At 30.4% G+C, this 230,686-nt stretch carries 244 protein-coding genes, 1 other RNA gene, 1 pseudogene and 1 other annotated feature (1 of these 247 cut by a window edge); of the genes and pseudogenes, 28 read left to right on the top strand and 218 right to left on the bottom strand.

Annotated features, from left to right (window positions below; all coding sequences use genetic code 11):
* The 37 genes from CLOTH_RS01215 to CLOTH_RS01035 all read right to left on the bottom strand — a co-directional run.
* A protein-coding gene (locus CLOTH_RS01215) for an MraY family glycosyltransferase (protein WP_331721953.1) crosses the window boundary here: on the bottom strand, window positions 1–427 show its 5' portion. It extends 371 nt beyond the left edge of the window; only the first 427 of its 798 coding nucleotides appear in the window; the start codon lies at window positions 425–427; its stop codon lies off the left edge, out of view.
* A gap of 4 nt (window positions 428–431) precedes the next feature.
* Window positions 432–1,115: a glycosyltransferase family 2 protein gene (locus tag CLOTH_RS01210; RefSeq protein ID WP_079410395.1), complete on the bottom strand. Its 684-nt coding sequence runs from the start codon at window positions 1,113–1,115 to the stop codon at window positions 432–434.
* Window positions 1,116–1,129: 14 nt separating this feature from the next.
* A complete protein-coding gene (locus tag CLOTH_RS01205) occupies window positions 1,130–1,996 on the bottom strand; it encodes a copper transporter (protein WP_079410393.1) in 867 nt (288 codons plus the stop codon).
* A gap of 12 nt (window positions 1,997–2,008) precedes the next feature.
* Window positions 2,009–3,130, bottom strand: coding sequence for a putative cytokinetic ring protein SteA (steA, locus tag CLOTH_RS01200; protein ID WP_079410391.1), 1,122 nt, complete (start codon window positions 3,128–3,130; stop codon window positions 2,009–2,011).
* A gap of 127 nt (window positions 3,131–3,257) precedes the next feature.
* Window positions 3,258–4,601, bottom strand: a complete 1,344-nt coding sequence (locus CLOTH_RS01195; protein WP_079410389.1) for a CCA tRNA nucleotidyltransferase — start codon at window positions 4,599–4,601, stop codon at window positions 3,258–3,260.
* 153 nt (window positions 4,602–4,754) lie between these two features.
* A complete protein-coding gene (gene spo0A, locus CLOTH_RS01190; RefSeq protein WP_079410387.1) occupies window positions 4,755–5,567 on the bottom strand; it encodes a sporulation transcription factor Spo0A in 813 nt (270 codons plus the stop codon).
* Between the two features lie 100 nt (window positions 5,568–5,667).
* On the bottom strand, window positions 5,668–6,681 hold the full coding sequence (gene spoIVB, locus CLOTH_RS01185) for a SpoIVB peptidase (protein WP_158080431.1): 1,014 nt from the start codon (window positions 6,679–6,681) through the stop codon (window positions 5,668–5,670).
* 121 nt (window positions 6,682–6,802) lie between these two features.
* Entirely contained in the window at window positions 6,803–8,482 is a 1,680-nt protein-coding gene (gene recN / locus CLOTH_RS01180) for a DNA repair protein RecN (RefSeq protein ID WP_079410383.1), read from the bottom strand.
* A gap of 15 nt (window positions 8,483–8,497) precedes the next feature.
* Entirely contained in the window at window positions 8,498–8,944 is a 447-nt protein-coding gene (locus CLOTH_RS01175) for an arginine repressor (RefSeq protein WP_079410381.1), read from the bottom strand.
* Between the two features lie 14 nt (window positions 8,945–8,958).
* The gene (locus CLOTH_RS01170) at window positions 8,959–9,759 is read right to left on the bottom strand and encodes a TlyA family RNA methyltransferase (protein ID WP_331721952.1); all 801 of its coding nucleotides are present in this window, start codon (window positions 9,757–9,759) and stop codon (window positions 8,959–8,961) included.
* A gap of 17 nt (window positions 9,760–9,776) precedes the next feature.
* On the bottom strand, window positions 9,777–11,633 hold the full coding sequence (dxs, locus tag CLOTH_RS01165; protein ID WP_079410379.1) for a 1-deoxy-D-xylulose-5-phosphate synthase: 1,857 nt from the start codon (window positions 11,631–11,633) through the stop codon (window positions 9,777–9,779).
* Between the two features lie 172 nt (window positions 11,634–11,805).
* Window positions 11,806–12,255: a divergent PAP2 family protein gene (locus tag CLOTH_RS01160; RefSeq protein ID WP_079410377.1), complete on the bottom strand. Its 450-nt coding sequence runs from the start codon at window positions 12,253–12,255 to the stop codon at window positions 11,806–11,808.
* Between the two features lie 17 nt (window positions 12,256–12,272).
* Window positions 12,273–13,163, bottom strand: a complete 891-nt coding sequence (locus tag CLOTH_RS01155) for a polyprenyl synthetase family protein (protein ID WP_079410375.1) — start codon at window positions 13,161–13,163, stop codon at window positions 12,273–12,275.
* Between the two features lies 1 nt (window position 13,164).
* A complete protein-coding gene (gene xseB, locus CLOTH_RS01150) occupies window positions 13,165–13,383 on the bottom strand; it encodes an exodeoxyribonuclease VII small subunit (protein WP_079410373.1) in 219 nt (72 codons plus the stop codon).
* Between the two features lie 4 nt (window positions 13,384–13,387).
* On the bottom strand, window positions 13,388–14,596 hold the full coding sequence (xseA, locus tag CLOTH_RS01145) for an exodeoxyribonuclease VII large subunit (protein ID WP_079410371.1): 1,209 nt from the start codon (window positions 14,594–14,596) through the stop codon (window positions 13,388–13,390).
* Window position 14,597: 1 nt separating this feature from the next.
* Entirely contained in the window at window positions 14,598–15,560 is a 963-nt protein-coding gene (locus CLOTH_RS01140; RefSeq protein WP_079410369.1) for an O-sialoglycoprotein endopeptidase, read from the bottom strand.
* Window positions 15,544–15,948 carry a transcription antitermination factor NusB gene (gene nusB, locus CLOTH_RS01135; RefSeq protein WP_079410367.1) on the bottom strand — a complete coding sequence of 135 codons (405 nt, stop codon included), beginning with the start codon at window positions 15,946–15,948 and terminating at the stop codon, window positions 15,544–15,546. The genes CLOTH_RS01140 and nusB overlap by 17 nt, the downstream gene beginning before the upstream one ends.
* Window positions 15,949–16,013: 65 nt before the next feature.
* Window positions 16,014–16,382: an Asp23/Gls24 family envelope stress response protein gene (locus CLOTH_RS01130; protein WP_079410365.1), complete on the bottom strand. Its 369-nt coding sequence runs from the start codon at window positions 16,380–16,382 to the stop codon at window positions 16,014–16,016.
* 61 nt (window positions 16,383–16,443) lie between these two features.
* A complete protein-coding gene (locus CLOTH_RS01125; RefSeq protein ID WP_079410363.1) occupies window positions 16,444–17,124 on the bottom strand; it encodes a SpoIIIAH-like family protein in 681 nt (226 codons plus the stop codon).
* Between the two features lie 19 nt (window positions 17,125–17,143).
* Complete coding sequence (gene spoIIIAG, locus CLOTH_RS01120; protein WP_079410361.1) at window positions 17,144–17,707, bottom strand: stage III sporulation protein AG; 564 nt, start codon at window positions 17,705–17,707, stop codon at window positions 17,144–17,146.
* A gap of 14 nt (window positions 17,708–17,721) precedes the next feature.
* Entirely contained in the window at window positions 17,722–18,282 is a 561-nt protein-coding gene (locus tag CLOTH_RS01115; RefSeq protein ID WP_079410359.1) for a stage III sporulation protein AF, read from the bottom strand.
* Between the two features lie 10 nt (window positions 18,283–18,292).
* Window positions 18,293–19,447, bottom strand: a complete 1,155-nt coding sequence (gene spoIIIAE / locus CLOTH_RS01110; RefSeq protein WP_079410357.1) for a stage III sporulation protein AE — start codon at window positions 19,445–19,447, stop codon at window positions 18,293–18,295.
* Between the two features lie 10 nt (window positions 19,448–19,457).
* Complete coding sequence (gene spoIIIAD / locus CLOTH_RS01105) at window positions 19,458–19,844, bottom strand: stage III sporulation protein AD (protein ID WP_079410355.1); 387 nt, start codon at window positions 19,842–19,844, stop codon at window positions 19,458–19,460.
* A gap of 16 nt (window positions 19,845–19,860) precedes the next feature.
* Window positions 19,861–20,064 (bottom strand): stage III sporulation protein AC, encoded by a 204-nt coding sequence (gene spoIIIAC / locus CLOTH_RS01100; protein WP_079410353.1) that lies wholly within the window; start codon window positions 20,062–20,064, stop codon window positions 19,861–19,863.
* A gap of 10 nt (window positions 20,065–20,074) precedes the next feature.
* The gene (locus CLOTH_RS01095) at window positions 20,075–20,596 is read right to left on the bottom strand and encodes a stage III sporulation protein AB (protein WP_079410351.1); all 522 of its coding nucleotides are present in this window, start codon (window positions 20,594–20,596) and stop codon (window positions 20,075–20,077) included.
* Window positions 20,586–21,557, bottom strand: coding sequence for a stage III sporulation protein AA (spoIIIAA, locus tag CLOTH_RS01090; protein ID WP_079410349.1), 972 nt, complete (start codon window positions 21,555–21,557; stop codon window positions 20,586–20,588). Before spoIIIAA ends, CLOTH_RS01095 begins: the two co-directional genes overlap by 11 nt.
* A gap of 98 nt (window positions 21,558–21,655) precedes the next feature.
* Window positions 21,656–22,894 (bottom strand): beta-ketoacyl-ACP synthase II, encoded by a 1,239-nt coding sequence (fabF, locus tag CLOTH_RS01085; protein WP_079410347.1) that lies wholly within the window; start codon window positions 22,892–22,894, stop codon window positions 21,656–21,658.
* Window positions 22,895–22,912: 18 nt separating this feature from the next.
* A complete protein-coding gene (gene acpP / locus CLOTH_RS01080) occupies window positions 22,913–23,143 on the bottom strand; it encodes an acyl carrier protein (RefSeq protein ID WP_079410345.1) in 231 nt (76 codons plus the stop codon).
* 36 nt (window positions 23,144–23,179) lie between these two features.
* A complete protein-coding gene (gene fabG / locus CLOTH_RS01075; RefSeq protein WP_408605804.1) occupies window positions 23,180–23,923 on the bottom strand; it encodes a 3-oxoacyl-[acyl-carrier-protein] reductase in 744 nt (247 codons plus the stop codon).
* 5 nt (window positions 23,924–23,928) lie between these two features.
* A complete protein-coding gene (gene fabD, locus CLOTH_RS01070; protein ID WP_079410341.1) occupies window positions 23,929–24,882 on the bottom strand; it encodes an ACP S-malonyltransferase in 954 nt (317 codons plus the stop codon).
* A gap of 12 nt (window positions 24,883–24,894) precedes the next feature.
* The gene (gene fabK / locus CLOTH_RS01065; protein ID WP_079410339.1) at window positions 24,895–25,824 is read right to left on the bottom strand and encodes an enoyl-[acyl-carrier-protein] reductase FabK; all 930 of its coding nucleotides are present in this window, start codon (window positions 25,822–25,824) and stop codon (window positions 24,895–24,897) included.
* 10 nt (window positions 25,825–25,834) lie between these two features.
* Window positions 25,835–26,830 (bottom strand): beta-ketoacyl-ACP synthase III, encoded by a 996-nt coding sequence (locus CLOTH_RS01060; RefSeq protein ID WP_079410337.1) that lies wholly within the window; start codon window positions 26,828–26,830, stop codon window positions 25,835–25,837.
* On the bottom strand, window positions 26,823–27,830 hold the full coding sequence (gene plsX, locus CLOTH_RS01055) for a phosphate acyltransferase PlsX (RefSeq protein ID WP_079410335.1): 1,008 nt from the start codon (window positions 27,828–27,830) through the stop codon (window positions 26,823–26,825). The genes CLOTH_RS01060 and plsX overlap by 8 nt, the downstream gene beginning before the upstream one ends.
* Before the next feature lie 13 nt (window positions 27,831–27,843).
* Window positions 27,844–28,401 carry a transcription factor FapR gene (gene fapR / locus CLOTH_RS01050; protein ID WP_079410333.1) on the bottom strand — a complete coding sequence of 186 codons (558 nt, stop codon included), beginning with the start codon at window positions 28,399–28,401 and terminating at the stop codon, window positions 27,844–27,846.
* A gap of 147 nt (window positions 28,402–28,548) precedes the next feature.
* Entirely contained in the window at window positions 28,549–28,725 is a 177-nt protein-coding gene (rpmF, locus tag CLOTH_RS01045; RefSeq protein ID WP_079410331.1) for a 50S ribosomal protein L32, read from the bottom strand.
* A gap of 13 nt (window positions 28,726–28,738) precedes the next feature.
* On the bottom strand, window positions 28,739–29,260 hold the full coding sequence (locus CLOTH_RS01040; protein ID WP_079410329.1) for a YceD family protein: 522 nt from the start codon (window positions 29,258–29,260) through the stop codon (window positions 28,739–28,741).
* 128 nt (window positions 29,261–29,388) lie between these two features.
* Window positions 29,389–30,582 (bottom strand): acetate/propionate family kinase, encoded by a 1,194-nt coding sequence (locus CLOTH_RS01035; RefSeq protein WP_079410327.1) that lies wholly within the window; start codon window positions 30,580–30,582, stop codon window positions 29,389–29,391.
* Between the two features lie 222 nt (window positions 30,583–30,804).
* Between CLOTH_RS01035 and CLOTH_RS01030 the strand changes: the two genes are divergently transcribed.
* Together CLOTH_RS01030 and ylbJ are read left to right on the top strand one after the other, a co-directional pair.
* Window positions 30,805–32,067: a nucleotidyltransferase gene (locus tag CLOTH_RS01030; RefSeq protein WP_079410325.1), complete on the top strand. Its 1,263-nt coding sequence runs from the start codon at window positions 30,805–30,807 to the stop codon at window positions 32,065–32,067.
* A gap of 65 nt (window positions 32,068–32,132) precedes the next feature.
* Entirely contained in the window at window positions 32,133–33,335 is a 1,203-nt protein-coding gene (gene ylbJ, locus CLOTH_RS01025) for a sporulation integral membrane protein YlbJ (protein ID WP_079410323.1), read from the top strand.
* 207 nt (window positions 33,336–33,542) lie between these two features.
* Here the strand turns inward: ylbJ and CLOTH_RS01020 are convergent, their stop codons facing one another.
* Genes CLOTH_RS01020 through CLOTH_RS00995 form a run of 6 tightly spaced genes read right to left on the bottom strand, consistent with a single transcriptional unit; the run spans window position 33,543 to window position 39,160 of the window.
* Window positions 33,543–33,983 (bottom strand): ATPase, encoded by a 441-nt coding sequence (locus tag CLOTH_RS01020; protein WP_079410321.1) that lies wholly within the window; start codon window positions 33,981–33,983, stop codon window positions 33,543–33,545.
* 2 nt (window positions 33,984–33,985) lie between these two features.
* Complete coding sequence (coaD, locus tag CLOTH_RS01015) at window positions 33,986–34,474, bottom strand: pantetheine-phosphate adenylyltransferase (RefSeq protein ID WP_079410319.1); 489 nt, start codon at window positions 34,472–34,474, stop codon at window positions 33,986–33,988.
* A gap of 1 nt (window position 34,475) precedes the next feature.
* Entirely contained in the window at window positions 34,476–35,030 is a 555-nt protein-coding gene (rsmD, locus tag CLOTH_RS01010; protein ID WP_079410317.1) for a 16S rRNA (guanine(966)-N(2))-methyltransferase RsmD, read from the bottom strand.
* A 39-nt stretch (window positions 35,031–35,069) separates the two neighbouring features.
* Window positions 35,070–37,127 (bottom strand): ATP-dependent DNA helicase RecG, encoded by a 2,058-nt coding sequence (recG, locus tag CLOTH_RS01005; protein WP_079410315.1) that lies wholly within the window; start codon window positions 37,125–37,127, stop codon window positions 35,070–35,072.
* Window positions 37,128–37,172: 45 nt separating this feature from the next.
* On the bottom strand, window positions 37,173–38,750 hold the full coding sequence (locus CLOTH_RS01000) for a DAK2 domain-containing protein (protein ID WP_079411066.1): 1,578 nt from the start codon (window positions 38,748–38,750) through the stop codon (window positions 37,173–37,175).
* A 50-nt stretch (window positions 38,751–38,800) separates the two neighbouring features.
* Window positions 38,801–39,160: an Asp23/Gls24 family envelope stress response protein gene (locus CLOTH_RS00995; protein WP_079410313.1), complete on the bottom strand. Its 360-nt coding sequence runs from the start codon at window positions 39,158–39,160 to the stop codon at window positions 38,801–38,803.
* 161 nt (window positions 39,161–39,321) lie between these two features.
* On the opposite strand from CLOTH_RS00995, the gene rpmB reads away from it, so the two are divergent.
* Complete coding sequence (gene rpmB, locus CLOTH_RS00990; RefSeq protein ID WP_079410311.1) at window positions 39,322–39,513, top strand: 50S ribosomal protein L28; 192 nt, start codon at window positions 39,322–39,324, stop codon at window positions 39,511–39,513.
* Between the two features lie 123 nt (window positions 39,514–39,636).
* Here rpmB and CLOTH_RS10520 read toward each other — a convergent pair whose 3' ends face one another.
* The 18 genes from CLOTH_RS10520 to dapF form a co-directional block, all read right to left on the bottom strand.
* Window positions 39,637–39,786 carry a 2-oxoglutarate translocator gene (locus CLOTH_RS10520; RefSeq protein WP_143715395.1) on the bottom strand — a complete coding sequence of 50 codons (150 nt, stop codon included), beginning with the start codon at window positions 39,784–39,786 and terminating at the stop codon, window positions 39,637–39,639.
* Window positions 39,787–39,868: 82 nt separating this feature from the next.
* Window positions 39,869–40,504: a thiamine diphosphokinase gene (locus CLOTH_RS00985; RefSeq protein ID WP_079410309.1), complete on the bottom strand. Its 636-nt coding sequence runs from the start codon at window positions 40,502–40,504 to the stop codon at window positions 39,869–39,871.
* Window positions 40,505–40,515: 11 nt separating this feature from the next.
* On the bottom strand, window positions 40,516–41,172 hold the full coding sequence (gene rpe / locus CLOTH_RS00980) for a ribulose-phosphate 3-epimerase (protein WP_079410307.1): 657 nt from the start codon (window positions 41,170–41,172) through the stop codon (window positions 40,516–40,518).
* 2 nt (window positions 41,173–41,174) lie between these two features.
* Window positions 41,175–42,056, bottom strand: a complete 882-nt coding sequence (rsgA, locus tag CLOTH_RS00975) for a ribosome small subunit-dependent GTPase A (RefSeq protein ID WP_079410305.1) — start codon at window positions 42,054–42,056, stop codon at window positions 41,175–41,177.
* A gap of 11 nt (window positions 42,057–42,067) precedes the next feature.
* A complete protein-coding gene (gene pknB / locus CLOTH_RS00970) occupies window positions 42,068–43,975 on the bottom strand; it encodes a Stk1 family PASTA domain-containing Ser/Thr kinase (RefSeq protein ID WP_079410303.1) in 1,908 nt (635 codons plus the stop codon).
* An 18-nt stretch (window positions 43,976–43,993) separates the two neighbouring features.
* Window positions 43,994–44,740 carry a Stp1/IreP family PP2C-type Ser/Thr phosphatase gene (locus tag CLOTH_RS00965; RefSeq protein WP_079410301.1) on the bottom strand — a complete coding sequence of 249 codons (747 nt, stop codon included), beginning with the start codon at window positions 44,738–44,740 and terminating at the stop codon, window positions 43,994–43,996.
* 29 nt (window positions 44,741–44,769) lie between these two features.
* Window positions 44,770–45,795: a 23S rRNA (adenine(2503)-C(2))-methyltransferase RlmN gene (gene rlmN, locus CLOTH_RS00960; RefSeq protein ID WP_079410299.1), complete on the bottom strand. Its 1,026-nt coding sequence runs from the start codon at window positions 45,793–45,795 to the stop codon at window positions 44,770–44,772.
* A gap of 4 nt (window positions 45,796–45,799) precedes the next feature.
* Window positions 45,800–47,131 (bottom strand): 16S rRNA (cytosine(967)-C(5))-methyltransferase RsmB, encoded by a 1,332-nt coding sequence (gene rsmB, locus CLOTH_RS00955; protein WP_079410297.1) that lies wholly within the window; start codon window positions 47,129–47,131, stop codon window positions 45,800–45,802.
* 53 nt (window positions 47,132–47,184) lie between these two features.
* A complete protein-coding gene (locus CLOTH_RS00950) occupies window positions 47,185–47,877 on the bottom strand; it encodes a zinc metallopeptidase (protein WP_079410295.1) in 693 nt (230 codons plus the stop codon).
* Entirely contained in the window at window positions 47,878–48,627 is a 750-nt protein-coding gene (locus tag CLOTH_RS00945) for a DUF116 domain-containing protein (protein WP_143715393.1), read from the bottom strand.
* A complete protein-coding gene (fmt, locus tag CLOTH_RS00940) occupies window positions 48,617–49,564 on the bottom strand; it encodes a methionyl-tRNA formyltransferase (RefSeq protein WP_143715392.1) in 948 nt (315 codons plus the stop codon). Before fmt ends, CLOTH_RS00945 begins: the two co-directional genes overlap by 11 nt.
* Before the next feature lie 19 nt (window positions 49,565–49,583).
* Window positions 49,584–50,039 (bottom strand): peptide deformylase, encoded by a 456-nt coding sequence (gene def, locus CLOTH_RS00935; RefSeq protein WP_079410293.1) that lies wholly within the window; start codon window positions 50,037–50,039, stop codon window positions 49,584–49,586.
* 18 nt (window positions 50,040–50,057) lie between these two features.
* The gene (priA, locus tag CLOTH_RS00930) at window positions 50,058–52,517 is read right to left on the bottom strand and encodes a primosomal protein N' (protein ID WP_079410291.1); all 2,460 of its coding nucleotides are present in this window, start codon (window positions 52,515–52,517) and stop codon (window positions 50,058–50,060) included.
* A gap of 44 nt (window positions 52,518–52,561) precedes the next feature.
* The gene (gene coaBC, locus CLOTH_RS00925) at window positions 52,562–53,761 is read right to left on the bottom strand and encodes a bifunctional phosphopantothenoylcysteine decarboxylase/phosphopantothenate--cysteine ligase CoaBC (protein ID WP_079410289.1); all 1,200 of its coding nucleotides are present in this window, start codon (window positions 53,759–53,761) and stop codon (window positions 52,562–52,564) included.
* Between the two features lie 3 nt (window positions 53,762–53,764).
* The gene (gene rpoZ / locus CLOTH_RS00920) at window positions 53,765–54,019 is read right to left on the bottom strand and encodes a DNA-directed RNA polymerase subunit omega (RefSeq protein ID WP_079410287.1); all 255 of its coding nucleotides are present in this window, start codon (window positions 54,017–54,019) and stop codon (window positions 53,765–53,767) included.
* A 1-nt stretch (window position 54,020) separates the two neighbouring features.
* Complete coding sequence (gene gmk / locus CLOTH_RS00915) at window positions 54,021–54,635, bottom strand: guanylate kinase (RefSeq protein ID WP_079410285.1); 615 nt, start codon at window positions 54,633–54,635, stop codon at window positions 54,021–54,023.
* Window positions 54,636–54,659: 24 nt separating this feature from the next.
* A complete protein-coding gene (locus CLOTH_RS00910; RefSeq protein ID WP_079410283.1) occupies window positions 54,660–55,541 on the bottom strand; it encodes a YicC/YloC family endoribonuclease in 882 nt (293 codons plus the stop codon).
* Window positions 55,542–56,372: a diaminopimelate epimerase gene (gene dapF, locus CLOTH_RS00905; RefSeq protein ID WP_079410281.1), complete on the bottom strand. Its 831-nt coding sequence runs from the start codon at window positions 56,370–56,372 to the stop codon at window positions 55,542–55,544.
* Between the two features lie 160 nt (window positions 56,373–56,532).
* On the opposite strand from dapF, the gene CLOTH_RS00900 reads away from it, so the two are divergent.
* On the top strand, window positions 56,533–58,305 hold the full coding sequence (locus tag CLOTH_RS00900) for an Rqc2 family fibronectin-binding protein (RefSeq protein WP_079410279.1): 1,773 nt from the start codon (window positions 56,533–56,535) through the stop codon (window positions 58,303–58,305).
* Between the two features lie 37 nt (window positions 58,306–58,342).
* Here the strand turns inward: CLOTH_RS00900 and CLOTH_RS00895 are convergent, their stop codons facing one another.
* Window positions 58,343–59,245 (bottom strand): hypothetical protein, encoded by a 903-nt coding sequence (locus tag CLOTH_RS00895; RefSeq protein ID WP_079410277.1) that lies wholly within the window; start codon window positions 59,243–59,245, stop codon window positions 58,343–58,345.
* A 172-nt stretch (window positions 59,246–59,417) separates the two neighbouring features.
* Between CLOTH_RS00895 and CLOTH_RS00890 the strand changes: the two genes are divergently transcribed.
* Entirely contained in the window at window positions 59,418–61,028 is a 1,611-nt protein-coding gene (locus CLOTH_RS00890; RefSeq protein WP_079410275.1) for an ABC-F family ATP-binding cassette domain-containing protein, read from the top strand.
* 24 nt (window positions 61,029–61,052) lie between these two features.
* On the opposite strand, the gene CLOTH_RS00885 is transcribed toward CLOTH_RS00890, so the two are convergent.
* The 7 genes from CLOTH_RS00885 to trpS form a co-directional block, all read right to left on the bottom strand.
* The gene (locus CLOTH_RS00885) at window positions 61,053–62,228 is read right to left on the bottom strand and encodes a uracil-xanthine permease family protein (protein WP_334293159.1); all 1,176 of its coding nucleotides are present in this window, start codon (window positions 62,226–62,228) and stop codon (window positions 61,053–61,055) included.
* Window positions 62,229–62,393: 165 nt separating this feature from the next.
* A complete protein-coding gene (gene pyrR / locus CLOTH_RS00880) occupies window positions 62,394–62,930 on the bottom strand; it encodes a bifunctional pyr operon transcriptional regulator/uracil phosphoribosyltransferase PyrR (protein ID WP_079410271.1) in 537 nt (178 codons plus the stop codon).
* Window positions 62,931–63,141: 211 nt separating this feature from the next.
* Entirely contained in the window at window positions 63,142–64,050 is a 909-nt protein-coding gene (locus CLOTH_RS00875; RefSeq protein ID WP_079410269.1) for an RluA family pseudouridine synthase, read from the bottom strand.
* Between the two features lie 9 nt (window positions 64,051–64,059).
* Entirely contained in the window at window positions 64,060–64,491 is a 432-nt protein-coding gene (gene lspA / locus CLOTH_RS00870; RefSeq protein WP_079410267.1) for a signal peptidase II, read from the bottom strand.
* A gap of 73 nt (window positions 64,492–64,564) precedes the next feature.
* On the bottom strand, window positions 64,565–65,083 hold the full coding sequence (locus CLOTH_RS00865) for a TraR/DksA C4-type zinc finger protein (protein WP_079410265.1): 519 nt from the start codon (window positions 65,081–65,083) through the stop codon (window positions 64,565–64,567).
* 9 nt (window positions 65,084–65,092) lie between these two features.
* The gene (locus CLOTH_RS00860; protein ID WP_079410263.1) at window positions 65,093–65,371 is read right to left on the bottom strand and encodes a DUF5665 domain-containing protein; all 279 of its coding nucleotides are present in this window, start codon (window positions 65,369–65,371) and stop codon (window positions 65,093–65,095) included.
* Window positions 65,372–65,485: 114 nt separating this feature from the next.
* Entirely contained in the window at window positions 65,486–66,490 is a 1,005-nt protein-coding gene (gene trpS, locus CLOTH_RS00855) for a tryptophan--tRNA ligase (RefSeq protein WP_079410260.1), read from the bottom strand.
* 134 nt (window positions 66,491–66,624) lie between these two features.
* On the opposite strand from trpS, the gene CLOTH_RS00850 reads away from it, so the two are divergent.
* Both CLOTH_RS00850 and yugI read left to right on the top strand, forming a co-directional pair.
* On the top strand, window positions 66,625–66,828 hold the full coding sequence (locus CLOTH_RS00850) for a hypothetical protein (protein ID WP_079410258.1): 204 nt from the start codon (window positions 66,625–66,627) through the stop codon (window positions 66,826–66,828).
* Window positions 66,829–66,954: 126 nt separating this feature from the next.
* Window positions 66,955–67,377, top strand: a complete 423-nt coding sequence (gene yugI, locus CLOTH_RS00845; RefSeq protein ID WP_079410256.1) for a S1 domain-containing post-transcriptional regulator GSP13 — start codon at window positions 66,955–66,957, stop codon at window positions 67,375–67,377.
* An 82-nt stretch (window positions 67,378–67,459) separates the two neighbouring features.
* On the opposite strand, the gene CLOTH_RS00840 is transcribed toward yugI, so the two are convergent.
* From CLOTH_RS00840 to CLOTH_RS00635, 42 genes are all read right to left on the bottom strand, one after another.
* Window positions 67,460–68,161: a 5'-methylthioadenosine/adenosylhomocysteine nucleosidase gene (locus CLOTH_RS00840; RefSeq protein WP_079410254.1), complete on the bottom strand. Its 702-nt coding sequence runs from the start codon at window positions 68,159–68,161 to the stop codon at window positions 67,460–67,462.
* Window positions 68,162–68,211: 50 nt separating this feature from the next.
* The gene (ileS, locus tag CLOTH_RS00835; protein WP_079410252.1) at window positions 68,212–71,313 is read right to left on the bottom strand and encodes an isoleucine--tRNA ligase; all 3,102 of its coding nucleotides are present in this window, start codon (window positions 71,311–71,313) and stop codon (window positions 68,212–68,214) included.
* Between the two features lie 46 nt (window positions 71,314–71,359).
* Window positions 71,360–71,569 (bottom strand) — a binding site (T-box leader).
* Window positions 71,570–71,628: 59 nt separating this feature from the next.
* Window positions 71,629–72,081, bottom strand: a complete 453-nt coding sequence (locus CLOTH_RS00830; protein WP_079410250.1) for a DivIVA domain-containing protein — start codon at window positions 72,079–72,081, stop codon at window positions 71,629–71,631.
* A gap of 13 nt (window positions 72,082–72,094) precedes the next feature.
* Complete coding sequence (locus CLOTH_RS00825) at window positions 72,095–72,877, bottom strand: YlmH family RNA-binding protein (protein ID WP_331721949.1); 783 nt, start codon at window positions 72,875–72,877, stop codon at window positions 72,095–72,097.
* Window positions 72,878–73,153, bottom strand: a complete 276-nt coding sequence (locus CLOTH_RS00820) for a YggT family protein (RefSeq protein ID WP_079410248.1) — start codon at window positions 73,151–73,153, stop codon at window positions 72,878–72,880.
* Window positions 73,154–73,173: 20 nt separating this feature from the next.
* Complete coding sequence (locus tag CLOTH_RS00815) at window positions 73,174–73,617, bottom strand: cell division protein SepF (RefSeq protein ID WP_079410246.1); 444 nt, start codon at window positions 73,615–73,617, stop codon at window positions 73,174–73,176.
* Between the two features lie 11 nt (window positions 73,618–73,628).
* A complete protein-coding gene (locus CLOTH_RS00810) occupies window positions 73,629–74,327 on the bottom strand; it encodes a YggS family pyridoxal phosphate-dependent enzyme (protein ID WP_079410244.1) in 699 nt (232 codons plus the stop codon).
* A gap of 12 nt (window positions 74,328–74,339) precedes the next feature.
* Window positions 74,340–75,593, bottom strand: coding sequence for an HlyD family efflux transporter periplasmic adaptor subunit (locus CLOTH_RS00805; RefSeq protein WP_079410242.1), 1,254 nt, complete (start codon window positions 75,591–75,593; stop codon window positions 74,340–74,342).
* Between the two features lie 190 nt (window positions 75,594–75,783).
* A complete protein-coding gene (gene spoIVA / locus CLOTH_RS00800) occupies window positions 75,784–77,259 on the bottom strand; it encodes a stage IV sporulation protein A (RefSeq protein WP_079410240.1) in 1,476 nt (491 codons plus the stop codon).
* An 80-nt stretch (window positions 77,260–77,339) separates the two neighbouring features.
* Window positions 77,340–78,365 (bottom strand): NAD(P)H-dependent glycerol-3-phosphate dehydrogenase, encoded by a 1,026-nt coding sequence (locus tag CLOTH_RS00795; protein ID WP_079410239.1) that lies wholly within the window; start codon window positions 78,363–78,365, stop codon window positions 77,340–77,342.
* Between the two features lie 17 nt (window positions 78,366–78,382).
* Window positions 78,383–78,976 (bottom strand): glycerol-3-phosphate 1-O-acyltransferase PlsY, encoded by a 594-nt coding sequence (gene plsY / locus CLOTH_RS00790; RefSeq protein WP_143715391.1) that lies wholly within the window; start codon window positions 78,974–78,976, stop codon window positions 78,383–78,385.
* Window positions 78,977–78,981: 5 nt separating this feature from the next.
* Window positions 78,982–80,301, bottom strand: coding sequence for a ribosome biogenesis GTPase Der (gene der, locus CLOTH_RS00785; protein ID WP_079410237.1), 1,320 nt, complete (start codon window positions 80,299–80,301; stop codon window positions 78,982–78,984).
* Between the two features lies 1 nt (window position 80,302).
* On the bottom strand, window positions 80,303–81,649 hold the full coding sequence (locus CLOTH_RS00780) for a DUF512 domain-containing protein (protein WP_079410235.1): 1,347 nt from the start codon (window positions 81,647–81,649) through the stop codon (window positions 80,303–80,305).
* Between the two features lie 94 nt (window positions 81,650–81,743).
* Window positions 81,744–81,935 carry a capping complex subunit for YIEGIA gene (locus CLOTH_RS00775; RefSeq protein WP_079410233.1) on the bottom strand — a complete coding sequence of 64 codons (192 nt, stop codon included), beginning with the start codon at window positions 81,933–81,935 and terminating at the stop codon, window positions 81,744–81,746.
* Between the two features lie 6 nt (window positions 81,936–81,941).
* Window positions 81,942–82,847: a YIEGIA family protein gene (locus CLOTH_RS00770; protein ID WP_079410231.1), complete on the bottom strand. Its 906-nt coding sequence runs from the start codon at window positions 82,845–82,847 to the stop codon at window positions 81,942–81,944.
* Window positions 82,848–82,921: 74 nt separating this feature from the next.
* Window positions 82,922–84,193, bottom strand: a complete 1,272-nt coding sequence (locus tag CLOTH_RS00765; protein ID WP_079410229.1) for a sensor histidine kinase — start codon at window positions 84,191–84,193, stop codon at window positions 82,922–82,924.
* A 4-nt stretch (window positions 84,194–84,197) separates the two neighbouring features.
* Window positions 84,198–84,884, bottom strand: a complete 687-nt coding sequence (locus CLOTH_RS00760; protein ID WP_079410227.1) for a response regulator transcription factor — start codon at window positions 84,882–84,884, stop codon at window positions 84,198–84,200.
* Window positions 84,885–84,896: 12 nt separating this feature from the next.
* Complete coding sequence (gene pgeF, locus CLOTH_RS00755) at window positions 84,897–85,619, bottom strand: peptidoglycan editing factor PgeF (RefSeq protein WP_331721948.1); 723 nt, start codon at window positions 85,617–85,619, stop codon at window positions 84,897–84,899.
* Window positions 85,606–86,064 carry a transcriptional regulator NrdR gene (gene nrdR, locus CLOTH_RS00750; RefSeq protein ID WP_079410223.1) on the bottom strand — a complete coding sequence of 153 codons (459 nt, stop codon included), beginning with the start codon at window positions 86,062–86,064 and terminating at the stop codon, window positions 85,606–85,608. The genes pgeF and nrdR overlap by 14 nt, the downstream gene beginning before the upstream one ends.
* Window positions 86,065–86,111: 47 nt before the next feature.
* On the bottom strand, window positions 86,112–86,375 hold the full coding sequence (locus CLOTH_RS00745; RefSeq protein WP_079410221.1) for a YlmC/YmxH family sporulation protein: 264 nt from the start codon (window positions 86,373–86,375) through the stop codon (window positions 86,112–86,114).
* An 86-nt stretch (window positions 86,376–86,461) separates the two neighbouring features.
* Entirely contained in the window at window positions 86,462–87,235 is a 774-nt protein-coding gene (gene sigG, locus CLOTH_RS00740; RefSeq protein ID WP_079411056.1) for an RNA polymerase sporulation sigma factor SigG, read from the bottom strand.
* A gap of 104 nt (window positions 87,236–87,339) precedes the next feature.
* Window positions 87,340–88,071 (bottom strand): RNA polymerase sporulation sigma factor SigE, encoded by a 732-nt coding sequence (gene sigE / locus CLOTH_RS00735; protein WP_079410219.1) that lies wholly within the window; start codon window positions 88,069–88,071, stop codon window positions 87,340–87,342.
* Window positions 88,072–88,082: 11 nt separating this feature from the next.
* The gene (locus tag CLOTH_RS00730; protein ID WP_079410217.1) at window positions 88,083–88,922 is read right to left on the bottom strand and encodes a sigma-E processing peptidase SpoIIGA; all 840 of its coding nucleotides are present in this window, start codon (window positions 88,920–88,922) and stop codon (window positions 88,083–88,085) included.
* A gap of 153 nt (window positions 88,923–89,075) precedes the next feature.
* Window positions 89,076–90,176 carry a cell division protein FtsZ gene (gene ftsZ, locus CLOTH_RS00725; RefSeq protein WP_079410215.1) on the bottom strand — a complete coding sequence of 367 codons (1,101 nt, stop codon included), beginning with the start codon at window positions 90,174–90,176 and terminating at the stop codon, window positions 89,076–89,078.
* A gap of 98 nt (window positions 90,177–90,274) precedes the next feature.
* On the bottom strand, window positions 90,275–90,628 hold the full coding sequence (locus CLOTH_RS00720) for a small basic family protein (RefSeq protein ID WP_143715390.1): 354 nt from the start codon (window positions 90,626–90,628) through the stop codon (window positions 90,275–90,277).
* Window position 90,629: 1 nt separating this feature from the next.
* Window positions 90,630–91,346 (bottom strand): DUF881 domain-containing protein, encoded by a 717-nt coding sequence (locus CLOTH_RS00715; protein WP_079410213.1) that lies wholly within the window; start codon window positions 91,344–91,346, stop codon window positions 90,630–90,632.
* A gap of 10 nt (window positions 91,347–91,356) precedes the next feature.
* Window positions 91,357–92,064: a DUF881 domain-containing protein gene (locus CLOTH_RS00710; RefSeq protein ID WP_079410211.1), complete on the bottom strand. Its 708-nt coding sequence runs from the start codon at window positions 92,062–92,064 to the stop codon at window positions 91,357–91,359.
* 12 nt (window positions 92,065–92,076) lie between these two features.
* On the bottom strand, window positions 92,077–92,799 hold the full coding sequence (locus CLOTH_RS00705) for a cell division protein FtsQ/DivIB (protein ID WP_079410209.1): 723 nt from the start codon (window positions 92,797–92,799) through the stop codon (window positions 92,077–92,079).
* Window positions 92,800–92,834: 35 nt separating this feature from the next.
* Window positions 92,835–94,085: a UDP-N-acetylglucosamine 1-carboxyvinyltransferase gene (murA, locus tag CLOTH_RS00700; RefSeq protein ID WP_079410207.1), complete on the bottom strand. Its 1,251-nt coding sequence runs from the start codon at window positions 94,083–94,085 to the stop codon at window positions 92,835–92,837.
* Between the two features lie 72 nt (window positions 94,086–94,157).
* Window positions 94,158–95,249, bottom strand: coding sequence for an undecaprenyldiphospho-muramoylpentapeptide beta-N-acetylglucosaminyltransferase (murG, locus tag CLOTH_RS00695; RefSeq protein ID WP_079410205.1), 1,092 nt, complete (start codon window positions 95,247–95,249; stop codon window positions 94,158–94,160).
* A gap of 6 nt (window positions 95,250–95,255) precedes the next feature.
* Window positions 95,256–96,365 carry a putative lipid II flippase FtsW gene (gene ftsW, locus CLOTH_RS00690; protein WP_079410203.1) on the bottom strand — a complete coding sequence of 370 codons (1,110 nt, stop codon included), beginning with the start codon at window positions 96,363–96,365 and terminating at the stop codon, window positions 95,256–95,258.
* A gap of 17 nt (window positions 96,366–96,382) precedes the next feature.
* On the bottom strand, window positions 96,383–97,732 hold the full coding sequence (gene murD, locus CLOTH_RS00685; protein ID WP_079410201.1) for a UDP-N-acetylmuramoyl-L-alanine--D-glutamate ligase: 1,350 nt from the start codon (window positions 97,730–97,732) through the stop codon (window positions 96,383–96,385).
* Window positions 97,733–97,745: 13 nt separating this feature from the next.
* Entirely contained in the window at window positions 97,746–98,711 is a 966-nt protein-coding gene (gene mraY, locus CLOTH_RS00680; RefSeq protein WP_079411052.1) for a phospho-N-acetylmuramoyl-pentapeptide-transferase, read from the bottom strand.
* 32 nt (window positions 98,712–98,743) lie between these two features.
* Complete coding sequence (locus CLOTH_RS00675) at window positions 98,744–100,111, bottom strand: UDP-N-acetylmuramoyl-tripeptide--D-alanyl-D-alanine ligase (RefSeq protein ID WP_079410199.1); 1,368 nt, start codon at window positions 100,109–100,111, stop codon at window positions 98,744–98,746.
* A gap of 2 nt (window positions 100,112–100,113) precedes the next feature.
* Window positions 100,114–101,568, bottom strand: a complete 1,455-nt coding sequence (locus CLOTH_RS00670) for a UDP-N-acetylmuramoyl-L-alanyl-D-glutamate--2,6-diaminopimelate ligase (RefSeq protein ID WP_079410197.1) — start codon at window positions 101,566–101,568, stop codon at window positions 100,114–100,116.
* 122 nt (window positions 101,569–101,690) lie between these two features.
* Entirely contained in the window at window positions 101,691–103,856 is a 2,166-nt protein-coding gene (locus CLOTH_RS00665; protein WP_331721945.1) for a stage V sporulation protein D, read from the bottom strand.
* A gap of 19 nt (window positions 103,857–103,875) precedes the next feature.
* Complete coding sequence (locus CLOTH_RS00660) at window positions 103,876–104,235, bottom strand: septum formation initiator family protein (protein WP_079410195.1); 360 nt, start codon at window positions 104,233–104,235, stop codon at window positions 103,876–103,878.
* 21 nt (window positions 104,236–104,256) lie between these two features.
* A complete protein-coding gene (gene rsmH, locus CLOTH_RS00655; protein WP_079410193.1) occupies window positions 104,257–105,192 on the bottom strand; it encodes a 16S rRNA (cytosine(1402)-N(4))-methyltransferase RsmH in 936 nt (311 codons plus the stop codon).
* Between the two features lie 23 nt (window positions 105,193–105,215).
* Complete coding sequence (gene lgt / locus CLOTH_RS00650; protein WP_079410191.1) at window positions 105,216–105,953, bottom strand: prolipoprotein diacylglyceryl transferase; 738 nt, start codon at window positions 105,951–105,953, stop codon at window positions 105,216–105,218.
* 100 nt (window positions 105,954–106,053) lie between these two features.
* Window positions 106,054–107,340, bottom strand: coding sequence for an EF-P 5-aminopentanol modification-associated protein YfmH (yfmH, locus tag CLOTH_RS00645; protein ID WP_079410188.1), 1,287 nt, complete (start codon window positions 107,338–107,340; stop codon window positions 106,054–106,056).
* 11 nt (window positions 107,341–107,351) lie between these two features.
* Complete coding sequence (gene yfmF, locus CLOTH_RS00640) at window positions 107,352–108,611, bottom strand: EF-P 5-aminopentanol modification-associated protein YfmF (RefSeq protein ID WP_331721944.1); 1,260 nt, start codon at window positions 108,609–108,611, stop codon at window positions 107,352–107,354.
* Between the two features lie 13 nt (window positions 108,612–108,624).
* A complete protein-coding gene (locus tag CLOTH_RS00635) occupies window positions 108,625–109,734 on the bottom strand; it encodes a CbiX/SirB N-terminal domain-containing protein (protein ID WP_079410184.1) in 1,110 nt (369 codons plus the stop codon).
* Between the two features lie 200 nt (window positions 109,735–109,934).
* Between CLOTH_RS00635 and ychF the strand changes: the two genes are divergently transcribed.
* The gene (gene ychF / locus CLOTH_RS00630) at window positions 109,935–111,029 is read left to right on the top strand and encodes a redox-regulated ATPase YchF (protein ID WP_079410182.1); all 1,095 of its coding nucleotides are present in this window, start codon (window positions 109,935–109,937) and stop codon (window positions 111,027–111,029) included.
* Window positions 111,030–111,162: 133 nt separating this feature from the next.
* On the opposite strand, the gene nifJ is transcribed toward ychF, so the two are convergent.
* The 15 genes from nifJ to CLOTH_RS00560 form a co-directional block, all read right to left on the bottom strand.
* The gene (gene nifJ, locus CLOTH_RS00625; RefSeq protein ID WP_079410180.1) at window positions 111,163–114,696 is read right to left on the bottom strand and encodes a pyruvate:ferredoxin (flavodoxin) oxidoreductase; all 3,534 of its coding nucleotides are present in this window, start codon (window positions 114,694–114,696) and stop codon (window positions 111,163–111,165) included.
* 242 nt (window positions 114,697–114,938) lie between these two features.
* Complete coding sequence (deoC, locus tag CLOTH_RS00620; RefSeq protein ID WP_079410178.1) at window positions 114,939–115,610, bottom strand: deoxyribose-phosphate aldolase; 672 nt, start codon at window positions 115,608–115,610, stop codon at window positions 114,939–114,941.
* A 66-nt stretch (window positions 115,611–115,676) separates the two neighbouring features.
* Window positions 115,677–116,246 (bottom strand): phosphate propanoyltransferase, encoded by a 570-nt coding sequence (gene pduL / locus CLOTH_RS00615; RefSeq protein WP_079410176.1) that lies wholly within the window; start codon window positions 116,244–116,246, stop codon window positions 115,677–115,679.
* Window positions 116,247–116,323: 77 nt separating this feature from the next.
* The gene (gene aroA / locus CLOTH_RS00610) at window positions 116,324–117,604 is read right to left on the bottom strand and encodes a 3-phosphoshikimate 1-carboxyvinyltransferase (protein WP_079410174.1); all 1,281 of its coding nucleotides are present in this window, start codon (window positions 117,602–117,604) and stop codon (window positions 116,324–116,326) included.
* Window positions 117,594–118,631 carry a 3-dehydroquinate synthase gene (gene aroB / locus CLOTH_RS00605; RefSeq protein ID WP_079410172.1) on the bottom strand — a complete coding sequence of 346 codons (1,038 nt, stop codon included), beginning with the start codon at window positions 118,629–118,631 and terminating at the stop codon, window positions 117,594–117,596. The genes aroA and aroB overlap by 11 nt, the downstream gene beginning before the upstream one ends.
* Window positions 118,613–119,788 (bottom strand): chorismate synthase, encoded by a 1,176-nt coding sequence (gene aroC, locus CLOTH_RS00600; protein ID WP_331721943.1) that lies wholly within the window; start codon window positions 119,786–119,788, stop codon window positions 118,613–118,615. Before aroC ends, aroB begins: the two co-directional genes overlap by 19 nt.
* Window positions 119,785–120,366 (bottom strand): flavodoxin family protein, encoded by a 582-nt coding sequence (locus tag CLOTH_RS00595; protein ID WP_158080429.1) that lies wholly within the window; start codon window positions 120,364–120,366, stop codon window positions 119,785–119,787. Before CLOTH_RS00595 ends, aroC begins: the two co-directional genes overlap by 4 nt.
* A gap of 17 nt (window positions 120,367–120,383) precedes the next feature.
* Window positions 120,384–120,860: a hypothetical protein gene (locus CLOTH_RS00590; RefSeq protein WP_079410167.1), complete on the bottom strand. Its 477-nt coding sequence runs from the start codon at window positions 120,858–120,860 to the stop codon at window positions 120,384–120,386.
* Between the two features lie 90 nt (window positions 120,861–120,950).
* Window positions 120,951–121,121, bottom strand: coding sequence for a hypothetical protein (locus CLOTH_RS10680; protein ID WP_169835111.1), 171 nt, complete (start codon window positions 121,119–121,121; stop codon window positions 120,951–120,953).
* A 108-nt stretch (window positions 121,122–121,229) separates the two neighbouring features.
* Entirely contained in the window at window positions 121,230–121,439 is a 210-nt protein-coding gene (locus CLOTH_RS00585; RefSeq protein WP_079410165.1) for an alpha/beta-type small acid-soluble spore protein, read from the bottom strand.
* Between the two features lie 109 nt (window positions 121,440–121,548).
* Window positions 121,549–122,037, bottom strand: coding sequence for a CinA family protein (locus tag CLOTH_RS00580; RefSeq protein ID WP_079410163.1), 489 nt, complete (start codon window positions 122,035–122,037; stop codon window positions 121,549–121,551).
* Between the two features lie 19 nt (window positions 122,038–122,056).
* Complete coding sequence (gene ltaE, locus CLOTH_RS00575) at window positions 122,057–123,085, bottom strand: low-specificity L-threonine aldolase (protein ID WP_079410161.1); 1,029 nt, start codon at window positions 123,083–123,085, stop codon at window positions 122,057–122,059.
* Between the two features lie 11 nt (window positions 123,086–123,096).
* Window positions 123,097–123,642, bottom strand: a complete 546-nt coding sequence (locus CLOTH_RS00570) for a 3'-5' exonuclease (protein ID WP_158080428.1) — start codon at window positions 123,640–123,642, stop codon at window positions 123,097–123,099.
* A 96-nt stretch (window positions 123,643–123,738) separates the two neighbouring features.
* A complete protein-coding gene (gene hpt, locus CLOTH_RS00565; RefSeq protein ID WP_079410157.1) occupies window positions 123,739–124,260 on the bottom strand; it encodes a hypoxanthine phosphoribosyltransferase in 522 nt (173 codons plus the stop codon).
* 80 nt (window positions 124,261–124,340) lie between these two features.
* Entirely contained in the window at window positions 124,341–124,886 is a 546-nt protein-coding gene (locus tag CLOTH_RS00560) for a cob(I)yrinic acid a,c-diamide adenosyltransferase (protein WP_079410155.1), read from the bottom strand.
* A gap of 88 nt (window positions 124,887–124,974) precedes the next feature.
* Between CLOTH_RS00560 and CLOTH_RS00555 the strand changes: the two genes are divergently transcribed.
* A complete protein-coding gene (locus CLOTH_RS00555) occupies window positions 124,975–126,057 on the top strand; it encodes a pyridoxal phosphate-dependent aminotransferase (protein WP_079410153.1) in 1,083 nt (360 codons plus the stop codon).
* Here CLOTH_RS00555 and CLOTH_RS00550 read toward each other — a convergent pair.
* Window positions 126,054–126,371 carry a YkvA family protein gene (locus tag CLOTH_RS00550; protein WP_079410151.1) on the bottom strand — a complete coding sequence of 106 codons (318 nt, stop codon included), beginning with the start codon at window positions 126,369–126,371 and terminating at the stop codon, window positions 126,054–126,056. The two genes, CLOTH_RS00555 and CLOTH_RS00550, sit on opposite strands and share 4 nt — an antisense overlap.
* A gap of 75 nt (window positions 126,372–126,446) precedes the next feature.
* Between CLOTH_RS00550 and CLOTH_RS00545 the strand changes: the two genes are divergently transcribed.
* On the top strand, window positions 126,447–127,067 hold the full coding sequence (locus CLOTH_RS00545; RefSeq protein ID WP_079410149.1) for an NUDIX hydrolase: 621 nt from the start codon (window positions 126,447–126,449) through the stop codon (window positions 127,065–127,067).
* 10 nt (window positions 127,068–127,077) lie between these two features.
* On the opposite strand, the gene ptsP is transcribed toward CLOTH_RS00545, so the two are convergent.
* The 3 genes from ptsP to CLOTH_RS00530 form a co-directional block, all read right to left on the bottom strand.
* On the bottom strand, window positions 127,078–128,784 hold the full coding sequence (gene ptsP, locus CLOTH_RS00540) for a phosphoenolpyruvate--protein phosphotransferase (protein ID WP_079410147.1): 1,707 nt from the start codon (window positions 128,782–128,784) through the stop codon (window positions 127,078–127,080).
* Window positions 128,785–128,794: 10 nt separating this feature from the next.
* Window positions 128,795–129,058 carry an HPr family phosphocarrier protein gene (locus tag CLOTH_RS00535; protein ID WP_079410145.1) on the bottom strand — a complete coding sequence of 88 codons (264 nt, stop codon included), beginning with the start codon at window positions 129,056–129,058 and terminating at the stop codon, window positions 128,795–128,797.
* 229 nt (window positions 129,059–129,287) lie between these two features.
* Window positions 129,288–130,118, bottom strand: a complete 831-nt coding sequence (locus CLOTH_RS00530; RefSeq protein ID WP_079410143.1) for a BglG family transcription antiterminator — start codon at window positions 130,116–130,118, stop codon at window positions 129,288–129,290.
* A 148-nt stretch (window positions 130,119–130,266) separates the two neighbouring features.
* Between CLOTH_RS00530 and CLOTH_RS00525 the strand changes: the two genes are divergently transcribed.
* The gene (locus CLOTH_RS00525) at window positions 130,267–131,205 is read left to right on the top strand and encodes a DMT family transporter (protein ID WP_079410142.1); all 939 of its coding nucleotides are present in this window, start codon (window positions 130,267–130,269) and stop codon (window positions 131,203–131,205) included.
* An 8-nt stretch (window positions 131,206–131,213) separates the two neighbouring features.
* On the opposite strand, the gene CLOTH_RS00520 is transcribed toward CLOTH_RS00525, so the two are convergent.
* Window positions 131,214–132,200 carry a YeiH family protein gene (locus tag CLOTH_RS00520; RefSeq protein ID WP_079410140.1) on the bottom strand — a complete coding sequence of 329 codons (987 nt, stop codon included), beginning with the start codon at window positions 132,198–132,200 and terminating at the stop codon, window positions 131,214–131,216.
* A 236-nt stretch (window positions 132,201–132,436) separates the two neighbouring features.
* On the opposite strand from CLOTH_RS00520, the gene CLOTH_RS00515 reads away from it, so the two are divergent.
* Complete coding sequence (locus CLOTH_RS00515; RefSeq protein ID WP_079410139.1) at window positions 132,437–132,976, top strand: peroxiredoxin; 540 nt, start codon at window positions 132,437–132,439, stop codon at window positions 132,974–132,976.
* Between the two features lie 34 nt (window positions 132,977–133,010).
* On the opposite strand, the gene CLOTH_RS00510 is transcribed toward CLOTH_RS00515, so the two are convergent.
* Genes CLOTH_RS00510 through CLOTH_RS00495 form a run of 4 tightly spaced genes read right to left on the bottom strand, consistent with a single transcriptional unit; the run spans window position 133,011 to window position 136,532 of the window.
* Window positions 133,011–134,366 carry a PTS fructose transporter subunit IIC gene (locus tag CLOTH_RS00510; protein WP_079410137.1) on the bottom strand — a complete coding sequence of 452 codons (1,356 nt, stop codon included), beginning with the start codon at window positions 134,364–134,366 and terminating at the stop codon, window positions 133,011–133,013.
* Window positions 134,367–134,385: 19 nt separating this feature from the next.
* Window positions 134,386–134,826 (bottom strand): PTS sugar transporter subunit IIA, encoded by a 441-nt coding sequence (locus tag CLOTH_RS00505; RefSeq protein WP_079410136.1) that lies wholly within the window; start codon window positions 134,824–134,826, stop codon window positions 134,386–134,388.
* A gap of 5 nt (window positions 134,827–134,831) precedes the next feature.
* Window positions 134,832–135,758 (bottom strand): 1-phosphofructokinase, encoded by a 927-nt coding sequence (gene pfkB / locus CLOTH_RS00500; protein WP_079410134.1) that lies wholly within the window; start codon window positions 135,756–135,758, stop codon window positions 134,832–134,834.
* A gap of 12 nt (window positions 135,759–135,770) precedes the next feature.
* On the bottom strand, window positions 135,771–136,532 hold the full coding sequence (locus CLOTH_RS00495) for a DeoR/GlpR family DNA-binding transcription regulator (RefSeq protein ID WP_079410133.1): 762 nt from the start codon (window positions 136,530–136,532) through the stop codon (window positions 135,771–135,773).
* A 190-nt stretch (window positions 136,533–136,722) separates the two neighbouring features.
* On the opposite strand from CLOTH_RS00495, the gene CLOTH_RS00490 reads away from it, so the two are divergent.
* Window positions 136,723–137,655 (top strand): DUF362 domain-containing protein, encoded by a 933-nt coding sequence (locus tag CLOTH_RS00490; protein WP_079410131.1) that lies wholly within the window; start codon window positions 136,723–136,725, stop codon window positions 137,653–137,655.
* Window positions 137,656–137,679: 24 nt separating this feature from the next.
* On the opposite strand, the gene CLOTH_RS00485 is transcribed toward CLOTH_RS00490, so the two are convergent.
* On the bottom strand, window positions 137,680–138,624 hold the full coding sequence (locus CLOTH_RS00485) for a magnesium transporter CorA family protein (RefSeq protein WP_158080427.1): 945 nt from the start codon (window positions 138,622–138,624) through the stop codon (window positions 137,680–137,682).
* A 127-nt stretch (window positions 138,625–138,751) separates the two neighbouring features.
* Here CLOTH_RS00485 and CLOTH_RS00480 point away from each other — a divergent pair, with 127 nt between their 5' ends.
* The gene (locus tag CLOTH_RS00480) at window positions 138,752–140,158 is read left to right on the top strand and encodes a UDP-N-acetylmuramoyl-tripeptide--D-alanyl-D-alanine ligase (RefSeq protein ID WP_079410128.1); all 1,407 of its coding nucleotides are present in this window, start codon (window positions 138,752–138,754) and stop codon (window positions 140,156–140,158) included.
* A gap of 46 nt (window positions 140,159–140,204) precedes the next feature.
* Here the strand turns inward: CLOTH_RS00480 and CLOTH_RS00475 are convergent, their stop codons facing one another.
* The 4 genes from CLOTH_RS00475 to CLOTH_RS00460 all read right to left on the bottom strand — a co-directional run bounded on the left by CLOTH_RS00475 (window position 140,205) and on the right by CLOTH_RS00460 (window position 142,178).
* Complete coding sequence (locus CLOTH_RS00475) at window positions 140,205–140,564, bottom strand: hypothetical protein (RefSeq protein ID WP_079410127.1); 360 nt, start codon at window positions 140,562–140,564, stop codon at window positions 140,205–140,207.
* 108 nt (window positions 140,565–140,672) lie between these two features.
* A complete protein-coding gene (locus CLOTH_RS00470) occupies window positions 140,673–141,371 on the bottom strand; it encodes a permease (RefSeq protein ID WP_079410125.1) in 699 nt (232 codons plus the stop codon).
* Window positions 141,368–141,850: a permease gene (locus tag CLOTH_RS00465; protein WP_079410124.1), complete on the bottom strand. Its 483-nt coding sequence runs from the start codon at window positions 141,848–141,850 to the stop codon at window positions 141,368–141,370. Before CLOTH_RS00465 ends, CLOTH_RS00470 begins: the two co-directional genes overlap by 4 nt.
* A gap of 1 nt (window position 141,851) precedes the next feature.
* The gene (locus tag CLOTH_RS00460) at window positions 141,852–142,178 is read right to left on the bottom strand and encodes a cupin domain-containing protein (protein WP_079410122.1); all 327 of its coding nucleotides are present in this window, start codon (window positions 142,176–142,178) and stop codon (window positions 141,852–141,854) included.
* A gap of 105 nt (window positions 142,179–142,283) precedes the next feature.
* Between CLOTH_RS00460 and CLOTH_RS00455 the strand changes: the two genes are divergently transcribed.
* A complete protein-coding gene (locus tag CLOTH_RS00455) occupies window positions 142,284–142,952 on the top strand; it encodes a Crp/Fnr family transcriptional regulator (protein ID WP_079410121.1) in 669 nt (222 codons plus the stop codon).
* A 25-nt stretch (window positions 142,953–142,977) separates the two neighbouring features.
* Here CLOTH_RS00455 and CLOTH_RS00450 read toward each other — a convergent pair whose 3' ends face one another.
* From CLOTH_RS00450 to CLOTH_RS00420, 7 genes are all read right to left on the bottom strand, one after another.
* Window positions 142,978–143,697, bottom strand: coding sequence for a PD-(D/E)XK nuclease family protein (locus tag CLOTH_RS00450; protein WP_158080426.1), 720 nt, complete (start codon window positions 143,695–143,697; stop codon window positions 142,978–142,980).
* On the bottom strand, window positions 143,684–145,864 hold the full coding sequence (locus CLOTH_RS00445) for an ATP-dependent helicase (RefSeq protein ID WP_408605799.1): 2,181 nt from the start codon (window positions 145,862–145,864) through the stop codon (window positions 143,684–143,686). The genes CLOTH_RS00450 and CLOTH_RS00445 overlap by 14 nt, the downstream gene beginning before the upstream one ends.
* Window positions 145,845–147,905, bottom strand: a complete 2,061-nt coding sequence (locus CLOTH_RS00440; RefSeq protein ID WP_079410116.1) for a UvrD-helicase domain-containing protein — start codon at window positions 147,903–147,905, stop codon at window positions 145,845–145,847. Before CLOTH_RS00440 ends, CLOTH_RS00445 begins: the two co-directional genes overlap by 20 nt.
* A gap of 150 nt (window positions 147,906–148,055) precedes the next feature.
* The gene (locus CLOTH_RS00435) at window positions 148,056–148,328 is read right to left on the bottom strand and encodes a hypothetical protein (protein WP_079410115.1); all 273 of its coding nucleotides are present in this window, start codon (window positions 148,326–148,328) and stop codon (window positions 148,056–148,058) included.
* 358 nt (window positions 148,329–148,686) lie between these two features.
* Entirely contained in the window at window positions 148,687–149,211 is a 525-nt protein-coding gene (locus CLOTH_RS00430) for an NUDIX hydrolase (protein ID WP_079410114.1), read from the bottom strand.
* A 796-nt stretch (window positions 149,212–150,007) separates the two neighbouring features.
* Window positions 150,008–150,355: RNase P RNA component class A (rnpB, locus tag CLOTH_RS00425), an RNA gene on the bottom strand.
* A 68-nt stretch (window positions 150,356–150,423) separates the two neighbouring features.
* Window positions 150,424–151,980 carry an AbgT family transporter gene (locus tag CLOTH_RS00420; protein WP_079410112.1) on the bottom strand — a complete coding sequence of 519 codons (1,557 nt, stop codon included), beginning with the start codon at window positions 151,978–151,980 and terminating at the stop codon, window positions 150,424–150,426.
* Window positions 151,981–152,327: 347 nt separating this feature from the next.
* Between CLOTH_RS00420 and CLOTH_RS00415 the strand changes: the two genes are divergently transcribed.
* Window positions 152,328–153,605 carry a DUF1576 domain-containing protein gene (locus tag CLOTH_RS00415; RefSeq protein ID WP_331721942.1) on the top strand — a complete coding sequence of 426 codons (1,278 nt, stop codon included), beginning with the start codon at window positions 152,328–152,330 and terminating at the stop codon, window positions 153,603–153,605.
* The gene (locus CLOTH_RS00410; protein ID WP_079410111.1) at window positions 153,605–153,946 is read left to right on the top strand and encodes a hypothetical protein; all 342 of its coding nucleotides are present in this window, start codon (window positions 153,605–153,607) and stop codon (window positions 153,944–153,946) included. The genes CLOTH_RS00415 and CLOTH_RS00410 overlap by 1 nt, the downstream gene beginning before the upstream one ends.
* A 33-nt stretch (window positions 153,947–153,979) precedes the next feature.
* Here the strand turns inward: CLOTH_RS00410 and CLOTH_RS00405 are convergent, their stop codons facing one another.
* From CLOTH_RS00405 to CLOTH_RS00330, 16 genes are all read right to left on the bottom strand, one after another.
* Complete coding sequence (locus CLOTH_RS00405; protein WP_079410109.1) at window positions 153,980–155,350, bottom strand: hypothetical protein; 1,371 nt, start codon at window positions 155,348–155,350, stop codon at window positions 153,980–153,982.
* An 88-nt stretch (window positions 155,351–155,438) separates the two neighbouring features.
* Complete coding sequence (locus tag CLOTH_RS00400) at window positions 155,439–156,851, bottom strand: carbon starvation CstA family protein (protein WP_079410108.1); 1,413 nt, start codon at window positions 156,849–156,851, stop codon at window positions 155,439–155,441.
* Window positions 156,852–156,955: 104 nt separating this feature from the next.
* A complete protein-coding gene (locus CLOTH_RS00395) occupies window positions 156,956–157,657 on the bottom strand; it encodes a LytR/AlgR family response regulator transcription factor (RefSeq protein ID WP_079410107.1) in 702 nt (233 codons plus the stop codon).
* A 12-nt stretch (window positions 157,658–157,669) separates the two neighbouring features.
* Window positions 157,670–159,331, bottom strand: coding sequence for a sensor histidine kinase (locus CLOTH_RS00390; protein ID WP_079410105.1), 1,662 nt, complete (start codon window positions 159,329–159,331; stop codon window positions 157,670–157,672).
* Window positions 159,332–159,409: 78 nt separating this feature from the next.
* Window positions 159,410–160,561: an ABC transporter permease gene (locus CLOTH_RS00385; protein ID WP_079410104.1), complete on the bottom strand. Its 1,152-nt coding sequence runs from the start codon at window positions 160,559–160,561 to the stop codon at window positions 159,410–159,412.
* Window positions 160,530–161,849, bottom strand: a complete 1,320-nt coding sequence (locus CLOTH_RS00380; protein WP_158080424.1) for an ABC transporter permease — start codon at window positions 161,847–161,849, stop codon at window positions 160,530–160,532. The genes CLOTH_RS00385 and CLOTH_RS00380 overlap by 32 nt, the downstream gene beginning before the upstream one ends.
* 11 nt (window positions 161,850–161,860) lie before the next feature.
* Entirely contained in the window at window positions 161,861–162,796 is a 936-nt protein-coding gene (locus CLOTH_RS00375; protein ID WP_079410101.1) for an ABC transporter ATP-binding protein, read from the bottom strand.
* A 141-nt stretch (window positions 162,797–162,937) separates the two neighbouring features.
* On the bottom strand, window positions 162,938–163,999 hold the full coding sequence (gene orr / locus CLOTH_RS00370; protein ID WP_079410100.1) for an ornithine racemase Orr: 1,062 nt from the start codon (window positions 163,997–163,999) through the stop codon (window positions 162,938–162,940).
* 11 nt (window positions 164,000–164,010) lie between these two features.
* Entirely contained in the window at window positions 164,011–165,369 is a 1,359-nt protein-coding gene (locus CLOTH_RS00365; protein ID WP_079410099.1) for a GlmL-related ornithine degradation protein, read from the bottom strand.
* A 65-nt stretch (window positions 165,370–165,434) separates the two neighbouring features.
* Window positions 165,435–167,648: a D-ornithine 4,5-aminomutase subunit OraE gene (gene oraE, locus CLOTH_RS00360; protein WP_079410098.1), complete on the bottom strand. Its 2,214-nt coding sequence runs from the start codon at window positions 167,646–167,648 to the stop codon at window positions 165,435–165,437.
* A 2-nt stretch (window positions 167,649–167,650) separates the two neighbouring features.
* Window positions 167,651–168,013, bottom strand: coding sequence for an ornithine aminomutase subunit alpha (locus CLOTH_RS00355; RefSeq protein ID WP_079410096.1), 363 nt, complete (start codon window positions 168,011–168,013; stop codon window positions 167,651–167,653).
* A gap of 23 nt (window positions 168,014–168,036) precedes the next feature.
* Window positions 168,037–169,455, bottom strand: coding sequence for a 2-amino-4-oxopentanoate thiolase subunit OrtB (gene ortB, locus CLOTH_RS00350; protein WP_079410095.1), 1,419 nt, complete (start codon window positions 169,453–169,455; stop codon window positions 168,037–168,039).
* Window positions 169,448–169,756 carry a 2-amino-4-oxopentanoate thiolase subunit OrtA gene (gene ortA / locus CLOTH_RS00345; protein WP_079410093.1) on the bottom strand — a complete coding sequence of 103 codons (309 nt, stop codon included), beginning with the start codon at window positions 169,754–169,756 and terminating at the stop codon, window positions 169,448–169,450. Before ortA ends, ortB begins: the two co-directional genes overlap by 8 nt.
* 22 nt (window positions 169,757–169,778) lie before the next feature.
* Window positions 169,779–170,828, bottom strand: coding sequence for a 2,4-diaminopentanoate dehydrogenase (gene ord, locus CLOTH_RS00340; RefSeq protein ID WP_079410092.1), 1,050 nt, complete (start codon window positions 170,826–170,828; stop codon window positions 169,779–169,781).
* Between the two features lie 221 nt (window positions 170,829–171,049).
* Window positions 171,050–172,441, bottom strand: a complete 1,392-nt coding sequence (locus CLOTH_RS00335; RefSeq protein ID WP_079410090.1) for a sigma-54 interaction domain-containing protein — start codon at window positions 172,439–172,441, stop codon at window positions 171,050–171,052.
* A gap of 32 nt (window positions 172,442–172,473) precedes the next feature.
* Entirely contained in the window at window positions 172,474–173,700 is a 1,227-nt protein-coding gene (locus tag CLOTH_RS00330; RefSeq protein WP_079410089.1) for a serine hydroxymethyltransferase, read from the bottom strand.
* A gap of 119 nt (window positions 173,701–173,819) precedes the next feature.
* On the opposite strand from CLOTH_RS00330, the gene CLOTH_RS00325 reads away from it, so the two are divergent.
* Window positions 173,820–174,593, top strand: a complete 774-nt coding sequence (locus CLOTH_RS00325) for a threonine/serine exporter family protein (protein ID WP_079410088.1) — start codon at window positions 173,820–173,822, stop codon at window positions 174,591–174,593.
* Entirely contained in the window at window positions 174,593–175,033 is a 441-nt protein-coding gene (locus tag CLOTH_RS00320) for a threonine/serine exporter family protein (protein ID WP_079410086.1), read from the top strand. The genes CLOTH_RS00325 and CLOTH_RS00320 overlap by 1 nt, the downstream gene beginning before the upstream one ends.
* Before the next feature lie 23 nt (window positions 175,034–175,056).
* Here the strand turns inward: CLOTH_RS00320 and CLOTH_RS00315 are convergent, their stop codons facing one another.
* The 29 genes from CLOTH_RS00315 to CLOTH_RS00180 all read right to left on the bottom strand — a co-directional run bounded on the left by CLOTH_RS00315 (window position 175,057) and on the right by CLOTH_RS00180 (window position 200,743).
* Window positions 175,057–175,482 carry a SoxR reducing system RseC family protein gene (locus tag CLOTH_RS00315; protein WP_079410085.1) on the bottom strand — a complete coding sequence of 142 codons (426 nt, stop codon included), beginning with the start codon at window positions 175,480–175,482 and terminating at the stop codon, window positions 175,057–175,059.
* Between the two features lie 8 nt (window positions 175,483–175,490).
* Window positions 175,491–175,784, bottom strand: coding sequence for a metal-sensitive transcriptional regulator (locus CLOTH_RS00310; RefSeq protein ID WP_079410083.1), 294 nt, complete (start codon window positions 175,782–175,784; stop codon window positions 175,491–175,493).
* An 11-nt stretch (window positions 175,785–175,795) separates the two neighbouring features.
* The gene (locus CLOTH_RS00305; protein WP_079410082.1) at window positions 175,796–176,059 is read right to left on the bottom strand and encodes a hypothetical protein; all 264 of its coding nucleotides are present in this window, start codon (window positions 176,057–176,059) and stop codon (window positions 175,796–175,798) included.
* A gap of 100 nt (window positions 176,060–176,159) precedes the next feature.
* Window positions 176,160–177,941: an aspartate--tRNA ligase gene (gene aspS, locus CLOTH_RS00300; protein ID WP_079410080.1), complete on the bottom strand. Its 1,782-nt coding sequence runs from the start codon at window positions 177,939–177,941 to the stop codon at window positions 176,160–176,162.
* 10 nt (window positions 177,942–177,951) lie between these two features.
* A complete protein-coding gene (gene hisS, locus CLOTH_RS00295; RefSeq protein WP_079411042.1) occupies window positions 177,952–179,211 on the bottom strand; it encodes a histidine--tRNA ligase in 1,260 nt (419 codons plus the stop codon).
* Window positions 179,201–180,670, bottom strand: coding sequence for a coproporphyrinogen dehydrogenase HemZ (hemZ, locus tag CLOTH_RS00290; protein ID WP_079411044.1), 1,470 nt, complete (start codon window positions 180,668–180,670; stop codon window positions 179,201–179,203). Before hemZ ends, hisS begins: the two co-directional genes overlap by 11 nt.
* A gap of 4 nt (window positions 180,671–180,674) precedes the next feature.
* Window positions 180,675–181,298: an MBL fold metallo-hydrolase gene (locus CLOTH_RS00285; RefSeq protein ID WP_079410079.1), complete on the bottom strand. Its 624-nt coding sequence runs from the start codon at window positions 181,296–181,298 to the stop codon at window positions 180,675–180,677.
* Window positions 181,299–181,308: 10 nt separating this feature from the next.
* On the bottom strand, window positions 181,309–181,758 hold the full coding sequence (gene dtd / locus CLOTH_RS00280) for a D-aminoacyl-tRNA deacylase (protein WP_079410077.1): 450 nt from the start codon (window positions 181,756–181,758) through the stop codon (window positions 181,309–181,311).
* Window positions 181,759–181,770: 12 nt separating this feature from the next.
* Entirely contained in the window at window positions 181,771–183,945 is a 2,175-nt protein-coding gene (locus CLOTH_RS00275; RefSeq protein ID WP_079410076.1) for a RelA/SpoT family protein, read from the bottom strand.
* Between the two features lie 74 nt (window positions 183,946–184,019).
* Entirely contained in the window at window positions 184,020–184,532 is a 513-nt protein-coding gene (locus CLOTH_RS00270; protein WP_079410075.1) for an adenine phosphoribosyltransferase, read from the bottom strand.
* A 237-nt stretch (window positions 184,533–184,769) separates the two neighbouring features.
* Window positions 184,770–186,431, bottom strand: a complete 1,662-nt coding sequence (locus CLOTH_RS00265; RefSeq protein WP_331721939.1) for an ABC1 kinase family protein — start codon at window positions 186,429–186,431, stop codon at window positions 184,770–184,772.
* Between the two features lie 43 nt (window positions 186,432–186,474).
* Window positions 186,475–187,335 (bottom strand): protein translocase subunit SecF, encoded by an 861-nt coding sequence (gene secF, locus CLOTH_RS10675; RefSeq protein WP_169835110.1) that lies wholly within the window; start codon window positions 187,333–187,335, stop codon window positions 186,475–186,477.
* An 11-nt stretch (window positions 187,336–187,346) separates the two neighbouring features.
* On the bottom strand, window positions 187,347–188,591 hold the full coding sequence (gene secD / locus CLOTH_RS10670; RefSeq protein WP_169835109.1) for a protein translocase subunit SecD: 1,245 nt from the start codon (window positions 188,589–188,591) through the stop codon (window positions 187,347–187,349).
* A 15-nt stretch (window positions 188,592–188,606) separates the two neighbouring features.
* Window positions 188,607–189,107 carry a gamma carbonic anhydrase family protein gene (locus tag CLOTH_RS00255; protein ID WP_079410074.1) on the bottom strand — a complete coding sequence of 167 codons (501 nt, stop codon included), beginning with the start codon at window positions 189,105–189,107 and terminating at the stop codon, window positions 188,607–188,609.
* Window positions 189,100–190,479 carry a thioether cross-link-forming SCIFF peptide maturase gene (gene scfB, locus CLOTH_RS00250; protein WP_079410072.1) on the bottom strand — a complete coding sequence of 460 codons (1,380 nt, stop codon included), beginning with the start codon at window positions 190,477–190,479 and terminating at the stop codon, window positions 189,100–189,102. Before scfB ends, CLOTH_RS00255 begins: the two co-directional genes overlap by 8 nt.
* 114 nt (window positions 190,480–190,593) lie before the next feature.
* Window positions 190,594–190,734 carry a six-cysteine ranthipeptide SCIFF gene (gene scfA, locus CLOTH_RS00245; protein WP_079410071.1) on the bottom strand — a complete coding sequence of 47 codons (141 nt, stop codon included), beginning with the start codon at window positions 190,732–190,734 and terminating at the stop codon, window positions 190,594–190,596.
* Window positions 190,735–190,796: 62 nt separating this feature from the next.
* Window positions 190,797–191,159, bottom strand: coding sequence for a TIGR04086 family membrane protein (locus tag CLOTH_RS00240; RefSeq protein ID WP_079410070.1), 363 nt, complete (start codon window positions 191,157–191,159; stop codon window positions 190,797–190,799).
* Between the two features lie 84 nt (window positions 191,160–191,243).
* Window positions 191,244–191,507: a preprotein translocase subunit YajC gene (gene yajC / locus CLOTH_RS00235; protein ID WP_079410068.1), complete on the bottom strand. Its 264-nt coding sequence runs from the start codon at window positions 191,505–191,507 to the stop codon at window positions 191,244–191,246.
* Between the two features lie 68 nt (window positions 191,508–191,575).
* A complete protein-coding gene (gene tgt, locus CLOTH_RS00230) occupies window positions 191,576–192,697 on the bottom strand; it encodes a tRNA guanosine(34) transglycosylase Tgt (protein ID WP_079410067.1) in 1,122 nt (373 codons plus the stop codon).
* 31 nt (window positions 192,698–192,728) lie between these two features.
* Window positions 192,729–193,754, bottom strand: a complete 1,026-nt coding sequence (gene queA / locus CLOTH_RS00225) for a tRNA preQ1(34) S-adenosylmethionine ribosyltransferase-isomerase QueA (RefSeq protein WP_079410066.1) — start codon at window positions 193,752–193,754, stop codon at window positions 192,729–192,731.
* A gap of 15 nt (window positions 193,755–193,769) precedes the next feature.
* Complete coding sequence (locus CLOTH_RS00220) at window positions 193,770–195,434, bottom strand: SpoIID/LytB domain-containing protein (protein ID WP_079410064.1); 1,665 nt, start codon at window positions 195,432–195,434, stop codon at window positions 193,770–193,772.
* A gap of 36 nt (window positions 195,435–195,470) precedes the next feature.
* Window positions 195,471–196,478, bottom strand: coding sequence for a Holliday junction branch migration DNA helicase RuvB (gene ruvB / locus CLOTH_RS00215; RefSeq protein WP_079410063.1), 1,008 nt, complete (start codon window positions 196,476–196,478; stop codon window positions 195,471–195,473).
* A 14-nt stretch (window positions 196,479–196,492) separates the two neighbouring features.
* Window positions 196,493–197,077 carry a Holliday junction branch migration protein RuvA gene (gene ruvA, locus CLOTH_RS00210; RefSeq protein WP_079410062.1) on the bottom strand — a complete coding sequence of 195 codons (585 nt, stop codon included), beginning with the start codon at window positions 197,075–197,077 and terminating at the stop codon, window positions 196,493–196,495.
* Window positions 197,078–197,086: 9 nt separating this feature from the next.
* Window positions 197,087–197,578, bottom strand: coding sequence for a crossover junction endodeoxyribonuclease RuvC (gene ruvC, locus CLOTH_RS00205; protein WP_079410060.1), 492 nt, complete (start codon window positions 197,576–197,578; stop codon window positions 197,087–197,089).
* Window positions 197,579–197,671: 93 nt separating this feature from the next.
* A complete protein-coding gene (locus tag CLOTH_RS00200) occupies window positions 197,672–198,253 on the bottom strand; it encodes a BofC C-terminal domain-containing protein (protein ID WP_079410059.1) in 582 nt (193 codons plus the stop codon).
* 103 nt (window positions 198,254–198,356) lie between these two features.
* Window positions 198,357–198,551 (bottom strand): DUF1858 domain-containing protein, encoded by a 195-nt coding sequence (locus CLOTH_RS00195; RefSeq protein ID WP_079410057.1) that lies wholly within the window; start codon window positions 198,549–198,551, stop codon window positions 198,357–198,359.
* 12 nt (window positions 198,552–198,563) lie between these two features.
* Window positions 198,564–199,202, bottom strand: coding sequence for a hypothetical protein (locus CLOTH_RS00190; RefSeq protein ID WP_079410056.1), 639 nt, complete (start codon window positions 199,200–199,202; stop codon window positions 198,564–198,566).
* 80 nt (window positions 199,203–199,282) lie between these two features.
* Complete coding sequence (locus CLOTH_RS00185) at window positions 199,283–199,954, bottom strand: nitrite/sulfite reductase domain-containing protein (protein WP_079410055.1); 672 nt, start codon at window positions 199,952–199,954, stop codon at window positions 199,283–199,285.
* Between the two features lie 123 nt (window positions 199,955–200,077).
* Window positions 200,078–200,743: a superoxide dismutase gene (locus CLOTH_RS00180; protein WP_079410053.1), complete on the bottom strand. Its 666-nt coding sequence runs from the start codon at window positions 200,741–200,743 to the stop codon at window positions 200,078–200,080.
* Window positions 200,744–200,981: 238 nt separating this feature from the next.
* On the opposite strand from CLOTH_RS00180, the gene CLOTH_RS00175 reads away from it, so the two are divergent.
* The gene (locus CLOTH_RS00175; RefSeq protein ID WP_079410052.1) at window positions 200,982–201,143 is read left to right on the top strand and encodes an aspartyl-phosphate phosphatase Spo0E family protein; all 162 of its coding nucleotides are present in this window, start codon (window positions 200,982–200,984) and stop codon (window positions 201,141–201,143) included.
* A 21-nt stretch (window positions 201,144–201,164) separates the two neighbouring features.
* Here the strand turns inward: CLOTH_RS00175 and CLOTH_RS00170 are convergent, their stop codons facing one another.
* Together CLOTH_RS00170 and ytaF are read right to left on the bottom strand one after the other, a co-directional pair.
* Window positions 201,165–201,953 (bottom strand): ion channel, encoded by a 789-nt coding sequence (locus tag CLOTH_RS00170; RefSeq protein ID WP_079410051.1) that lies wholly within the window; start codon window positions 201,951–201,953, stop codon window positions 201,165–201,167.
* Window positions 201,954–202,073: 120 nt separating this feature from the next.
* A complete protein-coding gene (gene ytaF, locus CLOTH_RS00165) occupies window positions 202,074–202,715 on the bottom strand; it encodes a sporulation membrane protein YtaF (protein ID WP_158080423.1) in 642 nt (213 codons plus the stop codon).
* 135 nt (window positions 202,716–202,850) lie between these two features.
* On the opposite strand from ytaF, the gene CLOTH_RS00160 reads away from it, so the two are divergent.
* Window positions 202,851–203,654, top strand: coding sequence for an undecaprenyl-diphosphate phosphatase (locus CLOTH_RS00160; protein WP_079410047.1), 804 nt, complete (start codon window positions 202,851–202,853; stop codon window positions 203,652–203,654).
* A gap of 46 nt (window positions 203,655–203,700) precedes the next feature.
* On the opposite strand, the gene rodA is transcribed toward CLOTH_RS00160, so the two are convergent.
* From rodA to nadE, 4 genes are all read right to left on the bottom strand, one after another.
* On the bottom strand, window positions 203,701–204,852 hold the full coding sequence (rodA, locus tag CLOTH_RS00155; RefSeq protein ID WP_079410045.1) for a rod shape-determining protein RodA: 1,152 nt from the start codon (window positions 204,850–204,852) through the stop codon (window positions 203,701–203,703).
* 37 nt (window positions 204,853–204,889) lie between these two features.
* Complete coding sequence (gene mgtE / locus CLOTH_RS00150) at window positions 204,890–206,224, bottom strand: magnesium transporter (RefSeq protein ID WP_079410044.1); 1,335 nt, start codon at window positions 206,222–206,224, stop codon at window positions 204,890–204,892.
* A gap of 247 nt (window positions 206,225–206,471) precedes the next feature.
* The gene (locus tag CLOTH_RS00145; RefSeq protein ID WP_079410043.1) at window positions 206,472–207,188 is read right to left on the bottom strand and encodes a YebC/PmpR family DNA-binding transcriptional regulator; all 717 of its coding nucleotides are present in this window, start codon (window positions 207,186–207,188) and stop codon (window positions 206,472–206,474) included.
* 72 nt (window positions 207,189–207,260) lie between these two features.
* Window positions 207,261–208,010, bottom strand: a complete 750-nt coding sequence (gene nadE / locus CLOTH_RS00140; protein WP_079410042.1) for an NAD(+) synthase — start codon at window positions 208,008–208,010, stop codon at window positions 207,261–207,263.
* Between the two features lie 90 nt (window positions 208,011–208,100).
* Here nadE and CLOTH_RS00135 point away from each other — a divergent pair, with 90 nt between their 5' ends.
* Both CLOTH_RS00135 and CLOTH_RS00130 read left to right on the top strand, forming a co-directional pair.
* The gene (locus CLOTH_RS00135; RefSeq protein ID WP_079410041.1) at window positions 208,101–208,448 is read left to right on the top strand and encodes a sulfite exporter TauE/SafE family protein; all 348 of its coding nucleotides are present in this window, start codon (window positions 208,101–208,103) and stop codon (window positions 208,446–208,448) included.
* Window positions 208,448–208,798, top strand: a complete 351-nt coding sequence (locus CLOTH_RS00130) for a sulfite exporter TauE/SafE family protein (protein WP_079410040.1) — start codon at window positions 208,448–208,450, stop codon at window positions 208,796–208,798. The genes CLOTH_RS00135 and CLOTH_RS00130 overlap by 1 nt, the downstream gene beginning before the upstream one ends.
* Before the next feature lie 30 nt (window positions 208,799–208,828).
* Here the strand turns inward: CLOTH_RS00130 and CLOTH_RS00125 are convergent, their stop codons facing one another.
* The 3 genes from CLOTH_RS00125 to CLOTH_RS00115 all read right to left on the bottom strand — a co-directional run bounded on the left by CLOTH_RS00125 (window position 208,829) and on the right by CLOTH_RS00115 (window position 210,252).
* The gene (locus CLOTH_RS00125; protein WP_079410039.1) at window positions 208,829–209,479 is read right to left on the bottom strand and encodes a YigZ family protein; all 651 of its coding nucleotides are present in this window, start codon (window positions 209,477–209,479) and stop codon (window positions 208,829–208,831) included.
* Window positions 209,480–209,569: 90 nt separating this feature from the next.
* Complete coding sequence (locus tag CLOTH_RS00120) at window positions 209,570–209,755, bottom strand: hypothetical protein (protein WP_079410038.1); 186 nt, start codon at window positions 209,753–209,755, stop codon at window positions 209,570–209,572.
* 65 nt (window positions 209,756–209,820) lie between these two features.
* On the bottom strand, window positions 209,821–210,252 hold the full coding sequence (locus tag CLOTH_RS00115) for an NUDIX hydrolase (protein WP_079410037.1): 432 nt from the start codon (window positions 210,250–210,252) through the stop codon (window positions 209,821–209,823).
* Window positions 210,253–210,404: 152 nt separating this feature from the next.
* Here CLOTH_RS00115 and CLOTH_RS00110 point away from each other — a divergent pair, with 152 nt between their 5' ends.
* Complete coding sequence (locus CLOTH_RS00110) at window positions 210,405–210,863, top strand: DUF3189 family protein (RefSeq protein WP_079410036.1); 459 nt, start codon at window positions 210,405–210,407, stop codon at window positions 210,861–210,863.
* Here CLOTH_RS00110 and CLOTH_RS00105 read toward each other — a convergent pair.
* Both CLOTH_RS00105 and hflX read right to left on the bottom strand, forming a co-directional pair.
* On the bottom strand, window positions 210,853–211,509 hold the full coding sequence (locus CLOTH_RS00105) for a HEAT repeat domain-containing protein (protein WP_079410034.1): 657 nt from the start codon (window positions 211,507–211,509) through the stop codon (window positions 210,853–210,855). The two genes, CLOTH_RS00110 and CLOTH_RS00105, sit on opposite strands and share 11 nt — an antisense overlap.
* A gap of 11 nt (window positions 211,510–211,520) precedes the next feature.
* Window positions 211,521–212,801, bottom strand: coding sequence for a GTPase HflX (gene hflX, locus CLOTH_RS00100; RefSeq protein ID WP_079410032.1), 1,281 nt, complete (start codon window positions 212,799–212,801; stop codon window positions 211,521–211,523).
* 314 nt (window positions 212,802–213,115) lie between these two features.
* Here hflX and CLOTH_RS00095 point away from each other — a divergent pair, with 314 nt between their 5' ends.
* Window positions 213,116–213,811 carry a YetF domain-containing protein gene (locus CLOTH_RS00095; protein ID WP_331721937.1) on the top strand — a complete coding sequence of 232 codons (696 nt, stop codon included), beginning with the start codon at window positions 213,116–213,118 and terminating at the stop codon, window positions 213,809–213,811.
* Window positions 213,812–213,821: 10 nt separating this feature from the next.
* Here the strand turns inward: CLOTH_RS00095 and CLOTH_RS00090 are convergent, their stop codons facing one another.
* Window positions 213,822–215,009, bottom strand: coding sequence for a dicarboxylate/amino acid:cation symporter (locus CLOTH_RS00090; RefSeq protein WP_079410030.1), 1,188 nt, complete (start codon window positions 215,007–215,009; stop codon window positions 213,822–213,824).
* Between the two features lie 234 nt (window positions 215,010–215,243).
* Here CLOTH_RS00090 and CLOTH_RS00085 point away from each other — a divergent pair, with 234 nt between their 5' ends.
* Both CLOTH_RS00085 and CLOTH_RS00080 read left to right on the top strand, forming a co-directional pair.
* Window positions 215,244–215,609: an ArsR/SmtB family transcription factor gene (locus tag CLOTH_RS00085; RefSeq protein WP_079410028.1), complete on the top strand. Its 366-nt coding sequence runs from the start codon at window positions 215,244–215,246 to the stop codon at window positions 215,607–215,609.
* Between the two features lie 13 nt (window positions 215,610–215,622).
* Entirely contained in the window at window positions 215,623–217,737 is a 2,115-nt protein-coding gene (locus CLOTH_RS00080) for a heavy metal translocating P-type ATPase (protein ID WP_331721936.1), read from the top strand.
* 13 nt (window positions 217,738–217,750) lie between these two features.
* Here CLOTH_RS00080 and CLOTH_RS00075 read toward each other — a convergent pair whose 3' ends face one another.
* Genes CLOTH_RS00075 through tyrS form a run of 3 tightly spaced genes read right to left on the bottom strand, consistent with a single transcriptional unit; the run spans window position 217,751 to window position 219,962 of the window.
* The gene (locus CLOTH_RS00075) at window positions 217,751–217,999 is read right to left on the bottom strand and encodes a GIY-YIG nuclease family protein (RefSeq protein WP_079410024.1); all 249 of its coding nucleotides are present in this window, start codon (window positions 217,997–217,999) and stop codon (window positions 217,751–217,753) included.
* Window positions 218,000–218,013: 14 nt separating this feature from the next.
* Window positions 218,014–218,697, bottom strand: coding sequence for a sporulation protein YunB (gene yunB, locus CLOTH_RS00070; protein WP_079410022.1), 684 nt, complete (start codon window positions 218,695–218,697; stop codon window positions 218,014–218,016).
* A 47-nt stretch (window positions 218,698–218,744) separates the two neighbouring features.
* On the bottom strand, window positions 218,745–219,962 hold the full coding sequence (tyrS, locus tag CLOTH_RS00065; protein ID WP_079410020.1) for a tyrosine--tRNA ligase: 1,218 nt from the start codon (window positions 219,960–219,962) through the stop codon (window positions 218,745–218,747).
* Window positions 219,963–220,164: 202 nt separating this feature from the next.
* Between tyrS and CLOTH_RS00060 the strand changes: the two genes are divergently transcribed.
* Window positions 220,165–222,804 (top strand): transglycosylase domain-containing protein, encoded by a 2,640-nt coding sequence (locus CLOTH_RS00060; protein ID WP_079410018.1) that lies wholly within the window; start codon window positions 220,165–220,167, stop codon window positions 222,802–222,804.
* A gap of 22 nt (window positions 222,805–222,826) precedes the next feature.
* Here CLOTH_RS00060 and CLOTH_RS00055 read toward each other — a convergent pair whose 3' ends face one another.
* From CLOTH_RS00055 to CLOTH_RS00005, 11 genes and pseudogenes are all read right to left on the bottom strand, one after another.
* Window positions 222,827–224,242 (bottom strand): spore germination protein, encoded by a 1,416-nt coding sequence (locus CLOTH_RS00055; RefSeq protein WP_079410016.1) that lies wholly within the window; start codon window positions 224,240–224,242, stop codon window positions 222,827–222,829.
* 11 nt (window positions 224,243–224,253) lie between these two features.
* Window positions 224,254–224,610 carry a stage V sporulation protein AE gene (spoVAE, locus tag CLOTH_RS00050; RefSeq protein ID WP_079410014.1) on the bottom strand — a complete coding sequence of 119 codons (357 nt, stop codon included), beginning with the start codon at window positions 224,608–224,610 and terminating at the stop codon, window positions 224,254–224,256.
* A 10-nt stretch (window positions 224,611–224,620) separates the two neighbouring features.
* Window positions 224,621–225,634 (bottom strand): stage V sporulation protein AD, encoded by a 1,014-nt coding sequence (gene spoVAD, locus CLOTH_RS00045; RefSeq protein ID WP_079410012.1) that lies wholly within the window; start codon window positions 225,632–225,634, stop codon window positions 224,621–224,623.
* Window positions 225,635–225,656: 22 nt separating this feature from the next.
* Window positions 225,657–226,082: a stage V sporulation protein AC gene (gene spoVAC, locus CLOTH_RS00040; RefSeq protein WP_079410010.1), complete on the bottom strand. Its 426-nt coding sequence runs from the start codon at window positions 226,080–226,082 to the stop codon at window positions 225,657–225,659.
* 11 nt (window positions 226,083–226,093) lie between these two features.
* A complete protein-coding gene (locus tag CLOTH_RS00035; RefSeq protein ID WP_079410008.1) occupies window positions 226,094–226,510 on the bottom strand; it encodes a stage V sporulation protein AB in 417 nt (138 codons plus the stop codon).
* 4 nt (window positions 226,511–226,514) lie between these two features.
* Window positions 226,515–227,117: a stage V sporulation protein AA gene (locus CLOTH_RS00030; RefSeq protein ID WP_079410006.1), complete on the bottom strand. Its 603-nt coding sequence runs from the start codon at window positions 227,115–227,117 to the stop codon at window positions 226,515–226,517.
* 93 nt (window positions 227,118–227,210) lie between these two features.
* On the bottom strand, window positions 227,211–228,398 hold the full coding sequence (locus CLOTH_RS00025; RefSeq protein WP_079410004.1) for a glycine C-acetyltransferase: 1,188 nt from the start codon (window positions 228,396–228,398) through the stop codon (window positions 227,211–227,213).
* 11 nt (window positions 228,399–228,409) lie between these two features.
* On the bottom strand, window positions 228,410–229,174 hold the full coding sequence (sigF, locus tag CLOTH_RS00020) for an RNA polymerase sporulation sigma factor SigF (protein WP_079410002.1): 765 nt from the start codon (window positions 229,172–229,174) through the stop codon (window positions 228,410–228,412).
* 11 nt (window positions 229,175–229,185) lie between these two features.
* On the bottom strand, window positions 229,186–229,623 hold the full coding sequence (spoIIAB, locus tag CLOTH_RS00015) for an anti-sigma F factor (protein WP_079410000.1): 438 nt from the start codon (window positions 229,621–229,623) through the stop codon (window positions 229,186–229,188).
* 12 nt (window positions 229,624–229,635) lie between these two features.
* Window positions 229,636–229,971 (bottom strand): anti-sigma F factor antagonist, encoded by a 336-nt coding sequence (gene spoIIAA, locus CLOTH_RS00010; protein WP_079409998.1) that lies wholly within the window; start codon window positions 229,969–229,971, stop codon window positions 229,636–229,638.
* Between the two features lie 389 nt (window positions 229,972–230,360).
* Window positions 230,361–230,686: pseudogene (locus CLOTH_RS00005) on the bottom strand (transposase); the annotation flags it as partial.

Raw genomic sequence — 230,686 nt, 5'->3', positions numbered from 1 at the left:
CTATTAATAATGTATTTACAAATATATCAACTATATCTTTTGATATACTAACAGATATAAATAAAGCTACGAACCCACCAAATAAAGCTTTAAATCCTCCTGTAGTTAGCTTTCCACTTAGTAAACTTTTTAAATGCCCTTTTAATCCAGTCACATTTCTACTTCCTATCAAATCGTCTATTATTCCTATAAACGCCATAGATATTATTCCAAATAAATATATGTATATATAATTATTTGTGTAGAAATACCTTATTACTATAGCATTTATAACTAACATTGGTAAAAAAACTATCCCCATAGATACAGGAATTTCATTATTTAGATAGTTTTTTCTTACAATGTTGCTTTCTATCAACATATCTTTAAAATATGGAATAATAAACAGTGTTCCAAGCAATCCTATAATAAACACTATATATATCAAACTCTTACCTCCTTAATATTTTTTCTCCTAATATAAGAGCTATATGATAAAATTGTTTACCTCTATGAATAAATCCCTTTAAGTTTCTTCCTGTTTCATTGTGTGTCATATTAACTAGGACTTCTTTAACACTATATCCTTTTCGTAGTATATCTATTGTCATTCCAACTTCAACACCATATCCAAAAGGTATTTTATCAAATTCCATTAATACTTCTTTTTTGAATACTCTTTGTCCTGACAGACTACTTTCAATTTCTTTACCTGTTAGGTATTTAACTCCATTTTTAGCTAGCTTTTTGACTAATCCTACTCCACCTTTTCTCTTGGCCTTTGGAAATTTTGCTATAGTTACATCTATATTTTCATTCAGTATAGGAGTTATTAATTTTTCGACTTCTTTTGATGTAAGCCCTAAGTCTGCATCTAGAAATCCTATTATATCTGACTTTTCAATAGCGTATTTAAGTCCATAGTTTAAAGCGTATCCTTTTCCCATGTTTTTTTCTAACTTATGTGCTTTCACAAACGGATATGATGACGCTATTTCAAAAGTTTTATCAGAAGAACCATCATCTACAACTATTACTTCATTTATATAACTTATATCTTTTAATCCATCTAGAGTATCTTTTATTCTGCTTTCTTCATTATATGCAGGCATTACTATGCTTATATATTTATCCATATTGTTTCCTCCAGTTATCTTACTTCAAATGGCATAAAATCTGTAGCAGTTTCCTTTAATCCAAAATGACCTTTAACTCCGTCTAAAATCATTATTAGTGATATTTTACCTGTAACTTCGTCTATATTGTCTACAGTTGAAATTCTAGACTTTTTATAAAAAGGTATATAAGATACTTCTACATCACTTCTTTCACTTCCAACTAAAGCTACATTCTTGTTTTTAAAATAGTCTATTACTTTTTTATCAAAACTATTTATTTTTTCTTCATTATTAACTATGCTTCCACCTTGTAAAATTACCCAGTCTAGATTTTCAAATTCTAAATTCATGCTTTTTATCTCGATAAGGCCTTTTTCTCTAAGGTCTATTAATGCTTGTGAATCTTTAGTTTCATATATAGATTGAAGTATATATGAAACTAAGTCTTCTTTTGTAGCTAGTTGAAAATTAAGTTCTTCTCCTAGTACACTTAAATCTAGGTTTTCTAAAATCTTATCTTTTAGTATTATTTCAAAAGAAGTGCTGCCTCCAGCTGAATCTATAAATTCTTTTACATTTGTATAGAAATAATCTTCTGTTGTTTGAATAATTCCTATATTTTTTTCTACTAACTTATCTTCTATAACATAATTATATGTTTTTTCTATATATTTATTAAGATTATCGTTCTTTTTAGATAAAGTCATAACTTTATTTTCTAGTATTTCATTTTCGTTTTTTATATTAGTAAATCGATCTTCTAATCTTTGTATTATTTGAGTTTGTTGATCTTGAATTAATCCATCAGTATTTAGGTTAAATCCTATTAATATTCCTATCCCTAAAGCTATGAATATAGCACTTATAGTAACTACGTAATACTTCATATTTATAGACATATTTATTCCTCCTTAAAATTCTAGTAACAGTCTCATCTTTATTTCCATAAGCTTTATAAGTTGTTGTATAGGAGGCGAAAGATATGCCACTATAAGAATTGGAAATAAAGCCGCTATCATAAGACCCCATATATATTTTATTTTTAACCTACTTTGATATAACATGCTTACACCTTTTGCATCTATAAGTTTAGATCCTATTTTTAGTCTAACTAAAAATGTACTGGCCATACCTTTTCTTCCTTTTTCAAGAAAGTCTATCATATTTGAATGGGTTCCTAAAGCAACTATAAGCTGTGCACCATTTTCGTAGGCTATAAGCATTGCTATATCTTCACTTGTTCCCGGAGCAGGAAAAACAGTTGCATTAAGCCCTAAATCATTTACTCTCTTAAGTCCAGGAGCTCTGCCATCAGGGTATGCATGTACAACTATTTCTTTACATTGTTTTAAGCACTTATCACTTACACTATCCATATCTCCAACTATCATATCAGGGGTATATCCAAATTCTAAAAGAGCATCTGCTCCACCATCTACTCCTATTAATACTGGTTTTACTTCTTCTATGTATGAAATTATCGTGCTTAAATCTTCTTTATAGTTTTGTCCTCTAACCACTACTAATGCATGTTTGTCCATAAACTTAGTTTTGATGTGAGGCATTTCTAAATCCCCAAGTATAAATCCTTTTTCTTTTTTTGCATATTCTATAGTGTTGTCTATGAAGTTATCTAGTTCATTCGATAAATTTTCATGACATGCTTTTAGCTTTTCTTGTATCTTATTTTCATCTAAGATTTCTCCACTTCCTATTAACTTATCTTGAAGATATATATTGTTATCTACTATTTCTAATATATCCCCTTCTTTTAAAGATTCAAATACTTCTTTACCTACGTTATCTAATATAAGTATGTTTTTCTTTGAAAGTATTTCTGGTCCTTTATTAGGATATCTACCACTTATCGATGTGTCAGCATTTATAACAGCCTTGATTTTAGTTTCTACTAAAGAGTTGGCCGCAACTTCATCTATATCTCTGTGATTTATAACTGCTATATCGCCAGTAGTTAGTCTCTTAGCTAAATTTTTTGTTTTTCTATCTATTTTGATAGGAGCTTTAATTCTCATTTTGCTACCTCCTAATATTTCTCGTGATTAACAAAACTTATTATAGCATATAATTACATAGTTTAGATAAGTTTTGACAATTATGAATTTTCAATTCATGTTAATAAAGCACTTTCTTTGTATAATTTTAAAGAAAGTGCTTCTTTGTTTTTATGATATTCAGAAGATAATCTTTATTATTTAAGTCTGGATTATCTATTACAATTTCTAACATTTCATTTAATATTATTCCAATTTCTTTTCCTTGGTTATATCCAAGATTCATTATATCTTTTCCACTTATGGCTAAATCTTTTATAGTAAAGCATTCATTACTTTCTACTACTTTTTTCAAAATTTCTTTTATTTCTTTTATTTCTTTTTTTATCTCATCGTGACATATTGAATTTTTAGCTAGATTATCTGCTAATTTTACTTTTAGTAAATCATCCAAATTTTCTTTACCTATTCTATTTAACCATTTCTTTATAGATTTCTTATTTGGATGAATTTTGCTATCGTGATACAGTGTAAGAAGTCTTACCTTTTCTATAGTATTATTGTCATAATGTAATCTTTTTAATATTTCCACGGAAATTTCTGATGAAATTTTAGCGTGATTGTAAAAATGGTCTATGCCATTTTCATCAGTAGTCTTAACCTTCACTTTTCCAATGTCATGAAGTAGCATAGAAAGTCTAAGGTGTAGAATCGGTTCAATATTTTTAACGGATTTTAATGTATGAATACCTACATTGTATATATGATAAGGGTTATTTTGTTTGGTTTTCATGCCTTCATCAAGTTCTAAGATTATATGTCTTAATAATCCTATTTTGTGCATTAGATATATTTTTCCAGAATTATTTGACACAAGTATTTTATTAATTTCATCTCTTATTCTTTCACTGCTTATATTGTTTATCAATTCTGCGTTTTTAGATATAGCATTTAAGGTGTCTTTATGTATATTAAAATTTAGTTGAGATGAAAATCTAATTGCTCTTAGCATTCTAAGTGCATCTTCTTTAAATCTTTCATCAGGGTTTCCAACAGCTCTTATTATTTTATTTTTTAAGTCCTTTTTTCCATCAAACTTATCCACAAGACCTATTCTTTTATTATATGCCATTGCATTTATTGTAAAATCACGCCTTTTCAAATCTTGTATCAAGTCATTAGTGTATTCTACTTTATCAGGTTTTCTATTATCTGAATATGTTCCTTCTATTCTATATGTTGTAATTTCATAATGGTTTTTGTTTATAACTAATGTTATTGTTCCGTGCTTTAAGCCTGTTGGGATTGTAATTTCATCTTTAAATATCTCAAGTACGGTTTTTGGATTAGCATTTGTAGTTATATCAAAGTCATTAGGAATTTTTCCTAGCAAGCTATCTCTTACGCAACCTCCTACTATAAAAGCTTCATATCCGTTTTCTTCTATTTTATTGATTATATATTCTACTTCTTTAGGAATATTTATTTTCACTTTATCACCTCTAGATTATTTTATACTAAATATTCCTCACTATGTAATACTAATTTATCTAAAAGAATATATTATATTAGGCAGTGATTCTTCTTGAACATTGACCTAAAAAAATACTCCTAAGAGTCTTTGACCTTTAGGAGTGTTTTTTATTTATTTTGCCATTTTATGTTCTAATCTTAATTTATCAGAAACCATAGCTATAAATTCTGAATTTGTAGGTTTTCCTTTCGTGTTGTGAACTGTATATCCGAATAACTGATTTATAGTATCAACTTTTCCTCTGCTCCATGCGACTTCTATAGCATGTCTTATTGCTCTTTCAACTCTAGATGGAGTTGTATTGAACTCTTTTGCTATATTAGGGTACAATTCTTTAGTTACTGCACTTAAAAGCTCAACATTATTTATAACCATCTTTATAGCTTCTCTAAGATACAAGTATCCTTTTATATGTGCTGGAACTCCTATTTCGTGGATTATATTCGTTATCTCTGCTTCTATATTCCCACTAGGTTTAACAAAGCTAGGTTTAGTGTTTTTTATTTCTACAGTATTTCTATTTGTTTCTACAGGAGTTATAACTCTAGTTCCAACAAGTTCTCTTATTCTATTTATAAATACATTAAAATCAAATGGCTTAACTACGTAATAATCTGCTCCTAAATTTATTGCTCTTTGAGTTATTTTATCTTGACCAACTGCAGATAAAATAATTATTTTAGGCATCTTTTCTAAATTCATTTCATTTAATTTCTCTATAACTCCAAGACCATCTAAATGTGGCATTATTATATCTAATACCAGCAAATCTGGTTGTTTTTCTACAACTAATTCTATCGCTTCTACCCCATCTTTAGCGATTCCTAGTATTTCAACATCATCTTCACTTCCTAGATATTCCTTTATTATTTGGCAAAAATCTTTATTATCATCTGCCAATACTATTTTTATAGTTTCTTTCACTTAAAATTCCCCCCTAAAAATAATTAAATTGTCAACAGATTATAAATTCGACATTTCTAATTAGTTTCCTTCTTAAATATTTAATAATTGATAAACTTTTTTATTTTACCATCCATTTTGCGAATATTCCATATCCTTTTTTAGGGTCATTTACAAATACATGCGTTATAGCTCCTACTAATTTGTCATCCTGTATTATAGGTGCTCCACTCATTCCTTGTACTATTCCACCGGTATACTCTATCAGATCTTTATCTACTATTTCTATCACCATACTTTTAGATTCTGGACTATTTTGACTAAATATCTTGTCTATTATTACATCATATTTTCTTATTTTATTGTTTTCATCTGGGAATAATATATATGCATTACCTTTTTTAACTTGATGATATTCAGCTACTTCAAGTGGTTTCAAATTCATAAAGTCTGATGTGTCTTCTATTTTTCCCTTTATACCAAAATTTGTATTAGAATCGAAGTTACCAATAACCACGCTATCTGTAAATTCTGCACTTAATTCTCCTGGAGATCCTATTTTACCTTTTTTTACTCTAATTCTACTTGGTCTATATATTTTTCCACTTTTTATTTCTATTAATCTTCCCGTATCAACATCAGTTATTCCATGTCCTAAAGCACCGAATGATCCATTTATAGGATTGTAATATGTTAAAGTTCCTATTCCTGCAACTCTATCTCTTACCCATACTCCCATTTTATATTTATTTGTTCTAGCATCTTTTGATACTTTTACTTTTTTGTCTATATATACTCCATCTCTTTTTAACGTTACATTTACATATTCTTTTTTAAGGGAATTAAGAATGTCCTCTATTTCACTCGCTTTGTTTACTTCAGTATCTTCTATCTTTGTTATTATATCTCCAACTTTTAAATCTCTATTTCTTTGCTTTAAAATTTCAGAATCCATACCTATAACTAAAACTCCCTTTGTGTCTAATCTTATTCCGGCTACATATCCAAGTGGAATAACGTATAACTTATTTCTATTTAATGCCTCAATGTTTAAGTTGGATTGCACAAACGTTGAAATTGCAAAAGCCGATAACAATAAAAACATTAATATTTTATTTTTTGTAAATTTTATCAACGTCATCACATCCTTCATTTTTTGATTTAAGTTTAATGTTCCTTGATTAAGTCTTTTATATGCTAATCAAAAAATTATAATAATTCCAAAAAAAACAAGAGAGTAAAGATTAATAAAATCTTTACCCTTTTGCAAGTCTTATTATTTCTTTTGCATTTTCTATTGTTGTTTGAGTTATATTTAGTCCTCCGATTAATCTGGCTATTTCTTTTACTTTTTCATCTTTACTTAATTTATTAATATTGGTATATGTTCTATCTTCTTCAATTATTTTCTCTATATGAAAGTGAGCATCTCCATTTACTGCAATTTGTGGCAAGTGAGTTATACAAAGTATTTGCTTTTTATTTGATATTAATTTTAATTTTTCACCTACTATTTGAGCTGCTATGCCACTTATTCCAGTATCTATCTCATCAAATACTAATGTTCCTATTTGATCAACTTCAGATATTATTTTCTTAAAAGCTAGCATAAATCTCGATATTTCTCCACCTGATGCTATCTTATGAATTGGTTTTAAATCTTCTCCTAGATTAAATGATACTAAAAATTCTACATCATCTTTCCCTCTATCTGAATATTCGCTTTTGCAAGCGAATTCTATCTTAAACGTTACATTTTTCATATGTAAAGTTTCTAATTCGTTGCATATATTCTGTTCAAACATCTGTGCTACTTCTTTTCTTTTCTGAGTTATTAAATTAGCTTTCTCATTTAATAGTTCTTTTACTTGATCTATTTTTTGTTTTAGTTTTGATATATTTTCATCTCTATTTATTATTTCCTCTAATCTTAATTTTATTTTCTCTTTATATAGGAGTATTTCCTCAATAGTATTCCCATATTTTCTCTTTAAGTTGTTTATTGTATCTATTCTCATTTCTATAGAGTCAAGGTCTGAAAGCGAAAAATCCAAATTATCTTTATAATATCTAATATCTTTTGATATATCATTTATTCTGCACGTTATTTCATCAAGTTGTATATAAAAGTCTTCTAATTTCTCATCATAACTAGATAGATTTCTTAATTCCTTTAAATCTTTAGAAATTAAATCAAATGCATTTACATTAGATCCATATAAATTATTATATAAATTATTTAAACTATTATGTATTTTTTCACTATTTCTATGTATATCTCTTTCTTTTACAAGTTGATCATACTCTTCTTCTTTTAACTGTGCATCTTCTATTTCTTTTATTTGGAATTTCAAAAGATCTACTTCTCTTTGTATTTCCTTATCATCTTTATTTTCAGTAAGCTTTTTTAGATCATTAACTAATAAAATATACTCATTATAGATGTCTTTATAGTCTAACTTTATATCGTGTAGCTTTTCTTCACCATACATATCTAAAAATTCCAGATGCTTATCTTTATTCATAAGCAACTGATTCTCATGTTGGCTATGAATATCAATCAATAAAGATGCTATTTTTTTCAGGAATGAAAGCCTAACATTTCTTCCATTTATTCTACTTACACTTTTTCCATCTATATATATTTCTCTTGTTATAATTATATTTTCATCATCTTCACAATCTATACCATAATCTAAAAGCTCATTTTTTATTTTTTCGTTTTCAATGCAAAATATAGCTTCAACTAATCCTTTATCAGACCCTTTTCTTACAAAAGATTTATCAGCTCTTTCTCCTAGACATAAGTTTAAGGCATCTATTATTATAGACTTTCCCGATCCTGTTTCTCCTGTTAATATGTTTAGACCATTATCTAGTATTAAGCGAGTTTTTTTTACAAGTGCACAATTTTCTATATATAATTCTAGGAGCATGTTAACCCCCCTATTCTACAATAATTTTCTAAATTTATCCATCATCTTATTTATATCATCTTTACTTCTTAGCAATATAAATACAGTATCCACCCCACCTATAGTTCCAATTACTTCCTCTATTTCTAAAGAGTCTATTGTGCTAGCTACTATTTGTGCAGATCCTGAAATAGTCTTAAGACAAATTATATTCTCAGAAAAATCTACAGATATCAATACTTCTTTTATTAGCTTAATCAATATATCTGATAGATTTTTGCTATCTTTTTTAAGGTGTGCATATTTATATTTACCACTTGATGATAATACTTTGACTAATTTTAGCTCCTTTATGTCTCTTGAAACAGTTGCTTGAGTAACAGTAAACCCAAGTCTTATAAGTTCTTCTGCAAGTTCATCTTGTGTTTCTATTTCCTTGTTTTTAATTATTTCAAGAACCTTAGCTTGTCTAATTAATTTCAATTTAAATCCTCCTACTAAAGTTTTTCGTGAGATTTATTCACAACATCTAAGACTATATCTTCATAATTACACTTAATAGGATTCTCACTTTTTTTGATATACATAAGGTACTCTATATTTCCTTCCGGTCCTTTTATAGGCGAATAGTCAAGCTTTAATATTTCAAATCCTATTTCATTTGTGATATCTAATATATTTTGAACTACTTCTATATGAGTTTGTTTTTCTCTTACTACACCCTTTTTTCCTACTTTTTCTCTACCAGCTTCAAACTGAGGTTTAATTAAAGCAACTACATAACCTTCATCTTTAACTAATTGCCTTACACTAGGAAGAACTAATTTTAGTGATATAAACGAAACATCTATTGAAGCAAAATCAGCTAATTCATTTATATCTTCAGGTTTTACGTGCCTTATGTTTGTTCTTTCCATACATACAACTCTATCATCTTGTCTTAATTTCCAAGCAAGTTGACCGTATCCAACATCTATAGAAAATACTTTTTTTGCTCCATTTTGAAGCATACAATCGGTAAATCCACCTGTTGAGGCACCTATATCAAGACATACTTTATCCTTTAAATCTATTTCAAAGTTTTTTATTGCCTTTTCAAGCTTTAGGCCACCTCTACTTACATATGGGATTGCATCTCCCTTAACTTCTATTTTTGAATTGTCATCTACATTAGTTCCAGACTTATCTACTCTTTGTCCATCTACAAATACAAGACCTGCCATTATAGACTTTCTTGCTTTTTCTCTGCTATCAAAATACCCGCCTTCAACTAACAATACGTCTAATCTTTTCTTCATATTTGTCAAATTCCCTTTCACTGTATTTCTTCAATGATTTTTTGTGCTATCTTCTCAGATGATAGACCGTATTTATCATAAAGTATATCTACTTTTCCATGTTCAATGAATTTATCTGGTAACCCTATATTAGTTATAGATCCTTTAAAACCTACACTATTCAAATAAAGATTTATTTGACTTCCAAATCCACCACTTAATACATTGTCTTCAACTGTAAATATGCATTTATGAGATTTTATTATATCATCTAATCCTTCATGGTCTAGAGGTTTTAAGCATCTTCCATTCACAACAGTTATATTTATACCTTTATTGAGAAGTATTTCTTTAGCTGCTAATGCTTTTTGTACCATAGCTCCTATAGCTAGTATAGCTATATTCTCACCTTTTGATAAGATTTCCCACTTTTCAATATCTAAGTTACTATCTTCACTTTCTAATACTATAGCCTCTCCCCTTGGATATCTTATTGCAACTGGAGAATCTACTTTTAGAGAGTATTCTATCATCTTTTCAAGTTCTTTTTTATCTTTAGGTGCCATTACTTTTATGTTAGGCATAGAACTTAAGTAACTCAAATCAAACACCCCATGATGAGTTTCACCATCATCTCCTACTAAACCAGCTCTATCTATTAATAAAGTTACTGGTAAATTCTGAATACACATATCATGTATTATCTGGTCGTATGATCTTTGTAGGAAAGTAGAATATACGGCAAAATATGGTCTTAAGCCATTCGCTGCAAGACCTGCTGCAAATGTTACTGCATGTCCTTCTGCTATACCTACATCAAAAAATCTTTCTGGATATGCTTCTTTAAATTCACTTAGCCCTGTACCTGATGGCATAGCTGCTGTTATCGCTATAACTCTATCATCTTTCTTTGCAAGTTCTAGCAATTTGTTTCCAGCTGTATTAGAATATGAGATACTTTGACTTTCAGTTATACCTTTATCTACTCTAAATGGACTAACTCCATGATATTTATCTGGATGTTCTTCTGCAAATCTATATCCTTTTCCCTTTTTAGTAACAACATGAACAAGTACTGGTCCTTCTAGCTTCTTTATACTTTTAAGTACATTTATAAGTTCATCTAAATTATGTCCATCTATTGGACCAAAATACTTTATTCCCATTTCTTCAAATAGTGCACCTGGTATCATAAAGTATTTCACAGTATCTTTAACCTTACCAGCAGTTCTATAAAATGTCTTTCCTATTTTAGGTATGTAGCTTGTTATGTGCTCAAATTCATCCTTTATCTTTTTGTACGCTTTATTTGTCCTAATGTCAAATAAGTAGTTTGATATACTTCCAACGTTTTTTGATATAGACATTTCATTATCATTTAATATAACTATCATATTTGTTTTGACATGTCCTAAATGGTTTAATGCCTCAAAAGCCATACCACCAGTTAAGGCTCCGTCCCCTATTATAGAAATAACATGATTGTCTTCCTTTTTTATATCTCTTGCTAGTGCAAGTCCAAGTCCTGTAGATATTGAAGTACTACTATGACCTGTGTCAAATATATCGTGGATGCTTTCGCTCTTTTTTGGAAATCCGCTTATTCCATTGAACTGTCTTAATGTGTGAAATTTATCTTTTCTTCCAGTTATTATCTTGTGAACATAAGATTGATGCCCAACATCCCAGATAAGCTTATCTTTTGGACTTTGGAATACATAATGAAGTGCTAGTGTAAGCTCTACTACTCCTAGATTTGGAGCTAAATGCCCACCAGTTTTCGATACTGACTTAACCAGAAATTTTCTTATTTCATTAGACAAAACATTTAATTCCTGTATATTAAGTTTTTTTATGTCCTGTGGAGTATTTATATGATCTAAATATTTATACATTACTTCATCTCTCTTTCTAATATATATTCTAAGTTCTATATATTATCAATTGTAATCAAAATACATATAAATATACCCTAGTGTTATTTACTAGGATACATATATATATATTCATATAATACAAACCTTAGCTAATAGTATTTTTCTACTAGCCTAAGGTGTATATTATATATTAAATCATTATATTAGCTATTATAATTCCAAGTAAAGCACCAGCTAAAACTTCTATTGGAGTATGCCCAACAAGCTCCTTAAGTCTTTCTTCAGTGAATACATCTTTTTTGTGAGCATGTATATCTTCTATCATAGTATTTAATATTTGTGCTTGTTTTCCAACTGCTCTCCTAACTCCGGCTGCATCATACATAACAATTAATGCAAGAACTAATGATATAGCAAATTCTACAGAACTATATCCTCTTTTCAATCCAACAGCAGTGGTTAAGCTTGTTACTATCGATGAGTGAGAACTAGGCATCCCACCAGAACCTACAAATCTAGAAACATCTACTCTGTTTTCAAAGATTAGTGTTAATATAACTTTTAGAAGTTGTGCTACAAACCAAGCCGTTATACAAGCTATAAACACTTCATTTCTCGAAATTTCGTCAATAAAAACCACTCTCAGTCCTCCTTTAGCTAACAGTCCCTACTCACTATATAATCTGCTAAATTATTTAAAAATTCTGCCTTAGATTCAAAAGATGCTATCGAGCTTTTAGCTTCTTTTATCAAATCTATAGCCATTTGCTTTGAGGTTTCTAGTCCAAATAAAGATGGATATGTAGATTTATTATTTTCTACGTCACTCCCGATATTCTTTCCAAGCTTAGATTGATCTCCTACTATATCAAGTATATCATCTACTATCTGAAATCCTAGCCCTATACATCTAGCATAATTTGTTATATTTTCTAGCTGCTTTTCACTTGCTCCTCCAATTATAGCTCCACATCTCATAGCTCCTATTATCATTGCTGATGTTTTATTCATATGTATAAAATCTAAAACATCCTTGTCTACTTTTTTATTTTCACACTCTAAATCTACAGCTTGTCCCCCTATCATTCCATACACACCTGAAACTTTTGCTATTTCATTCATAGCTTTTAAGAATTTATAACTTTCCTTTTCATTTTCTAGTGATGCTTTAGTCATTATTTCAAAAGCTAAGTTCAAAAGCCCATCTCCTGCTAAAACTGCCATTCCTTCTCCGAATACTTTGTGATTTGTAAGTTTTCCTCTTCTTAAATCATCATCATCCATGCAAGGAAGGTCATCATGTATAAGAGAATATGTATGTATCATTTCTATAGCACTTGCAAAAGGCATAACATCATCTATATTTCCACCTACTAATTTGCAGCTTTCCATCATAAGTACTGGCCTTAATCTTTTACCACCTGCATCTAAGCTATACTTCATAGATTCAAATAAAGTTTTTTGATATCCTACAACCTCAGGTATGTAATCTTGCATTTTATTTTCAAAATAACCTTTTCTTTTATTTAGCTCATCTTTAAAGTGCATATTACTCCTCCTCAAAGGTAAAATCAATTTCTTCAAAAGTATCATCTTTTTCTATTATCTTTGTTATCTTCATTTCAGCTGAATCTAATAGTTTCGTACAATGCCTATAAAGAGCTATACCTTCTTCATAAAGTTTTAGTGATTCATCTAAAGAAGATGTACCTTCTTCTAATTTTTCAAGTATTTCTTCTAACTTTTTGTATGCTTTTTCATAAGTCATAGCATCATACCTCTTTATTTGTATTTATAGTATCTACTATACAATCTATATCTCCATTTTTGAATACTATATTTATTTTGTCTCCAGAATTTAAAACATTTGGATCTTTAATTAATGTATTTTCTTTTTTGACAAGTGTATATCCTCTATCCATTATAGCTAAAGGGTTTAGATTATATAAATTTTTTCCTATGAGTCTTAGATCATCTTTTCTAAGTTTTATATTTCTTTGTGCTATTCTTTCTATACTTTCATTTATACTATCTAGTAATATTCTTTTTTCTCTTATTATGTACGTAGGATGTGTAAGATCTAATCTTTTTTTGATACTATCTAACTTAAATCTGCTATTATCTATGTTTCCCTTTAAGATTTTTTCTAATCTATGTTTTATAGTTTCAAGACTATATTTTATATCAACTAATGATGGTACGCTAACCTCTGCGGCAGCTGATGGTGTTGGTGCCCTAAGGTCTGATACAAAGTCAGCAATTGTAAAGTCAGTTTCATGTCCTATAGCTGATATTATAGGAATGTTTGAGCTAAATATACTTCTTGCTACTTTCTCATCATTAAACGACCACAGTTCTTCTATAGACCCTCCACCTCTTGCTAGAATTATCATATCTACATTATTATACTTGTTGAAAAAGTTTATAGCTTTCACTACTTCATCTGGAGATTTTTGACCTTGTACAGAAACAGGATATAATTTAATGTTGACTTTTGGATATCTTCTACTTATTACATTTATTATATCTCTTATAACAGCTCCAGTTGGCGATGTTATTACCCCTATATTGTTAGATATTTTAGGTATATCTTTCTTCAAAGATTTATCAAAGAGACCCTCATTTTCGAGTTTCTCCTTTAATCTAATAAATTCGACATATAAATTCCCTAATCCTTCAACTTCTAATGAATTTATATAGAATTGATACGCTCCATCTTTTTCATATATAGATATATATCCAGATGCTATTACACTCATTCCATCTTCTAATTTTATATTATTTGCATTTTTACCTTTAAACATTATACAGTTTATTTTACAATTTGAATCTTTAAGAGAAAAGTACGCATTACCACTACTATGCATTTTGTAATTTGATATCTCACCCTTTAATTTCAAGTTATACAATATAGGATCATTTACTAGTATTCTCTTTATATATGCATTTGCCTCAGTTACAGAAAGAGCTTTAAGTTTCATTTTACTCAACTCCACAAAGTATACTTTGAGCACCTATCAGCGCAACTCCAACAGCGTTGTCAGTAGCATATTCAGGCCTTGTCCAGTAAGAAGATATATTATGTTTATTAAGGCTATCCTTTAACACTGATGATATGTATCTACTTGAAGATACTCCTCCTACGAATAATACTTTATTTACATAGTGCTTGTTACATAAATATATTAATGATTTTAGTAATGATTTGTTTATGCATTCTAATGTCAATTTACATATATATTCTTTAGGATATTCTTTTATAATATCATAAATTTTAGTTTCTACACCTGAAAAATTTATATATCCTTCACTTGATGATATTTTTATATCATTAATATTCTCCTTAAAATTTATAGCATTCTCATCTATATATTTGCCTGCTGGAAATGGGTATCCCAATTTTACTCCTACTCTATCAATAAGTTGCCCGGCACTTATATCCTTACTTTCTCCTATTATCTCAAGATTATATTTAGCATTTTCCCTTTTTGCTAATAATATTTCTGTAGTACCTCCAGATATATGCACACATATGAATTTATTTTCATTCATATTGGTATCTATATAACCTGCCTCTATATGTCCTTCTTGATGAGTACTTTCATATAAAGGAATATCCATTATATCTGATATTGCTTTTGCAAATTTATACCCTGCATTAAAAACTGGCATATAAGAGCTTTCTAATGGTCTAGGCTTTGTAGATACACATATAGCTTTTATTTCATATTCTTCTCTATATGCTCTTAAAATAGAAAATATTTCACCTAAATTATTTACATGCTGATATACTGCATCTGACTGTCTAAGTCCTTTATTTCCTTGCTGTACTTTAAGTTGAATTTTTTGACTTACTAATATCTCCTTATCTAAACTAACAGCTGCTATAGATGTTGTATAGCAGCTTGTATCTACTCCTAGAACTATTCTATTTTTCGATTTCATCTACAACACTTCCTAATAAGCCGTTGATAAATGGTGCCGAGTCATTATCTGAGTATATTTTTGCAAGCTCTAAAGCTTCATTTATAGATACTTTAAATGGAATATTCTCTATATATAGAATTTCCGTTATAGCAAGTCTTAATATACTCAAATCTACTTTAGCTATTCTATTTAATTTCCATCTAGTAGAATGTTTTTGTATCAAACTGTCTATATACTCATTATTTTCTATGAACTTATTGGCAACTTCAAGTATATATTCCTTATCAAAATTCTCATGAGAGTGTTCTTCTATGAACTTATCTATATTTTCCTTACCAAAATCCTTGTTTACCTCTAGCTGATAAAATAATTTCATACATAATTCTCTACCTATTCTTCTGCTCATCTTTATACCTCCTAAGTACTATTACACAAAACTAACCCTCTGACTTATCAGAGGGTTAAATTTATTTACTGATTATTTTCTTCAGTTTTTTCTTTTTTGAAATTAACTCCTTGGATATGAACGTTTACTTCAGATACTTTAAGTCCAGCCATCGTTTCTACTGTATTTTTTATATTTTCTTGAATTTTCCAAGCAACGTCAGGTATAACAAATCCGTATTCAATTAATACAAATAAATCTATAAATACCTCATCTTCATTAACTACAACTTTCACACCTTTAGATAAATTCTTCTTACCTAAGATTTCAGTTATGTTTCCAGTGATGCCTCCACTCATAGATGCTACTCCATCTATTTCAGAAGCTGCTAGGCTTGCGATAGTTGCTATAACATCTTCAGATATCTTTATGTTGCCATACTCTCTATTTTCCATTGATGCACCCCCTAAAACTTTTCATATGTTAATTATAACAAATGGAAATGTATTTTACAAACTATCTTTTGCTGTTCATTATTCTTATTTTATCTAAAGTTAAATTTGTCTCAGTCATAACTATATCTGATATTTTAGCTATATCTTGAGTATCTAAAGTTTCCTTGTTTATTACGATGTTTGCCATATTTTCACTTAAATATACTATTGGATTGTCGTATCCTCTAGTTGTTAGTAAATTTTCTATATTTCCTTCAGCTTCTCTGAATTTTATTAATTCTAATTTGTAATTTAAAGCTTCTTCTCTACCTTTTTCACTTGAAGATGGATTGCTTATTATTCTATCTAATTCTTCCATTAATTCTCCCCTTTGTCTTTCTCTATTAAGCTTCATATCTACAAAGTATGTAGTTTTTTCCATGTTTTCTTTAGAAGTTAATTCTTGAGCTATATTTGCACTAGTTTGTGCTACTTTCTCTTCTATTTCGCTTTTATTACTATCTACAATTTGAATGTCCTCAGTTGTAACACCTTCTCCTATTTCTTCGCCTTCTTCAACAACAGCTATATCTTCTTTGAAATTTTCCATCATGCTTTTTTCGTATTCTCTTAATTCATTAGATGTTTCAAGTAATGATCTTTTGCTTAGATTGTAGTTGATTGTTCCAACTAAAATTAACATCATTACTAGAGTAAATACAACAAAATTTCTTCCTCCTAGGAAATTTTTGATAGATTTCATGATTACATTCCCCCTGTTTTTATATTTTTTTAGAATATACTTCTACTTTATGTCCTGGCACTTGCAAAACAGTTCTAACTGCATTGAATAGTTTCTCTTTTACATATACATTTTCAGCTCCTTCCGCTACAACGATAACTCCTTTTATCTCTGGTTCTATTCTTTTCAGTAAGATAGGTTCATTTCCTTGGTTTGTATTTTGTGTAACTATAGTTTGTGTTATATTTTGAGTTGTTATAACTCTAGTTCCTCCACTTGAATCATTTTCTTCACTAGTTTCTCTTGATTCTACTGTGTTAAACCCTGGCATAACTTCTCCACCTGTTTCAAATGTTATCATAACCTTTACATTTCCAACTCCATCTATGTTAGATAGTATTTGTTCTAGCCTAGCTTCAAGTTGTTCTTCTTTTGTTGAAGGTACTTTACTTATTTCATCTTTTATTACTAACTTGGCATTTGAAGGAGTATCGCCAGATTTTCTAGGAAAAATATCTGAAATTGCTATTAATAATATAGCCGAAATTAGTATTATAGCTAGAATATTGTATATTTTATTTTTATTTAAATTTTTCTTTTCCATACATATCCCTCACATTAGTTTATTTTAATTTTTTCAACAGATATTTTAAAAATCTGATTTAGTTCATTTTTTAAATTGTCCTCATTTGGACTTTCTTTACTTTTAAATGCTTCTTTATAACTTTCATTCTCCTTTAATTTTATTTCTTCATTACTTTCATTATTACTATTTTCTTTAAATTTTATTTCCCTAATTGTAAGGTTCTTAACCTCGTTATCCTTGATTTCTATATTGTCTACCTCATAACCATGATCTTTAAGTTTTATGTTTAAAGTTTCTTTAAGGTAGTTAAAATAATTAGTTTCTATTTCTTTAAGATTTACATTATTTAAAGTTGCTGCACTTTGATGGTATTTATATTGAAAGTCACTATATTTTTGAAGTATCTTATCTTCTAAGGGTATGTCTTTGCTAAAAAAGTTAGAAATAGGAGTTATTATTATGAATATAAACATAAAACTCAAAACTAAATTAACATACGGCTTTAAGTTTCCAGATGGAAGTATTAATTCTATAACATTAACTATAAAGGCTCCTATCAAAATAGTACTTATCCAAACTTTTATTATGTCCATAAAATCCTCCTTATAACTTTGTTACATTTCCTATAGAAGCTAGGATCGCTATTGTTATAAAAAATATTATTGCTGTTGCTATCAATGCAGCTAGTGCTATTGCCATTAAGTTCCCTATCTCATTTAGGTATTCAGATATACTCTCATCAGCAATTGGTTCTATTACTATTGATGCAAGTTTATATACTAATAATATTGATATTATTTTTATTATTGGAGTTAGGCATATACCCACTAAAATTAATAATCCTACAGATCCTAGCACGCTTTTTAGTACATATGAAGAAGATAGTACTATATCTATTGAGTCTGAAACAAAGTTACCTACTATCGGAATAAAATTCCCTACTGCAAATTTAACTGTTTTCATAGATAGTTTATCGAAAGATGTTATGTACAATCCTTGAATAGATATTATTCCTAAATACACTGTAAGTACAGTTCCTATGGTGAATATATTCATCTGCTTTATGAAAGAGAATAACCTTTTAAGCTTAATATGTTTTGATATGCTGTTCATTATCAAAAGAGAAAAGGCTAATGTCATACTAATTACTATAAACCTTTTGAATATAAGAGTTATAAATGCAATTCCTCCTAAGAATATTGGATTTAATACTGCTGAAGTAATTGGAAATCCTAATGTGACTAATAGTGCTATTTCTATTGGAATTGCTATTTCCATAAATGCTACCATGCTTTCTATGGTGCCTTTACATATACTCAAAACTTCCTTATATCCAATGAAAGTGAGAGATACTATTATTAAAAATATTGTATAGTTTGATATCTTACTTATTGTCCCAGATGAAAATGAATTATCAAGGTTTTTGAGAATTGAAGATATCATTGAAAGAACTAATATAGATATAAAAATTTTCAAATTTGTTCTTAGCTCTTTAAATAAATATGTAGTTAACGCTTCTTTATTTATTAAATCAAATATATTTCTCTTACCTCTTACAACATCTACTATAAATGTCTTCAGATTTACATCATTTAAGATTTCTTCATTTCTAAAGTATTCTTCTAACTTCCATATTTGCATTGAACTTAGCTGTTTTTCGATGTAATCATCAACTCCAATGCTTTTGTTGTCATCACCATATATGGTGCTACCCATCAATATAAATATAATCGTAGTTAGTAACACTATCTTTTTCATAAGTGAGCTCCTAAGGTATAATATTTATTATAGTTTCAAGTATAGAAAGCATTATAGGAAAGGACATTGTAAGTATTATTACCTTTCCAGCAAACTCCAATTTAGATGCTATTGCTCCCTCTCCTGCATCTTTACATATTTGAATTGCAAATTCTATTAGATATGATATCCCTACTACTTTGAGTATTGTTGAAAGATATATGTAATTTATGTGTACTTTACTTGTTAAACTTCTTATAGAATCAATTATGAAACTAAGTTTATGTAGTGCACCTAGAAAAATTCCAACACCAGTTATAAGACCTATAAACATACTTACTTCTGGTCTATCTTTCTTAAACAGCATAGATAGTGTTATTCCTAAAATAGCTGTTCCAATTAACCTAGTTAAGTCCAAAATATCACTCCCCCAACTAGTAAAGATTAAACATCGTCTTTACAGTATCAAATAAAATCTTGATTTCTTTTATAACCATCATCAAAACTACTACTACCCCTGTAAGAGTAGTGAACATTGCTTGCTCTTCTCTTCCTGATCTTATTAATACTTGATTCAAAACTGATATTAATATACCTATAGTTGCTATTTTAAATATTAAATCTACATTTGCACCCATATTACCCTCCTTATAGTAGTATTATTACTAATAATATCCCCATGATAAGACTTATCTTTTTGTAAAGCATTCCTTTAGTTTTTATGTCTTCTAGTGATTTAGCTTGTATTTTTTTTATGTTCTCTATAGCAAGTTTTATTATGCTTTCCTGGCTATAAAAGTCACTTTTACCTAGATTGAGTATTAAATTTTTAAGCTCATCTATTTCTTCTTCCTGAAGAAAAGTCTTATCACTTATTGAATGCATAGAATTTTCAAATGCACTTTCTAGACTGCTATTGTTTTCTTCTTCTAATTTATTAGCCAAGTTGTGAAAAAATTCCCATAATCTAAAATCTTTTTTGTTGCCTATCTTAAAAAATACTTCGCTTAATGTGTACATCCCGAATTTAAATTCCATATTTAATATTTCTAGTATTTTTATTAAATCTGACACATCTTTATGCCTTTTTTTGTATGTACAGTATAGCTCTTCTCCAAGAAGAAAAGAACAAACTAAAATGACTATCATCAATAATGTTTTAAGAAACAAACAAACACCTCTTTTCTTCTAAGTCATATATTTTTTCAACTGTTCCAGGTCCTAGCCTATTTGAAAGAACTATTACTTTTTTGAATAACTCTTTATCTAATAGTCTATTTATTTCTTTTCTATTTTGTATATCTTCCATTCCATATCCATGAACTGTTGTTATAAGGCTTACCCCTCCATTTAATGCGTTATACAAGGCATTTATTTCTTTACTACTGCCTATCTCATCTGTCACTATTACATTTGGAGACATAGCTCTTAAAACCATCATTATTCCTATATCTTTAGGGCAAGACTCTATTATATCTGTCCTAATTCCTATATCCATTTGAGGCATACCAAGGTATGATCCTGATATTTCGTTTCTTTCATCTATTACTACTGTCTTTAATCCTTCAAAGTTGTATTCATCAACTCCATTACTGATATTCCTTACTATATCTCTAAGCAATGTTGTTTTTCCGCACTGAGGTGGTGAAATTATTAGTGTATTGTTTATTTTATTAGAGGATGATATTATGTGCCTTAGTACTCTTTTAGAACAGTTCAAGACTTGTTTTGATATTCTTATATTAAGAGATGAAATATGCTTTATATTTTTTATGTTGTCACCTTCTATTAATACTTTTCCTCCTAATCCTACTCTATGCCCTCCTCTTACTGTTATAAATCCCTTTTTTATGTCTTCTAAAAATGAGTGTATGGAGTGTTTACATATAATTTGAAATGTTTGTTCTATGTCTTCACTGCTTACTATATAACATTCACTGTTGAATTTGGTAAAGACTCTCCCTTTATCGCTTATGAAATACTCTTTATTGTTTCCTATAAGCATTAGTGGACGCTTTACTCTCATTCTTATTTCTTCTATCTCTCCTCTAAAGTCATAACTAGCATTATGTACTAATGTCTTTATTCTTGGGCTTAGTGAATTAACAATTTCTTCTGGAAGTTTATTCATAGACTCGTCCTCCTTCTTATTTGTAAATAATATTATGTAACCTCAAAAAATATGCACAAAAAAAGCTCCTAACTAAATTTAGTTAGAAGCTTTTTTCTTTATTCATATTTTTTAAATGCTAATGTTCCGTTGTGTCCACCAAATCCTAAAGAGTTAGACATTGCATATCTTACTTGTCTTTCTATTCCTTTGTGCGGAACGTAGTTAAGATCAAGTTCAGGATCTTGGTTTTGAATGCTTATTGTAGGAGGAACGAAGCTATCTTTTATAGCAAGTACACAAGCTATTGCTTCAACAGCTCCTGCCGCTCCTAGTAAGTGACCTGTCATAGATTTAGTAGAAGAAACAGCCAAATTATATGCGTGCTGCCCGAATACAGATTTTATAGCCATTGTTTCGTACTTATCATTATACGGAGTACTAGTTCCATGAGCGTTTATATAATCAACTTCTTCTTTCGGTATATTTCCATCAGCAATTGCCATTTCCATAGCTCTAGCTGCTCCTTCTCCACCTTCTGCTGGAGCAGTTATGTGGTATGCATCTGAAGTAGCTCCATATCCAACTATTTCTGCGTATATTGTAGCATTTCTTTTTAATGCATGTTCAAGTTCTTCTAATATTAATATTCCAGCTCCTTCTCCCATTACAAAACCATCTCTATCCTTGTCAAATGGTCTAGAAGCTGTTTTAGGATCATCATTTCTAGTAGACATAGCTTTCATTGTACAAAATCCTGCAACTGCTAAAGGAGTTATTGGACTTTCAGATCCTCCTGCAACCATAACCTCTGCATCTCCTCTTTGGATTACTTTGAAAGCATCTCCTATAGCATGAGTTGCGGAAGCACATGCTGTTACAACACTGCTGTTCATAGCCTTAGCATTAAGCATTATTGAAACTTGACCAGCTGCCATATTAGTTATCATCATAGGAACGAAGAAAGGACTTACTCTCTTTGGCCCTTTTTCTAATAACTTAGCATGTTGTTCTTCTAAAGTTTCTATTCCGCCAACTCCAGAACCTATTATAACTCCAATTCTATCACTTTGTACCTTATCTAAATCAAGATTTGAATCACTTACAGCCATCTTACTTGCTGCAACTGCATATTGAGTAAATCTATCCATTCTTTTAGCTTCTTTTTTATCCATATAATCTTCTGGAGCGAAATCCTTAACTTCTGCAGCAATTTGAGTTGTATATTCAGAAGCATCGAATCTAGTTAATTTATCTATACCACAAATACCATTCTTTAAAGAATTCCAGTAGGCATCTTTTCCTATACCTATAGGAGTTACACATCCTAAACCTGTAACTACCACTCTTCTTTTCATTTTGTATTACCTCCAAAATTACATATTTTGTTCTATATAGCTCGCTATATCTCCTATACAAGTAAATTTCTCTGCATCTTCGTCAGGTATTTCTATCTCAAACTCATCTTCTAAAGCCATCATTATTTCTACAGCATCTAAAGAATCTGCCTCTAAATCTTTCATAAGAGATGTTTCTCTGCTTATACTTTCAACATCCTCTACACCTAATTGATCAGCTATTATTCCTCTTACTTTTTCGAATACCATAAAAAATTCCTCCCCTAATATATTTTTATTTTTAAATTACATTACCATTCCACCATCTACGTGTATTACTTGACCTGTTATATAATCTGACATTGAACTTGATAAAAATGCTACTAAATTAGCAATATCTTCAGCACTTCCATATCTATTTAAAGGAATACTTCTCATCATCGCCTCTTTAACATCATCTTTAAGTACCTTAGTCATATCTGTATCTATAAATCCAGGTGCTATTGCATTTACATTTATGTTTCTTGATGCTAATTCTTTAGCACTTGACTTTGTAAATCCTATTACACCAGCTTTAGATGCACAGTAGTTTGCTTGACCTGCATTACCCATAACTCCAACTACAGATGACATGTTTATTATTTTTCCATATCTTTGCTTCATCATTGGTCTAGTTACAGCCTTAGTACAGTTAAATACTCCTTTCAAGTTTACAGCTATTACAGCATCAAAGTCTTCTTCTTTCATTTTCATTAAAAGCCCATCTTTAGTTATACCAGCATTATTAACTAAAATATCTACTCTTCCAAATTCACTTACTGTTTTGTCTATCATATTTTGCACATCATCATATTTTGAAACATCACACTTAACAACCATAGATTTTACTCCATAGCTTTCTATTTCCTTTTGAGTATTTAAAGCTTCCTCTTCTCTTGATGTATAGTTTATGACAACATTAGCTCCAAGTGATGCAAGCTTTATAGCTATAGATTTTCCTATACCTCTAGATCCTCCAGTAACTAGTGCAACTTTATCCTTTAATTCTATCAACTCTATTCATCTCCTTTTATAATGTTTACTACTTCTTCTAGTGTGTCTTCATCCTCTACGTTGTATATATTAACTTCTTTCTTCATTTTAGAAGCTATCTTCTTTATGAAGGCTTTTAGTGTTTTTCCAGGGCCTATCTCAATGAATGTATCAAACCCATCATTTATAAGTCTTTCGATCGAATCTTCCCACATAACTGACGAACTTACTTGCCTTACAAGAGAGTCCTTTATGTTTTCTTTTGCTACATAATTTGCATCTACATTAGCAACTACTGGAACTTTAAGATTTTCAAAATCTATATTCTCTAATTCTTTTTGTAGATTCTCTCCTGCATTTACTAGCATAGATGAGTGAAAAGGTGCACTTACCTTTAAAACTACAGCCTTCTTAGCTCCCTTTTCTTTGCATAGTTGTACTGCTTTTTCAACAGCACTTACTTCACCTGATATAACTATCTGGCCAGGACTATTAAAGTTTGCAGCTTCAACAATTCCTTCTACTGATGCTTCCTTTAATACATCTAATAATACCTCTCTATCAAGTCCTAGTATTGCAGCCATAGTTCCTTTACCACTTGGAACTGCCTGTTGCATATATCTTCCTCTTTTCTTAACCAAAACAGCTGCATCTTCAAACGATATAGCATCTGCAGCAACAAGTGCTGAATATTCTCCTAAAGATAATCCTGCACATGCATCATACTTTAAATCTATTTTTTCTTTTAATACCTCAAATAAAGCTATACTTAAAGTTAATATAGCAGGTTGAGTATTTTCCGTTTTTGTAAGTTCTTCTTCTGGGCCTTCAAATATTATAGATTTTAAATCAACATTTAAGACTTCATTAGATTTATCAAATATCTTTCTTGCAGTTTCATATTTCTCGTATATTTGTTTTCCCATTCCAACATACTGTGATCCCTGTCCTGGGAATACTAAAGCAACTTTTCCCATATGTTCATCCCCCTAAATTTCTAAGTTAGAAATAACTTGCTTAGCATCATTAACTATTTCTTCTATAATGTCTTTACATGGTTTTATATCTTTAACCAATGCAGCTATTTGTCCTGCCATTAATGATCCTTTCTCTGTGTCTCCTTCTAGTACTGCAATCTTTAAGCTTCCAGCACCTTTTTCCTCTAATGTCTTAATGTCTACCCCTTGCTTTTCTAATTCTAAAAACTCCTTGATAAATTTATTCTTTAAAGCTCTAACAGGGTGTCCTGTACTTCTTCCACTTACTACAGCATCTCTATCTTTAGCCTTAAGGACCGCTTCTTTATAATTTGGGTGAACCTTACACTCATCACTACATATAAATCTTGTTCCTATTTGAACACCCTCTGCTCCTAAAGCAAAAGCAGCCGCCATTCCTCTCCCATCAGCTATACCACCTGCTCCTATCACAGGTATACTAACTTCGTCTACTATCTGAGGAATTAAAACCATAGTTGTAAGTTCACCTATATGTCCACCTGCTTCTGTTCCTTCAACTATAATAGCATCTGCTCCGTACTTTTCCATTCTTTTAGCAAGTGCTACAGATGGAACTACTGGTATTACCTTAGTTCCTATAGATTTTAATTTTTCCATATATTTAGCTGGATTTCCTGCTCCTGTAGTTATAACTGGTATTCTTTCTTCATATATAACTTCCATAACTTCATCAACATATGGAGACATAAGCATAACGTTAACTCCAAATGGTTTGTCTGTAAGTTCTCTAGCTTTTCTTATTTCTTCTTTAACAACTTCTTTTGGTGCATTTCCTGCTGCAATTAAGCCCAGCCCTCCAGCATTTGATACAGCAGCAGCAAGTTCAGCCGTAGCTACCCATGCCATACCACCTTGAATTATTGGATATTTTATATTTAAAAGCTGACAAATTCTATTCATTTTAAACCTCCTAAATACTCCATTTTAACAGTGCAGAACCCCAAGTCAGTCCTCCACCAAATCCTACTAATACTACATTATCACCTTTTTTTACCATTCCCTTTGTATATGCTTCATTTAAAGCAACTGGTATAGACGCTGATGACATATTTCCATATCTATCTAAGTTAACATATACTTTATCCATAGATACTTTAAGCCTTTTAGCAGCTGATTCTATTATTCTTATATTTGCTTGATGAGGAACTATAAAATCTATATCTTCACTACTTAAATTTGCAAGTTCCAATGCTTTTTTAGCTGATTCACCCATTATTCTAACCGCAAACTTAAATACTTCGCTTCCTTCCATTTTTATGTAATGTAATCTATCATTAACTGTGCTTACGCTTGCAGGTATTCTAGATCCTCCTGCAGGTTGAGATAAAAACTCTCCACCAAGTCCGTCTGCTCCTAAATATGCAGATAATATACCTTCATTTTCATCAACTTCTCCTAAAACTACAGCACCTGCTCCATCTCCAAATAGTACACAAGTGTTTCTATCACTCCAATCTACTATTTTAGATAGAGTTTCTGCTCCTATTACTAGTATTTTCTTATACATTCCTGTTTCTATGAATTGCTTTCCGATAGTTACTCCATATATAAATCCAGAACAAGCCGCTTCTAGATCAAATGCTGCTGCCTTTGATGCACCTATATTTTTTTGAACTATACAAGCTGTTGATGGAAATGCCATATCTGGGGTAACTGTAGCTACCATTATTAAATCTATTTCCTCTGGCTTTACATTAGCGCTTTCTAGAGCTTTTTTTGCTGCTTCGGTTGCAAGATCAGATGTTGCTGTATTTTCATCTGCTATTCTTCTTTCTTTTATTCCTGTTCTTGTTAGTATCCATTCATCTGATGTATCAACTATTTTTTCCATATCAAGATTTGTAAGAACCTTTTCAGGAACGAAGCTTCCTATTCCTATTACCCCTGCTCTTTTAGTTTTACTCAATACAATCAGCTCCTATAATATCTATTTTGGATTTAATTTCACTTAAAACATTTCCGTCAACGAATCTAATTGCCTGTTTTATAGCATTTTTAATTGCTTTTCCATTAGAACTTCCATGTGCCTTTATAAGCCCACCATTTACTCCAAGAAGTGGGGCACCACCATATTCTGCGTAATCTAAACTACTTTTCATTCTTACTAAATCATTTTTTAAAAGTGCAGCACCTATCTTTGTCTTAAAGCTACTTAAGAAAGTTTCTTTAAGCATAGAAAATATAGACATTGCTACTCCTTCTGTAAGCTTTAATATAACATTTCCAGTAAAACCATCACACAATATAACATCTGTGTATCCATAAGGTATATCTCTAGCTTCTACATTTCCAATGAAATTTATTTGTGAGCCTTTAAGAATTTCATATGATTTCTTTGTAAGATCATTTCCTTTTCCTTCTTCTGATCCAACATTTACAATTGCTACTTTAGGATTGTCTATATCTAAAACTTTGTTTGCATAGATAGATCCCATAAATCCAAATTCAACTAGATTTCTAGGCTTACAATCACTATTTGCACCAGCGTCTAAAAGTATAGACATACCTTTTTTTGTAGGCATGTAACTACAAAGTGCTGGTCTATCTATCCCTTCTATTCTTCCAAGCACAAATAATCCTCCAGCTAGTAATGCACCTGTATTTCCTGCTGAAACTATTGCATCTGCTTTTCCTTCTTTTACTAAGTTTAACGCAACAACCATAGATGAATCTTTCTTTCCTCTTATAGCTTTGACTGGCTTATCTTCATTCATTATCACTTCGCTAGTATGTATTATCTCAAGTTTACTTCTGTCAAAGTCGTATTTACTAAAGTTTTTCTCTAGAATTTCTTTATCACCAGTTACTATTATATCTACATTAAACTCTTTTATTGCACTAACTATACCCTCAACAGTTGAGTTTGGAGCATTGTCTCCTCCCATACCGTCTACTACAATTTTCAATGTACTTCCTCCTTTAACTTATCTCATCAAATATGAACTTTCCTCTAAACACTTGTACATGATTTTTGTTGTTTATTCTAACATGAACATAGTGCTTTTTATCCCTCACTTTAACAACTTCAGCCTTAGCTATGAGTCTATCATTAGGCTTTACAGGGTCCATATTCTTGATATTTGCAACTCCCATTAATACAACAGGTGCATCTATAACTGCCATAGCTAAAGATTCTGCCTGAGCAAAAACATAATGTCCTTTAACTATGCTAGTTTTGCTATACGTCATATCATTTGTTGTTTCAAGAATTGATATTCCTAAATTCCCTACTTCAAGCGTTATAAGTTCTCCTATTATTTCTTTGCCTTTCATACTTTTTACTTTATCTATATTATTCTCTGCAAGATTTTTTATTCTTTCTCTCAGTTCAGGTATACCTAATTGTAGCCTATCTAATCTGATAGTTTGTATACTAACATTAAAATAGGAAGACAGTTCTTCATCTGTATAAAAGCTATCTTTTTCAAGCATTTCTAAGAGCTCTTTCTGCCTTTCTTCCTTGCTCTTTCTTTTCATGTGTTTCACCTCTAAATTATATACTAATATTAGTACCTGCTACTAATATTAGTATATAATATTTTACTGATTTAATCAATATTCCATAAAAAGTATTTTTACTAAAATAAAAAGCATGTAGAATTGTCTACACGCTTTCTTGAGAAATTACTGAGCTACTACTTCTTTACCTTTGTAGTGTCCACAGTCTGGGCACACTCTGTGTGATAATTTAGGTTCATGACACTGTGGGCATTTTACAAATCCTGTTGCAACCATTTTTGAGTTAGCCGCTCTTCTTGAATCTCTTTTTGATTTTGAAGTTTTACGCTTTGGTACTGCCATCTATAGCACCTCCTTAGTTATTTTTGAAAAAATCTTTTAATTTACTTAAACGGGGGTCTATGAATTCTTGATTTTCATCTTCATCAATGCATCTACATTCTGCTTCATTTAGGTTAACTCCACAGTTTACACACATACCTTTACAGTCCTCATCACATAGAACTTTTCTTGGTACGTTGAGTATAAATGCATTTTCTACAATTTCTTTGAAATCTAACTCTTCCCCATTATAAACAAAAGTATCTTCATCTTCTAAAACTTCCTCTTCGCTCTCAACTAAAAATCCTTGAACATCAGCATTGACAAATATATCTATATCCTTTAGACATCTTCCACAAGTATCCACTGAGGAAAATTCTATTTTGCAGTCTAAATATAAGTCACCATGTACTCTAGATATTCTGCCTTCAATTTTAGCTGGCGAAGTAAATTTGAAGTCTTTGCCTTGATAATTAATAGTATCAATTTCTTGAACAAAATTCAAGTCCAAACTATCTACTTCTTTTCTAAGAAGCTTTTCTAAATTTATTTTCATACTACCACCTCAATGCATTGCCAAATTAATTATACAAATGGCTTATTATTTTGTCAAGTGTTTTTCCTTGATAGAATAAAGATAAGGTAGGATATATCCTACCTTATTTCCTTATATGTTTCCCAAAACTATTTAACTAATGCAACAGTATCTCTTGCGATCATTAATTCTTCATTAGTTGGTACTAATAGAATTTTTACTTTTGAATTGTCAGTGCTTACAATTCTTTCTTTTCCTCTTACATTGTTCTTTTCTTCATCTATTTCGATTCCTAAAGCTTCCATTCCTTTGCATATATCTCTACGAATTTCAGCTCCATTTTCACCGATACCAGCTGTAAATACAATAGCATCTAGTCCGCCCATTTCAGCCATGTATGCACCTATATATTTTTTTATCTTTTTGCAGTAAGTTTCAAGACCTAATATAGCTCTTTCATCTCCTGCTGCTGCTGCATCTTCTATATCTCTAAAGTCACTGCTTATTCCTGTTAATCCTAATATACCAGATTTTTTGTTCATTAAATCGCTAAGACCAGCTGCATCTAATCCTTCTTTCTCCATTAAGAATGGTAATATAGCAGGGTCTATATCTCCACATCTAGTACCCATCATTAATCCTTCAAGCGGAGTGAATCCCATTGTAGTATCTATTGATTTTCCACCATCAACAGCTGCAACTGAAGCTCCATTTCCTAAGTGACAAGTTACTATTTTAAGATCTTCTATATTTTTACCTAATATTTCAGCAGCTCTTTGAGAAACATACTTGTGAGATGTTCCGTGGAATCCATATCTTCTTATTCCGTATTTTTCATATAACTCATATGGTAGAGCGTATAAGTAAGATGACTTAGGCATAGTTTGATGGAATGCAGTATCGAATACTCCAACCATAGGAACATTTGGAAGTATTTCTTGGCATGCATTTATTCCCATTAAGTTTGGTGGGTTATGTAAAGGAGCTAAATCACTACACTCTTCTAAAACTTTTTTAACCTCATCAGTAATTAAAACAGATCCTGAGAACTTTTCTCCACCATGAACAACTCTGTGCCCAACAGCAGATATTTCACTCATATCTTTTATTGCTCCATACTCTTCGTTAACTATAGCAGCTAAAACCATTTCTATAGCATCTTTATGGTTTTTCATAGGTTGCTCTATAACAACCTTTTCCTTACCAATAGTTTCGTGCTTAATTCTTGATCCATCGATTGCTATTCTTTCAGCTAAACCTACAGCTAAAACTTCTTCATTAGCCATATTAATTAACTGGTACTTTAACGAAGAACTTCCACAGTTTATTACTAATACGTTCATCTTTAAGAATACCTCCTTAGTATTTTTTAAGGTACGATATCTATTATATAAGCATACCTTATATAGTATTTTTCAATATTTACTATACCATTTTTTTATATAAAAGTACATAACATTCCATCAAAAACACGTATGTTAGCACATTATTTAATATTTTCCTATTTAAAAAGTGATTTCTTTATATATAATAAGATTAATATACTTAACATTTGGAGGAATATCATGAAAGTACTAGGAGTTATTGTAGAATATAATCCTTTTCACAACGGACACTTACATCATCTTTTAGAGTCTAAAAAAGCTACTAACTCTACTCATACAATAGCTGTAATGAGTGGTCATTTTTTACAAAGAGGAGAACCTGCACTATTTGATAAATGGTCTAGGGCAAAAATGGCTGTAAATTCCGGTGTTGATTTAGTAATAGAACTCCCAACTATATTTTCCTCTCAAAGTGCAGAATTTTTTGCACATGGGTCAATTTGTGCTTTAGAAAGTACTAATGTTGTAGATTCTGTATGCTTTGGAAGTGAAATAGGAAATATAGATATTTTATACAAGATAAGTGAAATTCTTATAAATGAACCACCTGAATTTAAAAGTGAATTAAAATCACATATAGCAAATGGTGATCTTTTTCCTGTAGCAAGATCTAGGGCTTTATTTTCTTATATAAATAATAACAAACTTATATCTATTAGCGAAGGTGAACTTTTGCATATACTAAATAGTCCTAACAATATCCTTGGTATAGAGTATATCAAAAGTATTCTTTCATTAAAAAGCAATATAAAGCCCTACACTATACAAAGAATTAAAGCTCACTACAATTCTAAAGAAATAGAAAGTGAAATTTGTAGTGCAACTGCTATAAGAGAATCCCTTAGAAAAAGTATTGACCTAAATACTTTATCTAAAGTAGTGCCTAGTGGCACATATGATTGTGTATGTAAAAGATTAGATGATGGTTTTTTCCCTGTATTTGATGATCTATTTTATGAGATAATCACATCTACTATAATTAGAGAAGGAAGTTCTATAAACTCATATTTCGAAGTAAACGAAGGGCTGGAAAATAAGATATTAGACCTTGTTCTTAGAAGTAATTCTTTTTATGATTTGCTAACATCAATAAAATCAAAGAGATATACAATGACTAAAATTAAAAGAATCTTAATGAATATATTACTTGGTATCACTAAAGAGGATGTATTCTCTTTGAAAAACCAAAACAGTATCCCATATGTTAGAATTCTAGCGTTCAATGACAAGGGAAGAGAAATTATAAAAGAAATGAAGAAAAAATCAGAATCAGTTCTTATAAACAAACTAAGCAATGCAAATTTAAATAATCCTAATATATCTAAATTCTTAAAATACGATATTAGATCTACAGATTTATACAATGTTATTTACTATAAAAATAATAAAAATATATTAAAAGGCTCAATGGACTATTATATATCGCCTATATATGTTAAATAAATACATAGCTAAACTCCTTCATTAATATAATTATAGTGACTTAAAATGTTATTGGAGGAGTTTATATGAAAAAAATAGCAGTTATAACATCTTTTATTCCTGGCATAATGATATTAGTTCTTTTATCTTATATAGTAATCTTTCCTCAAGATTCTTTGGATGCTGCTTATTTAGGTCTAAAAATATGGTTTAATACATTAGTTCCTGCTTTGCTTCCTTTTTTGATTGGATCCCAAATTTTGATAAGCTTAAGAACAGTAGACTTGATAGGATTATTTCTAGAACCTATTACCCAATTTCTATTTAATGTTCCTGGTAAGGGGTCTTTTGCTTTTGTAATGTCTATAATTTCTGGATATCCTGTTGGAATAAAAATAGTGTCTGAATTAAGAGAGAAAAACGAGGTTTCAAAACATGAGGGCCAACGATTAGCGTCATTTTGCAGTACATCAGGTCCACTATTTGTCATAGGAGCTGTTGGTATAGGAATGTTCAAAAACCCAGTTATAGGATATCTTTTGCTGTTTTCTCACTATTTATCAGCCTTAACAGTAGGTATATTTTTTAGAGATTATGGTGAAAAATACAGCAGATGTAACAAAACAAACATAGGTTTATTAAATGGAATAAAAAGTATAGCTCATACTAACACTACTAATAAAAGAGGATTTTATTCTATCTTAGGGGATTGTATAAATGATAGTATAAACACTATATTAAAAGTTGGCGGATTTATAATGATATTTTCTGTAGTTTTTAGGATATTAAAAATAACAAACTTTATAGATACGATAACTTCTTTTTTATTTATACTTTTATCTAGATTTAATGTTTCCCAAGAGCTTATATATGCCTTTATTAGTGGTGTCTTCGAAATAACAATAGGGTGCAATAATGTGGCCTTAGCTCAAGATTCTCCACTACTTTTAAGGATAGCACTTTCATCTTTTATGATATCATTTAGCGGCATTTCTATAATAGCTCAAGCGTGCAGCTTCTTAAATAAAACAGATATTAATACATCTATATACATATTTAGTAAGTTTCTGCAAGGATTAGTTTCTTTTGTCTACGTATATCTTTTATATCCCTTGTTTGAATATAGATTGGCTATATCGACTTTTAATTATGAGCACTATGTGTATAGCAGTTTGAAATTCCAAAGATTTTTTATGTATAGTAAATTTATTTTTATAATTTTGCTCATTTTTTACACACTTAATTATTTAAATTATTTTATAAAAAAGTCTTTCTTTGAAAGATTTTAAAAGTAGACTTTTTTGAAATTCATAACGGAAATTATAATTATTCACAATTCAAAAAGTTTATAATTTCCTATTCATTATAAAAAAGTCTTTCTTTGAAAGATTTTAAAAGTAGACTTTTTTGAAATTCATAACGGAAATTATAATTATCCACAATTCAAGAAGTTTATAATTTCCTATTCATTATAAAAAAGTAAAGGGATAGAATTCTTATCCCTTCAACTCTTCTCTATTTGCTCTTATGATATTTCCTAGATTCTCAATATTGTCTTGAACCTGTCTTAAAATTTCATCTGCGTATTCTTTAGCTCCTAATCTTATTTCTTTAGCAGTAATTTGAGCTTCTTCTATTATCTTTTCAGCTTGTTTTTGAGATTTTTTTATTATCTCGCTATTATCTACTTGCTCTTGCATGTATAGCTTTGTATTCTCAACAATACCATCTGCTTCTTGCTGAGCTTCTGCGAGTATTCTTTGTCTTTCTGTATTTATCCACTCTGCTTGTTTTATTTCGTCAGGAATTTGAAGTCTTATTTCTTTTATGATTTCTAACATCTCCTTCTTATCAACTAAGACCTTGCTTCCGAACGGAATACCTGAGCTGTCCTCTAGTATATCTTCTAACTCTTCTAGTAGCTTTAAGATTTCCATGTCTATTCCCCCTTACCATACTTATCATTTAACTTCTTCAAAACTACATCTGGAACTAAATACGATATATCTCCATTAAATTTTGCAACTTCTTTGACTAGACTTGAACTTAAAAAAGAATATTTTGTGTTTGTTGTCAAGAATATAGTTTCAACATCTGAATTTAACTGATGATTCATCTGAGACATTTGAAGTTCATATTCAAAATCTGATACAGCCCTTAATCCTCTTATTATAGCGGATATATTATTTTCTCTACAATAATCTATTAGTAGCCCTGAAAATGTATCTACTTTTACATTTTCTAAGTTAGACGTTGTCTGCTTTAAAAGTTCAAATCTTTCTTCAAAATTAAATAATGACTTCTTATTAGGATTGTTTAGTACTCCAACAATCAGTTTATCAAATAACTTAGAAGCTCTCACTATTATATCTAAATGACCATTTGTTATAGGGTCAAAACTTCCAGGATATATAGCTATTCTCTCCATTTTATTCACTCCATTCGTAAAAAGAAATATTTGTATTTCCATATTTCTTTTCTCTATATCTAACTAGATTTTCTACCTTTTCAGGTAAAATATCTTTTATATCATGCTCAACTAATATTATACCATCTTCTTCAAGCAGTTCTCTTTTACTTATTTCTTCTAATGCAGGTACTATCAAATTCTTTAAGTATGGTGGGTCCATAAATATTATATCAAATCTATCTCTTTTAACTGATAACTTGTTTATACCACCTATAGCATCTGCAAATATAACTTCACTCTTATCTGTGAATTTAGTGTTTTTCAAATTTTCTCTTAGAAGATTTATGCTTTCCTTACCGTTATCTACAAAAGTACACATATTAGCTCCTCTTGATAGACATTCTATGCCTAAAGAACCTGTCCCACAAAACAAGTCTAATACAAAGCTATCTAATACTTTATTATTTATAATGTTAAATATAGATTCCTTTACTCTATCTGAAGTTGGTCTAATATCTGTACTTTTAGGTGTTTTAAGTCTATGTCCTTTTACACTTCCTGAAATTACTCTCATTTACACCCTCCTTTGTGTATTGTACCATAAATCTAATATTTAGTTTAGAGATATATTATCTAGTTTTTCATTAAATTTATTTATTATTTCTTCTTTTAGCCTTTTATTTTTCTGTAAGGTTAGTTTTGGATCTTCAAGGATTATAAGTTTGCACTCTTTTTGGACTTCTTTTAGTATTTTCATATGCTTGAATATATTAGCAATTTTAAGTTCTGGGATTCCATGCTGCCTTGTCCCAAAAAATTCGCCAGGTCCTCTTAACTGCAAATCCTTTTCTGATATTTTAAATCCATCTGTGCTTTGTTCCATTATCTTCATTCTCTCTAGAGAAATCTCATTTTTAGATCCATATATAAGTATACAATAAGATTTATGCTCTCCTCTACCAACCCTTCCCCTTAGCTGGTGAAGTTGTGCAAGTCCAAATCTTTCCGCATTTTCTATTATCATAAGCGTTGCATTTGGGACATTAACACCTACTTCTATAACTGTTGTTGATATCAATATATCTATGTTTCCACTTTTAAATTCTTTCATTATTTCATCTTTCTCAGATGGTTTCATCTTTCCGTGAAGCAAACCAAGTCTTAAATCACTAAAATAGTTAACTCTAAGTTCTTCTAATAACTCTGTTGCAGCTTTAGCCTCAATTACTTCTGATTCTTCTACTAAAGGACAAACTATATACACCTGTCTTCCAAGTTCTACTTGACTTCTAACAAAACTATACGCCCTGTCTCTTTTTTCTTTTGGAACTGCAAACGTATCTATTTTTTGCCTTCCAGGAGGAAGTTCATCTATTATTGATATGTCTAAATCGCCATATAAAATAAGTGCTAATGTTCTTGGAATAGGTGTAGCTGTCATAACAAGAACGTCGGGATTTTGACCTTTACTTGACAGTTTGTTTCTTTGAGTTACCCCAAATCTATGTTGTTCATCGGTTATTACAAGAGCTAAATTCTTAAATTCTACATTATCTTCTATAAGTGCATGGGTTCCAACTAATATATCTGTCTCCCCACACTTAACTTTCTCTAGTGCTAGCTCTTTTTGTTTCTTTGTCAAACTTCCAACTAATATATCTACCTTTATATCGAATTTAGATAATATTTCACTTAACGAGCTATAGTGCTGTTGTGCTAATATTTCAGTAGGAGCCATCATAGCACCTTGATATCCATTTAATACACAGTTAGCAAGCCCTAAAAGTGCTACAACAGTTTTTCCAGATCCAACATCACCTTGAACTAATCTGTTCATAACAGTATCACTTTTCATATCTTCTAATATATCATTTAGTGCTTTATTTTGAGCTTTAGTAAGAGAAAATGGAAGACTATTTATTACTTCATACAATCTTTCACTTTTTCTCATGCTTATTCCTTTTTTGTTTATAGATCCACTTTTTAAATAAAATAATCCTAACTGAAGTAACAAAAACTCTTCAAATACAAGTCTATATAGTGCTATCTTTAAATTATTCATATTCTCTGGGCTATGTATATTTCTTATTGCAAAATCTATACTGCACAGCTTATTTTTTGCAATAAGATCACTCGGTAAATATTCTTTTATTTCTTCACCTAGACCTGATATTACACTTTTTATTATATTTGAGAGTTCTTTATTTGTAATTCCATATGTAAGCTGATATATAGGAGTTATTTTTCCTATATATTTTCCACTTTCTTTTGTTCCTAACTCTATTTCAGGACTTAACATTTCAATTTTTCCAAATTCCCTTTTTACCTTTCCATAAGCTATTATTTTATCTCCTTTGTCAAAATTGTTTAGTATATAGCTTTGGTTAAAAAAAACTAATTTCACAACCCCAGTATCATCTTGTACACTTATCTTACTTATAGTCATTTTATCTTTTATTTTGCTACTCTCAAATCCAACTATAATTCCTTCTATAGAAATCTTTTCTTCATCTTTCAGTTCAAATATCTTTTTGAATTTACTTTTATCTTCATATTGTCTTGGAAAGTAATATATACAATCTGCAATTGTATATATGCCTAGCTTATTTAGCTTTTTATACTTTTTAGGACCTATTCCCTTAAAGTATTGAAGAGAGTTTTTTATATCCATTAAAACCACCTCAAATGAAAAATAAGGGAAACTCTTATAGTTTCCCTATTCTACAGAAATAATATAGTAATATAAAGGCTGTCCTCCGTGATAAACTTCGATATCTATATAATCATATTTTTCTTCTAATATGTTTTTTATTTCATTTGCAGCTTCTTCGTCTATTTCTTCTCCATAAAATAAAGTTATAATTTCACTATCTTCATCTACTAATTTGTCAATTAAATCTAAAGTTATTGTTTTAATATCACTACCTGAGTTTGTTATACTTCCTTCTCCTATTCCTAAGATGTCTCCTTCTTTTATGTCTACATTATTTACAGTTGTATTTCTAACTGCAAATGTTACTTGACCTGTTTTTACATTTTTAAGTGCATGAGTCATAGCTTTTTCATTTTCAACAGGCTCTGCGTCAGCATTGAAAGCTAAAAGCGATGAGAACCCTTGAGGTATAGTTTTAGATGGAATAACTATTACATTTTTATCCGAAACTTCCTTTGCCTGATTTGCAGCCATTAATATATTGCTGTTATTAGGAAGTATTATTATATTCTTTGCATTTATTTTTTCTATTCCTTCTAAGAAATCTTGAGTACTAGGATTCATCGTTTGACCACCTTCTATTATATGGTCTACCCCAAAATCCTTGAATATAGAGCTTAATCCACTTCCCATAGCAACACTTATAAATCCATATTCTTTCATTTCTTCTTGCTTGTAGCTTTCAACAAGTACATTTTCATGTTGAATTCTCATATTATCTATCTTTATTTTGCTCAGCTGTCCATATTTTATAGCTTCCTGAAGAACTATACCAGGATCATTTGTATGTATATGAATCTTTATTAAAGAATCATCTCCAACTACAACTAAGCTATCTCCATATTTTTCTATTTTATCTCTCATTTCACCAGGAGATACCTTATCACTTTGTAAAATAAATTCTGTGCAGTAACCATACTTTATATCAGCTAAATCTATCTTAGGTTCTTCACCATGTTCTATATAAGTATCGTCTACATTTATATCTAAAAGATCAATATTTTCTCCTATTAAAGCTTTATAAAACCCTTCATAAATTACTAAAAGTCCTTTTCCTCCAGAATCTACAACTCCAGCCTCTTTTAGGGCTTTAAGTAGCTGTGGAGTTTTGTTTAATGAGTTATTAGCCTCTTTAATAACCATACTCAAGAATTTTTCAATATCTTTTTCTTTATTTGATATTTTAACGGCATATTCAGCACTTTCTCTTGCAACAGTTAGTATAGTTCCTTCTATAGGTTTAATTACAGCTCTATAAGCAGTGTCTGATCCTTCTTTTAGGGCGTTAGCAATATCTTGTGTTGATAATGCATCTTTTCCTTCTATTGACTTTGAGAATCCTCTTAATAACTGTGATAATATAACACCTGAGTTTCCTCTAGCTCCCATTAATGATCCTTTCGATAGGGCTTTTCCTATATCTGTTATTTTATCAGTTGAGATTTTTGAAACTTCACTTATTGCAGATGACATAGTCAAAGACATATTAGTTCCTGTATCTCCATCTGGAACTGGGAATACATTTAACTTGTCAATTAGTTTTTTGTTGTTCTCTAAATTGTTGTATCCACATATAAGCATGTTCTTTAATAATTTTCCATCTATGTGTTGTACTTTCAATTTTTTTCCTCCTACCTATTGTGTACTCTAACTCCTTGTACATTTATATCTATTCTGTTTACTTTAAGTCCTGTAAACTTTTCTACACTATACTTAACTCTGTTTATTATATTGTCAGCTACCACTGATATCTTTGTTCCATATTGTATTATAACAAACAGTTCGATATTAAGCTCCTGTTCATCTATCTGAACTTGAACACCTTTACTTATATGCTCTCTTTTTAATAATTCTACTAACCCATCAACTTTAGATTTGTAACCCATTCCTACAAGGCCATAACATTCTATAGCTGACTGACTTGCTATTTTTGCTATAACTTCAGTGTCAATATAGATATTACCATAATTATTAACTATCTTTCCACTCATTTTTATACCCCCTCCAATTTATGAATATAAATTTATTCTATATTATATAGACGGTTTATTCAATATAAATCTAACATTTCTATTGCAAAAGCTTTTCTAATGTGATAGTATTAAATGTGTTTTTAGACGATGTGAACACAGTTTTAAAGGAGGTGTTTATAATGGCAAGAGTTTGTGAGGTTTGTGCAAAAGGAATAGTTTCTGGAAATCAAGTAAGTCACTCTAATCGTCACAATAAAAGAACTTGGGCTCCAAACTTAAGAAGAGTTAGAGCTATAGTTAATGGTACTCCAAAAAGAGTAAACGTATGTACTAGATGCTTACGTTCAGGAAGCGTACAAAGAGCTATATAGTATACTAAAAGCCTACTTTTTTAAGTAGGCTTTTTCTATTTCTTTCTCATAAAAAATTTAACTATACTAGATAAAAACTTCGGTAGCTTGATAGTTATAATTCTCATATAATGCCCCCCTTTTTTACTTAAAACAAATAAGACATCCACATATAATAAGACCAATTGCAAATAAAGTCATCCAAAGCCAATTAGGTAAAATTAATGTCAATATAAGACTAATTCCAGTTGCTATAGCAACCAAACCAAGCAAATGCTTTGTACATCTTCTCATAATCATCACCCCAATATAGAGTTCATATAATTAATTTATTCAACAGACTTTATTTTGATACAAAAAAAGAGCCGCAAAGGCTCTAATTTTTAGATTTTATTATAAGTAAATACCCAGATGTAATTTCTATTTTACATTCATCTTCAATCATTACGTTTGATATCCCTCTTGATGTTCCAAATTCCAAATCAAAGTTATGTAGTGGATACTCTAATCCACTAAGTGTAACTCCTTTTACATCACCAATCAAAGGAATAATAGAAACTGTATCCCCTTTTTTTCCATATATAGTTTTTTCTTTGTTAGCTATATATATTTCACTACTTTCATCTACTATTTTGCAATCAATTCCTCTATTTATCAAATAGTATAAATAGTTTATATTGCCTAGAGTATGGTCTACTCTTTTGCCTAATGCCCCTAATAGATGTATTTTAGTAGCTCCTATAGATACTGCATAGTCAATTGCTATTTCTGTATCTGTTTTGTCCTTTTTAGATGGGAATTTTTCAAAATTTACTTTTTCTTCTAAATAGTATCTTTTTACAATCTCATCTATTGAATCTAAATCTCCGATTATGATGTTTGGAATTATATCCATTTTGTATATACTATTAGACGCTCCGTCTGCACATATTATATAATCATATTTTTTTAGTTCTCTTTTATAAAAATTAAGATCATTAATTTCGCCATTTACAACTATTGCTACTTTCAATCTCTCACTTCCTATATTTTACTATTTTCTCTAAATTTATCTACTGTTTCACTTATGTTTTCACTATTAAATATAGCCGATCCTGCAACTATAATATTAGCTCCTGCCTTTACAACTTCTATAACATTATTTGGATTTATACCACCGTCAACCTGAATGTCTACATTTAATCCTCTATCATCTATCATTTTCTTAAGGTCGTATATCTTAGGTATCATACTTTTTATGAATGATTGCCCTCCAAAACCAGGATTTACAGTCATTATAAGCACCATATCTATATCTTCTATAACATGCTTTATAGTTTCTATTGGAGTTGCTGGATTTAAAGAAACTCCTGCTTTTATTCCTAATGATTTAATATTTTGTATTGTTCTGTGAAGGTGAGTACAAGCTTCTTGGTGAACAGTTATTATATCAGCTCCAGCATTTGCAAATTCTTGTATATATAAATCTGGATTTTCTATCATTAGGTGAACATCAAATACCATATTAACATCTTTTCTCAAGCTTTTGACTATAGCCGGACCTAGTGTTATATTCGGAACAAAATGTCCATCCATTACATCTATATGCAAATATTCACAACCTGCATTTTCTACTTTCTTTACATCTTCTAGTAATCTTGCAAAATCAGCTGAAAGAATAGATGGTGCTAATTTTATCATGATTAATACCTCCTTTTTCTGTCCCTTATCTCATGTAGTAATTGTATATAGCTATCATATCTATATCTAGATATAGTTCCTTCTTCTAAAGCCTTTTTAACCTGACAATCAGGCTCATTTTCATGTAAGCAGTTCTTGTAAAATTTGCATTCTGAAGAAAGCTCTCTAAATTCTATAAAGTATTCTTTTAAATCTATAGCTTCTATTTCATCTAAAGATAATGAGCTAAACCCTGGAGTATCGGCAACAAGTCCTCCTTCTTCTAATCTAATTAACTGGGCATGCCTTGTGGTATGCTTTCCCCTTTTTACCTTCTCGCTTATCTGACCTACTTCAAGCTTTAAGTTAGAGTCTATACTGTTAAGTAAACTTGACTTTCCAACTCCTGAAGGACCTGCAAAAACTGATATATTATTTTTAAGTTCCTCCTTTATTTCATCTATTCCTATATTGAGTTTATTACTAACTGGAATTATATTGTAACTACTTCCGTATATACTCTTTATCTCTTCTAAATAATTATCATCATCTAAATCTACTTTACTTATACATATAACAACATTAAGACCCTCTTTTTCTGCTAATACTATGAATCTATCTAGCAAGGAAAGATTTGGCTTTGGGTTCTTTACAGCAAAGACTATTATGGCTTTTGTTACATTAGATATTGGTGGTCTTATTAATTCGCTATCTCTATCGTGTATATCTTCTATAACTCCTTTTTTATTTTTATCATCTACAATACTTATGTCCACCATATCTCCAACAAGAGGAGTTATTTTTTTCTTTCTAAATATTCCCCTTGCCTTACATTCATACAATCCTTGTTTTGTGTCTACATAATAAAATCCGCCTATGCCTTTTATTATTCTTCCTTGAACCATGCTCTCCTCCTTTAGAATTGTACTTCTATACTCTCGTATAAACTTCCATCTACATATATTTCATACTTTTTCTTTCCACTTCCTTGTATCTGAATTGTTATAGTTTTTCCAACTTCCAATGTATTAATATTATTGTTGTATATAGTTGTTGATTTTCCGTTATCTATTTCATTAACAGTTACATTAAGTGATTCTTTATCTTCTGGAAGAGTTATAGTGAGACGCTTTGTTGTTATTTTTTGTTCGTTACTAGGTTTTTCTTCCTCTTTGTGCTTATTGATAGTTAAGTTTATTCTACTTCCTTCTTCTACTCTTTGCCCACTTCTTAAACTCTGACTAACTATGACATCATTTCTCAAAGTGTTATCCGATATATAGTCTATATTTGCTATTACCAATCCCTTTAAATCTAGTTTTGCCTGTTCTAAAGTTTTACCTACTACATTTGGAACATCTATAAGCTTTACTTCTCTCCCTTTACTTACTGTTAAATTTATTTCACTACCTTCTTTTAGCTCAGTTGATGGCTGTGGATCTTGTCTTATTATAAGCCCTTCAGGTATATTGCTAAATTCATATCTTATTATACCTTCTTTAAGATTATTTTCTTCTAGTATTTTATTAGCTTGGTCTAGATTTTTATTTAACAAATCTGGAGCAATTGTTATTTTTCCACCCTTGCTAACATCAACTTTAATAATGTATCCTTGTTTTACTATAGTTCCTGGCTCTGGAATTTGAGCAATAATGTGATTTTCTTCAACAGTTGAGTCATATAATTCTCTTCTTACCTGTAAAGATAATCCCATTTCTTCTAATCTTTGTTTAGCTTCTTCTATCGAAAGATTTTCTAAATCTGGAACTTCATATTCTTTTACAATGAATATGTCCTTAAGGAAATAAGCACTGATTGTAAGTACTAAAGCTAGTACAAGTCCTAATGCTACAGCTAGTATAGTTATTCGTTTTTTATTCTGTGTAGGTTTTTTGTTTTTCTTAGGTTTTACAATTGGTTTCTTAGGTATATCTACTTTTTCTATATCTGTAACATCTATTTTTTTTGTAGCGTAATCTTCATAACTATCATCAAAATTAGGATTAATATTATTTTGAATAAACTCTATATCTCTTATTAATTCTTCGGCTTTTGAATATCTATTTGATTGATTCTTTTGTGTTAATTTATTTACTACCATAACAACTTCTTTTGGTATTTCTTTTTTAATTTCTTCAGGAAATGCCAATTCATCATTTATATGTTTTAATGCTATATTTACAGGACTATCTCCTTTAAATGGAACTTTTCCCGTTAGCATTTCAAACATAACTATTCCCAAAGAGTATAAATCTGACTTTGCATCTATATATCCACCTCTAGCTTGCTCAGGTGAAAAGTAATGAACAGAACCTATAATACTTCCCGTACTAGTTATAGTAGATGTTGTTGCAGCTTTTGCTATTCCAAAATCAGTAACTTTAGCTAATCCATCTCTTGATATTAAAATGTTGTGTGGTTTAATATCTCTGTGAATTATATTCTTTTTATGCGCTTGAGATAAAGCCATAGCAATTTGTTTTGTTATATCTATCACAGTAGAATAATCTAACTTGCCTTCTTTTTTTATTAATTCTTTTAAATTTAATCCATCTACATATTCCATAACTATGTAGTGGATGTTATCTTCTTGTCCTACGTCATAAATATTTACTATATTTGAATGTGTAAGACTTGCAGCTGCCTGAGCTTCATTTTTGAACTTTTGAAGAAATTCCTCGTCATTAACAAATTCAGGCCTTAATATTTTAAGTGCTACAATTCTATTTAAAAGAGTACATTTGGCTTTATATACAAAGGCCATTCCACCATCGCCTATTTTTTCTAGGACTTCATATCTATTGCCAAGTAATTTACCTACCACTATATCACCACTCTCTAATTATATTGATATGAATAAAACAGTTATATTATCGCGTCCACCTTTTTCGTTAGCTAGTTCTACTAGTTTTTTACAAAACGTTTTAGAATCTTTGTATGTATCTAAGACTTGTATTATCTTATCATCAGATACATAATTTGTAACACCATCTGTCACTAATATCACTTTATCATTTTCTTGTATTTCTTCTATATAAGTATCTATTTTTAATCTTTCGTCAGTTCCTATAGCTCTTGTTATAACATTCCTTTGTGGATGTGTAAGAGCATCTTTTTTTGTTATTATTCCTTTTTCTATTAGTTCTTGAACTAATGAGTTATCTTTTGTTACTTGTGTCAATTTATTATTTTTATATATATAGCATCTACTATCCCCAACATTTGCTATATATAGCTTATTTTTGTAGAGTATGCACGTTGTTAAAGTTGTTCCCATGCCCTTATACTCTTCATTTTGTAATGAGTTATTATATATTATATCATTTGCACTACGATATGCACTTTTTAATGTAATAAAAATATTGTCATCACTGACTATATTTATATTAGATAACTTATCTTTTATATATGTCAATATACTTTCTATTGCTAGTTTACTGGCAATTTCTCCTTTATTGTGTCCCCCCATACCATCTGCTACTGCGTATATGTATATACACTCATTATCTATTTGTATACTATCAACACCATAATAATCTTCATTTAATTTTCTAACCATACCTATATCTGATATAGCATAATGCTTCATAAATTTACCTCCATAAATACAAATAGATTCTATAAATTTCTTCTTCTAAGTTGTCCACAAGCCCCTTGTATATCACTACCCATTTCTCTTCTTATAGTTGTTTCAATTCCACTACTTTTCAGTATATCTTTGAATGTATTTATATATTTTGTATCTGGTTTTTCATAACTTCTTTCATCTACTTTATTTATCGGTATCAAATTAACATGACATAATAATCCCTTTAGTTTGTTAGCTAGAATCTTAGCTTCATCTTTGCTGTCATTAACTCCTTTTATTAAAGAGTATTCAAATGTTATCCTTCTATTTGTTTTTTCTATGTGATATCTACACGCTTTTAGTATATCATCAATTGAATATGCTTTTGCTATAGGCATTATATCTTTTCTTTTTTCATCAGTTGCAGCGTGAAGAGATATAGCAAGATTTATAGGAAGTTTTAAATCAGATAACTCATACATCTTTGGTACAATTCCGCAGGTAGAAAGCGTTATGTGTCTATATCCTATATTAAGCCCATTTTTTTCATTGACTATTTTTAAGAACTCTTTTACTTCTTCAAAGTTATCAAGTGGCTCGCCACTTCCCATCATTACTACATTAGACACTCTTTCACCTACATCTTTTTGTATCTTTAGTATCTGATCTATCATCTCAGATGCTTTTAGGTTTCTTTCTAATCCATCTATTGTTGATGCACAAAAACTGCATCCCATTCTGCATCCTACTTGAGTTGAAATGCATACGGACACGCCATGTTTATATTTCATCATTACACTTTCTATTATGTTTCTGTCTTCTAATGAAAATAAATACTTTCTAGTATCATCTATTTTTGATGACATTTTCTTGTATATAGATAAATTAGTAATGCTTGCTAATTCAGAAAGCTTTTCTCTCAAAGACTTAGACAAATCTGTCATATCATCTATACTTTCTGCTCCTTTGTATATCCATCTAAAAACTTGAGTTCCTCTGAATGCTTTTTCATCAATAGTTTGCATAAATTCTTTCAGTTTTTCTTCACTTAATGATTTCAAATCTATTTTTTCCATGTTATTACCTTACCCTTCTAATCTTAGCTATGAAAAAACCATCCATCCCATGGATATTTGGATATAACTTTATATATCCATTGCTTTGGTTTTCTAAATCTATTTTTACATTTTCTATAGGTTCAAGCTCAAAGTTACTATTTTTTCTTAAGAATTTATTTACTATTTCTATATTTTCTTCATCTTCTATTGTACATGTACTATAAATTAACAGTCCACCTTTTTTTACATATTTCGAGTTAGTATTTATTATTTTCTCTTGTATTTTAGGAAGGTCTTTTACTTCGTTTTTATCTTTATATTTAATCTCTGGCTTTCTTCTTATTATACCAAATCCTGAACAAGGGGCATCCACTAGTACGTAGTCAAATTTACCTATATTTTTATCATCAAGCTCTGTTGCATCAAATTTCTCTATTTTTATATTAGAAAGTCCCAGTCTCTCAGCTGATTGATGTATTAATTTTAACTTATGTTCGAATATGTCCCTGGCAATAACAGTTCCTGTATTTTTCATAAGTTCTGCTAAATGTGTACTTTTCCCTCCTGGTGCACTGCAACAATCTAATATCAAAGAATTTTGTTTAGGATTTATTACATGTCCAACAATCATAGAACTTATGTCTTGAACTTGAAAATATCCTTTCTTAAATAGATCATTATTTTCTATATTTTTAATATTATATACTTTTATACAATTATCTATTAGATTTACTTTATCACAGTTTATATCTTGATCTTTAAGCTTTTGAATAAGATCGTGTATGTTTGTTTTTAATGTATTTACTCTTATATATATCGGTGGCTTTTCGCTATTTGCCTGTAGTAAGTCCTCCACAAATTCTTCTCCAAATTGTTTAATCCACTTTTTTATCATCCATGGCTGATACGAGTATTTTATAGATAAGTGCTTTACTAAATCTGTGTTTTTATTTGGATATTTTATATTTCTTTCATTTCTAAGGACATTCCTTAAAACTCCATTTACAAATCCATATGCTTTTTTATAATATTTTTTACACAGATTTACACTTTCATTTACTGCTGCAAAATCTGTAACGCTGTCTAAAAATAGTATTTGATATATCCCCATCTTGAGTATCGCTTTTACGTAGGGTGATAATTTATTCGTCTTAATACTAGAAAAATCATCTATTATATATTCTAAAAAGTACTTATTCTCTATAACTCCATATATAAGTTCTGTAGCAAATCCTCTATCTTTATTATCTAATTTGCTACCTTTCAAATATTTATTTACAGCAATATTAGAGTAAAGTCCATTATTTTCTATATCATAAATAGCTTGTAGAGCTATTTCTCTAGCAGTCTTCATTTTTCTTCCTCCTTTGAATGAAAATAAGTCCTAGTAAAACTAGGACTTAAAACTTAATCCCTTCTATTATTTCTAAGCACAATTAATCTAAGTAATTGTGATACTGCAGCAGCTGCTGCTGCAACATAAGTTAAGGCAGCTGCATCTAATACTCTTTTGCTAGCACCTTCTTCACTTTGTGCTATTAAGCCATTTTCTCTAAGCTGAACTATAGCTCTGCTTGAAGCATTAAATTCAACAGGTAAAGTAACTATTTGAAAAAGAACTGCTCCTAAAAATAAAAGTATTCCTATATCTATGAAAGATGGACTTACTGCAAAACCAAGCAGTATAAATATCCACGCCATAGAAGAGCCTATATTGGCTATTGGAACTAAAGTATTCCTAAAAGTAAGTGGGGCATATCCTATAGCATGTTGTATAGCGTGACCAACTTCATGCGCTGCAACTGATACAGCAGCTACAGAACTTCCGTTGTATACTTCATTTGAAAGTCTAACAACTTTGCTTCTTGGGTCATAGTGATCTGACAATTTTCCTCTCGATAATTCTATACCTACATTATTTAACCCATTTTTGTCTAGTATGAATCTAGCTACTTGAGCTCCTGTAAATCCTTTTGATGTATATACTCTTAAGTATTTTGCAAAAGTTGATTGAACTTTATTTTGAGCATAAAGTGTAAATAGTATAGCCGGTAGTAGTATTATATATGTTGAGTCAAATCCATAATAATATGGAACCATCTAAACCCCTCCTTCAAAAAATTCTATAGCTTTCTTTATTTTCATTGTATCTATTTCTGTGTTAATGCATGGACCATGAGGTCTTTTGTTAAATACTCCAACAACAGGAATACTTTCAACATCTTGAATTCCGCTAGTTAAATCTCTTTCACATGCTACAGCAATTATTGCTTTTGGCTTATTTTCTTTTATTATTTTTCTAGCTAGTGTTCCCCCACTTGCTACAAATACATTAACCCCATATTCTTCTTTTATATCTAGTAGGTCTGATACATTGCACTTTTGACACCTAACACAGTTGTTTATGTCATTTGTGATTTTGTGTTTACAAAAGCTCTTTTGAATACAATGTGGTGTTAAAATCATTATATCTTTAGGACTAATCTTGTATTTATTTGAATATATATATTCATTATTAAGGTGTACGTATACATTTCTTATATCGTTTTTTGGTATTCTAAAAAGTTTAGATAGATATATTATAAACGGATAAAATGTACTTATTATTTTGAAGTTTATCTTCATAATATTCTTACTTACTTTTTTATTAGATAAAATTGCATACGATGAACCTATTGAAAATATGATTATTCCTAAAAGTACTAATATAATTGTGTTAAATAAAGCTAGTAGCAAATTGATTGTATTTATATTATCTCTTGTAAATATATAATTTAAAAATAAACTAAACCCACAAATGGCAGTAGCTAAAATAGTCATTATAACTAAAAACTTGTTCTTATTGTTCACTTTTTTCACCTAATATAATATCTTTTTCTATAGTATTTCCTTTTATATATTCCTGTACTTTAACTCTTTTTTTGCCAGGCATTTGAATTTCTTCAACAACTAAAATTCCACGCCCACAAGCAACATATATACCTTCGTCTGAAACTTTTATTATTGTTCCAGGTTGTTTTGAAGTTTTTTCATTGTCTAATGCAGTACTTTTCCATATCTTCATCATATTTCCCTTATAACTTGTAAATGAACTTGGCCAAGGATTTGTACCTCTTACTAGGTTATATATATCTTTTGCACTTTTATTCCAATCTATATTTCCAAGGTTTTTATCCATAATAGGAGCATACGAAGATTGTGAATCATCTTGCTTTTGTCTAGGTGCATTTCCTTGTTTTATTAAATTTAGAGTTTCTTTTAATACATCTGCACCTAAAATAGCTAATCTATCATGTAGCTGACCTGCATTTTCTTCATTCCCTATTTTCGTTTCTATTTTTAGAATCATATCGCCAGTATCTAATCCTTCATCCATATACATAGTTGTAACACCTGTAACTTCTTCTCCATTTATTATAGCCCAATTTATAGGAGCTGCTCCTCTATACTTTGGTAAAAGAGATGAATGTACATTTATGCATCCATACTTTGGAATTGAAAGTATTTCTTTAGATAGTATTTGTCCAAAAGCGATAACTATTATTATATCTGGGTTTAAATTTTTAAGTATTTCAACAAACTCTTTATCTTTAACCTTCTTAGGTTGATAAACCTCTATTCCATGTTTTAATGCTTCTTCTTTTACTGGTGGCTGCGATATTTTATTTCCTCTTCCTTTTGGCTTATCAGGTTGAGTTATAACAGATATAATATCATAACCTTCATCTATTAACATTTTGAATGACGGAACTGCGAAATCTGGAGTTCCCATGAATACTATTCTCAAATGTATCACATCCTTATATTTAGTTTTCTTCGATTCTTCCTTCAACTCTATCTATAAATAGTATTCCATCTAGGTGGTCTATTTCGTGACATAATGCTCTAGCTAAAAGATCTTTCCCTTCTACTATTACAGTTTCTCCATTTCTATTTAAACCTCTTACTTTAACGTAAAGTGGCCTTTTGACCTTTCCATATTTTCCAGGTACACTAAGGCATCCTTCTTCTCCAGTCTGGCTTGAACGCTGCTCTATTATCTCTGGATTTATAAGTTCTATAAGTCCATCTCCTACATCAACTACTATAACTCTTTTTAATATTCCTATTTGAGGAGCAGCAAGTCCTACCCCATCTGCATGATACATAGTTTCTGCCATATCTTCTAATAATGTAATAATCTTTTGATCTATATTTTCAACTACTCTAGATTTTTTTCTTAAAACAGGATCGTTATCTTTTTTTATTATTCTAAGCGCCATATAATTTCCTCCTTAAGGTTATAATATACTATCTGGATCTGTATCTATACTTATATTTATATCTGAATCTAGGAAAGCATCTCTTTTTTGTACACATATATACTTTATTATACCCTTTAACAATTTTATTTCAATATTTAAATCCTTAAGTAGTATCTGCCACCTATAATTCATATTTATTTTAGATATAGGACAAGGATTTGGTCCTAGTATAAATTCAAAATCTTCTATACCTCTTTTTCTTAAAAGATAAACTATTCCATCATATATCTTTTGTATATTTTTTATTACATTCTTTTCATTTTTCCCTGTTACAACTATACTCATTAGACTATTAAACGGCTTATAATTAAATATCTTTCTAATTTTTATTTCTTCATTATAAAAGCCCTTATAGTCATGATTCTTAGCGTATTGTATAGAGTAGTGGTCTACATCATAGCTTTGAAGTATTACTTTTCCACTAAGATCTGCTCTTCCAGCTCTTCCAGAAACCTGACTTATTATTTGAAATGTTTTCTCTGAACTTTTAAAATCTGGAAAATTAAGTATCATATCTGCTGATAATATTCCAACTAGTGTAACATAAGGAAAGTCTAGTCCTTTACTTATCATTTGTGTTCCTATAAGAATATCTGCTTCTTTGTTTTTGAATTTATTCAGTATATCTTCGTGAGATCCCTTTTTAGCTGTGGTATCTTTATCCATTCTAAGAATTCTTGCATCTGGAAAATATTTTTTGACTTCTTCTTGTATTTTTTCTGTTCCTATTCCGAACTCTTTTAGATATAAACTATTACAACTTGGGCATTCTTTAGGTATATTAACTTCATATCCACAATAGTGACATTTTCCACTATGTGTATTTTTATGGTACGTCAATGATATATCACAATTTGAACATTTAAAAAGGTACGCACATTTTCTACAAGATACAAAGCTAGCATAACCTCTTCTATTTAGAAATAGTATTGTTTGATTTCCATTTCTTAAATTTTCACTTATTTCATCAAATAGTGCTCTACTAAATATGCTTTTATTTCCAATATTTAATTCTTCTTTCATATCAACAACTTGTATTTCTGGCATTTGGTTTTTATTTGCCCTATTTTTTAGCTCTATTTTGCTATACTGTCCTGTTTCACATTTATAATATTCTTCTATAGGCGGTGTTGCCGATCCTAATAAAAGTATAGAATTTGTTTCTTTACACAACCTTTTTGCAACTTCTATAGTATTGTATTTTGGACTTACATCTGATTTATAGGAGCTTTCATGAAACTCATCTATAATCACTATACCTAGATTATTACATGGTGCAAATATAGCAGATCTTGCACCTATCACAATCTTAACATTTCCTTCCTTTACCCTTCTGTATTCATCATGTCTTTCTCCTTTTGATAACTTACTATGAAATACAGCTATCGTATCATTAAATCTATTTTTGAATCTAGCTATAGTTTGAGGTGTCAAAGATATTTCTGGAACTAGAACTATGCTATCTTTTCCATTTCTTAGCATTTCATCTATTATCTCTAGATAAATCTCCGTTTTTCCACTTCCTGTGACACCATGAAGTAAAAAAGGTTTTTTATCTTCTTTATATATGCTATTTTTAAGTAAATTTACAGCATAAATTTGCTCTTCATTTAGAATTATATCTTTTTTATCTACTTTATAACTTATAGTTGGTTTTCTATAGTAGTTTATTTTCTCTATTTTTATAAATTTCTTTTCTTCTAAAGATTTTATAGACGCTCTATTAACATTTAATGCTTCAATAAGATCGCTAATAGCCATATTTTGATTATTTCTTAGAAAGCTCATTACCTGAGCTTGTTTAAATGATCTTTTCTTATTTAGATTTTCTATGACATCATCGATTTGTTCATTTGGAATATTTAACTTTACAGTATATATATACTTTTCATTTTTTATACTCTTAGATTCCCAAACTATATCTATTATGTTGTTTTGGTTCATTTTTTTTATAATTGAATCAATACTATAATCAAATTTGCTTTTAAGTTTACTTAAAGTTATACTCCCCTTAGCTTTTCTTATTTGGTTTAGTAGATTTCTTTCCTTTTCATTTAATTCTTTTGCATCGTCATTTATTAATTTGATTACTTTGTAAGTATCTACCCTAAATCCTTTAGGACAGATACATTCTATGGCTTCTATAAATGTACAGATATATTCTTCTTTCATCCATTTTATAAGATTTATATCCGATTTCCTTAAAATAGGCTCTTGATCTAGTACATCCATTATTTCTTTTGTATCGTATTCGCCTTTTTCATTAGTAATATCAAACACAAATGCTTCTATAGGCTTATTCGATCTTCCAAATGGAACTAATATTCTATGTCCAATCTCAACTTCATCTAGAAGGTGATTTGGAATTTTGTAGGTAAAGAAATTATCTGTGTAGCTTGAATTATTATTAATAATAACTTTTGCGTATATTTCCATTCAAACACCTTCTTACATTAGAAAAAAAGCATCTTGATAGATGCTTATTTCTCTAATAATAATTTTATTTTATCTAATATAATATTTGAAATTTCAGTTTTAGTCATTTTAGGATAATTCTCTATATTACCATTTTTATCTATTATCTTTACTATATTAGTATCTACTCCAAAACCGGCTCCTTCTTGAAGTAAATCATTTGCAACTATAAAGTCTAGATTTTTTTTCTCTATTTTTTTCTTTGCATTTTCTATTAAATCATTAGTTTCTGCTGCAAATCCAACTAATATTTTATCTTTTTTTATTTCTCCTAGTTCTTTTAGTATATCTTTGTTTCTATCTAGTTCTATTACTAAGTCATCGTCAGTTTTTTTAATTTTCCTATCAGCTATGTGTTTAGGTTTGTAGTCTGCAACAGCCGCTGACTTTATTATTACGTCTTGCTCATTCATATTTTCTATAACAGCATCATACATTTGTTTTGCTGATTCTATAGGTATAAATTTTTCTAGTCCTGTAGGTTTATCAAGCTTTGTTGGACCTGAAACTAATGTAACTTTAGCTCCTCTTTTTACAGCTTCAGTAGCTATAGCATATCCCATTTTTCCAGTTGATCTATTAGTTATATATCTTACTGGATCTATTTTTTCTACTGTAGGTCCAGCAGTTATAAGTATATTTTTTCCTTCTAGGTCTCTTTCTGTTGTGAGTATTTTAACTATACTATCAACTATAACTTCTGGAGATGCTAACTTTCCTTTTCCAACATCTCCACAAGCTAATCTTCCTTCTTCTGGATCTACAAATTTGTATCCTAATTCTCTAAGCTTATCTATATTAGATTTAACTATAATATTTTCATACATATTTGTATTCATAGCTGGAGCTATAAGCACAGGTGCTTTAGTTGCCATTACTGTTGTAGATAACATATCATCTGCTAGACCATTTGCTATTTTTCCTATTATATTTGCTGTAGCTGGAGCTATTAAAAATAGGTCTGCTTTCTGTGCTAAAGAGATATGCTCTATATCCCAAGTTTTAGGTTCTTCAAACATATCAACCACAACATAGTTCTGACTCAAACTTTGAAATGTAAGAGGTGCTACAAACTCTGCAGCTGACTTTGTCATTATTACATTTACATTTGCATTTAGTTTTTTTAGTCTACTTACTATATCGCAAGATTTATATACAGCAATTCCTCCAGTTATTCCAATAACTATGTTTTTGCCTTTTAGCATACTCTATTCCTCTTCAACTATTTCTTCTTTTTTATTTTCTTCTTCCATTGCTTTCATTTCAGCAGCAGTTATTGGTCTGTGAGTTAATTTCCCTTCGTTCATTTCATAAGTTGCTATACTTACTGGCTTTATTTCTTTTACCTTTACTAATTTTGGATCACCATCTATTAATTGTCTTGCTCTTTTTGCAACAGCTACAACTAAAGTGTACCTGTTGTCTACTTTTGTTAAAAGATCGTTTACTGATGGATATAACATTTTATAACTCCTCCTTAAATTGCTTTATTATATTTTCTTTGTATCTAGCTACTTTATTCTTCTCTGAGCTTATTATACTTTGTAATTCATATACTGCTCTTTCTACATCTTTATTTATTATAAAGTAATCGTAATTTTCTATTTTTTCTATTTCAGATATTGCACATCCAAATCTTTTAGAGATATCTTCTTCAGTTTCAGTTCCTCTCTTCACTATCCTATCTTTTAATTCTTTTAGTGATGGTGGCAATATAAAGATAAACACTCCCTTAGGATATTTTTCTTTGACTTGCATAGCACCTTGAATATCTATCTCAAGCAAAACATCTCTTCCTTCAGATAATGTATCAAGAACTGCTTTCTTAGGAGTTCCGTAGAAATTGTCGTACACCCTAGCATATTCTAAAAATTCTTCTTGTTCTATCATATTCTCGAATTTTTCCTTCGATATGAAGAAATAATTCACACCATCAACTTCTCCTTCTCTTGGATTTCTCGTTGTTGCTGAAACTGATATTTTAATTTCTTTGTTTTTGTTTAATAGTTCCTTACAAATTGTTCCTTTTCCAGCTCCTGAAGGACCCGATACAACTATTAAAAGGCCTTCTCTATTCATTTCATATCTTCCTTCCTAATTTAATTATTCTATATTTTGTATTTGTTCTCTTATTTTTTCAAGTTCGCTTTTTATTTCTACAACTAGTTCTGTTATTCTTAAATTCGAGGATTTAGATCCTATAGTATTTACTTCTCTATTGATTTCCTGTATAAGAAAATCTATTTTCTTTCCAATAACATCATTTTTGTGGATAGTTTTCATCATCTGATTTATGTGACTTTTAAATCTAACTATTTCTTCAGTTATACTGCTTTTATCAGCAAATATAGCTACTTCTTGCGATAATCTATTTTCATCTAATGTAAGATCGTCATCCATTAGTTCTTTTATTCTATTTTTTAATTTTTCCTTGTATTCAACAACTACATTATATGAACATTTCTCTATTTCATCAATATAGTTTTTTATAAGATTACATCTATCTTCAATATCATTTGCAAGCTTTTTACCTTCTAAAGTTCTCATCTCTACCAATTTCTCTAGTGATTCTTTTAATGCATAATGTAAAACTTCCCAAATCTCATCCTCATCACTTTGATTTTCTTGAACCTTTATTACATCTTGAAATTTAGATATAGCTAATACTGATATGTCATCATGTACATTCAACTGTGTTTTTATTTGATTTAGTACATTATAATACTCTTTAGCTAAACTTAGATCTAATGTCAAGTTTACATCTGCTTCCTTTAGAAATTCCATCTTGACAAATAAATCTACTCTTCCTCTTTTAACATAATCTTTAACCATAATTCTTATTTTATCTTCTAAAAAAGATATTTTTCTTGGAAGTTTTATGTTTATATCTGTATACTTATGATTTATAGTTTTTGTTTCAACAGTAAAATAAAATTTGTCTGTTTTATTTTCTCCTCTTCCAAATCCAGTCATGCTAATAGCCATCTAAATACCCTCCAATATACCTTCACATATTTTAACTGCAGGTCCTTGCATATAAACTATATCATCAATAATTTCTATAAAAAGTTTTCCACCTTCTGATACAACATTTACTTTATTAGATGTCTTTCCTAGATAATTTGCTATAAATGCTGATGCACTAATTCCCGTTCCACATGCTAATGTATATCCACATCCTCTTTCCCATGTTGAAACTACTATATTTTCTTCATCTATTACTTTAACAAAATTTACATTCGTATTTTGTGGAAATATATTATGCTTCTCTATTAATTCTCCATATTTTAATACTTGATCTTTATTTATCTCATCTACAAACACTACAGTATGAGGAACTCCTAATAGTACTGTAGATATGTTAATTTTTTTATTATCTACAATTATATCTTCATTTATGAATTTTTCCTTATTAGTATCTACAGGAATATGTTTTGGATTAAAGTTTGGCTTTCCTATATTGACTTTTACACTATCTACCATTCCATTTAGTATGTTCAATCTTATCTGTTGTGTTCCAGCTAGTGTCTCTACGTCAAAGTTTTCCTTATCAACTATATTATTTTCATAAGCAAATTTAGCAAAGCATCTTATTCCATTTCCACACATCTTTGCTTGGCTACCATCACAGTTGTAATACAGCATTTTACAATCGTAATCATCTGATTTTTTTATAATTAAAAGTCCGTCTGCACCAACTCCAAAATGTCTATGACATACTTTCTTTGCAAGATATGAATAATCATTAACTTTATTTTCTCTATCATCTATTACTATAAAATCATTTCCTGCTCCGTGCAGTTTCCAAAACTTCATAATAACTCCTCCCTATTATCATAGATTATATACACTATATGCATAAAAATAAATTAAAAGATGTGTAAATGTTACATTTTTTTAATATTTGTATACTAATTCTATATAAGATATACTATGATTAAGTATAATTGACTTAATAATGAAGGGAATGAAATTTATGGCATTAGATGGAATAGTTATTTATTCTTTAGTCGATGAACTTTCTTCTAAGTTAATCGGTGGTAAAATAGATAAAGTATATCAACCAGAAGATGACGAATTAATGCTACATATAAGAAGTGACAAAACTAACTATAAATTACTTTTAAGTGCTAATAGCTCTAATCCTAGATTATACATATCTTCCACTCACTCTAAGGAAAATCCTATTAGTGCTCCATTATTTTGTATGATTTTAAGAAAGCATATTCAAAATGGTAGAATTGTCAATATAAGTCAGCCTAACTTTGAAAGAATTATAAAAATAACGGTAGAATCATTAGATGAGCTTAAAAATATAAAAACAAAAGATATCATTATAGAGATAATGGGCAAACACAGTAATATAATACTAGTTGATAAAAAAGAAAATAAGATAATAGATTCCATAAAAAGAATTCCTATTAATGTAAATACATATAGAGAAATTCTTCCTGGCAAAAAGTATATATATCCTCCTAGTCAAGATAAGCTAAATCCACTTGAAGATATATCCCTAAGTTATTTCAAAGATATTTTGTATAAAAACAATAATGCTGTATTTAAATCTATATACTCTTCATTTGTAGGGGTAAGCCCTTCTATAGCAAAAGAAGTATGCTTTAGAGCTTGTATTGACGAAAATAGCATCACTACATCTTTAGATAGTTCTCAAATTGAGAATCTATTTGAATCTTTCAGAAGAATGTTTGGACAAATAAAGAATAATATTTTTTATCCTTGTATAGTTATAGATAAGAGAATTGACAAAGTTATTGATTTTAGCTGCATAAAACTTCATATGTATAGTGATTATTCTTTTATTAAAAATGAAAGTATAAGCTTTATCCTTGAACAGTACTATTATAAAAAGGACGCAAAAGAAAGAATTCACCAAAAATCTCAAGACCTTAGAAAAAGTGTTTCTACTAAATTAGATAGACTTTATAATAAGCTCAAAAAACAAAGCGAGGAACTTAACGAATCTAAAAATGCATATATTTACAAAACTTACGGAGAATTAATTACATCTTATATATATATGATAAAAAAAGGAATGGAAGAAATAGAAGTGATTAATTTCTACGACGAAGAAGGATCAACTGTGAATATAAAACTTGATAAATCACTAACTCCTTCTGAAAATGCACAAAGATACTTTAAAAAATATTCTAAGCTTAAGAATGCAGAAATCGAAATAAGCGAGCAAATAGATATAACTTCACAAGAAATTGAATATCTAGAGAATATACTTCTTAATATAGGAAATTGTGAAAATACTATAGAGCTAGAAGAAATCAAAGAAGAACTAATAAAACACGGATATGCTAAAAGAAGAAAAGATTTTAAATCTAAGGATAAAGCCAAACCTAAGTCTGAGCCTTATGAATTTGTATCTTGTGATGGATTTAAAATATACGTTGGAAAAAACAACAAACAAAATGATTATTTGACTTTCAAGATAGGATCTAACGAAGATATATGGCTTCATACAAAGGATATACCAGGATCTCACGTTATAATAAAAAGTGATGGAAAAAGCGTTCCAGACTCTACATTGCTTGAAGGAGCTGTGCTTGCTGCTTATTTTAGCAAAGGTAGAATGTCTTCAAAGGTTCCTGTAGATTACACACCACGAAAAAACGTAAAAAAACCTAGTGGTTCAAAACCTGGAATGGTCATATATGAAAATAATAACACTATATATGTAACTCCTTGCGAGGAAATTTTTACTAAAATAAAAAACAGATAAATAGAAATGGAGAAAAATTGTAATTTTTCTCCATTTTCTACCAAACAAGATCAGTTACGTTAACTATAAAATTCTCAACTTCAATCGTCCTTATAAACCTATTTTTTTCAAGAATGTATAAATATTCTTCTATTAGATTTGAAAATTTGCTTCCCTTATGCTTATCTATTACATCCCTATAGTGTTTTATTATTTCTTCTTTATATTTTAAGTTAGAGTAATCATATACAGGGTTTTTATCTAGTCCTCCTATATATGCTCTTAAGTACAAGTTATTTAGATGCATTACTATCCTATTTTTGTCAGAGTCTTCATGTTCTTTGATATATTTCTCAGTATTTATTATTCTTTTAACTAAATCATCTAAGTCTATCAATATTTCCCCCTCTTGAGCATAAGGCATATTTACTTCTTCTTTCATTATACTTAGATAATCTCTAAGCTTTTGAGAAACATTTGAGTGGAACTTTTCGTATATCAAAGGATAATTTGTTGATATAACATACGCTAGGCCATATTCTTCTTCATAATACTCATTATTATCATGTTCTTCACATGTATCACTATGCTCATGCCCTTCTTCTATCAATAAAATAATATATCCACCATCTAATATTTCACTTAATATATTTTCTATATCTTTTTCTTTAATATTTGTAAGAGTATTTAAATCGTCTAAAGAATACTTTTGAAGATATTCGTACGTTCTTTCTTCATTAAGTAAATTTTCATATTCTGAGATATAATTATGTTGAGATTTTAATAATTTATCTACTGCATTGTCAAAATCAGATTGAGATAATTTTTGATTATTTTCTTCTAAAAATTCAATTATTTCTCTAGGTATATCAATACTATCTAACTTATCTTTGTAATCGGAATCTATATTTTGTGAGCATCCCGTTAGTAAGATTAATAGTATTATTAATATTTTTTTCATTTTAACCATTCCTCGCTTCAATTTATATGAAGCATTTTAACATACTTTACAATGTATTGTACATTAAAAAGTATAATGCATACACGAGACTGATTTTTTATTTTAGGTTTTAACTTATATATGCTATAATATATATTCGGGAAATATTTAAATGATTTGGAGGATATATTCTATGATAAGTACACAAAATCTTTCGCTGAGATTTGGGAAAAGAGCTTTATTTGAAGATGTTAATATAAAGTTTACTCCTGGAAACTGTTATGGACTTATTGGTGCTAACGGTGCTGGAAAATCTACTTTCTTAAAGATATTATCTGGAGAAATTGAACCAAGTACTGGAGAAGTTGTAATAGAACCAGGTAAAAGACTAGCTGTTCTTAAGCAAAATCACTTTGAATTCGATGAATTTGAAGTATTAAAGACGGTTATAATGGGTCACAAAAGACTTTACGATATTATGGAAGAAAAAGATGCATTATACCTAAAACCTGATTTTTCAGAAGAAGATGGAATAAGAGCAGCTGAACTTGAGGGAGAATTTGCTGAACTTAATGGATGGGATGCTGAAGCAGATGCTGCTGCACTTTTAATAGGTCTTGGAATACCTAGAGAATTTCACGATAAGCTAATGAGGGATATGGATTCTAATCTAAAAGTTAGAGTTTTGTTAGCTCAAGCTTTATTCGGAAATCCTGACATATTATTACTTGATGAGCCTACTAACCACCTTGACATGGAATCTGTTAAATGGCTTGAGAACTTCTTAGCTAACTATCAAAATACTGTAATAGTAGTATCACATGATAGACATTTCTTAAATCAAGTTTGTACGCATATAGCAGATATTGATTTTTCTAAGATACAAGTATATGTTGGTAACTACGATTTCTGGTACGAGTCTAGCCAACTTGCTTTAAAACTTGCAAAAGAAGCTAATAAGAAGAAGGAAGAAAAAATAAAAGAACTTCAAAGCTTTATAGCTAGATTTAGCTCTAATGCATCTAAGGCAAAACAAGCAACTTCTCGTAAAAAAATGTTAGATAAAATATCTCTTGATGATATAAAGCCTTCATCAAGAAAGTACCCTTTTGTTCACTTTAAGCCTGAAAGAGAAGCTGGAAACATACTTCTTGAAATTAATGGTTTAAGCAAAACTGTTGAGGGTGAAAAGGTGCTAGATAATGTAACTTTCACAGTTAATAAAGGAGATAAAATAGCATTTGTTGGGCCAAATGAACTTGCTAAAACAACTCTATTTAAAATACTAATGAATGAACTTGAAGCTGATAGTGGTGAATATACATGGGGAGTAACAACTTCTCAAGCATACTTCCCTAAAGATAATAGCGAATACTTTAATACTGACTTAAATCTAGTTGATTGGCTTCGTCAATTCTCTGTTGAAAAAGAGGAAACTTTCATTAGAGGGTTCTTAGGTAGAATGTTATTCTCTGGTGAAGAAACTCAAAAGAAAGCTAGCGTATTATCTGGAGGAGAAAAAGTTAGATGTATGCTTTCTAAAATGATGCTTAGTGGTGCTAATGTTCTAATATTAGACGAGCCTACTAACCACTTAGATCTTGAATCTATTACTGCTTTAAATAATGGACTTATTGATTTTTCAGGAACTATTTTATTCGTATCTCACGACCACCAATTTGTTCAGACTATAGCTAATAGAATAATTGAAATTACTCCAAATGGAGTTATTGATAGATACATGACTTTCGATGAGTATCTAGAAAATGAAGATATCAAAAAGCTTCGTGAATCTATGTATTAAAAAAGAGGAGATTAATTCTCCTCTTTATCTATTTATTAATTTATTTAATATAATTCCGATTATTGCAGCTAAACTAAGTCCTGTTATTTTTACAGTTGATGTTATAGGTATGCCTATAGACAATCCAAAGTTTGATGATAACCCTACAAACAGTATAACTCCCATAATTATAATGTTTTTGATATCTAAGTTAACTTCACTATTTTTTATAGTCTTTATTCCTATCAAAGAAATCATCGAAAATAACATCAAGCTTATTCCACCCATAACTGGTACTGGTATTGTTTGTAAGAACGTACCTACCTTATTTATACATCCAAGTATTATTGCAAGAACTGCTGTTATTCTAAGTATAGATGGATCATACGCCTTTGTTATCGCAAGAACACCAGTATTTTCTCCGTAAGTTGTATTCGCAGGCCCACCTAAAAATCCAGCCATCATAGTTGCTAGACCATCACCAAGTAAAGTTCTATTTAATCCTGGATTTTCTATGAAGTCTTTTCCAACTACAGCTCCATTCGTTGTTATATCTCCTATATGCTCCATAAATACTGCTAAAACCACTGGTGATATTATGGCTATAGCCCCTATATCAAATTTTGGAGCATTTAAATTTGGCATTGAAAACCACATTGCTTCTCTAACGATAGTATTATCTACAATTCCCATAGTTACAGAAACTGCATAACCTAATACAACAGCTGTTAATATAGAAAGTTGTTTTAAGAATCCTTTTCCTAGGAAATTAATACTTAAAGCTGTAACAAGTGTTATCGATGCAACTAGGTAGTTATTAGACGCCATATTGAAAGCTACAGGAACAAGGTTTAGGCCTATAACAACAATCATAGGACCTGTAACTTGTGCAGGAAAGTATCCTTTTATTTTGTCTATACCAAATTTTCTAACCAAGAAAGACATTATCATATATAAAATTCCAGCTACAACAATTCCTCCTTGTGCATATGATAAATCTCCATTATATAATTCTTTTACAGTTAATATTACTGGTATAAATGCAAAACTTGATCCTAAAAATACTGGCACTACCCCTTTTGTTACAAAGTGAAATATTAAAGTTCCAACTCCTGCACTAATTAAAGCTACAGATGGATCAAATCCTGTTAATATAGGTACTAATACTGTTGCACCAAACATTGCAACTAAATGCTGCATTCCTAAGAATATTTTTTTGATAGTTTGAATTGAATGTGAAAGGTTTTGTTTAGAATTGCTTAAAGATAAGTCTAGAGCTTTTTGTGACATAATAATACCTCCTTTTTATTTTTGTAAGGAGGGAGAAATTAAATTCTCCCTTTTTCAGCCTCGCTGGACTGAATTAAAAGGTCAAAACACATTATTTTATTTTTCATTTATAGAAACATAATTTTGACCATCAACTTCATATAACTTAACACTTATTACTTCTTCTTTAGATGTTGGTACATTTTTTCCTACATAATCTGCTCTTATAGGTAACTCTCTATGTCCTCTATCTATAAGTACTGCTAGTTGTATAGCTTTAGGTCTTCCTATGTCTACAAGAGCATCCATAGCAGCTCTTACAGTTCTTCCTGTATATAAAACATCGTCAACTAATACTACTATCTTGTCATTTATATCAAAGTCAACTTTAGTTCCATTTATAATAGGGTCATTCTGTGATTTACTTAAATCATCTCTATATAAAGTAATATCAACTTCTCCTACTTTTATGTCTTTACTTTCTATCATCTTTATTTTCTTGCCTATTTCGTTTGCAATCGGAACTCCTCTTGTCTTTATTCCTATTAATACAACATCATCTATTCCTTTGTTCTTTTCTATGATTTCATGACTTATTCTAGTTACAGCTCTCATCATAGCTTTCTCATCCATTATTTGTGCTTTTTCTTTCATTTGTTCACCTCCGTAAAAAAGTCTTTCTTTGAAAGATTTTAAAGGTAGACTTTTTTAAAATTCATAACAAAAATTATAAAAAAGACTTCTTGCAAGGCAGCAAGAAGTCGTGTAAACACCTTATATAACACATCCCTTGCTAGCCTCTCTGGACTATATTTAAAAGGTTATATCTAAACTTATTATAATAATCCTATCATACTTTTATTATCTAATCAATAGCATTTAATATTTTTTTAAAATAATCTGGCAAATCTGATGTAAATTCCATATACTCCTTAGTTGTTGGATGTATAAATCCTAATGTTCTTGCATGTAGCATTTGTCCATTTAAATTAAACTTTGTATTTTTAGGTCCGTATACAGGGTCTCCTAAAAGAGGATGTTTTATATATGACATATGAACTCTTATCTGATGAGTTCTCCCTGTTTCTAGTGTAGCTTCTACATGTGTATATTTTTCGAACCTTTCTATTACTTTAAAGTGAGTTATTGCTTCTTTTCCTCCATTAACTACAGCCATTTTTAATCTATCTACTGGATTTCTTCCTATAGGAGCATTAACAGTTATTTTATCTTCTTTAAGCACTCCATAACATATCATCTCATATTTTCTAGTTATACTATGTTCCTTTAACTGAGATGCTAAAAAGTTATGAGCCACATTATTCTTTGCTATCATAAGTAATCCTGACGTATCTTTATCTATCCTGTGAACTATACCAGGTCTTATAACACCATTTATTGATGATAGCTTATCTTTGCAAATATATAAAAGAGCATTTACAAGTGTTCCTGAATAATTGCCTGGTGCTGGATGTACAACCATTCCTTGTGGCTTATTAACTACTATCACATCATCATCTTCGTAAACTATATCTACATGTATATTTTCCGGCTCTATCTTAAGCAATTTAGGCTCCGGAATATTTATTTTTATGTTGTCGTCTTCTTTAACTAGATAACTAGATTTTTCGATTTTTTCATTTACATTTACTAATTTATCTTTTATTAATCTTTGGATGTATGATCTTGACATCTCTCCAAGTTCATTTGATAAAAATACATCTAGTCTTAAACCTTCCTCTTCATCTGAGACAATAAATTCTCTTATATCCATTTGTTCCTCCTAATCCTTGCTAGTTATAATTACATATCCAAGCAATACCGCTCCTATTACCACACATATATCAGCAATGTTAAAGACAGGCCATACCCTAAAGTCGAAAAAGTCTACTACAAATCCTAATCTTACTCTATCAATCAAATTTCCTATAGCACCTGATATTATTAGTATAAATGATATTTTTGTTATATTATCTAAATTTTTATTGCTAAGCATATAGTATATTATGTATCCTATAACACATGCTGTTATTATTACTAAAAATGTAGTTTTTCCTTGAAATATCCCAAATGCTGCTCCTCTATTTTCCACATAAGTAAGATGAAAAATATTCTCAATAACAGGAATTGACCCAATCTCCGATAGATCTTTCAATGCCCATATTTTAGTTATCTGGTCTAACAAAATCAATAATAAGATATATACAATTTTCACAAAATTACCCCCTAATATTAATGTCATAAATAGAATTATATCATAAAAAATAAAACTACCCAATTGGATAGTTTTAAAAATCGTCTTCTACTGCATCATTTTCTTCATTTCTATTTATATCAGCTAAATCCTCTAATATATCACTGTAGAATAAATCTCTTTTGTCTAGCAGCTCCTCTTCTACAGGCCTGTAGTCATCGTTTTTGAGGTTTGAGTACTCTTTAGCGCAATTAGAACATAAAGATGCTTCTGGTATTATGTCTAATCTTTCTTCTTCTATATGTTTTGAGCAATGATCACAAATTCCATATGTACCGTCATATACTCTACTTATTGCCCTTTCTATTTCATACAATCTATGCTTTTCATTATCTTTGAGATTCATATTCATCTCTGTCATAAAAACTTCAGTTCCAAAGTCTGCTGGGTGATTATCATAAGAAGAAAGCTCTCCTGTGCATTCCCTTTCATTAGCTCTGTCACCTTCATCATTATAAACTGAATTATCACCCATTTCTTGAACTAAGTGTATTATTCTATCTTTTTCTTTTAAGAGAGTGTCTTTATAATTCTTTAGTTTTATACTATCCATACTTTCCTCCTATCTGTAGTTTTCAATTATATCAAGAAGTCTAGCTATAAATTCTCCTATCAAAGGTAAATTCACCCAGCTTCTTAGTATGTAAAATAACACTGCTGCAAGAACTGTAAGTCCTATAGCTGTTCCAAGTCCTCTGGCAAGTCCAGCTACCAAATTTATAACAATTAGTCTTTTAGGGTTACTTACCAAATCAGCGTAATCTCTTATTCTACTTTTCTCTATTATCCAAGACAGTTCTTCTATTTTTTTTTCTAGTGTATCTAATTTATCTTCTTTCAATTTTAACTTCCCCCTGATTTAAAATTTATCATATAAAATATTATGTCTAAAATTTAAATTAAAATACAAAAATAAGCCCTGTTTTACAAAACAGAGCTTATTTTATATAGTTTTTTATATATATTTTCTTTCAACAAAGCCTACTTTTTTATAAACTTTTCTCAATGTCTTTCTAGCAGCTTTTTCTGCTTTATCAGCTCCTTGAGCATATATACTTTCTAGGTAATCTTTGTTTTTTAATAAATCTTCATATTTTTCTCTAACAGGTCTTAAGCTTTCTACAACAACTTCTGCTAAGTCGTTCTTGAAATCTCCATATCCTCTTCCTTCGTACATTAGTTCAATTTCACTTATAGACTTTCCTGAAAGATTAGAGTATATTCCAATTAAGTTTTTTATTCCTGGTTGTTCATCTCGGTATTTCACTTCATTTAACGAATCTGTTACTGCTCTTTTTATTTTCTTAGATATAACATCGCTATCTTCAACTAGACCTATATATGCATTTACATTTTCATCTGACTTTGACATCTTCTTTGTAGGGTCTTGAAGGCTCATTATCCTTGCTCCTACTTTTCCTATGTATGGTTCTGGGACTTTGAATGTATCACTATATCTATTATTGAATCTTTGAGCTAAGTTTCTTGCAAGCTCTAAGTGTTGTTTTTGATCCTCTCCTACAGGAACAAGATCTGTTTGATAAAGTAATATATCTGAAGCCATAAGCACTGGATATGTAAATAATCCTGCATTTAAATTAGCTTCATTTTTAGAAGACTTTTCTTTAAACTGAGTCATTCTATTAAGTTCGCCCATATAGCACATACTATTTAATATCCAAGCAAGTTCTGTATGTGCACTTACATGAGATTGAATAAATATAGTATTTTTCTGAGGATCAAGTCCACTTGCTATGTACTGTGCTAACACTTCTAGTGAGTTTTTTCTTAAGTTTTTAGGTTCTTGTGGAACCGTTATAGCATGTAAATCTACTATACAGTAGTAACAATTGTAATCTTCTTGAAGAGCTACCCAGTTTTTAAGTGCTCCTATATAATTTCCAAGTGTTAAGTTCCCTGATGGTTGTGCTCCGCTAAAAATAATCTTTTTTTCGCTCATAATAATCCTCCTTATAAATCATATATAATTATACATTAGTAACAATTTTTTTTCAAAATTAATTATTTAATTTTATAATACATTACGCAGTTTTGTGAAAAAATATAATCAAGAAAGAAAAAGGAGGTTTTTTTATGGAGTGGAAAAAAGGTAGAGTAGAGTTTGACGATGGTACTGTTTATCCTGCCGAGTTTTTGATGAGGGGAGACGGTAAGGTTTGGAATGTTAAAGTTTATAAAGATGGTAAAGTAGTAAAAGAAATTGATGCAGATTGCTTTGCTAATAACTTAGGTAAGTCAGTTGAGGATGTGTATCCTTATAAATACCATATAGATTAATACTTGCCCCTACTAATAGGGGCTTATATTATTTTAAATATATCTTGACCTTATTTTAAAAATATTATAACCTTTATAATAGGGTATGTATTTTTATATGCTCAATAATATTATAGGAGTGTTTGTATGTCAAATAAGTTTGAAATTAATAGTATTGTTACAGGAAAAATTATCGATATTAAGCCTTTCGGTGCGTTCGTTGCTCTAGATGAAGAAACTAAAGGACTTGTCCATATTTCTCAGGTTTCTCATGGTTTTGTAAAAGATATAAATGAGCATCTTACAATTGGCCAAGAAGTGAAGGTTAAGATATTATCTATAGATGAGTCTACTGGCAAGATATCTCTTTCTATTAGAGATGCAAATCCAGAGTCTAAACGCCCTGAACGTAAACCATATGTTAAACACCAAGATCAACCAAAACATCAAAACAACAGCAATAATAATAACACTAACAACAATGTTTGTCTTGAAGATAAGCTTAAAGAATGGTTAAAGCAGTCAAACGAGCGTCAAGCCGATTTAAATAAACGTAATAATAGAAAATAACATAAAACAGAAATTATAAGTTATCCACAATTCAAAGGTTTATAATTTCCTATTCATTATAAAAAAGAGCTGTTAAGCTCTTTTATTTTATGTTTTTTAGCATATTAAGGACTATATCTTTTGAGTTCTTAGCAGCATGATTTACAAATTCGCTGTAATTTACATGTGCACTTCCATCTGCTTTATCTGACATAGCTCTTATTACTACAAAAGGAACTTTATTTACATAACATGTATGTCCAATTGCTGCCCCTTCCATTTCTGTAGAGTATGCACCTAAATTGGAAACTAGCTTCTCTTTAAGTTCTTTGCTACTTACAAATACATCTCCCGAAACTATTCTCCCTTTTAATATCTTATGATTTCTTACAGTCTCCATACCTGAATTGTATGCAGCTTCTATTAGCTTATCGTCTGCTTTAAATATAGAAGTTTCCATTCTAGGTATCTCACCCATTTTATAGTCAAGTATTGTTACGTCAAAATCATGATGCATTGTGTCTGTAGATATAACTATATCAAGTACATCAAGTTGATCATGAAGTGCTCCAGCAACTCCTGTGTTTATAACCCCTTCAACATCAAATTCACTTATAAGTATTTGTGTACATAATGCTGCATTTACTTTTCCTATTCCACATCTTACAAGAACAACTTCTTTATTTTCTATAGTTCCAATATTAAATTCAAGCCCCGCTTTTTTTACAACATCCTTAATGTTCATATGCTCTTTCAGGATATCTACTTCTTCGTCCATAGCTCCTATTATACCTATTCTATTCATTTTCTTTCCTCCTTCATTTAGAAATGCTCCATTAAAATGGAGCATTTCTTCTAGTTAACTTTTTCTAATTTTATTCCTGTTTCATGATCATTCAAATTGTGTTTTTCAAACGATTCATCTGAAACTCTCTCTATACTTACAGCTAAAGTTTCTTTCATGATATATTCTGTATGAACTTCAACCGCTTTAGATACTTCTTCATCTCCATTGAAGAATATTTTTATTTTATCCATCATTTCATAATTATTATTCTTTCTCATTTGTTGAACTTTTGAAATGAATTCTCTAGCAAATCCTTCATCTATAAGTTCTTGTGTTAATGTTGTATCTAGTATTACGAATAAATTGTTTTCCATAGCAACATTAAATCCTTCTTTTGAAGAAATGTTTATCATTACAAGGTCTTTATTTATGCTAAACTCCTCTCCATCAAGATTTAGTGCTATGCTCTGGCCACTTTCAAGTTTTGGAGCTATTATCGATGCATCTAAAGATGCTAAAGCTCCTGAAAATGCTTTTATTTTAGGTCCTAATATAGGTCCTGCCACTTTGAAGTTAGGTTTTAGGTTAAAGTTCATAAATACACCTAAATCTTTAGCAAATACTACTTCTTTTACATTAAGCTCTTCTTTTATTAATTCAGAAAGGTCAGAAATTAACTCTTCATATTTACCATCTACTATAACCTTTTGAACTGGTTGACGTACTTTTATTTTAACTGCTTCTCTTGATGCTCTTCCAAGACCTACTAAATCTCTAACTAAATCCATCTTTTCTTCAACATTTAAGTCTATTAAACTTTCATTTACAGATGGATAATCACTTAGATGCACCGATAACTCTCCTGTTAGGTTTTTGTACATTTCTTCTGATATATAAGGAGCAAATGGAGCTACCATTTGACATATTCCAACTAGTATTTCATAAGTAGTGTTATATACTGATTTTTTATCTGTAGTTAGCTGTGTTTCCCAGAAACGTCTACGAGAACGTCTTATATACCAGTTAGAAAGGTCTTCATTTACAAATTCTTGTATTGCTCTAACTGCTTTTGTCAAATCATATACACCCATATATTCTTCTACAGATTTAATTAAGTTATTGTACTTAGATAATATCCATCTATCTATTTCTGGTCTTTCACTGTACTCTATAAAGAAGTCTTTTGGATTTATATTGTCAGTATTTGCGTATAAAGTAAAGAAGTTGTATACATTCTTAATTGTGACAAAGAACTTGCTTTGTACTTCTTTTAGTCCCTCTATGTCAAATTTAGTTGGGCTCCACGCAGGTGATACATAAAGTAGGTACCATCTTAATACGTCTGCTCCATACTTATCAAATAGTTCGAATGGATCTACAGTATTACCTCTAGACTTTGACATCTTTCTACCTTCTTTGTCTAGTATAAGATCATTAACTAAAACTCTTTTGTATGGAGATACTCCCTTTACAAAAGTTGAGATTGCAAGTAGTGAATAGAACCATCCTCTTGTTTGATCTATTCCTTCACAAATAAAGTCTGCTGGAAATAATTCATCAAAGTTTTCTTTGTTTTCAAAAGGATAATGATGTTGAGCGTAAGGCATTGCACCACTATCAAACCAACAGTCTATTACATCTTTAACTCTACTCATTTCTTTTCCGCACTCTGTACATTTTATATGAACATCATCAACATATGGTCTATGCAGTTCTATACTTTCATCTATCTTTTCTATAGCTTTCTCTACTAACTCTTTTCTAGAACCTATAGATTCTTTATGACCGCATTCACAAGTCCATATATTAAGAGGTGTTCCCCAATATCTACTTCTAGATACTGCCCAGTCATTAAGATTTTCAAGCCAGTTTCCAAAACGCTTTTCTCCTACATAATCTGGGTACCATTCAACTGTTTTGTTGTTTTCTATAAGCTTGTCTTTAAGCTTTGTCATTTCTATATACCAGCTAGGCTTTGCATAGTAAAGAAGTGGAGTATTACATCTCCAGCAGTGTGGGTAGTTGTGTGCCATTTTTTCTTTCTTGAAAAGTTTACCTTCTGCATGAAGCCATTTTATTATATCTATATCAGCATCCATAACAAATGTGCCTTTCCAAGGAGTTGCTATATATTTTCCTGTTTCATCTACCGGTTGAAGAACTGGAAGGTCATATCTTTTTCCTGTATTATAGTCATCTTCCCCAAATGCTGGAGCTGTATGAACAATACCAGTACCATCTTCTGTTGTTACATAATCTGCTACTGTTACAAAGAATGCCTTCTTATCTACATCTAAAAATGGCATTAATTGCTCATATTCTATATATTCTAAGTCTTTACCTTTTAATTCTTCTAAAACTTCATACTCTCCACCTATAACTTTTGGAGCTAAGTTTTTCTCTACATAATATACAGTGTCCTCATATTTAACTCTTAAATATGTTTCATTAGGATTAACTGTTAATGCAACGTTTGAAGCTAATGTCCATGGAGTTGTTGTCCATACTAAGAAATACTCATCTTTATTTTTCAATTTGAATTTAACTATAACAGTATTAGTTTTTACTTCCTTGTATCCTTGTGCTACTTCGTGAGAAGCAAGCCCTGTTCCACATCTTGAACAGTATGGAAGTATTTTGTGTCCTTCATACATATATCCTTCTTTATAGAACTTATCTAATATCCACCAAACACTCTCTATGTAATTATTATCAAGTGTTATATAAGGGTTATCTAAGTCTATTTCATAAGCCATACGTTTTGTCATTTCTCTCCATTGACTTTCATACTTAAAAACAGACTCTCTACATTTTTCATTAAATTTATCTATTCCGTAATTCTCTATATCTTGCTTATCTTTAAGGTTAAGAGCCTTTTCAACTTCTATTTCAACAGGAAGACCATGTGTATCCCATCCTGCTTTTCTTTTAACTGCATATCCTGTCATACTTTTATATCTACATACAGAATCTTTAAGTGTTCTAGCTATAACATGGTGAATACCAGGAGATCCATTTGCAGTTGGTGGCCCTTCAAAGAATACGAAAGGCTTTTTATCTTTTCCCTTTTCAAGAGTTCTCTCTAGTATATTTACTTCTTGCCAAAAATCAGAAATACTTTTTTCGCTATCTTTTACTGATGTGCTTATAAGCGATCTGAATTTTTCCATATATTTCACCCTTTCTATTTTTTTATAACAAAAAACCTCATCCCAAAGAAGGGACGAGGTTTAACCCGTGTTACCACCCTAATGCCAAATTTATGGCACTCATTTAGATTTAACGCATTCAAACGGCACGGCTTAATTGTAATGTTCAGCCTGCAGCTCTGGAGTGATCTTCAATTATAATGATTTACTGGTTCTCAGCAGCCACCAGCTCTCTGTGAAATCAGATATAATCTACTCTCTCCTTCATAGCTTTTTCTATCAAATTTTCATTTTAAGTACTATTTTAGAATATATTTATGTATTAGTCAATATTTTTTACTCTATATCTTCAAATGTTTCTTCTACTGTTTTTATTTGATTTTCTAAAAGAGATTTAAATCTAGTTTTAAATATTTTAAATTCTTTTCTTATTTCTTCATATTCTTTTTTGATATCTATAACTTCATTATTTGCAGTTTCTATTATTTTTCTAGCTTTAAGCTCAGCTTCTTCGATTATAACCTGAGCCTTTTTAAGAGCTGTTGAGTTTACATCTTCTGCAGTATTTTGTGCAACTATTAAAGTATTTTTCAAAGTTTCTTCTATATTCTTATATCTCGATACTTGTTCTGACATCATATTTAACTTATCTTTAAGCTCTATATTCTCTTTATAAAGCTTCTCAAAATCTTCTTTTACTTCATCTAAAAACTCATCTACTTCTTCTTCTTTATATCCTCTTAAAGATTTCTTAAATTCCTTATTTTCTATGTCTAATGGAGTTATCATACCCAAAAACCTCCTATAATATTATTTTTGTCTTTATCCTTACTTTATTCTTTTTAGTTAAGCTCCCTACTTCTTCTAGTATTGCTCTACCTTTCCCTTTTACAGATAAAAGGGATCCTTCTTTTACATTTTTAGATCCTGAAGTTATAGTTTCAAAGTCAACCTTAACCTTTTCACTCAATACATATTTTGCAGCATCTTGCCTTGACAAATTAAATACCGAAGATATGATGCAATCTAACCTTAATGAAGATACAGTAGTAACTATTTCCTTGTATTCTTGTTTTGGAGCTTTTATGTCTTTTAGATTTATTTCTTTCACATGTACTTTATTATTTGAAACCTTTTTGAGATTTAGTAGTATAAAGTCACTTAGTTCGTCTTGGACTATTAATTGACAGCAATTTTCGTGTATTAATATATCTCCTATTTTCTCTCTTTTTATCCCAAGCCCTAATATAGATCCCAAATAATCTCTATGTGAAACTTCTTTGAATCTAAAGTCTCCTGATATTTGCAACGCTTTAATAGGACAGCTTATATTGTCCATATAATATGGATATATAAGTATAATATTTCTCTCTGCTCCTTCATATCCACCAAATATACTATATCTTACATCATCACTAGAATTGAGTATTGATATAGCGTTTTTGAGTTCATACGGGTCCAAAAAATCAGTGCTTTTGCACTCATGATTTTTAATTACCCATTGAGCCTTGTCTATAACTTTATACATTTTAGCCTTTAGATTTATATCATTTATGTGAGCTGTAACACTTTGTTTATCTATCATCTATATTCCTACTCTTAACAGCACAGAAACAAGTACTCTATATATAAATCTTATTAAAAAAAGTGCTATTATTGGCGATAAATCTATAGGTCCTGTCTTTAAATACCTAAATGTCAACTCTCTTATAGGACTCATTATAGGCTCTGTCATGTTATACACAAAGCTGTGAAATGCAGAATATCTATTAGTTCTAACCCAAGACATTATAACTCTTATAAAAATCATCCACTCTATAAACTGAACAAAATACCCTAAAGATCTAATTATTACCCACATTGTTTGATCTCCTTTTTATTTTATTTATTCCATGGAAATAGTACCTTACCTTCTATCTCTTTTCTTATATTTCCATCGATATCTACGTTATTTGGAGCTAAAATAAAAATACCTTTAGAAACCTTTTGTATGCTTCCTTCTAGTGCATATACAGCGCCATTTATAAAGTCAAATATAGTTTTTGCTAAATCACTATCTTCTATATTCTCTAAATTAACTATTACAGCTTTTCTATTCTTTAGGTTATCTACTATACCAGTTGCTTCGTCATAAGTATTAGGTTCATATATCATTACTTTCATCTGTGTAGTTGCATGTATGTTCACAATCTTATTGTTTATAGTTGAAGTTGTTTTCTGGCTAATCGGCAATACATCTTCTACTACTTCTTCTTCATCGTACTCTTCTTCTTCTGAAGTTAATCCCATGAATTTCTTTACTTTATCTACTAATTTATCAGACATTTTTCTACCTCCTACAAGCTATAATCTCTTTCACCAAATATTGCTGTTCCTACTCTTACTATGTTAGAACCTTCTTCTATTGCAACTCCAAAGTCATTGCTCATACCCATTGATAAATATTCCATATCTACGTTATGTAGATTTATGTTTTCTATCTTTTTAGATAGATCTTTCAGTTTCTTAAAGTAAACTCTTGCATCTTCCTTGTTTTCACTATAAGGAGCCATACCCATTAGTCCCTTTATTTTTATGTTTGAAAAGTTTGTTGAGACATTTTGTATAAAATCTATTGCTTCTTCTTCCATAACTCCATGCTTTGTATCTTCCTTTGATATATTAACCTGAACTAAACAGTCTATTACTTTATCTATAGATTTAGCTCTCTTATCAATCTCCTGACATAAAGAGATTCTATCTAGCGAGTGTATTAGATCTACCTTGTCTATTATATATTTTACCTTATTAGTCTGTAAAGTTCCAATAAAATGCCACTTAACTTTTTTTCCTATTATTTCATATTTTCTAACCATTTCTTGAGGTTTATTTTCTCCTACATGCGTTACACCGCAATTTATTGCTTCTTCTATTGTTGATATATCCACTGTTTTTGTAACAGCTATTAAAATTATATCTTTCTTATCTTTACCTACTCTTTCGGCATGGCTTTCAATTTCTTTTAGAACTGTATCTAAATTTTGTTTTATACTCATAAAAAACCACCTCTACCTTATTTTTTGTCCTTGTTTAACTCTGCTTGGAGTTAACACTATTTCGTCATATAACTTTACTGTATCAATATTGTTGGTGCTTATCTCTCTATAATTAAGTATTATATTATTTTCATCTTCTCCTAATATACTTTGTAACTCCTTAAATACTGCATTTCCAGTTTGGGAGATTATGTACACTCCTTTTTTATCATCTTCAGTTACAACTGCACTTTTAGGAATTTTTATTCCAGTTAATTTTTTATATACTATTTCAAATTTTTCTTTTCTAATTTTATGAAAATCATCTATCTGTTCCGTTATTTCTATTACAGCAATATACTTACCCCTATTATCTTCATATAAGTGTATAACCCTTCCAGAAAATTGAATATCCCCTTTTATTATGTCTACATGCCTTCCTTCAGGTAACTTGTCCTTTTCTTTGTCATCTAAGACCACTGCTATATTCCATACATGATTGTTTGTAATTTTAGCTATAGCATCTCCAACCTGTACCTCACCTTTTTTATTTATGATATTATTGTTTCCTTTCAAAGAAAACAAATAATCTGATTCTAGTTTCTCTAAGGTATCTAATCTTAATATTTCTTCAAGACCATCTGCACTAAAAGAAACAACTCCTGCATTTTCTGCTAATATAGTATTCACAGAACTTTCAATTTTTTCCTCTAGTATCTTTTTTTCTTGCTTTAGGTTGCTTAGGTTCTTACCTACAAAGCTTTTTTCTCCCCATATTAAACTTTTCTTGTCTACTAGATAAAGTAAATCCTCCTTTATTTTTTGAGTATTAGCAATATCTCCATGTATTAATTTATTCTTCAGTTCTCTTTTGAGAAGATTTATGTTATTTTCTATTTTCTCTATATCTTTTCTAAGCATTTGTTCATCTTTATTCGCACTAATTCCCTCAATTCTTCTATTTACTGTATCTAGCTTTTCCTTAACAGAAGGGTCTAAGTCTTTTATATATACTTGAGCTATTTGCTCATTCATATAAAGTCTATCCCCTTCATTTACGAAATAATCTATTTTGCCAGAAAGTTTTGAAAATATCACCTTTTCATCTCTTATTACAATGCATTCTTTGTTCATGGATTTTACTATATCTCCATAGTCTACTGTATATACTGGAATTGTTGAATTAGATATAGTAGACACTACCTTAACTAATATATATGTTAATATTCCTAAACACAAAATATAATTATACCTAAACTTCTTTCTTTGTTTACTTTTCTTTTCCATATAAAAATTCACCTCATATTACTTATTAATTCTTCATAAATCGAGTTAATCCTCTTTAAAATTACTCATTCATATAATTTGTGTATTCAAAAAAATAAAAAGGTTTAGAATATTTTATTCCAAACCTTTAAATATCGATAATCAAAATTATATCAATCAATCTATAAAAGTCAACATCTAAAGAGGTCAATTATAATATTATAGCTATTAGATTTCCACTACCTTCATTTATTATTCTTTGAAGTGTCTTTTGCATTTTAACTCTAACATCTTCTGGCATCATATATAGCTTATTTTGTAATTGTTCTTTTACTAAATCATGTAGTGATTTACCGAACATGTTAGACTCCCATAATTTAGACGGATTCTCTTCAAATTCTTTTAATAGATATTTAGCAAGTTCTTCACCTTGCTTTTCCGCACCAACTATAGGAGATACTTCTGTTTTTATATCTGCTCTTATTAAGTGCAGTGATGGAGCATTAGCTCTTAGTTTAACTCCAAATTGACTTCCATGTCTAAATATTTCAGGCTCATCTAATGTAAGCTCATCTAATGAAGGAGGAACTAATCCATATCCCTTTGTTCTAACATCATCTAAAGCCTTTTCAACTTTATCATACTCTCTCTTTATGCTTGATAGCTTTGATACTAATCCTAGTAGCTGATGTTGCCCTTCTAATTTATATCCTGTCTTTTCTTCAATTACATTATAAAATAGCTCATCTCCTGTTTCTAGTTTTATTTCAACTGTACCTTCTCCTAAATTAACATCACCTACATAAGATCTTTCTAGGAATTCTATGCTATTGAATTTTTCTACAATATTGTCTATATCATGTATTTTTCTAATATCATTTGCACTTTCTTTTATTGTTTTCATTATATTGCTTTTAATCCAATGATTTCTCTCAAGTCCTTCTACCCAACTTGGAAGATTTATATTTATTTCTCTCAATGGGAATTCATGAAGTACATTCTCCATTATATCTTCTATATCTTTTTCATTCATATTTAATATATCAACTGGCAGTACTCTCATTTTATACTTTTCTTCTAACTCAGCTTTTAGCTCTAGAGTCTTCTCGCTATCTTTTTGTGTTGTATTCAATACTATTGCAAATGGCTTATTTAATTCATTTAACTCTTTTATAACTCTCTCTTCTGCTTGAAGATAATTTTTTCTATTTATTCCAGTTATACTTCCATCAGTAGTTATAACAATTCCTATAGTTGAATGGTCCTTTATAACTTTTCTAGTTCCGATTTCTGCAGCTTCTTCAAATGGTATTGGCTCTACTTTCCAAGGAGTTGAAACCTTTCTTTGTTTGCCTTCCTCTTCATGACCTAAAGCACCATCTACAAGATATCCAACGCAGTCTACCATTCTAACTTTCATTCTTAACCTATCTTTAACTCTAACTTCTATACCATTATCTGGAATGAATTTCGGCTCAACCGTCATTATAGTTTTCCCATCTCCGCTTTGTGGTAGTTCATCTCTTGTTCTTTCTCTTTCATAATCCTTTTCAATTCTTGGTAAAACTAAAAGTTCCATAAATTTTTTTATAAATGTAGATTTTCCAGTTCTCACAGGACCAACTACACCTATGTATATATCTCCATGAGTTCTCTTAGAGATATCTTCATATATATTAGTATTCAAAAATTATCCCCCCTCAGAATAAATTCTTAATAAATATATATGTGCAATATATTTTATTATTACAAAAAAAAACTAAGCTATTATAAGCTTAGTTCTTCTGAAACTACTTCTTCTAACTCATGTGTCCTAGTTCTTAGCATCAAGTTGTCAACACATTCTTTTACATCTTTTTGATTGTATAAAATACCGTATATTTCTCTAGTTATAGGCATATCTACACCATATTCTTTAGATAATTCATACGCTACTTGTGTAGCAGTTATTCCTTCTACAACCATTTTTATTTCATCTAAAGTTTCTTGTAGGCTTTTCCCTTGACCTATTAGTATCCCTGCTCTTCTATTTCTACTGTGCATACTAGTACATGTAACTATTAAATCTCCTATACCTGATAATCCTGAAAATGTACTAAGTTTTGCTCCCATTTTAATTCCAAGTCTTGCAATTTCTCTAATTCCTCTTGTCATAAGTGCAGCTTTTGTATTATCACCACAACCTAATCCATCAGCTATTCCTGCTCCAAAAGCTATTATATTCTTTAATGCTCCTCCTAATTCTACACCTATTACATCTGGATTTGTGTAAACTCTAAGTGTAGAAGTGGAAAATACATCTTGTATGTATTCAGCTATTTTTATATCCTCAGATGAAGATACTATTGTTGTTGGCATATTGCTAGCTATTTCTTCTGCATGTGAAGGTCCAGATAATACTACGTACTTATTATTAGGTAGCTCTTGTTTTATTATCTGAGACATTCTATACCCAGTTCCCTTTTCAAGTCCTTTTGCAACATTTACTATTATTTGATCATCAGATATGTGTGGTTTTATTAATGAAGCTACACTTCTAACAGCTTGTGATGGAACAGCTAATAGTATAATATTTGCATTTATTAAAGATTCCTTTAGGTTATTGCTAAGTGAAAGCTCTATAGGAAGATATATATCTTTTAAATAGCTTTCATTTTTTCTAGTTCTTATCATTTCATTATATTGATTATTGTCTTTAGTCCAAAGTACAACTTCATATTTATTTTTATTTGTAAGTAATACGGCCAAAGAAGTACCGAAGCTTCCTGCTCCTAATACACAAATTTTATCCATATGAACACCTTCCTAAATCATCTTATTTCTGTTTTTTGACCTATTTTTCTTTCTGTTCCATTCATGAGTCTTTTTATATTTTCTCTATGTGTAAATACTATTATAAGTGCTAAAATACATGATACTAAAAGTCTATTCCCACCTCTATAAAGCATAAATATAGGAAGCGAAACTATTCCAAGTACAGACCCTAATGATACATATTTTGTTTTTATTATAGATATAATTCCAACAGCTAGTGAAAATACTCCAACTATAGGATCTATCGCTAGTATTGATCCTATAGTCGTGGCAACTCCTTTTCCACCTTTAAACTTTAAGAATACAGGCCAGTTATGACCCAGAACCACACATATAGCTGCAACAAGAGCAGCTTTTTCTCCGCCTAGTCTACTACCTATAATAACAGCCAATACACCTTTAAAAGCATCCCCTAAGAAAGTATACAAAGCTGCTTTTTTTCCTAATGTTCTAAGTACATTAGTTGCACCAGCATTACCAGATCCATATTTTCTAATATCTATATTCCCATTAAGTTTTCCTATTATATAAGAAGTAGAAAAGTTTCCTATAAAGTAAGCTATTAATGCAGATAATACCTCAGCACTCACAGTATCTACCTTCTTTCTTTTTGCTTATAATTGAATTTTATACAAGTACCTTCAAAGCCGAAATTCTCTCTTATCTTGTTTTCTAAATATCTTTGATAAGAGAAATGCATTAGTTCCTTATCATTTATGAATAATGTAAAGTTAGGTGGTTTTACTCCAGTCTGAGCAGCATAGTATATTTTTAATCTCTTACCTTTATCTGATGGTGGTTGATTTAAAAGTACAGCTTCACCTATAACCTCATTTAGTGCCCCTGTTGTAACACGTTTTGCATGCTCATTAGCTACTAGTTTCACAGTTTCTAATATCTTATTCATTCTTTGATTAGTCTTTGCTGAAACAAATAATATTGGTGCATAAAGTAAAAATGGGAATGAATTTCTTATCTCTTTTACGTATTCATTCATAGTATAGTTGTTTTTCTCAACTAAATCCCATTTGTTTATTACTATAACACAACCCTTTCCTTCTTCATGAACAATTCCTGCAACCTTAGTGTCTTGTTCTGTAACACCTTGTGTTGCATCTATTACCATAAGTGCAACATCACTTCTTTCTATTGCAGTAAACGATCTTATAACACTGTACCTCTCTATATCTTCAGTTATTTTACTTTTTCTTCTAACTCCAGCTGTATCTATCAATAAATACTTATCTTCTCCATGCTCAAAGTAAGTATCTATAGCATCTCTTGTTGTTCCAGCTATAGGGCTTACTATAACTCTTTCCTCTCCTAATATATTATTTAATATCGAAGATTTTCCAGCATTTGGTTTACCAACTATAGCAACTTTTACTATATCTTCTGTATATTCGGTATCTGCTCCTTCTGGGAAATTTGCTATAACCTCATCTAATAAATCTCCTATCCCTAAACCTGTAGATGCTGCTATCATTATAGGTTCACCTAAACCAATTTCAAAAAAGTCATAGTATGTGTCTGGTGTTTTGCCTTTATCTACTTTATTAAGAACTAATAAAACAGGTTTTTTTGTTTTTCTAAGCATTTGTGCTATCTCTTTATCTGCTGGTGTAAGCCCTGCTTTTGCATCTACTACAAATAATATTACATGAGCCATTTCCATTGCAAGCTGAGCTTGATTTCTCATTTGAGATAATATAATGTCATCACTTACAGGTTCTATACCTCCCGTATCTATAAGTGTAAAGTATTTATTTAGCCACTCAACTTCTGTATATATTCTATCTCTAGTTACTCCTGGAGTATCTTCTACTATAGCTATTCTTTTTCCAGCTAGTTTATTAAATAATGTAGATTTACCTACATTAGGTCTTCCAACAACTGCTACTACTGGTCTACTCATATTAAATTTCTCCTTTCTCTTTTGTTATTAATTTCTTTACAAATTGTTTTCCTTCTACATCACAAGGTATTATACTAATCTTTAACTTTTCTTCAATATCTTTTATCGTTACATCATCTAAAAATACATCTTCATCTGCTTTTAACATAGACTTTGGTATTAGTAAAGCGTCTCCTAAGTCCTCATTTTGTAGACTTTGTATAATATCGCTGCCAGTGATTAATCCTGATACTGTTATACTTTCTCCAAAATAATTATTTCTCACTTTATAAACATTTATTTCTAGTCCTTCTATATTATTCATTATATTTTTACAGATTTGATCTATAAATGTATAAGCTGACTTTCCTGTAACCACTGATACCTTCCTCGGCTTTCTAAGTCTTATATACATGTTTTTTATATATTTATTTACTTCTTCTTCAAACTTTGTCATTAACCCTACACCATTTTCAAGCTGAATAAATCCTTCATATTCTTCATAATTAGGTCTTTTTCTATCTGCCATTACATAAAATTCATCTGATAAAAATACGAATCTGGTATTTAAATCTTTCAAAAACTTATTTTGAATATCAAATGTTTTATCTATAAGCTCAAGAGACATTTCTTTGTTAAACTCTTGTAGATATTCAAGACCCTCTCTAAATTTAGTAAGACCTACTGGAACTATTGCAACACTTCTAACGTAAGGATAAAGGTGAGCTAAATCTGAAATGGTTTTATCTAAATACTCATTATCATTTATTCCTGGACACAAAACAATTTGGCAATTCATTTCTATACCGGCTTGTGCTAGTCTTTTCATAGTATCATACACATTACCAGCATTTTTATTTTTCAACATCTTAACCCTAAGCTCTGGATCTGTAGTGTGAACAGATATATTAACTGGACTTATCCTATATTGTATCATTTTTTGTATATCTTTTTCACTCATATTTGTTAAAGTAATAAAATTTCCTTGTAAAAAAGACAGTCTTGAATCGTCATCTTTAAAGTATAAACTCTCTCTCATTCCACTTGGGAGTTGATCTATAAAGCAAAACATACACTTATTTCTACAGCTTTTAGCACTGTCTATTATAGGATTTAAAAACTCTATTCCTATATCTTCATCATAGTCTTTTTCTATTTCATATATATATATTTCTTTATTTTTATTTTCTATTTCAACTTCTAGATACTCATCACAAGTTAAAAACTTATACTCTATTATATCTTCTATCTTCTGTCCATTTATACTTAAAAGTATATCTCCTTCTTTTATTCCTATTTCATCTGCTATACTACCTTTATAGACTTTATTTATAACGTTTTGTATATTATCTATATTCCTTAATTCCAATATTATCACCACTCTTTTGTAAACTATATCAAGTTATATTATCATGTATAACAACGCTTAGTCAAGATTAGAAAAAGGTACCTGTAGAAGGTACCTAGTGCTTTACAATTATTAAAGTATCATTACCTACATCGTGTACCATTCCCATCATGCATTTAGATATAGCTAAAGATTTAGATTGTAAATCTTCTTTGCTTTCAACATGAAATACTGGTATGGTAGCAGACGATATACTTTTGTCCGTTGTTATTATGGCTAATACGTAATGTTTTATCCCTACATTCATATTTTATCATCTTCCTTTCAGATAATAACTTTTTCCCTTTGCAGATTCAATTACAGGTACATTTTTTATTATCTCAACAAGTAAACTTGCATCTTTTTTTATAGGAACTAATGTCATAACCAAACTTTCATTCTTAGGATTTCTTCTAAGCATAGGTGTAAAATCTGGCTCATCTACATCTTTTTTTATACCTAGCTGTATAGAAGCATTGTGTGCTATTACTTGCCTTTGTCCTAAATTAGAAAGAGTCCCTATTGCACTATCTTCTTTTGGTATAATTTCAACTGCTATACCTTCATTTATATATCTTTGCCTTGAACTTTCAAGTCCTATATTCATAATAACAATATCATTTACTTTCATAAATGGTCCATCAAATTCTAATTTTGCAGGAATTACATCTGCTATCTCTCCTATTTTTTGACGTGTTAGAATACTTTTCAGCCCTAAGGCTACGCAAGCACCTACTAATATGCTTACTATAAGAGAAATATATAAAGATATATTTAAGACAGTGTCTAATAAATAAAATGAACCACCTGTAGAAATTGCTGATAATATTGCCATGTAATTTCTAGCTTCAAATGCCTTTGCGATATCTTCTATGTAAGCAGTTCCCCTTGGAACTATCTCTGTACTTTCTATATTATCTAAACTTTGTCTTTCCATATTTCTAACATCTCTAAATTGTTGAGCTGCTAAAGCTAAAAATGTAACTGCCGAAAATTCTCTTTCTGCTAGTGCTGGTACTGCCACTGCACCAAGAGCTGCAGCTATTACTCCTAATGTTATGTGTGATATGAATCCCTGTGGGTAGGTTGGATATTGCCTATGATCTAATCTCATCATATACATTCTAGATGAAATTCCAACAAGAAATGCTACACCTATTAAATACACATAGTCTTGCATATTTTCAACTCCTTTCTTATACAATTAGAATTTCCAAAAAAAAATAAGAATTTCCTTGTAAATATAGGAAATCCTTATTTTGGAAGTTGTACTATAAATTCTGTTCCTTCATTTAGTTTGCTGTTCACAGATATATTTCCATCTAAAGACAAGACTATATGTTTGACAATAGCAAGTCCTAAGCCTGTACCACCTATTTTTTTATTTCTAGCTTTATCTACTCTATAAAACCTCTCAAATATCCTAGGTATGTCCTCTTGAGGTATACCTATACCATTATCTTTTATGTGTATAGTTATACTATCATCTTTATCGATTATTTCAACAAATACTATGCCTTTTTCCTGTGTATATTTAATAGCATTATCTACTAGGTTTAAGAATAGCTGTTTTATATGATCTTTATTAGCTCTTATTAAGATTTTTTCTTTGTTGAAATGATATTTATAATCTATTTTTTTATTTTGTGCTAATCCATATGTCACATCATATACTTCTTTAAATGTTTGAACTAAATCTGTTATATTGTCAGTTTTTTGTTTACTGCCTTCTATAAATGATAACATCAGTATGTCATCGATAAGTCTTCTTAGTCTATTTGACTCTGTTTCTATAATTCCTAAAAATCTATCTCTAGTTTCTTTATCAATGTCATCGTTATTTTTTAATGTTTCAACAAATCCATTTATAGACGTTAGTGGAGTTTTAAGTTCATGTGTTACATTTACTACAAACTCTGATCTTATTTTTTCTAATCTTATCTTTTCAGTGACATCTTCTATATTTATTATAGATCCTATAATCATATTTTCTTCATCTTCTAATCTTATAGGGTCTACCTTTATCTTATAGAAATTCCCTTTGTTATCTTCTAAGTCTACTTCTTTGCTATCTGTTGCAGTAGTTAAAGATTTTATTGTTTCTAAAAATAGTTTATTGTTTATGACTTTATAGTACTTCATTCCTTCAAAATCATCTTTGTCATAATCAAATAACTTTCTTGCAATGGAATTCATAAGAAGTATTCTTTCATCATTGTCAATAGCAACTATCCCATTAGATATGCTTTTAAGTATAGCCTTTAAGTTTATGTTTTTGTCCTCTAGTTCCTCTATATTTATTCTTATCTTCTCTATCATGGAGTTGAAATTATTAGAAAGCCTTCCTAAATCTCCACTATAATTATTTGTTAACTTTACATAGTAATCACCTGTACTAGCTTTTTCGGAAGCTAAAGTCATGTCTTTAAAGTATTTTTTGAGGATACTAGAATACCTATATATAAGTACTGATATTATTATTAGCGAAGCTAATAATACATATAAATAATTTTCTATGTCTTTCACCTCTTTATTTTAGCTTATATCCTACTCCTCTTATTGTTTCTATATACTTAGGATTTTTATCTTCATCTTCTATCTTTTTTCTTAAATGTCTTATATGCACATCTACTGTTCTAGTTTCTCCAAAGTATTCATATCCCCATATCTTATCTAGTAATAAATTTCTTGATAAAACCTTTCCTCTGTTTTCTGCAAGTATTTTCAAAAGTTCAAATTCCTTTAATGTCAGGTCTAACTTAACTCCACCTTTAGTCACTTCATAGTTTTCTAAATCTATTTTTATATCTCCTACGACTACTTCATTTGCTTCATCTTTATTCACGTTATATCTTCTCAAAACAGCATTTACTCTAGCTAAAAGTTCCTTTACGCTAAACGGCTTAGTTATATAGTCATCTGCTCCTATTTGCAATCCTTCTATTTTATATTCTTCCATATTCTTTGCAGTAAGCATAATTACCGGAGTGTTTTTTATTTCTTTATCACTCCTAACCTTCTTTAAAACTTCAAACCCATCTATACTTGGAATCATTATGTCTAAAAGAACTAAGTCTGGCTTCATTTCTCTCATTTTTACAAATCCGTCTAATCCATCGTAAGCCACATCTACTTCATAACCTTGAGAACTTAAATTAAATTTCAGAAGTTCAACTATATGCTCTTCATCATCTACTATAAGAATCTTTTTATCCATAATTACCTCCAATTAAACAATTTGTAGTAAGAATCCCATACGTTTTGAAGTTTTGTCATCCTTTCTATACGAGTGAAATAATTCATCATTGCAGCATGTACACATATTAGAGTGTATTATGTTGTCAATTTTGATTCCACTAGCATAAAGTACATGCTCATTTATACTCCAAAGGTCTAGGAAATACCTTCCTTCTTTTATTATATATAAAGATTTATTATCATTTGTAAATTTGTTGTTAAATTTATTAAAAAGATCGTAACTCACTTCATAGCAACAAGGTCCTATCGATGGTCCTATTACAGCAATAATATCTTCTACATTAGAATTATACTCACTTTTCATTTTATCTATAAGTTTTTTTGGTATTTCTTCAAACGTTCCTCTCCATCCAGCATGTGCAAGACCTATAACTTCATTTTTTGTGTCAACTAACGCTATAGGTACACAGTCTGCTACAAATATCAATAAGGGCACGTTTTGTAAATTTGTTACAATTCCATCCCCTTCATATACCTTGCCTATATTATCATTATTGACTATATTTATTTTATCTCCATGAACTTGTTTGTTAAATGTTAAGTTATTATAACAAAACCCTAATTCATCGCAGATATTTCTTATATCTTCTTTATTCTTAGCGTCTATATTTTTATTAGTGAATGCAGCTTTTATAAATGGGTATTTTTCTAAACAGTCAAATTGAATATAATCCATATCTTCACCTTTTTTCACCTAGAATTTTTTCAAGTTCCTGCAAGAAAGTGTTTATGTCTTTAAATTGTCTATAAACCGATGCAAATCTAACATAAGCTATTTCATCTATATCTTTTAGTTTATCGATTATTAACTCTCCTATCTTTTGGCTTGATATTTCTTTTATCATTGATTTATGTATAGTATTTTCGATGCTACATACAATTTCTTCTATTTGTTCTATAGATACAGGTCTTTTCTCGCAGGACTTTATTATTCCATTTATTATTTTATTTCTATCAAAACTCTCTCTAGTTCCATCTTTCTTTACAACCATCAAAGTTATGTACTCTAACTTTTCGTATGTAGTAAATCTGTTTTTGCAATTATCGCATTCTCTTCTTCTTCTTATAGATGTTCCCTCATCTGTTGGTCTAGAATCTATAACTTTTGACTCTATATAATTACAAAACGGGCATCGCATAATTATCACCAACCTTTTATCTTAAGTTAATTATATAGTTTGTATTTTTATATGTCTACTTCATTAAGTATATTTGAATCCTTATAGTCTACTAATATAGTATCAAAGCCTATTTTTATTATGTTCTTCCAACTTATTGCATAAGTTTCTGATTTTCCTAATAAATACATTTTTGAATTATCATTAAATATAACTAAAGATTTTATAGTTCCATCATTTGTATCAATCTCTATATCACTTATAAATCCAAGTTTTCTTCCATTGTTTATATTTACTATCTCTTTTTCCATTATATCTGATATTTTAAACATATACATCCCCCCTTAAATAATTAATATGAATACTTGACATACTTTATAACAAGTTAAAAATCAAAAAAAAATGACCTTCAGTAAGGTCATATGTATTTTCTCATATTCTTTAGTGCGTTTTTTTCGATTCTAGAAACCTGTGCTTGAGAAATTCCTATTTCTTCTGCTACCTCTATTTGGGTTTTTCCTTTATAAAATCTTAAATCTAGTACAAGTCGTTCTCTAGAGTTTAATTTCTTGACAGCTTCACTTAATGCAATTTCCTCTATCCATACTTCGTCACTTCCTTTTTTATCTTGAACCTGATCCATAACAAATATAGCATCTCCGTTATCTTGATATATAGGATCAAATAAAGATATAGGATCTTGTATAGCATCAAGTGCTAATACAACATCTTCCCTATTTATATCAAGCTCTTTTGCTATTTCTCCTATTGTCGGTTCTTTTAAGTTCTCTCTAGTCAACCTTTCTCTAACCTGTAAAGCCTTATATGCAATATCCTTTAAAGACCTACTTACTCTAATACTATTATTGTCTCTTAAATATCTTCTTATCTCACCTATAATCATAGGTACTGCATACGTTGAGAATCTAACGTTATGACTTAAATCAAAATTATCTATAGCCTTTATAAGCCCTATACAGCCTATTTGAAATAAGTCATCTATGTTTTCACCTCTATTATTGAATTTCTGTATAACACTTAATACTAATCGTAAATTTCCCTTTACAAATGTTTCTCTAGCTTCGTTATCTCCATTTTTTATTCTTAATAATAAATCCATCATTTGTTGATTTTTCAATACTGGCAATTCAGATGTGTTGACTCCGCATATTTCTACTTTATTTATTTGCACCAATACCAGTCCTTTCCTCAAACTATTTCCCTTGTCTCAATTATTCACATAATAATTTTTTTTATACTACCCTTCAATGTGATGACAAAGGAAATATAAGGAATTTAAACTAGTTTTTTCATTTCTTTCTTCAATCTAAAAATTATCTTTTTTTCTAATCTAGATATATAAGACTGAGATATACCAAGCATATTTGCCACTTCTTTTTGAGTTTTTTCTCTTCCATTTAAAAGGCCAAATCTCAATTCCATTATTTGTTTTTCTCTATTAGACAATTTATCTAGTGCAAGTTGAAGTAATTCTTTGTCTATTTCTTCTTCTATTAGTTTATATATCTCATCGTTTTCAGTTCCTAAAACATCTGATAATAAAAGTTCATTTCCATCTAAATCAACGTTTAAAGGTTCATCAAAAGATAATTCTGCTTTTTTTCTACTGTTTTTTCTCAAATACATAAGTATTTCATTTTCTATACATCTTGATGCATATGTCGCTAATTTTATATTTTTATCTAATTTAAATGTATTAACTGCTTTTATAAGTCCAATAGTACCAATAGAAATTAAATCCTCAATATCAAGTCCTGTATTTTCAAATTTTCTAGATATATATACAACTAGTCTTAAATTTCTCTCTATAAGAGTGCTTTTTACTGTTTCGTCACTATCTAACTTTCTTAATAATTCATTTTCTTCTTCTGGAGTTAGTGGTGGAGGGAGTATATCATTTCCCCCTAAATAATGTACTTCATCAACCTCTAAAAGTCCTAATCTTGCAAGTATATTATTAAAAAATTTCAGTAGTTTAGTTTTAAGAATATGTAAATATTTAATCATCAATACCCCCCCTAGAATATGTTTGGATTTACTATAGCATCATACTCACTATCTTTAGAAAAATTTGAAAGTCCAAGTATTATATTACTTCTTTTATTGCCATTAATATCTAAATTGTCTGCTTTTAATCCTACAATTAAATTTTTTTCACTTCCAACTACTTTATAAGGTATTATTCTAAATCTTTTCAATATGTTTAGACTAAGTTTATTAACTATATGGTCTGCTTTTTTATGGTCCATATTAGAATAATCTATATAAATTAATTCTTCTGGAAGTATATCTTCTAATTTCTTAACATTTATTATTATTACGGGATCTTTACTCAAAGGATCTTTTAGTAGATTTCCAGTGTCTAGTAATGCTGTGCATTGTATAGTTTTATCTTCTATTTGAACAGATATTGTCTGCTTTGTATCTTTTAATACACCAATACCTTTAAATACCTTGTGATAGTTGCTCAAAAATCTAGAACTTACAAAACCTACAAGTATAATTAATGATATTGTCATATGATCTATACCGGTAAAATATATTATAAAGAATATACTTCCTGATAAAAAAATATTTACAAAATAAAATGTCAATAATGTTCTTAAATATTCTTTTACACCCTTATATATAAAAGCTACCCCTACTATTAAAAATACAAATATTATTTTAAAGTATATATTGTATAAAAATAGAAGATTCTGGGCAAAATAAATCATAGAATAAAGCCCGCCTAATATAGATGCAATCCACACTCTATACTTATTGACTTTTAAGTTCAATAACGAACATGTTGTAATAATTATTAAATAGTTCATAAATACGTTTTCTAAAAAATAATACTCAGCATAAACAGTCATCTAGAATCACCTACATAATTATCCTATTTGAATCAGTTAATATATAAATTATACTAAACGTGATATACTTTTTATGTCGCAATGAGTAGTCGAATTATTTATTTTTTTCCTCATTTTACAACAAAATATTTAATAAAAAAAGAAGGAGATAAATTATCTCCTTCTTCTTAAAAATGTAGGAATATCTAAATCATACCCCATAGTTTCATCTTTCTTTTCATCTTGTTTTACATTTTCTTCTTTTTTTACTATTCTTTCATTTTCCTTTGTATCACATTTTAAATCTAACTTATTTTCAGATCCTTCTTGAAATCCTGTTGCTATAACTGTAATTCTTATTTCATCTTTTAATTCTTCATCTATAACTGCTCCAAATATTATATTTGCTTCAGGATCTGAAGCTTCTTGAACTAAGCTAGCAGCTTCATTTATTTCAAATAAACCTAGATCAGATCCACCTGTTATATTTAATAAAACTCCTTTTGCTCCTTTTATTGAAGTTTCAAGCAGTGGACTTTGTATAGCTTGCTTAGCAGCCTCTAATGCTCTATTTTCTCCTGTTGCTCTTCCTATACCCATATGAGCTAGCCCTTGCTGCCTCATTATAGTTTGAACATCTGCAAAGTCTAAGTTTACAAGACCTGGAACTGCTATAAGGTCTGATATACCCTGCACACCTTGTTTTAAAACATCATCTGCTATTCTGAAAGCTTCTATCATAGATGTTTTCTTTTCTACTACTTGAAGTAATCTATCATTTGGTATAGTAATTAATGTGTCTACTTTAGATTTTAATTCGTGTATTCCTTGTTCTGCGTGAATTGCTCTTCTTCTTCCTTCGAACATGAAAGGTTTAGTAACAACTCCTACAGTTAAAATCCCCATTTCCTTAGCTATCTGAGCAACAACAGGCGCAGCTCCCGTTCCTGTTCCACCGCCCATACCAGCAGTTACAAACACCATATCTGCTCCTTGAAGAGCTTGGTGTATTTCATCTCTGCTTTCTTCTGCAGCTTTTTTTCCTATTTCAGGGTTTGCTCCTGCACCTAACCCTCTAGTAAGCTTGTCTCCTATTTGAATCTTTTGCTCTGCCTTAGAGTTAAAAAGAGTTTGCTTATCAGTATTTATCACTATAAACTCTACACCTTTTAACTGAGCCTCTATCATTCTATTAACGGCGTTGTTACCGCCTCCACCAACCCCTATTACTTTTATATTGGCAAAATTATCCATATCAACATCAAATTGTAGCATCTAGGAACCTCCTTAACTAAGTGATTACTTGTATATTCTTTGAACGTTGTTCTCTCAGTAGTAATGATATCTTACATTGAAGTATTCAACACAAAAACCTAATATCCTCTTTTTTTAATAATAAATCTGTCAAAAACACACCTTCTAATAATTGCAAAATTCTGGAATAGCCTTCCACCAAATACAAATATTGATGCGTAGTAAAGTGGAACTCCTAACTTATCACCTATATAAGCTAAAAATCCTGCTATAATAGCATTACCAAAAAAACCCGTAATAAATATAATATTATTATAATTTCCCTCGATATTTGCTCTTATAGCACCAAATACTGAATCAAGTGATGCCAGTATAGCAACTGATATATATAAAGAATAGCTATCAGGATATGTCACAGGTATATAATACCCAATTATTACTCCTAAGGCAAGTCCCACCATAGTTAATATCAAGTTAATCACCTTCTTTTATAAATTTAAAATTTATGTTCTTATTGTATCTAGGTATTTCAATTTCGTCAAATATATTAGAATGTATTCTAAGCCCGTATATTTCTCTTAAGATATTTGCATATGAATTTGGTGCCTTTATAGCAGCTTCTAATGTTTTTTGCTCACCAATTGCAGTTATTATAAATGGTTGTCCATACGTAGATCCATTTATTGTTATTGTAGGTCCGGAACATTTAATTTCAGATAAACTTATTATTCTTTCCCCATTAATAGCTAACGCTTCTGCTCCTGCAACCTTCAAGTCATTTACTATTTTTAACACATCTATATCATGAACTATTACATCATTTGGATCTTCTCCTAGTCCTATCTCTCTTTCACTATCAGCAACAGTTACAACTATACCAGGACCTCTAAGAGCTTTGAGTCCTGTAACTGTTTTTATATCTTCTAACTCATTTTTAATTACATTCTGTACAGACCCATTTTCCTTTAACTCTAGCTCGTACTTTGCTATATCGTATTTTCTCTCTGCTATTAGTTTATTTATGTTTTCTAGCTCTATTCTTTCTAAGTTAATTTGATTTTGCATTTCATTTATACTTCTTAGACTTACAAATACATTATTAGGATCCAAGCTTTTAACCTGTATAGATATAGTTATTCCCAGTAAAAATGTCAAAAGAATTACAGACCTTTGTTTAACTGTTTTACTCATAAAAATTCACCTACAATTTCTCTACTGGCTTGGCATACCTAAAATTAATTCTCTTACTATATCTAGGTATCTGTATATTCTGATTTTTTTCTATGGACACATTTATTCCGTAATATGTCCTTATTTCCCAAACAATACCATACCTTAAGTTTAAGGAAGCTTCAAGAGTGTTTGCATCACCTATAGCTCTTACTTCGAAAGGTGGAATTGTTGGATTTCCGTTTATTAATAGATTCTCTCCAGATAAAGCTATTTCTGTAGTAGCTATTATTCTCTCCTTATTTACTGATATAGCTTCTGCTCCAGAAGCATTTAATTTATTTATAAGTGCAAGCAGTAATTCATAATTGTATGTCAAAATTCCACTACTAGCACTATCTTTTGGTTCTTCTAACTTTACTATTATACCAGGACCTGATACATCATAGTATCCTGCTAAATTCTCATATTTTTTGATATCATTTTTTAAATTCTTCACCACAATACTTTCATTTGCTTCTGCATTTTTGTATTCTTCTATTCTATTCTCTACACTTCTTAGTTCTCTAAGCAAAACTTCTTTTCTATCTCTTAAACTCTTAAGTTCTGCAGCTAACTGGTGTGACTTTTGCGATGATACTACTCCTCCTGTTGCTTTTTCTATTGTTTTGAACTGAATCATTATGATTATTCCCAACAAAATACTTAGGAAAAATATTATAACTTTATTTTGTTTCAATATTACTTCCCCCTATCTAGGTCTATATACGGGATACCCATTAAACTTCATATCAACAATACCGCTTGTTATATCTTTTGTATGTAAATCTACCATTATCTTGCTCAATTGAAACATTTTATAATTTATATCCTCACCTTGTCCTAAAAGCACTTCTATTCCTTGAAGGGTATATAATTTAATATTCATATTTTCATCTACATTTATTTCTGATATATTACCTAATATATTAGCACTACTACAAGAATTTAGCAAATCTAATATCTTACTTAATAACTTTTTATCCTCAATATCTATCTTTTTTCCTAGATTGAAATTATCGAAGTTTACTCCTGTAAGCAAAGGCTTGTCAACATTGCTTATATTTTCTTCTACTTTAAGAACAGTTCCTTGTTCATCTATAATAATATAAGAACCCATATATGGAATTGCACATATTTCTACTCTCTCTACTAAATCTATAAAAATCTTATTTGGGAAAATTCTCTTTATATTAACACTTTCTACATATGGATTTGTCATGATATTTTCTTTTACATCTTTAATATTATACATATAAATATTTTTATTCATCTCTATTTTTCCATCTAACATAATTTCTTCTTTATTTAATTTAACTTGTCCAACAATCTCTAAATCTTTAAGAGCAAAAAAGTCAGTTTTAATAAATATATATCCAAATAATGACGCCATAAATATCGCTATCAATATTAAAATACTATATTTTTTCTTCATATGTAACACCTCCTTTTTCAAAAAAGGGCTCAAGTCTAAGCCCTTACTATATTAGCTCCTAGACTTGATAGAACCTTTTCCATATTTTCATAACCTCTATCTATATGCTGTATCCCATATATTTCACTATATCCATTTGCACTTAATGCTGCAATCACTAATGCCGCTCCACCTCTTAGATCTTCAGAGTTAACCTTTGCTCCGGTAAGGCTTTCAACACCTTTCACTATAGCTGTTTTTCCGCATATAGTTATATTAGCACCCATTCGCATAAGTTCATTACAATATTTAAATCTATTTTCGAATATATTCTCTTCTATTAGGCTAGTTCCACTTGAAAGTGTCATAAGTGCTGTAATTTGAGCTTGCATATCAGTTGGGAATCCCGGATATGGGAGAGTTCTTATATTTTCAATAGGATTTAAAACCTTAGGTGCTATCAACTTTATACTATTACCTATATATCTAATATCGCACCCTACTTCTTTTAGCTTAGATACTATACTTTGAATATGTTCAGGCACTACATTATTTATTGTAACTTCTCCTTTAGTAATGGCTGCAGCAGTCAAATAAGTTCCTATGGCTATTCTATCCGGTATTATTGAATATTCAACATTGTGTAACTTGCTTACCCCTTCTATCTCTATATAACTAGTTCCTGCACCTTTTATTTTAGCTCCCATACAGTTGAGAAAATTTTGAAGATCTATTATTTCAGGTTCTTTAGCTGCATTATATATTTTTGTTATTCCTTTACACCTTACTCCTGCTAACATTATATTTTCAGTAGCTCCAACACTTGGAAAATCTAACTGTATCTCTACACCTTTTAATGTTTCTCTTTTACAGTTTATATATCCATGTCGTTCTTGAATTCGAACGCCCATACTTGATAGGGATTTTAAGTGAAGATCTATAGGTCTTAATCCTATTTCACATCCTCCTGGATAACTTATCTTAGTGTGCTCAAACCTTCCTACCATAGCCCCTAACAATATAATAGAAGATCTCATTCTTCTAACAAAATCTTCAGGTATTTCAGATATATGCATATTTTTAGTATCTATAATTAATGTTCCATCTTCAAACTTAACAAAGCATCCTACGTGTCTTAATATATCTATCATAACATTTACATCTGCTATATTAGGGACATTGTGAATTATACTTTCTCCTTCATTTAATATTGTGGCTGCAACTATCGGTAAGACTGCATTTTTTGCACCTTTTAAATTTATTTCTCCTTTTAACTTATTTCCTCCATGAACTATAAATTTATCCAAAAAGGTCACCCCCCATTTAATTAAGTACTCATTATACTAATTAAATTATGTTTAGAGGGGGGTTTGTGTTACCTATAACATATCAATAATTTCCTTGTAAATAATATCTATAGATTGCGGCATTCCTATTTCCCTACTATTACTTTCCATTTCCTTAAGTTTCTTTCTATCTCCTAGCACTTTAGATATTGCATTAGATAGACTGCCTGAGTTTAAATCTTTCTCAAGTATTGCAATAGCTGCTCCTTTACTTTCAAGACTCTTAGCGTTATACTCTTGATGATTTTCTGCAGTATATGCTTTAGGAATTATTATAGATGGTTTCCCAAGAACTGTAATTTCAGCCAATGTAATTGCTCCTGCACTACATATAACAAGATCAGATGCAGACAAGGCTGTAGCCATATCATCTAAATAATCGACTATCTTTTGACACCCTCTTAGATTAACTTCTCCTAATGACTTCATGAAGTCTTCGTAATGATATCTTCCTGTAACATGAATAAATTGAATATCGTCTTTTACAAAATCCCTTATAATAGGTATCATAGAACGGTTTAATTTTTCAGATCCTCCGCTACCTCCAACGCATAAAACCATTTTCTTATCTTCAGGTATTCCTAGTTTTTTTCTTGCGTTTGCCTTGTTTGAGTTCAAAATTTCTTTTCTAACGGGATTTCCTGTAAATACTACCTTAGACTCATTATTAAAGTATTTTCTAGCATCTTCAAAACTTATTAGTATTTTACTTACGAATTTCCCAAGTATTTTATTTGTTATTCCCGGAAATGCATTCTGTTCATGTATAACAGTTGGAATGCCCCTCATAGCTGCATTAAATACAACTGGTCCACACACATATCCACCAGTTCCTATAACTAAATCTGGTTTGAATTGCTTTACAATCTTTCTTGCATCTTCTAGTCCCTTAAATAATTTCAAAACTCTTTTTACGTTATCAAATGTAATTTTTCTTCTGAATCCCTCCACAGTTATTGTTTTGAGTTCATATCCTGCACTAGGAACTACTTTACTTTCTAATCCTTTTTCTGTCCCAACAAATAGTATTTCAATATCTTTAATCTCTTCTTCTAATTTATTAGCTATGGCTATTGCAGGATATATATGTCCTCCTGTGCCTCCTCCTGAAATCAAAACTCTCACTTAAAATCAACTCCCATCTAACTTTACATGTCTTGATACATTTAATACTACTCCTATTGCTGCCATGAATATCGCTAAAGAGTTTCCACCATAACTTATGAATGGAAGTGGTATCCCAGTAACAGGCATTGATGAAGTTGCAACAGCAACATTTATCATAACTTGTATTCCTATCTGAGCCGTAATTCCCGTAACTAGCATAGCTGAGTATACATCTGGTGCATTAATAGCTATTCTTATACATCTATATATTAAAAACAAAAATAGGAGCAATACAAATATACACCCTATGTATCCCATTTCCTCTCCTATTATTGCAAATATAAAATCATTCTGAGGTTCTGGTATGTAAAAGAATTTTTGCCTACTTCTTCCTAATCCAAGTCCAAACAGTCCTCCTGACCCTAATGCATAAAGAGATTGAATTACCTGATATCCAGCTCCTGTTGGATCTTTAAAAGGATCTATAAAAGATACAAGACGCTTTAATCTATATGGTGCTATAGCTATAAGTACCCCTAAAAGACCTACTCCTGCACCTAGCATCGCAAATACAACTTTCATACTTAATCCTGCTACAAACAGCATTACAAGTGTTGTCATTATAATACTTCCGCCTGTAGAAAGATCTGGCTGCTTAACTATAAGACCAAAGAAAGTTCCAGAAATTAACAAGCATGGAATAGCTGCTCCAACAATATTACCATTTTTGTCTTGTTTATTCTTTATTATTTTGGATACCAAAATTATTGATGTAAATTTTGCAACCTCTGATGGCATTATTGTAAGCCCTCCTACACCTATCCATCTTTGTGCTCCATTTATGTTTATTCCAAGTGGTGTAATAACAATAATTAAAAGTATAAGTGTAACTAATCCCAATGTATTACCTAATTTCTCCAATCTCTTATAGTCCACTTTTGATGTAAAGATCATAGCAAAAAATCCAAGTACTGCCCAAATCATATTTCTTCTCAGGAAAAAATATGGATCTTGCATCTTAAATTTAGCTTGAACAAAACTGGAACTAAAAACCATAATTACTCCTATGACAACAAGAGTCAAAGTAGTGTAAAAAATATAAGGGTCAAAAGCTTTTTCTTTCTTCTTGGCCATACCTCAACCTCCTTAACTTAAAGGCTAAAAACACAATTTTTAAAGTCTGCTCCTCTAGCTTCATAACTTTCATACATATCCCAACTTGCACAAGCAGGAGATAGTAAGACAATATCACCACTTTGAGAGATATCAAAAGCCTTATTAACAGCTTCTTTCATATTATTTACTTTATAAGAATTATCAAACCCTTCATCTTGTGCTGTTTTTTCTATTTTCTCTGCTGTTTCTCCTAAAAGCACTAAGGCCTTAACTTTTCCATCAAAAGACCTTATAAATTCCCTAAAGTCACTGTTTTTATCCATACCACCAGCTATCAAGATTATAGGTTTATTATATGACTGAATAGCTTTAATTGATGCGTCTGGATTTGTTCCTTTAGAGTCATTTATAAACTTGACATTATTTATTTCTCTTACAAACTCTAGCCTATGCTCTACACCTTTAAATGTCCTTAGTATATTTCTTATAGTATCTAAATTTACATTCATCGTAGTTGTTATAGCTACTGCTGCTAATGCGTTTTCTAAATTATGATTTCCAGGTAAACTTAATTCATCTTTATTCATCAATGTAGTATCTTTGCCATCAAATCTAATAACTATGTTTTCATCTTTTACAAAAACACCTTCTTTTAATTCTTCTTTTCTACTGAAGAATATTACCTTAGATTTACATCTGCTACTTAAATTTCTAGTTAAAGGGCAATCATAATTTAATATCACAAAATCTTCTTGTGTTTGATTTTCAAATATTCTTGACTTAGCATCTATATAATTTTCCATTGTCTTATGTCTATTTAAATGATCTTCAGTTATATTGAGTATAGCACTTACCTTAGGTCTAAAATGCTCTATGCTTTCTAACTGAAAACTACTCAATTCTGTAACTAGTACCGAATTTTCATTAGCAATATTAACAACATCTATAACTGGATTGCCTATATTTCCAACTATATATGTATCTTGATGTGATGCCTTAAATATTTCTCCAACAAGTGTAGTTGTTGTAGTTTTGCCATTAGTTCCAGTTATGCCTATGAATATACTATTACTTAATCTATAAGAAAACTCTATTTCTCCTATAACTTCTACTCCATCTTGCTTTAACTTTTGTATAAAAGGAATGTCTAAAGGTACACCCGGAGAAACTACTGCTAAGTCTATACCTGCAGTAGTTTCTAAGTGTTTTCCTAGTATATATTTAACATTATATCCTTTTAATTCATTTATTATGTTTTGTAGTTCTGTTTCTTTTTTTATATCATTTACAATAATTTCACTATCCATTTCATTTAATTTTTTTATCATCGATATTCCAGTCTTTGCAAGTCCTACTAACAATACTTTTTTGCCTTTTAAATTCATATACTCATCCTCCCTATATAACAGCTACAAATCCTACTAAAGCTAATACAACGCTAGTTGCCCAGAATGCCAAAACTACTTTAGTTTCTGGCCATCCTTCAAGCTCAAAGTGATGGTGAAGTGGACTCATTTTAAATACTCTTTTTCCTGTAAGTTTGAATGATGTCACTTGTATTATTACAGATAGTGACTCTGCAAAGTATATTCCACCAACTATTGGGATTATAAGCGATATATTCATAAGTATTGCAGCTGCAGCAATACCCCCTCCTAATGCCATAGAGCCTGTATCACCCATAAATACCTGTGCAGGATTAGCATTGTACTTCAAAAATCCAAGACAAGCACCAACTAATGCAGCTGATACTATAGCTATACTTGTATTTCCCCAGTGAGCAGCTATAACTGCGAAAAATACACCAACAATCATCGTAACTCCAGATGCTAATCCATCAAGTCCATCTGTTAAGTTAACACTATTTACCGTAGCTATTGTAACAAATACTATAAATGGAATATATAAAACACCTAAATCTATAGTTGTATTTAAAAAAGGTATAATAACACTTGTTCCTAAAGCTGAAGATTGAGACTGATATATAGCTAAGGCTGTTGCTAAAGCAAATTGTCCGATTATTTTTTGGTATGCTCTAAGACCTAATGATCTTTTAAGTACAACCTTTATATAGTCATCAACAAATCCTATAGCTCCAAATCCAACTATAGATATAAGTGCAAACATCATGTCCCTTTGAATTCCTCCAGCTCTTGTTAATGTTGTCAAAAGTATTGCAGCTATCATTATAATTCCACCCATTGTAGGTGTTCCGTTTTTGGAAAGGTGAGTTCTAGGCCCCTCTTCCCTAACAGTTTGACCAAATTTCATTTTTCTAAGAACAGGAATAATCATAGGCCCTAAAATTAATGTTATTAAAGCTGAAATTATTGCAGTATAAAAAACTTCCTGTAGTGATGTCATTTTTATCATTTCTAGTTAACTCCTCTCTCGTATTAAAGCAAAACCTGGGCTATTTTCTCCATTCTCATTCCTCTTGAACCCTTTACTAAAACCACATCTTTTTCACGTATAATATTCTTTATTAAGTCTATTGCTTCTTCATTTGTATCAAAGTGGAATACATTCTCACTTCCAAGACCATCCTCTATAGCTTTAACTCCTATATGCCTAGAATCTTTTCCTACAGTTATTATAATATCACATTTACCTTTTGCAAATGTACCTACTAATCTGTGTCCTTCTATAGCATATTCTCCCATTTCTAGCATATCTCCTAGCACTGCTATTTTTCTATTTTCTTTATATTCACCTAATATTTCTAGTGCCGCTTTCATTGAATCTGGGCTTGCATTGTAAGCATCATTTATTATTGTAATGTTGCCTTTTTTTACTATATCTAATCTCATTTTACTAGATTTATAATTTAACAATCCATTTCTTATTTCCTCTATACTCAAATCAAGCTCTAATGCAACAAGAATTGAGGCCATAGCGTTGTATATATTGTGCTTTCCTCTTGATGGTACAAAAAATTCATACTGCTTGTCATATAAGCTCACTTCAAAATTCGTTCCATTTTCATCCATATCATATCTAGTGCAATATATATCATTTTCACTCTCAAATCCAAATGTTTTTACTTTGTAGTTAACATCTTTTATTTTCTTTAGGTATTTATCATCCCCATTTATAATAAGTGTATTTTCTTTAGTAAAATTGCTTGCTATTTCTAATTTTGCCTTAAGTATTCCATCTTTAGATCCCAAATTTTCTATATGAGAGTATCCTATATTAGATATAACAGCAACCTTGTGGTGTACTATATCAGCGAGAGATTTTATTTCTCCAAATGATGACATTCCCATTTCTAGAACCGCTGCCTCATGTTCTTTGCTTAGTTTAAATATAGTCAAAGGAAGACCAACTTGATTGTTTAAGTTTCCTTCATTTTTGAGGGTATTGTATTTACTAGAAAGTACAGAATGTATCATATCTTTCGTTGTTGTTTTTCCTGTGCTACCCGTAACCCCTACATAATGAATTGAAAATTTCTCTCTATAGTACTTCGCTATATCCATTAATGCTTTAGATGTATCAGATACTTGAATTATATTTATACCTTCTTCATCTAAAGTTAATGTATGATTGCTATCGATAATAAATGTTTTTACTCCCTTTTCATAAGCATCTAATATAAAATCATGTCCATCGAATCTCTCTCCAATTAAAGCTATATATACTTCTCCATTTTTTGCTTTTCTACTATCTATACATATATCGAGTACTAAGTCTTCATAGTCCCCTTTAAGTAGTTTACCTTGCGTTGCTCTTATTATTTCATTTACACTAATACAATCCATACTTATTCCTCCTTAAGAAATTCTATAACTACTTCTTTATCGTCAAAGTGAATTTTTTCATTTCCAATGATCTGATAGTCTTCATGACCCTTTCCAGCTATAATTACAACATCGCCTTCTTTTGCTATATTTATAGCTTCTTTTATAGCTTGTTTTCTATCTAGTATTACTCTGTAATTCTGATTTTGTTTATCTATACCTTCTATGATATCATCTACTATTTTTTGAGGATCTTCTGTTCTTGGGTTGTCAGATGTAATTATACTAATATCACTTAACATTTGACTTATCCTTCCCATAATAGGCCTTTTGGCTTTATCTCTATCTCCTCCACACCCAAATACAGTAATTATATTACCTTTAACAAATCCTTTTGCTGTCTTTAGAATATTTTCTAATGCATCAGGTGTATGGGCATAATCAACTATCACACTGAAATTTCTATTACTATTTATAGTTTCAAATCTTCCCGGAACTCCACTAGTATTTTTAAGTCCTTCAATTACAATTTCCTTAGGTATTCCTAAACTTAAGCACGCTCCTATAACAGCTAGTGAATTATATACAGTAAATTTTCCAGGAATAGGTACTTTAATTTGTGCTTCATACTCAGGGGTTACCACTATATATTCTACACCTTCAGGAGATAGTTTTATATCCTTAGCTTTAATGTCAGCATTTTTATCTATTCCATATGTGATTATTGGAATTTCTAATTGTTTTACTGAGTCATATATTTTTTTGCCACCTTCATCATCTATATTGATTATATTTGCTTTCGTGGTTTTGTAAAACAACTTCTGTTTTGCTAACCTATAATCCTCTAAATCCTTATGAAAATCTAAATGATCCTCAGTTAAATTTGTAAATATACCTACCTTAAATTCACAACAATCAACTCTTTTCAATTCTAAAGAGTGTGATGAAACTTCCATAACACAATATTTTACACCTGCATCAATCATATCTTTAAAGTAACCTTGTAATTCTAAACTTTCTGGAGTAGTTTTTGAAGAAATTATTTCTCTGCTTCCTATTATATTCTTTATCGTTCCTATAAGCCCTATATTATTCTTATTTTGTGTTAAAATATCTTTCATGAGATGGGTTATGGTAGTCTTTCCATTAGTACCTGTAACCCCCACTAAATTCAATTTTTTACTAGGATTGTTATAAAAATTTGATGACACCTTTGCCATAGCACCTCTGCTATCATTTACTTGTATAAATGTATAACCATCAATATATATATCTTCTTCCACTATAAATGCTATACTTCCTTTATCTATTGCATTTTTTATATATTTATGTCCATCTACATTAAATCCCTTTATACAAATAAACAAACTGTCTTCTTGTAATCTTCTAGAGTCGTAATCTATATTCTTTATATCTAAATTTAAATCTCCCCTTACATTTATTATATCTAATCCATAGATTATATCTTTTAATTTCATTTTTTTACTCCCTTCACACCGAGAAATTATTTTCATAATTAACCTATGTGTTATAAAAGGCAATGTATATTGTAGCATACATTGCCTTTTTAATTATATAATAGTTTATTGTTTTTTGATAGTTATTTAAATTCTACTGTTACTGTGGAATTTAAATCCACTTGAGAGTCTGGTCTTGGATTTTGATTTACAGCAACTCCATTTCCGACAATTTTCAATTTAAGACCTAACCCCTGTAATATATTCGATACTTCTTTTACTGTCTTTCCTTCTAAGTTAGGAATTATTACTGTCGATAAATCACTATCATTATTTTTAACATACAGTATTATATTTGACCCTACAGGAACTTTTGCCTGAGGTTTAGGAAACATGTCAATTACAACAGAATCCCCTTCTGAATGCATATGTGGTTCTACAGTAAAATTGAGATTCCTTTCAAGAAGTATTTTTCCTGCATCTGATAATTTTAGGTTTCTAACCTCTGGTACTGTAGTTTCTTCTTTTACTAAATCTGCTTTTTCTTCTTCAGTATATGAAGGTTTTATATCTAAGTATCTTAATGTATCATAAATTATCTCTTTAGCTACAGGTCCAGCAGTTAAACTACCAAAGTGACTTTCCCCTCTTGGTTCATCAATTACAACTAAAACAGCTATCTCTGGATTATCACTTGGAGCTATTCCGACAAAAGATGCAATATAATGACCACTTGCATACCTTCCATCTATAACCTTTTGAGCTGTTCCTGTCTTTCCACCAACTCTATATCCAGGTATATACGCTACCTTACCTGAACCATTTGAAACTACTGATTCCATTATTTCTCTTATAGTTCTAGAAGTCTGTGATGATATTACTTGTCTTACTAACTCTGGTTCAAATCTCTTTATAAGATTACCTTTAGAGTCTACTAATTCTTTTACAACTCTAGGCTTCATAAGTTTTCCGTCATTTGCTATGGCTGCAATAGATGTTATAAGCTGCATAGGTGTTACAGATATACTCTGCCCAAATGATATTGTCGCAAGTTCTACAGGTCCAACAGCCTTTTTACTGTACATAAGACCACTTCCCTCACCAGGTAAATCTATACCGGTTGCAGAAGTGAATCCAAACGCATTTATATATTCATACAATTTATCAACACCAAGTCTTTGGCCTACTTCAACAAAAACAGGGTTGCATGAGTTTTCTACTGCCTCAGTAAATGTTTCTCTACCGTGAGGATTATAATGTCTCCAACATTTTATCTTTCTATCAGCTACCATTATATATCCTTTATCATAAAATTCTTCTTCTGGAGTTACAACACCTTCTTCTATTCCAGCTGCAGATGTTATAAGTTTAAATGTGGACCCTGGCTCATATATATCATTTACCATTGGATTTCTCCACATTTGAAACCAACCTTTTATTTTGTCTTTCTCATCATATTTTGCAAGTTCTTCTTCAAACAACTGATACAATGGTTTTCTTGGATCATTCGGATCATAATCAGGTTTTGCTGCCATAGCAAGTATATCTCCTGTCTTGACATCCATTACTATCGCATATACCCTTTTAGCTTTGTTTATTTCTAGTGCCTTGTCTAAAGCCTTTTCAGCGTAATGCTGAATAACTTCATCTATTGTAAGTACTACACCCATACCATCTTGCGGTTCATTGTATCTTTCATTTGAAAAAGGTATTTCTCTTCCTGATGCATCTGTATTTATTATAAGTCTTCCCGGAACCCCTCTTAAATGCTTATCATACTCTAACTCTATAGCTGCAACTCCAGCATTATCAGCAGAAACATGGCCTAATATGTATGATGCAAAGTTACCGTATGGATAATACCTTTTGTTATCTTGTGTAACCCATACTCCTGAAAGCCTTAATGATCTTATTTCATTAGCTTTGTCATCATCTATCCATCTAGCTAATCTAACTAACCCCATATTCTTAGTTTTTAGTCTTCTTAGCATAACATCTTCATCTTCTTCTAATATAGCGGCTAATGATTTAGCTGCTTTCTCTGGTTCCTTTATTTCTACTGGCTTTGCCCAGACTATGTGCTTTGTAATGCTAACTGCAAGTTCCTTTCCTTTTCTATCATATATAGTTCCTCTCTTAGCTTCAATTGGTATATCCCTAGTTTGTTGAGATAAAGCTCTATCTCTTAACCACGGTCCTCTAACTAACTGTAAGTACCCTATTCTAAATATAAGACCAAAGAAAGCTACTATAACAACAAGCAGCAACATAACAAGCCTTTTTCTGTTTCTTATACTCAATCTAGCCAAAACTTAGCCCCCCAACTACTTAATCTACATTTATATAAACAATCTGCTCATCATCTGGGTAATTCATATTTAATCTTTTCTTCGCTTCTCTTTCTATATATCCACTGTTACTTAGCCTTTCTAAATTAAGATGTAACTCTCTTTTTTTGTTTTCTATCTCTCTTAGTTCTCTATTTAATGCGTGTATTTCATATTTCAAAGTTGAAATAATTGCATATCTGCACATAAGTGACAAAACTATACCTACTATAATGAATAAACCTATTTTAATTGGGTTAATACTTTTACGTTTCTTTTTTGAATTTTTTTCCCTATAAATTTTATTCTTCTTTCTATTCTTATATTCCTGTAAACTTCTTATCTTTTCACCATTATTCATACTATCCCCCCAAGCAAAACCCTAAACTCTTTCTGCTACTCTTAATTTTGCACTTCTTGATCTAGGGTTTTGATCTATCTCTTCTTCACTAGGAAGTATTGGTTTTCTCGTTATAACTTTTAATATTTGAGCCTGATCGCATTTGCATATAGGAAATTCTTTCGGACATATGCAATCGCATTCTAATTCCTTGTAAGTATTTTTAACTATTCTATCTTCTAAAGAATGAAAGGTTATTATACATATCCTTCCGTGTTTATTCATCATATTTGCAGCATCAACTATTGCTTTATCTATTATCCCTAGTTCGTTATTTACTTCAATTCTTAATGCCTGAAATGTTCTCTTAGCTGGATGTGGTCCATCTATTCTAGCTTTTTTAGGTATCGCCTTTTTTATTATATCTACGAGCTGTCCAGTTGTACTTATTTCACCATTCTTTCTTTCTTCCACTATAAATTGTGCTATTCTTTTTGCCCAATTTTCTTCTCCATACAGTTTTATAATTCTTTCTAGTTCTTTCTCACTATAGTTATTTACGATATCTTTAGCTGTCAAAGGATTTCTAGTGTCCATCCTCATATCTAGTTGTGCATCTTGCATGTAAGAAAATCCTCTCTCTCTTTCATCAAGTTGATGTGAAGATACACCTAAATCTAGTAGCAATCCATCAATTTTTTGCACTCCTATTTTTTCAAGCTCTTCCTTTAAATTTACAAAATTCCTATGAATTAATTTAACTCTATCGTTATAATCTTTTAATCTTTCATATCCTACTTCAATAGCATTTATATCTTGGTCAAAAGCTATTAAAAGTCCCTTATCACTTAGCCTTTTAGCTATTTCTAATGAGTGTCCAGCTCCTCCTAATGTACCGTCTACATATACTCCATCTGGATTTATATTAAGATTTTCTATACATTCATTTAACAAAACAGATACGTGATTAAATTCCATTGTTTTCTCTCCTCTATCTACATTCAATTACTGTATTTTGGGTTATTTCTAAGATATTTATCTGCTAAAAAACAAATTCCTATCGTTAGTATACTTATTACCTGGGCAGTTCTTAATGGCCCAATCATTAAACTATCAATTCTAAAGCTCTCTACTATAAATCTCCCTACTGAATATATTCCTGCGTAATATATAAACACCTGTCCTCTATATTTTGCTTTGTCCCTAAATCTTATTAAAAATAAGAAAAGACATATATTCCAAAGAGATTCATATAAGAAAGTAGGGTGTACTTTCACTCCATCTACTGTTATTGCCCAAGGCAAATTAGTTGGCCTACCGTATGCTTCTTGATTGAAAAAATTACCCCATCTTCCTATTGCTTGACCTAATATAAGGCTTGGCGCAGATATATCTAAAATTGTATTAAAATCAATTTTATTCACCTTGCAATATATATAAGCAGCAATTACTCCGCCTATAATTCCTCCATGAATTGCAAGTCCTCCACTTCTTATATTTATAATTTTTAATATATCTCCTTTATAATATGCCCAATTAAATATAACATAATATATTCTAGCACCAACTATAGCACTCGGTACAGCTATTAAATATAAGTCTATTAATTTATCTTCATTTATATCTAATTTCCTTCCTTGTTTTACAGCAAGTAAAATACCAAGTATTATACCTGTTGATATGAGTATTCCATACCATCTAATATCTACTCCTAATATACTAAAAGCCACAGGATTCATAAAATCACACCTCCAACAATGAATAAAGCTAGGCTTTAAGCCTAGCTTTATTATAATTCTACTTTATTATTATGTCAATTTTTCAACATTTTCAAGTATTCTACTTAGGATTTATAATAGATATTACAGAATACTCCTCTTTGAAATGATTTTCAAATCTTTTTACTACATCTTCAAAATTTACACCCTTTAAAACCTCAATGTAATCAATTAGATTTATTCCTTTAAAGTGATATGATATAAAATTATTAGCTATAAATTCTACTGAATCAAAGTATTTTAAGAATCTACCTATTTTCTTTCTTTTTATTCTTTCAAAATCTTCTTGACTTAATCCTTCTTTATTGTACTTAGCTATATGATTAAATATTATTTCTTTCACTTTATAAGGATCTTTAGATTCTCCTCCTACGATAGTGTACCCATGATCTATATGCCCCATATAGTCACACCCGAAATTTTCATTTATCAGTCCATTTAGGTACAATTCTTCATAAAGACTGCTTCCTTTTTTAAATATCATATCTAACACTATTTCTGTTTCCATTTCTTTCTTTAGCAATCTTTCACCATCATAATTCACATCAGTATCTTTAAAGGCTATATTAAACATAGGAATAGATACTGTTAGATTCTCTACTATCTCTTTTTCATTTATCTCATTTGGTTCACTAGGATAAAACCTCTTAATTTCTCCCTGTAACTGACTAAACTCTTTTTTCATGCTTTTATTTACAGTTTCCATAACTTTATCTATTTCAAGATCTCCAACTACAAATAGCGCCATATTTCCCGGGCTATAAAAAGTGTTATAACAGTCGTAAAGCTCTTCTTTAGTTATTTTATATATACTTTCAACAGTACCTGCTATGTCAACTTTTGTTGTATGTTTTTGGTACATAGCCTTTAGTGTATTAAAATACACTTTCCAGTCTGCATTATCATTGTACATATTTATTTCTTGTTCTATTATACCTTTTTCTTTTTCTACGTTCTCATCAGTAAAATAAGGAGTTTGAACATAGTCTATCAAATGTTCTAGACATTCATAAAAGTTATCTGTAGCAGAGAAAAGATACGCTGTCATTGTAAAATTAGTATATGCGTTAGCGCTAGCCCCAAGGTCTGAGAATTTATCAAATGCATTACCTCCACCTGGTTGTTCAAACATCTTATGTTCTAGAAAGTGAGCTATACCCTCATTAACTTTTATCTTATTTTCTTTATTAAATGGAATAAATTCTAAGTCATTAGATCCATATTTGGTTGCAAACACAGCATATTTTTTAGTAAAACCACTCTTTGGCATAAAAAATACTTCAAGCCCATTATCTAATTTTTCATAATAGATTGTTTCTTTTAATATATCATTAAATATTTTCTTCATTCTTTACCTCCTTAGTTTCTCAAGAAATACACTGTATCTAGTTTTATTTCTTGACAAGAGTCTACAACCTTATCTATAGTCACATTATTTATCTTTTCAATTATAGAGCTTAAATTTTCTTTTGTTCCACTTATAGCTTGAGAATAATAAAATTCTGTAAGTCCTCCTAAACTATCCTTAACTGAATTTATAGAGTTAATCAAAGACTTCTTGCTATTATTTATTTCTTCATCTGAAATTTCACCTTTTTTCATTTTTTCTAGTTCTTTATTTATAAGTTCTAGTGCTTTATCGTAGTTATTTATCTCTATACCTGACCCTATTAACATTATAGATTTATACTTTTCGATAGAAGAGTATATATAGTAACACAAGCTTTCTTTTTCTCTAACATTCATAAATAATTTAGAATGAGGTCCTCCTCCTAGAATACTTGAATATACCATTAAGGAATAATACTTTTCATCTTCATAATCTACATTTGTTCTAAATCCTAAAACTATTTTTCCTTGCGTTACATCCATTTTATCAATTACATTTTTTACACTATCTACATCAAATCTTATTTTTTCTTTAGGAATTGTGATTATATTAGATCTTTCAAAGTTGAATATATTTTTCACGTCATTTATCACATTTTCTTTTTCAAAATTTCCTGCTACTACAATATCTATAGGTGATGTTTTTATTACTTCTTTATAGTGATTGTATAAAGATACTTCATCTATAGAATCTAAATCTTCTTCATAGCCGTATTCATGTATACTAAAATTTTCATTTTTACACATTTCTTCTATACATCTTTCTATAGAATAATGGTTTTTATCATTTATTCTTCCTCGTATTCTATCTCTTAAATTGTTCTTTTCTATCTCTACATATTCTTTTTTAAATCCATTATTTTCTACTAATGGATTGCTTATTATCTCATTTAAAAAGCGTAATCCTTCTATAAATATGTTTTCGTTTATATATATATCATTTGTAATAGCTAATTTAAAGCTTAGTATACTCTTTTCTCCTTTTTTACTTGTATCGCATAATATACTAGCTCCGTATAGCTCATCTAATTTCTTAGATATTTCTCTTTGACTTTTGAAGTTCATACTTCCACTTTCTAGTAAGCTAGGTATCAAAGCATTTTTTGTAACTTCATTTCTATTTAGAGGTCTTTGCATATAAACACTTACTAGGTTTGTCTTGAATTTAGGAGTGTTTATTAATATTAAGTTCAATCCTTCTCCTAAGTTTATTTTTTCTATTGTATCCAAAATTACTACCTCCTTAATTTTGTATCAATTTTATTTTCTTATATAATTCTTCTACTAGTATACTGTTATCATTTACTGGTCCTATATAATAATATTTAGTTTCATCTGAAACATATAATTTTCTAAGTACATACTCAGCTAAAGATCTTATTTGTATAGTTTCAAACATAGAAGTAGGTATAACCAAATACAATAAATCTATACCATATTCTAGCAATTCCTCTCCTATTTTTATTATATCCCTTTTATGATTTTCTAAAAGAGCTAATTTTATTTTTATATTGTCTTTTTTTTCATTTAATAATTGATTTTTTATCTTTTCCCTAAATATTATATCTTGATTTAAGTCATTTTGTTCTTTAAGGCCAACAAGCAATATGCCCATATTATCGTTTTTTTTGTTCAGATAAGCCAATATATTATCTTTATATACATTAGCTATTTCTTCTGAGTCCCAAAACACTCCTGTAACCTTAATATTTACACCGTACTTTATAAGTTCCATATTTTCTACTCTTTTCTGAAATGTTTTATATTCTCTTCCTTCAGTTAAAAACATTGGGCAAAATATTATTTCCTTATATCCTTTATTTACAAGATCAGCAACTATATTTTCTAAATAGGGCCTTGTATATAAATTAGAGTTTAAAACTGTATAATTAGGACCTAGTTTATTACTTAATTCCTTTCTAAATTGATAGCTTCTATTTTTGAATTCACTTGATCCTAATTTCTCATACATGTCCTTGTATCTATGTAATTTGTATACACTTGTAAATAAAGAATACACACCATCACTTTCATAAATTTCCCTGGATCTTTCTTTTAGATTGTACTTTCTGTCTTCTCCTTGATAAACTAAAATAACTGCCTTTTTATCTTGTGGATTATATGGTTCTAAAATGCTATAATCTACTTTTTCCTTATAAAAAATAACTAATACTAAATTAAGAATAATATATGAAATAACAAAACATTTAAATAGATTTTGGGTATCTTTATTTTGGAAAGCTTTATATATAGATATAGTAAAAATTACAATAAACATATTTTCTAAAAATCCATCAAATATTAATATTGAAAAAAACGACATTCCTAAGAGTATTTTTTTATACATATCCATCACCTAACTTTATAGCTTTATATTAAAGTATGAAAACTTTAAAGATAAAAGAACATCAACTGATTTTGTAATCATAAGTATGTCTATATTTGAATTTCTTATTTGCATTGACTTTGTATATGAGTTATAATTTTTCTGTATGCCTTAAACAATTTTGTATAAAATTTAAATTATAAATAATACATGAGAGGAAGATTTAAATGAAACTAGGTATAGTTGGATTGCCTAATGTTGGTAAAAGTACCCTTTTCAATGCTATAACTCAAGCAGGAGCTGAGTCTGCAAACTATCCATTTTGTACAATTGAGCCTAATGTAGGGGTTGTTTCTGTTCCTGACGAGAGATTATTAAAACTTAAAGAATTATATAATTCAGAAAAAGTCGTTCCTACAGCTATTGAATTTTGCGATATAGCAGGTCTTGTTAGGGGAGCTAGTAAAGGAGAAGGATTAGGAAATAAGTTCTTATCTCATATAAGAGAGGTTGAATCTATAGTTCACGTTGTTAGATGCTTTGAAGACCCTAATGTTGTTCACGTTGATGGATCTGTTGACCCTATAAGAGATATAGAAACTATAAATATAGAACTTATTTTCTCAGATATTGAAGTGTTAGAAAGAAGAATACAAAAAACTCAAAAAGCAGCCAAGTCTGATAAAGCTCTTGCTGGTGAACTTGATATATTAAATAGAATAAAAGAAACTTTAGAAAATAATATGTCTGTAAGATCTATGGATTTTACTGATGATGAAAGAGCTTTTGTTAAACAACTTAATCTGCTTACAGACAAGCCTGTAATTTATGTTACTAATGTTTCTGAAGACGATTTATCTGACGATGGGGCATCTAATGAGTATGTTAACAAAGTTAGAGAATTTGCAGCTATGGAAAATGCTCAAGTTGTTGTCATATGTGCTCAAATAGAAGCTGAAATTTCAGAGCTTGACGATAGTGAAAAATCTGAGTTTTTAAAGGATCTAGGGCTAAACGAGTCTGGTCTTGATAAATTAATAAAGGCAGGTTACTCTTTACTTGGTCTTATAAGCTTCCTAACTGCTGGACCTAAAGAGGTTAGAGCTTGGACAATAAAAGCTGGAACAAAGGCTCCTCAAGCAGGTGGTAAAATACACTCAGATATAGAAAGAGGATTTATAAGAGCTGAAACTATTGCATATGATGATTTAATCTCAGTTGGTACAATGACTACTGCAAAAGAAAAAGGTCTTGTGAGACTTGAAGGTAAAGATTATGTAGTTAAAGACGGGGATGTTATACTATTTAGATTTAATGTATAAAAAAGTCTTTCTTTGAATAGACTTTCTTGAAATTCATAATGGAAATTATAAATTATCCACAATTCAAAAAGTTTATAATTTCCTATTCATTATAAAAAAAGAAGTGAAGATATCTTCACTTCTTTTTTATTTATTACATTTCAGCCATTCTCTTATAAGTTTGGTATCTTTCCTTAGCTTCTTTTTCTGCTTTAGCAAATAACTCTTCTGCTTCTTGTGGGAATGAATTTACAAGTGTAGTATATCTTACTTCTCCCATTAAGAAGTCTTTGAAGCTTTCTTTTGGCTCTTTAGAGTCTAATATAAATGGATTCTTACCTTGTTCTTTAAGCTCTGGATTGAATCTGTATAAATGCCAGTATCCACAGTCGACAGCTTTTTTCATTTGGTTTTGAGTACGTCCCATACCTTCTTTTATACCATGAGCAATACATGGAGAGTATGCTATTATTAATGAAGGTCCATCATATTTCTCAGCTTCGATTACAGCTTTCATGAATTGATTTTTATCAGCTCCCATAGCAACTTGAGCAACATAAACATATCCATAGCTTGCAGCTATCATACCAAGATCTTTCTTCTTAACTTTCTTTCCAGAAGCTGCGAATTTAGCAACAGATCCTGTAGGAGTAGCTTTTGAAGACTGTCCTCCTGTATTTGAGTAAACTTCTGTATCAAATACAAGTACGTTTACATTTTCTCCTGAAGCAAGTACATGATCAAGTCCGCCATAACCTATATCATATGCCCAGCCGTCTCCACCGAAGATCCAAACTGATTTTTTAACTAAGAAATCTTTCTTCTCTATTATTTCATCAGCTATTTCTTTAGCTTTAGCATCTTCTATATTAGCTGAATTTAATACTGAAAGTAAGTTTTCACTTGCTTTCTTAGAAGCATCTCCATCATTCATCGTTTCAACCCATGTTTTGAATGCTTCTTTTAATTCTGATGATATGTTAAGTTCCATACCTTCAGTCATAATATCTTTTAATCTGTTTCTCATTTGCTTAACTGCAAGTGCCATACCGTATCCGTACTCTGCATTATCTTCGAATAAAGAGTTTGCCCAAGCAGGTCCTCTTCCATTTTTATCTTTGCAGTATGGAGTAGATGGAGCAGATCCTCCCCAAATTGAAGAACATCCAGTTGCATTAGCAATATACATTCTATCTCCATATAATTGAGTTATAAGTTTTGCATGAGAAGTTTCAACACAACCTGCACATGCTCCTGAGAACTCAAGAAGTGGTTGTGCAAATTGACTTCCTTTAACAGTATCACGAGGCATTAAGTCATCTCTAACTGGTAAAGTCATAGCAAAGTTCCAGTTTGGAATTTGTACTTCATGTTGAGTTTCAACTTCTTTCATTATTAAAGCTTTCTCTTTTGTTGGACAGATATCTGCACAGTTTCCACATCCTGTACAATCCATAGTTGTTACTTGCATACGATATTGTAATCCTTCAAGACCCTTACCTATAGCTTTCTTAGTTTCAAATGCAGCTGGAGCATTTTTAAGTTCTTCTTCAGTAGCTAAGAAAGGTCTTATAGCTGCGTGAGGACAAACAAATGAACATTGGTTACATTGGATACATTTATCCATTTGCCACTCTGGAACAGTTATAGCTATACCACGTTTTTCGTAAGCAGCAGTACCATGAGGGAATGTTCCATCTTCTGATCCTACGAAAGTACTTACTGGAAGAGAATCTCCCTCTTGTCTATTCATAGGAATTAACACTTTGCTTATGAACTCTGGAACATTTTGTGATCTTGTTAAAGCAGCTTCATCAACAGCTCCTGACCAAGAAGCAGGTACTTCTACTTTTACAAGAGCATCTATACCTCTATCAACAGCCATATTGTTCATATTTACTATTTTTTCACCTTTTCTACCATATGACTCAACTATAGCTTCTTTTAGGTACTTAACAGCATCATCTATAGATATAACATTAGCAAGCTTAAAGAATGCTGATTGCATTATCATATTTATTCTATTTCCAAGACCTATTTCTTCTGCTATAGCAGTAGCATTTATGATGTAGAAGTTGATGTTATTGTCAGCTATATACTTTTTCATTGAAGCTGGAAGATTTGCATCTACTTCTTCTTTAGTCCATTTACAGTTAAGAACAAAAGTTCCACCTGGTTTTAATCCTTTTAATAAATCGTATTGATTTACATAAGATTGGTTGTGGCACGCAATAAAGTCAGCTTCATCTATTAAGTAAGTTGATTTTATTGGCTTTTTACCAAATCTTAAGTGAGAAATTGTAACCCCACCAGATTTCTTAGAGTCATAAGAGAAATATCCCTGAGCATATAAATCTGTTTTATCTCCTATTATCTTAATAGCACTCTTATTTGCTCCAACAGTACCATCAGAACCTAATCCCCAGAATTTACATCTTATAGTTCCTTCAGTAGCTGCATTTATCTTTTCTTTTGAATCTAAAGATAAATGAGTAACATCGTCAACTATACTTATTGTAAATCCATCTTTAGGATTTTCAGATTTTAAGTTATCATATACTGATTTGATGTGAGATGGAGTAGTATCTTTTGATCCTAAACCATAACGTCCACCAACTATTAAAGGAGCATTTTCTTTATTGTAGAATAAAGAACGGATATCAAGGTAAAGTGGCTCTCCTATTGCTCCTGGCTCTTTAGTTCTATCAAGTACAGCTATTTTCTTAACTGTAGCTGGTAAAACATCAAAGAAATACTTAGCTGAGAATGGTCTGTATAGATGTACTTTTATTAATCCTACTTTTTCTCCTCTAGCTGATAAATAGTCTATAGTTTCTTCTATAGTTTCTGTAACAGATCCCATTGCAACTATTATATTTTCTGCATCTGGTGCACCGTAGTAGTTAAATGGCTTATAATCTCTTCCTGTTAATTTATTTATTTCCTTCATATAGTCATTTACTATATCTGGAACTCTATCATAATATGTATTGCAAGCTTCTCTTGCTTGGAAGAATATGTCTGGGTTCTGAGCTGTACCTCTTGTTACAGGGTGCTCAGGATTTAAAGCTCTATTTCTAAACTCTTTAACAGCTTCTTTGTCAACAAGTTTAGCAAACTCATCATATTCTATAACTTCTATTTTTTGAACCTCATGAGAAGTTCTGAATCCATCGAAGAAGTGTACGAAAGGTACTCTTGATTTTATAGCAGATAAGTGAGCAACTCCTCCTATATCCATAACTTCTTGTACTGATCCTGAAGCTAAAAGTGCACAACCTGTTTGTCTAGTTGCCATAACGTCTGAATGATCTCCAAATATAGAAAGTGCATGACTTGCTACTGCACGAGCTGTTACATGGAATACTCCCGGAAGTAATTCCCCAGCTATTTTGTACATATTTGGTATCATAAGTAATAATCCTTGAGAAGCAGTGAATGTAGTAGTAAGCGCTCCTGCAGCTAAAGAACCATGAACAGCTCCTGCAGCTCCTGCCTCAGACTGAAGCTCAACAACCTCTACCTCTTGTCCGAAAATATTTTTTTGTCCAAATGCTGACATTTCATCAGCGTATTCTGCCATAGGCGATGATGGTGTTATAGGATATATAGCTGCAACATCAGTAAACGCATAGGCAACGTAACCAGCAGCCGTATTTCCATCCATCGTCTTCATTTTTCTTGCCATTAAATTTCCCTCCTCATTTTTTATTCAACTCGGTTTTTCAACCAAATTGTGAAATCATCTTTTAGTTCAAATTGAGTATACAATTCTGACATTTGGATAATTTTATTTTTCACAATTATTGTACACTATTTTCAAAAACATTTCTACGATTATTCGTAATGTATACTCTATACATTATTAACTATTACCATACCATATGATTTTTATACGAAAAAAATGACCTAAGTAGGTCATTTTTTCATTTAGTATCCACCTTGAGATGTTCCTCCTGTAACTACAGCAACTGATGAACTTGCTCCAATTCTTGAAGCTCCAGCTTCAATTACAGCCTTAGCATCTTCTTCATTTCTAACTCCACCAGATGCCTTAACTCCAATTTCTGGTCCTACAGTATCTCTCATAAGTTTAATATCTTGTGGTGTAGATCCACCAGTTCCAAAGCCAGTAGAAGTTTTTACATAATCAGCTCCTGCTTTTTTTGATAACTCACACGCTATTTTCTTTTCTTCATCAGTTAAATAACATGTTTCTATTATAACTTTAACTAAGGCTTTTTTATCTGCAGCCTCTACTACAGCTTTTATATCATTTTCTACATAATCATATTTCTTATCTTTAAGTGCTCCTATGTTAATAACCATATCAACTTCATCAGCACCCTTTAATATAGCATCTTTAGTTTCGAATGCTTTAACCTCTGAAGTGTTAGCTCCTAAAGGAAATCCTATAACTGTACAAACCTTAACATCTGAACCTTCTAATTCTTTCTTAGCAAGAGGTATATAAGATGGATTTATACACACTGAGAAAAATCCATACTCTCTAGCTTCTTTACAAACTTTTTTCACATCATCTTCAGTTGTTTGAGCCTTTAATACAGTGTGATCTATAATTTTTGCTATTTCCTTATTCATGAGTTTCCTTTTCCTCCTAAATTAAATACATGTATTTGTTTTTATTTTTATATTTATTTTTAAAAATTATTCAGCTATTAATTCTACCATATCTCCATTTTTTACTCCTGCTGCATTTCCTTCTTCTACATCTACATGCATTTCTAAAGCAAATGTTGGATGTACTCTTACTAAAACATTTTCAAATACTACAGATCTTTCTCCAAAAGTTTTTATCTTAACTCTTTGTTTATCAACTACATTGAATTTTTCAGCATCATCAGTATGCATATGTATATGTCTTGCTGCAGCAATTATTCCCTTATCAATTTCAACCTCACCTTTAGGCCCAACAATTTTAGCTCCTGGTGTTCCCTCTATATCTCCAGAATCTTTAACAGGAGGCATTATTCCTAGTGCAAATCCATCTGCAAAAGAAACTTCAGCTTGTGTTTGTGGTCTTGCTGGTCCTAAAACTCTAACTCCTTTAATAGTTCCTTTAGGTCCTACTATATCAACCTTTTCATTGCAAGCATATTGTCCAGGTTGAGAAAGGTCTTTAAAGTGAGTTAATTCGTAGCCTTCTCCGAATAATATTTCTATGTGTTCTTTGCTTAAGTGAATATGTCTGTTAGATAAAGCTATAGGTAATTTCATAACTTCAGCTCCTTTTATATTATTTTATTTTTAACAACATAATTATAACTTATATATACATAAAAAATCAAATCCTATTAACGTATTATGCTTTTTAGAATATCAAAAAACTGAGGAAAAGAAATATTTACGCAGCTTAAATTGTCTATATGTGTACTTCCATCTGCTATTAAACTAGCCACAGAAAATGCCATCGCTATTCTATGGTCATCAAAACTTTCAATATATGCACCTTTCAGTTTAGTAGGCCCTTTTATTATCATTCCATCTTCTAATTCTTCTATCTTAGCTCCCATCGCTTTGAGATTTGAAACAACACTTTTTATTCTATTAGATTCCTTAACCTTAAGTTCATTTGCATCTTTTATTATTGTAGTTCCTTCACATTGAGTTGCTAAAACTGCTATGATAGGTATTTCGTCTATAAGTCTTGGTATTAATTCTCCACCTATTTCTACTGCCTTTAACTTCGAGTACCTAACTAGTATATCCCCAATTTCTTCTCCACATATAATTCTTTTATTTAATATTTCAAAATTACCGTTCATTTTTTCTAAAACATCTAAGATTCCAGTTCTAGTAGGATTTAGTCCAACATCTTTTATAAGTAGTTCTGATCCTTTTATCATGCTAGTTGCACACATAAAAAATGCTGCAGATGAAATATCTCCAGGGACATAGATATCTTGAGAATATAAATTTTCTACCTTATTTATAAGTATTTCATTTTTGTCAGCTTTTATATCCCCACCAAAAGCTTTAAGCATAATTTCGGTATGATTTCTACTTTTTGAAGCTTCCGTTATTTTAGTTTTAGAATCTGCATACAAAGATGCTAATATGATTGCAGACTTAACTTGTGCTGATGCTACTGGCATATTATACTCTATACCCCTCAAACTTCCTCCTTCTATAGTTATCGGAGTAAAATTACCATCATCTCTTCCCTGTATAATAGCTCCCATATCCCTTAATGGATTAGTTACTCTGTTCATAGGCCTTTTAGATATAGACTTATCTCCTACTAAAGTCGATTTGAAATTTTGTCCCGCAAGTATACCCATCAAAAGCCTTATTGTTGTTCCTGAATTTCCAACATCTAGATATTCATATGGACTTTTAAGTCCTCTAAGTCCTACGCCTTTTACTTTTACATTATTATTTTTTTCTATACTTATATCTACTCCCATTCTTCTAAAACAATCTACTGTACTTAAACAGTCTTTTCCCATCAAAAAATTTTCGATATAGCTATTTCCGTTTGAAATAGATGATAACATTATTGCTCTATGTGATATAGATTTATCTCCTAAAAGTTTAACCTCACCCCTTAGGCGTGAGATATTATTAAAGTTCATTTTTTACCTCCTTAATAGTAATTAATATTTCTTCTTCTGTTACATCATCAAATACATCGACCTTTCCATAATCTATAGGAAGTATTAAGTTGTATTTAGAGAAACTATTCTTCTTATCTTTCTTCATAATATCTAATATTTCTTTTTCATCTATATCTTTAAATGTGGTTGGAAGATTAAAGTATTTATAAACATCTAATAATTTATAGTAGTACTCACTATCTATAAGTTCTCTTCTAAGGGCAAGCTTAAACGCCATATTAGTGCCTATTGAAACTGCATATCCATGAGATAGTTTGCCTATTTTTTCAAGCCCATGCCCAAAGCTATGTCCTAAATTTAATATTTTTCTTATTCCATTTTCTCTTTCATCTTCTTTAACCACTTTTATTTTTATATCAGCACATTTTTTTACAACCTCTTTTAGAATATCTATATCTAAATTCAATATTTTTTCTTTGTTATACTCTATAAACGAAATAAAGTCATAATCCCATATAAGTCCATATTTTATAACCTCTGACATACCACCTATAAAGTCTTCTCTTTTTAATGTCTTTAAAGTAGAGATATTTGAATATATATATATAGGATTATAAAATGTTCCCATAACATTTTTGTAATTTCCTATATTTATTCCTGTTTTGCCACCTATAGAACTATCTACTTGAGCTAGTAATGTAGTTGGGCAGTGAACTAAATCTATTCCTCTCATATAAGTTGAAGCTACAAATCCTCCTATATCTCCAACAACACCACCACCTAGTGAAATCACTAAAGATTTTCGAGTTAGTCCACTGGATATAGCATATTCAAATATATCACTATATACTTTTAAGCTTTTAGATTCTTCTCCTGGAATTAAGCTATATATATAAGTTTTGTGATTAGATAATTTCTTAAGTACAGAGTCTATATATATTTTTTTTACGTTTTCATCAGTTATAATCAGTATTTTGTCGTAATTATTTTTTAAGACTAGATTATCAAAATTATTTTCTATATGTACTATAATTTGTTTTTCCATCCTCTACTTTTAAGCCTTTCTAAGTAATTTTTATAATTTGAAATTATATCACTTATATTGTCACTACCAAACTTATGCATCATAAACTTAGCTATAACAAATGCACATACATTCTCAGCAACTACAGATGCTGCCGGAACTGCACAATTATCAGATCTTTCTATTGACGCTTTGTAATTTTCTAAAGTATTGATATCTACGCTATTTAGTGGTGTATAAAGAGTTGGTATGGGTTTCATAACACATCTTACAACAATTTCTTCTCCTGTGCTCATTCCACCTTCTATCCCACCTAAATTGTTAGTTTGTCTATAAATACCTCTTGATTGACTGTAGTATATCTCATCTTGAACCTTAGATCCACTTAATTTTCCTAATTTAAACCCAAGTCCAAACTCAATTCCTTTTATACCTTGTATTGACATAAGTTCTAATGCTAAATTGGAGTCAAGCTTTTTGTCGTAATGTACGTAAGATCCTATACCTATTGGAACATTTTTTATCCTTACTTCAAATATCCCACCTAAGCTATCTCCATTTTCTTTAGCTTTTCTTATATTTTCTATAAACCTTTCTTCATAAAATTCATCTACACATCTCACTTCAGATTTATCTACATTTTCAATTATATCTTCAAATTTGTATGTATTTTCAACTTCATCTTCACCTATGCATATTACATGACTTGTAAATTTAATATCAAATATGGATAAGAACTCTTTGCAAAGTGCACCAACAGCAACTCTTATAGCTGTTTCTCTTGCACTTGATCTTTCTAATACATTTCGTATATCTTCAAAATCATATTTAAATGCACCAACTAAATCTGCGTGTCCAGGCCTTGCTTTAGTTACTTTTCTACTTTCAACCTCTATATCTCCTATAGGGTCCATATAGTTCTTCCAGTTTTCAAAATCTTTATTTTTGATTTCTATAGCTATAGGGCTTCCAATAGTTATATTCCCTCTTACTCCTGATAATATATTTACTTTATCTTTTTCTATTTCCATTCTTTTTCCTCTGCCGTACCCTTTTTGCCTTTTGTTAAGTTCATTATTTATATTGTCAATATTTATCTTAAGATTTGATGGCATACCTTCAACAATTGCAATTAGTGTCTGACCATGAGATTCTCCTGATGTTAAATACCTTATCATATACCTACCTCTTTTATTAAACGTAAAGTCATAGTTTCAATATCTTCTAAAGCATTGTTATTATCTTTAACTTCTACTTCATCTGTATTTGGTATATACAGATCACCTAAAAGCTTAGTATTTATACTCCTATAAAAGAAGTCTATAACTATCTTAGATCCTAAAAATTGAGTGGTGTATTTTTTTGCACCCCCAATAGAAACAAAAAAGCCTACTCTATGTTTATTTCTATCAATCGAAGGCTTTTTCAGTATGTATTTACTAGCATAAAATGCTTGAGTTCTATCTATCAATGATTTTAATTTTGCTGGAATAGAGTCAAAATAAACAGGAGATATTACTACTGTTCCACTTGACATATCGAATTTCTTATACAAGCTTTTCATATCGTCATTTATGTGGCACACTCCCTTTGCACTACAGTAACCACATGCATTGCAATACTCAATATTCATTTCCCATATATTTATTATTTCATAATCAACATTTTCTTTTTCGAGTGTAGATTTAATGTTGCACAAGGCTTGATAGCAGTTTTTACTTTTCCTTGGACTAGCATTTATTAGCAAAATACTCATTTTCTTCTCCCTTATCATCAGCTTTGATTTACATTTTTTATGTTACTATATATGTCAAGTATAGTAAATATAAAAACAACTGCAAATATAGCTATATATATCATTTTATATTGAGAGAAATTAAAAAGAATTAGTATAATCATTAACCCTTTCAATTTGCTTTTAGTACTTTCCTTTAGAAAAATATCTGTTTTATTTTTTATGTCATTTTTCTTGTTAGTTACGTATCCTTTTATATTGCCCTTATCAAATTTACGATAAGCTATATATCCTGCTAATCCAAATACTATGTAATATATATTTCCTTTGAATATTAATGAAATTAAAAGTACAAATAACCCCATCTTTATCAGTCTAAGCAATATAGAATCTATTATTTTTATTATTTTTGTATCATATTTTATATTTATGTCGTATTCTTTTTTTTCCTGTATATCTTTAAGTTTTCCTTTAACTACCTCTTTGTACATCAAATCAACTAATGCGTTTATCATTTTATTACCTCCTAATTTATGTATATATTGGATTTTTCCCAATATAAACCATCTTATTCACAAAACAAAAGCTAAGGAATCCCTTAGCTTTTATTGCATAGCTTTTTCTAATTTTCCTAAATGCTGTATAGGAAAATATTTTAATAATTCTTTGAACTGATCAACTGTAAGCCCTGAAGTAGTTGTATATATTTCTATCTTTTCATCTAAGCTTGCGTTTTTGAATCTTTCTTTTATCATATCGAAATTTGGACCTGTCATATTTTTCACTCCTTATGTAAATTATTTTTCAGTTTTATTATTATCTAAACTGTATAGCTTTATTCAAAATTAAAAGGCAAAGACTTTCGCCTTTGCCCTTTATATCTATTATTGTTTTCCTGATAATTGTTTTTCAGCCATTTCTACTAATTTTTTAGTCATGTATCCACCTACATAACCATTTTGTCTAGCTGTTAAGTTTCCTTTATCCATAGTTTGATAGTTGCTCATTCCAAGTTCAGTTGCAGTTTCAAGTTTCATTTGATTTAATGCTGCTTTCGCTTCTGGAACTGCTTTTTTGTTGTAGTTGTTAGCCATGTCTTATCCCTCACTTTTCATTTTATTTATTACTTGATATTATTCTGTGAAGAATTTTAAAAATAATACTTGGTATTTTTTAGAATAATCCCCATGTTTTTTCCTATAATTATTTAGAACTTATATATGTTATCACTTCGTCTTTTAGCCAACTTAAAGCTACATTAGATGCTTCATTTCTTATTTTATTTCTATCTCCCATTAAATTTATCTTTTTCACCTTAACATTTCCTTTTATATATAATCCTATATACACAAGTCCAACTGGCTTTGTTTCTGTTTTACCCCTAGGACCTGCTATTCCTGTTACAGACAATCCTATATCAACTTTTCCATTTTTAGTTATTCCAATTGCCATTTCTCTTGCAACTTCTTCACTTACTGCTCCGTATTTATCTAAAGTTTCTTTTTTTACATTTAGTCTTTCCATTTTAGATTCATTACTGTAAGTAACTATACCTTCATAAAAAACAGATGATACTCCAGGAAAGCTTACAATTCTTGAAGATATAATCCCACCTGTACAAGACTCAGCTATAGAAATAGTAAAGTCATTATCTATTAAAATTTTTACAAGTTCATTTTCCATCTCTATCATTTACATATCCCCTTAAACTTTACTTTTTTATTATGTCCTTAAATGTATCCACTACATAATCTATATCCCTTTTGCTTACCCAATAATTGGTAACAAAACGCATAAGTCCATCTTCCGGCGGATTTACTTTTATACCTTTTTCATAGAATTTTTCTGCTATTTGTCTAGGATTATGTTCAATTTTACTTATATCAAAGAATACTATATTTATATGTACATCATCTTTATACACATTTATATCATCTATTTTAGAAAGTTCATCAGCTAAATATATAGCATTTTCGTGATCCTCTTTTAATCTTTCAATCATTTCTTCTAACGAAACAATTCCTGCAGCTGCTAAAAAACCTGCTTGCCTTAATCCACCTCCCATAAGTTTTCTACCTTTTCTAGCCTTTTCTATAAATTCTTTACTTCCGGCAAGAATAGATCCTACAGGAGCACAGAGTCCTTTAGATAAACAGAACATAACAGAATCAGAGTATTTAGTTATTTCTTTTACATCTACATCTAGGTATTTAGCTGCATTAAATACTCTAGCACCATCTAGGTGAATAGGTATATTAGCTTCTTTACCTATTTCATATACTTCTTTCATATTTTTTATAGATATAACTCTTCCATTTGAATGAGCATTTTCTACGCATATTAGCCCTGTTCTCGGGTAGTGAATATCCTCTTTTCTGATTTTGGATTTAATTTCTAAAGGATCTAAGACTCCTTTATCACTATTTAATGTTCTTAAATTAACACCAGCTATAACAGATGCTGCTCCAACTTCATGTGCTACTATATGACAATCATCTCCTAAAATAACTTCGTCACCTCTTTTGCAGTGAGTAAAAAGAGCTAACTGATTTCCAAACGTGCCACTTGGAACAAACAATGCATCTTCTTTTCCAACGATTTGTGCAGAGTATTCTTCAAGTTTTTTTACTGTTGGATCATCACCATAAACATCATCACCAACAACAGCTTTACACATAGCTTCTCTCATTTTATCAGTTGGCATAGTAACAGTATCACTTCTTAAGTCTATAAATCTCATAATATCCCCCCCTATTTTTTTATATCTAGTTTATCAAATATCTTTATAAAGACTTCACTTGTATACTGAGCATCAACATCTGCTCTATGTAAATTTTCTTCTATAATAGGAATATCCAAAATATTTAATGCATCTTTTAAACTAGATTGTTTCCCCTTCTCAAAATTATATATTCTCGAAAACTCTTTTTGTATATTAATTCTTTTCTCTATCCATTTAACACTCATTTTTTCCATAGTGCAGTTTGTATTAAGATGATAAAAATCGTCTTGACCCCATGCACATAATATATATTCTCTACCTATCCATTTTTTAAATCTTCTCATCACCGATTTAAAATCTTCTGCACAATCTATATCATTTTGAATTATATTAGTTTTTTTCTTTATATGTCTAAATAACTTACTGTAGTGTCTTGGCTTTATAAAAGCTTGAAATGTGTCTACTACTTTTAATTTACTATTAAGCTTAATTGCACCAATTTCTATTATTTCATTTGGTATTTTGCTTTTAAATGGCTTACTATTCAATTCCAGGTCAAATATAATATATTTCAAATGTATCACTCCTAATTCAATGTCACCTTATATTATAACCTTATATATATGGTTTAAAAATCACTTATTTTCTACAAAATAAAAATAGTAGGAGAATTATTCCCCTACTACACCTATATACGGCAAGTTTCTAAACTTCTCACCACAATCTATTCCGTATCCTACTATAAATTTATCCGGTATTTCAAATCCAACATAATCTATATCTAAGTGACACTCTCTCCTTTCAGGCTTATCAAGAAGTGTACATATCTTCATAGATTTTGGATTTCTAGACTTTAGGTTATCACTCAAATATTTTAGTGTAAGCCCAGTGTCTATAATATCTTCTACTATCAAAATATTTTTATTCTCTATATCAACATCTAAGTCTTTAAGAATTTTTACTGTTCCTGAAGTTTTTGTAGCCATTCCATAACTTGAAACAGCCATAAAGTCTAATGATACATCTAAATCTATATGTCTAATAAGATCAGAAATAAATACAAAAGCACCTTTTAAAACTCCTATTAAAAGTAACTCTTCTCCTTTGTAATCACTTTCTATCTTCTTTGCAATTTCATAAACTTTTTTATCTATATCTTCTTTACTTATCAAAATGTCAGTAACCTTATACATATTTACGTCCCCCTACTTATTTTATTCATCTTAAGTATATCATAATAAGGTTACTATGTGAATGTTTTTGTTTTTTTCTTTTATATATTTCGTGTATTTTGGCCAAAATCCATATATATTATTTCATCTTCACTACATCTAGCTAATGTATATATGACATCTGATAACCTATTCATATACTTAATCAAAGTAGGACTTACCCTTTCTTTCTTGTTTAGTGTAAGTATTCTTCTTTCTGCTCTTCTGCATACAGTTCTAGCTACATGAAGAATTCCTGAATCCTTAGAAGTTCCTGGAACTATAAAAGCATCAGGGCGATCCACTTTACTTAAATACTCATCTATTATATTTTCTAAATACTCTACATCATTTTCTAAAACAGGGTTTTTAATTAAATCTTCATCTTTAGTAGCTAGTTGAGCTGCTACTAAAAATAGTTTTTTCTGTATTCTCAATAGAACATCGTTCATATTTTCATCTCTTACATAACTTCTAGCCAAACCTATATAAGAGTTTAGCTCATCTATAGTTCCATAAGATTCTACTCTTATATCATCTTTATCAACTGTAACCCCATCATACAAAAGTGTCTGACCTTTATCTCCAGTTTTTGTGTAAATTTTCATAACTACTACTCCTTTCTATTTTTTGTTAATTAATGTATTACTTAATTGTTAAAAAAGGGTATAATAAAGTTATTAGGAGGGTGATTTTATGACTAGTGTAAAACATGGTGCTAATCTTTTTCAAATATCACGAAATTATAATTTTAAAAAAGAAGAAATAATGGATTTTAGTTCAAATATAAACCCATTAGGAGTCTCACCTAAAGGTAAGGAAGCCATAATAAAAAACATAGATTCAGTATCTATATACCCTGATCCTGACTATTTGAATTTAAAGGATTCAATTTCTAACTATTGCAATGTATCTAAAGAAAATATATTGCTAGGCAGTGGGGCGACAGAACTTATATCCTCATTTATTAAATTACTAAACCCTAAAAAATCCCTTATAGTTTCCCCTGCATATTCAGAATATGAAAGAGAGCTAAAAAAAGTGAACTCTCACATAGATAAATATTTTCTGAAAAAAGAAATTGATTTTAAAGTTAATTTAGATGACTTCATAAAAACAATAAATAGTGATGATTACGAGCTAATAGTAATATGTAACCCTAATAACCCTACTGGTCAGGCTTTCACAAAATATGAAATAGAAAAAATACTACAATCAACAAATTCTTTTGTTATGGTAGATGAAACTTATGTAGAATTTACAGATACTGATATTTATTCATCTTCAAGCCTTATAGATGATTATTCTAACTTATTTCTTATAAGAGGAACATCTAAGTTTTTCTCAACACCTGGAATAAGACTAGGATATGCCCTTATCTCAAATAAAGCTGTACATAGTAATTTAAAGCAAAACTTAGATTTATGGAACATAAACATTTTTGCATCTATAATAGGAGAAGCTATGTTTAAAGATAGTGAATATATCCATAGTGTAAAAGATTTTATGGCAAAAGAAAGAGATTACTTAATATCTAATCTTTCTAAGCTCGATTCTGTAAAAGTATATGAAAGCAAAGGAAATTTTATACTGTGCGAAATAACATCAAAATACATTACAGCAAAAGACTTATACGATGCTTTAATAAAAGATAAAATAGTAATAAGAGATGCATCTTCATTCGAAGGTCTAAATGAGTATTTCTTTAGAGTATGTATTTTAAATCATGAAGAAAATGAACTTCTAATAAAAAAACTAAGAGAAATCTTTTTCTCTTAGTTTTCATCCTTTATTATATAATCCTTAATCTCAACTATTTTAGATTTTTCTTCTTTTATTTTATTATCATAGTCTTTTAGCTCTTCATTTAACATATTAAATATATGTACAAGTATAAATCCATCATCTATTAGTCCAAGACCAAATATCATATCCGGAATTAAATCTATCGGAGATAGTAAATATAAAGCTGCAAATCCAAATAAAAAACCAGTTTTTATTTTTTTGATTATACTTACTTTCTCATCTTTTAAATATCTAAAGAACACATTTATTTTTCTTAAGAAAGAAATTGCACTTATTATTTTTTTCATTTTATCATCTCCTTTATATAATATATAATAACTTTTAAGTATTATTTATTACAATAAGTTTTTGGAGGATTCCTTATGATAGATAAACTCAAACAGTCTTTTACTAACTTTAAACCATATATAAATACTTTTGAGATACCTTATATATATTCTGTTTTAATTCCAATATTAGAAATTGATAATAATCTACATATTCTGTTTCAAGTTAGATCTAAAAATCTAAAATCTCAACCAAACGAGATATCTTTTCCTGGTGGAAAATTTGAAGATACTGACATTACTTTTGAAAAAACTGCAATAAGAGAAACCTGTGAAGAACTAGGAATAGATGAGAAAAATATAGATATAATTTGCCCATTAAACATTTTTGTAGCACCATTTAATATGATAATCAATCCTTTTTTAGGAGAAATAAAAGACTTTGAATCTATAAATATAAATAAAGACGAGGTAGATCATATATTCTTAGTTCCACTAAACTTTTTTATAAATAACGAGCCTTCAACTTATAAAACGCAGGTGAATATAATTCCAGATAAAAATTTTCCTTATCATTTAATACCTTCTGGCGAAAATTATAAATTCAAAACTGGAACTTACGACGTTTTGTTCTATGAGTATAAAGATTATATTATATGGGGGATCACAGCTAAGATACTTAAAAATTTCGTAGATAGTTATAAAAAAAGAAAATAAAAGTCTTTGCCTAGGCAAAGACTTTTTTTAGATATTCTTGTATTTCATCTGCTGTAGCTAATTTCAAAGCTTCATCAGATATTTTTTTCATTTCTTCATAGCTTAGTGAGTTTATAAGTTTTCTAGCAGGAAGTATAGAAATAGGACTCATACTAAACTCATCTAGTCCCATACCTATAAGCATTGGAATAAGTCTTTTATCTCCTGCTACTTCTCCACACATTCCAACCCATTTACCTTCTTTATGACCATTATCTATAACCAATTTTATAAGTCTTAATACAGCAGGATTAAATGGATTATATAAATTATGAATTTTTTCATTCATTCTATCAACTGCACAAGTATATTGTATTAAATCATTAGTTCCTATACTAAAGAAATCAACATGCTTAGCTAATATATCACTTATTATAGCAGCTGATGGAACTTCTATCATCATTCCTACTTGTACATCTTTAGAATAAGAAATATTTTCTCTATCTAAATCAGTTTTAACTTCCTCTAAAATATTCTTAGCTTCTAATAACTCCTCTAAAGAAGATATCATTGGAAACATTATTCTTAAATTACCATACATACTAGCCCTTAAAAGTGCTCTAAGTTGAGTTTTGAATATGTCTTTTCTATCAAGACAAAGTCTTATTGCTCTATATCCTAAGAATGGGTTCATTTCTTTATCCATCTTTAAATAAGAAAGCTCTTTATCTCCACCTATATCTAAAGTTCTTATAACTATAGGTTTTGGATTCATAGCTTCAAGTACAGCTTTGTAAGATTCAAATTGTTCATCTTCACTTGGGAAATCATCTCTGTCCATATATAAAAACTCTGTTCTATATAGACCTACACCTTCAGCATCATTTTTAATAAGTCCTTCTATATCATTTGGTGTGCCTATATTTCCTGCAAGTTCAACATGTCTTCCATCTAAAGTTTTACTTTCTTTGCCTTTATATTTTTCTAATTCTTTTCTATTTTTATCAAATTCTTCTTTTAATTTCCTATATTCATTTATAGTATTTTCATCTGGATTTAAAACAACATCTCCTGTTTCTCCATTAAATACTATAAAATCTCCACTTTTTACTTTATCAGTTACATCTTTAAGACCAACAACCGCTGGAATTTCTAATGTTCTTGCCATTATAGCTGTATGCGATGTCTTTCCACCTATGTTAGTCAAAAATCCTAAAACTTTATTTTTATCCATTGTAGCAGTGTCTGATGGAGTAAGATCATTAGTTACTAATATAACTTCTTCATCTAAGTTAGAAAGATCCACAACCTCTATACCTAAAAGAGTTCTTAACACTCTATTAGAAACGTCTTTTATGTCTGCTGCTCTTTCTTTCATATATTCATTATCCATATTTTCAAATATTCCAATGAACATATCACTTATTTCTTTAAATGCATACTCAGCATTTACACTTTCTTCTTTTATCTTATTTACTGTAGCATCTATAAGTTCTGGATCTTCAAGAACCATTATATGAGCTCCAAATATTTCTGCTTTGTCTTCACCGAGTTCTCTAAGTGCTTTTTCTTTAACTTTCTCTAGCTCACTTTTAGATATTTGTACTGCATCTAAAAATCTCTTTTCTTCTCCATCAACATCTTGTACAATTTTCTTTTGTATATTCATTTCTTCATGCTTTAATAATAGTACTTTTCCAATTCCTACACCAGGAGATGCTCCATTTCCTTTAAACATTCTACCCCTCCTATAACTCTCCAAATCCACTCTCAACTAGCTCCACTAAAGCATTCATAGCATTTTGAGCATCTTCTCCATTAACTATTATAGTTATTTCGCTTCCTTTTGAAAGACCTAAACTCATAACTCCCATTATAGATTTAGCATTTATCTTCTTTCCATTAAATTCAATTTCAACACTTGATTTAAATTCAGAAGCCTTCTTAACAAACATTCCTGCCGGTCTTGCATGTAATCCACTTTCATTTACTATCATTACTTTTCTTTCCATTTATTTTTCCTCCCTTAAATTTATATTATATTTGATATATTTCAAAACTTTAACTACCTATGTTAGTAATTTAAAGTTTGTATAACTATTTTATATTTCACAACTATCTAATTATTTATACAAAATCAAAAAGGCACGAACTAAAGGACATAGATATACACTTAAGTATTCTAATGAAAACCTTTAGCTCATGCCTGCAATGCAGTAACACGCTAATTTAACTATATATTTAAGATTGTTTTAATTTGTAAATGTGAAGAGCCATATATCCAATTTCATCTTCTGGCGCTTTTAAATTTAATTCCTTTTCAATAATATTTGATATATTACAGGATATGCTATATTGCGAAGAAAATTCTTCTTTTATTCTATCTAGCATAGGATTATTTAATAGTTTCTGATTTTCTATCCTACCTATCACACCTCTTAAGTGAGTTATAAACCTAATGTAGTCAAATCCTTCTTTTTTAAGATGTATATTAAGTGTTTCTTCTACATATTTAACTACAGTATTCACCAGCTTTGTTTTCTTAAGAGCTGTAGTTTTGTCATATCCACTTCTTGCACCACGTATATGCAGTGCAATAAATCCAATTTCTGCATCAGGAATTTTTATATCTAGTTTTTGCCTTAGCATTTCAACGGCTTTTTCTGCTAATTCATACTCTTTAGGATATAATATCTTTGTCTCTAGAAGAAATGGATTTACTATTTCTATATTTTCTTGCAGTCTTTTTATAGCAAAACTTATATGGTCTATAAGACCTATATGGATATTAGGATTTAAATATCCTTGTAGACTCGTAGATATCATAGCTATTATTTCTTCTGTGATAGCAGCTATCTTCTTATCAACTTTAGATAATAAACTTTCATATTCTTCCTTATCTAAACCTTCTAATGATATGAATGTATTTTCTACATTTTCTATGTTTTGCAAGATGGTATCCTTCTTCTTACCAAAACCTACACCTTTTCCTACAAGAATATATTCTTTATCTTCACAAGTAACAAGTATAACATTATTACTTAGAACTTTCTTTATAATATACTTTTTCATAATATCCTCCAGGAAATTGTTATCACAAATATATTTTATTAAATTCTGCATTTTTTGTCAACATACGACTAAAAATAAACACTTAGCATGTAATTCCAAAAATGATATAATAAATTGTCATAATTCATCACAATAAGGAGGTTGTAAATTGAAAAAAGATAATATAATACCTTACATTTCTGGATGTTCAACAGCTGTCATATTCGGAATGAGCTTTTTATTCTCAAAACAAGCTTTAAGTGTAGCAAGTCCTGTTTCGCTGCTTTCTTTTAGATTTCTCACAGCTTTTATAGTTATGTCAATACTAATAAAATTAAATATTATAAAAGTAAATTACAAGGGTAAAAATTTAAAAAATCTTTTTTATCTTGGTCTTATGCAGCCAATAGTATACTTTATATTTGAAACTTACGGAATAAAATATTCATCATCATCTGAGGCTGGTATAATGATAGCATTAATCCCTATATTTGTAACTTTAATGGCATTTATATTCTTAAAAGAACGCCCTTTAAATACACAATTACTATTTATATTACTTTCAGTTACAGGGGTTGTTTATATCATACTAATGAAGGGATCTAACGGAGGAAACTCTAATTTACTTGGAATAATTCTTTTATTTGGGGCAATACTTTCTGCTTCAGCATTCAATATTATATCTCGTAAATTGTCTAGGGAATTTTCACCTATGGAGCTTACCTACTCAATGATGACTCTAGGTGCTGTATTTTTTAACTTTATTTCTGTAGTAACTCGCATAAAAAATAATACTCTAGGAAGTTATTTTTATCCAATGACTAATATAAATTTTGTAATATCTATATTATATCTTGGAATAGTGTCTTCTATAATAGCATTTTTCCTTGTGAATTTTACATTATCAAAATTAGAAGCATCAAAGTCTGCAGTATTTGCTAATCTTTCTACAGTAGTTTCTATAATAGCTGGAGTTGTTATCTTAAAAGAAAAATTCTACTATTATAATCTTGTTGGATCTATTATGATACTAACTGGAGTTTGGGGAACTAATTACTTTGGAAAAAAGACTGAAAATAAATTGGAGCTTCAAACAGAAAATCCATAGGGTTTACCCTATGGATTATTTATTATTGTATTTACTATAAAATAAGTAGATGTAGATATCATTATAAATAGTACAAATCCAAGTAATAAAGCTTTAGCTCCTTTGTCTTTTATACTTTCAAAATCTACACTAAGCCCCATAGCTATCATAGCCATAAGTATAAAAGTTGAACTAAGTTTTGAGAATATGTTTGCTAAATTTTGAGGAACCAATCCCATAGAATTTAAAATTCCCGCTAATACAAAATAAATGACATAAACAGGAAAGCTAGCTTTTGATTTTTTATTTTCTTTATTATATAAATAACTAAGAATAATTGCCACAGGAATCATCATCACAACCCTTGCCATCTTCACAATCGTACCTATTTCTCCAGATACATCTCCCATAGCAAAAGCTGCTGCTATAGCATGAGCCACTCCATGAAGTGATAATCCAGACCATATCCCATAATGAATTTCACTAAAATTCAAACTCAGTGCAATAGTTGAATATACCAAAACACCTATAGCACCTAGAAAATTAACTATAGATGCCCCTATTATTGAATCATCCTCATCAGCGTTTATACAAGGAGCTAGTGTAGCAACTGCAGAAGCCCCACATATACTACTTCCTACTCCAATTAAAATTGATAGCTTTTTATTCACATTTAAAAATCTTGAAAGTAAATTTGAGATTATAAGTACAACAAATACAAAACCTACAACAAGTCCTAAAATCTTAGGTCCAAGATCTAAAAGTGATTTGAAATTCAATCTAAATCCCAATAAGATTATACCTAGTTCTAGTAGATGCTTATTAGCAAATTTAACTCCACTTTTAAATACACTCTGAGTTTTTAGCGTGTTATTATATATGATACCTAATATAATTCCAATAGTAAGTGCTTCTAAGTTTATAATAACTTTGAAATAGTTGTTTATATAGTTAGATATTATAGCAATTAAGTATACAAATATAATACCTGGAAATATATTTGTTATTTTAGCCATCTTAACACCCCTTAAAATATTCTCACCTTTTATATTATCATAAAATAAAAATTTTTGTTTAATTTTAAATCTACAGGGGAATATAGTAAATGTAGTTATGAACAAAGTCTTTCTTTGAAATATTTTAAAAGAAGACTTTGTTGGAACACATTACGGAAATTATGACTTATCCACAATTTATTAAAGTAGATAATTTCCTATGTGTTATAAAAAATGATAATGTAGGAGGAATTTCTATGGCAGAAAGAATGGTAGGAGTTAAAGCTCCTGATTTTACAATGAAAACAGTTTTAGGAGATGGACAAACTTTCGGAGAAGTTTCTTTAGATAGCTTTAAGGGGAAATGGCTTGTTATGTTCTTTTATCCCCTTGACTTTACATTTGTTTGCCCAACAGAAATTACATCTATGGATTCTAAATATGAAATGTTTAAAAAGTTTAATGCTGAAATTCTAGCTGTTAGTACAGACAGCGTTTATTCTCACAAAGCATGGATAAACACAGATAAAAATATGGGTGGTCTAGGAAAACTTAAATTCCAAATAGCGTCAGATAATACTCATAAGGTATCTAAAGATTATGGAGTTTATATAGATGAGGAAGGTATAGCTCTTAGAGGTCTATTCATTATAGATCCTCAAGGTATATTAAGATACTCTGTTGTTCATGATCTTAATGTTGGTAGAAGTGCTGATGAAACTCTAAGAGTTCTTCAAGCCCTACAAGCAGGAGGCCTTTGCCCAGCAGACTGGAGTCCTGGAGAAGAACTGTTATAAAAATAAAAAATCTCAGCTTTTAAGCTGAGATTCTTTATTTTCTCTTTAAGGTTGCAATTAAAACTCCTGTTACAATAGATCCTATTAATATTGATATCGTGTATAACATTAACCCACCAACAGCATTTGGTATAGGTAATACAAATATACCACCATGCGGAACGGCTAACGTACATTTAAACGCCATAGAAAGAGCTCCAGCTACAGCTGATCCTGCCATAAGAGAAGGTATTATTCTGATTGGATCACTAGCTGCAAAAGGAATTGCACCTTCAGTTATAAATGATATCCCCAGAAAGAACGCTGCTTTTCCAGCTTCTTTTTCTTCAACAGTGAATTTATTTTTAGCTAGTGAAGTCGCAAGTGCTATTCCAATTGGAGGAGTCATACCAGCTGCCATAACAGCTGCCATAACCATAGATGGTTGACCTGCTGATATTGTTCCCACTGCGAAAGCATACGCTGCTTTATTTATTGGTCCACCCATATCAAATGCCATCATTAAGCCTAATACCGCTCCTAATCCTACTGCACTACCACTACTTAAAGTGTTTAAGAAAGTTTCAATTCCTTTATTTATAGTTGCTACTGGTCCTCCAACAACAAATATAAGAGATAATCCTATAATTAAAGAAGATAACACTGGTAAAATTAAAACTGGCATAAGCCCTTCCATTTCTCTAGGAAGTTTTATATATTTCTTTAAGAACAGAATAATATATCCTGCACCGAAACCTGCAATAATACCACCTAAAAACCCTGCTCCTATTTGACCTGCTATCATACCACCTACCATACCTGGAACTAAACCTGGTCTGTCAGCGATTGAATATGCAATATATCCAGAAAGTATAGGTACCATAAGTGCAAATGCTCCTGCACCACCTATTTGCATTAGAGCAGCTGCGAGTGTACCTTCTTCCCTAAATGCCTCAATACCAAATGCAAATGATAGTGCTATTAGGATACCTCCAGCAACTACGAATGGTATCATAAATGATACGCCCGTCATCAAATGTTTGTATGCCCCTGTTCTTTTTTCTTTTTCTTCATTCTTATTTTCTAAAACCTTATTTGAATAACTTTTCTTTTCAAGGCTTATAGCTCTATTTATAAGCCCCTTAGGATCTTTTATTGCATCCTTAACTGACACTTCAATTGTCGGAAGATCTCCAAATCTTTCTTTATCAACATTAGTATCTACTGCTAGAATAACAGCATGAGCATTTTTTATATCATCATTTGTTATTTCGTTTTCAGCTCCAACCGAGCCTCTAGTTTCAACTTTGATATCTACCCCAAGTTCTTTGGCTCCTATTTGGAGAGCTTCTGCTGCCATATAAGTATGTGCTATACCTGTAGGGCATGCTGTAACGGCTAAAATTTTCATCAAATTCTCCCCCTTTTAATTATTCAAATGCATTAATTACATCTTCATATGAAGATGCATTCAGTAGATTATTTCTCACACTTTCATGCATAAGCTTTCTAGATATAGTCCCCAAGACATTTAAATGCACATTGTCTGAATTTTCAGGAACAGAAATTAGGAAAAACATATGTGCCCTTTTTCCGTCCATTGACTCATAATCTATACCTTCTTTTGATATTCCAAAAGTTATTGCAGGATCTTTAACACTTTCGCTTTTTCCATGAGGTATAGCAACTCCCATACCTATCCCTGTTGAGAATTCTTCTTCTCTTTTAATAACAGCTTTTTTAAATTCATTTTTATCATTAAGCTTTCCATCTTTATCTAATATATCTATAAGCTCATCTATAACTCCTAATTTATCCTTAGCTTTAAGATCAAAGCACACTCTTTCTTTTGACAATAACTCTCTAAGCATTATTATTACCTCCTATTTATATTAATCTGTTGTTTGATTGTTTCTATTATGTCTTTGTTTAGCATTTTACTTCCTTCTGTCATAACTGCACAGGCTCCACAAGCTGATGCTAACTTGAGTATTTCTAAATCAAATAAGTCATCTTCTATTCCATAGGCAATTGCTGCTACCATAGAATCTCCTGCTCCAACCGTACTTTTAACTTCTAATTTTAGAGGATTTGCATAGAGAACATCCTTCTTCGTAATATACAAAGACCCAAGCTCTCCCATGGAAATGAGTACTTTTTCTATACCTTGATTTACGAGTTTTTTTCCTGCCTCCACTATAGAATCCATATTATTTTCATCGAAATCTACTATATTTTTAAGTTCATGCACGTTTGGTTTTATCATATATGGCTTAGCTTTTATTCCTTCTATCAACGCTTTACCATCGGCATCTAGTATTACTTTGGCATTCTTATGCTTTATAGTTTCTATAATCTTTCTATAAATATCATCACTTACCCCTGATGGTATACTTCCAGAAAGGACTACTACGTCATCTTCATCTAAAGAAGATATTCTATTTAGCAGTAGATTAACGCTTTCCTCATCAACAGAGAAACCTATATCATTTATATCTGTATGGATGTCACTATCCAACTCAATAATCTTTAAGTTTGTTCTATTCTCTCCATCTACAGTTATAAAGTCATGATTTATATTTGCATCTTCTAAAAAATCTACAAAGTATTTTTTATTATCACTTCCTAAAAAACCTAATACTATACTTTCTTTCCCTAGAACTTTTAACACTTTAGATACATTTATTCCTTTGCCACCAACATCTTTAATAACTTTTTTTATTCTATTTACTTCACCTTTTCTCATACTGTCTAGGAATATAGTTTTGTCTATTGCTGGATTTAAAGTTACTGTATATATCAAGCTGTCACCTCCCTAGTTTGCTCTTATTATTTTTACTCCAAAGTTTTCATACATAGCTATATCTTCACTAGATATCTTTTCATCTGTCACTATGTAATCTATTTTTGATACAGGAGCAATAAATGAAAAACTCTCTTCGTTAATCTTAGAGCTATCTACAAGCAGATAGGTAGTTTTTGAGTTTTCTATCATAGATTTCTTAACGCTAGCCTCTAGCATATTAGGAGTAGTTATTCCAAATTTCTGAGAAACTCCATTAGCACCTATAAAGGCTTTATCTACTACAAAGTGCTTCAAGGTATTTTCAGCAACAGGTCCTACCATAGACTTTGTTGTGTTTCTTATCATTCCTCCTGTTACTATAACTTCAATATCATTTCTATTTGACAGTTCATTAGCTAGATTTACCGAATTAGTTATTATGGTTATATTTTTTGCAGTTATATATTTTGCTACATATTGAGTTGTAGTTCCAGAATCTAAAATTATAGTATCACCATCTTCTATAAGTGTCGCTGCAGCCTTACCTATATTTTCTTTCTCATATAAATGCTTATCTTGTTTCTCAGAAAACGATGGTTCAAAATTTGTATTGGCATTACTTACAGCTCCACCATGAGTTCTTACAATTTCCCCACTACTTTCAAGTTCTTTTAAATCTCTTCTTATTGTAGACTCTGATACGTCAAATAACTGAGCTAATTCATTTACTCTCACACTTTGACCGTTTTTTATCATTTGTGCTATATGAGATTTTCTTTCTTCTGCAAACATACTTTCCTCCAGATCTTAAACTCTCATTTGTGATTATTTTATGATTGTTTTTGATTAATTATGACTGTTTATGATTGATTTTATTATAGATTATCATAAAAACGTTGTCAACAAGTTTTTACAAATTTCACATGTAGTATAGTTTTATCAATATTAAACAATAATATAATTGGAAATGGAGGTAAGTATTATGAGAAATAAAAGAAGAATAACTGAACCTATAGTTTCAATTACAAAAGCTCACAATGAATCTGATTCACTAAAGGAAGCTTTGGATTTATTGCCAATGACTGAAATTATAAAACCTAACGATACTGTAGTAATAACTCCAAATTGGGTAAAGTCAAATATGCCATCTACTGGTACTGTTGTAGGGCCTAGCACTTTAAGATCACTAATAAGATATGTAAAATCTTTCAATCCTTCACAAATATACATAGCAACTGGTTCAGGAGGAGATCCTACACCTAAGGTTATGAAAGATGTTGGATACGATGATGTTATCAAAGATGAAAATGTAGAATTTATAGATTTAAATTACGGCCCATACGTAACTTTAGATCTTGATCACCATATTATTTCAAATACAAAGATAAATGAAATAATAAATAAAGTAGATGTTTTGATATCTTTTACACAACTAAAACAGCATGAAGAAGCTACTATGAGTGCTGGAATAAAGAATATATCACTTGCATGGCCTCCTGCTGAAATTCACGGCTTTCCTAAAAAAAGTCTGGGAATACATGATGATTTGCATGGGTTTATTGTAGCAATGGCTAAAAAAATACCTATAGATTTAACTATTGTAAGTACTGATAAAGCTATGATAGGAACAGGACCTAGTGATGGAAAGGCAGTCGATACTAATGGACTTATAATAGCTGGAACAGATCCTGTGGCAGTCGATACAATCGGAGCTAGACTCTTAGGATTTTTACCTCAAGCAGTTCAGTATCTATACTCACTTTATAATCAAAATATCGGAGAAGCAAAACCTGAGAATATGAAATTAAAGGGTATATCTCTTGAAGATGCTGAATTAATTTTTAGCAAGAGTGCTTATAATTTTGAAATAGCATTAGATAAATCTAAAATAAAAGATATCCACGGAAATAAATAAAGATGCTTAACTTAGCATCTTTATTTATAACCATTTCTTCTTTTTGAATACAGCATATAGAATTATTGTTAGTGTAGCCATAATACCTAATGTGAATTGATATCCATAAATCCAGTGCAATTCAGGCATATAGTCGAAATTCATTCCATAAATCCCTGTAATTACTGTAAGTGGGCCAAAAAATATAGCCAAAACCGTAAGTCTAGTTGCAATATCATTAGTGTGAGAAGTTAATCCTGAGTTATGTAGGTAAATTAATTGGTCAGACCTACTCTTTAGGCTTATTGAAAAGTCGTACAACTTATTTATTCTAACATCTATATTTCTAAAATATCTTTGGTTCTCTCTTTTTATAAATTTATTTTCATTGATCATAAACTGATCACCAACATATAAAAGAGCTCTCAAATTCTTAGTTATCTTGTCCATTTGTTGTCTTATACAGTTTATCTGAGAAAAATACCTTTTCTCTATTTCATTTATTATATTATTTTCTAAAGTTAATATATCTTCTTCTACACTTTCAAGTGTATTAATATAATTTTTCAGAATCATATCAAATATCCAAAAGTATATTTTATTTAATTCTTTTTTTTCATGTGTTAAATTACTTATTTTTAAAGATATATAATCATATATTTCTTCTATTTCATTTCCACTTTGCTCTCCAACTAAAATTATGTAATTATAGCCTATATATATATTTATTTCTTCTAAAATAACATTTTTATTCTCCCAACTTAGATTATTTAAACTTATAAAGTCATACTCTTTAAAACTTTCAAATCTAACTTTTTCATCATCGTATATACATTCCTCGATAGTATCATCTTCAAATTCGAAAATGTGTTGAAGGTTTAATATCTCTTTCTCTTTGCATAATATGAAATAACTATCCTCCTTATTGTACCAATTGCTGTATATATCATCACAATGCATAGTATTTTTATTTATGTTTTTTATTTTCATATCTTCACTTCCACTCATAATATAAAATACTCAATATTTATTATTTACAATTAGATATATCATTAACCTTTTAATTTTATTTTTATAGTATGTAATAGAAATACCAAATCTTTTAGGGGGGATACCTTTGAAGCCCTTTTCTGTTAATCAAATTTCACAAATAATAAAAGGCAATATAATATATTGGGATAATAATAAGTATATTTCTTCATTTGTAGAGGAATTTGTAGCACCTAAATCTAGTTGCCTATATTTTTTATTATACGAATCTATAAATGAAGATAAGCTATTACAAAGCCTAGTAAAAAATAATGCATCTGGTATAGTTATAAGAAGTCATCACAAACTCAATATGCAAAAATGGATTGATGCAAACATAGGGATTATAGAAGTAGATAGCGTTCGAGAAGCTTATTTATCTTCAGCAAAATTTTACCGCTTTCAATTTAATATACCGTTCATTCAAGTTGTAGGAAGTAGCGGAAAGACAAGCACTAAAGATATGATAGGTTATATTTTAAATGAAAGTATCGATACCCTAGTTGGAGCAAAAAATTATAATGCCCCATCTGGAGTAGCGTACAATATCTTTAATCTTGATGATAAGCATAAGGCTGCAGTACTCGAAGCTGGAATGAAAGGTTTAGGAATAATAAGTTTAAGTTCTGATATTATTTCTCCAAGCATAGGGGTGATAACTTGTATTAACAGCTCTCATATTTCAAATTTGGGGTCTATGGAAAATATAATTAAAGCAAAAGGAGAAATTTTAGATTATTTAGGTGAAGATTCTACTTTGATAATCAATGGAGAAGATGAAAACTGCAAAAAACTACCACTTCATAAATTCAAGGGAAAAATGCTAACATTTGGATTTTCAGATTCTAATGATATATGGGCTTCTGATATCAAATATGAAAATTTTAAAACGTTCTTTACAGCAAACTTTAATAACATGAAGCTAGACTGCGTAATTAATACCTTCGGTAAATACTACGTATTAAATTCTCTAGCAGCAATTATGGTAGGTATAACACTTGGTCTAAGCCGCTGTGATATATATAGAGGGCTTTCTAAATTTAATCTACCACCTGCAAGGCAAGAGCTTTTAGTAGGCATCAATAATAGCTTTATTATAAATGATAATTTTAACGGTAATCCTGATTCAACAAAATCATTAATTATGGAACTCCCTAATATATCTAAAGATCATCCCCTTATACTAGTAATGGGTGATATAGAAAAAGATACTGCTTCACTTGAGGAGTATGCAGTAAAGTCTCATTTCATGCTAGGAGAGGAAATATCTAAATTAAATTTCCATAGATTAATAGCTGTTGGAAAATGGGCAAAGCATTATATAGATGGTGCACTAAATAAAGGTATTGATCAAGAAAAATTATCTTATTATAAAACAGTAGAAGATGCACAAGCTGACATAATTAACTCAATAATTCCAGGTAGTATAATTTTATTTAAAGCTCATTCTAGCTACGTAGATTTTCAGAATCTGATAAATAAGATTAAAGCATAGTAAATGCCTATTCTCTTTGTAAATAAAGAGAATAGGCATCTTGTATTTAAACTATATTTAATGCTTCTTCTAAAGTTGAAATTATTTTTACTGTACTTAAGAATATCTTTTTTTCTATTTTTCCTAATTTCATATCATCTAAGAAAGTTTCTTTTTCGATTATAATGATATTTTTAAAACCTGACTTTATAAATGTCTTAAATGAATTTCTGATTATAGGTGCTATATCTTCGTATGAACTTTTGAGGCCTCCTGGATCTAATATCAAACTATATTGTTTTAATTTATATATCTTAGTTGTTTTTTTATATTCTTCTAGTAACTCTTTTCCCTGTGTTTCATTAAAATATCCTCCAACAGTCACCAAAATAACTTTGCGATCTTCTATAATCTCTATCTTATACATAAAAAGTCCCCCATAATCTCATAATTTTTTATATTAAAAACCTATTCTTTCCTAAGAATATTTATTACAAAAAGAAAAGCACTCTCTTAAAAAGAATGCTTTTATCGTCTATACATAATCTATTACCTTCACAGGACATCTCTCAATCGCTTCATCTGTACTTTCATCTATAATATCGCTTAATATTTTTACCTTACCACTTAAAACTTTAAACTTTGTTGGAGATATTCTCTCACATATTCCACATCCAATGCAGTATTCTTGTTTTATTATTACTCTATTTTTAATAGTATTATTGTTGATATTAGGTATACTCTCCTTTTTTACAAATACCGAAACAATATATGCCATAATAAATATCGATATAGTAGTTAATATCCATCTAATACTCATAAATTTAGTTCCTAGAAATTTTGCCTCATTAGCTAACATTGGAACTTTAACTACAGCCCAGGTGCTAAGTATTATAACAACATTTGAAATACTTGCACCTTTTTTTATAAGAGTTTTACAAACTGGAAAAGCAGCATATATAGGACCTGCAGAAAAGCTACCTAATATGAATGAAATCATACTTCCTTTTATACCTGATTTTTCGCCAAAACTGTTCATTATAACTTCTTTAGGTACCCACGCTTCTATCAGCGAAGTTAATATAAATATAACCGGCATTATTTGAAGCATCTCAAGTACATAATATATGCTATTTTGTGTAGATTCTATAGCTTTATCAGTATTTGTAATAAACAATACTATATAAATCAAGCTTACGATAAATAATAATTTATTTTTCTTTATTATATTCATATAACTCCCCCCATAACCAGAGCAATAACCACTGCAAATCCAAAACTTAATATATTTCTGATTAGGGCAAATTTTAGCCCAAACTCTCTTTTTTCTAGAGGGAAAGTTACAACTCCTACCATTGTAAGTGTTGTTAGAAAAGCTACCAAAGGAACTACATTCGCTCCCCTATCTAGCAGTGATTTAGCTAGTGGAAATGCCACAAAAGCAGGTATAAGTGTTACACTTCCAACGAATGCTGATCCTATAGTTGATAGTATTACATTAGAGTCGCCCATAAAAGTATTTATACTTTCAGGCGGGATAAGTGTTATCATCAATCCTATAATAAAAAGTACAGCAAATATTTCTCCTATCATATTCTTCATCATATTTCTTCCCATTTTCATAGAGGTTATGGTTCTTTCCTTATCTTTGAGCAGCGATACAATTAAGAATATAATGGTTATGATCCACAATAAAATACTGAATATATCCATATTACACCTTTAGCATATCTTTAGGGTTAGGAGCTTTAACAACAAAGAACTCTAGTATCTCATCGTAGGAGTTACTAACATTCATCTTCGTATTAAACGGTATATTCAATATACTTCCACAGCTATGTTCATTAGCATTTTCATCATTCAGCTTTATAGTCATTTTTCCTTTTGTTATTATCATATAAACATTTGAGTTAGAATAATGCTCAGGTAATGCTGCTCCCTTAGTTAATATCATATGGTTTAAAACAACATTTTCATCATCAATAATTTTTTCGATAAGCTTTTCACTTGCATCTGCAAACTTATAAACTTTTTCTATCATTTTTACTTCCTCCTTTATATATATCTTTTTTTATATTATACTCTTGTGTATAAATACAATTCGGTAACTAATGTTACCATTTGAAATTTAAAGGAGAAATTTTTTATGACTACAAAACAGTATATAGATATACTTAAAGCTACTCCTTTGTTTAGTGATTTTTCTAAATACCATTTAGAAATATTGCTTGAAGGTTCTAATAATATAAAAAAGTATAAAAAAAAGTCTATAATTTATGAACAAGGCGATAAATGTAATACTTTAGATGTTATTATTGAGGGAATAGTATCTGTAGAGAAAATAGATGAAAATGGAAATGTATTGGTAATATATGAGTTTGGAGCTGGACACATTTTGGGTAGTAATCTAATCTTTGCTCAATCTAACAAATATCCTATGACTATTTTATCTAAAACCAACTGCACAATACTAAGTATACAGAAAGATATAATTCTGAATCTATGCCAGACTAACAAGTCTTTCCTGCTTGAATATATAAAACTAATATCAGATATAACAGTAGCCATAGGAACAAAGCTAAATTCCATAACATTAAAAACAATCAGGCAACATATAATAGAATTCTTAAATTATGAATATAAAAAACAAAGGACATATAAAATCAAACTTTATATGACTAAAAAAGAATGGGCTGAAAGATTAGGGGTTCAAAGACCATCTCTTTCTAGAGAATTAATTAAAATGAAGCAGGAGAATATAATAGATTACGATAAAAATACTATTTCAATTATAGATACATCAATTATAAGTTAAAAGAAAGCATATTAATATGCTTTCTTTAACTGCTACATAAATGCCTAAACTCACAATTCTTGCATTCATTCATATACTCATCTTTCACAAAATCATTATCAAAATCGTATCCATTTATGGTGTCTATAACATTCACTATATAGTTTTCATGAGATTTATATTTTTCTTGTGAATATTCTATTTTAACTAGGCTATCTTTATACTGTGGCTGCCAGTATATCATAGATATATCCGATGCACTTATATCTCTTCCGAATATCTTCTTTGACATTCGCTTTAATAAATACATATACAAAATTGTTTGGAAACTATTTTCTAACTTAAACTTATCTAGCTTCTTTTCTTCAGTTTTCCAATCATATATTTCTATTTTTCCATCTTCCTTTATAATTATCAAATCGTATTTTGCTAATAGCCTAATCTTATCTTCATTAATTCTTATCTCATATTCAGGTAAATATATATTTTTACTATCAATTGGCAAAAGCTGTGTTAGGTTATTTATCCAATCATTCAAAGTAGTATTGCTTTGTGTCCCAATTGGTATAGAACTAAAATACCTTTCACAATAAAGATGAAAATCTCTTCCTATTTGCATTCTCCTTGAAATTTCTTCCGACCTTATGTCGTCTTGCCAATGAATTCTTTCTATATACTTAATCTTAAACTTCAAAGGACATCTTAAGAATGTATTTAAAGATGCCTGACTATAATAAAAATGTTTAACACTTCTAACATCCAACATATCTATTTTTCTCACTTTCAATAAATTTCTTAAGCTCTTTTATGTATATCGAAGGAAGTTCTTGATTTTCTTTATGACCAATTAATATTAGATTTTCCTTTGCTCTAGTTATAGCAACATACAAAAGCCTTGCTCTTTCAGATATTGTTTCTTCTCTAGCTTTTATTGTAGGATTTTTTATATCTTCTTCATTTAGAAGTTTCTTTAATGAAGCCCTCAAAAGAGCTAATGGGTTACTGTACTCTTTTTTTAGATAAGCACATTCTCCCATAAATTTATCTGTAAGCTCAACAGGAAAGTGTAAATTAGTAAGCCCAAGTATAAATACACAATCCCATTCAAGTCCTTTAGATTTGTGCAAAGTAGATAAAGTTATTTTACCTGGGGTAGGCTCATATCCTTTAAGTTCATACACGAATTTAGCAAAATAATTGAATTTATTATTTTTACTTTCTTCAAGTTCCTTTGCTATATCTTTAAGTGTCCATTTAGGATTACTTATTAATAAAAACCTTATGTCTGAAGCTATTTTTTCCATCATAGCTTTTTCTTCTCTACTAAACTTTAGCTTCTCTCCTATATACAAAATCAATCTATCTATTGCAAGCTGAGGAAATTCTAAAAATTTTCTAACCAAATCTAAAGAACTAACAAAATCCTTATATACTGATAGTTCTACTATTTCATCAGGAATACAAAGATCTTCATTTGGATATAGTAAATCTTCTAATCTACATTTCTTTATAAAATCGTACAGCTTATAACTATCATCGTATTGTTCATTTATTAGTATATCTTTTAATACAATTTGAAATTTTTCATTATCATAAGGACTTGATATATAATCTAGTATCTTTCCAAGTGTTTTTGTTGTAACTAATTTTTCATTAGATACATCGCTGAGTTCATCATACTCTATATTCATCTTTTGTAGACGTTCTCCTATTTGCCCTATCATATAACCTGTTGGAATAAGTGCTGCAATTGTTTTTTGGGGGTATTTTTCTTTATATAAAGTAACCATCTGAATAAACCTTCTTATTGAATCTTCCCATGAATTCTCTATATACGATGCTATTCCATACTTTGGATTTATTGGGTTTTGAGGATTTTCTCCCTCTGGTACAGTAAGTACAATTTGATTTTCAAGTGCATTCCTGCAAGAACTTACAGGATGATCTTCTCTTACCCAATTAACTAAATAATTAGCAAGGTCTATTACCTCTTTACTACTTCTTCCAGCAGTAAACATTTTTTGAATCCTATCAGCACTTTTACAAAATTCCCTAAAAAATCTTGGGTCTGAAGATGTAAATGTTCCTGTAATACTTTGATTTAAATCACCAACTCTAACTAAATTGCCATGTTTTTGAGCTAATATCTCAAGTATTTTACCCTGAATCTCATTACTGTCCTGACACTCATCTTCAAATATATATGCATATCTATTTTGAAACTTATCTCTCAAGTCTTCATCTTCTTTAAGCAGTTTATATGCCATAAATAACAGATCATTATAATCAACTAATCCTTGCTTTCTAAGATTCAAATCATACGATTCATAAATATCACACGCAAGTTTCATCATATCAGTATAATCAATATCTTTAGTGATATCTTTTAGCATATCTACTGATATTCCTTTACATTTCATCTCTCCTATAAAAGATGTCATGCATCTGGTTAAATTGTCTTCAATACTATCGTACGCACCTTTTATATTTTTCTTTTTATTTGGATCTATAAAGCTATCAAACTCCTTAGTGTACCTTTTCCTAAAATCTATTATAGCCTGTTTTATAAAAGATGCCTGTAACACACTATCTATCATTTTAAATTCATCTGATAGATTCAAAACATCAGGTTTTTCTTTTATTATTTTCATAGCTAAAGAATGAATAGTCATAACCTCAAAGTCCTTAGTTGAGTTTATGCCTTTCTCCTCTAGAAACTTTATAATCCTAGATTTAATATTACTACAAGAACTAGTCATATAAGATAGTATAAGTATCTTACCTGATTCAGTATTTCCTTCTAATATTAGTTTACCTGCAAGATGTGTCAGTATAAATGTCTTCCCAGCTCCTGGTACTGCTGGAAGTGCCATAGTTCCGCTCTCATAATTTATTATATCTTTTTGGTCACTTCTATAATTCAACTTGTTCACCACCAATTGTATCTGACATAATCTGTGAAAGCATTCCACTTTGCTCATGCCCATTTGCAGAATATATACTATCAAATAAATATAATCTTTCTGAGCATCTCTTAATAAGAGATCTAATAATTATATTAAGATAATTTCTTCTATTTCTATCTTCTATATCTTCAGTGTAAACATTGTTTATATCCCACGTTCTAGTTAGAACATATGGATTTTCAAGTTCGGTAATATTTCTAGGAGACCAAAGGTCACTCCCTAAATCTGCCCATATATGCACCTTACTATAATTGGCAGAAGCTAAATATGTAGAAGGTGTCGCTAGCGTAACAAAGCTATCCATCATTCTCTCTTCAATAGCGTAAATAGATTCATTAGACTTTGCACCACTTTTTATAAATCTTATAAATTCTCTGTTAGGATTTTCTATTGCTTTAAACTTAGAAATTATATCTATAAAATTAGTAGCGGAATCTATTATATCCTTGCAAGCGTTTATATTTTCTTTTCCTGCAGGTAAAGTTATTAATATTTCTAGATACACCTTTCTAAAGAATTCATCTATATCTAATGCCTCTTTAGATTTATAGTTATCAACCCAATTTCTTATATATTCGTACTTTTGTAGATATTCATTTCCAACTCTATTAATTATGCTATCATCGCTAAGCTTTGTAAGATAAGAAATCCCATTTTCTATTTTCAATACATTTTTAGTTAGAATCGCTGCTCTTATAGGATCCATATTGGCTATTAGTATAAATAAGCTCTTTACATCATCTTCATTTAATATAATTTCATTAAAATCATGACAAAGACAAGCTAAAACTACAAGAGAATATGCATACTGATTATCAGTTATAGATCTTTTTCTACTTATATTTAAAACCTCATGACCTGCCATTCTTACTTGATCTGTTAATATATATTCTAACACTATATCATTTACGGGGGATATAACACATATATCACTTGGGTTAACCCCTTCATTTAAAAGTCTTACAACTTCTTTACTAATATTCTCTATCATATCGCTTCTTAGTTCAGATGTGTTAACGAAAATACTTTCAGATTTACACTTAGCTTTGTTATTATTAAATATATTGTGAGAAATACAATCTGCTAAATCTTGAAACTCCTTTTTAGTTGCAAATTTGCAATTCAATATTACATTTTCATATTTATTCACCAATTCTTGTTGTATATACAAAGGGTCTGCACCATATCTTACTCCAAATCCTCCATCTGGATTATACATAAGTAGTGCTGTATCTACACTTGGTATCAACTCCTTTATAAAGTCAACTTGAGATGGTGTGCATTCTTCTAAGTTATCTACAATTATATGTTTTATATTTTTTCTTAAATATTGGTGATAAATTGGGTCATTCAAAAGATACTTATTATACAAAAATACACTTAATCCATAATCAATAGTTCCTTCCTGTAAAGATCTTTTGATGTAGTAATCTATAATTACATCCATATCCTTAAATATACTTTGTTTTATCAAATCTTTGTTTTCTAAAGAATTATAAAGTCTAGTTCCTATTTCATTTATAGGTATACTTGGAAGGGCTGCTTTGGTAAGATTGGATATAATAGATATTGCTATTCTATCTGAAGATGAATTTAATCCTAAAAGAAGTCCGCTTTTATTTCTTTGATGTTCAACTAATCTGTGCATCAAACACTGAGATGTTTCAAATGTATGAAAAATTGGCCTTATAGTATTTTTACCTATAAGATCACATTTTTGGATTACTAACGGCCAGAACTTAGTTAGCTCTTTTTGTATAAACCCAAAATATGATGTTATTTTTATTTCTCCACATCCTTTAATATCTAGATTTGATCTATATATTAATGATTGTACTCTATTCAAAACAAATACTAATATTTGTTCACTTTTTATATTTTCATTTTCTATCATATGCTTGTATCTTTCAATAGCCGTAGTTGTTTTACCACTTCCACTACATCCATTAACAACTATACAGTTAGTATCAAACCCATAATTTACTATCTTTCTTTGTATATCATCCATTTTTAAATCACCACCTATTTAATTAAGCTAATACTATAATTATAAACCTTTCGAGGCATTTTAAAAATAAAAAAGTCTTTCTTTGAAAGATTTTATATGAAGGAAATTTATAATTTCTTTACAATTAAAAAAGTGCCTGTTAGGCACTTTCTAAGCTGATATACGCAAAGGTTCTTTACTTAAATCTATTAATTTATCTTCCAATTCTTCTTTTGACATAGTTTCAAATAATATATATCCATCTTTCAATATTTCCTCATAAGTCCATCCACCAGCATTGTTTCTATGAGCAACATAAACTAAATCTCTTTCTTCAACTCTTATTTCTTTAGTTACTTTGTCTTGTACAACGATGTATAGTTTTGGACTTACCAAACTATTTTTTGTCTCTTTTTTTCTAAGTATAAGATTTATAATGCTCATATTTCACAACCTCCATCATTAATTGTTAGTTAATTATTTATCTATTAATAGTATATGTATGTATCTTCTTTTTAGTCACATATTGTTTGTTAAATATTAATCACTTCATGTTTATTCTAACATGCTTTTATTTTTTTTCAATATTATTTTGCTTTTTTATTTTTTTTGCTAGCTTTCATACAAAAATCCAGTATTCTGCTCAGAGTATACAATATTCCATTTGTCTCAGTTTTAACATTTATATTTATCGTTTAGGAAATCGTTTTTTATTTTCATGACTATTTTTAGATATTTTTTTGTCAAAACAATCAACCACTAATGTTTATATACACTAGTGGTTGATTTATACACTTAAGTTCTATTTTTCTATTAACTCTTTTGCTATAAGCTCCAAAACTAATGTTTCTCTTTCAATAGAAAAGCCCATAGATGATTCTTTATTCTCAATCACTTTCTTGTTATGTGCAATAGCTTCATTTATATCAATCCAAACAGAAGACATTCCATTAGCTTGTTCATAATCTTCTAACCTAGCATTCTCAAAATCTTCTTCAACTTTGCATACATAAAAATAAGATACCATATGAATAAGATCATATTCTGCTTTATAATGTGGCCTATACTCATCAATAATTCCAAATTCACTAATTATCTCTATATTCTTAGCCCCTATTTCTTCCTGAAGTTCTCTTTCAAGTCCTTTTATTAAATCTTCATCAAATTCAACTCCACCACCTGGGAAACTATAATCATTGTATCTCTTTGTATAAAGCAATAAAATATTTGAACCATCAAGTATTATTGCCCTAGCAGCTCTTCTTTCAAATATGTTACCTTCAATCTTCTCTACGTCTTTGTGTATCATTTTTTTTATTAATCTCATACTATACCTTCTTTCTGTATTAAGTCTTTCTTAATGCGTTAAAAAAGCCTTCTATCAAAATAGAAGACCTAAGCTACTTTAATAATTCTTACTAATCAAGTATATATAATGTAAATTAAACATCATAATGAAAAATTCTAATGCATTCTCATTTTTTTTAATAAACCTTAACTTTTCTATAGATATTATATAACATAACCCAAAATCCCAAATTAGAAATTCCACTCATTACAGAGTCAATTAAATACCAATTTTTTATTTCTACTGGCGAACTCGTTTGAATAAAGTAAAATGAAATACAATAAAAAACAAAAAAACGTAACTGAGGCAAATGAATGTATCTTATTTTTATATATTATTTTTAAACAGCACATAAAAAAATATGTAGCTAATACAGAGTTAATAATTGTTACTACGAGTAAAATATCAATCATTTTATTGCACACCTCACATTTACTTCGTTACTATATGTATCATTTACAATGTTACCAGAAGTATCTACAACTTCTATTTCTACAACAGCTGCACTAGATATAAAATTTAGTAGTATAGAGTTTGATCCCCTGTCTATATTATACCGTCATTGTCGAAATCTCAATAAGACTACAAACTAAGAAAGAAATAATTTCCCTCATAATTTTTAGATTTCACCTTTTGTTTATATATTTAATCAAGTATAACATTGACTATATACAGTGTCAATTCTTGTTTTTATCGTTAGTTAGTTGTTTACTATTTTCCATATCGAAATAAAAAACGTCTAACAAATTGTTAGACGTTTCAGTTTACAAGTAAATATGAGAGTAAGTCTATAAGCCGAGTTCTGTCTTAGACGATCATCTATCTAGGCCTACTGTTGCCAGTAGACTCAAGCGACCTACCAACGGAACGGGAACGGGCAGCCCCCTTTGTATGTTCCTACTTGGTCTTGCTCCGGGTGGGGTTTACATAGCCAACTAGTCACCTAGTTGCTGGTGAGCTCTTACCTCACCTTTCCATCCTTACCACAAAAGTTGTGGCGGTTTATTTCTGTTGCACTATCCTTAGAGTCGCCTCCACTGGGTATTACCCAGCACCCTTGCCCTACGGAGCTCGGACTTTCCTCATTTATCGTAAAGATAAACGCGATCATCCGACTTACTCACATATTATTAAGTTCATCAACAAAATATATAATATCACATTTTGATTAATTAAGTCAAAAGGTAATTATTACATTCTCATGAATGCTCCTGGTCCTATTGGTAATCCAAATACAGACCAAATTATTAATAATACTGTCCATCCTAATAAGAATGCTAATGAGTATGGAACCATTGAAGAAATTAATGTACCGATTCCAGTTTTTCTGTCATATTTTTGAGCGAATGCTACTATAACTGCAAAGTATGACATAAGTGGAGAAATTATATTAGTTGTTGAATCTCCTATTCTATAGGCAACTTGAGTAAACTCTGGTGTATAACCAAGTCTCATAAACATAGGTACAAATACTGGAGCCATTATAGCCCATTTAGCTGAAGCTGAACCTATGAATAAGTTTATGAATGCTGATACTATTATAAATCCTATTATTAAAGGCATTCCTGTGAATCCAACTGCATCTAGGAAATTTGCACCTTTAACAGCTAATATTGTTCCTAAGTTTGAGTAGTTAAAGTATGCTATAAATTGAGCAGCAACGAAAGATAATACTAGGTATCCACCCATTGTACCCATTGCTTTACCCATTGCATTAGCTACATCTTTATCATCTTTTATAGTTTTAGAAGCTATACCATATACAACTCCTGGTATTAAGAAAAATGCCATTATTATTGGAACTATACCATCCATAAATGCAGAGTGTCCTAATATTTCTCCAGTTTCTGGATTTCTAAGTATTCCGTTAGCTGGAGCAACTAATGCTACTATTACTGCAGTAAATACTAATAATGATATTAATGATGCTCTAAGACCTTTTTTCTCATCGTCAGTTAAGTCTTTTAAGTCTACTTTTTCTTCTCCTTTGTACTCACCAAGTCTTGGCTCAACTACTTTCTCAGTTATCCAAGATCCTATAAGTGTAATTACAAAAGTAGAAACTATCATAAAGTACCAGTTAGCTGTAGCAGCTACCGAGTAGTTAGGATCTAATATTTTAGCAGCTTCTGTACTTAATCCTCCTAATAATGGATCTACTGTTCCTATAAGAAGGTTAGCACTGAATCCTCCTGAAACCCCAGCAAACGCCGCAGCAAGACCTGCTAGTGGATGACGTCCAAAACTTAAGAATATGATTGCACCAAGTGGAACTAATACAACGTATCCAGCGTCTGATGCTACGTTTGACATTATACCTAAGAATACAACAACAGCAGTTATTGCTCTTTTTGGTGTATTTAAAACAACTTTTCTTAATAATGCAGATATAAGTCCTGTTCCTTCAGCTACACCAACACCTAGCATAGCAACTAAAACTGTTCCTAAAGGAGCAAATCCTGTAAAGTTTGAAACAGCTTTTGAGAATATAAATCTAATTCCATCTGGGTTTAATAAACTTACAGCCCCTACTGTAGCTTCTTTAATTTCACCTGTTGCTCTATCGATCATATCGAATTGAACTGAAAGTCCTGCACGAGCAGCGATATCAGATATGATTACAACAGCAACAGCAAATATAAAGAATAATGTTACTGGATGTGGTAATGCATTTCCAACCTTCTCGATCATGTCTAGGAATTTTCCAAACAGACCTTTTTTAGGTTGTGCAACTTGTTTAGTTGACATATATTCGCCTCCTTTAAAATTATTGTGTCTTTATCTATCATTATAAGTAATTATTCGACAATTGTCAACTTAATTTGCATACGTTTTCCTTTCTCTTTATTATTTTTTATTTAATTCATATTATTTGCAATGTACACAGTTCTTGTAATAATAATTATCCTTTCATGCATATTAATGAAGAAAAATAAAAATATTTAATATTTTGTAATAATTGACTGTGCCGTGTATACATAATTGAAAATAATCGCAATTTGTGGTATATTAGAGAAAGATGTAGAATATCATTTTTTTAACTAACTTGTGCAAATTTAAACAAAAAAATACTTTACGGATGGAGAATGAGAATTATGAAAATAGCGAAAACTTCGGGTGTATCTATGGAAAATCTAACTTTAAACAATGTTAAATCTTATACAATGATAATGTTTTCTTTATCACTAATTATATTTGGTTTCTTAGTCGACACTCCTGCTAAAGTATTTAGTGGATTGTACAACATATTAACTCAAACAGACATACTTATTACAGATTATATTGGTGTAGGTGGTATAGGAGCTGCTTTTGTTAATGCCGGTACTTTAACATTGATGTTCATTTTGCTTTTACATGTACTTAAAGTTACATTCAACGGTGCTTCTATTGCATCTTTATTCTTAATAGCTGGCTTTGGCTTATTTGGAAAGAATTTATTTAATGTATGGTTTATAGTTTTAGGTGTTTATTTTTATTCAAGAGTTCAGGGCGATAAGTTTTCAAAACATATATATGTATCTTTATTTGGGACAGCACTAGCTCCTATAGTTAGTGAGATAATGTTTAATTATTCTTTACCTGTAGGGTATAGGGCTCCACTTGCTGTATTAGTAGGTGTTAGTGTAGGATTTGTACTACCACCTCTAGCTACTTATTTGCTAAGAGTCCATCAAGGTTTTAACTTATATAATATAGGTTTTACAGCTGGAATAGTTGGAACTATATTCGTTTCAGTGTTTAAATCATTTGGATATACTCCTAGCCCTAGACTTATATGGAGTAGTGGTAATAATTTAGTGCTTAGTTCATACCTATTTGCAATATCTATCTCTATGATTATTGCAGGATTTATATTAAACGGAAAGTCATTTAAAGGACTAGATAGTATAGCTAAGCGTTCAGGAAGACTGGTTACAGACTTTGCTCTTTTAGATGGTTTTGGTGCTACATTAATTAACATGGGAATCAATGGATTTATATCTACACTTTATGTTATAATAGTAAAAGGCGACTTAAACGGGCCAACAATAGGTGGTATTTTCACAGTTATTGGATTTGGTGCCTTCGGTAAACACTACAAAAATATACTTCCTATATTCTTAGGAGTATTCTTAGGATCTATTATGAAGACTTGGAGCTTAACTGATCCAGCAATTTTATTAGCTGCATTATTTGGAACTGCTCTAGCTCCTATTGCCGGTGAATTCGGGTGGAAATATGGTGTTTTAGCTGGATTCATTCATTCTTCAGTTGTTCTAAATGTAGGTGTTCTTCACGGCGGGCTTAATCTTTATAACAACGGTTTTGCTGCAGGAATTGTAGCTGCAGTTTTAATCCCTATAATAGAGGCCTTCAGAAAGGAAGAAATCTAATGAAACATTTTAAGAAAAGAATTACTAAAATTGTTGATGAACTACTAACTTATATGTTCTATTTAGGTGCTACTGACATAAGTGTTAATGTTAAAGAAGAAGAGAAATTTTTTAAGATTTCTTTAAACTGTAACTATAACATAACTAAAAAACCTAAAATAGACAGATTAGTTAATGCACTAAAGTGTTCTAAGCAAGAAGAAATGGAAGAATATTATTGGGAACTTGCAGGCGAATGCGATGTTGATAACGAGCTTCCTCTAATCGGTATGATGATAGATGAGGCGGAAATAGATTTTGATGATAATTCAATAGAGGTTATATTGTACAGATATAAGTAAAAAAAACGAGCATATGCTCGTTTTTTTACTTATCTAAACTATAAATATGGCAACTATAGTTGTTATTACCATAGCTATCATTACTGGTATAAAATTTCTTTTAGCAAGCTCTATTGGAGATACTTTACATATTGCCGCAGCTGGTATTAATCCCCAAGGTACTATAGTTCCTCCACCAACCCATATAGCTGTTATCTGACCTAATGCCGCTAAAGCTCCTATTTTTACTTTTACTGCTTCACCAAATACCTTAGCTAATGATCCAGCTAGTGATATTCCTGAGAATCCTGATCCGTCTAATCCAGTTATAGCACCTACTGTACTTTCTATTGAGCATACCATAACTTTATTCATAGGTATAGCATTTGATAATGCCAACCCTATATCTGATAATATACCTTGTGATGCTTCTGGTAAATAACCTGTTCCTAAACTTTCAGTGAAAGGTCCTAATTGGCCTAGATAGAAAAATGCAGCTATTGGAATTATTGGAGAAAATACATCTATTCCAAATCCAAATCCACCTTGTATAAATGATGTTATTTTTTCTAAGCAGTCTTTCTTATAGTTTATAAAGCAAATAGCCATTAGTAATATTACCGCCGTTCCACCAATTAATGCTGTAGCATCTCCGCCTTTTAGATCAAACATGAACATCAATATTACATCTATCAGGAACCCTAGAGGTACTATGAAAGCTGATATTTTTGCTTCCTTAGTGTAAGTTTCACTTTCAGAAATTTCTATTCCTGTCTCAACTTGTATTTTCCCTTTTCTTATATCTCTTTCAAGCATATAATATGCTATTCCTATAGACGTTATTGCCATAGTCCAATATAGAATCATACCATCTTTTATTATATCTGTAACTTCTACTCCAGCTGCTGATGCTGTTATTGTAGGAGCTCCTTGAATTACAAAGTCTGTTGATAGTGCCAATCCATGTCCAAACAAATTTATAGCCATAGCAACGCCAATCGCTGGAAGACCTGCCTTTATAGCTATTGGTAAGAATATTGCTCCAACTAATGCAGTAGCAGGAGATGGCCAGAAAAACCATGCAAGTATTAACATAACTATACCAACAGAGAAAAATGCACTTGTTCTATTTTTTATTACCTTTATAAATGGACTTACCATAATTTGAGTAGCTTTTATTTCTTCTAATGCTTTAGATAAAGATACTATTATAGATATAACAAGTATTATACCTATCAATTCTTTTGTTGCAACAATAAATGAGTTAAATATAGTTCCTACTGAGAAAGCTATGTCTTTACTAGCGTAAAGCGCTATACAGAATATACCTATTATACATGGTATAATAGTATCTCTCTTTAGTGCCATTGTTATTAATACAATTAAAATAAATAGAATATAAATATAGTGGACACCTGTTAACATTTTTCTATTCCCCCTTTCTCTTAATTTACATATTATGAATATATAGTGTGTTTTGTGCATATACAAAAGGGGGTAAAAAAAGAGATGGCTATTTTGCCATCTCTTTTTTCGCACTTTTATTTGCTTTAGATAAGAATAATCCAAATATTACTAAAGATATAGATATTCCCAGTATGTTAGACATAGTAACTGGTAATTTAAATCCTTCTGGAGCTTGAAGTATATATGTTGTTGTAACTACAGTCATAAACATAGCTGGTAGTGTACATATCCAGTGAGATTTATTATTTTTGTATAGATAACTTGCTCCTGCCCAAAGCATTATCATAGCTAATGTTTGATTAGCCCAAGAGAAGTATCTCCATATTATGTTGAAATCTATAAAAGTAAGACCTATTCCTATAGCGAATAAAGGAAGTGCTATATAGAATCTCTTTAATAATGCATCTTGCTTAAAGTTTATTGAGTCTGCTATAGTAAGTCTTGCACTTCTAAACGCAGTATCTCCTGATGTTATAGGACATGCAACAACTCCAAGTAATGCAAGTGCCCCTCCTACTTTCCCTAATAAAGAGTTTGATATTTCATTTACAACTACTGCAGGGCCTCCATTTGCAAGTGTTGCAGCAAGACCTTCTGTTCCTCCGAAGAATGCCATTGCAGCAGCTGCCCAGATTAATGCTATTATACCTTCTGTAATCATTGAACCATAGAATATTCTTCTAGCTTCACTTTCTTTTCTAACACATCTTGCCATAAGTGGAGATTGTGTAGCATGGAACCCAGATATAGCTCCACATGCAATAGTTAAGAATAAGAATGGGAATATAGGAGTTCCTGAAGGATGTAAGTTAGATATTGTAAGCTCAGGAATCTCGTATCCTTTGATTAATATTCCTCCAACTATACCAACTGCCATTATAAGTAAAGATGCTCCAAATACTGGATATATCTTTCCTATAACTTTATCAACCGGAAGTACAGTTGCTAATATATAATATGCTATTATTACTACAACCCAGAAAGTTCTATCCCACTTAGTTAAATTACTTAAAAGACCTGCAGGTCCCGTAACGAATACTGTACCAACTAATATTAATAATACTACTGTAAATACCCTCATTATTTTCTTTACACTATCTCCTAAGTATATACCTACTACTTCAGACATGCTTGTTCCTTTATGTCTAATAGATAAAATACCTGAGAAATAATCGTGAACTGCACCGGCGAATATACATCCAAGCACTATCCATAAAAATGCCGCTGGTCCCCAAAGTGCTCCAGATATAGCTCCAAATATTGGACCTAATCCTGCTATATTAAGGAATTGAATTAAGAAAATTCTAGGCCAGCTCATTGGAATATAGTCTACTCCATCTTCCATTTCTATAGCTGGTGTAGGTTTTGAGTCATCAATACCAACCATGTTTTCAACTATTTTTCCATAAACAAAATAACCTAAAATAAGTACTGCAATAGATAAGAAAAACGTTATCATGTTGTTCCTCCTTTTCACTAAATAATTTAATTAAATTATACTAATTTTTCTTAGTAATATATCTATTTCAGCATCAATAGCCGAAAAAAGCACATAAAGTGCATTTAAATGCCCATTATGTGCTTAAACTCCTTTATATTTTTTCTACTCACTGGAATTTCTGTATCTATTCCTTTCACCTTCACTACATAGGTGTTATTAAACCAAGGTATTATTTCCTCTATTTTATCTATATTTACAACAAATGATCTGTGAGTTCTAAAAAACTTTCTTTTTGGTAGCTTGTCCAAAAAATCTGATATACTGCAATTTATATTGTAATTGTCATTAATTGTATAAACAATAGTCTCTCTTTCCTTAGCTTCACAATAACATATATCACTAGGATTTAATACAACCATTTTTTCACTTTTCCACAGAGTGATTTTTCCAGCTTTAGATTTTGTATCCTGACATCTTTGTAGTTTTCTAAGTAAATTTATTATTCTTTCTTCTGAATAAGGCTTTAAAATATAATCAAAGGCTTCTATTTCAAATGCTTCTACGGCGTGTTCTTTATGAGCAGTTATAAATACTATTTTGGGCTTTTCTTTAAAATTATTCACTATTTTACCGAGTGACATCCCATCGAGAGATGGCATACTTATATCTAAAAATATTATATCTGGTTTGTTTTTTTCTAGATAACTAAGTGCAGAAAGTGAATCTTCAAATTCTTTCATTATTTCTATAGAGCTATAATTTTGTATAAAATACTTAAGTTCTTCTCTAGCTGGATATTCATCATCTACTATTATGCAGTTCATATAATCCACCTCCTACTGTATAAAAAAGCTTATTTTTGTACCTTTAGATAGCCTCTGTATATTAAGTCCTTGTCCGTATATAAGCTTTAGTCTATTATGAACATTAGCAAGCCCTATTTTATTTTCACTTATAGTTCCTTTGTATATATTTTCTATTACACCACTATCTATTCCATATCCATCGTCTTCTATTGAAATATATATACCATTTTCATTTCTTTTCTTTATTTCTATTTTCACAGTTCCTTTTCCTTCTCCTTTTAGAATTCCATGTTTTATAGAATTTTCAACTAGTGGCTGTATTATTAAATTAGGTATCTTTATATTTATATCTTCGTCTATATCGTAGGTAACATTTAATTTTTCTCCGAATCTTGCCTTTTCTATTTCTACATATGCCTTTACCTGTTCTATTTCCTTGTTTATACTAATAAGTTCATCTCCACTTTCTAAATTATATCTAAGATAAGTAGATAAATTTATTATAAGCTCTCTAGCTTTAATTGGATTTATTCTTACAAACGATACTATTGTATTTAGTGCATTAAATAGAAAATGAGGATTTATCTGTGCTTGTAGGGCTTTTATTTCAGCTTTGTTCGCCATTTTTTCAAGTTTATCAACTTTGCTTATCTGAAGTTGTGTAGATATCATTTGAGATAACCCTATTGCAAGTTCTTCATCTCTAAATGTTATAGCATTTTCATTTTTGTAATACATCTTAAGAGTTCCTATAACATCTTCTCCATCTTTGAGTGGAACTATTATAGCCGACCTTAATAGACAATTTCTATGTGTACACTCTATATCTGTGCTGTTTTTTAGTATTAGCATGTTACCACTTTGTATTACTTTCTTTGTTGAATTGGTTAAAATCTTCTCTTGTTCTACATGATGATCTTCTCCTAATCCATAGTGAGCAAGTATAGTTGTTTTATCTGTTATAGATACAGCATCTACTCCAACTGATGTCTTTATTATTTCACATATTTTTCTAAAAGAACTATTATTTATATTTCTAAAATGAGGTAAGGTTTTATTAGCTATCTCAAGTGCTAATTTAGCTTGTTTTGCCGCTATTTCTTCTTTTTCTTCGAATATACTTTCTGTTATTGATATTACTATTCCTACACCAATTCCATTTATTAATGTCATTGGAAGATATATTTGTCTTACTATTTCAATTGCTAAATGAAGCGGCCTTGATAAAATGATTATAAGAAGCATAGTTAAATGCTCAATTATAATTCCACTAAATAATCCATGTATCCACCTATCTTTTCTAGGTGATTTTCTATTAACTATACCTCCTGCTACTCCTCCTAGTATTGTAGTTATAAGACAAGGAATAGATGTAATTCCTCCTATATCTATAATTAACCTATGAACACCAGCTATTACCCCAGATAATAATCCTACGAATGGTCCAAATAGTATACCTCCTGTTATAACTCCTATTACTCTAGTGTTTGCAATAGCTCCATTAACTGGAGTACCTATATATGTTCCTAGTATCCCAAATCCACCAAATATAATAGAAAGTATTATCAAGTCTTTCGTACTAAACTCCTCTTTCTGTATTATTTTCTTATAAGGCTTAAGTCGTGATATAAGAAATGCTATCAGTACTACATACCCTAGGTTGTTTATTAGATTTTTAAAAAGCAGAAACATTCCATCATCTCCGTGTAATTAATTATTATATGAGTTAATTATATCAAAATATAATAAAAATAGAGAGATATAATCTCTCTACTCAAATTTAATAAGTCTTATTCCTATAAAAAGAAATACAACTCCCATAGAAATTAAAACTATAGAAGGAACTATCGCCCCCTCAAAGCCATATCCGTACATTGCTATTTTTTGCATACCCTCAACGGCCCACTTTTGTGGAACAAAATTTGCAATAAATAACAATACCTTAGAATCAACAAATTCAAGAGGCCACATACAACCTCCTAACATTGCTGTACTTGTTAAAACTATAGGAGTAACTGCGCTAAGCTGTGAATGCGTTTTTACCATTCCTGAAAGAAGTAATCCAAGGCATGTAACCGCAAATATAAAAGAAACTACTATGAGTAATAATCCTGAAATGCTGCTTCCCCAGTCAATATTAAACATATATTTTCCAGCTAATATCAATACCCCTAGCTGAATTGATCCTATCAAAAATGTCACCAACATAGTCCCCCCTAATATAGCACTATTAGAAACAGGAGATATTATAATTCTTTGCCAGGTATTATTCTGCTTATCGTTTAGTATAGTTCCAACCCCAAATACAATTGTATACATAGAAAAAAATACAGAAAATCCTATCAAACTATACTTTAAAGAATCATAACTTTTGCTTTCTACATTCAAAATTTGTGTAGTAACACTTATAGGTTTATTGTTTTTCCATTCATGTGAAGCCTTTTCATATACTCTATCGTATACATTATTTATATCATATAAATACCTAGCTGCTATATGTGCTATTTTTGAATTATTAATCATCTTTTTTGTGATAGTTGAAACTATATTCTCAAGTACAAAAATATCTCTATCATCATTAGTTTTTATCACAACTATAGATGGAGTTTTGCCGCTTCTTACATCATCTCCAAACCCTTTTTCTATTACGATAGATGTTAATACACTTCCTTCATCTACACTTTTTATAGCATTATCATAATCTGATATATCGTAAATAAAATTATCAAATTGTTTTATTTCCTCTATTATAGCCTTTGAATACTCCGTTTGATCTTTATCTACAATTATAACGCTAGGTCTATATTCACTCATTGAAACACCAAATATAAATGTAAATCCCAAAGCCATTATTGTCATTATAATAAATACCAAATAGTCTTCGCGAAGTCTAAGTAGTCTTAACTTTAGTATACTCATCATAGCTACCCCTCCCCTCTATAACTAATACGTAAACTGCAATACATGTAAATATAATACCAATTACTATAAGTGTTATAATATTAGTAGCTATATCTTTCATTCCATATCCTGAAATAACGCTAAGATATGACTTTAATGCTAGACCATTTAAAGACAATATACTGAACCTTTGTATAAAGCTAGGTAAGATATCTATAGGAAAGAAACTTCCACCTAGTAGTGCCATAATTTGAATTATTACAGATTCAAATGCATTAGCCATTTTATAGTTTCCTACCCTGTATGTTATAGCTGCAATCATAGTACCTAGTCCTGCTATACTAAATACGGAGCATAGTGATATAATTGTAACTAAATACAAATTCCCCCAGTTAACTTTTAGAGTTATTGTTGAGTATATTATCAAAATAGATATTTGACCTAGAGCTATCAAAAATAAGGCTATAAATTTCCCTACAACTACTTTCCACTTCGAAATCCCAGATATCATCATTCTTTGATAAGTTATATTGTCTTTTTCTTCTAGTAACATCTTGCTTCCATAACCAGCTGCAAACAATATAAACATTGTTGCCATAGCAACAGAGTAATAATCCGAACTTGTTATAGGGTCTTTTCCTTTAGTATTTGTATAATTTATGTCCACTTTAGTATCTAGAATAGACTTATTTATTTCTTCTATAACATTGCCTATATATTGGTATTGAATTCCTTCTTCTGTCATCACTTTCTCAAGTACATTCTTGCCTATAATAATTGATGACATCGTATCACAAAACCCATTTATAATCTGCTCTACTATCTGCCTACTTATATATTTATCTGGATCTGCTACAATATCTATTTTAACTTTATTGGTTGATGTAGTTAGAAGATTTATTGTCATATCGTATATAAAATCTTCCTTTAGTATAACTACTGACGATATCTCTCTGTTTTTAAGTAGATTCATTCCTTCTTTTTCATCAACTACTCTATATTGAATTATCTTCTGTATTTCTTCACTTCCTAAAAATTCATCAATAAATATCTTTTCAACGTCTAGCTGTTTTACTATTTCATCGCCATTTATACTTTCATTTCCTAATTTATTTATTTGCTCTTGTCTATCATAGTTTTTTACAATAGCTATCTCAACTCTACTTTTAGGTGTATTCGTGAATGCTCCTTTCAGTGCATAACTTAATATAGTTGTTAGTATTATAGGCATCAAAATTAGAATCCCCAAAGCTTTTCTATCACTGATAAGTACTTTCAAGTCCTTTATAATTATATCTATAGCACCCAAAGTCATCCCCCCTAATCTCTTAAAGCTCTTCCTGTTAAATGAAGAAATACTGTTTCTAAATTAGGCTTTTCAACTTCTATAGATAATATTTCACTATCTAATTGACTCAGTTTATTTATTATATCTTTAAATATATTATTAGCGTTATCACTCAAAACAACTATATCCTCACCTTCTACTTTAACTTCTTTTATATAATCTATAGTTTTTATGTTTTGTATAAGAGTATCTGTAACATCATCAAACCTTAGAGTTATTTTATTATTGTCTTTTATTATTTGAATCAATTCTTCTTTAGTTCCGCATGCTATTATCTTTCCTTTATCCATTATGCTTATCTTATTGCACAACTGCTCTACTTCTTCCATATAGTGGCTTGTATATATTATTGTCATTCCCTGTTTGTTAAGATCTAATATTGTTTGTAATATATGATTTCTCGACTGTGGGTCTATTCCTACAGTTGGCTCATCCATTATAAGTATTTCAGGTTTATGAAGTATTGAAGCTCCTATATTAATTCTTCTTTTCATGCCTCCAGAATACTTTTCTACTTTGTCTTTTAGTCTATCTTTAATACCTATTATTTCTGAAATTTCATCTATTCTTTCTTTTAAGACTCTACCTCTTAGACCATATATATTTCCCCAAAACTTTAGATTCTCATATCCTGATAGTGTTGGATAAAGTGCTATCTCTTGAGGAACAACTCCTAGATTTTTTTGAATAATTTTTGGATTTTTTACTATACTTTCACCTTTATATAATATATCTCCACTGCTAGGTCTAATCAAAGTTGATATCATAGATATTGTAGTTGATTTACCAGCTCCATTTGGACCTAACAAACCTAATATATCACCAGAATTTACCTCAAAGTTTATCCCATTTACCGCTTTTATGCTGTTAAACTCTTTACTTAGGTTTTCTACCTTTAGTAAACTCATACATTTACCTCCTAACGATTTATTTGCTCTTTATTAGTCTATTTCATATAAGTAGATTCTGGAATTAAATTTTAAATTATTATCATAATTTTCTTTTCTAAATTAAAATAGGTTAGATTTTTCAATCTAACCTACAATTTCTTATACGAATATCTTAGTAACATATTCACTTGTGGCTGCAGCCATAAGTCCACCATATTCTAAATTAAATTCCACTTTATCTCCCACTTTATATTCTATATCACTTTCTGTAACATCTAATATAAGGTGATCTGAGCTTGCTCCTAATATATCTATCTTAGTGTCTAAAGGTATTATTCCACATACATTTATATCTTGCTTTCCTATTCCTATAATAGCTCTCTTTCTTATTCCCCTATCTTCATACACAGGTTTATTCCCGAATGCATCCATTCCTATCTCTCCAATTGGAAGAGATGGTTTTTCTTTTAACTCAACTATTTCACACACTAATTTGAAAGCATCTTGATGAGCCCCTTTTATTTTATCTCCATAAGCAGTTTCTCTGCCTAGTGCTATAGCTTCTCCTAATCTTAAATTTGTTATCTCCTTTGGCATATCTTCTTTGTCTATTAAGTGTAGCGAACTAGAATTTCCTCCAGATACGAAGCTAAGTTTTATATTAAATCTATTCTCGATTTCTCTTGATAAACTAGCTAATCTTTGAGTATTTTCTCTTGAAGGAATTATCGCCCCGTAACAAGTTAGATTTGTTCCAAGTCCTATAAGATTTATATTTTTTAAATTCAGAACTTGAGAAACACATTCAAATAATTCTTCTTCTTTGAAATATCCTTCTCTTAAATCTCCTAAGTCAACCATCAGGGCTATATTTTGTACTTTATTTATTTTTCTAGCCTCTTGATCTATCTTTTTTATTACTTCAATTTCTGAATTTAGACTTATATCTACATATTGTACAAGTTCCTCTATTTCACTCATCATAGGTATTCTAAGAAGAACCTTAGGTAAGTTTATATGTTTTAATTTTTTAAGATTTTGTATTCTAGAGTCTGCTATGTATTTTATACCTGTATCTTCTAAAGCTTCTACAACTTCTGGAAGTGCACAATATACTTTTGTAACTGCTGCTACTTCTATATTTTCTTTTCTGCACTTTTCAACTAACAGTTTAGTATTTTCTTTTATTTTTTGGATATTTACTTCAAGTCTTGGATACAATTATCTCACCCCTAGATATTTAAACTTTGCTTTACAAGCTTTAGTGCAGCTTCTTTATATTTTTTTGATAAAACTCCTAATGAAGCCATTATATAATCATTATCAACTAGCACCTTAGCTTCTTTAGTTGGGAATAATAATGCCCCTGTTTTATTATGTTTTGGTATTTCTTTCATTATTTCTACTCTATTAGGAAGTCTTGTTAAAGCTCCTCCTGTCCCGATAATGTATTTAACCTGTGATAAATCTTTCCCCTCTGCAACTGAAGTTTTGCCCCCTGCACCATAAAGACTTCTTATTCTTCCTGCATGTCTTTCTACTGCCTTTAGTACTGCTTCTTTTGTAAGTCTTTCTACAAATCTTATCTCATCATCTGTTTTAGGTATTGGCTTATGATTATTTATTAAATTTTGTATATTTGATCCTAATTCTTGTTCTAATTTTTCAAGACCTATAAGATCTACTATGTTCTTCATGTTTACATATACACCTAAATCCCCTTCTACTGTTCTTTTAGCTAGAGGTTCTGGACTTATTAGTATTCTATTTATTTCTTCACTTCCGTCTGTTACAGAATGTAAATCTGTTGTTGCTCCCCCTACATCTATAACTATTAAATCTCCTATATTTTCATATAAAAGTTTTGTACACTCCATAACCGATCCTGGAGTTGGGATAATAGGTCCATTTACAATATCTCTTACATGTTGCATGCCAGGAGCATGTATTATATGTTCTTCAAAAGCATCTTGTATTACTTTTCTAGTTGGTTCTACATTTAATACATCTATTTTAGGGTATACATTGTCTACAATGTATAGTTTGTATCCCGTATCTTCAAATATAAGTTTTATTTCTTCTCTATTTTCAATATTTCCTGCATAAATTACTGGAATATTCAACTTCATACTTGCTATAAGCTCTGCATTATAAAGAGCTGTATCTCGCTCTCCATAATCTACTCCTCCAGCAATTAGTATTATATTCGGATTTATTTCTTTTATTTCCTTTATATCAGTTCTTCTAAGCTTTCCTGCTGTTACTTTATGTATAATGGCTCCTGCTCCTAATGCTGCCTCTTTCGCTGCTCTAGCTGTCATATCATATGCAAGACCATGAACAGTCATTTTAAGACCGCCTGCTGCACTTGATGTTGCAAGCATTTCTTTATATTCAATATTATCAGTACATAAGTTTTTAGCTAGATCTTTTACTGCCTCATTAAGACCTATTCTTACATCTCCTTCTAATACTGAAGTTGGAGCTTGACCTTGACCTATGAATTTGGGATTTTCTGTATTGATATCTTTAAATGCATTTACTACAGTCGTTGTGCTACCTATTTCTGCAACCAAAACATCTATATTCAAGATTATCTCCTTCTTTCATTATAAAAGTTTGGTTCATACATAATGTATGAACCAATTTTTTAGTCTTATCTGTTTTCTAACATTTCTCTTCTTCTCTTAACTAAGAATGTAGCAACATTAATTCCTTTAGTTCCTCTTCCAAATCCTGCATCAACACCTTGTTTTACTGCTATTTCTGGAGTAACTTGAGTTCCACCACATACTATCATTATTTTATCTCTTACTCCCTTTTCAACAGCGTATTCATGAAGTTTTTTCATATTCTTGTAGTGAGTATCGTCATGGCTTATTATAGTTGATGCAAGTATAGCATCTGCATTAAGTTCTATTGCTGCATCTACAAGTTTTTCTACAGGGCAAGAAGTTCCAAGGTATTCAACTTCTATACCCCATTTTTCTATACCACCATGTTTTATATCTATTATCTCTCTAAGACCAACTGAGTGTTCATCTTCTCCTACTGTAGCTGTAACAACTTTCATAGGTCTTTTTTCTATTTCTTCCCAAAGTTCTTCGTTACTCATTACTTCTGGTTCTTCTGGAATTTCTAGTGTGCTTATATCTATGCTTATGTCTACTTTACCTTTTAATTGTACTCTAGTTCCTTCAGATGGATGAAGTACCTCAACATGAATTACTTCAGGATCATTTAGATTCATTTTCTTAGCAAATTCAACAGCTGCAAATTCAGCAACTCTTTTGCTAGTTGGCAGAGTTACTTCTATTTGAACAGTTCCATCTGCAAGCCACTCAACCTCTGGCTTTATTACATCTGAATTTCTATACATTTCTGTTTCTTTTAATCTAGTATTTACATTATCAAATTCGTCTAATTCATCTATGAATATTATTTTTTCTGGCTTTTCAAGTGTACATCCATCAATTAAAATAGATGGATTATCTACTGCATTCTCATCGTATTGAGCCACATTATTGTATCCAAAGTGAGCAGTTACAGGAGCCATATAGTCTTCATCTCTTTCAAATACATTTCCTGCTCCTATACCACCATTAATTTTTCTTACTATACCATCACCATTCTTCTCTGGGTACATTCCTGAGTCAACAAAGAATCCTTGTTCAACTGCATTAAAGTATCCACCTACTTCTAGGATTTCCTCCATGTATAAAATAGCTCTTTCTTTAAGTTCTCTAACCTTTTCAGGCAAGTATCCATCTTTCTTGATTTCAACCATTTCAAGTAATCCATCTAATCCCACTAATGTTTGTTTAGCAGTATCACATGCTTCTATGTTGTATACATGCCATGGAACGTTTCTTCCTTCATCAGGAGTTATTGTAGATTGAATATCAGCTCTTGTAAGCTTTGAAATCATCATATTCATAACATGTGTAACTGTAGCTTCTCTTGATGAAGAAGTTATGTACTTTGTATTTTGTTGTGCTCTCATTTTGTATTCATCAAATAAATCTCTTAAGGCAACTGCATACGGAAGATCGTATTTTATGCATGGTACTGGAGATGCTGAAGGTGGTACTGTAGATAAACATATATTTTCTTTTTTCATACCAACTTTATATGAGAATATAGAGTTTATAGCGTGTTGAACCATAAGCTCTGGCATAACTTTCCATGCATCTCTTGCTGTTGCATTTGCATTGTGTGCTCCATCTATTTGAGCTATATCTGCCCATGCCATTATTTTTTTAGATTCAGCAGCATCAACAAAAGATCTAACCATATTTATATTTCTATAAAGTACATTGTATTGTGGATCTTGATGAGCTCCATTAACCCCTTCTTCTGCAAACATTACAGCTATATCTGGACCTGCAACCCCAGATACATAAGAGTGGTAATTTATCGGTCTACCAACTTCTTCTTCTATAAGGTCTAAAGCCTTTCTTTGTGCTCTAACTTGCTTTCTTGTTACAGGTATGCCACCTATTCCTTGAGGCGTTCCCTCTATTAATCCATCGTAATGTGATTGTCCTGCTGTTCTTATAACCATTATATGGTCTGCACCATGCCAAGCTGCCATTCTCATTCTTCTTATATCATCTTCAAATCTACCTGAAGCAATCTCAGTTGTAATCGTTTCTTTCGGTTGTGGATCTAAATTCTCAAAATACTGAACTGCAGCAGGAATACCTATAGAGTTTTTAAGTGGAGTAGAACAATCAGAGTATTTATGTCCTCCCATTTCTATCTCCTCATGATTTCTCCAAGTCCATCCTCTTCTCTTTGGTCTATAATTTTCTAAATCACTAAGAATATTTTTTATATCTAATTTTTCATTTGGATTTAACTTTTGCATCTTTACATTCCTCCTTTAAAGATTTTTACAGCATCGTCCCAGTGTTTGCCCTCGATCATCTCAAGACCAGCCTGTCTTAGAGGAATATTTTTCTCTTTTGAAATTCTATATACTATGTGTCCTACACCTTTTCCCATTAATCCTCTATCTATAGCCCCTTCAACTAAAGGCTTTGCTTCTAAACTTGAAAATCCCATTCTTAAAAGAATAGAACGCTCTATAGATGGAGTTGTATTTTTTCTTGAAAGTTCTAATAAAGGTTCTACTATTTTTTCTGCAAGCTCCCAAAATCTATTGTATAATTCTTCATCACTTAAATTAGCTAAATGTGCTCTTCTTTGAGCGAAATCATCTTGCCTTTTCATTTTGTGCACCCCCAAATATAATATTAATACTGTACATTTAAGTCTTTCAGTACTGATTTTACAAATTCTTCATTTGAATTTGTTTCTTCTACTAAATATCTAATATCATCTTCACTTACTTTATCTACTTTATTATTTTCTACACAATTTTTTATATATGACCTTCTTATATAGTTCATATCAAGGTCTCTAGCTTTTATCATAGATGGATGCTCTGGAAGTATTATATTTTCTCCAACAATCTCATCATCTGGATTTCCAAATTTTATTTCTATTCCATTTTCTCTTGCAAATGTAAGCTGAGGCTGTATATGCTTCCCAGCTCCTGTATATTCTGTTTCTTGAACTACTATAATTTTATCTTCATCAAGTTCTCTAGCTATTGCAAATGCAGCTGCTAAAGATGTATTTCCTGCAGGTCCTCTTTCAAGCCCTTCAAGCTGAGCTAATGCTTCTGTTATATAAAATACTTCTCCTTGATTTACAGTTACATATCTATCCATATATCTTAGTGGTCTTGCAGCAGACCTTGGAACATCTGATCTATCTGGCCAAGTTGTAAATGGCATCCCAAATCCAGTATGACCTGTTGTGAATGACTTTTTATTAAACTGAGTATCAGATGCCATATGAAGTCCTTTTAAATTAACACTAGCACCAACTATTTGAGTGTTTACTGCTCCAGCTTTTATAAGACCTCTAGCAGTACCTGTTACATTTCCTCCACCAGCATTTGTACAAACTACTACATCAGGATCCTTTCCTTCTTTTTCTCTAAACTGCATAGCAATTTCATATCCTAATGTTTCGACTCCAGCTATTCCAAATGGAGTATATAGTGATGCATTGAAGTATCCTGTTTCTTCAAGAAGTTTTAGGAATGTATAGAAAAGCTCTGGCCCTACTGTAAGTTGGACAACTTCAGCTCCGTAAGCTTCACACTTTCTTGCCTTTTCTATTATTTCTGGCTGCCCAATTCCTTTGCTATCATAACATTCTTGAACTATTATACATTTTAGTCCTTGCATCGCTGCTTGAGATGCAACAGCGGCTCCATAGTTACCACTAGTTGCAGCAATAACACCTTTGTACCCTAATTTTTTTGCATGATATACCGCATTTGCTGCTCTTCTAGCCTTAAAACTCCCAGAAGGATTAGATGCTTCATCTTTTATGAATATTCTAGCTCCCTTACCTTTAGGAGAAAGCTTTCTAGCAAGCTTCGTTATATTTTTCAGTTCAAGTATAGGTGTATTCCCAACTGATACATCTCTTTGAATCTTTTGCATTTCATCAAGTGTGTATCCAGTTTCTCTCATCATCTTCTCATAATCAAAAGATATACCTCCAGATTCGAAGATAGAGTAATCTATACCTATTGCATTTTTAACTATTTCATTTTTTCTCGACATTACTCCAAGATAGCTCATATCTTTACTCATGATCTTCACCTCCAAATAATATATCTTTAAGCTGAAGACCTATTTGTAGAATTTCAGGAATACATTTTCCGTAATCATGCTTGTAATATGGATTTATATCTACAAGTTTTCCTTTTACATTTCTTCCTGTCATAGTTGTAATAGTAACTTCATCTCCTATGGAAGCTTCTTCATTAGTAAATCCTTTAACCCAAGTTTCAAGAGGAACACTTTTAGTGTCATCTGGTACTTGTGGTGCTCTATCTTCTTTACTTAACACTACATTATGTACTAAAACCCAATCACCTTTTTTACTCTTCATTAGATTCACTTCCTTTTTTATGCTATTGAGCTTCTATTAAATCTCTCATATCTCCCATAATAGCTCTTGGAACTGGTATATCAAGCATTGTTCTAAGACCAGCACGAGCATTTATAACATGTGGAATAGAATTTACACACATAGCTATCGTTCCTATTCCTCCTGGTATTTCAGGCTTTATTTGAAGTGATATATCCGGATTTCCTTTAATCCATATATAATCTCCTGTATCAACACCCTCTAAATGTGGAAGTATTTGTTGTGGGTGTTCCATTTCAATTTTAACTTCACCGTCTACATATCCATATCCACATTGTCTACAACCTGCTACATTTCCTGCCTCAACCTTTGCATACTTACTTTCTCTGTATATATTAGAAACTATAGCTTCTCTAGTTTCATCTACTTTTTCTAAGTTCCAACCAATTCCATCAGTAATCATCTTTATAGATTCTGGGAATCCTACATGTCCTGCTATTGTTCCTCTCTTTACCCCTTCATTGAAATCATTTAATGTTACTCCAACTCCTTGCTCTTCCATAACAGCTTTTCCAAATGGAGATAAGTCATTTATTCTAGCTGCTTTTATATGATCTACCCTTTCACAAGTTCCTGTTAATGCAAGTATTAAAAGATCTAATACAAATCCTGGATTTATTCCAGTTCCAAGTACAGATACATTATTTTCTTTTGCTATTCTATCTATTTCTTTAGCAAGCTCTGGCTGTTGTGCTTGAGGATAAGCCATTTCTTCTGCAGTTGAAATAACATTCATTTTTCTTTCAGCTATAAATTTAATTTTATCGAATGCACCTTTAGTAAATGAATCTGTTGCAAGTAAAACTACATCAGCACATTTTTCTGTGAAAGCTTCATTTTCATCACTTTTTATTATTACTTCTTTTCTATCTCCTCTTTCTACTCCTAAAACTTCATACATATCTTTTCCTACTCTAGCTTCATTTCTGTCGCAAACAGCTACTATTTCTACTCCTTTTTTCTTTAGCAGCATCTCTGCCATTCCACTACCCATTGCTCCAAATCCCCAAATACCAACTTTAATATTTTCCATATCAAAACACCTCCATATTAATTATCATTTCAATTTAATTTATATTAAATTATTTAAGCAATATTCATACCATTTCTAATTTTGTACAAAATAGAATTTTAAAAATATTCAGTTTTGTTGCGATAGCTTGAATATATAATAATTTTGATCTAGTCGAATCAACTTGGATAACTAAAAAACGCAAATATATTTGCGTTTTTTAGTGCAAATGTATTTGCGTTTTACTTTATGCCATATTTTTTCATTTTGTGTTGAAGAGTTTGTCTTTTTATTCCTAGATCAGAGGCAGCTTTAGTTATATTGTTATTGTTTCTATAAAGTGCTTTCTTTAAAAAAGTTATTTCTATATTCTTTAGTGTTTCATCTAAAGTATTATTCATATTTATATCTATTTTTTCTTTATTAAGTTTTTTGTTTAAATTTAATATATTTAGATATTGATGATTTAGTACATGTTCATCTTCTATCATACTCATAGCTCCGTATATTGTATTTTCAAGTTCTCTTACATTTCCTTGCCATGAATGCTGTAATAGTACTTCTTTGCTTTTTTCTGATATCATCCAAATATCTTTATTTAAAACATCGTTATATTTCTTTATAAAGTGATTAGTTAAAAGTATTATATCTTCTTTTCTTTCTCTTAAAGGAGGTATGTTAATTGATATAACATTAAGCCTGTAATATAAATCTTTTCTTATCTTTTGACTTTCTACTGCATCTATAGGGTCTTGGTTTGTAGTAGCTATTACTCTTACATCTATTGGTATATCCTTAGTTGCACCTATTCTTCTTACGTATCCTTCTTGAAGTACTCTAAGTAGCTTTGCTTGAAGATCTACAGGCATTGAGTTTATTTCATCTAAAAGTATAGTTCCACCATTTGCTTCTTCAAATATACCAGGTCTATCTATAGATCCTGTAAAAGCTCCTTTTGATGTTCCAAACAATATTCCTTCAAGTAGACTTTCTGGAATTGCTGCACAGTTTTGAGCTATGAATGGTTTATTAGCTCTATCACTAGCATAGTGTATGCTTTGAGCAAACAATTCTTTTCCTGTTCCTGTTTCTCCATATATAAGAACAGAGGCTCTATTTTTAGCTGATTTTTTTGCCATATTTAAAGCATGCTTAAATTCTGGACTTTGCCCTAGAATGTTATCAAATGTATATTTTTTAATTTTATTTTTAATAGATACATCAGGAGTTGACATTTCTCTTTGAAGATCGAATATTATGTCTGAAAGTTTTTTTATTTTTGTTATGTCCTTAGCTATTTCTAGTGCACCAAATTGTTCACCATTTATAGTCAGTGGAACTGTGGTATTTATTGTTGTAATTTCCTTACCATCCATATTAAGATAAACTTGCTTTTTATTTTTTATTGACTTACCACTTTCCATTACTTTAAGTAATGTGCTAGTTTCACTATCTAAACTTCTAAAAACTTCAAGTAGTGGCTTATTTAAAACATCTTCTTTTTTCATTCCTTCAAGTTCAGCCATAGCTCTATTATATACTATCGTATTTCCATCTTTGTCTATTACATGAACCCCATCTTCTATGTAGTGCAAAATTTTTTGCATCAAAACTACGTAATCTTTAGAAGTCATTTGTGCTCCTCCAATATCATTGTAAGAACTTATTAATACAGCGGAAATTTATCTGTAAGATTTTTAACCATTTCTCTTCCTTTTTCTATATCATTTTTAGTAATCACTAAATCTATAACTTCAGCTATTACTTTCATATCTTCTTCTTTCATACCTCTTGTAGTTACAGCTGGTGTTCCTATTCTTATTCCGCTTGTTACAAATGGGCTCTTAGTATCAAATGGTATAGAGTTTTTATTTACTGTTATATGAGCTTCATCTAGTCTTTTTTCTGCTTCTTTTCCTGTTATATTTTTATTACTTAAGTCTATCAACATAAGATGATTGTCTGTTCCACCCGACACTAAGTCAAATCCTCTATTTATAAGCTCATCTGCAAGTGCCTTTGCATTTTTAACTATTTGTTCTTGGTACTCCTTAAATTCAGGTGTTAAAGCTTCTTTGAATGCTACAGCTTTAGCAGCTATAATATGCTCTAGTGGTCCTCCTTGTATTCCTGGGAATATTGCTTTGTCTATCTTTTGAGCATATTCATTCTTGCAAAGTATAATTCCACCTCTTGGGCCTCTTAACGTTTTGTGTGTTGTACTAGTTACAAAGTGTGCATACTCAACTGGATTTTGGTGAAGGCCTGCAGCTACAAGTCCTGCTATATGTGCCATATCTACCATAAGTAGTGCCCCAACTTCATCAGCTATTTCTCTGAATTTTTTAAAGTCTATTGATCTTGGATACGCACTTGCTCCAGCAACTATAAGCTTTGGCATTTCTCTATGTGCAATTTCTCTTACTTTTTCGTAATCTATTTTTCCATCTTCTTTAGACACTCCATATTCTATGAATTCAAAATATTGTCCTGATATATTAACAGGAGATCCATGCGTTAAGTGTCCTCCTTGAGAAAGGTTCATGCCCAAAACTTTATCATTTGGCTCTAAAACTGCAAAATATACTCCTAAATTAGCATTTGCTCCAGAGTGAGGCTGAACATTAGCATGTTCTGCATTAAATAGCTTTTTTAATCTTTCTATTGCTAAATTCTCTACAATATCTACATTTTCACATCCACCATAATATCTTTTGCTTGGATATCCTTCTGCGTATTTATTTGTTAAGTGGCTTCCTGCTGCCTCCATAACTGCTAATGATACAAAATTTTCTGAAGCTATAAGTTCGATATTTCTATTTTGTCTTTCTATCTCCTTTTGTATAGCTTCATATACCTCGTGGTCTACTTTCATTAAATTCGTAAAGTTCATACTTTTACCTCCCTTGATATTTTTTAACATAATTATTAATTTTAACATATATTTTAATTATATTAATAGTAAGTTTTTGATATACTAGTTGTTATAAATTGAAGTAAAGGAGTTTTGTTATGACGCTTTTAGAAAAGAAGGCTATCTTAAGAGTTGCTTTGTATGCTGGTGAAATAATGCTAAGAAATGGAGCTGAAACTTACAGAGTTGAAGACACTATAAAGAGAATATGTAAGTCAAGAAATTTAAAGCATGTAAGTTCATTTGTTACACCTACTGGTATATTTATATCTGATGATAGATTTGATGGTATAAGCTTTATTAAGAGAGTAAAATCTAGAACTATAAACCTTAACAAAATATCAAAGGTGAATGACTTTTCAAGAGAGTTTGTTAACTCTAATATATCAATTAAAGATGCAATAATGCAACTGCGAAAAATAGATAAGATTGCTAAGTACCCTAAGTTTGTAAGGGTTTTATCTGCAGGGTTTGCATCTAGCTTTTTTGCTCTTTTATTTGGAGCTAATTTTTCAGACTTTGTTGCTGCATTTATAATATCTATGGTTGCTGTACTTATAAGCAGCAAGATAGAAAAAGTTAGTCAAACTGCATTTTTATCAAATACTGCTGGTGGGGCTATAATAGCTATACTATCTATATTTTTTCATACTGTAGGTGTAGGGGCAAGCATAGACATGGTTATAGTAGGCTCTATTATGCCACTTCTCCCAGGAGTTGCATTAACTAATGGCCTTAGAGACTTTATTTCTGGAGATTTAATTTCAGGTGTTTCAAGAGTTTCTGAAGCTATTTTGATAGCTATATCTATAGCTGTTGGAGTTGGATCTATACTTAATGTATGGATAAATGTTTTTGGGGGTGCTATCTAGTGTATCTATTATCGCAATTTATATATTCTTTTTTATCTACTGTTGGATTTTCTATACTTTTCAACGTTCCTAGAAAATCTCTCATTTACGCAGGTATTACCGGGGGAGTAGGATGGACTTTATTTACTTATATAAAAGAAGTTGTTTTTTCAATTCCATTTTCTAGCTTTATTGCTGCTATAGTAGTAGCTCTTTTAGGTGAGCTATTTGCAAGAATTGATAAAAAACCTGTAACCGCTTTTGTTATACCTGGAATAGTTCCTTTAGTTCCGGGATATGGTATATATTTAACTATGATAAACCTAATAAATGATGACTTTAACACAGCTATAAAGGTTGGTACTAATGCTATTTTTACAGGAGGGGCTATTGCTATTGGAATAATTCTAGTTTCATCTATAGCCAAAGTACTCAAAACAACAAATACAAAAAATACATAAGGATGGAATGAATTGTTCCATCCTTACTTTATTATGCTTGTTATTACTGGCATGTATTTTTTACTATTTCTAAGTCTTTTCTCATTTAGTTTTACAATAAAAAAAGCACCAGCCATAAAAACAATTCCCACTATAAAGCTTATAACTTCTATATTGCCACTATAATTTAGAGTACTTAACAGTTTATTGCTCAAAATAACACCGATCAAAAGCGATACTAAAGGTATTGTATATATTATAAATGCTGCTTTCATAAAATCTACAGTTTCTATGTCTACTTCTACAAAGTCCCCTATATTTGCATCAATTTTGTTTATAGCTTCAATTTTCATACTACTTTTTTCACTTCCCATTCCACATGCACCACAACTTCCACACGCAGAATGCCTTTGCATATTTAAATAAGCTATATCTCCCTTTTTTTCTATAACTACTCCTGATTGTTTCATCAAATCACCTACTTCATAAATTTAGTTATAGTAGTTACTAATTCGTCTATCATTTTTTCATTCTTTTCTTCATTATCTTTTTCTATCGTATTTCTTACACATCCTTTTATATGATTTTCAAGAATTATTCCTCCAACTTTGTCTATTGCTGATCTTATAGCTGCTATTTGCACTAATATATCTACACAGTACTTATCTTGATTTACCATATTTTGAATACCTTTAACTTGTCCTTCAATTCTTCTAAGTCTTTTTATTATTGCATCTTTATCGGTTTTGCTCTTTTGTGAAAGTTCATTCACAAGAAACCCTCCTATCTAAATATTAAATAGATTCCTATAATAAGTATAAATATTATTCTTCTTATGAATTCAAAGTTCCTATCACCCATATTATACTTACTTTTTAACACAATTAAAAAATTTCTTATGGCTATGTTCACAAAACTTAGCACAAATATAAGTATTATATTTCTGTTTGAAATAACTATAAAATCCTTAAATACAGCTTTTAGAATTAATAAAAGTATTGGAAATACTAGGGCAAATACCATAAATTCGTCTATTGTCTTTTTCATATCAACCACCTCTTTTAATACCTATTACCCGTATATTTATTATACTTGATTTTATTGTAAATTGCTAGAAAAAAGGCTGCTAATTTTAGCAGCCTAAGGTTTATTCTTCTATACAGTTTGTTTTTATGTTTAGCTCATCTAACTGCTTTTCATCAGCACTAGATGGAGCATTAGTCATAGGACAAGAAGCATTCTGAGTTTTAGGGAATGCTATAACTTGTCTTATGTTATCTTCACCAGCTAAAAGCATAATTATTCTATCAAATCCAAATGCTATTCCACCATGTGGAGGAGTTCCATACTTAAATGCATCTATTAAGAAACCAAACTTTTCATTTATTTGTTCTTCATTAAATCCAAGTGCTTTGAACATTCTAGTTTGAATATCTGAGTTATATATTCTTATACTTCCTCCACCAAGTTCAAATCCATTTAACGCAAGATCATAAGCTTTAGCTCTTACATTTTTCGGATCTGTTTCTAACTTGTCTATATCTTCATCCATCGGTGATGTGAAAGGATGATGCTTAGCTACATATCTGTTTTCTTCTTCATCATATTCAAATAAAGGAAACTCTGTGATCCATACAAGTTTGTAGTCATCTTTTTTAAGCAGGTTTAGTCTTTTAGCTACTTCAACTCTTAAGTGACCTAATGAGTCAAGTACTATTTCGTCTTTATCAGCTACAAATAGTATCAAATCTCCCTTTTGACCATCTAGTCTTTGTAGAATTTGATTCATTTTATCTTCATCGAAGAATTTAGCTATAGGTGATACTATTCCTTCTTCATTTATTTTTATCCATGCAAGTCCTTTAGCTCCATAAGTTTTAACGAATTCTTCAAGAGATGATATATTTTTTCTTGTAAACTCTTTTTCGTATCCTTTTATATTTATACCCCTTACACTTCCACCATTGTTTACTGTGTCAGAAAATACTTTGAACCCACATTCTTTAACTATGTCAGAAATATCATTTAACTCAAATCCAAATCTCAAATCTGGTTTGTCTGAACCATATCTTTCCATAGCTTCTTTATACGGCATTCTTTGTATAGGAAGCTGTATATCTACATTTAATGCCTCCTTAAATATTCTTTGCATCATTTTTTCCATTATAGATATTACATCGTCCATATCAACAAAAGACATCTCACAGTCTATTTGAGTAAATTCTGGTTGTCTATCCGCTCTTAAATCTTCATCTCTGAAGCATTTTACTATCTGGAAGTATCTATCTAAGCCAGAAACCATAAATAATTGCTTGAATATCTGAGGTGATTGAGGAAGTGCATAAAACTTCCCAGGATTTACTCTACTTGGTACTAGATAATCTCTAGCTCCTTCTGGTGTTGGCTTAGTAAGAAATGGAGTTTCTATTTCTAAGAATCTATTTTCAGATAAATAGTTTCTAACTATATTTGCAACCTTATGTCTTAGCATTAAGTTCTTTTGCATAGATGGCTTTCTTAGGTCTAAATATCTATATTTTAGTCTAAGATTTTCTGAAACATCATCATCGTCTTTTATGTATATAGGTGGAGTTTCTGATTTGTTCAGTATTCTAAGTTCATCTGCAAATACTTCTATATCTCCCGTTGGCATGTTTGGGTTTTTAGATTGTCTTTCACGAACCTTTCCCTTTACTGCTATAACATATTCTGATCCTAATTTCTCAGCTTTATCAAAAGCTTCTTGTGATATATCTTTATCAAATACTATTTGGCAAATCCCCTCTATATCTCTTAAGTCTGTAAATACTAATCCACCTAAATTTCTACTTTTTTGAACCCATCCCATTAATACTACTTCTCTTCCTATATCAGAGCTTCTTAGGTTTCCACAGTAATCACTTCTTTTTAGTCCGTTTAAATTTTCCATTTTGTCCTCCTTATAGCCTTTCTTTTAACTCTTTAAGTAGTTCACTTAACTTAATTTCATATTGATTAGATGTACTCATATCTTTTAGTTGTACTGTATCTTTTTCTATTTCGTCATCCCCTATAACCACAGTAAATCTAGCATTAACTTTGTCTGAGTATTTAAATTGAGCCTTAACACTTCTTCCTATATGATCTTTATCGCAAGATATATCATTTTGTCTTAGCTGTGAAATTATTTTGAAGCTATATTCTTCAGCTTTTTCTCCTATGGTAACTACGAATATATCAAGTCCTTCTTTTTTAGGTATGTTTATATTATTATTTTCTAATGTCAAAAGAAGTCTTTCAATTCCCATTCCAAATCCTACTCCTGGAGTTGATGGTCCGCCTAACTGCTCAACTAATCCATCATATCTTCCTCCACCACATACTGTACTTTGTGCTCCTATATCCTTTGATATTATTTCGAAAGCTGTTTTGTTATAGTAATCAAGACCTCTAACTATTTTAGGATCTATCTCGTATTTTATATTCATACCTTCTAGGTGCTTTCTTACTTTCTCAAAGTGATCTTTACACTCAGTACATATATGATTTATAAGAAGTGGTGCATCTACTGTTTCTTCATTACAAACTGGGTTTTTGCAATCAAGTATTCTCATAGGATTTCTTTCATATCTATCTTTACACGTATTACATAAAGTATCTACTTTATTTCTTAAGTACTCTCTTAATATATTATTGTACTCTTTTCTGCAACTTGGACATCCTATTGAATTTATTCTAAGTTCTAGACTTTCAAGACCTACTCTCTTGAAAAACTCAATAGCAAGAGCCATGACTTCTGCATCTACTGAAGGTGCATTACTTCCAAATACTTCTATTCCAAATTGATGAAATTGTCTAAGCCTTCCAGCTTGAGGTCTTTCGTATCTAAAACAAGGAGTTATATAGTAAAGTTTTGTTGGCTGAGCATCTGCATATAGTTTATTTTCTATGAATGCTCTAACAGCAGGAGCTGTTCCTTCTGGCTTTAAAGTTATTTCTCTACCACCATTATCTTCAAATGAGTACATTTCCTTTTGAACTATATCAGTAGTTTCTCCTACTCCTCTTTTAAACAGCTCTGTATGTTCAAATATAGGAGTTCTTACTTCTTCATATCCGAATAAAGAGCATACCTTCCTAAATAGTTCTTCTACATATATCCATTTGTATGCTTCGCTAGGCACTACATCTTTTGTACCTCTTGGAGCTTTAGTAAGCATTTTTAAAAACCTCACTTTCTTTTCTCTTAATCATTTCTTCAACTCTTTCAATATAACTTTGAACATCTTTAACATTAGGTACTCTTTCTATTCTATTTTCGTCTAAATAAACAATTTTAGAAGTTGCCCCTGCACCTAGTGCAAGTATAGTTTGTTTTTCTTCCATTATTTGTATGTTGTATATACACTCGTATCCTTTTTTAGAGTATCCTATATTTTCAAGATTTCCAATCATATGCTTTTGTCTATACATATAGTATGGGTATAAATTCATTTTATGAGCATATTTTCTCGAAATATCTATCATGTTCACAATGTCATCATAATGTGATAAATCATAATCATCTATATTTTCTTTCAGTTTTGAAGCTCTTTTAACAGCCATTGTGTGAACTGTTAAGCTTTCTGGAGATAATTTTGATATTTCACTTAATGTGTTTTCTACCATATCTAAAGTTTCATCTGGAAGTCCTAATATTATATCCATATTAATATTGTCAAATCCAACGCTTCTAGCCATATTAAATGCTTTTATGATATCATCTACATTGTGATTTCTTCCTATATTAACTAAAGTTATATCGTTCATAGTTTGAGGATTTATACTTATTCTTGTTACATTTCTTTCCTTTAGTACTCTTAACTTCTCTATATTTATAGTGTCAGGCCTTCCGGCTTCAACAGTAAATTCTTCTAAATACCTTAAATCAAAGTTATTATACAGGCTATCAAGCAATATCTTTAGCTCATTTTCATCTAATGTAGTAGGAGTTCCTCCACCTATATATATAGTTTGTATCTGTTTTCCTAATTTACTTACAATACTTGATACACCTTCTATTTCTCTTATCAAGGCTTTTATATATTCTTTTTTTATATCACTTTTTTGTCTTAGTTCATTAGAAGGAAAAGAACAGTATACACATCTTGTTGGACAAAATGGTATACTGACATATAGCGATATTTTATTCTCATCATGTGGGTATACAAACTTTCTTTCTACTTTGGCAACATCAATCACTAAATCTGCCTTATTTTCTTCTAGCTTATACCTTTCAATTAATATATTTTTTATTTCTGTATCTTTCTTATTATGATCTAATAGCTCATGTACTATTTTAGTTGGCCTAACTCCTGTCAATATTCCCCAAGGAACATTTGTATTATATTCTTTCTTTAGTACCTCGAACATGCTTTTTTTTATAACTCTCTTTAATTCTTTTATTTCTTCTCTTTCATTTTCTAATATATTATTTTTTTTCTCTGTATGACTAAATTTAATTATGCCATTTTCATATATACTAGACTTAGATATTATCTCATGTTCATTTACTTGTACTTCATTTAATAATGTCTTGTCTAAAACGTTGTCTACAAATTTGAATTTTGAAGTAAACAGCTTAATTAACTCTCCAACTTCATATTTGTAGTCATGTCCTCTTAAAATTATATTTAGCATCACATCACCTATTATTAATAAAACTATTAGTAACCTTTTCAATTCCTATTCTTGTAGCAGGTCCATGTCCTGGAAATACAGTGAGGTCATCTTGCAATTTTGCAAGTTTATCTAAAGAATTTAATATTGTATTATAATCTCCACCCTCTAAATCAGTTCTTCCTATAGACCCTGCAAATAATGTATCCCCAGTAAATATTACATCTCCTACTTTTATACATATACACCCAGGTGTATGTCCTGGAGTATGTATTATTTCAAGTTCTAGATTTCCAACACCTATCTTATCTTTGTCATTTAAGTATATATCAGCTTCTATCTCTACATCTTCACAGCTCATTATAGATGTTAAATTAAATTCCTTATTGTTTAGTATATACTTCTCTTCCTTATGAGCTAAAATCTTCGCATCTGTACTATCTTTTAACTCTTTAACTGCACCTATGTGGTCTCCGTGTCCATGTGTCAGTATTATGTATTCTAAATCTAACTCACTTTTGTCTATTTCATCTAAAATCTCTTTGTGGTTTCCACCTGGATCTATAACAGCACATTTTTTAGTTTCATTGTCCCCAATTATATAACAGTTAACTCCATATATCCCAGCAACTATTTTTTTTATAATCATAATACCCCTCCTAAAAGTTCTTACTCGAATCTAATAACATCGTAACAGGACCGTCATTCAATATATCTACCTTCATGTCTGCTCCAAACTTACCTTTCTCTACTTTAACTCCTAATTTAATACATTCATCTATAAATTCTTCGTATAGTTTGTTTGCATATTCTGGTTTTGCAGCTTCTGTAAAGCTTGGCCTTCTTCCTTTTCTACAATCTCCGTATAGTGTAAATTGAGATACTACTAATAATTCTCCTTTTATATCCATTAAAGATAGATTCATTTTTCCTTCATTATCTTCAAATACTCTCAAATTAAGTATTTTTTCAACTAAATATTTTATGTCTGATGCAGTATCACTATGAGTTACACCTAGTAGTATCATCAGTCCTTTTCCTATTTCTCCTACCACATCACCATTTACAGTTACTTTAGAACTTAGTACCCTCTGAACTACAGCTCTCATAAAATCTCTCCTTTAATTTAATACTCTAAATACATCATTTATTCCCTGTAGGTTTCTAACTTTATTCATAATACTTTTAAGTTGATCTATACTATTTACCTCTATAAGTAGATTTACATTTGCTATTCTATCTTTGTTAGTTCTAGCATTCATTCCATTTAGTGGAACTTTCTCAGAAGTAAAGATTTGTGTCAGATCCGAAAGAAGTCCATTTCTATCATTTGCTACAACCTGTATTTCAGCTTCAAATGCAGCAGATTTTTGTAAATCCCATTCTACCTCAAGCAATCTATTGTTTATATCATCACTTTCTACCGTTATATTAGGGCAGTCTTTTCTATGAACTGATACCCCTCTACCTTTAGTTGTGTATCCTATTATTTCATCACCTGGAAGAGGATTGCAACATTTAGCAAATCTAATTAGTATATTATCTACTCCTTTTACAGTTACACCTTGACTTTTGTATTTTCTCTTACTTTTATACTCCTTATCAGATAGCTCTATTGTTTGAATCTCGCTCTTAGTCTTTTGATTTTCACTTTCATATTTTTCTTTTAATTTTGGAACTACTTGACTTAATGCTATTCCTCCATACCCTATAGCAGCATACAAATCTTCATCTGTTGCTTGACTTATTTTCTTTAATATCGGGCTTATATATTTAGGCTTAAGAATTTCATTAGGATTATATCCTTGTCTTTTTAGTTCTTTCTCGAGTATATCTTTTCCTCTTTGAATATTTTCTTCTCTTCTTTCCTTCTTAAACCACTGCCTTATCTTATTCTTAGCTTGCGAACTTTTAACTATGTTTATCCAATCTCTACTAGGCCCATTACTCTGAGATGATGTAATTACCTCAACTATGTTACCATTATTTAGCTGATAATCTATAGGAACTATGCGTCCATCTACTTTAGCTCCAACTAAACTATTTCCTATTCCAGTATGAACTTTATATGCAAAATCTATAGGTGTTGAACCTGCAGGTAGCTCTATTACATCACCTTTAGGAGTGAATACAAACACTTGGTTTGTAAATAAATCTATTTTTAAAGCTTCCATAAATTCCGTAGGATCACTTAAATCTTTTTGCCATTCCATCATTTGTCTTAACCATGATAGTTTTTTGTCCATATCATGTTCATTTTGATTATTTATGCCTTCTTTATATTTCCAATGGGCAGCTATACCATATTCTGCAATCTTATGCATTTCTTCAGTCCTTATTTGAATCTCAAGAGGTTCTCCATCAGGACCTACAACAGTAGTGTGAAGCGATTGATACATGTTAGCTTTTGGCATAGCTATATAATCTTTAAATCTTCCAGGTATAGGTTTCCATATCGTATGAACTACACCCAAAACTCCATAGCAGTCCTTAACTGAGTTTACTATAACTCTTACAGCCATCAAATCATATATTTCCTCAAAAGCCTTATTCTGATGATGCATTTTTCTGTATATAGAATAAAAATGCTTTGGTCTTCCATATATTTCATAATCTGTAGATAATTCTTTAAGTTGTTCTTTTAGAATTGCAACTACCTTTTTTATATATTCTTCTCTTTCTTTCCTCTTTTTTGCAACTTTCTCTACAAGATCATAATATCCCTCTGGATCTAAGAATCTAAGCCCTATATCTTCAAGTTCCCACTTTATTTTAGAAATTCCAAGCCTATTAGCTATAGGTGCATACACTTCCAAAGTTTCAGACGCTTTTTCCTTTGCTTTGTGTGGTGGCATAAACTTTAATGTTCTCATATTGTGAAGCCTATCAGCTAGCTTTATAAGTATTACCCTTATATCCTTACCCATAGCCATAAACATTTTTCTGAGATTTTCCGCTTGGGTTTCTTCTTTAGACTTGTACGCTATCTTACCAAGTTTAGTAACTCCATCTACAAGATCTGCAGTTTCTGTTCCAAACATCTTTTGTATATCTTCATAAGTATATTTAGTGTCTTCTATAACATCATGTAAAAGTCCTGCAGCTATAGTTATAGTATCAAGTTCAAGTTCTATTAAAATCTTTGCAACTTCAACTGGATGCACAAAATACTTTTCTCCAGACTTTCTGTATTGACCTTCATGAGCATTTTCTGCAAAATTATAAGCCTTTATTATAAAATCAAGATCGCTATCTGGGCTATATTGACTTATCATTAATAGTAAATTTTCCAACATAAAACCACCCTATTGTAAAATATGTAATCCCTTATATACCAAAATAGTTGGCTATAACACCAACTATTTTTTACCTAATATTTAATTAATGAATTCACGTGGTAATCTCTAAGCCTTTCTTTTCCATTTAAGAATTCCAGTTCTATCAAGAACTCTATAGCAACTACTTCTCCACCTAAACTTTCTATAAGTTTAGCGGTAGCTTCTATTGTTCCTCCAGTAGCAAGTAAATCATCTACTATTGCAACTCTTTGACCTTTAAGTATAGCATCCTTATGTATTTCTAAACAGTCCGTACCATATTCTAAATCATACTCATATTTAGATGTTTCACCAGGTAATTTTCCAGGTTTTCTCACTGGAACAAAACCTGCTTTCAAAGCGTATGCAACAGGAGTTCCCATCAAAAATCCTCTAGCCTCTGGTCCTACTATTATATCTACATTTTTATCCTTTAAGTCATCAACTATCTTATCTATAGCATATTTAAATGCTTCTCCATCTTTTAATAAAGTTGTTATATCTTTAAAGCTAATTCCTTCCTTTGGAAAATTATCTATCTCTCTTATTTTACTTTTTAAATCCATGCTTTCTTTTCCTCCTTAGTTTATGTACTAAATGGCTCACTATATTTTGTATTATTATATATTATCATTGAAATTACAGAATAATATTATTATATCTTCTAAATTATATTTAATCAATATATCAAAACAATATAATTTCAATGTTTACACAAAGTTCGTGCACCATAACTTATTTTTTGACTTATTGCCTCGGAAATATTACTTTTTTTACAAAATACATTTCCTGACTTATATATATTAATTGTTTTTAGTCGAAAAAAGTATCGATATAATAAGTATAATCCCCATAAAACTAGCCAAAGTATACCCAACTATTCCTACAAGAGGATATCCCTTAATAGTTGGCCCCATATTAGTTGTTATTACCAATGAAGATCCGACAAGTAGTGATGATATTATCAAGCTTATAGATAATTTATTTGTCATATTGTTTATTGCTTTTTCTAAATGGTCGAATTTTTTTTCATCTATATTCAGTTTTATCTCACTTTTTTCTAAGTTTTTTAGTATTAATCTCATCTGTCTAGGTATTATCTTTATATCATTTACTATATCGCTTATATAGTTCCTAGAATCGACAAGTAGATTCATAGGTTTAAACTTATTTATATAAAACTCCCTTATAAAATCCTTAAATAGTAGTGATAAGGAAAAGTCAGGATTTAAAACTTTACCAAAACCCTCTATTGTTATTACTGCCTTGGCTAATGGAGCAAACTGTGATGGAAGTTTTACTTTATTTTTTCTAGCAAATCTCATAAGTTCGTTTACAAGCTCAGACACATTTATTTTTTTTATCGGCATGTTATAGTAATAGTGTATAAGATAAGATAACTCTTCTCTTAGCTTTCTTATATTCTCGGTGTCTTGTATGCAGTCTAAATCTATAAGTGCACTTATTATCTTGTCTATATCTTTATTTGCACTTGCAAAAAATATGTCTGTTATAAATCTTAGTGTTACATTGTCTATAAAACCTACTATTCCAAAATCTATAAAAGCTATCTTTTCTTTATCTACAGCAAATATATTGCCTGGGTGAGGATCTCCATGAAAAAATCCATGTATAAATACCTGTTTCATAAATGACAATGCCCCTATATTTGCTATTTTTTTAGGATCCCAGTTTTTCTCCTTCATTGTAATAATATCAGATATCTTTACACCGTCTATTTTTTCTAGTGTAAGAACTTTCTTTGATGTATAATCCCAGTATACTTTAGGTATATATGTATTTTTATCATTTTTAAATATTTCTATAAATTTTTCACAGTTTCTTCCTTCAAAATTATAGTCAAGCTCTCTGACTAATGATACTGAGAATTCTTCTACTACCTCAGATAATTTAATCATATTTTCATTGTAATGTTCATCAATTGCCTTAGCTAAAGAGTAAAGTATCTCAAGATCACATCTGATACTTTCTTCTATATTTGGCCTTTGAATTTTTACTATCACACTTTCTCCACTTTTCAATCTACCTTCATAAACCTGACCTATAGAGGCAGATCCTAATACATTTTCATTAAGTTCTTCAAATACATCTTCAAACTCTAATCCTATCTCACTTTTGAATATTTTTTTCGCGTTTTCAAACTCAAATGGCTCTACATCATTTTGAAGTTTTGAAAGTTCTTCTATTATAGAAGGATCTAGTATGTCTGTTCTAGTGCTTAGTATCTGACCTAATTTTATAAATGTAGGGCCTAATTCCTGAAGTGTCCTTCTAATCCTCTCTCCTGTCGACATATTTTTTATGTCTTCTTTTATTACTAAAGGTATCTTATATGCTATTCCATCTATTTTTAATTTCTCAACTAAAAATGTAAATCCGTATTTAATCAATACTTGCATTATTTCTTTATATCTTTTGAAGTTCTTATAATTGATTTTAATCAATATTTTTCCACCTCAACTTTAAGAATATGAAAAGGGCAATATATTATATATTGCCCTTTTCTTTTAAAAGTACCCATACAGGACTTGCTATAAATATAGATGAGTAAGTTCCTGTAAGTATACCTACTATAAGTGGTAGTGTAAAGTCCTTTATTGATTCAACTCCTAATACATATAAAGCTACTATAGCTATTAATGTAGTTAAAGAAGTATTTATAGATCTTGATACAGTTTGTTTTATACTGTTGTTAGCTATATTAGCGTAATCTTTCTTATTTGTAATTTTTATATTTTCTCTTATTCTGTCAAATACAACTATAGTGTCATTTATCGAGTAACCTACAACAGTAAGTATCGCAGCGACAAATGGGCTATTTATAGGAATTCTGAATATAGAGTAAATAGAAAGTACTACTAATACATCATGGACTAATGCTACTATAGCTGATATTCCATATGAAAGTTCAAATCTAATACTTATATATATAAGCATACCTATAGTTGCAATAAGTATAGAAATCAACGCCTTATTTCTTATTTCTCTACCTATAGCTGGTCCGAATTGCTCTGAGCGAAGCAAATCTTCATCAGTCAAATTATATTTTTCCTTAAACTTGTCAAATATCTTAGTTCTGCCTTCATTATCTAAGTCATTAGTAGTTCTTATTTGAACTACATGTCTATTTTCTCCTATATGAGTTATGGTAGCACTACTGTCTATCTCATCTGTTATTGATCTAATTTCACTTGACTCTACATATTTCTTTACATTTATTTCCATAAGTGTTCCGCCTGTAAAGTCTATACCGTAGTTTAGATTTCTTGTAAAGGCTAGTATAGCACCTAATAATATTATTGCACAAGATATACTAAACCATAACTTTTTTCTTTGCACTATGTTCATTTTTTCTCCCCCTATGCTCCAAACAGTTTTTTGTTTCTTGTTATGTTAGCATCGGCTATTGTTTTCAGAAGCATTTTTGTTATAACTATAGCTGTAAACATAGATGCTATTATACCTATCATTAAAGTAACAGCAAATCCTTTTATAGGTCCTGTACCAAAATAGTATAGAACTATACCAGCTATGAAAGTTGTAATATTTGAATCTACTATTGTAGATAATGCTTTAGAGAAACCTGATTCAATAGATGCTCTTATTGATTTTCCATTTCTGATTTCTTCTTTTATTCTTTCAAATATTATTACATTAGCATCAACAGCCATACCTACTGACAGTATTAATGCTGCTATTCCAGGTAATGTAAGTGTAGCATTCATAGCTACGAATGAGAATAATATTATAAGCATATAAGCAACTAAGCCTATGCCCGCAACAAGACCTGGAATTTTATAGTATATCATCATAAAAATAAGAACTAATGTTATTCCTATTTTTGCACCATCTATGCTTCTTTTAAGTGCATTTTCTCCAAGTGTTGCAGTAACTGTAGAAGTTTGAACTTCATCAAAATCAACAGGCAATGCACCTGCTCTTATAAGGTTGGCAAGTTGTGCAGCACTCTCAACAGTAAAATCTCCCGTTATTTGTGCCTGCCCATCTGGTATCTCACTAGTGACTCTAGGGCTTGAAATTATTTCATCATCTAGTACTATAAGTATTGGTGCATTTGTCTTTGAAAGCTCTTTAGTAGCTTCTCTAAACTTCTTAGCTCCTTCAGAATCAAACTCAAGAGATATAACAGGTTTGTTTGTAGATCTATCAAATACAACTTCTGATTTTCTTACTTGTCCACCAGTAAGCACTACAGTTCCATCTTGTTCCATAAATTTAAGCTGAGCTGTTTTTCCTACCATTTCTATAGCTTCTCTAGCATTTTTTACTCCTGGAAGCTCAATTCTTATTCTTTTTTCTCCTTCTTTTACTATAACTGGTTCTGTTAATCCCATACTATCTATACGTCTTCTAAATACTTCTATAGTCTGATCTATAATTTTTTCAAGTTCGCTTCCTTTAGCATCTGTATTCGCTTCATAAACTACGAATACTCCTCCCTTTAAATCTAGACCTTGTCTTATACTATCTTTAACTGGAGGTATATTAAAGTTTCCTAACTTTAATCCATTTAATGCGACCAAAGAAGAAAATCCAATTAAAGCTATAACTATTATAAGAGTAATCAATTTCTTAGTTTTCATGAGTTTCCCCCCCATTTATTTATGTTTTTCAGCGTATTCAACATAGTCAACTGCTGATTTTTCTAGAGATTTTTTTTCTTCATCCGTTAGCTCTCTCACTACTTTTGCAGGATTTCCATACGCTAACACTCCAGATGGAATAACTTTTCCTGGGGGTACAAGACTTCCTGCACCTATAAGAGTATAATCTCCAACTTTAGCACCATCTAAAACTATAGCTCCCATTCCTATTAAGCTATAATTTCCTATTTTACATGCGTGTATTATAGCATTATGCCCTATTGTAACATAATCTCCTATTTCAGTATTGTTATCTGTACTAACGTGAATTACTGTTCCATCTTGAACATTAGTATTCTGTCCTATTATTATTTCATTTGCATCGCCTCTAAGTACACAGCTGTACCATATATTAGTATTTTCTCCCATACTAACATTTCCTATTACATCTGCACTTTGAGCAACAAAACAACTAGATGGAATATTTGGTTTAAACCCTTGATATTCTTTAATCATTTTTATCCCCCTCTAACATAATTTTCGCTTGTATCATTAGCGCACATTCTATGCGTTTTTTCTGCATCTCACATCCTAGGTCATAAGGCTTTTTAAGATCATTATTAAAGTTATACGCATTTGCATGACATCCACCTGAGCAGTAGAATTTAGCCCAGCAGTTTCTACATTCATCTTTACTATATACATGCAAATCTTTAAATTTCTCTATCTTGCTGTGGTTCATTTTTGAATTTTCATCTAATAAATTTCCTAATTTAAATTCTTCATTTCCAACAAATTGATGACATGGATATATATCACCTTCTGGTGTTATAGCAAGATATTCTGCACCTGCACCGCATCCAACTAATCTTTTAATAACACAAGGCCCTTGATTTAAATCTATAATAAAGTGAAAGAAAGTAAATTTGTCTCCATTTATCTTTCTGTTTGCATATTCTAGTGCTAACTTTTCATATTCTTCAAATACTCTTGGAAGATCTTCTCTTCTTAATGCATATGGATTGTCCTCAGTATCTACAACTGGCTCGACAGAATTAAGCTCAAACCCTAAATCCGCAAAATGAAGTACATCGTTAGAAAAGTCTATATTATCTCTAGTAAAAGTACCTCTCACGTAATAATACTTATCTTTTCTTCCATTTATAAGTTTTTGGAATTTAGGAACTATCAGATCGTAACTTCCCTTATCATTTAATGTAGGTCTCATTGTGTCGTTTATTTCTTTTCTTCCATCTAAACTCAAAACAACATTATGCATATGTTTATTTATGTATTCTATTTTCTCGTCATCTAATAAAACCCCATTTGTTGTGAGCGTAAATCTAAAATTTTTACCCTTTTCCTTTCCTAGTTTTTGTCCATAAGATACAAGATCTTTAACAACATCCCAGTTCATAAGTGGCTCGCCACCAAAGAAGTCTACCTCTAGGTTTCTTCTTTTTCCAGAGTTTTCTACAAGAAAATCTAGAGCTTTTTTTCCCATATCATAACTCATTAAGCTCTTTGTACCATTAAAATCTCCTTGTGATGCAAAGCAATACTTACATTTTAAGTTGCAATCATGTGCTACATGAAGACATAAAGCCTTAATAACAGGCTCTCTATTTACAAAGTTAGGATCATACTCATAGTCATCTTCTGAATACAGTACTCCTTCTTTTTCTAAACTTTTTACTTCTTCATAAGCTTCTTTGAGTTTTTTTTCTTCGTATGTATTTTTTAATGCATCGATTATTTCATTTTCGTTTTTTTCTTTGTAGTAATCTAGTATATGAAATACTTCATCATCTACTACATGAACTGCTCCACTATTTACGTCTAATACTATGTTGATGTCATGCAGTCTAAATTTATGTATCATAGCCATGTTTAAGCCTCCTGCTTTATATAATAAATCTATTTTATATTATCAGATTTAAAAATAATAGTCAAACGTAGAAAAACAGCATAGCCTAAAGGCTATGCTGTTAGTTATGTATTACTATCTTTCGCATTCTTGATTAGCTACTGTACAAGAAGTCTTGCAAGCAGATTGACAAGAAGTTTGACACTCTCCACATCCACCTTTTGATGCGCTCTCTTTTAAATTAGAACTTGTCAAAGTTTTTATGTGTTTTTTCATACAAATTACCTCCTGATTACCAATACTTCTTATTGATTATAACACAGTGATTAAATTTATGTCTATTTAATATTTACTCCTATTATTCCACCTATTCCACCAGATATAATATTTAGTATTGTTTTGTACACATTTATAGATTGAATACTAAAATTATCATCTATAAGATAATATAGCATTATTATAGATATAACATAAAACATTCCAGCTAAAAGCCCATATAATAGTCCCTTAGATGAGTTTTTATATGACATATAAATTCCTGCAAATGCTGATGCTACTGTAGTTATTATAGATGTAGCTAGTGGTATGGTAGACGATTGTAAATTAGTATAAGTCAAAAACAGGTTATAAATCAGCATAAGTCCCATTGTGACTAAATAAGCATATCCTAATGACTTAAATAAAGTACCAACTTTGTTCATTTAATGCCCCCCTATCTTTACAATTAAAAAAGCCTATTTTTAAAGTAGGCTTTTCTAAATTGTATTCCTGGGAAGATATTAAAATTACTTATTTTTTATTCTAGCTATACCCCATTTTTCTACACATATTTTAGTTTTATCGTTTCCAACTTCTATTGTAACATATTCTTCATCAATCTTTGATATTTTGCCTAGTAACCCGCCTATAGTTACAATTTCATCTCCTACTTTTAGACTGCTTCTCATTTCTTTAAGCTCTTTTTCTCTTTTTTGTTGAGGCCTTATAAGCAAGAAATAAAAAACAGCTACAAAAACCACTGACATAATAAGTCCATTATATTGTGGCATGGCTTATCCCCCTTTCCCTTTTACTTAATGTATACTTAAATTTCTCTATAAAAATTCCTTATTATATATTAAATTTCATATCCATATTTTTGGAAAAATTCTTTTTTGTAATCTAACAGTCTATCTTCCATTATAGCTTTTCTCACATTCTCCATAAGTTTTAGTAAGAAGTATAAGTTGTGATGAGTTATAAGTGTTGATCCTAATATTTCATTAGCTTTCACTAGATGCCTTATATAAGCTCTAGTATAGTTTTTACAAGTATAGCAGTCACACTCTGGATCTAGCGGTGTGAAGTCTTCAGCATATTTTGCATTTCTAACTACAACTTTGCCTTGACTTGTCATTGCTGTACCATTTCTAGCTATTCTAGTAGGAAGTACACAGTCAAACATATCTACACCTCTTATTACTCCTTCTAAAAGGTCATCTGGACTACCTACTCCCATAAGGTATCTTGGCTTATCCTTTGGAAGAAGTGGAGTTGTATAATCTAATACTTCGTACATTAGGTGTTTAGGCTCTCCAACACTTAATCCTCCTATTGCATATCCAGGAAAATCTATTTCCATTATTTCTCTTGCCGATTGTTCTCTTAGGTCTTTATACATCCCACCTTGAACTATTCCAAATAAAGCTTGTCTATCTGGGTTTTTGTGAGCATCCTTACATCTTTTTGCCCATCTTGTTGTTCTTTCTAATGAATTTTTTACGTAATCTCTATCAGCAGGATACGGAGCACATTCATCAAATACCATCATTATATCAGATCCCAATGAGTTTTGTATTTCTGTAGCTTTTTCAGGGCTTATAAAGTGCTTTGATCCATCAAGATGTGATCTAAATTCAACACCTTCCTCAGTAATTTTTCTAAGAGGTCCTAGACTAAATACTTGAAATCCTCCACTATCTGTTAGTATAGGTCTATCCCAGTTCATAAACTTATGAAGTCCGCCAGCTTTTTCTACAAGTTTATGTCCAGGTCTCATGTAAAGATGATACGTGTTGCTTAATATTATCTGTGAATTTATCTCTTTTAGCGCCTCTGGGGTCATAGCTTTAACAGTAGCTTGTGTTCCAACTGGCATAAATATAGGAGTTTCTATTACTCCATGTGGAGTATAAAGCTTTCCAAGTCTTGCTCCACTTTGTTTACAAGTTTTTATAAGTTCAAATTTTATTGCTGCCATTTTGTTCTCCTTCTTCTATTCTTTTTTATATTTACTTTATAAACATAGCATCTCCAAAACTAAAAAATCTATATCTTTCAGTAACAGCTATATTATATGCATTTAGTATATTTTCTTTTCCACACAACGCCGCTACTAACATTATAAGAGTCGATTCTGGCAAATGGAAATTAGTAATTAAAGAATCTACTATCTTAAATTCATGTCCAGGGTATATAAATATATCCGTCCACCCACTTTTTGGATGTAATACTCCATTTTCATCAGATGCTGATTCTAAAGTTCTGCAAGATGTGGTTCCAACAGCTATGACCTTCTTGCCATTAGCTTTAGCTTTATTTATCTTTTCAGCTTCCTCTTTCTCAATCATATAAAACTCTGAATGCATTTTATGTTCTAAAACATTTTCCACTTTTACAGGTCTGAATGTCCCTAAGCCTACATGAAGAGTAATAAATGCTATTTCAACTCCCTTTGCTTTTATTTTTTCTAGTATCTCGTTCGTAAAATGAAGCCCTGCAGTTGGAGCTGCAGCTGACCCTTGATGTTTTGAGTATACTGTTTGATACCTTTCTTTATCTTCTAAAGTTTCTGTTATATAAGGTGGTAAAGGCATATTTCCAAGTTCATCTAATATTTCTTCAAATATTCCATCATATTCGAATTTAACTATTCGTGCACCTTCTTCTCCAATGTCAACAACCTTTGCTTTTAATCTTCCATCACCAAAGGAAAACTCACTCCCTATTTTAGCTCTTTTTCCTGGTTTAACTAAAGTTTCCCAAGTATCAAGGTCAATTCTTTTTAAAAGTAAAAACTCCATTTTCGCCTTGGTGTCTAGCTTTTCACCTATTAATCTAGCAGGAAGTACTCTTGTATTATTTAACACAAGACAATCTCCCTCTGATAAATAATCTATAATATCTCTAAATACTTTATGTTCAATCTCTCCGCTTTCTTTATCTAGAACCATAAGCCTAGACTTATCTCTTTCTTCTAAAGGTTTTTGCGCTATTAATTCCTGTGGTAAATCAAAGTAAAAATCGCTTGTCTTCAAGTTCAAACTTCCTTTCTATGGTTTTATTATTTGTACCCCTGTATAATAATGTCTTAATATCTGTTCATAATTAAATCCTTCATCAGCCATTACCTTAGCACCCCATTGACTCATTCCAATTCCATGTCCCCATCCACTACCACTAAATCTATATCCAGTAACTATGGTATCAGGTTGTATTGTATCTGATCTTGAAGCGCCCCTTACATGTATTTGTGAGTTAGTATTTATCGTTCTTACTTTATTATCTCCTGATATTACACTTGCTCCTTTAATGTTAATTCTTCTCGTTGTTCCCAAGTTTCCTGCCCAAACTTGAACATTATCCATGCTTTGTGTTGTTTCTTTGTTAAGTGTGAACATAGTACTATTAAGACCTAAAACTGTTCTTATGAAGTCTTTAGATGCAGTGCTTTGTCCACTACTTCCTATGAACGTTACTGTCATAGGTCTCCCTAGAGAAGATAGCTGAGTTATTTGTATATCTTGAAGGCTTCCAACACTTCTTCCATGAGTAGCAAGTCTTGACTCAATATCACTCTTAGTTCTTATAACATCCCAACTATTGTTAGCTGAAGCTGATCTTAAAGAATAAGGGTCATTAACTCCTCTTAGATAAGGTAACGCAGCTGACCAAACATTTTCTGAATTTTCAGTTCTTCCACCACTATGCGAGTGGTAATATGCTTCTACTAAGCTTCCATTGTACACAATAACTTGTCCTCTTGTTTCATCTACTGCTCTATTACTATTTGAGTTCTCTGAGCTATGTCCCCCATACACTTGACAATGTTGTGTTGTGCAAAGATCAAATCCACGAGTTGAATGCTTATTTATATTTCTTATTGCATAATTTCTAGCAGCTATGGCTTGAGCTTTTAGTGCCTCAACATTCCAAGATGCAGGCATTTCCCTTGGAACAACTCCATATAAATATTCCTCTAATCTTACTCTATTTATAACAGTCATATCACTTCCAGTAAATCTTTTGAATATTATACTTCCCCTAAAACTTCTATCATTTACTATAATTGGGTTTCCAGATAAATTAGATATGCATATGTCTATACTTGAATCATATGCAAAAACTCTCTGCCCATTATTATTTACTATTTCTACAGATGTCGCACTTGGATTTACAAGTTCATAGTTATGTGATGGATGAGTTATTCTAAGTTCATCTATCCTTCTTTGTGCATCTTGAGAAGATATAAAGTTTCCTAGGTATACTTTAAACTGTCCATCAAAAAATACATACGAATTAAGGCCAGATGAGTTCAAAGCGTTTCTTAAGTTTATAGCATCTGTTATATTATTGAAGTTGTTTCCTATTTTCACATGATGAGGCCCTTCTAAATTAGAATTATTAGCAGGAGGATTGCTTGGATTATATTCTACATAATTTCCATTATTATTTATATAATACGCATTTTTCTTAACTCTCAAGTTCGTTTCGCCTGAAATATCTAGTAAAGTGGTTAATGTAGTACCATTCAACCTACTTATTCTAAATCCATGATTTGAACTTAAATTAACCAAAGACGTAGCTGTACTATCATAATGTAACCCTATTCTTATAAATTCTGGTATAGATATATTTGCAAAAGACGAAGAATTAATAGAAAATGTAAGCAAAAACATAATTATACCACTAACAAATCTTAATCTACTTTTAATCATTATATCTCCCCCTATTTAAATCAAAGTTTTTATAGTTTATTTATCATAACTTATATTAAAATGATCATACGCAAGTTTTGTTGCTATCCTTCCCCTAGGGCCCCTATTTATAAATCCTAATTGTATCAAATACGGCTCATAAACATCTTCTATTGTGTTTCTATCTTCTCCTGTTGCAGCTGATAGTGTGTCTAGTCCTACGGGTCCCCCTTGAAACTTTTCTATTATCGTAAGTATTAATTTTTTATCTACATAATCTAATCCTAAATTATCTATTTCAAGGAGTTTTAGTGCATCATCTGCTATATCAAGTGTTATAACTCCATCTCCTTTTACTTGAGCATAATCCCTTACCCTTTTTAAGAGTCTATTTGCAATCCTTGGAGTTCCTCTAGACCTTCTAGCTATCTCAAGTGCTCCTTTTTTATCTATACCAACTCCTAATATATCGGCAGATCTCATTACTATCTTAGAAAGTTCATCATTATTATAAAGGTCAAGCTTACATATAACTCCAAATCTATCTCTCAAAGGAGATGTAAGCATTCCAGCTCTTGTAGTTGCACCTATCAATGTAAATTTAGGTAGATCTAGCCTTATAGATCTTGCAGATGGCCCTTTACCTATTATAATATCAAGACAAAAATCTTCAAGTGCTGGATACAAAACTTCTTCTACACTTCTATTAATTCTGTGTATTTCATCTATAAACAAAACATCATTTTCGTTTAGATTTGTTAGTATTGCAGCTAAATCTCCTGCCCTTTCAATAGCAGGCCCTGATGTTATTCTTATATTTACTCCCATTTCACTTGCTATTATTGTAGATAAAGTCGTCTTTCCAAGTCCTGGAGGTCCATACAAAAGTACATGATCAAGCTGTTCATTTCTAGACTTAGCAGCTTCTATAAATATGTTTAATTTTTCTTTTACTTTCTCTTGTCCTAAATATTCATTCAATGACTTTGGCCTCAAACTAGTTTCTATATCTACATCTTCTCTTTTCATAGAAGACGTTATTATACGCTCTTCTTCGTTAAACATTTATAGCCTCCTTTCTACTTCATAAGATATCTTAATGATTTTTTTATCAATTCTTCTGTGCTATTACTATCTTTTTTTACTTTATCGGCAGCTTGGTTTGCTTCTTGAGGTGAATAACCAAGGGCAACTAATGCTGCCACAGCCTCATCTATTTCAACAACTTGATTTGAAAATAAAGTATTTTGGTACTCAACATTAGACTTATCTATCTTATCTTTTAGCTCAAGTACAATTCTCTCAGCAGTCTTTTTACCTACACCAGGTGCTTTAGAAATAGCATTTATATCACCAGATAGTATAAAACCTCCTAACTTTTTTGGCTCTGCAAATGATAGTATTCCTAATGCTACCTTTGGCCCGATTTTAGAAACAGAATTTAAAAGTTCAAACATAGATAATTCTTCTTTGGTTGTAAATCCACAAAGGCTCATATCGTCTTCTCTTACTATAAGTTTTGTATATATCTTAACCTCTTGTCCTTTTTTACTGTTGTATATAGTGCTGCTAGATGTATTTATCCTATATCCTATGCCAAAGCATTCTATTACTATATAATCTATACCTATTTCTTCTACTATTCCTTTTATATATTGATACATAATATCCTCCTAAACTCTAAATAAATCATCAAATTTCGAGCTATGACAATGAGATACAGCTACAGCTAAAGCATCAGCTACATCATCTGGCTTAGGTATTTCCTTTAAATTCAATATAGATTTTATCATATTTTGAACCTGATGTTTATCAGCTCTTCCATATCCCACTACTCCCTGCTTAACTTGAAGTGGAGTATATTCATATATTTTTGTATTATTGTGTGATGAAGCAAGTATACAAACTCCTCTTGCCTGTGCTACTGTTATAGCTGTTTTTACATTCTTATTAAAAAATAATTCCTCTATAGCAACAACATCTACATTGTATTTTTTTATGAGTATATCTAAACCTTTATATATTCTTTCTAATCTATCTGCAACGCTTGTATTAGCTTTAGTTATTATAGCACCATAATCTAATACTTTAAATTTATTTTGATTATATTCAATAATTCCATAACCTAATGTAGCAATACCTGGGTCTATTCCAAGAACGATCATAACTTCAACTCCCAAACAAATATTCTATATCATTATACCATATAAAATATAAATATCATCTTAAATACAACAAAAAAGGACTATTTCTAGTCCTTAACTTCCAAAGTCTTCAAGCATTTGATTAACCTCTTCAAGTGAATTAACTACTATTCCATTTTTTATCTTTTCTTGATCTACTTCTGGCAAATGACTTATAGGGTATTCTGTTTTTTCTACCATTTGCTTTATTCCTTCTTCATCATACTTGTATATAACTAATCTTCCTTCTTCTTCTCCTATTTCATAGTGATCCTTACAGTAACTATCTATTTCTCTGAACAGTACTATACTATTTGGATCAATTTCTATTAGGTTCCAAGCAGGATAATTAAACTTCACATGTCTTTTTAACTTATCCTCATCAAATCCCACAAGTTCATCTGGAATATTTTCAGTTTTTTCTACTATATCATTACACTTTTTGAATAATGTTTTAAAAGTCATTATAGAACCTTTCTTCAGTATGATACCCGGTTCTTCAGTATTTTCATTATTTTCAACATCTGCAACTATTGGTTTTATAACCTGTTTATCTTCTCTTTTTTCTAGAAATTTTCCTATGTAAAATCCACCCACAAGCACAACACATGCAAAAATCAGAATAGGTAACTTAAAAGATCTTCTTCTTTGGAACATAAAACAACCCTCCTTTGGTTGTTATTGTATCCATAAGAAAAATATTTATACAGAATTTACTAATAAATATAAAATCCCTTAGAAAAAATCTAAGGGATTAAGCTTATTCTAATCCTTCATTTAATTTTGTTAGTAATTCATCTAAATCTATTCCGTGAATAGATGCTGCCTGCTCTAAGCTTTCCATTTGAGCTGATGGGCATCCTAGGCATCCCATTCCATATCCCATTAGTATAGTTGCTCCCTTTGGATTGATTTTTAAAACATCTGAAATTAAAGTATCTTTAGTAATTTTCATAAAATTACCTCCCTATTTTATTTTTATTTTATGAACAGATTTACTTCCATTTCTTTCTACTGTGTACACATACCCTGGAGATATATTCTCTACAAATGTTTTTACCCAAACATCTCTTATTTCATACATATATTTTATATCTCCATGTGCAACCTTATAGTTCTCTTCATGAATACATCTATCTTGCTGCCACACTATTTCTGTATTATTTTGCTCTGTTATGGCATTTATTCTGTCACAAGGCATTCCTTCTAATATATAGTTATTTAATCTATCGAACACTTCATTTGGTGAATTTGCAATATTAACTTCTTTTGCACTCTCAAGTGATTGCTTCTTAACTTCATCCATAACTATTTTTTTACTTTCTTCACCATACTTTGAGTAAAGCTCTTTGAATAGATATGAACTTCTACTTTCAGTTATTCTTATTCTCTCTTGAAGCCAACCATGAATATTTGATAAGTCTATGATCTCTTCTAATGGTTTTTCACTTAAGAAGTCTCCATACTTTAACTTAGATTCATTAACAACTTCTACTATTCCTTCAAATCTTTCTTCGTGGGACTTTATTATACTTTTTTCTAATTCCTCACTTAATTTTATCTTATTAAATAACCAATAGTGAATCGGTGCTAGAAATAAACTCATATTATACCTCCTCTTAAGTTTTTATCCTAGCTATATAATACTTAAATATTATCTATCTTTCCGTAACAATTATCACTATTTTATAAGTTTATATTTGCTCTTTTTAAAACATCGCATTTAAATTTATCCACTCCTATTCTGTCTATAAAAAATCCTAATTTTTCTCCCATATCTGCATTTTCATTGTAATACTCTAGTATATTTTTTACTAAATCGAATGCTTCTTTTTCATTTAATTTCTGAGCTATTATATCAGATAACCTTTGATGAAAACCTGCTGACCCACCACATGTTACTATATACCCATCAGTATCTGCTATAACTCCTATATCTTTTGAGTATACACTTGTACAGGCGTTTCTACAGCCTGCAACACCTATTTTAGTTCTATTAGGAAGTGGCATTCCATGAAAATTTTTACTTATCTTCATTCCTATAGCTATACTATTACGCTTTGATCTTTTACAAAATTCTGCAGGACACATTTCAACATTTTTAACTGAATACTGATTTGTTACTGCAGGCTTCATGCCTAATTCATTCCATATACTCTCTAAATCCTCTTCCCTTAAATTTGTAATAAGTATTCTTTGACCTGATGTTATCTTTATTACTCCTTTATACTTTTGAGCAACATCTGCTATTTTCATTAGAGTCTTTGGAGTTGTAAATCCTCCAGGTATATGAGGGGTTATACCATATCTTCTTTTTCCATTTTTTATTTTCTGTAAGTTCCCAAAGTGAGCTCCCATTTTATTCACCTCTTTTGTATATAATACCCATATTTTAGCATAATAAAGTCGTAATTTCCGTGATTTATATTATGATTTAAAATAACTCTATAGATAGTATATCCATAGAGTTATAGATTTAAATTAATATGTGTAATATTTCATCCAAGGATTAGCCTTTGGTTTAATTGGCTTATCATACTTTTCATCTTTAAATAAGTTATTATAATATTTCAATCTATCATTTACTACTTTCCAATTTATATTATTAAAGAATTCATCTATATATTTCCTTCTATCTACTCCAAAATCTATCATATACGCATGTTCATATACATCCATTATTAGTAGTGGATACGAAAGCCATATTGATCCTACATCATGAGCGTCTGATCCAAATATATGAATATTTCTATCTATAGAATCTATAGCAAGAATTACCCATCCTCTTACGGATAGTCCAATATCCCTGAATCTTTTCTTAAAAAATTCGTAAAATCCATACCTTTCTTCTATAAGCTTTAGAATTTCACCATATGGCTTGTTTCTTTCTCCTCCTAAATTCTCGAAATACATCTCATGAAGCTTAGTTCCGTTTACAGCAAAACTTTCTCCTAATTTCAAACTTCTTATTTGGCTATAGGTTTGATTAGGATTTTCATAATCTAGATTTTTACTTAATTCACTCCATATCTCATTTACTTTATTTACATACCCTTCATAAAGGGTGTAGTGTTGAAGTAATTGTCTTTTGGAAATTCCTTTTATATCTTCAAAATTAAATTTCTTAGCCTCAACGTATTTTTTCATATTATCACCTCTCCAGTTTCATATTATGTATTAACAATCAAAATGTGATAATATAGGCATATTCTCTCCTTTTGCGACAGATATTTATTCAAAATTTATTTATTTTTCAAAAATATCATAAAATTTTCCAAAATGTATGGATTTATTTGAAATTTTTTAGTATAATTAAGACCTATCCTAGTTTTACATTAATATTTATATAATATATTTAGTATTTTTAATAAAAGGGGTTAGAGATATGGGGATTCAAGAAATAAGAAATGAAATTGATACACTAAAAGAAACATTAAACAAAATGGCTTCAAACGAAACTAATATAGGTAATAACTCCGAGTTAGTAACTCTAAGTCAAAAGCTAGATGTGCTTATAAATAAATATATATATTTAACTATGTCGTAAAAAGACCAATTGGTCTTTTTTTTATCCATCTTTTGTTATCTTAGAGTTAACAAAGTTTAGAAGTAGTCCAATCAAAACAACATTGAGTAAATTACCTATAAAAACTTCTAGTTGAACTATTAATTTAAGATGATAGCCAACAGGTATAATATCTCCATATCCAACTGTATAAAATGTCAGAGAACTAAAATATACAGATTCCCTAGTTCCATATACTTCTGTTTTGTCATTATTAGGTATTATTGAATTTGTGTAGTGAAGTGCCTGACCTTCTTCGTAAAGTGTTATATATTCGTATACTTTTCCAAACCCATATATTGTAACTACTACTACAGCTAAGTATAAAAATAATATTAAAAATATATTACCCTGATAAAATATTCTTTCTACTCTTTGAACTCTCCTAAAAAACCTACTCTTATATACTAGTTCTGGCTCTTTTTGTTTATATATCTTATATGAAATGATAAGTAAAGTAGAAAGCAACTTAAAGTAACAAACAAAAATTATTCCTAAATTATTAATTATATTTATCTTACTTTCTACTCCATCTATAAAAAAATTATTATTTCCTAACATAAGTAACATGACAAATGATAGTAGACCTAATACTACTATAGATAAACCTATAGAATCATGAAAATTAAATAGAAATAAATCTATTATCAACAGAATTATAAATAACTCAAATGTTATATCAGAGTATTTTATAAGAAAAGGTAGAAAATATATAGTAAACAAAAAAAATAATACAGGAACTAATCTAATTGCTACTTTGATTATTTTGTCTGAAATTTTAGTTTTTTGCATAAGTACTCATTCCTTTCAAGTTATAGCACTTAGCTTATGTATTTATGCTTATAATTTACAGTTTTTCATTTTACATTCATATTTAATCACACAACTGAAAAACAGCCAGTAAATGGCTGTCTACATCAACTTTGATATTCCAAGTAGTATCAAAATACCACCAGATATAAAACAAGTTTTAAAGTTTTTGTTGCAAGATTTTATCTTCTTTCCTAGATAAAGACCTGTAGTTACAGCAATTAAATTTAGTATAAATGCAAACAATATCACTTGTAGAGAATTTATTTTAGCTATAGCACTTCCAAATCCTACACCTAATGAGTCTAAAGAAAGAGCTATTCCTAGATAAATAGCTTCCTTAAAATCTATATCTCCAGATACATTCATATCTGCTTTTGTATGGTCAACTGCAATTGCTATTACAATTTCTAATCTAGATAATCTTATTTTTGTTATTTCTTTATCTCCACATTCTTCTTTCTTCTTTATTAAATCTTCAAAATATCCTTTTACTATAAAAAAACTACCTAACCCAAATAGCATTATAAAGCTTATAATAGAAGCTATATCATTGCTAAATAAATTTCCAACAAGTTCGCCTAATGATATAGATATATATAATATAACAACAGTAATTACATTTATTATTACAAGTGATAATTTTGGTATCTTTATATCTTTAATACCATAAGATAATCCAATCGCAAATGTATCTATACAAATTGCTAAAGCAATAAGGAATGATGTAATTATTTTAATCACCACCTTCAAAATGTAATTCTTCATAATTATATTATTTTTTTGTTTATATTATTGTTCCTATATTGCTTAGACAAAATGGATTATTTATGATAAATTAAAATATGTGTCAAATACTTTGTAAAGAGGTGAAAAAATATGAATTTTTTACAAGCTATAATACTTGGGATAATTCAGGGAGTAGCAGAGCCTATACCTGTATCATCTAGTGCCCAAACTATAATAGCATCTTTTCTTATGAAAATCGAAACTCCCGGTATACTATTTGAAGTATTTCTTAACTTTGCTTCATTCCTAGCTATCCTTTGGTTAACTAGAAATAGAGTATACAAAATTATAAAAGGTGCATTTTTATACATAGGTACAAAGAACAATCGATTCGTTGAAGATTTTAAGATGGCACTGTACGTAATAATAGGTACTATACCTGCTGTAATCTTTGGTTTTACTATGAAGGATATAATAGATGCTTATCTTGATAGAGTCTCTATTATAGGTGTTTTTCTAATAATAACAGGATGTTTATTATTTTTAGTTAGGAAACTTCGTGGAAGAAAAGACGAGACATCTATGACATGGAAAGATGCGCTTATAATAGGATTAGTTCAAGGTACTCTTTCTCTAATCCCTGGCATATCAAGATCTGGGTCAACTATTGTTGCAGCTTTACTTATAGGGCTTAAGAGAGAAACTGCATTTTACTACTCGTTCTTACTGTATCTCCCAATAGGTCTTGGAACTATGATTTTAGGATATAAGGATTTGATTGCTTCTCCTTTATTTACTCAAAATATACCTGAGTATATGGTTATGTTTGTTGTAACTTTCTTTGCTACTATAGTAGGATTTAATATATTTAAATCTGTTATGGAAAGAGGTAAGTTAATTTATTTTTCAATTTACTGCTGGATAGTTGGATCTATTCTCTTAATAATGTTCTAATATGAATAAAAGGGATTTTAAACTAAGCTTAGTTTAAAATCCCTTTTTAAAAGTTTATTTTATTACTTCTCATATTAACGTTTAATACAAGCCCTAAAGCTATCATATTCGAAAGCATGAACGTTCCTCCATAACTTACAAAAGGAAGTGGCTTTCCTGTAACAGGCATAAGTCCCATTGTCATTCCTATGTTTGCAAACACGTGAAATGCCAGCATACACGTTACTCCTATTACTAAATACGATCCGAAATCATCTTTTGTTTTGCGTGCAATATTAATACATTTCCAAAATAAGATTCCATATAAAAGTATCAATATACTCGAGCCTAAGAATCCTAATTCTTCTACTAACATCGAAAATATAAAGTCTGTATGTTTTTCAGGTAAAAATCCTGCTTTATTGTGAACTCCCTTAAATAGACCTCTACCAAAGAATTTGCCCGATCCTATAGCTAATTTTGACTGTATTATATGATATCCTTTACCAGTTGGATCTAATCCTGGATTTAAAAACACCATTATTCTATCCCTTTGGTAACTCTTAAGACTTATCCATGCAAAAGGAAGACTTGCTATACCAGTTGCAATTGCAATTAAAATATATTTGTAATTAACTCCTGCTATAAATAAAATTCCAAATGTAAATGTTACAAACGCCATAGCAGTACCTAGATCTGGCTGTCTTAAAATAAGTACTGTAGGAAGACCAGCAAATGCTAGTATTTTAGCAAGTACATAAGGGTTATTTATAGAATCTTTATTGTCAGCAACTATCTTTGCCAAGCTTATTATTATTCCTATTTTAACAAAGTCAGAAGGTTGAAAGCCAAAACCACCGATTCTAATCCATCTATTTGCTCCCCACTGCTCTTTTCCAGTACCAAATAGCAGTGTTGCAACTGCTAGTGCGTTACTTACCACATAAATTGGTATATAATACTTCCCTAATACATTGTAATCAAATAGAAGTATTATAGCTATTACCACCACTCCTATTAAAAGTGATGCTCCTTGAACCATAACATGCCTAAACGCTCCTTCATTTACAATTTGTCTTACTATTCCCTTACTCAAAATTTGTCTTAGCGTTTCTTCATCTGTAGTAGCACTAGCTATCATCATGAGTCCCATAATGCATATAGCTGCTACAACTGCTATAAGTCCAAAGTCTATTTTCTTTAAAATTTTGTTACTCATTGGCTCTCACCCCCTAACTTTAATATTCTAAATTATACTAAACTCCTAATAACCATCTTGCCATTGTAAAGTAAACAACAAGTGCTAATGCATCAACTATAGTTGTAATAAGTGGACCTGCCATAAGAGCAGGGTCTAACTTTAACTTTCTTGCTGCCATAGGTAGTACTCCACCTAGAAGCTTTGCTAAAACAACTGTAAAGTATAGTGTTACTGCAACTACTAAACCTATTTTCATATCTATTTTTTCAAAGTAATATATTCTTATTAAGTTGAAAAGAGATAATACAATACCTACTATAGATCCTATTTTAAGTTCTTTCCATATAACTTTAGTGAAATCTTTGAGTTTAATTTGTTCTAAAGCTAGTCCCCTTATCATAAGAGTTGATGATTGAGAGCCAGCATTTCCAGCAGTATCCATAAGCATAGGTATAAATGCAGCAAGAACTACTACAGACTCTAATACATCTTCAAAACTCCTAATTATACCTCCAGTAAATGTAGCAGATACCATAAGTATTAAAAGCCAAGTTATTCTATGTTTTGCTAATGTAAAGGTTTTAGTTTCTAGGTATGCTTCCTCTGATGGCTCCATACCTGCCATTTTTTGAAAGTCTTCTGTATTTTCTTGATCTATAACATCTATAATATCATCTATTGTTATTATACCTATTAATCTATTCTCTTTATCTACAACAGGTATAGCTATAAGGTCGTATTTTTTAAATAGATGTGCAACTCTTTCTTGATCATCATGAGTAGTTACATAGATTATATCTGTATTCATCATTTCTTCTACAGTCTTACTTTCATCTCCTGTAACTAGCTTTCTAAGAGATATTGTTCCTTGTAACTTTCTATTTGCATCTATAACATAACAAGTATATATAGTCTCCTTATCGAATCCTGTAGCTTTGATATGATTTAATGCCTCTTTTAGTGTCATCTCTTTTTTAAGTGACAAATACTCAATTGTCATCAAGCTTCCTGCACAGTTTTCAGGATAATTTAAAAATTGATTTATGAGTTTTCTTTCATCTTCTTTAGTATTTTTAAGTATCTTATTTACTACAGTTGCGGGCATTTCCTCTAAAAAATCTATCATGTCATCAAAATAAAGCTCATCCATTATGTGTTGTATTTCTTTATCTGTTATCGAACTTATAATCTCTTTTTGTTTCTCGTTATGTAAATATGCAAATACTTCAACAGCTAGATCTTTTGGTAAAAGTCTAAATACAATTAAGCTATCGCTAGCATCTAGCTCTGATATTAATTCTGCAATATCTACAGATTTCATTTTAAGTATTTCATTTCTTACCGATGAATATTTTTTTTCTTTTATTAAGTCAATTATCATATCCCTCATGGTGGTTCCTCCTTATAAGTCCCATAAAATGATTATGGATATATCTTAGTATTTTCTTATTAAGTTTTTCTATGCAGACCAAAGAATCAGGTTCCATAACCATCACCACCCTTTATAATAATTGTTGTAGAAAAAAAATACTCTTTACTTTCCGTAAAGAGAATGCAATCCATTTTCCCTTTTATATACTACTCTTCTAATCTTGAATTGTCAAGAACGAAAACAGCACCTTTAAAGGTGCTGTTTATTACATTTCCCAGTTATGATATATCTCCTGAACATCATCGTCATCTTCAAGCATATCTATAAGTCTATTCATAAACTTAATATCTTGCTCATCAGTTAGTTTAACAGTAGTTTGTGGAATCATTACAATATCTGCAGATACAAACTCATATCCTTGTGAAGATAAAGCATCTTTAACAATATTAAATTCCTCTGGAGAAGTTAGTATTTCAAACCCTTCTTCTTCACTTATGAAATCTTCAGCTCCAGATTCTAATGCTACTTCCATAAGTTCTTCTTCATTTATATCATCGCTTCCCTTTATTATTATTTGACCTTTTCTATCAAACATAAATCCTACGCACCCAGAGGTACCTAAATTTCCACCATTCTTGTCAAGATAGTATCTCATATTTCCACCTGTTCTGTTCCTATTGTCAGTAAGTGTTTCTATGATAACAGCAACTCCACTCGGTCCGTACCCTTCATATACAACAGTTTCATAGTTATCTCCATCTTGTCCGCCTGCACCTTTTTTAATTGCTCTATCTATATTATCATTTGGCATATTCATACTCTTAGCTTTATCTATAGCATTTTTAAGTGCAGCATTATACTCAGGGTCTGCCCCTCCCATTCTAGCAGCAACACTTATAAGTCTAGCGTACTTCGTAAATATCTTAGCTCTTTTAGCATCTTGTTTATTTTTTCTATTCTCTATATTTCCTATACGTCCCAAATTGTCCACTCCTTACGTTTATTCAAAATTCACTGTAATTTTATCATAAAAAAATATATTAGTAAATAAATCCTAAAACTCTGGTGGTTTAGGTGGCATATTTCTTTTATGCTCAGATCTTTTATGAAGACGCTCTATTATTTCTCTATCTTTCTTAGGTATATCCTTTCCTTCAAGTAAATCATCTATCATGTCGTAGGTTGTTCCCATTTCATTCTCATCAGTTTGTCCTTCCCAAAGCCCTGCTGAAGGTGGTCTGTCTATTACATCTTTAGGAACTCCTAATACTCTTGCCCACTTATAAACCTCTCTCTTAGTTATGTTTGCTATAGGTATTAAATCTACCCCACCATCTCCATACTTTGTAAAGTATCCAGTGTATACTTCTGCTTTATTATCAGTTCCTACTACTAAGTAATTTAGGTTATTAGCTACAGTATATAATGTGCTCATTCTTAGTCTAGCTCTTAAGTTTGCATCTGTTATCCTTTCGTTTTCCTCTTTATATAAATTTTTCTCCTTCATTTGATCTGTAACTTTATCAAATAAAGAGGTATGTACATCAGTAATTTCTAGATCTAAATAATCAATGCCGCAAGCCTTAACTACCTTTAGAGCATCTTCTCTATCTTTAGGACTACTTTTTATTGGAATTATAACCCCCATAGAGTTATTTGGAAATGCTTTTTTTATTAAGAAAGCAACAACTGCTGAATCTATTCCCCCTGAAATTCCAACAACCAATCCATTAGTACCAGATTCTTTAACTTTATCTTGAAGCCAACTAACAACTTTATCAATCTTTTGTTCTGTACTTAGCATATCTATTCTCCTTTCTTAACTTTAGTACAAATTTAATTATACCATAAATATAATTTTCCTTTTTGTCAAAAATATAAAGGGTGATAAATTATGAATATAAAAACTGTTCTAATAGGATTTGTTAGTGGATTTATAAATGGTATATTCGGAGCTGGTGGTGGAACACTTCTTGTTCCATGTATGACTAATATTTTAGAAATAGAAGAACACAAATCTCACGCAACTGCAATTAGCATAATTTTAGTTTTTACATTGATAAGCTCTTTTATTTATATAAAAAATGGTGTATTTGATCTTAAAATAACGTATAAAGTAGCTATAGGTAGTATATTTGGGGGTATAATTGGTGCTAAACTTTTAAATAAATGTTCAGCTGGGAAACTTAGATTGATATTTGGAATTTTTATGATAATAGCATCGATAAGGATGGTGTTTTAATGCTTATTTTGGTAGGAGTACTAGCTGGTATAATAGGTGGAATGGGTATAGGTGGAGGTACTCTTCTTATTCCTGCTTTAGTGTTTTTCTCATCGGTAGATCAAAAAATAGCTCAAAGTGTAAACTTGCTATCCTTTATACCTATGGCACTTGCCGCACTATTTTTTCATGCAAAAAGCAAGAATATAGAGTATAAAATAATTCTTCCTATAGCTACATCTGGAATATTAGGTGCATTGCTTGGCTCTACACTTTCTTCAAATCTAAACTCTGATTTATTAAGAAGAATATTTGGAGTTTTTCTATTTGTTATGGGTATATTTGAAATTAGAAAATCTACAAAAAGATAATAAACCGAGGTTATCCTCGGATTTATGTTTTTATTCTAGAATTATCTTTCCTTGATATTCAGATAAGTAAAATTCTTCCTTTTCTTCAATTTCTATTTTTCCATTGGTTATATCTATTAATTTTTCTTTCAAAGCTTCAACATCATCTACTTTAGAATATACAATCATTTTCACCATATCTTCGTATAATGTATCTTTTATTATGTAATGTGAATTTAAAATTTCATTTTGTATCTTTCCTAAAAGTGTATACTCTAATTTAAGTATTATATTTTTGAAGAGAATTCTGTTTATAATTTTTCCAGCTTCAAGTCCTATTTTAGCTCCTTTAGTATAAGCTCTAATAAGACCTCCTCCCCCTAGTTTTATTCCTCCAAAATATCTAGTAACAACTACTGCTACATTCCTCAAATCTTCTTTTTTTATTACTTCAAGGCTAGGTATTCCAGCTGTACCAGTTGGCTCACCATCATCACTGTATCTTTGAATTTCCATATTCATACCAACTGTATAAGCCCATACATTATGAGTTGCATCTTTATGTTTTTCTTTTATTTCATTTATGAATTTAACAGCATCTTCTTCACTTTCTACTGGCTTTGCATATCCTATAAACCTAGATTTCTCTATTATTATTTCGCTTTGTCCAAATTCTTTTATGGTTTTATATTCTTTTCTCATAACTTCCTCCTTTCTTAGAATATTACAACATATTACGGTTTATTTTTCAATTCTTAAAAAAATAAGGCCCCAGAAGGAGCCTTATTCATATTATTGATTCATATTGTCTAGTATATCATCTATTAAATCTAAACTACACTTTTTGTTAACGTAGTGAGAACATGATTCACAACTAGTAGAATTAGCTAAAGAAGAAGTGAATCCTTGTGATTGAGGTTCATATTGACTACATTCAGATGCTATAGCCTGAAGCTGACCTTTAGTTAGATTTTTCATTGTATTCTTACCTCCTTAAAGTTTTGCTTAAAAATATTTTTTACTAAAACTTTAAGGCCTATTCATTAAATGTTTGCTTGTTCTTTTCTAAAAGATTTATATTTTTGGAATGAAAGATTTATTATAGATTTATCCTGACTATATGTTACCATATCAAGTGCATCTTTTATTCTGTAAAATCCTCCATCTTTAAATCCTTCTTCTTTATTTATATTGCATTTATCACTATCGCTTTCCATTACATACCAAATTATTTCATTACATACTGGTTTTTGTCTACTTATAGAATAAAATTCATAACTTGTTTGACCTGCTGTAGATAAAATTCTAGCATCAACATCACATTCTATTTTCACTCTATCTAAAGCTACTTCTGTAGAAATCTTGTCATCTTTTATAACTCCCTTTGGAAGTACCCATTCATTTTTTTCATTCTTCATGATTAAAACTTTGTTACCATAAAAAACTATTCCTCCTGCACAGCTCCTAAAAATCATCCTAATCTCCCCCTCATTTTTTAATAATATTTAAATCCTACTTAACAGAGTTTTTACACGTAATATCAATCAAATTTGCATAAGCTTGTAGTTTGTATATATTTTTTATTTCAGAGGTTATACTATTAATATATTAATCTAGGAGGATTCTTATGAATATAATCTACCATTGTGTAGGAGGAACTCATTCTTCCGCAATAGCTTCTGCTATTCACCTAAAATTTTTGCCTGAGGATAGTGTTCCAACTAAAGATGAAATAATGAAGCTAGGATACTTTGATACCATGACTAAAAGTGATCAGGGTAAAATTATATATAGAGGCTCTGATGAATTTGGAAACAAAGTGTATACTTTATCTAGACAATTTAATAAAAATCTTGTTTTAAACACACTTAAAGACTCCTATACTTTAGGGGGAGGAAATTTAAATGATGTAATGCTTGTAGATACTATGACAACTGTGAATATACTTATGAAAATAGGTGGTTTTTCTTCTAGAAGACTGCATCTTGTATCTTTTGGAAGACCTATAGTACTAAAAGGTGCACAGTTATCTTACAATAATGCGATAAAACTAGTAAGAGATGTTAAGATGAAGTTTACATCTTAACATCTCTTTCTTTTATAGAATGTATAGCATCTAAAAATGCTCTTTTGACATATTCTTTTTCTTTTGGGTTTTTAATAAGATTTTCAAGTTTTCTAATGCTCTCTTTGTCTCCTATTTTTGAAAGTGATTTTGCTGCATACTGCCTTACTTGTGGCTTTATATCTAGAAGGCCTTTCTCTAAAAATCTTATACTTTCAACAGACTGTATTTTCCCCATAGCTGAGTATGCCATTCTTCTTACCCCGCCATGAGGGTGCTTAGAATTTAAATGAACAAGTTCTAATAATCTAATATCTTTAAGCTCACCGCACATCCAAACCAAAACCATAAGGTCTTCTGCGTTATCTTCCTTGATTATCCTTTTGTATAAATTTTTCTTTAATATTTCTGATTCTCCATTTGTTAAAGAATTTATGGCATTTATTCTACTTTCTTTGTCCATTTCTAGAAATTTAGTTATTATATCTTTTTCAATTTTAGGGATTTGCTTTATTTCCTGTTTTGCACATATCAAATGTCTATTTACTTCTTCAACAGAAATATTTCTTATCTTACTTATTTGAGATGTATTTTTCCCTTCTTTGTATAAAAGATAAGTTATTTGATAGTCCTTTAACTTTTCTATATTCTGCCAAACTACCTCCAAGAAAATTCCTCCTACTTAATTATATATTCACTATATCTTCCGTAGTCTGCTTCGTCTAGAGTAGTCTTTATATATATTCCTTCTTCCTTATATTCAAAATTGTCAATTATAGTTTTTTCCTTAAGTGTGTTAAATATATCTCCTCTTGAATAAGGTATAATCATTTCAACATCATAAAGATTTCCCATTATTTTTTCTTTTATTTTATCTAATAATACATCTAGGTTGTAGCCTGTTTTACAAGATATAAACACAACATCTTCATCTTTCCTAGCGTTAACTTCGTAGTCTAATTTGTCAGCTTTATTAAAAACTGTAATTATTTCTTTGTCTAAAGCTTTAAGCTCTCTTAAAACATTTAAAGTCGTATCCATTTGTATATCATAGTTTTTGTTAGATGCATCTACAACGTGAAGTATCAAATCTGCATATTTAACTTCCTCTAATGTAGCCTTGAAAGCTTCAACTAAATCGTGTGGAAGTTTACTTACAAATCCAACAGTATCTACAACCAAAAACTCTCTATTATTATCTAAAGTAGCTTTTCTTAAAGTTACATCTAATGTTGCGAATAACATATCTTTTGAAAAAACTTCTTTTTCTTTGTTATACTCTTTATGAGTCTTTATAAGCTCATTAGTAAGTGTTGATTTACCTGCATTTGTGTATCCTACTAAAGCAACTATAGGTATATCTGACTTTAATCTTTGCATCCTTTGAACTTCTCTATTTTTCTTTACTTCTTTCAATTCCCTTTTTATATCTGCAATTTTGTTTAGTATATGTCTTTTATCTATTTCTAGTTTCTGCTCTCCAGGACCTCTTGTTCCAATTCCTGCTCCCGTTCTTGACAATGCTTTTCCCAGTCCATAAAGCCTTGGAAGTCTATATTTTAGCTGTGCTAGTTCAACCTGAAGCTTTCCTTCCTTAGATAAAGCTCTTTGTGCAAATATATCTAGTATAAGAGCTGTTCTATCTACAATACTTACGCCAATAAGATCTTCTAAATTCTTCATTTGAGCACCTGAAAGTTCATCATTAAATATTACCAAATCAGCCTCTAGTGCTTCGCAATGCTCTTTTATTTCTTGAGCCTTTCCTTTTCCTACGTAATATGCTACATCTCTTGCATCTTTACTTTGAACAACTCTTCCAACAACCTCTGCTCCTGCTGCCTTTGCAAGTTCTTCAAGTTCATCCATAGAAGAATCTATATCTATATTATCTGTTCTTTTATTTATGGTTGTTATATCAAGACCAACAAGTAATGCTCTTTCTATTTTTTTCTCCATGCCAAACACTCCTTTTCATAAGTAATTATGTATAAAGTTATTATATCATTTAATCAAAAAATAAGACGCATTTTTAGCGTCTTATTTTAGATAAACATCTGTATACCCTTTATCTTTGAGCCACTTTGTGAAGTTTTTATAGGATTTGTTAAATTCTACATGAATCTCATTATTGTCTTTTAAATGCATATACATATAATGAGTATATCCTTCACTGTTTATAATTTTTTCAAATGTTTTGTAAATAATACATTTATTAATAAATAAATTTTTGGTTAAACTATATAAACAACAGTATTTTAGGGGTGATTAAATTGGATATTTCTCCCTTTTTACATCTTACTATAGAACTTAGCATAGGTTTTTTTGCACTACTTTTAATAACTAAGCTTATAGGGCAAAGACAGATACACCAGATAACTCCTTTTGATTTTATATCTGCTTTAGTATTAGGAGAACTTTTAGGGAATGCTATATATGATCCTGAAACTACCATATTTTTTATTTTGTACGCTCTTTTTTTATGGGGATTTTTGATGTATGTAATAGAAAAGATAACTCAAAAGTTTAGAAAAACTAGATCCTTTTTTGAAGGTGATCCATCTATTATAATCAGAAATGGTAAAATAGATTTTAATGAACTAAAGAAACAAAAGCTCGATATTAATGAACTTCAAAGCTTGTTAAGGTCTAAAGATGTATTCTCTATTAGAGAAGTTGAATATGCAATCTTAGAACCTAGTGGGTCTATAAGTGTACTTAAAAAGTCGAAATACTCAAATCCAACAAGTGAAGATTTAAATCTTTCTCAAAAGAAGGTTTGTCTTCCCGTTGCTTTAATCTTAGATGGTGAGATTTTGTTTGATAATCTAAAGTCATGTGGATTTGATGATAATTGGCTAGAAAAACAACTAAAGTCACATAAGATTGATAATGCAAGAGAAGTTTTGTTTGCAGAATGGAAGGAAGATGAAGGATTGTTTATATTAAAAGGCCCTATCAATCGATAGGGCCTGATTATTAGTTATTAGCTTCTTTCTTTTCGTTCAACTTATGTCCAGATATTTTGTTCATTATTATAGCTATAGCACCATCTCCAGTAACGTTACATGCTGTTCCGAAACTATCCTGTGCAAGATATAAAGCTATCATAAGTGAAGTTAATGTAGGGGTAAATCCTAACATAGTTTCAAGTAGTCCTAATGCTGCCATTACAGCACCACCAGGTACTCCAGGAGCGGCTACCATAGTTACTCCAAGCATTAGTATGAAAGGAAATACTGCTGTGAAAGAAATGCTCATTCCATTTAACATCATAACTGCCATAGCACAGCTTACTAATGTTATAGTACTTCCTGATAAGTGTATTGTAGCACATAAAGGTACAACAAAGTCAGCAACACCCTCATTTACACCATTATCTTTAGTCTTTTGAAGTGTAACAGGAATTGTAGCAGCTGAAGATTGAGTTCCTATTGCAGTAAAGTATGCAGGAATCATATTCTTAATTAATACAAATGGATTTGCACCTGTTAATGTACCAGCTATGAAGTATTGAGTAATTATAATTGCAATGTGAAGTAGTATTATTAATACGAATACTTTAAAGAATACAGACATTATAGTTGCAACTTGTCCAGCAAATGACATGTTAGCGAATATACCCATAATATGTAATGGAAGTAATGGTATTATAATATTTGATATTAATTTTTCTATTATACTTTGGAATTCATTCATGAATTTCTTTATAGTGTCTCCTTTGATAGTTGCAATACCTAGTCCTAATGTGAATGCAATTAAAAGAGCAGTCATAACTCCCATAATTGGCGGCATGTTAATAGTAAAGAATGCTTGTGCTAATCCTTCTTCTGGATTTGCAGCGTCAATAGCTAAGCTTCCAGCTTTTAAGAATGTTGGTAAAATAGCAGTGTTTGCAATAAATGCAACTGAACCAGAAACTATTGTAGATATATAAGCAATACCTGCAGTTATAGCTAATAGCTTTCCTGCTCCTGTTCCTAACTCCCCTATACCTGGAGTAACAAATCCTACTATTATAAGCGGGATAGCAAATCCTAAAAAGTTTCCGAAGATTCCATTGAATGTCGCGAAAACTCTAATAACTCCCTCTGGAGATATCATACCTAGTAGTATTCCAAGAGCGATAGCTATTAAAAGTCTCGGCAGTAATCCTAACTTTTTCACTATAATTCCCTCCTTAATATTTTTAATTAGAGCTCTAATTAGTTACAATTATAACACGGAAAATATTTTTATATAAGTTATTTTTTGAAAAATATTAGAATATATTACTATTTTTTGTTTTTTTATTAACAAGGTCATCAATTTTCTATACTATTGACATACGAAATATTAAAACATATACTTATCACATATATGAATATATGTTCATATATTAAATTAACAAGGGGGATATTTATGTATACTAAGAAAACATTTGAAACATGTGATTATGAATTTATACATGAGGATATCGTAGATAGTGTTAGAAAAGATATGCCATGCGATGAAGTTTTGTATGATTTAGCAGAGCTTTTTAAGGTTTTTGGTGATACAACCAGAGTAAAGATTCTGTACGCTTTATTTTCCGCTGAGATGTGTGTTTGTGATATAGCGTCACTTCTTGGTATGAGCCAATCTGCAATATCACATCAGCTTAGAGTACTAAAGCAGGCGCGACTTGTAAAATATAGAAAAGAAGGAAAAATAGTTTATTATTCTCTACATGATGATCATATAAAAAATATATTTGATTGTGGATTAGTTCATATTAATGAAAAATAAAGGGGTTGATTGTGTGAGTATATTAATAAAAGAATTTATTCTAGAAGGTTTAGATTGTGCTGGCTGTTCTTCTAAGATAGAGCTTGAGGTTAATAAAATTAATGGTGTTATTACTGCTTCTTTAAATTTCGTTACCAAAGTGCTAAAAGTACAGGTAAATCACGAAGATAATGTTGATTATATTACCCATGAAATAAAAACTATTGTTAAAAATATAGAACCTCATGTATTGGTTATAGAAAATAAACCTACTCATCAACCACCTAAAAATAACAATGAAAATAAATTGAATATGATTAAGTTATCAATAGGAACTGCTTTGTTTATACTTGCTATTTTATTTAGGTTCTCTACTAATATAAACTTCATGCTTTATTTTATAAGTTACATTCTAATCGGTGGAGATATTCTTGTTAAGGCAGCAAGAAATGTGTATAAAAAGCAGTTTCTTGACGAGAACTTTCTCATGAGTATAGCAACAATAGGAGCTTTCACGATTAAAGAGTTTCCTGAAGGAGTTGCTGTAATGCTGTTTTATAAAGTAGGAGAATTTTTTCAAAACCTAGCCGTAAACAAATCTAGAAAATCTATAAAAGATTTGATGGACATTAGACCTGACTATGCAAATCTCAAATTTGGTGATGAAATAAAAAAAGTTTATCCAGATCAAGTGAATATAGGTGATATAGTTATTGTAAAGCCTGGAGAAAAAATCCCTTTAGACGGAATTGTAATACATGGTAACTCTTTTGTAGATACTAGCGCTTTAACCGGTGAGTCTACTCCTAAAAGTATATCTATCGATGATGAAGTCTTAAGTGGATATATAAATAAAAGTGGACTTATATCTGTGAAGGTTTCAAAAGAATTTGGAGAATCTACAGTTTCTAAGATACTGAATTTAGTTGAAAATGCAAGTTCAAGAAAAGCACCTACTGAGCAATTTATAACAAAATTTTCTAGGTACTATACTCCAGTTGTTGTAATCCTAGCTTTATCACTAGCTTTATTACCGCCTTTATTTATAAGTAATGAAAGCTTTTCTACATGGATTTATAGAGCTTTAGTTTTCTTAGTAGTATCTTGTCCTTGTGCTTTGGTTGTATCAATACCTCTTGGTTTCTTTGGTGGTATCGGTGGAGCATCTTCAAATGGAATTTTGATAAAAGGCGGAAATTATTTAGAGGCACTAAACGAAATTGAGATAGCTGTGTTTGATAAAACAGGTACTTTAACAGAAGGTGTATTTGATGTTTCCTTTGTAAAATTAAAAGATAACCTTAATAAAGATGATATTTTAGACTATATTGCACTTGCTGAAAGTTATTCTAACCACCCTATAGCTACTTCTATCTTAAAATACTATGGCAAAGATATAGATAAATCTTTAGTTGATAACTTCGAAGAAATTCCAGGCTATGGAGTGAAAGCATCAATAAAAGGAAGTGAAGTTGTTGTTGGTAATGAAAATTTAATGAAGTTAAATAATATAAGTTACGATAGTGTAAATTCTATAGGTACAATAGTCCATGTATCAATAGATAGGAAGTATTGTGGATTTATTATTATTTCAGATAAGATAAAACATGACTCAAAGAAAGCAATAGAAGAACTAAAAAAACTTGGAGTTAAAAAAACTGTAATGCTTACTGGCGACAATAAATATGTTGCACAAAGTATTGGTAAGGATTTAGGTTTAGATTTGGTATATTCAAGCCTTCTTCCTCACGAGAAAGTAGAAAAACTCGAAAATCTATATAATGATTATCCTAAAGGAAAGATATTATTCGTAGGAGATGGGATTAATGATGCTCCTGTTCTTGCAAGAGCTGATGTTGGAGTTTCTATGGGATCATTAGGCTCTGATGCAGCAATTGAAGCTTCAGATGTTGTTATCATGACAGATAATCCTCTAAAAGTTGCTACTGCCATAAAAATTGCTAAGTTTACCCGAAAGATAGTTTGGCAAAATATTATATTTTCTCTTTCTGTAAAGGCTATGGTTCTTATCCTAGGTGCAGGTGGTATTGCTACAATGTGGGAAGCTGTATTTGCAGATGTAGGAGTTGCTTTAATTGCTGTTTTAAATGCTATGAGAGTTCTTAAAGCTAATAAGGTATGCAATTAAAGAGATCATGTTTTCATGATCTCTTTAATTTTATAATGTTTTCTTTTTGCTTTCTTGTCATTTTTTTTATTTGATATTCTCTTTTTAATGCTTCACTTTTTGTACTGAATGTTTCAAAGTACAGTAACTTAACAGGAAGTCTATATCTAGTGTATTTAGCACCTTTACCTTTATTATGAGTATCTATCCTTCTTTCTAAATTATTGGTATACCCTGTATAAAGAGTTTTATCATTACATTCAAGTATATAAACATAATTCATAAACATTATCTCCTCTATTCAAACCCATCTGGAAGTACATTTGTTAAATCTTGTCTAGGAACATTTACGTAGTTATGCGGAACCTTACCTACAACTATAGTTTCACATACTGGTATTTGAGTTACTACTTCTTTTGTAGATGATGTAAATGGTACTATAACTTTTACGTTGGCTTTTATAATGAGGTATATTCTGTGCCTTGTTTGATTTATTCCAGATGACTCGAACTCTGTTCCAAAATCTACATATACCATACCAACAGGAACCATGTCTACTTTTAATTTAGGTCCATACTGGGATAGTATTTGACTTTTAAGAGCGTTTCCAAGAGGTATATATGCAGATGCAGTTTTTATTTGTTTTAATTTTTTCTGTATCTCTGTTGCTACGTCAGACGCTATTTTATTCATTAGGATGGTATTTGCTTGAACCATAGTTATATTTCCTTCTGTATCTGTTTTTAGATTTATAAGTTCGTCATAATTAATTCTCTCTCTTAAAGTTTCCTTAACTGCATCATTTATAGATCTTGTGGCCATTTCTTGAGCTCTTGCTTCTGCTATGGCCTGAATAGTAGGCTTTATCTTACTATCTACATAGAAAAATGCATATACAAATAAAATAACTAATACTATTAACGTAAATAAAAAGAAAAATTTTCTATGATTCCTTCTTTTTCTGAATTTTAATCTTCTCAAGAAAATACCCCCCATTTTTATATTATGAGAGGTATTTAAAAATGTGATTATTTCACTTTTATTTTTGCAAATTTTCTTTTCCCAACTTGTATAACATCTTCTTCTGTTAGACTTACTTTTTCGTTTTCTATTTTTTCTCCGTTTAGTTTTATTCCACCTTGCTTGAATAATCTTCTAGCCTCACTAGTAGATGGACATAAGCCTATATGTACTACAAGCTTTGGTATGAAGAATAACCCATCTTCAAGTAAATCTTCTTCTACTTCAAACACATCAATATCATCTGGTATAGCTTTCTTTTGGAAAAGTGACTTGAAATGTTCTTCAGCTTCTATAGATTTTTCTTCACCGTGGTATAACTTAACTATTTCTCTTGCTAACTTCATTTTTAAATCTCTAGGATTAACTGCATCATTTTCCATATCAGTTTTCATCTTTTCTATTTCATCAGGATGTATATCTGTAACAAGCTCAAAATATCTTATTATTAATTCATCTGGAATAGACATAGTTTTTCCGTACATCTCTTTTGGATCTTCGTAAATTCCTATGTAGTTTCCTAAAGATTTACTCATTTTCTTTACACCATCTGTACCTTCAAGTATAGGCATTAAAAGTGCTACTTGAGATTCCTGACCATATTCTTTTTGCAGAGTTCTTCCCATTAATATGTTGAATTTTTGGTCAGTTCCTCCCATTTCTACATCAGAGTTTATAGCAACTGAATCATATCCTTGCATTAATGGATAGAAAAATTCATGTATAGATATAGGTTGATTATTTGAAAATCTTTTCTTAAAGTCATCTCTTTCAAGCATCCTAGCTACTGTATATTTAGATGCTAATTCTCCAACGTCCATAAATGACATTTTGCCAAGCCATTCTCCATTAAACCTTACTTCTGTTTTTTCCTTATCTAGTATCTTAAATATCTGGTCTTGGTAAGTTTGTGCATTTTTAAGTACATCTTCCCTAGATAATCTTTTTCTTGTTTCTGACTTACCTGTAGGATCTCCTATCATTCCTGTATAGTCACCTATTATTATAACTACTTTATGACCTAGATCTTGAAACGCTTTTAATTTTCTCAAAACAACAGTATGTCCTAAATGTATATCAGGAGCTGATGGATCAAGCCCTAACTTTATTCTTAGTGGCTTGTTTTCTTTTATTGATTTTTCTAGCTTTTTAACTAATTCTTCTTCTGAAATCAGTTCTGCTGTTCCCTTTTTTATTATTTTTAATTGTTCATTTACATCTATCACTAACAACACCTCTTTTTTTATGTAATAACCCTCCACTACTTATGGAGGGTTGACATTTCGTTAATTTTCGTATATTTTACCATATATATTTATTTTCTTCAAGAATAACACTTTGTATGCTATAATATTTAACTTATCATTTTAGAAATATTCTTCACAAAGATTATATGGTATAATATATTCAACAATAAGGAGGGATAAAATGAGTACTAGAAATCCTAAGAATGAAGATTCAAAAGATAAAGATAAAAGAAAAGACAAAAAGAAAGATAAAAATAATAAAAAGAAAATAAGTGTACTAAGAGTAGCTCTTATTGTATTTATTGTATTATCTATATCTACAATAGCCGTAGGAGCTGGTATAGTTGGAGGGGTTATAAGAACTACAAAACCTATAGACCCTAATAACCTAGACCAAATGCTAGATGATAGTTCCTTTATATATGATAAGGATGGGAATTTAGTTGATACTCTACATGGAAGTACATTTAGAACTATAGTAAGTCTAGATCAGATACCTAAAGACCTCCAGAATGCTTTTATTGCAATAGAAGATGAAAGGTTTTACAGACATAAAGGTATCGATATTAGAAGAATATTTGGTGCTGCTATACACAATCTTAGAACTGGTAGCAAGCATGGTGCAAGTACTATAACTCAACAACTTGCGAAGAATGTATATCTTTCTAACGAAAAAACTTACACTAGAAAAATACGAGATGCTTATTATGCGATACAGCTTGAAAGGACTTTAACAAAGGATCAAATTTTAGAAGCTTACCTTAATATAGCTGGACTTGGTAGAGGTGCTGTAGGAGTTCAAGCAGCTGCTCATACTTATTTCTCTAAAGATGTAAGTGAGCTTAATTTAGCCGAATCTGCTCTTATAGCTGGTATAACTAGATTCCCTTCTAGATATTCAGCTTACGTTACAGAGAGATTTGATGGAACTGAAGATTTTGATACTGTTCAGTTTGTAACTTATCCTAGAACTCCTAATACTGAACCTGCAACTGATGTTGAAAAAGAAGCATTCAAAAAGCTACTTTCTCACCGTAGAATAACTCCAGGTCAGTATGATGAACTTATTAAGGAAAATTTAGTAATTAGAAAGGCTGTTTTCAATCCTGTTTCTAAGTCTAGACAAGAAGTTGTTCTTATGAAAATGCTAGAACTTGGTTATATAACACAAGAAGAATATGATGAAGCCAAAAATCATGAAATTGAAATAAAAGTTGGAACAAAGAGAGATGAAGGCATTTCTTCATACTTTGTGGACACAGTTAAAGATGAAGTTATAGATGCACTAATCAGAAATGGATACAACGAAGATGAAGCTAGAGATGTATTATACAAAGGTGGACTTCGTATATACTCTACTATGGATAGAAATATCCAAAATATATTAGAACAAGAATATGATAATGATAGAAACTTCCCTGGAACATTTAGAGATGAAAATGGTAATATACAGCCACAGTCTGCCATGGTTATAATGGATCATAGTACAGGTGAAGTCAGAGGTTTAGTTGGTGGTAGAAAAATAACAGGAAGTAAGATATACAACAGAGCATCAAATCCAAGGCAACCTGGATCTGCTATTAAACCTTTATCTGTTTATCTACCAGCTTTAGATATGGGGTACTCTCCTGGTACTGCTGTAGATGAAACTCCTATGTTTAATGAAAAGGGTGAGCTTTGGCCAAGAAACTACAATAATAGATACAGGGGCTTTACTACAGTAAGAGAACTTGTTAGGGACTCTTCAAACGTTGGAGCCATAAAGTTATCTCAAATGTTGTCAACTAGCGATTCAAACTCTATAAATACAATGCTTGACTATTTGGAAAAACTGAAAATATCTACTATAAATAAAAGAAATGATTCTAACTTTGCTGCTTTAGCTTTAGGAGGAATGTATAGGGGTATAACTCCTCTTGATTTAACTGCTGCATATGGAGCAATAGCAAATCAAGGAACTTATATAAAACCTATATTCTTTACAAAAGTTGAAACTGCTAGTGGAGAAGTTATAATAGAAAATAAACAAATTAAGCACACTGTAACAACTCCTCAAGTTTCGTACCTTTTAACTGATATACTTACTGATGTTGTAAATAGAGGTACAGGTACAAGAGCTAAGCTTCCAAATATGCCTGTTGCTGGTAAGACAGGAACTACAAATAGTAACTATGATGCTTGGTTTGTTGGGTACACTCCTTACTATGTCGGTGCTACTTGGATAGGAAATGATATGAACAAAAGACTTAACGAAGGAAGTCCTATGGCTTCAAGACTTTGGAGCAAGGTAATGTCTAGAGTTCATGCTGAGTTAGAGAGAAGAAACTTTGAAAGACCAAGCGGTATTGTAGATGTAACTATATGTACAGTATCGGGGAAATTACCTTCTGATCTTTGTTCTCACGATGAAAGAAATGTGATAAGAAGAGAAATGTTTATAAGTGGAACTGAACCTAGAGATACTTGTGATGTTCACGTAGCTGTTCAAGTTGATAAAGAAAATAATCTACTTATAACAGAAAATACTCCAGAAGAAAATATAGTTACTAGAGTGTTTATAAGAAGGCTTATAGAAATCACTCGTGGACCTTATCCTGAAGATTACAAATATCAAGTTCCAACTAAATACAGCGAAAATAAAAAGACATCTATAATTGAGGATTTAATAGATAAATGGCTTCCAGGTAATAAAACACCTGATGAAGAAGTAGAAGTTCCTGATTCAAATCAGGATAAAAAAGATGATAAAAAAGAAGAAAAAAAAGAAGACAAAAAAGAGGATAAGGAAGATAAAAAAGAAGATAAAGTTATTGTAAATTAAAAATAGAGGGCAAATTTGCCCTCTATTTGTGTTTTTTGATTTCTGGTATTGGCTTTCTAAATAATACATTTGATAATGCTTTTATATCAAGTGGTATTAATGGCCATAAATAACTTTTATTATTGAACGACTTAGTTGTAAGCATTATGATCCCTGTTATTACTAGACCTGTTACAAAACCATATACTTTAAATAATCCCGTAAGAATCAATAAAAACAATCTAAATATTCTTATTGCCATTGAAAATTCTATGCTAGGAGTTGAGAACGTTCCTAATGCTACTATAGCCATATATAGTACTGTTTCTGGAACAAACCACCCTACCTTTATTGCAAACTCGCTTAAAATAAGACCTCCTACTATACCTAAAGATGTAGATAATGAGTTAGGAGTGTGAACTGACGCTACTCTAAGAAGATCTATTCCAAGCTCTAGTATTATAAACTGAATAAATAAAGGTATTACCCCTGTTTCTTTTGGCCCTAGAAATGATAGATTTGGCGGAAGCATATCTTTATTATAAACAAGCAAAAGCCACAGTGGAAGCAAAACAAAAGAGAATACCATACCTATAAACCTAACCCACCTTATATAAGTTCCAACAGTAGGATTTTGATAATAATCTTCTGCATGCTGAGTAAAATGAAATAATGTAGCCGGAAGCAGCATAACACTAGGAGATGTATCTACTATTATAGCTATATGTCCTTCTAGAAGATGTGCAGCTACAACATCTGGCCTTTCTGTAAATTTAACTTGAGGAAGTGGATTGTACCATTTTTTCTTAATCATAAGTTCTTCTAGTGTCTTTTCTGCCATTATCAAAGCTTCAACATCTATTTCTTTTAGTTTCTTATCTATATCGTCTACTAGTTTTTGATCTGCTAAATCTTTTATATATCCAACTACCACGTCTGTTTTAGATCTTTTTCCTACGCTTTTCATTTCAAATGTAAGATGTGGATCTCTTATTCTTCGCCTTATTAGTGCGGTATTAAATACTATCGTTTCAACAAGTCCATCTCTTGATCCTCTTGTCACTTTTTCTAAGTCTGGTTCATCTGGCCCTCTTACTGGATATTCTCTTGCATCTATTATTAAGCCTTCACTTTCTCCATCTAAAATTAGTGCTATAGCTCCAGATAAAACAGAGTTTTCTAGTGTTTCAAATTCATCGAATGTTTCTACCTCTATATATCCTATTTTCTTTGACATTATCTTTTTTATAAAGTTAATATTCCCTACACTTTCCATAGCCTGAAGAGTTTCAAGAATCCAAAGCATTATATCATCTTTAGCAAATCCATCTATGAATACCAAATAAGAATCTTTTTTTCCTATTTCTATTTCTCTGCCTATAACGTCAAAGCTATTATCTATAGGCAATCTACTTTTGAGTACATCTTTATTTTTTTGTATTTCTTTATATAATTTCATATATCCAACTCCTATGGTTTAGTTTTTGGAGTAAATATAACAGCCATTACATATCCAAAGAAAACAGCTGCTGCTATTCCTCCAGCAGTTGCAACTGTTCCTCCTGTAAATGCACCTAAAAAACCTTTTTCTGAAACTTCTTTTATTACTCCCTTTGCAAGTGCATATCCAAATCCCGGTAAAGGTACACTGGCACCTGCTCCTCCAAGTTTTATTATAGGTTCATATAATCCAAGTGCTGTAAGAATTACACCACTTGTAACAAATGTAACCATAATGTATGGAACTGGAATTTTAAAAAAGTCCATTAGTATTTGGCCTAGTAAGCATATAGTGCCACCAATTATGAAAGCCCATAAGTAGTCCATAATTTCCCTCCTAATCGTTTTGTATTATAACTGCGTGAGCAATAGATGGTATACTTTGTTTTTGGAGAGTACTAGTTGGAGATAAAAGTGCACCCGTAGAAACAAGCATTACTTTATTGAACTCTTTATTTATTAATTTATTGTATATGTATCCACAGAATGTAACAGCGGAGCATCCGCAACCACTACCACCTGAATGTGTATCTTGCTTTTTGCTATCAAATATCTCAACTCCACAATCTGTATATATTTTTGATATATCATATCCAGACTTCATTAAAAATTCTTTTGCTATATCCATTCCAAGTTTGCCTAAATCTCCAGTTGCTATAATGTCAAAACTATCTATATCATCATTAGTATCTTCAAAATATGTTCTTATTGTGTCAACAGCAGCTGGTGCCATAGCAGCTCCCATATTGTTAGGATCTTTTATTCCTTCATCTATAACTTTTCCTGTTGTAATTCTCCTTATCTTAGGTCCTTTTCCTTTTGAAGATATAACAGCACATCCAGATCCAGTTACCGTCCACTGTGCAGTCAAAGGTCTTTGAGAACCCATCTCCAGCGGAAATCTAAATTGCCTTTCTGCACTACAAAAGTGACTAGATGTTCCTGCTATAACCAAATCAGAAAATCCTCCATCTACTATCATGGAAGCTAAACTCAAGGATTCACTCATAGTTGAGCATGCACCATACAGGCCAAAGAAAGGCCTTTTTAGGTCTCTAACTGCAAAAGATGTAGACATTAACTGATTTAATAAGTCTCCTGCAAATATATAATCTACATTACTCATTACATACGAAGTTTTGTCTATGGCCATCTGCATAGCTTCTTTTACCATCTTGCTTTCTGCAAGCTCCCAGCTCTTTTCTCCACATAAGTCGTCCTCTAGTATTTTATCAAAATAACTACTTAGTGGCCCTTTTCCTTCCTTTGGTCCTACTATAGATGCAGTAGCTATTATAGTTGGGCTATTTTGAAGTTGAACTGTCTGATTTCCCAATCTTTTCTGCGCCATCTTAATCTCTCCTTTGTATAAATTACTTCCCTAGAAAATAGTATATAATCCCTACTACAACAGAGCTTCCTATTCCATAAACCAAAACAGGACCTGCTATTGTAAACATCTTTCCACCAACCCCTAAAACATAACCCTCTCTTTTAAACTCCATAGCAGGAGATACTATAGAATTTGAAAAACCTGTTATCGGTATTGCTGAACCTGCACCCCCATACTTCCCTATAACATCGTACACTCCAATTCCTGTTAGAAATGCTCCTAAAAGTATGAGGGTTATAGATGTAGCAGTTGATGCTCCCTCTTTATCTAATCCAAAACTTATATATGTATTTAATATAAATTGACCTAGCACGCATATAATCCCACCAATTACAAATGCAAGTATATAGTTTTTTAGGTAATTAGGTTTTGGACTTTTGTTGTCGACATACTTTTTGTAATCCATTCAAATCACTCCTAGTTCATATTTAATATCGTCCAGTTTAATATTGATCCAAAAGACTTACCAAGTATTAATGATAGTATTATATATTTTATATACCCATCTATCTTTAATCTTCTTTCTATTATAGGAATAACATCTACAGCTTCTGCTAGTGCTGATGCTAGCATACCTACAAATATTCCATAGGTTAGCCCTGAAAATATTAAGAAATATACTCCCAAGCCTAGTGAGTAATTCATAAGAGAAAACATACTTCCACAGAATGTAGCACTTATTAATATAATCTGATACAAACTTATATAGTGATATGTTCCTGTTATTTGACAAAGTCTTGGTATTATATCTAAAAGAGTTAAAAGTGCTACTACTCCAGATCCTACAACTACACCTTCTGAAAATCCAATTAACATCAGAAATCCTGTTCTCAAGTTATCACTCCTTATTCTTATTTGAAGTGTTGATTATGTAGCTTTCTATTTCACTTTTATAAGTTTCTACCTCAAGTTCTAGAGGGCTAGGCTCACTCTTTGAGTAATTTGGAATTATTTTATTGTAAAATACAGCTACACCAAGAGCTATTCCCAGTGAATAAGGTATTTGTAAAAAAGCTAGATTTCCGTTTTCTTTTCCCATTATAAGTCTATATAAAACCTTATGAGACTCCCCCATATTAACATCTGAGTGGAAATTTACAATAGCCATAGAAGCTCCTAGAAATAATACTATACATACCATTATCACTCTAATGATCAAAGTTTTATCTTTCTTGTCGTTTCTAAAGTTTATCATTATATCTTTATTATCCATCAAATTTATTTTTATATTATTATCACTATCTTTTATTTTATTTATTACTTTACCTAAAGGAATTATATGGTAATCTTCTCTTATCTCTTTGAATTCTTCTATCTTAATATTTTTAATATTTTCCTTTTCTTTTTCTGGATATATTTCAAATATATCCCCTAGATATAAAGTATTTATATCCTTAGGAAAGTGTAGGTTTTTCTTCGGAATAATATATATTTCCTTCATGATTTTAACCCCCTTTTTTTATATTATTATTTGCAAAAAAAAAGAAAATAAACCAATACTGGCTTATTTTCAGATATAATCATCAATATGAATTTATATTATATTCATCTCTTTTCCTACTTCTTCCATTATATTTACAACTTTATCTAATTGCTCATAACTGTGTCCTGCAGTTACCATGCATCTTACCCTTCCTGTTCCTTTTGGGACTGTTGGGAATACAATCGGGCTTACGAATACTCCTTTTTCAAACAATCTATTTGAAAATTCTTTTGCTTTAGACTCATCTCCTATTATTATAGGAGTTATAGGTGTTTCACTTTGACCTGTATTAAATCCAAGCTTCCCAAGTTTTCCTTTAAAGTATTTTGCATTATTCCAAAGCCTATCTGTATATTCAGTACTTTCCATTAACATATTTATAGCTTCTATACAAGCTCCTACTGCTGCTGGTGGAAGTGCAGTTGAAAATAAGAATGGTCTCCCTCTATTTATTAACCAGTCAATAGTAACTTTCTTACCAGCAACGTATCCACCAACAACGCCTATAGCCTTAGATAATGTTCCTATAGTAAAGTCTACTCTTCCGTGAAGGTCAAAATAATCTACTGTTCCTCTTCCGCTTTCACCTAATACCCCACTAGAATGAGCATCGTCTACATAAGTCATAGCTCCATATTTTTCAGCAAGCTCAACTATTTGTGGAAGCTTTGCTATATCTCCATCCATAGAGAATACTCCATCTGTTATTATAAGCATTCTATTATGCTTATTTTTATTTTCTTTTAGTATTCTCTCTAAATCTTCCATATCTGAATGCTTAAATGTTGTTTTTTTAGCTTTACTTAATCTTGCCCCATCTATTATACTTGCATGATTAAGTTCATCAGATATAATTAAATCTCCATCTTCTGTAACAGCTTGAATAGTTCCAGCATTACAATTAAATCCAGACTGAAAAACTAACACAGCTTCTTCTCTTTTAAACTTAGCTAGTAGTTCTTCAAGTTCATCATGAATTCTCATGTTTCCAACAATTGGCCTTACTGCTCCTGCTCCTGCTCCATATTTTTCTACAGCTTCAATTGCCGCCTTTTTTAACCTTGGATGATTAGAAAAACCAAGGTAGTTATTAGATGAAAGATTTATAACTTTTTTTCCATTTATTATGCATTCTGACTCATTAGGACCTTCTAGGGTAACTACTTCCTTATAAAGTCCACTCTCTTTTAATTGATTTATTTTTTCTTTTAAAAATTCCATATCATGAATACTTTTCATATGCCCCCCATTTATTTCAAGAATTCTTTTATTTTTGATAATACCTTCTTTTCTATTCTAGAAACTTGAACTTGTGATATTCCAAGTATTTTTCCTATTTCGCTTTGAGTTCTATCTTCAAAATACCTTAAAATTATTATTTGTCTTTCTCTTTTTTCAAGCTTACTTAAGGTTTCTTTTAGCAATATATTGTCTACTATTTTGCTATCACTTTCTTGTTTATCTTCACTTATCTTGTCTATAAGACAAATAGGAGATCCTCCCTCTTCATGTATAACATCATATAGATAATCAACACAAGAATTAGATTCTAGCGCCATAACTATATCTTCCTTAGAAATTCCTAAAGAATCCGAAATTTCTTGTATTGTAGGTTCTCTCCCTAACTTTTTTGATAATATCTCACCTTCAATTTTAACCTTTGTATTTATTTGCTTTAAAGATCTTGAAACTTTTATTATTCCATCATCTCTTAAATGTCTTTTTATTTCACCTAATATCATAGGTACTGCGTATGTAGAAAATTTCACATCGAATTGGTCATTAAATTTATATATAGCCTTTATAAGCCCTATACACCCTAACTGAAATAAATCTTCTCTTTCGTATCCTATATTCAAAAACTTATTTACAATACTTCTTACAAGTCCTAAATTGCTCTGTGTTAATATCTCCTTTGCCGCATTATCTCCATTTTGTGCTCTTTTAATTAGTTTGATAGTTTCTTCATGGCTAAGCAAAGCATTTTTTTCTTCCTTTTGGGCAGCCATAACCATAATTATTACCTCTAATCTTGTATTTTATGAGACCTTATTGTTTTTTTCATAGTTATTTTAGTACCTTCTCCCTGTTTAGAAGAAACATATACTTCGTCCATAAATGTCTCCATAACAGTAAATCCCATTCCTGATCTTTCAAGTTCAGGTTTTGATGTGTATAAAGGTTGTCTTGCTATTTCTATATCTTCTATCCCATTACCCTCATCCTCTATACATATTTGTATTGTATCTCCATCTATCTCACAAGATAAATACACCATTTTTTCTTCATTTTCGTCATACCCATGAATTATAGAGTTTGTAACAGCTTCAGATACTGCTGTCTTTATATCAGCAATTTCATCTATAGTAGGATTTAACTGAGATGCAAAAGAAGCGACTACAACTCTTGCAAAGGACTCATTTTCGGATTTAGCTGAAAATTGCATTTGTACAAAATTTTTCATATGTCTACCTCCTTATAAAGAGCTAATAGCTTCTTCACAAGTATTATAAATTTCTATTATTTTGTTCATTCCAGATAAATCAAATATTCTTCTTACTTGTGAGTTCAGATTTGTAACTGCTACTTTCCCACCAATCTTAGATACTATTCTATATCTTCCTATGACTACCCCAACTCCAGAAGAGTCCATGAAATTCATATTCTCAAAATTAAATATAACGTTCTTTATAGAATTCTGATTTATAGCTGCATCGATTTCTTCTCTTACCTCTTGTGCTATATGATGATCTAATTCCCCATGTAACTCAACTATCAAATTTCTTCCATTAATCGTATAGTTTCTATCCAATGTTATCACCCCTGCATTTTCTTGCTTATATTAAGTTTTCTATAAAGAGCAGTCATTTCCTTTGAGGAAAATTATCTAGTTTTGTAGAATACTAATAAAAATTACCCTATGTATCGACAAATTTTATAAATGAAACCTTTAGTATAATCTAACTTTTTTAGGTCTTAAATTACATTTTTATATACTCCTACTAAAATATATATGCATGGATGTACTTTTTTCTACCCTTAAACAAAACCTTAGGGTTATAACCCTAAGGTCAGTTTGTAGACAAAACAATCTGCCCGAAAGGGCAAATATTTTAACTTGCATGAGAAAATATCCTGTAATTTGGAAATATGTATTTTCCTAACAAAAAAAGATCGCAAAAAGAGCTGTCTTTTGGAGTTTTTCCACTTCCAATTTGCCAGCTTTTTTAAATTTAGACATGCGAAAGCAAGCAGGGTCTGCATTCGCACTTTATCTATTCCTCTAAGAGTTGTATAACGCAGTCCATGCTTTTCTTTTAAATCAGCAAACACTCTTTCAATCGTTTGTGATCTCAATGCATACACTCTTTTATTATAATTAGTATGCCTTAGGTGCTCTGCTTCTTCTAAATATTCTTCCCAAACATGTCTAGATACTACCTTTTTATTGTTTTTACTATCAGTACATTTGTGTAAAAACTCGCATTTTGAACAAACATTAGAATTTGATATATACTCTTTATAGC

The organism is Alkalithermobacter paradoxus, from assembly GCA_002029295.1.
GTDB lineage: Bacteria > Bacillota > Clostridia > Peptostreptococcales > Peptostreptococcaceae > Alkalithermobacter > Alkalithermobacter paradoxus.
The sequence above is the reverse complement of the archived record's forward strand: the minus strand, read 5'-3'. Positions and strand labels throughout refer to the sequence as shown.

Coding starts and splice junctions, on each gene's coding strand:
- CLOTH_RS00520 (WP_079410140.1), bottom strand. CDS start 132,200: ATGGCTAAAATAACAAATATATTTCCAGGTATTATATTTGTATACTTA.
- CLOTH_RS01155 (WP_079410375.1), bottom strand. CDS start 13,163: ATGCACTTTAAAGATGAGCTAAATAAAAGAAAAGGTTATTTTGAAAAT.
- CLOTH_RS00995 (WP_079410313.1), bottom strand. CDS start 39,160: ATGAGTGGAAAGATAGTTAATAATTATGGTAATATCTATATTGACACT.
- CLOTH_RS01000 (WP_079411066.1), bottom strand. CDS start 38,750: ATGCTTATATGTGGATACAACAATTTAGAGAACAACAAAAAACTAATT.
- CLOTH_RS00315 (WP_079410085.1), bottom strand. CDS start 175,482: ATGAAACAATCAGGAGTAGTTATAGAAAAAAAGGGAGATATAGCTTAT.
- ychF (WP_079410182.1), top strand. CDS start 109,935: ATGAAACTAGGTATAGTTGGATTGCCTAATGTTGGTAAAAGTACCCTT.
- CLOTH_RS00025 (WP_079410004.1), bottom strand. CDS start 228,398: ATGAAAAGTATTCATGATATGGAATTTTTAAAAGAAAAAATAAATCAA.
- CLOTH_RS00715 (WP_079410213.1), bottom strand. CDS start 91,346: ATGAGTAAAACAGTTAAACAAAGGTCTGTAATTCTTTTGACATTTTTA.
- CLOTH_RS00890 (WP_079410275.1), top strand. CDS start 59,418: ATGATAAGTACACAAAATCTTTCGCTGAGATTTGGGAAAAGAGCTTTA.
- hisS (WP_079411042.1), bottom strand. CDS start 179,211: ATGCTTACTAAAGCTCCAAGAGGTACAAAAGATGTAGTGCCTAGCGAA.
- rpoZ (WP_079410287.1), bottom strand. CDS start 54,019: ATGTTATATCCATCAGTAAACGATCTTTTAACAAAAGTAGACAACAGG.
- pyrR (WP_079410271.1), bottom strand. CDS start 62,930: ATGAAAGAAAAAGCACAAATAATGGATGAGAAAGCTATGATGAGAGCT.
- CLOTH_RS00220 (WP_079410064.1), bottom strand. CDS start 195,434: ATGATTAAAAGTAGATTAAGATTTGTTAGTGGTATAATTATGTTTTTG.
- CLOTH_RS00545 (WP_079410149.1), top strand. CDS start 126,447: ATGATAGATAAACTCAAACAGTCTTTTACTAACTTTAAACCATATATA.
- recN (WP_079410383.1), bottom strand. CDS start 8,482: ATGCTCCTAGAATTATATATAGAAAATTGTGCACTTGTAAAAAAAACT.
- xseA (WP_079410371.1), bottom strand. CDS start 14,596: ATGAAACTTAAAGCTCTTTCTGTAACTGAGGCAAATGCATATATAAAG.
- rlmN (WP_079410299.1), bottom strand. CDS start 45,795: ATGGAAAAAATAGATTTGAAATCATTAAGTGAAGAAAAACTGAAAGAA.
- CLOTH_RS01205 (WP_079410393.1), bottom strand. CDS start 1,996: ATGTCTATAAATATGAAGTATTACGTAGTTACTATAAGTGCTATATTC.
- CLOTH_RS00125 (WP_079410039.1), bottom strand. CDS start 209,479: ATGAGAAAAGAATATAAAACCATAAAAGAATTTGGACAAAGCGAAATA.
- CLOTH_RS00475 (WP_079410127.1), bottom strand. CDS start 140,564: ATGTATAAGATAGAGATTATAGAAGATCGCAAAGTTATTTTGGTGACT.
- CLOTH_RS00030 (WP_079410006.1), bottom strand. CDS start 227,117: ATGAAGGAAATATATATTATTCCGAAGAAAAACCTACACTTTCCTAAG.
- scfA (WP_079410071.1), bottom strand. CDS start 190,734: ATGAAAAAACACATAAAAACTTTGACAAGTTCTAATTTAAAAGAGAGC.
- recG (WP_079410315.1), bottom strand. CDS start 37,127: ATGGATATAAAAAACTCTCTTCAATACTTTAAGGGAATAGGTCCTAAA.
- CLOTH_RS00530 (WP_079410143.1), bottom strand. CDS start 130,118: ATGAAAAAGTATATTATAAAGAAAGTTCTAAGTAATAATGTTATACTT.
- CLOTH_RS00585 (WP_079410165.1), bottom strand. CDS start 121,439: ATGGCTAACAACTACAACAAAAAAGCAGTTCCAGAAGCGAAAGCAGCA.
- CLOTH_RS00770 (WP_079410231.1), bottom strand. CDS start 82,847: ATGCAAGACTATGTGTATTTAATAGGTGTAGCATTTCTTGTTGGAATT.
- CLOTH_RS00355 (WP_079410096.1), bottom strand. CDS start 168,013: ATGAAAAGGCAAGATGATTTCGCTCAAAGAAGAGCACATTTAGCTAAT.
- rsmB (WP_079410297.1), bottom strand. CDS start 47,131: ATGAAGACTGCTAGAGAAATAGCTCTACAAGCTATTTATGATATAGAA.
- hpt (WP_079410157.1), bottom strand. CDS start 124,260: ATGTATAAGGTTACTGACATTTTGATAAGTAAAGAAGATATAGATAAA.
- CLOTH_RS00470 (WP_079410125.1), bottom strand. CDS start 141,371: ATGAATATAATAAAGAAAAATAAATTATTATTTATCGTAAGCTTGATT.
- acpP (WP_079410345.1), bottom strand. CDS start 23,143: ATGGTATTCGAAAAAGTAAGAGGAATAATAGCTGATCAATTAGGTGTA.
- nifJ (WP_079410180.1), bottom strand. CDS start 114,696: ATGGCAAGAAAAATGAAGACGATGGATGGAAATACGGCTGCTGGTTAC.
- CLOTH_RS00965 (WP_079410301.1), bottom strand. CDS start 44,740: ATGAAGCATTATGCTATATCAGATATAGGTATGGTTAGAAAATTAAAT.
- CLOTH_RS01210 (WP_079410395.1), bottom strand. CDS start 1,115: ATGGATAAATATATAAGCATAGTAATGCCTGCATATAATGAAGAAAGC.
- CLOTH_RS00675 (WP_079410199.1), bottom strand. CDS start 100,111: ATGGATTGTATTAGTGTAAATGAAATAATAAGAGCAACGCAAGGTAAA.
- CLOTH_RS00550 (WP_079410151.1), bottom strand. CDS start 126,371: ATGAAAAAAATAATAAGTGCAATTTCTTTCTTAAGAAAAATAAATGTG.
- CLOTH_RS00395 (WP_079410107.1), bottom strand. CDS start 157,657: ATGAACTGCATAATAGTAGATGATGAATATCCAGCTAGAGAAGAACTT.
- nusB (WP_079410367.1), bottom strand. CDS start 15,948: ATGAGCAGAAGAATAGGTAGAGAATTATGTATGAAATTATTTTATCAG.
- CLOTH_RS00875 (WP_079410269.1), bottom strand. CDS start 64,050: ATGGATATAAGAGAATTTATTGTCTCAGATGAAGAGGAAGGTTTAAGA.
- ruvA (WP_079410062.1), bottom strand. CDS start 197,077: ATGTATCAATATATAAAAGGAATAGTAGAAGAAATAGGTATAGATTAT.
- CLOTH_RS00510 (WP_079410137.1), bottom strand. CDS start 134,366: ATGAAAATTTTAGCCGTTACAGCATGCCCTACAGGTATAGCACATACT.
- ftsZ (WP_079410215.1), bottom strand. CDS start 90,176: ATGCTACAATTTGATGTTGATATGGATAATTTTGCCAATATAAAAGTA.
- hemZ (WP_079411044.1), bottom strand. CDS start 180,670: ATGCTAAATATAATTTTAAGAGGACATGACTACAAATATGAAGTTGGA.
- CLOTH_RS00595 (WP_158080429.1), bottom strand. CDS start 120,366: ATGAGTATTTTGCTAATAAATGCTAGTCCAAGGAAAAGTAAAAACTGC.
- CLOTH_RS00385 (WP_079410104.1), bottom strand. CDS start 160,561: ATGATGAGTATACTAAAGTTAAGACTACTTAGACTTCGCGAAGACTAT.
- CLOTH_RS00435 (WP_079410115.1), bottom strand. CDS start 148,328: ATGAGCATTATAAATCTTATACTTAGAAAAAAAGAGACAAAAAATAGT.
- CLOTH_RS00415 (WP_331721942.1), top strand. CDS start 152,328: ATGAAAATAGCGAAAACTTCGGGTGTATCTATGGAAAATCTAACTTTA.
- ylbJ (WP_079410323.1), top strand. CDS start 32,133: ATGAAAAAAATAGCAGTTATAACATCTTTTATTCCTGGCATAATGATA.
- CLOTH_RS00450 (WP_158080426.1), bottom strand. CDS start 143,697: ATGTTGGATGTTAGAAGTGTTAAACATTTTTATTATAGTCAGGCATCT.
- CLOTH_RS00275 (WP_079410076.1), bottom strand. CDS start 183,945: ATGTTGGAAAATTTACTATTAATGATAAGTCAATATAGCCCAGATAGC.
- CLOTH_RS01140 (WP_079410369.1), bottom strand. CDS start 15,560: ATGAAATCGAAAAATAGAATAGTTCTAGGAGTAGATACAAGCTGCTAT.
- CLOTH_RS00820 (WP_079410248.1), bottom strand. CDS start 73,153: ATGTGGGTAATAATTAGATCTTTAGGGTATTTTGTTCAGTTTATAGAG.
- CLOTH_RS10680 (WP_169835111.1), bottom strand. CDS start 121,121: ATGACAGGTCCAAATTTCGATATGATAAAAGAAAGATTCAAAAACGCA.
- CLOTH_RS00865 (WP_079410265.1), bottom strand. CDS start 65,083: ATGGATAGTATAAAACTAAAGAATTATAAAGACACTCTCTTAAAAGAA.
- spoIIIAE (WP_079410357.1), bottom strand. CDS start 19,447: ATGAAAAAGATAGTGTTACTAACTACGATTATATTTATATTGATGGGT.
- CLOTH_RS00240 (WP_079410070.1), bottom strand. CDS start 191,159: ATGAACAAAGTTGGTACTTTATTTAAGTCATTAGGATATGCTTATTTA.
- fabD (WP_079410341.1), bottom strand. CDS start 24,882: ATGGGAAAAGTTGCTTTAGTATTCCCAGGACAGGGATCACAGTATGTT.
- CLOTH_RS01170 (WP_331721952.1), bottom strand. CDS start 9,759: ATGAAGAAAAGATTAGACGTATTGTTAGTTGAAGGCGGGTATTTTGAT.
- ortA (WP_079410093.1), bottom strand. CDS start 169,756: ATGAAGAGTAAAAAAGGTGATTGGGTTTTAGTACATAATGTAGTGTTA.
- oraE (WP_079410098.1), bottom strand. CDS start 167,648: ATGCAAAAGTTAAATCCAAATGAAAAATTAGATATAAAAAATATTCTT.
- nadE (WP_079410042.1), bottom strand. CDS start 208,010: ATGCTAAGTACAGAACAAAAGATTGATAAAGTTGTTAGTTGGCTTCAA.
- CLOTH_RS00305 (WP_079410082.1), bottom strand. CDS start 176,059: ATGAAAAAGACAATAGACGAATTTATGGTATTTGCCCTAGTATTTCCA.
- CLOTH_RS00255 (WP_079410074.1), bottom strand. CDS start 189,107: ATGATTAAAGAATATCAAGGGTTTAAACCAAATATTCCATCTAGTTGT.
- der (WP_079410237.1), bottom strand. CDS start 80,301: ATGAGTAGACCAGTAGTAGCAGTTGTTGGAAGACCTAATGTAGGTAAA.
- CLOTH_RS00330 (WP_079410089.1), bottom strand. CDS start 173,700: ATGAACTTTACGAATTTAATGAAAGTAGACCACGAGGTATATGAAGCT.
- CLOTH_RS01115 (WP_079410359.1), bottom strand. CDS start 18,282: ATGGACATAATAAAAGTTTGGATAAGTACTATTTTGATAGGAGCCTTT.
- tgt (WP_079410067.1), bottom strand. CDS start 192,697: ATGGCAGCAATAAAATTTGAACTTATAAAAACTTGTAAACAAAGTGGA.
- CLOTH_RS00660 (WP_079410195.1), bottom strand. CDS start 104,235: ATGAATAATGGTGAAAAGATAAGAAGTTTACAGGAATATAAGAATAGA.
- fapR (WP_079410333.1), bottom strand. CDS start 28,401: ATGAAAAGAAAGAGCAAGGAAGAAAGGCAGAAAGAGCTCTTAGAAATG.
- rpe (WP_079410307.1), bottom strand. CDS start 41,172: ATGATAAAATTAGCACCATCTATTCTTTCAGCTGATTTTGCAAGATTA.
- CLOTH_RS00850 (WP_079410258.1), top strand. CDS start 66,625: ATGGAGTGGAAAAAAGGTAGAGTAGAGTTTGACGATGGTACTGTTTAT.
- scfB (WP_079410072.1), bottom strand. CDS start 190,479: ATGGCTATGATACATAAATTTAGACTGCATGACATCAACATAGTATTA.
- sigE (WP_079410219.1), bottom strand. CDS start 88,071: ATGATTAAATATTTACATATTCTTAAAACTAAACTACTGAAATTTTTT.
- ileS (WP_079410252.1), bottom strand. CDS start 71,313: ATGGAAAAATTCAGATCGCTTATAAGCACATCAGTAAAAGATAGCGAA.
- ptsP (WP_079410147.1), bottom strand. CDS start 128,784: ATGTTTAAAGGAAATGGAGCATCTCCTGGTGTAGGAATTGGAAAAGTA.
- CLOTH_RS00375 (WP_079410101.1), bottom strand. CDS start 162,796: ATGAGTTTACTAAAGGTAGAAAACCTAAGTAAAGAGTTTAACAGCATA.
- CLOTH_RS00200 (WP_079410059.1), bottom strand. CDS start 198,253: ATGTTCCAAAGAAGAAGATCTTTTAAGTTACCTATTCTGATTTTTGCA.
- fabF (WP_079410347.1), bottom strand. CDS start 22,894: ATGAAAAGAAGAGTGGTAGTTACAGGTTTAGGATGTGTAACTCCTATA.
- CLOTH_RS00670 (WP_079410197.1), bottom strand. CDS start 101,568: ATGAAATTAAAAGATATAATCTATGGATTAGATATAATAAATGTAAGG.
- CLOTH_RS00170 (WP_079410051.1), bottom strand. CDS start 201,953: ATGCAAAAAACTAAAATTTCAGACAAAATAATCAAAGTAGCAATTAGA.
- CLOTH_RS00455 (WP_079410121.1), top strand. CDS start 142,284: ATGACTACAAAACAGTATATAGATATACTTAAAGCTACTCCTTTGTTT.
- xseB (WP_079410373.1), bottom strand. CDS start 13,383: ATGACTTATGAAAAAGCATACAAAAAGTTAGAAGAAATACTTGAAAAA.
- mgtE (WP_079410044.1), bottom strand. CDS start 206,224: ATGAGGGATATGATAATTGACTTAATAAAAGAAAAAAAATATTCATCG.
- CLOTH_RS00775 (WP_079410233.1), bottom strand. CDS start 81,935: ATGAATGTAGGGATAAAACATTACGTATTAGCCATAATAACAACGGAC.
- secF (WP_169835110.1), bottom strand. CDS start 187,335: ATGAACATAGTGCAAAGAAAAAAGTTATGGTTTAGTATATCTTGTGCA.
- CLOTH_RS01035 (WP_079410327.1), bottom strand. CDS start 30,582: ATGAACGTATTAGTAATAAACTGTGGAAGTTCTTCGTTAAAGTACCAG.
- CLOTH_RS00910 (WP_079410283.1), bottom strand. CDS start 55,541: ATGGCTATTAGCATGACTGGATTTGGAAGAGGAGAAAATAAAACAGAC.
- steA (WP_079410391.1), bottom strand. CDS start 3,130: ATGAGAATTAAAGCTCCTATCAAAATAGATAGAAAAACAAAAAATTTA.
- CLOTH_RS00085 (WP_079410028.1), top strand. CDS start 215,244: ATGTATACTAAGAAAACATTTGAAACATGTGATTATGAATTTATACAT.
- gmk (WP_079410285.1), bottom strand. CDS start 54,635: ATGAATAGAGAAGGCCTTTTAATAGTTGTATCGGGTCCTTCAGGAGCT.
- CLOTH_RS00635 (WP_079410184.1), bottom strand. CDS start 109,734: ATGGATATGTATAAAAAAATACTCTTAGGAATGTCGTTTTTTTCAATA.
- CLOTH_RS00390 (WP_079410105.1), bottom strand. CDS start 159,331: ATGTTTCTGCTTTTTAAAAATCTAATAAACAACCTAGGGTATGTAGTA.
- trpS (WP_079410260.1), bottom strand. CDS start 66,490: ATGAGCGAAAAAAAGATTATTTTTAGCGGAGCACAACCATCAGGGAAC.
- spoVAC (WP_079410010.1), bottom strand. CDS start 226,082: ATGGATTACAAAAAGTATGTCGACAACAAAAGTCCAAAACCTAATTAC.
- CLOTH_RS00465 (WP_079410124.1), bottom strand. CDS start 141,850: ATGGATATATTCAGTATTTTATTGTGGATCATAACCATTATATTCTTA.
- rsmD (WP_079410317.1), bottom strand. CDS start 35,030: ATGAGAGTAATTTCAGGAAGTGTAAAAGGACATAGACTTAAAACACCT.
- CLOTH_RS00560 (WP_079410155.1), bottom strand. CDS start 124,886: ATGAAAATTTACACAAAAACTGGAGATAAAGGTCAGACACTTTTGTAT.
- CLOTH_RS00135 (WP_079410041.1), top strand. CDS start 208,101: ATGAATATAAAAACTGTTCTAATAGGATTTGTTAGTGGATTTATAAAT.
- spoIIIAG (WP_079410361.1), bottom strand. CDS start 17,707: ATGGAAAAGAAAAATTTAAATAAAAATAAAATATACAATATTCTAGCT.
- CLOTH_RS00840 (WP_079410254.1), bottom strand. CDS start 68,161: ATGAATAGAATAGGTATAATAGGAGCTATGGACGAAGAAGTAGATATC.
- def (WP_079410293.1), bottom strand. CDS start 50,039: ATGGCGCTTAGAATAATAAAAAAAGATAACGATCCTGTTTTAAGAAAA.
- ruvC (WP_079410060.1), bottom strand. CDS start 197,578: ATGATCGTTCTTGGAATAGACCCAGGTATTGCTACATTAGGTTATGGA.
- CLOTH_RS01040 (WP_079410329.1), bottom strand. CDS start 29,260: ATGAAAATAAATTTAGAAAAGCTTCTTAGAAAAGAAGTAGATAGTTTG.
- CLOTH_RS00115 (WP_079410037.1), bottom strand. CDS start 210,252: ATGATTTTTAGGAGCTGTGCAGGAGGAATAGTTTTTTATGGTAACAAA.
- CLOTH_RS00430 (WP_079410114.1), bottom strand. CDS start 149,211: ATGAGATTAATAAAAAAAATGATACACAAAGACGTAGAGAAGATTGAA.
- CLOTH_RS00185 (WP_079410055.1), bottom strand. CDS start 199,954: ATGGGAGCTCACTTTGGGAACTTACAGAAAATAAAAAATGGAAAAAGA.
- yugI (WP_079410256.1), top strand. CDS start 66,955: ATGTCAAATAAGTTTGAAATTAATAGTATTGTTACAGGAAAAATTATC.
- coaBC (WP_079410289.1), bottom strand. CDS start 53,761: ATGCTAAAAGGCAAAAACATAGTTATTGGAATAACTGGAGGAATTGCT.
- secD (WP_169835109.1), bottom strand. CDS start 188,591: ATGAAAACTAAGAAATTGATTACTCTTATAATAGTTATAGCTTTAATT.
- spoVAD (WP_079410012.1), bottom strand. CDS start 225,634: ATGGCGCAGAAAAGATTGGGAAATCAGACAGTTCAACTTCAAAATAGC.
- CLOTH_RS00805 (WP_079410242.1), bottom strand. CDS start 75,593: ATGGAAAAGAAAAGTAAACAAAGAAAGAAGTTTAGGTATAATTATATT.
- CLOTH_RS01130 (WP_079410365.1), bottom strand. CDS start 16,382: ATGGAAAATAGAGAGTATGGCAACATAAAGATATCTGAAGATGTTATA.
- CLOTH_RS00490 (WP_079410131.1), top strand. CDS start 136,723: ATGAGAAATAAAAGAAGAATAACTGAACCTATAGTTTCAATTACAAAA.
- CLOTH_RS00325 (WP_079410088.1), top strand. CDS start 173,820: ATGACGCTTTTAGAAAAGAAGGCTATCTTAAGAGTTGCTTTGTATGCT.
- ortB (WP_079410095.1), bottom strand. CDS start 169,455: ATGAGTAAAGATATGAGCTATCTTGGAGTAATGTCGAGAAAAAATGAA.
- CLOTH_RS01020 (WP_079410321.1), bottom strand. CDS start 33,983: ATGGAAATCTTAAAGCTACTAGAAGAGTTAGAAGATATACTAGAGGAC.
- murD (WP_079410201.1), bottom strand. CDS start 97,732: ATGAATTTAAAAGGCAAAAAAGTATTGTTAGTAGGACTTGCAAAGACT.
- CLOTH_RS00495 (WP_079410133.1), bottom strand. CDS start 136,532: ATGTTTGCAGAAGAAAGAAAATCTCATATAGCACAAATGATAAAAAAC.
- ord (WP_079410092.1), bottom strand. CDS start 170,828: ATGGAAAATATTAAAGTTGGTATTTGGGGATTTGGAGCAATGGGTAGT.
- CLOTH_RS00950 (WP_079410295.1), bottom strand. CDS start 47,877: ATGGTTCCATATTATTATGGATTTGACTCAACATATATAATACTACTA.
- CLOTH_RS00535 (WP_079410145.1), bottom strand. CDS start 129,058: ATGGAAAGAAAAGTAATGATAGTAAATGAAAGTGGATTACATGCAAGA.
- CLOTH_RS00335 (WP_079410090.1), bottom strand. CDS start 172,441: ATGACTTCTAAAGATTACGTAGTTTTGATGCAAAAAATTTTGCACTAC.
- rpmF (WP_079410331.1), bottom strand. CDS start 28,725: ATGGCAGTACCAAAGCGTAAAACTTCAAAATCAAAAAGAGATTCAAGA.
- ltaE (WP_079410161.1), bottom strand. CDS start 123,085: ATGAGATTTATAGACTTAAGAAGTGATACTGTTACTATGCCAACTGAT.
- CLOTH_RS10520 (WP_143715395.1), bottom strand. CDS start 39,786: ATGAGAAGATGTACAAAGCATTTGCTTGGTTTGGTTGCTATAGCAACT.
- aroA (WP_079410174.1), bottom strand. CDS start 117,604: ATGAACTTTAATAATATCTCACGCCTAAGGGGTGAGGTTAAACTTTTA.
- mraY (WP_079411052.1), bottom strand. CDS start 98,711: ATGACATCACTACAGGAAGTTTTTTATACTGCAATAATTTCAGCTTTA.
- rsmH (WP_079410193.1), bottom strand. CDS start 105,192: ATGGAATTTAATCACGTATCTGTTTTGTTAAATGAATGTATAGAAAAT.
- CLOTH_RS00160 (WP_079410047.1), top strand. CDS start 202,851: ATGAATTTTTTACAAGCTATAATACTTGGGATAATTCAGGGAGTAGCA.
- ftsW (WP_079410203.1), bottom strand. CDS start 96,365: ATGGCCAAGAAGAAAGAAAAAGCTTTTGACCCTTATATTTTTTACACT.
- CLOTH_RS00485 (WP_158080427.1), bottom strand. CDS start 138,624: ATGAAAATAAAAAACATAAATAAAAATACTATGCATTGTGATGATATA.
- CLOTH_RS00120 (WP_079410038.1), bottom strand. CDS start 209,755: ATGAAAAATCTAACTAAAGGTCAGCTTCAGGCTATAGCATCTGAATGT.
- CLOTH_RS00075 (WP_079410024.1), bottom strand. CDS start 217,999: ATGAATTATGTTTATATACTTGAATGTAATGATAAAACTCTTTATACA.
- rodA (WP_079410045.1), bottom strand. CDS start 204,852: ATGAGTAACAAAATTTTAAAGAAAATAGACTTTGGACTTATAGCAGTT.
- aroC (WP_331721943.1), bottom strand. CDS start 119,788: ATGATAAGGTATTTAACATCAGGAGAATCTCATGGTCAGACACTAATT.
- CLOTH_RS00825 (WP_331721949.1), bottom strand. CDS start 72,877: ATGATAGATAAACAAAGTGTTACAGCTCACATAAATGATATAAATCTA.
- CLOTH_RS00895 (WP_079410277.1), bottom strand. CDS start 59,245: ATGAAAAAAATATTAATAATACTATTAATCTTACTAACGGGATGCTCA.
- CLOTH_RS00760 (WP_079410227.1), bottom strand. CDS start 84,884: ATGGATAAAAAGATTCTTATAGTAGATGATGAAGAGCATATAGTTGAA.
- ruvB (WP_079410063.1), bottom strand. CDS start 196,478: ATGTTTAACGAAGAAGAGCGTATAATAACGTCTTCTATGAAAAGAGAA.
- aroB (WP_079410172.1), bottom strand. CDS start 118,631: ATGGAAAAACAAATTATAGTACATATAGAAAATAATTTTGATAATCTA.
- CLOTH_RS00795 (WP_079410239.1), bottom strand. CDS start 78,365: ATGGATAAAATTTGTGTATTAGGAGCAGGAAGCTTCGGTACTTCTTTG.
- fabK (WP_079410339.1), bottom strand. CDS start 25,824: ATGAATAGAATTTGTCAGCTTTTAAATATAAAATATCCAATAATTCAA.
- spoIIAB (WP_079410000.1), bottom strand. CDS start 229,623: ATGAAAAATTTTGTACAAATGCAATTTTCAGCTAAATCCGAAAATGAG.
- CLOTH_RS00285 (WP_079410079.1), bottom strand. CDS start 181,298: ATGATTATAAAAAAAATAGTTGCTGGGATATATGGAGTTAACTGTTAT.
- dxs (WP_079410379.1), bottom strand. CDS start 11,633: ATGTATAAATATTTAGATCATATAAATACTCCACAGGACATAAAAAAA.
- CLOTH_RS00060 (WP_079410018.1), top strand. CDS start 220,165: ATGAGTACTAGAAATCCTAAGAATGAAGATTCAAAAGATAAAGATAAA.
- CLOTH_RS00705 (WP_079410209.1), bottom strand. CDS start 92,799: ATGAAGAAAAAATATAGTATTTTAATATTGATAGCGATATTTATGGCG.
- aspS (WP_079410080.1), bottom strand. CDS start 177,941: ATGGAAAATTTAAACGGACTAAAAAGAAGTGATTACTGTGGAAACCTA.
- hflX (WP_079410032.1), bottom strand. CDS start 212,801: ATGGAGAAAAAAATAGAAAGAGCATTACTTGTTGGTCTTGATATAACA.
- CLOTH_RS00745 (WP_079410221.1), bottom strand. CDS start 86,375: ATGTTTAAAATATCAGATATAATGGAAAAAGAGATAGTAAATATAAAC.
- yfmH (WP_079410188.1), bottom strand. CDS start 107,340: ATGAAGAAAATATTTAATGATATATTAAAAGAAACAATCTATTATGAA.
- CLOTH_RS00810 (WP_079410244.1), bottom strand. CDS start 74,327: ATGAGTATAAAACAAAATTTAGATACAGTTCTAAAAGAAATTGAAAGC.
- CLOTH_RS00900 (WP_079410279.1), top strand. CDS start 56,533: ATGGCATTAGATGGAATAGTTATTTATTCTTTAGTCGATGAACTTTCT.
- rsgA (WP_079410305.1), bottom strand. CDS start 42,056: ATGGTTCAAGGAAGAATAATAAAAGGCATAGGCGGATTTTATTATGTA.
- CLOTH_RS01125 (WP_079410363.1), bottom strand. CDS start 17,124: ATGAAATCTATCAAAAATTTCCTAGGAGGAAGAAATTTTGTTGTATTT.
- spoIIIAA (WP_079410349.1), bottom strand. CDS start 21,557: ATGAATAAACTTCCAGAAGAAATTGTTAATTCACTAAGCCCAAGAATA.
- spoIIIAC (WP_079410353.1), bottom strand. CDS start 20,064: ATGGGTGCAAATGTAGATTTAATATTTAAAATAGCAACTATAGGTATA.
- CLOTH_RS00555 (WP_079410153.1), top strand. CDS start 124,975: ATGACTAGTGTAAAACATGGTGCTAATCTTTTTCAAATATCACGAAAT.
- CLOTH_RS00195 (WP_079410057.1), bottom strand. CDS start 198,551: ATGAAAATTACTAAAGATACTTTAATTTCAGATGTTTTAAAAATCAAT.
- CLOTH_RS00410 (WP_079410111.1), top strand. CDS start 153,605: ATGAAACATTTTAAGAAAAGAATTACTAAAATTGTTGATGAACTACTA.
- CLOTH_RS00515 (WP_079410139.1), top strand. CDS start 132,437: ATGGCAGAAAGAATGGTAGGAGTTAAAGCTCCTGATTTTACAATGAAA.
- CLOTH_RS00730 (WP_079410217.1), bottom strand. CDS start 88,922: ATGACTGTTTATGCTGAGTATTATTTTTTAGAAAACGTATTTATGAAC.
- CLOTH_RS00055 (WP_079410016.1), bottom strand. CDS start 224,242: ATGAAATTATATAAAGAAATACAAAAAAATAAAGATGTACTCAAAAGT.
- CLOTH_RS00590 (WP_079410167.1), bottom strand. CDS start 120,860: ATGATAAACGCATTAGTTGATTTGATGTACAAAGAGGTAGTTAAAGGA.
- nrdR (WP_079410223.1), bottom strand. CDS start 86,064: ATGCGATGCCCGTTTTGTAATTATATAGAGTCAAAAGTTATAGATTCT.
- CLOTH_RS00580 (WP_079410163.1), bottom strand. CDS start 122,037: ATGATAGAGATGGAAAATGAACTTGTAAAAATTTTAATAGATAATGAC.
- lgt (WP_079410191.1), bottom strand. CDS start 105,953: ATGAATCCTGTGGCTTTTAGTATATTAGGAGTAGATATTAGATGGTAT.
- rpmB (WP_079410311.1), top strand. CDS start 39,322: ATGGCAAGAGTTTGTGAGGTTTGTGCAAAAGGAATAGTTTCTGGAAAT.
- CLOTH_RS00815 (WP_079410246.1), bottom strand. CDS start 73,617: ATGTCTGATAAATTAGTAGATAAAGTAAAGAAATTCATGGGATTAACT.
- CLOTH_RS00440 (WP_079410116.1), bottom strand. CDS start 147,905: ATGGATGATATACAAAGAAAGATAGTAAATTATGGGTTTGATACTAAC.
- priA (WP_079410291.1), bottom strand. CDS start 52,517: ATGGAAATATACGCAAAAGTTATTATTAATAATAATTCAAGCTACACA.
- coaD (WP_079410319.1), bottom strand. CDS start 34,474: ATGGAGAGAATAGCTATATATCCTGGAAGTTTTGACCCTATAACAAAT.
- pduL (WP_079410176.1), bottom strand. CDS start 116,246: ATGAAATTACCTATAGCTTTATCTAACAGACATATTCACTTAAGCAAA.
- CLOTH_RS00190 (WP_079410056.1), bottom strand. CDS start 199,202: ATGAGTTTATTTCTAGCACCGATTCACTATTGGTTATTTAATAAGATA.
- CLOTH_RS00405 (WP_079410109.1), bottom strand. CDS start 155,350: ATGTTAACAGGTGTCCACTATATTTATATTCTATTTATTTTAATTGTA.
- CLOTH_RS00460 (WP_079410122.1), bottom strand. CDS start 142,178: ATGATAGAAAAAGTTTATAAGTTTGCAGATGCAAGTGAAAAGCTTATC.
- sigF (WP_079410002.1), bottom strand. CDS start 229,174: ATGGTTATGGCTGCCCAAAAGGAAGAAAAAAATGCTTTGCTTAGCCAT.
- CLOTH_RS00110 (WP_079410036.1), top strand. CDS start 210,405: ATGAATATAATCTACCATTGTGTAGGAGGAACTCATTCTTCCGCAATA.
- CLOTH_RS00505 (WP_079410136.1), bottom strand. CDS start 134,826: ATGCTTAGAGAGTTATTGTCAAAAGAAAGAGTGTGCTTTGATCTTAAA.
- CLOTH_RS00130 (WP_079410040.1), top strand. CDS start 208,448: ATGCTTATTTTGGTAGGAGTACTAGCTGGTATAATAGGTGGAATGGGT.
- CLOTH_RS00270 (WP_079410075.1), bottom strand. CDS start 184,532: ATGGATTTAAAAAGTAAAATAAGAGAGATAGATAATTTTCCAAAGGAA.
- deoC (WP_079410178.1), bottom strand. CDS start 115,610: ATGAATAAGGAAATAGCAAAAATTATAGATCACACTGTATTAAAGGCT.
- dapF (WP_079410281.1), bottom strand. CDS start 56,372: ATGAAGTTTTGGAAACTGCACGGAGCAGGAAATGATTTTATAGTAATA.
- CLOTH_RS00830 (WP_079410250.1), bottom strand. CDS start 72,081: ATGATAACTCCATTAGACATAGAAAATAAGGAATTTAAGAAATCTTTA.
- yajC (WP_079410068.1), bottom strand. CDS start 191,507: ATGCCACAATATAATGGACTTATTATGTCAGTGGTTTTTGTAGCTGTT.
- dtd (WP_079410077.1), bottom strand. CDS start 181,758: ATGAGAGCTGTAGTTCAGAGGGTACTAAGTTCTAAAGTAACTGTAAAT.
- CLOTH_RS00180 (WP_079410053.1), bottom strand. CDS start 200,743: ATGAAAAAATACGTTGAGGCTAAGAAATTTAATTTTGAAGATATAAAA.
- spoVAE (WP_079410014.1), bottom strand. CDS start 224,610: ATGGACTACTTATGGGCTTTCATAATTGGTGGCACTATATGCTTACTA.
- CLOTH_RS00400 (WP_079410108.1), bottom strand. CDS start 156,851: ATGATAACGTTTTTCTTATCTATTGCAGTACTTATTTTAGGTTATTTT.
- CLOTH_RS01030 (WP_079410325.1), top strand. CDS start 30,805: ATGAAAGTACTAGGAGTTATTGTAGAATATAATCCTTTTCACAACGGA.
- CLOTH_RS00420 (WP_079410112.1), bottom strand. CDS start 151,980: ATGTCAACTAAACAAGTTGCACAACCTAAAAAAGGTCTGTTTGGAAAA.
- CLOTH_RS00175 (WP_079410052.1), top strand. CDS start 200,982: ATGGGGATTCAAGAAATAAGAAATGAAATTGATACACTAAAAGAAACA.